This is a genomic window from Bradyrhizobium sp. Bra64, from assembly GCF_024519875.1.
In the GTDB taxonomy this organism is placed as follows: domain Bacteria; phylum Pseudomonadota; class Alphaproteobacteria; order Rhizobiales; family Xanthobacteraceae; genus Bradyrhizobium; species Bradyrhizobium japonicum_G.
Map to the genome: position 1 here is coordinate 1 of NZ_JALJRD010000010.1, position 219,822 is coordinate 219,822.

Sequence of the window (219,822 nt, forward strand, 5' to 3'; positions counted from 1 at the left end):
CCATCCTTCGAGACGCCCGCCTACGGCGGGCCCTCAGGATGAGGTCGCGTTTTGCAGTGAGATATCAGACCCTCATGGTGAGGAGCCTGCCAAAAGCGGGCGTCTCGAACCATGCAGGTCGAGTTCATTCGGCAACCTCCCGCTGTCATATGCGATAGCCCTGGGGTGATGGGGGACTCTCCGCGAGTCCAACTCTCACAGTGATCGCGGAAGCGGCCCCTCACCCCGACCCTCTCCCCGCAAGGGCGGGGCGAGGGAGCAAGGCAACGTGGCCCCCTTACGCGCCCATCTCGCACTTCTTCATGAAGCTGTTCTTGGCGGCGCCGGCGAGCGGCTTGCCATCGGCGCTGACCGCCTTGGGCGTGCAGGCGTCCGCCTTGCATTTCTTCATGAACGACGCCTTCGCCGCGCCCGCGAGCGCCTTGCCGTCCTTGCCGACCGCCTTGCTCTCGCAAGTGTCGTCCGCAAAAGCCGAGCCCGCTGCAAAGGTGGCAACGATCGCCGCCAGGAAAATCCGCTTCATCATGGGTGTCTCCCTAAACCAAAAATATGGCGGATGGATTGGAGCCGTGAATCGTGGCGCAATCAAGCAGGATGAGCGCCTGCCCATCTGCTCCGTTGCAGATTTTTGAGTGCCCGGTCGACAAAAATCCCTCTGCTTGCTGCACCGCGCGCAGACCGGGCTGCGCAATCCTGCTAGCGTCGGCCCAGCCGAGCTGGAAACGGAGCATCGTGATGGACGCCATGACCCTGAACGTGCCGGAGACCGCCGATCAGCATTCCCACCTCGTGCAGCCTCAGACCATGGCGTGGCAGAAGACGCGCTTCCCGGGCTGCGAAGCCAAGACGCTGCTGTTCGATCGCGGCACCGGATTGATGACAGCCCTGATGCGGTTTGCGCCGGGCGCGGTGCTGCCCGATCACGAGCATGTCGGTATCGAGCAGAGCTATGTGCTGGAAGGCGCGCTGGTTGACAAGGAAGGTCCGGCAAAGGGCCTTGCCTGCAAGGCCGGCGAGTTCATCTGGCGCGACGCGGGCAGCCGCCACGCCGCGTGGTGTCCGGAAGGGGCCTTGATCCTTGCGGTCTTCCAGGTGCCGAACAAGTTCTTTGAAGCCGACGGCCGCGTCGTCGATGCCGCCGGTCAGGATTGGGACGAGGCCTGGGGGCACACCGGGGCGCAGCGGGCCAAGACTTAACAACAAGACTTAACAACAAGACGTAACAAGAGGTAAGCCGGTTCTAGGCCCCCCGTGCGAGCAGCGCCTTGAAGTCGGCGCGCGCACGCTGCGCCTCGGCGCGCGCCACTTCCGATGCATCGCCAAGGCCGAAATAGCCATGGATCAGGCCGGGGCCTTCATGGTGCTTGACGCGGACGCCGGCCGCCTCCAGCGCCCTTGCGTAGGCGGCGCCCTCGTCGCGCAGCGGATCGAACCAGGCGGTGGTCAGAATCGCGGGCGCGACGCCGGCGAGCTCGGCGCGCAGCGGCGAGACCCGCCAGTCGGTGGCGTGGGCGGGATCGGCGAGATAGTGTCCGCAAAACCATTCCATCGTGGCACGCGTGAGAAAGTAACCGTCGGCATTCTCGCTGCGTGACGGAAAGCGGGCATTCTGGCCCGCGTCCGCATAGCTGCCGACAACGTCGGTCACGGGATAGACCAGGAGTTGTGCGGCAAGCCTGATGCCGGCATCGCGGCAGGCGATCGCGGTGGTGGCTGCGAGATTACCGCCGGCGCTGTCGCCGGCAACGCCGAGGCGCTTTGCATCGCCGCCAAATTCCGCGACGCGGTTGAAGATGTCTTTCGTTGCGGCAAAGGCGTCCTCGAAGGCGCCGGGAAAGGGTGTCTCCGGCGGACGGCGATAGTCGACGGAGACGACGACGGCGCCGGTCTCAATCGCGAGGTTGCGGGCCTGCCGGTCGTGGGTTTCGAGATCGCCCGCGACCCAGCCGCCGCCATGGAAGAACACCACGGTCGGCGCGGGCGTGGTGCCGATCCGGTAGACGCGCGCATCGAGCGGCCCGGCGCCGCCTTTCACCTTGATGTCCGCGACGGTGTCGACGGGGGGCGGCGCTATGGCCGCGCGCGCGGCAGCTAGTGCGCGCAAGGAATCGCGCGCGCTCTGTGGCGTCATCGCCGCGGGATCACGCAGCGGCAGCAGCGGAATGATCTGGGCGATGACGGGATCGAGCGGTGCGGCCATGATTGGCTCCTCACGGGGTTCTTGGTCTTGCTTGCGGGTTAGCATAGATTTTGCGCGTCGCATCGGCAACCGCTCGCGTGTTGCCATGCCGGACGAAAGGGCAGGGAGGTCGAACAGGTGGAATTCGAGACGCTGGTGCAGTCGCGCCGCAGTGTGCGCGGTTTCAGGAACGAGCCGGTACCGCGCGCAGTGATCGAGGCGATCATCGAGAGCGCCAAGCGTGCGCCCTCGTCGATGAACACCCAGCCCTGGCACGTCCATGTGCTCACTGGCAGCCCGCTGGAACAGCTGCGCCGCCGCAACATGGAGCAGATGATCGGCGGGGCCAAGGTCAAGCGCGACATCGTCAGCCACGGCGAATACCAGGGCGTGCACCGGACGCGGCAGGTCGACATCGCCAAGAAACTGTTCGGCGCGATGGGGATCGCGCGCGACGACAAGCCGATGCGGCAGGACTGGGTGCTGCGCGGCTTCCGCCAGTTCGACGCACCGGTCTCCCTGGTGCTGACCTACGACCGCGTGCTCGATCCCGGCGCGGTCTGCCATTTCGATCTCGGCGCGCTTTGCTACGGCATCGTGCTCGCGGCCTGGGACCGCGGTCTCGGTTCGGTGATCAACGGGCAGGGCATCATGCGTTCCGACATCGTGCGCGAGGTCGCCGGTATTCCGGAGGAGGAGGTGATCATGACCTGCGTCGCGATGGGCTATCCCGACGACGGCTTTGCCGCGAACGCCGTCCGCTCGGATCGCGAGGGCAACGACGATTTCGTTCGCTACGTCGGCTTTGCCGATTAGCACGACGCGAAGCAGATTATTCTCTCAACGATATTTTTGCTGCGGACTCCTCACACCCTCTTGCAATCTCGATCGTGCGGGAGGAACAATAAGCGGACTGAGAGGTTTGTTGCTGGCGCGAGGGAATTGACATGCGGCGGCTGGCTAGCCTGGTGCGACGGTTCTTCGGTCCGCGAGTGCGGCACCCGATCGATGATGATCCAAGTCTTCCTTTCACGGCCGAAGAGTTGAGCAGGCTCATCCGCAGCGGCAGACGCGAGGACATGAAGCTGCTTGCGGAAGGGCTGGCCTGCCGCTCCATTCCGCACCGCGCCAAATACCGGGCCACGCACTAGGTTCGTGCTTCGACGCGTTTTTCTTACGCGAACCGGTATCCGCTTCTTCCGCCTCGCTCGAAAACGCCATGAGCCATTAGCGACAGGTTTGATGGGCTCACCGCGTGAGCGCGACCTGCTTGAACGAGGCGACCAGAGCCTTCTCCAGCTTTCCATTCATTCCGCAGAGAATGTTGTAGGCCTCCGGGCGCGGCATCGTCGGCTTGTAATGCCTGTGCTCGATCAGGGCCGCGAAGATGTCCGAGATCGTCAGGATGCGCACGATATCGCCGATGCTGTCGGCGCACAGCGCATCCGGATACCCGCTGCCGTCGAGAAATTCGTGATGATGCCGCACGGCGTCGAGGATCTCCGGCGAGATATTGTCGTGGCCTTTCAGAAAATCGTACCCCGCCGCCGGGTGAGTCGCGATGATGGCACGTTCCTCCGGCTCGAGACGGCCGGGCTTGTCGAGGATGGCAAGCGGGATCCGGGCCTTGCCGATGTCGTGGAACATGGCCGCCGTATACAAGCGCTCCAGATCGAGCCTGCCGACGCCGAGGCTCAAGCCGAAGTCGATGGCGACGCCGGTGACGAGCAGGCAATGCTGATAGGTTCCCTCGTGATGGCGCCGCACCGTCGCGAGCCATTCCGACAGGCCGTGCTGGGTGATGCGATCGGCGATCTGGCGGCCGGCTTTCCTGGCGCCGTCGACGTCGACCGGCTGCCCCAACGTCACCGAGGTGAACATCGAGGCGATGGCGGTCGCCGCGGTCTCGACTGCGTTGTCTGATTGCGCGCCCTCGCTTTGCGAGGCGGACGCCGGATCTGCCCGATCGGACAGCGCCGCCAGCAATTTGCCGCGGTTGACCGGCCCGGGAAGGACGAGTGTCGCGCCGAGGGCGTAGGCCTGCGAAATGCTGATGTGAGAGGTGTGGTCGAGCAGGAAGATGCGCTTCTTCGCCTTTGCCAGCTTGCCGGCCCGCTTCTTGATGGCTGCGATAGTGTCGACGTCGCGCAGCTCTGCGCGGATGACGATGGCGAACGGCGCTTGTGACAGCCTGGGATCGGCGTCCAGCCGTTCGCCCGCAACGGTGAATTTCTCTTCGACGATCGAGCACACGCCCGCCAGCTTGTCGGACGTGTCGGCCAGCACATGAACGAATGGGCGGGCCGCTTCCCGGTCTCGGATGCCGGCGTCGCGCTTGACTGGGCTTGGGAGGGTTCGCGCGTTCTGCACGGTTCGACCTGGACTTTCCTGGAGTTCAATTCGTGGGAGGAATTCCCCAGCCTATTTGCTCTGAACCGAGCTTTGCGCTGCCGCCGCCGGTCCCCCTGCCGGTTTCTTCCTGTCGTCCGCGGTGATGAAGCGCACGCCGGCCGTGGTGCCGTCGATCCAGACCAGTTCGCAGCGCCGGTAGGCGAGCCCGGTCGACGACAGCAGCAGGAAGAATTCCTTGGCCTGGAGCACGTCGAGCGTGCCCTCGACCTCGACCTTGGCGCCGCTTTGCGAGATGTCGAGCAGAACGCAAGCGCGTCGCCACGTGCCGTCCGAGCCCATCAGATTGACGGGCTGCTTGTGGTCCATTTTCACGCGCAGCGCTTTGCGGCCATCGAACCTCATCGGCTAGCTCCCATTTTCGCGCGGCGATTTCCCGGATCGCTCGTGTTGGCGCTTGCTGCGATTTCGCCCCATCGCACCGTCCATTGGCTGGTGGATAGAAGCAGCGTCTCGAAGATCAGTTGCGCGCGTTCGCGCTGGGCATAGGAGAGCCTTGCCCCGCTGCGGTTGCTCAGGATGGCAAGCGTGGTCTGCCAGTTCAGCCGCGAGGCCCGGCAGGCCATGACCAGGCCCTCGCAATCGTCGTCGGCCATGACGTGCTCGACGATTTCGAGCGGCGCCCCCGAAAGCACCGACAGCGCCGTGAACAAATTGGCCGTCTCGCCGCGGATCGCAAACCGGTTCACCGTGGAATCGTTCAGCTTGCCGATGCGGTTGAGGGCGACGATCTCGGGCCTTGCGCTGGCGTAGTCGGCCCGGCAAGGCTGCTTCGGCGGAGCCGGCTCGGCGTCCTGCGCCGGCGACGCGGAGGATGGGCTGGGCGTGGCCGGGGCCTTGCGGCCTGGCGAGGCGGAGAGCAGCTTGCGCACGACCGGGTCGGGCGTGCCGGGCCGGAGCGCCAGCGCCTTCGCGATCTCGCCATCCTGGTCGGCTTTGGCAATGAGCGCGGCATAGGCTGCATCCGAGAATTTGGTTCCCGGGTTCCTGATCAGGTCAAGGCAGATCGGGCCGCCGTGCCTGATCAGCGCCTCGGTCACGGCCGGCGCGACGTCGCTGCGCGCGGCGATCGCGCGTCGTTGCCGCTCGCCGCAGCCGTCGGCGACAGCCTCGAGATCGGCTGCGGAAAGTGCCTGCGATTTCAGCAGCACGGGGCATGCGACGTCGGGATCGTCGTGCAAGGCGAGGCGCCGCAATGTTTCCGGAGGTGCCACAGTAAGCTCGGCGAGCGCCGTGCTGAGCCGCACCAGTGCGCTGGCCTCGACCCGCTCGGTCAATCGGAGCAGAACACCGTCGATCACGTTGGCGAGCAATTCCCGGGATTGGTCGCGGCTGCCAGTGAGCAACTGCACCATGCCGGAGAGTATGCGTCCGCAACGGTCCGGCGGGCAGGTTGCGACCGCCTTTTCCAGGTCAGCGAGAATATCAGCAGGCGAATTTGCCATCATGGCAGGGGGCCTGACTTATAATTAATTTGGACTATCGAACTGCGCCTATTCCACCTGACAGACATTAATTTGAAATTTGGATTGTGCTCGTCCATGTATAAAATCACCGGTGGCACGCGGTAAACGCTATCGAAATTTGGCGAGATTTGACGCGCCGCCTTGTCCTCGGACTTCGAGGCTCGCCAACTGGTCGGTATGGGTTAGAGTGATTCCTTCGGTTTCAGGGGACACCGCAGAGGGGGAAACCGGACCGGCATCGTCGCCGGACGTGCGTTTTTTGCGACGCGAAGTTTCACATTGCCATGAACAGAAGTGATGACGCGCCAGCGTTGGCGCCAAAGGTATTTCGTTTCTCCGACGTCGATGAATTTCGAAATGCCATACGGGGCCTGGATTTCGAGTTCACCCCGTTCGTGCGGAAGATTTCGGCAGAGCAGACCATTCTGTCGTTGCCCGGCTGCGACGTGAATTTGACGCGGGCATTTCCGCGGGTCGTCGATGCACAGCTGGTCGAGAATTGCACCGCGATCGGATTCACGATGGACGACCTCGACGTGCCGGTCCGGTTCAACGGTACGCAGCGTGCGCGGCCCGTCGTCGTCATCGGCAGCGGCGGCGCCGCTTACACCACCATCGAGGAAGTGCAACGGCAAATCGCCTCGGTGGTGTTCAGGCCGGAAGTGACCGATCGCGGCTGGCCACAGGCGGCCCTCAGCTTCAAGATCTTCGAAACGACCGCCGCGGGCTTGAACCGGCTCCGTGGTGTGGTTCGGGAGGTGCTGGCCGCCGCGTCGGAGCCGGTCGACGGGCCAGACGTGCCGTTGAAGGCGGCCGCCATGAAGGAGACCCTGCTCGGCGCCGTCGACGACATTTTTCAAAGCGTCGTGCCCGCGCGATGGACCCTGCGCCCCAATGACGAGCGGAACTTCAAGATCTTTCAGGACATCCGCGCGCTTCTCTCCGACGACCTCTCGCAGCCCATCTACAGCGAGGAGATCGCGCGCAAGCTCGGCCTGTCCGTCCGCACCTTGCATGACGTCGTCCGGCGCTATCGCGGCATGAGCCTGCACCGTTACTTGCGCCTGCGCCGGCTGTGGCTGGTGCGCCGGCGGCTGCTCGCCGGTGCCGACAGCGTCAAGGCCGTCGCGCTGGCGTTCGGTTTCTGGCATCTCAGCGACTTCTCCGGAAGCTATCGCGACCAGTTCGGCGAGACACCGTCGCAAACGCTCGAGCGCGGACGGCGAGCTTAGCGCGTCAAAACGTCGAGTCCGGTTTCCTGACTCGTGCTAGACTGCCGCCATGAGCAATCGCATCCTCGTCCTCTACGGTTCCTACCGTTCCGACCGCATGGGCATTCGCCTTGCGAATTTCGTCATCGATCGCCTGCGCCAGCGCGGCGAGGATGTCGAGTTCATCGACGCCAAGGCGATCGGCCTGCCGATGCTCGACCGCATGTACAAGGAATATCCCAAGGGGGCCGCGCCCGAGTCGCTGGAGAAGCTGGCCGGACAGATCCGCGGCGCGGACGGGTTCGTCTTCGTCACCGGCGAGTACAATTGGGGCATCCAGCCCGGCCTGAAGAACCTCACCGATCATTTCCTGGAGGAGTGGTTCTGGCGGCCGGCCGCGATCGTCAGCTACTCGGCCGGCCGGCTGTCCGGCGCGCGCGCTTCGACCGCCTGGCACGGCACGTTGTCGGAGATGGGCATGGTGGTGGTGTCGAGCACGATCGGCGTCGGCCCGATCGCGCAGACATTGTCGGAAGCGAGCGAGCCGATCGGCGAGGGCGGCAAGGCGCTCGAGCGCTCGTTCCCGCGCTTTGCCGATGATCTTGCGTGGTGGATCGAGGCCGCCAAGGCCCAGCGGGCGCGCAAGGCGCCGCCGTACTAACCCGCCTAAGCCGCCCTGACTTCGCCGAGGAAGCGGTCGAACTGGCCGGCGAGGTCGCGCGATTGGGTCGAGAGCTGCTCGGCCGCGCCCAGCACCTCCCGCGCGGCAGCTCCCGTGTCGTCGGCGGCGCGCTGCACCCCCGATATGTTGGTGTTGACCTCCTGGGTGCCGCGCGCGGCCTCCTGGACGCTGCGTGAAATCTCCTTGGTCGCCGAGCCCTGTTGCTCGATCGCAGCCGCGATCGCGGTGCCGATCTGGTCGATCTCGCCGATGACGTCGGCGACGTTGCGGATCGCGGTCACGGTCTCGTCGCTCGCGGCCTGGATCGCCGAAATCTGCTCGGATATCTCGGTGGTGGCCTTGGCGGTCTGGCCCGCCAGCGACTTCACTTCGGAAGCAACCACCGCAAAGCCGCGGCCGGCGTCGCCTGCGCGGGCGGCTTCGATCGTGGCATTGAGAGCGAGAAGATTGGTCTGCTCGGCAATGCTCTGGATCAGCGTGACGACGTCGCCGATCCTCTGCGCGCCCTCGGCGAGCGCGCGCGCTGTGTCGCCGGTGCGGCGGGCATTGTCGACGGCGCGGGCCGCGATTTCTGTGCTTTGTGCGACCTGACGGCCGATCTCGGAGATCGAGGAGGTCAGCTCCTCGGTGGCGCTGGCGACGGTCTGCACGTTGGTCGAGGTCTGCTCGGAGGCGGCCGCGACGATTGCGGCCTGGCTGTTGGTCTGGGCCGCCGTCGTCGTCATCGACTGCGCCGTGCTCTCCATCGTGGAGGAGGCTTGCGACAGTCCGCCGACGAGTTCGGTGACCTTGGCTTCGAACGCGCGGGTGAGCCCGTCGAGGGCCTGGGCGCGCCGCATCTTGCCGTCGTTCTCGGCCTGCTTCTCGGCCGCGAGACGGTCGGCCCGGATCATGTTGTCCTTGAACACCTGGACGGCCGCGGCCATCGCGCCGATCTCGTCGGAGCGCTCGGCGCCGGGGATCGTTTCGGCAACCTCGCCATCGGCCAGCCGCGACATCCGGGTCGTCAGGCTGACGATCGGGGCGCAGACGCGGCGGCGGACCATCATGATGAGGCCGGCGCTGGCGATCAGCACGGCGAGCAGACCCACGAGTGCGATCGTGAAGCTGGTGTGGGCGGCCGAGGAGGCACCGGCGAGGACAAGCTCGGCATTGTCGTAGAATGCGTCGCGGACCTCGATGATGGTGCTGAGGCCGCGTTGCGTGGCGGCGTAATAGGTGTCCATGTCGTGTTCGTACTTGCCGCTGACCGCACCGTCTTTCACCAGCTTGAGCTCGCGGCCGAACTCCTCGATATAGATCGCGTTGAACTTCTCCAGTGCAGCGGCGACGTTCGCCGGCGTTGTGGAGTTGCCGCGCAACTCCAGCAGCGCCATCACGATCTGATCGTTGCGGCCCTGCGAGCGGCTGATCTCGGCCTTCTCGGTGTCAGTCGCCGGTTTCTTGCCCCCGACCAGATTCTTGTGCAGGCTTGAGTTGAAGCCGCCCACGTCGCGCAACGTCATCGCGATGTTGGCGTAGCTGGCCTGCCGGTAGGCATCGCCGTTGAGGATCGCCATGCGGCGGACCTGCTCGTTGAGCAGCGCGGTCACGCTAGCGTTGAGCACGGCGTTGTCGCCGACGATCTTCTTGACCGCGTCCTTGCGCGCCTCCACGGGTCCCGCCATCGCCTTGTCGATGGCCTCGCGCAGCGCGGTGAACTTCGAATTGATGGCGTCGATGTTGGCGCCGATGGTGTTGCCGTCATCGAACGGGCCGGGCAGGTCCTTGCGCAGCGCATTCATCCTGTCGCGCGCGCCGTCGGTCTGCTTGCGCAGCTTGTCATGCTCGGCGAGCTGCGCCGGGTCGGCCGTCGCGGGGCCATAGAGGATGTTGGTGGCAAAGCCGCGCTCGGGGTTGAGGTAGCGCGGGATGTCGCTGGCGGCGCGGACGATCGCGAGCCGCCCCTGGGCTTCGGTGATCCGCTCCATCGTCTGGTATTTCGTCACGGCGACGTAGACGGCGAGGCCTCCGCCCACGGTCGAGAGCGAGACGATGGCGGTGGTCAGGAGCGTACCGATTTTCATGATCTGTCCGGCAATTGGCGCGGGGAGAATTATTTTGCTCGGACGATAGGCAGGCGATGTTAATCCCGGGTTTACGCTGGTGGCCGTCGGCGGCTGCGATCACTTGGCCTTTCGGTCAAGGGCAGCGAGGAGATCGAGCGTTGCTTGGTCGGGCTCGCCCGAAAAACATCGGGCGAGCGCCTCGTCGAAAACGGGCTGATCGGACACCGCGCCGAACAGCGTCATCGAGGAGCGGAATTTGGCGTCATCGGGCGCGCCGAGGATCGCGTTGATGGTCCGGCCCTCGACGGCGAGCACGAGGCGGGTGCATTCGATCAGGCGCGGACCGAGCACGGGGTGGGCGAGGTAGGCCTTGGCTTCGGCGCGGGAGGCGATGGCGTAGCGCTGCGACATGGCGCTGAAGCCGAGGCCGGCGAGCTGCGGGAAGACGAACCACATCCAGTGGCTCTGCTTCCGGCCCCGGGTCAGCTCGCCCTGGACATCGCGATAGACCGGGTCCTGGGCCCGGACAAAGCGTTTGAGATCGAAAGCATCGGTCATTAGATACCTTGCGGGATGCGTTGGGACGCTTGGGATGCCTTGAGATGGCTTGGAATGCCTTTGGGCTGCCGTTTCGGCCGCGATTATGCCTAACTTTTGGCTCCCAATGTGGTAGCTGGTATAGAGTCTCCGGGTGGGGGTGGGTCCCCCGGGGGTCGATTTGGGGATCTGATGGTTTCCGACGCCGCACAAGCCGAGAGGCTGTTGTCGCGCCGCCGTATCGGGCGGGCCGAGACGATTTTGCTGTCTCTGGCCGCTGTTGCGCTGGCGCTGGGCGCGGCTGCCTGGTTCGCGGATATCGGCGATTCGACCCCGCTCGTCTCTGCCGCGCTGCCGCCGACCAATGCTCCCTCGTTCGAGGACCGTTTCGCCTCCGCATCCGGCGGCCCGCCGGCTCGCGAGTTCGGCCTGCGGACGCTGGAGCGCTCCGCTCTGAGCGCGGTCCAGCTCAAGCTGCGCGATGCCAAGGCGATGCTGGCCCAGAAACTCCAGGGCGACGACTGGCGCTCGACCCTGACCGATGGTGACCGGTCCGCAGTTGACGAGAGGCGACCGTCGCAACACGCCGACGCCGTCCCGATGCCGCGCTCGCGCCCGGCCCAGGCGGACATCTCCGCCCAGATCGCCTCCAGCCAGGCTTATGCGGAGACCAATCCCAGGGTCGACAACCGCAACTTCTTCGAAAAATTCACCGACAAGATCAGGCTGGCCTCGCTGACGCCCGACAGCGGCCTGTTCGGCAAGGCGCCGGATCTCGCCGCCCTCGGCTACGATTCGCGCACGGCGGTCTACGACATCAAGGCGAAGGCGCTCTACCTGCCGAGCGGCATCGCGCTGGAAGCGCATTCGGGCATGGGCGCGCTGATGGACGACCCCGAGCATGTCGACCAGCGCATGGTCGGTGCGACCCCGCCCGCGACCTACGACCTCAAGCCGCGCGAAAAGCTGTTCCACGGCATTCGCGCACTGCGCCTGACGCCGACCGAGGGCACCAGCGCGCTCGGCCGCGTCGGCCTGCTCACCCACAATTACATGCTGGGGCCGCGCGGCGATTCCAATGGCTGCGTCTCGATCAAGGACTATGATCGCTTCCTCAAGTCCTGGGACAATGGCGAGTTCAATCGCCTGGTCGTGGTGCCGAGCCTGAGCGGATTGGCGACCGCCTCGCAGCGCGCGAGCACCGACTCCTGACATTGGCTCCTGATATCTGCCTGCCACGGCGGGGGGCTGCCGTTTTCCCTTCGTTAAGCCGTCATCGTCCAGAAGCAGCCCATGAGTGATCCCCAAAGTTCAGAGACCCCGCTGCGTACCACGTTCAAGATCAAGCTGAACGGCGACACGCTGGCGATCGCGACCGTCGGCCAGGCCTATCAATTCCTCACCAACTTCAAGTCGGTCGAGTGGATGGAATTCCGCTCTTTGCATGAAGACGCGGTCGCTGCGCTGGAAGGCGCTGCAGATAACGCCATCCTCGTGGTGCAGGCGACCAACGCCGTGCGTGCGCTGTTCGTGAGCGCCAAGCTGCTCTGAGCGGCCCGCCCTTTCCATCTCGTTCTCGATGCACTCGGGCATGCGGCGCGCGGCAGAACCGCGCGCCGTGCTTGTTGTTGGGCTCGTCAGCGAGCCTGCAGGCGATCAGTGCCTGTCGTCTCCGCGGCCGTCGTCATCGTCATGGAAGTTGTGGTCGCCACCCGGCTTGAAGCCGGGGTCGATGCAGGCAAAATTGCCGGCGTCGTTGGTCATGCCGCTGCCCTTGTAGGCGGCGATCTTCGGATAGACGCACAGCGGCCGAGTGCCGCCGGTCGGGAAGTTCGTGGCGATCCGCGGATCGAAAATTCCGCCGGCCGGATAGGGCGATGCAGCGTTGGTGTTGGTCGCCACGATGCGTTCCGGGGCGATGTCTTTCTCGACCCAGTCCGTGATGGCCTTGAGCTCGTTCCCGGCGAAGCTCGTGGTGGCCGCGCCGCCGCCGCAATGGGCCATGTTCGGCACCATGAACAGCCGTGCGAAATCGGTCGCGCGCCCGCTCATGTGCCTGTCCATGTTGCGGTACCAGCGGGCGATGGCGGCACCGGAGAAGATGCCGTCATTGACGGAGGAGGAGATGATCAGCTTGCCGCCGTGCGCCCTGAACGGACGCAGGTCGGTCGACACCGCAGCCATGAAGTCCATCGCGCTTTCGGGGTAGGCCGCCGTCCTGGTGAAGATCTTCGGCGCATCGGTGTCGAAGTTGAAGCGGAACACGAAGGCCTCCTGGCCGTTCGGCCCGTTGACCGGCGTCACCACGGGCGGCGTCTGGAAGATCATCGGGATCGCGCCTGCGCCGAGCGTCAGGTTGATCGCGGTGTTGACGCCCGGCACCGGTGCGGTGACGACGTTCCAGAATCCCCAGCCCGCGCCGGGTGCGGTAGGCGGCGTCCAGATTCCGGCATCCCAGAACCAGTTCGAATAGAGCCGCTGTCCCTTCGAGTTGACCGGCCCGGCATAGATCTTCTTCAGCGCGTCGACTTGCGCGCCGGTCAGGCAGGTGCCGCCATGCGGCGTGCTGCCGTGCGAGCCGGTGCCGCAGGTGTAACTGGCGAGCGCCGGATACACCTTTCTGGCGGTGCAGGCGTGATAATTGTCGATGATCCCGTCAACGAGACCATCGAGTGCGTCGCAGGCGCTCAGGATCGCGGCCGAGGCCACCTGGAGATCCTGCTGCGGAAACGTGTCGGGAATGAACGGCTGTCCGTTGATGTCGGTGCTGGTTGACAGCTTGCCGAGCACCTGCTCGTTCCAGGCCTCCGCCAGCCCGGCCTGCGGCAGGTTGAAGCCGGGATTTTGCGAAATCACGCCGTCGAACAGCCAGGGCGATCGCTGCGAGGCGACCATCGCATCACGACCGCCGTTCGAGCATCCCATGATGTAGGAATGGACGGTCTCGAAGCCGTAGAAATAGGCGATGATCTGCTTCGAGATCGTGGCGGTCTTCTCGATGCCGTTGTAGCCGTAGTCCCTGCGCGCCTGGGCGTCGATCGCGAAATGTGCCGAGCCGCCGGCATTGGCATCGTCGTCCTGATGGCCGCCGACGACGTTGTTGGCGCTGTCTTCGTGACCGCCGTCATCGGCCGCGACGGCCCAGCCCTGGCCGAGCTCGATGCCGGCGGCGCCTTGCGGGTCCGCCTGGAGGCTGCCATCGGTGCCGCCGCCGCCCATCATCTCGAAACGGCCGTGCCAGGTATTGGGCAGATTGAGCGCGAAGCCGATCCCGTAGGTGAAGTGGTCGGGGTCCTGGGTGGAGACTCGCTTGTTGATGATGCCGATCACGTTGCAATAACCCGATTTCTGGGTCGCGCTCAGGATCTGCGTGTTCGGCAATGTGAGGCCGGTCAGGGCCGTGCAGGACGAGCGCGGGGCCACGCCGCCCGGCGGCAGTCCGTGCGCGATTGCCTGCGGGCCAAGCGCCGTCCAACCGGCCACGATCGTCGAGGCGAGAAGTAATCGTTTCATGCAGTGCCCTCCCAGTTTGATGATGTTGAACTGCGCTCGTCCACGCGGCATCGCGCGGCGCCAGCCCTGAAGGCGGGCCTCGCCGCGGCTGCAAGCGATGTCGCTGTCGATTGAGATGTCGGGATCGTCGAAAGGTCGCGGAACGCCGCCATGCGGTGCAAAAGGCAACGCGCGGGCAAGGCGGCCTCTCGCCGCGATGCGCCACGGCATCCGGATCGTTGCCCATCCCTGATGCGGCACGGACGTTTGCTCCCCTTGAAGCCTGCTCGAGCGATGGCAGGTTTTCCGGATCCTTAAGCGAGCGATGTTGTCGTGTCAACATGACGCAGCACGCGAGTTCGCCGTGCAACCTGTCGTAGAAGCTGTAACGCCAAGGCCGATGCCGCCCTGCTTTCCGAGCCGGGACGACTGGGCTAGACTCGTCCATCGAATCCCGGGACATCCTGGGCTGATGCCGCTGCGCCGGCGTGTGAAAGACGGTCGTCGATGGAGCGGGAAAAGGCTGGCGTCAGGAAGCGATCCGCCAAGGCAGCGCAACGCAGGGCAGCTGTCGTCAAGCCGTCGCGATCCGCGCCGCGTTCTGCCGCGCCGGCAAAGCCGGGCCGGCCAAGGCTGCTGGCGTCGGCCGATCTGTCCAATTCGCTCGGCTATCGCATCAGGCGGGCCCAGCTCTGGGTGTTCAAGGATGTCAGCCGGCGGCTCGCCGCCTTCGACATCAGCCCGGCGCAGTTCTCAGTGCTGTCGGTGATCGAGGCCAATCCGGGCGTCAACCAGCTCGCCATCGCGCAATCGCTGTCGATCGAGCGGGCGGGGCTCGGGCGGCTGGTCGATCATCTGGAGCGGCGCGGCCTGGTGCAGCGTTCGGCCTCCGCCATCAACCGTCGCTACTATGTGCTGTACCTGACGGAGAGCGGCGCCGCGCTTCTCGGCCGGCTGCGGCCCGAGATCGCCGAAAGCGAGAAGGCCCTCGCGGCCAAGATCGGGCTTGGCGCATTCAAGCAATTGCAGCGGGCGCTGTCGATCTTCCTTCAGGATGCCTGAGCCATCGTTGGCGTCCGCCGCGATCCCGTGATGTCCCTCGCAGCTTGAACTCGGCTCCAGGAACGGCGAGCTCGTCCCCGGTTTGCAGGCGCTCGATGCCGTCAGCGCGGCCTCCGTCAGCGCTTCTTCGGCTCTGCGCAGCAACGCTGGCGCGTTGCAGCGCGTCCGGGACACGAGCGGCACCAACCAGCCCACCCCCACGTAACGCCGTGGAGAAATTAACCGGCCATTAACCATATCGGCGGCATCGTTAACCATTCAATAACAGGGAACGAGTCGGCCGCTATGGAGGCTGCAGCAAAAATCCAACGCCAGATGGTGCGCCTGCGGGGGCGCTCCTATGTGGCCTTCGTGTTCGTGCCGACGGTTCCGATCCAGGACTGGCTTGCGGAAATCGACGCCACCATCGCACGCTCGCCTGGCTTCTTCGTCGGCCGGCCCGTGGTGATCGACCTGTCCTCGGTCGATCTCAGCCAGTCCGGTATCGGCCATCTGCTTACCAGCCTGCAGGACCGCAACATCCGCGTGCTCGGCATCGAGGGCGTGGAGGAGGGCCGGCTGACCCCGATGATGCCGCCGCTGCTCTCCGGCGGACGGAGCTGCGTCGTGGAACCGACCGCGCCCAAGAAGGCCGAGGCCAAGACGGACGCCAAGCCGACCTCGCTCCTGCTCGAGAACCCCGTGCGCTCGGGCCAGACCGTGATCTTTCCGGAAGGCGACGTCACCATTCTCGGCTCCGTCGGCTCCGGCGCCGAGGTCGTCGCCGGCGGCTCCATTCACATCTACGGCGCGTTGCGCGGCCGCGCCATGGCGGGCGTGAACGGTCACACGAGCGCACGCATCTATTGCCAGAAGATCGAGGCCGAACTGCTTGCAATCGATGGGTTTTACCAGACCGCCGACGACATCGACGCCGCCCTGCGCGGCCGCCCTGCCCAGGCCTGGCTGCAGGGCAACACCATGCGAATTACCGCGCTGAACTGACCAGAAGGAGATATTCGAGATGGCCAAGGTACTGGTCGTGACATCAGGCAAGGGCGGGGTCGGCAAGACCACGACGACCGCCGCGCTGGGAGCTGCGCTGGCGCAACGCGGCGACAAGGTGGTCGTCGTCGATTTCGACGTAGGCTTGCGCAACCTCGACCTCGTGATGGGCGCCGAACGCCGTGTCGTGTTCGACCTCATCAATGTGGTTCAGGGCGTTGCAAAGCTCCCGCAGGCGCTGATCAAGGACAAGCGGCTGGAGAACCTCTGGCTGCTGCCGGCCTCGCAAACCCGCGACAAGGACGCGCTGACGGAAGAGGGCGTCGGCAAAGTCATCGCCGATCTGCGCAGCCGTTTCGACTGGGTGATCTGCGACAGCCCGGCCGGCATCGAGCGCGGCGCCTCCATGGCGATGCGCTTTGCCGACGAGGCCGTGATCGTCACCAATCCCGAGGTCTCCTCGGTGCGCGATTCCGACCGCATCATCGGCATGCTCGATTCCAAGACCGTGCGGGCCGAGAAGGGCGAGCGCGTCGAGAAGCACATTCTCATCACGCGCTACGATCCCTCGCGCGCCGCGCGCGGCGAGATGCTGACCATCGAGGACATCCTCGAAATCCTGGCAACGCCTCTGCTCGGCATCATCCCGGAGAGCCAGGACGTGCTGCGCGCCTCCAACGTCGGCACGCCGGTGACGCTGTCGAACGCGGAAGGCGCGCCGGCGCGGGCCTATATCGACGCGGCGCGGCGGCTGTGCGGCGACACCGTGCCGATGCAGGTCCCGACCGAACGCAAGGGCTTCATGGATCGCCTGCTGCGACGGAGGGCAGCATGAGCATGGGTCTGCTTCGGCTTCTCCGCGGCAACAAGGCCTCTGCACCCGTCGCACGTGAACGGCTGCAGATCCTGCTTGCCCATGAACGCGGATTGCGCGGCCAGCCCGACCTGCTCGGCGTGCTGCGTGAGGAAATTCTCGCGGTCGTCTCCAGGCACGTCACGCTGGACCCGACCAAGGTCATCGTCCGGCTCGATCGCGGCGACGAGGTCTCGACCCTCGAGGTCGATATCGAGGTCCCCAACGATTTCGAGCGCAAGCGCGCGGCGGTCGGGTAGGGGATCCGGCCGGCGCCGTCAGATTTGGGGTGGGTGAGAGGGCGGTCCGCTGGGCATAGCGGGCCGCCTTCGTCGTTTGAGCGGTTCGAGTTGCCGAGGACTGCGGATGTGATCGGCACCGGGCGGAACGGGGACAACGGCGAAATCGTTGTCAGAGAGCAGCGGAGCGCCGAGCCGGGCGCCGCGGTTTCCTCAAACGGGAGAGCGCTCATGATGTCCGAGGTCCAGGTCCACACCGTCGCGCGGCAGATGCTGGAACAGCATGGTTTTGCAGCGATCGCGAAGGCCGCCGAGCAGGCGAGAGCCTGCGAGGACCGCGGCGAGGCCGATGAGGCCAAGGAGTGGCGTCACATTGCCGACGCCATGAAGATCATGCGCGGCCCTGCCCAAAGCTGATCGGGATCAGCTCCGTCCGGTCTCATCCTTGAGCATGTCGAGGACACGGCTTGCCAGCGCCTCGACCACGAAGGGCTTTGTCAGCACCTGCATGTCCGGGGCGAGCTGACCGTTGCCGATGATAGCGTTCTCGGCATAGCCGGTGATGAACAGCACTTTAAGCGCGTGCCGCGTCGTGCGCGCGGCATCCGCGAGCTGGCGGCCGTTCATGCCTCCAGGCAGACCGACATCGGTGATGAGCAGATCGATGGTGGCGCCCGACTGCAGGATGTTCAGGCCGGCCGGGCCGTCATGCGCCTCGAGCACGTTGAAGCCGATCTCCTCCATCGCATCCGTCAGCAGCATGCGGATCGCCGGCTCGTCGTCGACGATCAGGATAGTGTGGCCTGCTTGCGGGCGCGCCGTGATTCTGGCGGCCAGCTGCGGCGGCTTGTCGGACTCCTTGCCATAATGCCGCGGCAGATAGAGGCACATGGTCGTGCCCTGGCCGACTTCGGAATAGATCCGGACCTGGCCTCCTGATTGGCGTACGAAACCGTAGACCATGGACAGCCCGAGGCCGGTGCCCCGGCCGATCGGCTTGGTCGTGAAGAACGGATCGAAGGCGCGCGCGATGACATCAGGCGTCATGCCCGTTCCGGTATCGGTGACGCAGAGCGAGATGTACTGACCGGGCTCCAGATCGCGTTCGCCGGCGCTGTGGTCGTCGAGCCAGCGGTTGGCGGTCTCGATCGTGAGCCGGCCGCCCCCCGGCATCGCGTCGCGGGCGTTGATGCAGAGGTTGAGGAGGGCGTTTTCGAGCTGAGACGCGTCGATCAGCGTCGGCCACAAACCGCCGGCGGTGACGACCTCCACCGCGATCTCCGGGCCGGCCGTGCGGCGGATCAGCTCTTCCATGCCCATCACGAGGCGGTTCAAATCCGTCGGCGTGGGATCGAGCGTCTGCCGCCGCGAGAAGGCCAGCAGCCGGTGCGTCAGCGCGGCGGCGCGCTTGGCGGCGCCTTGCGCCACCGTCACATAGCGGTCGATATCCTTGACCCGGCCCTGGCCGAGCCGGGTCTGCAACAATTCCAGCGAGCCGATGATCCCTGTGAGGAGATTGTTGAAGTCGTGGGCGATGCCGCCGGTGAGCTGGCCCACCGCCTCCATTTTCTGCGACTGCCGCAGCGCTTCCTCGGCTTCGCGAAGGCGCTCCTGCTCCTTCAGGCGATCGGTGACGTCATAGGAGAACTGGTAGGCGCCAAGCAGCCGGCCGTTGCCGTCGCGCAGGCAATTGAACCGCATCTCGTAGAAGCGGCGGGTCCGCCCGGGCTTGCCGAACGCGGCGATCTCGATGAATGCCTCTCCCCCGAGGGCTCTCGCCCAGACGGCGCGAGCCGCGTCGCGATGCTCGGGTTGACCTTCAAGCAGCTCCAGCATGTTGTCACCAACCTTCGGCAAGATGCCGTAGATGCGGTGAAATTCCCGGGCAGACGCGCCGTTGATGGCTAGCCAGCGGAAGGCGGGATCAACAACCTGGACGAAGGCATCGGTGCCCTCGACGAGGTCGGCCATCAGCTTGCGCTCGGCGAGCGCCGCGACCACGCGCGCTTCCAGCGTCTCGTTGAGCTGCTGCAAGTCCCGCTCGGCGCGCTTGCGGGCCGTGATGTCCTGGAACAGCACGGCGACCTGCTTGCGGCTGGCTGGCTCGACACGAAAGGCCGCCAGTTCGAGGTAGCGGCCGGTGGCGATAAGCTCCCGTTCGAAGCGGATCGGCTGGCCGGTCCTCAGCACGCCCCCGTAGAGCTCGATCCAGCCGTCGGCCTCGCCGGGGACCATCTCGCGGACCTTCTGGCCGACCACGTCGGGAATGCCGGCGTGCTTGGTGTAGGCGGGGTTGGCCTCGACGTGGACGTAGTCGCTGAGCGGGCCGTGGGGACCATCGAAGAACTCGATGATGCAAAAACCTTCGTCGATCGAGTTGAACAACGTCCAGTAACGCCCCTCGCTCTCGGCCAGCGCGGATTCCGCCTTGCGACGCCCGGTCTGGTCGGCCACCCCGAGCGCCCTGAGGCGTGCGTTTTCGTCCTCGAGCGCCTTGAGACGGCGTTGCAGGTCTTCCAGTTCGGTCGAAGCCACAGACGCTTGCAGGGTTTGGTTTTCCAGGGGCCGCTCCTTGGCCCTGCCCACGGTATTTTAGCGGGCACTCCCACCGCAGCAAGCCGCCGGCTCAACGCGATTGGAACCCGGAAGTTCCGCCTCCATGGGTGGCTCAGCGCTCGCCCTGATCAGAGCTTTGCGTGCCGGACTTGTGCTGCGTCTGCGGCTGGCCGCGCTCACCCGTCTCCTGGCAGGGGAGCTGCTCCCACGAGCCGTCCGGCGCCTGCTGATAGGCGCTGCACGATGACGATGACGTCGATTTGTCCTCGCCCTTCTGGGCGTTGGAATTCTTCGCCACCGCCGGAGCAGTCAGCGCGGCGCTGGTCGCGAGAGCACCGGCGAAAACAAGATAGGCAATCCGCATGGGGGTCTCCTGTTCAACGAGAAACGCATGCTGGCGAGGATTGTGACCATTGTTTGCCGCGGCTTCGGTGTCGTCGCGGCGTGCTTAATGCGGCGAAAGCGGGCGCTAGCCGCCCTTGCTGCGGATCAGGCCGGCGAGGTTGGTCTTCTGGGCCTCGCACCAGCTTGGCATGCCAAGGCGGCGTTGGTTGAGGTCGGTCGCCTGGGTGGCCACCGCGACCTCAGCCATCAAATCGTCGTCCTGCTTCTCGCCCATCTTGCCGCCGGTGTGCATCCAGGCGATCGCCTTGCGCACCTTCTCGGTGGTGCCGTCGGGCAGGTGCATCTGCTCCGCCTTCTGAACCAGATCCTGGTAGACGACATCCGTGCCGGGACATTCGACCTTGGCGGCGAAGGCCTGCAAGACCAACGTGACATAGGTCGAACGTGGATGGTCGGCCGCTTGGGCCGGCGCCGCCAGCAGCAACAGGGCCGTCATCAGAAAACCGGTGCGCATCCTTGGTACCTCCCCAGATTTTTGGGAAAGCTAGCGGCTGGCGCGCGGCTCCGCAATGGGGATGGCGTGCAGCTGCGAAGGCGGCCCGGCAACCTGGCGCATGATCGGTTCTGAAGCGTTTTCTTCACGCGAACCGGTATACACTTCGCTCGAAAACGCTCTAGCGTTGCCAGGCCGGCACGGGATCGAGCGGCGTGCGATAAACCTCGTTCTGATCGCGATCGGTGACGCGCACCGCGCAACCCTTCCGTTGCAGCTCGGGCTTCACCTGAGACAGCTCGGTGGCCAGTTGAACGGCACGATCGGAGGCGACCTCGATGTCCTCGAGGATGATACCGCCCTGATTCTTGAACTCTTCACCAACCACGAGATCGAAGGAGTAGTAGGGCATCCGATTTCCCCGGTGTGACGAGTTGAGCTTCGGCGGAAGTCTCAACACATGTCGGATGGTACCACTGAGTCGATATCTATCGAATGAACGGATCGCGCAATCTCTGTGCTTATGGCGCAGAAATGATGTGCAGCATTCGAGTGCGTTAAGTTTTTATTAAATATGTCGGCGTGATCATGAGGCATGGAATTGCAGCAGAACCGGGCTCCGGGAACCGGCAGCTGCAAGAGAAGGCCGCCGGCATAGATCCCGACGGCCTTTTCTCTTGATGGAAGACGATCGAAGCATCGCCTCCCGTAGTCACCCGGACTCCACGCATCACATCGAGTCGGACAGCTTGCGCGATGTCGCGACAGCGACGCTGCGTTGACGCTTGCTCTAGCGCAGCGGCATCGGCGGGCGCACGACAGGTCCGTCGTCATCGGCAACGGCCTGCGTCGTGGCAACGGGAGCGGCCGGCGGCGGGACTGCGGCAGCCTGTGAAGGCGGCGGCGGAGCTGCGGGCGGCGCGGGCGAATGAGCCGGCATGTAGGTTTGCGACACGACCGGCTTCGGTTTGCGAACCGCAGGCCGCGGCGGCAGCGCGGATACGCGCGCATGCGGATCGACCGGCGGCTTCGCCTCGGCCATCGGCTTCGGCACTGGCTTTGCCAACTCGCGCGCCATCTGCTCCTGTCCGGCCTTCAGCTCGGCGATGTTGGCCTTGAGGGCTTCGATCTGCTGCGCCATCGCGGCAAGATCCCGCGTCATCGATTGCACCGACTGCGTGGCATCGCCCTGTGCTGCAGCAGGCGCGGCTGCCGCAAGCTGAGCCGCAGGTGGGCTCGCAGATTGATCGGTCGCTTGATCCGTTGCGGCTTGCTCGGTGGGAGGTGCGGCCTGTGCGGCGGCGACGGGCGCCGTCTGCGATGTCGCGGGCAGCAGCGAGGCCAATGCCGGCGTCCATTCGGCGAGCAACTGCTTTGCGGTATCGCCGTGCTTCTCCCAAGCCACGGTGGCGGCCGCGCTGCCGCCTGCGAACAGAAACGTGACGAACGCGCCGCGCAGCCATTTTCGCGCGGAGGATCGCTTCTGCCGGCTGTGACCATCACTGGCCGCGGCGCGCACGGCGGTGTCGACCGAGGGCACCGCCGCGTGCGGCTCCGCGGCGGAGCTGAACTTCGTCTCCGGATGAAGTATGGGCTCCGCTGCGAATTTGAGATCGATCCTGGGATCAATCCTGGGCTCCGGACGGACCGCGATGTCAGGCGCGAGCGCGGGCGCGGCGCCGATGGTGCGCGAGGCCAGCACCATGTCGGGCGATATCTGAACCGCGTCGTGCGGGTCGTTGTCCTTGACCGTGTCCTTCACGATCTCATCGACGATTTGCCTGGAGTTCAGCGTCGCGAGCATCGCAGCTCCTTGGTTTTGAAGTCCTGGTCGTCCGCATTGGCGCGAGCCGATCTGTTGAGGTGAGCCCATCCGAACCTGATGAGCCTGGCGCGATGTCGCACGAGTCCAGCCGGGTTTGACCAAAGCAAGGCGAGGGGATGGAGATGATGCGACGCTCTTCCGCGGTTTGTGGTGATGGAACCCGGCCTGCCGAACACGCGCAATTGTTCCCCAGTGCCTTGTTTTCAGCACGATTTTGGCAGCAACTGGTGATGCTGGGGGCGCTGCTATCCGCTATCGGGGGGCCGGCGGTGCCAAGATTTCTACTCGCTTTGTTCGTCGTCGCCTTGCTGCCGCTGGGCGGCTGCATGCAGACGACGCTTTCGCCATCGACCGACGCGAGCATGACGGCGCGCGACCGGCAGTTGCTGGCGCACACGCCTTACGCGCAGGCGAATGTGCCCGAGCAATATCTCCGCCATATCGTCGATTATCCGCGCAAGGAACAGCCGGGCACGATCCTGGTCGATACCGATGCGCGCTACCTCTATTTCGTGCTTCCCGATGGCAAGGCGATCCGTTATGGCGTCGCGGTTGGCGAGGAAGCCATGGCCTTCTCCGGGGTCGCGCGGGTCGGCCGTCTGGCTGAATGGCCGGACTGGGTTCCGACGGCGGACATCCAGGCGCGGCTCGGACCCTATCCGGCGCGCGTCGCCGGAGGTCCCGCCAATCCGCTGGGCGCGCGGGGCATCTATCTCTATACCGGCAACAAGGACACGCTCTACCGCATCCACGGCACCAACCAGCCGGAATATATCGGGCAGGCGATTTCGTCCGGGTGCATCCGGATGCGCAACGAGGACGTGATCGACCTCTATGACCGGGTGAAGCTCAATTCGACCGTCGTGGTGTTGCCGCCCGGACAGAACGCGCAGGTCGAGGCGAGACCCAGCTGGCGCGGGTAAGCGTAGTGGAGTCGCGCCCTAATTCTCAGGACGTGCGATGCGCCACTGAAGCGTCGTGGCGTTGCCGTTGGCCTCGCCCGGCGCCTTGTCGGCCGGGGAGGTGTAGAGCGGGCGATAGCGGTAGGCCCACATCTTGCTGCCGTCGTTGCGGCTGATCACGGTGAAGTCGCCGATGGCCTTGGCGTCGGCCGTTGCGGGCAGCGGCACCCAGCTCTCGACGCACTTGCCGTTGCAGTTCGACGTCTTGCCGGTGGTGTCGCGCTCGTAATAGTAGAGCGTCATGCCCTTGAGGTCGACGAGCGTGGGACCCTGCTTGGTCAGGACGACCTTCGCCGGGGCGGTCGTTGCCTCGGGCTTCGGCGGAGGAGGGGCATCGCCGCCGCCATGGCCGTTCGCGAGCGCAGGAACGGTCGAGAGCGCGATGGCCGCCGCCGCAATGAGGAACCTGAACATCCATTACTCCCGAACGGCAAAGTTAATCGCGCGTTAAACGCAAAATTTGGCCGACCGTAGCAGCAGAAGGTTAGTTCCAGGTTTCGCGGGCCTGCGACAATTACGGATGGCAAGGCCTGGATGATCAAGGCTTGGATTATGCCTGCATCTCGCGCAGCGGGGCGCGGCTGAGCTCGTTGCCGGCAGCGATGGCCTTGCGCAACAGCCGCATCAGCTCCTCGCCTTCCTTCGCGCTGAGGCCGCGCAGCATGACGCGTTGCGCGGATTCGACGGCCGGCGTGATCCTGCGCAGGGTGCGTTTGCCCTCGTCGGTGATCTCGAGCGCGCGGGCACGGCGGTCGCGGCTTGAGGCGCGGCGCTCCGCGAGCCCCTTCTGCACGAGGCGGTCGATCACGCCGGTGATCGTGGTGCGGTCGTAGGCGATCAGGCCCGCCAGCGTCACCTGGTCGAGCCCCGGATTGGCCTTGATGGTCGCGAGCGCGGCGTATTGCACCGGCGTGAGGTCGAAGCCGGCATCTCCGACCTCGGCCAGGAAGACCGCCACCGCGATCTGCTGAAACCGGCGCGCCAGATGCCCGGGCATGTCGTTGGGGTCGCTCACCGAATTCTCCTCGAGGCAGGGAGGGGGCGTCATTATTGACAAGTATACTGATAGTCAGCATACTGAGCAATATCAAGGCAAGACGCTAATGGGAGAGGTGCTGATGCAATTCCATCTCAATGGATTTCAGCCGGGCGATCCTGAAATCGCCGATCCCGCCGCGCGCGTTCCGGACTCGGGCGCAGCGGGCGCCGTGCCTGAAGAGGTCGATGTCCTCATCGTCGGCTGCGGCCCTGCGGGCCTGACGCTCGCTGCGCAGCTTGCGCAATTCCCCGAGATCAAGACCTGCATCGTCGAGCAGAAGCCGGGACGCCTGCTGGTCGGGCAGGCCGACGGCGTCGCCTGCCGCACCATGGAGATGTTCCACGCCTATGGCTTCAGCGAGCGCGTGCTGAAGGAGGCTTGCTGGGTCAACGAGACGACGTTCTGGAAGCCCGACGAGCGCACGCCGGAAAACATCGTCCGCAGTGGCCGGGTGCAGGACGTCGAGGACGGGCTGTCGGAATTCCCGCACGTCATTCTCAACCAGGCGCGCATTCATGACGGTTTTCTCGACACCATGCGCAAATCGCCGGCCGGGCTCGAACCCCATTACAGTCGCCGCCTGCTCGACCTCGAGGTCGATCCGGCCGCGGGGCCTGCCGATCATGCCGTGACGGTGCGGCTCGAACGGATCGATGCCGGAAACGAGGGCAAGATCGAGACGGTCAAGGCGCGCTATGTCGTCGGCTGTGACGGCGCACGCAGCACGGTGCGCAAATCGATCGGCCGCGAGCTGCACGGCGATTCCGCCAACCACGCCTGGGGCGTGATGGACGTGCTGGCGGTGACCGATTTCCCGGACATCCGCTTCAAGGCCCTGATCCAGTCGGCGAAGGACGGCAGCCTGCTGATCATTCCGCGCGAAGGCGGCTACATGGTCCGCATCTATGTGGAGCTTGCAAAACTCGACGTCGGCGAGCGCGTCGCCAACCGCAACATCACCGCCGCCGACGTGATTGCGAGAGCGCAACGGGTATTGAAGCCGCATACGCTGGAGGTGAAGGAAATCGCTTGGTGGTCGGTCTACGAGATCGGCCAGCGCCTGACCGACAAGTTCGACGACGTGCCGGAGGCCGAGATCGCGACGCGTCTGCCGCGCATCTTCATCGCCGGCGATGCCTGCCATACCCACAGTCCGAAGGCGGGGCAGGGCATGAACGTCTCGATGCAGGACGCGTTCAATCTCGGCTGGAAGCTCGCTGCCGTCCTCCGCAAGCAGTGTGCACCGGGTCTCTTGCACTCCTACTCGGCGGAGCGCCAGGCGGTTGCGAAGGAGCTGATCGATTTCGACCGCGAATGGGCGGGAATCCTTGCGTCCGCCGCCAAGGCCGGCGGCGCCGATGCCGCCAGGACCCAGGACTATTTCGTCAGGCACGGTCGCTACACCGCGGGCACGGCGACGCATTATCGCGCGTCGGCTCTCACCGGCGCGACGTCCCACCAGCATCTGGCGCACGGCTACGTCATCGGAACGCGCTTCCATTCCGCGCCGGTGATCCGGCTTGCCGACGCCAAGCCGGTGCATCTCGGTCACGCAGCGCAGGCCGATGGTCGCTTCCGCATCTACGCGTTTTCGCCCGCGGAAAATCCGGCAGCACCGGGCTCGGCCATTCGTGCCTTGTGCGACTTCCTCAGCGACGCCGGGCAATCGCCGGTGAAGCGCTATACGCCCGTTGGCGCCGACGTCGACAGCGTGATCGACCTGCGCGCGGTCTTCCAGCAGGATCATCGCGAACTCGCCGTCGAGGCGATGCCGTCGCTGCTGCTGCCGCGCAAAGGCCGCTACGGCTTGATCGACTACGAGAAGATGTTCTGCCCGGATATCAAGAATGGTCACGACGTTTTCGCCATGCGTGGCATCGACCGCAAGGCGGGTTGCGTGGTCGTGGTGCGGCCGGATCAGTATGTCGCGAGCGTGTTGCCGCTCGACGATTTTGCTGCACTTGCTGCGTACTTCGACGGGTTCATGCGGCAGGTGGACTGACAGCGGTCTTTGCGCGCTGTCTTGCGCGCCGCGCCGATGAACGGCGAATGAATATTGAACCGCGCGCGGCCTCCGTTTCGATCTTTCGGCGGATAAGTCCATCCCCGGCGGAACGCCTGTTCCGCTGGCGCGTTCCGACTCCAACGAGGAGGACTTCGCCATGAGATTGAGAAGCGTGTTGCTTGCCGCATTGCTGCTCGCCCCGACGGCCGCACTGGCCGCCCCGGGCGTGGTTACCGTCTCGACCGGCCTGCGAGCCGGGCCGGGTTCGGGCTTTCCCCTGGTCGATCGCATCCCCGAGGGCGCCCGCGTCAACATCCATGGCTGCCTGCGCGGCAATGCCTGGTGCGACGTGAGCTTCTCGGATGACCGCGGCTGGGTATCGTCGCAATATCTCGAATATCTCTACCGCAATCACTACGTCTATCTGCCCGACTATGTCGACGAGATCGACGTGCCAGTCGTTCCCTTCGTGCTGACCTCGTACTGGTCGAGCTATTACGAGGGAAGGCCCTGGTATCGGCGCCATGCCTATTGGAATAACTACTGGAGTTCGCATCAGCGCTTCGCGACGCGACTGACGATCGATCCGCATGCGGCCCGCATCGGCCGCGCGGCAACGCGCGATGCGGCGATCGCACTCGGACGCGACGGTGCCAAGGCTGACGGTGCCAAGTCGGACGGTGCAAAGGCCAGGGGCGCCGCCGCGGTCTCCGGCCGTGATGCCGCAACGGCACGGCACGACGCCGCCATCGCCAGGCGCGATGCTGCGGTAGCGACCGACCGGACGCGCGCTGGACGAAGCGAGCGCATCGCTCATGAGCGGACCAGCGTGCAGAGCCGCAATCCGCGCGATGCACAGGCCCGCGTCCTTCACGAGCAGGCCGCACAGCGCGCCGCGGTGCGTGCGCAACCGATGGCGCGCGCGCACGACGTGGCGCGCGCACATGGGGCGCCGCGAGTATCAGCCGCGCCTGCGAGCCGGCCCGCGATGCCGCATGTCGCCCAGCCGAATGTGAGCCACGGCCCGCCGATGAACGCGCATGCCCAGATGCCGGCGCCGCGCGCGGCCGCACCTGCGATGCCGCATGTCGGCGGCGGCGGTGGTGGTGCCCCTCACATGAACGCGGCGCCGCGCGGCGGCGGTGCGCCGGCCGGCGGCCCCGGTGGCGGCCACCAGAAGCACTAGAAAACGCTCCGATGTTTGCAAGGAAAGCCCGGCGCTCGCGCCGGGCTTTCTGTTTGATCCGGACCGGTTCCCTGCGCGTACAATTTAAGAAAGTTCTTCGCGGGCAGATTTCATCGATCGTAATAGGTCTACTCAAAGCTGTAAGCATCCACTCGGGGCAGCGGGGCACGGGAGGATGACGATGAGACAGAACCAGGCGGAGAGCCGCCGCCAAAGTGTCGCGAAGCGGTCGATGACCAAGGAAGCCAAGCAGCTGTCCGGCCTGATTGCCGGATTGCGCGAATCCCTCGACGGGATTCACAAGGAGCGAACGAGCACAAAACTCTCCGGCGCCGAGATGGGCATGCTGGACGAGCGTCGCAACAATTTGCTGCTCACCATCGCAGCCCTCGACGACCGCCTCTCGGCGGTGCAGGGGCTGATCGATCTCGGCCGCCCCCATATCATCCGCGTCCACTGATCGGAGCGCGGACCCGATGCTATCGGCTTCGTCGCGGCGGCGACGGAACCGGGCTCGGCTGCCGACTCTGGGTGGCAGGCGCGGATCGAGATCTGCACCGCTGCGGGTGCTGCGCCCAGCAGGTCCTCACCGGGCAAGTCCGCGACAAGCAGAATCGCATTCATGATGCGGCGCACGATCAAGCTCCTCGCTTGGCGGGAACCGCACAATGCTGCCGCGGACGGCACCAAATTGCCACGCTCCCGGCGAATTGCGGCCAAAGCCCGCTGCCACGAGAAGAGCGGGTGCGGGGCAACGCAAGGGGATGCGCATTGGCCTACAAGATGGTCGCAGAACGCGACAACGAGAAGTGCAGTTTTGCTCGCGAGAGCCGGTTGGTCATCGTAGCGAAGGCAAGGGTTTGGGCGAGCGAGGGATGGAAGGTCGTCATCACCGACCAGGACGGCAAGGCCTACGCGCCGCCCGAATTCGATCAGCTATTGGCGGCCTGACCGCAAGGCGGGGTTGAAGCGCGATGAGATTGGGATGCATTGTCGTCACGCTTCAGGTTATTGTTTGCGCATGATCGCCTCGGAAGACAGCGGCGCACTTTTCCGGATCCTGCTGGGGGACGACGTTTGACATCGCTGTTTCGACCGGGGCGCGACCTGATCGCGCCCCTGATGGTTCTTGCAGCCGCCGCCGTCCTGACGGCGACGGTTGCCGTCGCGCAAAATCTGGATGCCGGAAAGTCGCCGGAAAAGCTCTTCGCCGATGGTTGCGCGACCTGCCATCGCAGCCCGCGCGGCCTTGCCAAGGGGCGCTTCAGCCTGACGCTGTCCTGGTTCCTGAAGGACCATTACGTCGCCGGTTCGGACACGGCGAAGGCGCTCGCCGCCTATCTGGTGTCGGTCGATACGCCGCCGCCGCGCGCTGCGGCCAAGCCGGGCGCCAAGCCGGGTGCCAAGCCGTCCAAATCCGCGCCGCGTCCGCCCAAGCCAACGCAAAGCCAGTAGCCTGCGTTCGCTCCATCCCGGGCTATGGGGGGCGGTGAGCGGAGCAGCTACGCGCGCCGATACGTCTGTGCGATCAGCCGGTCGTGCACGACGCGTAGTTCGGCGCTCATGCGCGTCTGTCCCGTCGTGACATAGGACAGCCAGGCGCCGTCGGCGGCGAGGCGGACGACGTGGAGCTCCGGCGTGCCGTCTGTCGTACGGTGGCGCTTCAGTCGCGCCTTGATCCAGTCGTTCCAGAGCCGGCGCAGCGGCGGATCGGTGACGACGACCATGCTCAGCGCCGCCCAGGGCGTCGCGAAGCCGAAGGCCTTTCCGGTGAACACCGCATTGACGTAGGCGCGCGTAAAACTGCCGCCCGGCCTGGAATCGGACTCGATTGCGGCGTCGATCTCGGCATCGACGCGGGCAAGCAGATCGGCGAACAGGCCCTCGATCAGTGCCTGCTTGCTGCCGAAGTGATGAAACAGCCCGCCTTTGGTGACCCCGGCCGCCGCCGCCACCGCCTGCACGGTGACGCCGGCGACGCCATGGTCCATTGCGATGGCTGCGGCGCAGTCGAGCAGGGCGCGCCGGACCTGCTCCGGTTGCTTGGCTCGGGTATAGGCGCTTGGCGGCATCAATGCACCGTGGTCTCCGAGAACAGGTTGATCACCACGACCCCGGACACGATCAGCGCGATGCCGACGAACGCCGCGGCGTCCAGCATCTGGCGGAACAGCACGAAGGAAACGGTGGCAGTCAGGATGATGCCGACCCCGCCCCAGATCGCGTAGGCGATGCTCAAGGGGATGACCCGGATCGCGATCGACAGCGCGTAGAACGAGGCGACATAGAACAGCACCATGGCCAGCGTCGGCCACGGCCGCGTGAACTGCGCCGATTGCTGCAGGAAGGCGGACGCGGTGACCTCGAGGACGATGGCGAGGGCAAGCATGGCGTAGGCATTGAAGGTGGTGGTCATGGCAAGCTCGAACGTAGCGCAGCAAAGATACCGCGCGGTAGGTATGTTTGACACGTGGAATGTGGCTCTTGCCAGGGGCTGCTATCACGTGTGAGTGACGAGCCTGCGACACGGACAGTACGCGGCCTGGCCGTAATGTTCCACGATAGGTCACCGACAAACACGAAGCCGCCGCAGGATGAATTTGCGGCGGCTTCGAAGTAGCATGGCAGATGTGGCGTCAGTTGATCCGTACGGAGAGTTCGACGTCCTCGGCAAGGTCGCTGGATAGATAGGTCGGCAAGCGATTCTCGGAGACGCCGCGCAGCGGGGCGGAGATCGCGCGCCATGCCGACGGGATGGCGGACATGTTCTGCGCCTATCTAAGCGAACTGGCCCGGCGCCGAGATCATTCCTGACATCTGCGTTCACGGCCCAATATCGTTTCGGATTTGGCCTGATCATGGGTTAACCTCGCGCCATCCTCGTCCAGCCATCGAGCGCCGCGCCATGCATCTCCTCCGTCCCCAATTCCGCATCGAGGAGCAGCGCGCGCTGGAATTCGCAAGCCAGCGCGGCTTTGGCGTGATCGTGGCGGCGGATGAGCGTGGTCCGCGGGCCTCGCACGTGCCGTTCGTGCTGGATCGGCATGACGGTCAGGCCATCGTGCAGATTCATCTCACCGCAAGAAATCCGCTCGTTCCGCTCGCGGACGGCACGAGACGTTTGCTGCTGATCGTTGCCGGCGACGATGCCTACATCTCCAACGACTGGTATTCTTCGCGCGACAACGTCTCGACCTGGCTCTACGAGGCGGTGCACCTGTCGGGTGTGGCGCATTTGCGCGGGCTGGACGAGAACCGCGGGCACGGCGATGCGCTGCTGGCAGTCGCCGAGGCGCGGTTACCGAAGCAGCCCTGGGACCTCGCGCGGATGGAGCCGGACAAGCGCGAGAGCATGCTGGCTGCGATCCGCGTCATCGACCTCGTGGTGGACGAGGTCGAGGGGCAGGCCAAGCTCAACCAGCACAAGGGCGATACGGATCATGTCGCGGTCGCCGATCGGCTGGCGCGGTCGGAGGAGACGGGGCATCGGCGGCTGGCGCGGAAGATGCAGGCGCTGCGGCCGGGGCTTGGGTATGATCTTTCGTGATCCGGGCTATCTTGCGCCGCCTTACTTTTAATCCTACGGACCTCCACATGCTCGTCATCTCCATTCAGAGCCAGGTGGTCCACGGCCATGTCGGCAACAGCGCAGCCGCCTATGCCATGCAGGCGGAGGGCGTGAACGTCGCGGCGCTGCCGACGACGCTGCTGTCGAACCACCCGCGCTATCCGAGCCTGCGGGGCCGGGTGCTGGAGACAGAGCTCGTCGCAGATCTGCTGCAGGGCCTCGAGGAGCGCGATCTCGTCGACGAGGCCGTGGTGCTCGTCACAGGTTATCTCGGCTCGCCCGGCAATGCTGCCGTCGTCGCCGATTTCGTCGAACGGGCGCTGCTCCGCAATTCGAAGCTCGTCTATCTCTGCGACCCCGTGATCGGGGATGACGGCCGCGTCTATGTCGCCGACGGCATCCTGGACGTGGTTCGGCATCGTCTGCTGCCGGCCGCGAACCTGACCACGCCGAACCAGTTCGAGCTCGGGCTGCTCGCAGGCCTCGCGGTCGCGGACGCCCAGGACCTGCGAACGGCGTGCGCCGCGCTGGCCGGGACCGGCCGCATCGACGTCGTCGCCACCGGCTGCACGCTCGCCGACACGGTCGAAGGGCAGGTGGAGACCATTCTGTGTGTTGATGGTCAGTTGTCGCGCTTTGCGACGCCGCGCCTGCCGATCCGGCCCTATGGCACCGGCGATCTCCTCACCGGGCTGATCGCGGCGCATCTGGCCAAGGGCAAAGCAACCGAGGCGGCGGTGCGGCTCGCGGTCGAGACCATCTTCGCGGTGCTGGTGCGCACGCAGCAGGCCGGCACCGCAGAGATGCGGCTGGTGCCGCTGCCGACGTCGGGCCAGTAAGCCATAACGGCTTCAGGTCGCGCGCTTGCCGGCCGATTGCGCCGATTTCTGCGGCTTGGCCGGGCTCTTCTGCTCGCGCGCGGCCTGTGCCTTGGGCGGCCTGGCGCTGGCTACCGCCCGCGTCTTCTTCGGCCTGGCGTTGGCCGCTTCCTTGCGGTCTGCCGTGCCCCGCTTCGAGACGTATTCCTGACCATCGATCGGGCCGACATGCGGCGGATCGCGGCCGAGATAGGGCCGGCCGATGCCGAGTGCCTTGCCGTTGGCATCGACCCATTTCCACAGGATCTCGGTCGAGACCCAGCGCTGTGCGCGATTGTCGCCCTTGGTGCTGACGATGTCGGCCGCCATGCCGTGGCCGTAGCCGCCGCGCGTGCTGCCGCCGTGATAGGAGCGGTCGGAGGCGGCCTTCAGGCCGCTTGCGATCGACTGGCGGTAGTCGTCGCGGAACGCGCTGGTGATGCCCGGCGAGAGGCCGGCGGCTTCAGCGGCGAGCAGCGTGCGAAACAGTTTTCGCTTGAAGCTCTTGTCCATGCCGCCGATGACGTAATCCGTCATCGACATGTTCGCGTGCTCGGCCGCCTTCGGATCTTTCCAGCCGAAGTCCTCGTCGACGAGCTTGGTGAAGCTGCGCATCACCGTGACCATCCTGCCCTTGCGCTTGACGGTGACGGCGCGGCGATCCTCGACCTTGATCGAGTCCTCCTTGGGCGTGCGCTGGTAGAGCGCCCAGAGGTAGCGGTCGATGCAGGCGTCCATGACGAAGCATTCGTCCAGCACGGCGACGGTGTCTGCAGACGGTGAGGCCTTGCTCGCTGCGGCAGTGGGTCCGCTCGCGATCGCCGCGGGGGACAGCGCGTCAGTCGTCACGATCTCGGAGGGATCGGCGGACGCGAGTTTGATCGCGGGCTCCTGTGCCGGAGCCGGAGCAGCCTCGCTGACGACCGGTGCCGGGTCAGGCGCAAGCTGCGGCGCGGAGGGCGGCTCGCTCGGCAAGATCAGCGCCGGATCGGCCGAGGCGAGCTTGATGGAGGGAGCTGGCGCCTCCTCGGGCGTTGCCGCTTCAGTAGCCGTCGGTTCAGGTTCTGCAGCGACTGCGGCCGCGATGTCGGCAGTCAAGGCAACGCCATCCTCGATGACTGCAGCGCGCGGGATGTCAGCGAGGTCGAGCCGGCTAAGATCCTTTGCGCGCGAGACGGCGGCAGCATTGGCGCCACTATTTTCGATGAGGGCAGGCGCATAGGCGGACAAAGAGAGCGCCAGCCAGCCGGCGAGAACCGCCGAAGGGCAGGAGACCGCCACCAGAAGAGACCGCCGATCATTCATGATCCCTGCCTCCAAACGGGTCTGTTGGGACCTCTCTTGTCCGAACAGTCTTGATGCCAACAGTCCTGAACGGACAGTCTTGCACGAAAAGGCACGTCGCGCGTCGATTGTTCGGAGGACGGTGTGGCGGCGCAATGGCGCAATTCGGCGAAAACGGGCTTTTCGGCGAGGTGTTGCGCGGGCGCAACGCGGGTTCCATTGCGGGTTCCATGGGGGCCACGGCGTGACATAGCCGGCAAATGGAGCACGCATTGGCGTCAACTTGAAGCAGTTGAGTTTACTCAATCTTGGATTGTGATGAGGCATTTTTCGCGCGCCGGCAATTCCGGTGAAGTTGGGAAGGATAGGATCGTGAAATTGAAATGCCTGTTGGCCGAATTTGCCGCCGATGAATCCGGCGCGACCGCGATCGAATACGGCCTGATCGCAGCCGGCATCGCGCTCGCCATCATCGAGATCATCTATGCGCTTGGCACCAATCTCGTCGCAAAGCTGCAATCGCTGGCAACGGCGTTGAAATAAGCTGCGTGGCGTGGCCCCAGGTCACTGCATCAACATCGTCATTTGGAGCAGAGCGAAGCGATCAACGGTCGCTTCGCGTAGCTCCGCTGGGCTTGCCATGACGCCGGGCGGGCTGATGCTTTGCGGCAACCTTGCCGCGGCCGGCGCATCGGTCGGCGATGACGCATTCCTCGTTTCGTCTGATGGACGCCTTCGACCCCACCGAGCCCGCGATGCTGCACGATCGGCTCTCCGACACGACGGCTGGGGCAATGTGCTCGGCGTCTGAGGACCGCTCACAAAAGCGTCATGTCGCGCCCGGCGTGATTCGGCCAAGGCTTTGTGCGGATTAAACATATCGTCATGCGCCAAGCGCGATATTGCAATGCAGCAACGCATGTCGCAATGCAGCAAATCCTGCATAAATATGCTCCAACCCTTCCATCAGGAGCATCACCAATGAACAAGAAAACTCTATCGATCGCCGCCGCTATCCTGACGATCGCGGGCAGCACCGCGGCGTTTGCCGCCGAGCTGCCGACCTTTGAGGCCAACGGTTTTCCGGTCTCCCCCCTGCAGGTGCGTGTGCTCGGTGCCGCCGATGTCGAGCAGCAGGCAACCGCGCCGACCACCGTCGCTTCGGTCCACCAAATCCGCGTGCTGACGCCGCGCAAGGTCAAGACTGCCGGCGTCACGACGGGCACCGCTCGCTGATCTGAGTTCGCCCGAAGACAATTGATTGAGGCTCGTCTCCTTCCGAGACTGCTTGGACCGCGTTCCCTTCGGGGAGCGCGGTCTTTTTTTGCGGATTGAGAAAATCGCGGCAAGAAAAAGCGCGCCCATGTGCCGGTTGTGTACGGCCGTTCAAGGCGAGTGTGATCTCCTTAATAGTTGCTTTGCGGATCGGGGCGCCTGATGCGGGTGCCGAATATTGAGCGGCCAAGAATCATTTTCATAATGGAGCCGTAATGCCCGTTGTACAGAAAGCCGTTATTGCAAGCGCCTCGCCGCGCGCATTTATCCTCAAGCATCTCGCCTTGTTCGCAGCCGCCGCGCTGTTCGTGTTCGTTCTGAGCCTGAGTTACGGGCTCGATCTCAGCCCCGGTTTTTTTTAGCGCGCAAGCTCGACGGCGCGCGGCCGTAGAACTCGGCGAACGCGGCGTTGAATCTCCGCAGGCTGCCGAAGCCGGCCTGGAACGCGATGTCGGTCATGGTGCGGCCGCCGGCATCGAGCAGGCGTTTTGCGCGCTGGACCCGCAGCGTCTTCGCAAGCTGCCGCGGCGTGGCGCCGACATGGCGCTCGAATAATCGCGCCAGATGGCGCGAGGAGATGCCGAGCCGCATCGCGAGAGACACCACCGATTCCGCGTCGAGCGCGCCGTCGTTGATCAGCTTCACCGCGCGCGCGACCGCGCCGTCCATGCCGGCGGCGATGTCGTGATCGTCGAGGAGCGGATGCGCGCCACGCTTGCCGGCGGCAGGCCGTACGAGAACGACTATTGTTTCGTGTTCACGGTGGCCGGCGACACGATCCGAAAGGTCAGGGAATACATGGACACGCGCAAGGGATGGCGGATGGTGTTCGGCGAGGAGGCACGATGAGCAGGCGCGCCTGCCGCTGCGTGCCAGCCCTGCAGCCGCGTGGGTTGAGCCGGCTCGCGCGCTGACATAAGGCTTGCGCCATGGATCAGCGAACGAGCGGCGCTGACGCTCTCACCCAGAAGAACGATGCGGCGCCGGCACTGATCGGCGTCGTCTGCGGCCTGTCCGCGGCGGTGTTCTGGGCGCTCGGCTTTGCCGGCACGCGGCACGGCCTGAAGGTCGGATTCACGCCGGTCGATCTGCTCGTGCATCGCTACGTCTGGAGCGGCATCGCCTTCCTGCCGCTGGTGCTCCGCGCGGGCATCTCCGATCTCTGCGGCATCGGCTGGGGCAGGGGCCTTGTGCTGATGGTGCTCGGCGGCCCCGTGATGTCGCTGATCTCCTACACCGGCTTCCTGTTCGTGCCGCTCGGCCACGGCAGCGTGATCCAGCCCTCCTGCGCCACGCTCGGGGGACTGCTGCTCGCCGCGTTGTTTCTCAAGGAGAAGGTCTCCGTCTCGCGCTTTGCCGGCGCCTTCGTCATCGTCGGCGGTCTCGGTGTGATCGGCGCGGAATCGATCGGCCATATCGGCGCCGACGGCGTGCTGGGCGATCTGACCTTCGTGCTGACAGGATTGATGTTCGCCGGCTTCGGCACGCTGTTGCGCCACTGGCGTGTCTCGGCGGTGTCGGCAGCCCTCGTCATCAACGTGCTGTCGCTGCTGCTGCTGCCGATCTACATCGCGACCGTCGGTCTCGCGCATGTCGCGGCCATCGGCGTCAGGGAGAACGCCATCCAGGCGCTGGCGCAGGGCGTGCTCGCCGGCCCCGCCGCGCTCTATCTGTTCGCCGTCTCGGTGCAGCGCCTCGGTGTCGCCCGCGCCGCCGTGGTGCCCGCCTGCGTGCCGGCGCTGACGGTGCTCACCGGCTGGCTGCTGCTCGGTGAGCCGCCGACGATGTTGCAGACGGCGGGATTGGTGACGGTGCTGTGCGGGTTCTACCTGGCGCAGCGGCAGCGCTCCTGAAATTGCCTTTGCAGGCTCACCAGTCGATCGCGGCGAACTTCAGGCCGCGCTCGTCGAGCTCCTGCCTGAGCTGCTCGGCGCGCTGCCTGGCGGAGGTGCCGAGCAGCCGGTATCTGCTTCCCAGCGCCTTGTCGGCTGCGACCTGATGCCGGATGTTGTCGTACAGCCTCAAAACGGCTTGATCGCTCAGACTTTCGAATTTGCACTCGGGCTGGTTCAGCGGACGGTCCTCCCGCAACTGGCTGATTGCGTCTTCGCCAGTTGCTGCCGACTGGGATACCGGGCCGCGGCGCGGGCGTATGTCCACTTTTGAACATACGGCCCATCGCGTGCGGAACAGGACGGCGGGTTGCTATGCCTTTTTGACGAACTCCGACTTCAAGTTCATCGCGCCGATGCCGTCGATCTTGCAAGCGATGTTGTGGCCGTCGCTGGCGTCCTGCAGGCGGATGTTGCGGACCTTGGTGCCGCCCTTGACCACCGAGGACGAGCCCTTGACCTTGAGGTCCTTCATCACGATGACGCTGTCGCCGTCGACGAGCGCATTGCCGTGGGCATCGCGCACGCTGGCTTCCTGCGGCGCATCCGTGGCCGCATCGGCCGCGGTGCTCCACTCATGGGCGCATTCCGGGCAGATCCAGAGATCGCGATCCTGATAGGCATGCTCCGAATTGCATTTCGGGCATTTCACGGCGTCAGTCATGGTTGGTGTTGTCTCCGGTCGCGTGCGCGGCGCACCGTAGGGGCGGGGAACGGGAATGCAAGGGAAAGCTGCGGGCTGCCTGCGCCCGTCGTCGCCTGCCGGTGCGATATCACCGAAACAGCGCGACGAAGATCACGTAGAGCCAGCCCAGGATGCCGTGGATGATCGCCCACAGGATCGAATGGTTGTTGGTGTAGGAGATCGCGATCGCCAGCGCCGAGCCGAAGCCGACGCCGTATTTCGCGCCCTCGACGCGGACGCCGTAATAGCGGTTGCCGTTCATGGTGATCCTCCTGATCGTGGATGGGCCTCAGCGTAAGCGATGTCCGTCATTTTCGCGATGGGCATCCGCGCCACCCATCGTGTCGCCCCGTCATTCGGGCAATGCCGGCCGTCGCCGATCTCTTGATGCAGGTCAACCTGGTCTGCCCGCATCGACCTACGCTCTCGAGCTACGCAGCAATGGCGAGGTGAGACCATGTCGCGCAGCGTTCGAATTTACGTCGGCCTCGGCATCCTGATCGCGTTGTCGCTGCTGTTTCTCTTCAGCGTCGTCCACACGGCCGGCGGCGCATCCAGGCCCGCCTCACGCTCGGCAGCGGAGGGACATCGTCTTGCGCTGGCATGGTGTCAGCCGTGCCACGCGGTCGAGCCGCGCATGGCCGGGCTGTTCGACGAGGCCCCGAGTTTCCAGGCGGTCGCAAACCGGAGCGGCACCACCGCGCTGTCGCTCAAGGTGTTCTGGAGGACCAGCCATCAGAACATGCCGAATCTGGTGATCTCGCCGGAGCAGGCCGATGCGCTGTCGAACTATATTCTGAGCTTGAGAAGCAATTAGCCGCAGCCGGTGATTCCGGATCACGCATCGTCGATGACGCGTGCCGCGGCTACCAGCTCATGCACATCGCGGATCTCTTGATGGTCAGCCTCGACGGGCTCGTGGCGGGCCCCAAGCCCGAGGATGCCGACGCGGCGTAGGGGTGGACCTGTGCCGGACAAGCAAAAAGTTCGAAAACAACCCCATGCACAGTAGAAATCCTGAAGGGTTTCAGGCTGCTGTGATTCCGAAAATGTCGGACCGCGCGGGGCTTCCTCCGGGCCAAGCGGTGACTTCGGCGATACCGAAAATCGTTTGACCCGTCGGGCAAAACAGGGGCATGATGGCATCGTGGCGAAGGTTGCGACGGCCAGGGTGCTTGTGCCTCGCCGCGCCGGCCGTGGGGCGAGATGCCGAAGACACCGCAAAGAAAACTCAAGACCTACCAGACCTCGCTCGGCTTCTACGACCAGGCGGTCGCCGCGCCCTCGATGAAGGCGGCGCTGGAGGCCTGGGGCGCCAGCTCCAACCTGTTCCATCAGGGCGTCGCGAAGGAGACCGACGACCCCGACATCGTCGCCGCGACCATGGCCAGCCCCGGCATCGTGCTCAGGCGCCCGGTCGGATCGGACGGCGCATTCAGCGAGAACGCCGCGCTGCCGACCGATCTTGCGGACGGCGAGGCCGGGCCGAAGCGCAAAGCCAGATCTGAGGCTAAGTCCAAGGCCAGGTCCAAGGCCAAGTCCAGATCAGACAAGCGCGCGGCCAGGAGCGCAGGCAAACCGTCCCGCAAAATCGACGACCGGCAAGCGCAAAAGGCCGCCGCGGCGTTCGAGAAGGAAGAGCGGCGCCGGGACGCCGAGCGCCGCAAGGAGGAGGCGGCCCGCGCCAGGCAGCGCGCGCGGCGTGACAAGGCGGTGGCGACCGCGCAGGCGGCCTTGGACGAGGCCAGGCGCGAGCACGAGGTTCGAGCCGAGGCGATCGAAGCCGAGCGCGCCGCGCTGGATCAGCGCGCCGAGGCGGAGCAGGCCCGGTGGGACAAGCAGAGGGTGAAGCTGGCGGAGGCGGTGCGCCGGGCGCGGGAGTAGGGGGCGTGCGAAGCGCGGAAGCAATCCAGAATCCCTCCGCCGAGGCAGGCTGGATTGCTTCGTCGCAAGGGCTCCTCGCAATGACGGTCGCGGGCAGCGAATTCAGCTTGCCTTGCTTGGCGTCCTTTTGCACTCTGGCGGGAAGGAGACAACGCATGAAGATAAACACCGCCGCGTGTGCGTTCGGAACGGCCCTGGTCCTGTGCAGCCTGGGCACGTCAGGTGCTGAAGCCCGGGCGCGAAAGGCCTATGTCGTTCGCGAGCCGCAGCAGAGGCTTGTCGTCACGGCGCCCGTGCTCAGGCCAACGCCGTGGGATTACAACATTGTTCCGCGGTATCGTTATCGCCCTGAAGACGATCGCGTCGATCCCTACGGCCCGCCGCTGGTGCCGTCATATGTGCGCTATGAGGGATGGCGCTGGCCGTATTGGTGGTGAAGGCCACCGACGGACGCGGAATGGAATGAATAGAGCGTCGGGTGGGTGGGGTTGACTGCGTCAACCCCACTTCTGTCCTCATCCCGAGGAACGCGGAACGCGCGTCTCGAAGGATGGCTCCGGGCGAGATCCGGGCCTTCATGGTTCGAGACGCGCTTCGCGCTCCTCACCATGAGGGTCTCATGACGCCGCAAGCCGCAGAAATTGCCGCTTCATCGCGTTGACCCTTGGCTTGCGACGGGTGATCGCCGCAGCGCTCGCCGTCGGCATTGTGGGGTTCGGATTGCGCAGACTGTGCGCTTGGTTAACGCGCGAGCGTTGAAATCTCGCCTGTTTTTCCTCTGATCGCGTCTTTTCAGGTCCGGACTCCGTGCTCCTACGGCCGCCCGGGTCCTTGCGAGAAACAACATGCGTCTATAGGTTGCGCTGCAGTAGCGTTAATTTTCCGTAAATGGACTGGCTGAAATGACCGTAATCGAAAGCGTGGCGTCGGAAGCAGATGCGGACCCGAAAATGCCGCCGGGCGTGCTGTTCGAAGGTCCGGTGGTCGACGCCAAGTTTCTCGATTCCTATATCGCGTTCGGCTTCATGATCGGCGGTTCGATCGCCGCGCTGGTCTGGGCGGTCTGGCAGGGCATCGGCCGTGTCGAGGTTTCGGTCTTCGTCGGCATGTTCGTGCTGACCACGATCGGGATCGGCTTCATGCATCGCTACTTCGTGCACCGGAGCTTTCGGTGCAATCCGGTCATGCGCACGATCTTCGCCGCGATCGCCACGCTGGCGGTGCAGGGCTCGATCCTGAAGTGGGTGAGCAACCATCGCCGGCACCATCTTCACTCCGACAAGCCCGGCGACGTCCACAGCCCTTACTATGACGGCAGCGGCAACCGCTATCTCAGCTTCGTCAAGGGATTCATGCATGCGCAAGGCGGCTGGGTGTGGGACCAGGCCACGACCGACGGCGAATACTACGCCAAGGATATCCTGGCCGACCCGATCTCGATGTTCTTCACCAGGACGCGCTGGTACTGGTACGCGATCTCGGCGGTGATCATTCCGGGCGCGATCGGCTACGCGTTCGGCGGCGTGCACACGATGATCGGCTGCGTGTTGTTCTCCGGCCTGTTCCGCAGCTATCTCATGACCATGGCGACCTCGCTCGTGAACTCGGTCTGCCACAGCGAGGGCCACTACGGCTACCGCCGCTTCAAGACCGACGACGGCACCACCAACGAGCTGGTGACAACGATCCTCACCTTCGGCGAGGGGCTGCACAACAACCATCACCGCTTTCCGCGCGACGCCTATCTGTCGCACGCCTGGTACGAGATCGACATCAACGGCCTGATCATTCTGGGATTGGGCAAGCTCGGCCTCGTGCACGATATCTTCATGGCCGGAAGCCGGGCTGCGCGCGCAGGTGCGGAGGGCGGGAAGGCTTCGGTGCCGGATACGGAAGCGGCGGTCTGAAGCACGAATAGCCGCCGCCGTGGAATGATGGGTTTCGCAAGTGCTCTCCCCATCCTGCGGACCGTGCGCTAATTATCGTCATCCGCCGCAAGCCGCAAAAACTGCCGCTTCATCGCGTTGACCCTGGCGACATAGCCCGCGACGAGATGATCGCCGCAGCGCTCGCCGGGCAGCATCTGAAACTTGCGGCGCGCATAGGCCGTGGCGGGACCTGCGCCGCAGAGATGGATGAAGGCGGCCAGATCCTGCTTCTGCTGCGCGCTTGGCTTCCCATCGCCCGCGAGGGAAAGAACCAGCGCGACATTGCGGTCCAGATACACCGAGGCCAGCTCGATGGCGTGGCTCGGGATCGCGCGGGTGTAGAGGAAGGCAGAACCGCAGCCGGTGTCCGTGACCGCATTGCCGTGGACACAGAACCGCGCAGCCTCCGAGAAGGCCGGATCGGTCATCTGGAAGAGGCCGACGGCGCTGGAGGCGGGCCGGTAGATCGCGAGCGGATTGAAACTCCATCGCCAGCGCCAGTAGGTGCGCGCCACCGGATTGCCTGAACTCTCGACCTGCGCAAGGGCTGCCAGCAATTCGGGCGTGATCGTCGCGGTGGAATAGGTGCGGAAGAGCGGACCGTATTGCCGCCAGGTCTCGGCGGCCTCCTTGTCGAGGGTGTTGCCGACGAGGGCGAAGAGTTCGGTTGGTTTGCGGATGATTTGATAGGCGATGTTGAGGAGGGCGAGGGCCGCAAGCAAGACTGCCACGCTGAGCGCGATCCGGACGATCCGCGGTGCGTGGGCGAACGCCTTGCGCATCCGCCGAGCGCCTCTTCGGAGGTTGCGAAAGCGAGGGACGAAGTGGCTGCGTTTTCCTGGCATTGCGCTTGCGCAGCACTGTCACCGCAATTCGAGCTGTGATCTCAAGACGCTGTGATCTCAAGATCTGGAGCCGGCCATCAATAGCGGCCGCCGCTGCCCTTTTGCTGCGTGATCCAGTCCGACAATGTTTTCGGTGTCGATTTCGCAGTCCGGCCTGGGGATGCCTTCGGATTATCACGGACGCCTTTCGTCGGACGGGTGCGCGGTGCTTCCGTTGCGCCAGCGCCCTTCAAGGCAGCCGTCGATGCCTCTGCGGCTTCCTTCTCGAGGCGCAGCTTTTTCAATCGCGCCATCTTGATGCGCTCTGCGTCGACTTCGGGACTTTCGGACAGCAGCGGCCTGTGTTGAGCAAGCTCCGCCGGGACGATGACACCGATAATGGTTGTCTCGCCGAGCGCCTTGCAGGCTTCGAGCCGATGCAGCCCCTCGACCAGAACGAGGCGGTCTCCGTCGGGCCGAACGACAATGGGGGCCTGTTGGCCGATGTCCAGAATACTTTCCGCGATCTCCCCGACGATCTCGGGCTTGATGGCCTTCTTCATTTTCGTGGGAACGAAAATCTTCTCGATCGGGAAGCTCTCCGGTGTGGGCATAACTCGACTCCGCTTCTACCGGGCCCGTCGGAACCCATGCCGATGGGTTGGGAGTTTAGGAGGGATGGGCGCGACGGCAAAGGCCATTTCGGCGGCAGGGTCTTGTGCATGGCACGGAGGCTTGTGGCCTTGAACGCGGATGCAGGGAAGCCGATCGAGGTCAACGGCCGACGGGGAGCAGACAGTTCGCCAGCGAACGGCGCTCCACGCCGTCGGCCCATCCGCCCTGCGGGCCTACCAATACGGATCGCCGTAGGGGTCGCCCATATAGGGCGGGGGCATCCAGGGTCCTCGCGGCGGCGGCCTGGGCCGCCGGGGTGCGGCCGCTTGCACGTGCGGCCGTGCAGGCGCAGCATTGTCGTTGTTCACCACGCTCCGCACGACGGGTTTCACGGATGAAGATGCGGACGAAGCCGTCGGTTGCGTTTGCAGCGCCTGGACCTGCGCGGCGAGGCGCGCATTGTCCGCCGCAGCCTTCTCCTGCGCCGTCTTGAGCTGCTGAATGGTGTCGGCCTGCTCGCGCAGCGTCTGCTCGCTGCGGCTTTTCAGTTGCTCGAGCTTTCCGTTGATGCTCGCAAGCTCGCTCGTGATGGTCTTGAGCGCTTGCGCGAGATCAGACGATGATGGGTCGGGCGCTGTGGCGCCAGTTCTTGGAGTGTCAGGTCTTGGAGTGTCAGGTCTTGGAGTGTCAGGTCTTGGAGTGTCAGGTCTTGGAGCGCTTTCCGTTTCCTTGCTGAGCGTCGGCTCCTTGCTGGGCGGCGGCGCGGGCACCGGACCAGGCTGATCCACAGCAGCCAGTTGCAGTGCCGGCGGCTGCGCCGGAGTGTCAACCGCGGACGCTTGCGGGGGCTCGCTGGCGGCCGGCGGAGCCCATCGCGCCATGATCGACTTGCCCATAGACCTGGCGTCATCGCGATATTGCGAAGCGAAGGCGGCACCGAGGACGCCGATCACCAGTACGAGGCCAACCACAGCGCGCAGCATGGGCCGACCTTGCTTCAGGCCTTGATCGCGAATTTTGCTGTCCGGCGCCGGCGCCTTGGGAGTCTTGTCCTCGGAAGTCTTGTGCTCAGGAGTCTTGTTCTCAGGAGTCTTGTCCTCAAGAGTCCTGGCTGCCTCCGCACCGGCGCTTGGTTGCGAGATCCGCGGGCCTTCGCTGCCGCGTTCCATTCCGGAAACCAGCCGGTCCAGCCGCGCCAGGTCCTGCTCTGCGCTCTTGATCTGGTCATAGGCCCGCGCCAGCCCGCCATCGGCGCGCACCGCGTCCGGCTTGGGCGCGTCAGGCTTCTGGCTATCAGGCTTTTGGGTATCAGGCTTTTGGTTGTCAGGTTTGGGGTCGTCCGCGTCAGGCACCGATGCGCTCTCCAACCAGTCTGGCGTCAATGGGAGTTCGGCAGTCCGATCGCTGGAAGCATAGGTCCCGCCACTGTCCAACACAACGCGCGTGCGAAGGAGAAATTATGGCGGGCTCGGGGGCGCAGCGGATCGCAGCCCGGCACTGAACTCGCAATTGGGCGTTGCCGAACCGACATGCGTCGCGAACGTCAGGTCCATGGCCGAAATCGGTGTTGTTCCGCTGATGCCGATGCAGGTAAGCGTGACAGCTTCACTGTCCCGTCGTGAACCCGGCGGCCGGATCGCAACGGCCCGCATTGTTCTAAATCAACATACCCGCTCATCGGCGAATTACGCTGACGAACCGTTCCAGTCCAGGAAGGAGAGTGGCCATGTCGCGCCGAACCATCGTTTCACTTACCGCATCCGCTGTCATTGGCATAGCCTGCATAGTGACTGTTTCGACTGACGCCTTCGCGTATCGAAGAGGCGCCGTTGGGGTTGGTCGGGTTGGTGTTCATCACGGCGGTGTCTATCGCGGTGGCGTCTATCGTGGTGCAGCCGTGCGCCGCGGAGTTGCCGTGGGCGTCGGAGCTGCTGCGGTCGGTGCCGCTGCTTACGGGGCGTACGGAGCCTACGGAGGCTATCGCCGTTGCGGCTACGAACCTTATCCCCCTTGCTACTAGCTGGTCTCGTAGCCTGTCTTGGCGCAGCGGCCACCGAGTAACCGGTTGAGCCGGGCTTGGTGGCCGCCTGTCCGAGGCGCAACGATCACCGCGATTATCGTGTCTCACTTGAGGGGTGCAGTCCGGAACTGTCACCGTAATTCGACGAAAAGACTTCAGCGATTTAGATTAGCCGCGCTCCATGACGTGAACAGCGTGGTTCGCTGCCACTTTGTCAATAATCGCGCAAAGAATTTGATCCAATCGACGGCCCTCAGAATAGTCGGCAGGTGCAATGAAGTCAGCGCGCTTGTCATGAATGAGCTTTTCCGCGCGCGCTTTCTTGGATTTGCTTCCGGGCTGATAGACTGCGATGGAATGACCCCCTTGGTCTCGGACAAGCCGCATGCACGGAATATCGGTCTCTCCATCGCCGATGAAGATTATGTTTGTAAATGGTACCGGCCGATCCTCGTGCGGGACGAAGTCATTGATGAGGCCGTGATCGTGAACGCTGAGAGATCCCTTGTTGATGCGGAAAAGGTATTGGGTCTTCGTGGTGTAGTTTATCGCTAGTGCAGGCCACTTCGCTGCACCGTTTGCGTCATATGCAAAAGACGAAGCGAACACCTTGGCGAATTTCTTACCGATCTTTGTCGCTTCAATCATTTCTTTGATGCCAGACGAAATAATGAAGTGTTGCAACTTGACGTGTCGCATCTTCGCATAGGCATCGATATGATCGAACCAGTCGTTGGCGCCTTTAAAAAGAGTTACGGTCTTTCCATGCTCTGCAAAGTCTCGTTTGCGAACTGGTGCGTCGACGGCCGTCGCTCGCTCAAGCATGAATGTCATGTAAGAAAGAACTTCGTCAGCTTCGTGCCGCTCCGCGCGGGCCTTGTTTTGCCGCCAAAAATCAAGCTTCTTCATTCCTATTGCTGGAATAAAGCTGTTCTCCTGGATGTTGCCTGGCGCTAGGGTGCCATCGAAATCGTAGGCAATGGCCATTGGAATCAGTTTCTTAGCCATCGTAATTCCTGTGACCTCTCGTCCTTAAGCGCTCGGTACTTCTGATTTTGTTCGTCAGCTCCCGGCTTAGGTGCTAACCAGCTTGATCGCCGTCCTGATATCGATCATAGACTCTCTCGCAAGCCCGACACATGTACCTTGACCCATTGACCGGAAAGAGTTCCTTCTGGCCGCAAGATAAGCAAGGATCGTCAAGGAATGAGATGGTCCGCTTGCCGGATTCATTCCCTCCAACAATAGCTTTGAATTCGTCAGCCATTCGACGAACTCTTTCGGCGGAGAGAGGTCTCTCAATCTCTTCCAGCAGTTGTTCGAAATAGATTCGAGCAGCCTCAAGGCTCAGCCCATATCGAATAGCGACATCGTCCGCCGTCGATAAGTTGCGTGCAGTCTCGTCGTTGATGAGGAAAGCTGCGGCGAACACCATAGCTTGATGCTCCGCAGACTGAAAGCTTGGAATCCAATTGAACTTTGTATTGCCTTGTCGCCGGCGCGGCATCGAGGCGCCTTGCAGCAGGTGTCGAGGATGGAGCGTGGCGTGCCCCAGCTCGTGCGCATAGGTAAATCGCGGGTACCCGTGGCCAAGCAATGCGTCTCGGCGGACACTTCGCCGAACACGAGTGAGAATATGAACTCCATCGAATGTGGTGAGACCAGAGTCTGTTAGGAGTTCGGAGTCTGAAACGGCTTCTAAACGGAATGGCTTGGGACCATGGACCGTCCAAATGTGGTCTACTTGCTCGAGGGCCAATACGTCGATGAAATCGGCTTCAGAAAACCTCAAGTAGGCTCGGGAGCGTTTTGCTAGTGCCCTAACCTGTGCATTGCTAAGGCCATCGACTTTGTAATCATCTGACATTGCTTCATCCCGTCACTTCGTCCCTACTTGACCTCCCTCCAAATGGCCCTGAAAAAAACGACACTACGCCTTGCGCCATTTGTCGGGGGAGCCGCGCGAGGTTTCCCGGACGCGTTCAACATGCGGGCGACTTTCCGGGCTGAGCTCTTTTGCTCGAGCTATCGCCTCGCGCTGTGTGGGCAGCACGTCGCTGGCACGCTCAGAATTTGCTCGACGAACAGCGTAATCGCCTTCATCGCGCCGTTCGATGTAGATGCGTTTGTCTTTCATCTTCACTCCTTGCGCATTTAGCAAAATGCCCGGGGCGAACCCCGGGCATTTCTACTTTAAGAGCAACCAGTTGTTGAACCGCACGTGTCACATTTCATGCACGTGCCGTTTCTCACTAAGGTGAAGTTGCCGCACTCGCTGCACATCTCGCCTTCGTAGCCTTTTGCTTTCGCTTCCGCGCGGCGCTCGGCCTTTGAGGGCACGAGGGTCTGCGCGGTGCCGGACTTGCTCCACTGCAGGGCTTCGAGCTTCTCGGTGGGTGAGAGGTCGTGGGCCACTTCCTGCTTCAGCGCGACCGCGCCTTCCAGGACGTCGCCGGCACGGCCTGCGCCGTGCGAGGCGAGGGCGGTGACCTTGGAGCCGCCGGTCGGGGCGCTGTCGTTGCCCGAGACGACCGCGGCCGAGCCGCCGCGCATCACGACGAGGTTGTCGGTGCGGGAGCGGGTGAGGCCGCGCGACACCAGCTTGTTGGCGTGGTGGCCATCGCCCGGCTCCTTGCCTTCCTCGACGCCCTTGCCGAGCGCGTCGAAGTTCGACTCGGTCGGATCGACATGGGCGAGATCGAAGCGCGACATGTAGCTCACCGCCAGCTCGCGGAAGACGTAGTCGAGGATCGAGGTCGCGTACTTGATGCTGTCGTTGCCCTGCACGGGACCCGCCGGCTCGAAGCGGGTGAAGGTGAAGGCATCGACATATTCGTCGAGCGGCACGCCGTATTGCAGGCCCAGCGACACCGCGATGGCGAAATTGTTGATGAAGGAGCGCAGCGCCGCGCCTTCCTTGTGCATGTCGATGAAGATCTCGCCGAGACGGCCATCGTCGTACTCGCCGGTGCGCAAGTAGACCTTGTGGCCGCCGACGACCGCCTTCTGGGTGTAGCCCTTGCGGCGATCCGGCATCTTCTCGCGCTCGCGCATCACGATGATGCGCTCGACCAGCTTCTCGACGACCTTTTCGGCCACCTGGGCGGTGCGTGCCGCCATCGGCTTGTCGTGGAAGGCCTCGACCGCATCGTCCTCCTCCTCATCGTCGGAGATGAGCTGCGAGTTGAGCGGCTGGCTGAGCTTCGAGCCGTCGCGATAGAGCGCGTTGGCCTTCAAGGCGAGTTTCCACGACAGCATGTAGGCGGACTTGCAGTCCTCCACCGTGGCGTCGTTCGGCATGTTGATGGTCTTGGAGATCGCGCCCGAGATGAAGGGCTGCGCCGCCGACATCATGCGGATGTGGCTCTCGACCGACAGGTAGCGCTTGCCGATCTTGCCGCAGGGGTTGGCGCAGTCGAACACCGGATAGTGCTCGGCCTTGAGGTGCGGGGCACCTTCCACCGTCATCGCGCCGCAGATGTGGACGTTGGCCGCCTCGATCTCGCGTTTTGTAAATCCGACGGCCTGGAGGAGGTCGAAGCCCGGTGCGGCAATGGCTTCGGCACCAATGCCCAACTGGTCGCGGATGAAATCCTCGCCAAAGGTCCACTTGTTGAAGGCGAACTTGATGTCGAAGGCGGTCGGCAGGGCCTTCTCGACCTTGGCGATGGCCTCATCGGTGAAGCCCTTGGCCTTCAACGTCGAGGCGTTGATGCCGGGCGCGTTGGAGAGCGAGCCGTGGCCGACGGCATAGGCCTCGATCTCGGCGATGTCGCTCTCGCGATAGCCGAGCGCGCGGAGCGCCGCGGGCACCGCGCGGTTGATGATCTTGAAGTAGCCGCCGCCGGCGAGCTTCTTGAACTTCACCAGCGCGAAGTCTGGCTCGATGCCGGTGGTGTCGCAATCCATGACGAGGCCGATCGTGCCGGTCGGCGCGATCACCGTGGTCTGGGCGTTGCGATAGCCGTGCTTCTCGCCGAGCTCGAGCGCCGCATCCCAGGCCGCCTGCGCATGCGCGACCAGGTCGACCTGCGGGCAGGAGACGAGGTCCATCGGCACCGGGTTGACCGAGAGCGCTTCGTAGCCGTTGGACTGGCCATGGGCGGCGCGGCGGTGGTTGCGGATCACGCGCAGCATGTGCGCGGCGTTCTTCTTGTAGCCGGGGAAGGTGCCGAGCTCGGACGCCATCTCCGCCGAGGTCTTGTAGGTGATGCCGGTCATGATCGCGGTCAGCGCGCCGGCGATCGCACGGCCTTCCTTGCTGTCATAGGGCAGGCCCATGGTCATCAGCAGGCCGCCGATATTGGCATAGCCGAGGCCGAGGGTGCGGAACTCGTAGGAGAGCTCGGCGATCGCCTTGGACGGGAACTGCGCCATCATCACGGAGATTTCGAGCACGATGGTCCAGAGCCGGCAGAGATGCTCGTAGCCGTCGACGTCGAAGTGCTTGGTGGTGGTGTCGTAGAACGTCAGCAGATTGGCGGAGGCGAGGTTGCACGCCGTGTCGTCCAGGAACATGTATTCCGAGCACGGATTGGAGGCGCGGATGTCGCCGGACGCCTTGCAGGTGTGCCAGTCGTTCATGGTGGTGTTGAAGTGCAGGCCCGGATCGGCCGACGCCCAGGCGGCGTAGCCGATTTTTTCCCAGAGGTCGCGCGCCTTCAGCGTCTTGGTGATCTTCTTGGTGGTGCGTCCGACGAGATTCCAGTCGCCGTCGGTTTCCACCGCGCGCAGGAAGTCGTCCCGCAGCGAGACCGAGTTGTTGGAGTTCTGCCCCGAGACGGTGAGATAGGCTTCCGAATCCCAGTCGGTGTCGTAGACGTCGAACTGGATGTCCTTGTAGCCCTGCTTGGCGAACTGGATGACGCGCTTGATGTAATTGTCGGGCACGAGGCTGCGGCGCGCGAGCTTGATCTCGCGGCGCAGGGCAGGATTCTTCTCGGGATCGAAGCAATCGTCGCCCGAGCCCTCGCAGTTGACGCAGGCCTTCAGCACCGCCTTGAGGTGCTTCTGGTTGATCTTGGAGCCGGTGACGAGAGCGGCGACCTTCTGCTCCTCCTTCACCTTCCAGTCGATATAGGTCTCGATGTCGGGGTGATCGACGTCGACGACGACCATCTTGGCGGCGCGGCGGGTGGTGCCGCCGCTCTTGATCGCGCCCGCTGCGCGGTCGCCGATCTTGAGGAAGCTCATCAGGCCGGACGAGCGGCCGCCGCCGGAGAGCTTTTCGCCTTCGCCGCGCAGGCGCGAGAAGTTGGAGCCGGTGCCGGAGCCGTACTTGAACAGGCGGGCCTCGCGGACCCAGAGGTCCATGATGCCGCCCTCGTTGACGAGGTCGTCACCGACGCCCTGGATGAAGCAGGCGTGCGGCTGCGGGTGCTCGTAGGCCGATTTGGACTTGGTCAGCTTGCCGCTGAAGGGGTCGACGTAATAATGGCCCTGGCCGGGGCCGTCGATGCCATAGGCCCAGTGCAGGCCGGTGTTGAACCATTGCGGCGAGTTCGGCGCGACCATCTGCATGGTCAGCATGTAGCGCAGCTCGTCGTAGAAGGTCTGGGCGTCCTCGTCGGAGGTGAAGTAACCGCCCTTCCAGCCCCAATAGGTCCAGCAGCCGGCGAGGCGGTCGAACACCTGCTTGGCGCTGAGCTCGCTGACATAGCGCTCCTTCTCGGGGAGAGCAGCGAGGGCCTCGGTGTCGGGCACCGAGCGCCACAGGAAGGAGGGGACGGATTCCTCCTCGACCTTCTTCAGGCGCGCGGCAACGCCCGCCTTGCGGAAATATTTCTGGGCCAGCACGTCCGAGGCGACCTGCGACCATTCGGTCGGAACTTCGACGTTCTCAAGCTTGAACACGACCGAGCCGTCGGGATTCCTGATTTCCGACGTGGTCAGCCGGAAATCGATCCCGGCATAAGGTGACTGTCCCGAAGTGGTGTGGCGCCGCTCAATCCGCATGGTCTTGCCCCGTCCTTATTTTTAGCCGGACTGCCTCCGCAAGGCACCCGGGTCGACATTTCGGTTCGCGAATCCTCAAGGGCCACTTCGGGCTCAAAGGCTTCGCAGTTCAGCCGGTGGACCCGGCCCTTGTTCTCCCGGCGACGGCGAGGTGCGAGCACCTTTCCTCCGACGGCATGTCCAGACCCATCCGCCCCCAAGGCAATGCGTCCGACATACGTTCAACGCCCCACAACATCACAACTTCAACCATTGCCATTCGAGCCTATTTCCAGCCCGTTCCGGCGCCCGAAAGATCCGCTTTCGCGGGGCAGACAAGCCCTCTTTCCGCTGCCTTCGTCTGGCGGGGCGGAGTGCAGTTTTGCGGACCCTTTGGGGGAGTGCCGGCGGGACGCAAACTCACTCGCGCCGAACGGACCGAAAGCTAGGACTCTCCGTTGCGCCCGTCAAGAACTAGTGCGAGTTCCTGAATCAAATACTAAATATGGTGGATTGCGGGGGATAACAGGGGGCAAGCCCGCGCCTGTTGTGGAGCCAAGTATCGGTGAGTCCTGAAGGATTCCCAACCGAAAAAATTTGTCTCCCGCAGTGTTCGGGACCCTTCATCCCGCTGTTCACAGGGCAGGTATATTTTTGGGCAACGGGGTTGCGCAAAGGGGACTCACGTAGGGCTACGGAAGGTGAGGGCAGGCATGCCCGCCGGGGTGGTGGTGGGAGCAGCGAATCCGGGCCAAGCTGAGCCACCTTTTGCCGGACTGCCCACATGCTCGATTCGACCCGCCGGGATGCGCGACCGCGCATCGCCCCGGCCGGCCTGATGTTCCTTGCCATCACCTCGGTGGGCTGGGGCTTCAACTGGCCGGTGACGAAGTTCCTGCTCGGCGAGTTGCCGCCGCTGACCCTGCGCGGGGTTACCGGCGTGCTCGGCGCGGTGCTGCTGGCGGCGCTCGCTTTGGTCCGCGGCGACAGCCTCAAGGTCGCGCGCGAGATCTGGCCGCGGCTGTTCACCGCCGCCATGCTCAACGTCACCGGCTGGATGGTGCTGATGGGCCTGGCGCTGCTCTGGCTGCCGGCGAGCGAAGCGGCGCTGATCGCCTACACCATGCCGGTCTGGGCCTCGATCATCGCCTGGCCGGTGCTGGGCGAGCGGCCGACCTTGCTGCGCACGCTGGCGCTGGTGATGGCCTTTGTCGGGCTCGGCTCGATCATGGGCGGCAACGGCATTGCCGCCAGCGCGGAAAAGCTGCCGGGCATCATCATGGCGCTGTTCGGCGCGATCGGTTTTGCGCTGGGCACGGTGTTCTCGAAGAAATACCCGATCCGTCTGCCGCCGATCACCGCCGCGGCCTGGCAGATCGGGATCGGCTGCCTGCCGATCTCGATCATCGGCCTGCTGGTGGAGACTTCGCATCTGGACAAGGTGACGCCGGTCGGCTGGTGGCTGCTGGTCTATTCGACCGTGGTGCAGTTCTGCATCGCCTATGTCAGCTGGTTCGCCGCGCTGTCGCGCCTGCCGGCCTCGGTGGCCGCGATCGGCACCATGGCCGTGCCTGTCATCGGCGTGGTCGCCTCCGCGATCGCGCTTGGCGAGCCGCTGGGGCCAGGCCAGATCGCCGCGCTGATCTTCACGCTCGCCGCCGTGCTGCTGGCGACGCGCTAGGGCGTGCCGCGCGAAGGCGAGGGCTCCAGGCTTCGGCCGAACATGAGGTTCGGTGCTCCCTGATTGACCGACGCGAACTGATCGAGCGGCACCGATGTCATGACGGTCGAAATGCGGGAATCGACGACTTTCAGAGTTACGTCCCGCCCGGTCTTCATCCGCCGAATGAAGGCCGCATCCACGGCGCGCGCCGCGACGCATGTGTTGGAGAAGCACCAGGCAAAGGGGACGTCGACGGCATTGCCTTTGTCAATGATGACCCTGACGCCAGCCTCCAGGAACAACATCGGAGGCACGAAGATCTGCAACCGCCCGCCCGTGCCGGCTGCGCCTTCGATCAAATCGACCCGCAGCATCTCCTGGCCCGCCTCGGTCGCGCCGGCGATGCTCGTCCGGCAGATCATGGCCTCGGCGGGCTGGAAACACAGTTTGCGCCAGCCGGAGAACCTGAGCTGCCTGAGCTGACGCTCGCCGCGGGCTTCGATCATCGCTTCGGGAGATTTCGAAGCGGCGCCCCTGGTTGCCGGATTGGACTCCTGTCCGCTGGCGCTTCCTCCCGCTCCCGCTCCCGCTGCGAGGACGATAACCGCCAAAGCCAACAATGAGGACGCGGTCCGCGCCATGATTCATCTCCGCGGAGCGATTAAGGATGCTGATCCAGGAAGCGGCTGACGATCGGCGACCAGATCGGGATGGCATCGGCCGAATGGAAGAAGAAATGGCCCTCTTTGCCAAAATCCGGCAGCAGATGATATTCAGCATCGCCGCCGGCGGCCCGGTAGGCGTCCAGGACCTGTTTCGACAATTCGGGTCCAAAATAGGAATCGTTGTGGACGTAGATGGACAGCATCGGGATGTTGGCGGTGCGGCCAAACTCGCCGCCCGCCGCAATGAGCCTGTCCGGTGCGCAATTGTTGTTGGGCTTGCCGTCAACATGACCGCCGCGGCCGGCCGCGAAGGTGACGATGGCCCGGATCGAGGCCGACTTCAGGCTTGAGAGCGCGATGGCTCCCCAGCCTCCGCCCGACTGCCCGACGACGATGACGCCTTTCGGCAGCACTTCGTGTTGAGCGATCATGTGGTCGATCACCCACTGGTTAATGGTTGCAACGGCGATCCCCGGGTCGCGGAAATTCACCGCCGAACACATGCCGACATCACCGAAATACAGGCCGTACAGCCCGCGTTCGGGAAGATCGATCGCGGTGCGCGCGAAGCCGGGCCGGATCGGAACGACGACCAGATTGCCTTGCCGGGCAAACCAGAAGGCGGCGTCGCGGAATTCGACCAGCGGGAAGAAGCTGCGCTCGGTGGCATCCAGCGACTCGCCGTGGTTCATAACGACTAGCGGGAGGGGGCCCGCGATGACGGGGCGAAATTCGTAGGCGAGGAGGGGAATGGGCGTCGAGAGCAGTACCAGCTTCTCTTCGACGCGCACCTGATCGCCAGCGCTGGCTGAACCGGCGGCATCGGCAGCGCTGACCAGCAGGCACAAAACAAGCAGCCAGATCCGATAAAGCATCCAGATATCCAGGTTTCCCTCCGGCGATCACGGCACCGCGAAAACGCCCCGGGCTTGCGGCGGCTCTGCGAGGGACGTCTATTGGCAATAATCCCAATATCCGCCCGTCATGGCAGGATCGCTCCAGTACCAACAAAGCGTTGGCGACGGAGCGGGCGGCACCGCGCCCGCGGCCGAGACAACGATCATCGTTCCGAGCGCAACGCCGGCGACCACGGTTCCGTAATAGGGGCGAGGAGCCCAGACACGGACGGGACGACGAACGTTGACGTTGACGTTCGCGCTCCTGTTGACGTTGGCGTTCCTGTTGACGTTGACGTTGGCATTCTTACTGACGTTCGTATTCCGGTTCACGTTGGTGTTGCGATTCACGTTCTTGTTGCGATTGGCGTCCGCACCCCGCGCGCGGACCAACAGAACTGAATCCGGAAGATCCTGCGTCAATGTCGCGCCGCTGATGAGCGCCGGCCAAGCCGCGGCCGGATTGATCGCACCCGCCAGCAGTCCGACGCCAAGAAAGATCCCCGAGATATTCTTGTATCGCTTCATTGTTCGTCTCAACGTCAAAAGCTCGGCGCAACCGGTGGCGACCGGCTTATTCCCTCGTGTCCATGAGGACAGCGTTGGTGGCGCAAATGACTTTCTCGTCGCGATCCTGCTTGACGATCTTCACTCGCAAAATTCCATTGATCGAACTCGCTAACATGGAATCCCCGGGCAGATTGTTCGTGGACAAGCAATCCGCTCGAGAAATGCACGATCGATACCGCATCTCGCGGTGTCACATCATCGCGGTTGCCGGCAAAGACGATTGGCGAGAGGCCACCCGACAACGGCTGCGGCGATGCGTGTCAGCGCGATCCCGTCTACGGAAAATGCATTCTCCAATTGATCGCCCGGCATCAATGTCGGTCGTCTGTCGTGGTATCCTCAAAGCGCTGCGGCAGATCGAGGCGTGGCCGTGAGCGAATGCGGGGGGCGACATGAAGAAGATTGCTCGCGAGATCTCCAAAATCGGACAAGGCGCCGGCTTGCTGGCGGCCGCGTCCTTGCTCGCAGTCTCGGCACGTGCGGACGACTTGAAGCTCATGGCCGCAAGTCCCGCGATTCAGAAGGAGCAGGCTCGCATCGTGGCCGCGGAAGCCAAGGCGCCGTCAAATCCGCAGCGCGAGGCCTATTTCGGCGAAACGCACGTCCACACCGCCTATTCGCTGGACGCCTATCTCGGCGGTGCGCGGCTTACGCCGGATGGGGCGTATCGCTTTGCGCAGGGCGAAAAAATGACGGTCAACGGGCAGCTGCATCGCATCGTCGAGCCGCTCGATTTCGCAGCAGTGACCGATCACGCCGAATATCTCGGCGAGATGTATTCGACCATGGTCGCGGGCGCGCCGGGAAATGATCAGGACAAGCTGAAGGAACTGCGGTCGATGACCTCGATCGAGGACCGCGAAACCTGGTTCCTGAACTATGTCGTAAAGAGCAACCGCTCGGATACGCCGCAGCACCCACCCTTCTTCGCGGGCCCGCAGACGACGAAGAGCGCGTGGGTCATCGAGCTCGAGGCCGCCGAGCGCAACTATCAGCCCGGCAAGTTCACGACGATACCGGCGTTCGAATGGAGCGCCGCGCCGAAGGGCGGCAATCTGCACCGCAACGTGTTTTTCCGGGACATCCGCGTGCCCGAGATACCGATGAGCTACATCGAGATCAACCGCGAGGACGCGCTTTGGGCCTGGATGGGCGGCCTTGAAAAAATCGGCGCATCGGTGATTGCGGTCCCGCACAATTCGAACGCCAGCAAGGGCATGATGTTCGACCCGCTCGATCCGCAGGGCAAGCCGATCGATGCCGCCTATGCACGGACGCGCGCCCATTTCGAGCCGCTGATCGAGATGATGCAGGTGAAGGGCAATTCGGAGGTTCACCGGAATTTCTGGGCTGCCGATGAATTCGCAAACTTCGAGAACGCGGACTCGATGGCGAACTACAGCGGGCGCGTGGCCAAGAAGGAGAATTTCGTCCGCTACGGGCTTGTCAAAGGCCTCGAGTATGAGCGATCGCTAGGTGCCAATCCCTACAAATACGGCATCGTCGGCGGAACGGACAGTCACAACGGCACGCCGGCCGATACGGACGAAGGCAATTTCAAGGTTGGCAGCCATGGCGCCGCTGACGGTACCATCGAGCGACGCCGGACCGCGGAGGTCGGCGGCTGGATCGGCGGCATCGACCTGAACCCCGGCGCGCTCACGGGCGTCTGGGCAACCAGCAACACACGCGGCGCCATCTGGGACGCGATGAAGGCAAAGGAGACCTTTGCCACCAGCGGCGTCCGCATCAAGGTCCGCATGTTCGCCGGCTTCGATCTTCCGGGACCGGACGCCAATCCGAAAGCCACGGTCGAGAACGGCTACCGGCTCGGCGTGCCGATGGGGGCCACCTTGCCGGCGGTTGCCGCCGGCGAGAAGCGCCCGTTGCGTTTCAACGTGATGGCGCTCAAGGGTCCGAAGGACGCCAGTCTCGATCGCATCCAGATCATCAAGGGCTGGATCGGCGCGGATGGCACGCCGCAGGAGAAAATCGTCAATATCGCATGGTCGGGCGACCGCAAGATCGGACCGGACGGCAAGCTGCCGCCTGTGGCCAATACGGTTGATTTGAAGACGGCCACCTACAGCAATGCAACCGGCAGTTCGCAACTGACCGGGACCTGGGTGGACGACGAATTCGAGCCTACCCAGCACGCGCTGTACTACGCCCGCGTGCTGCAGATTCCGACACCGCGCTGGAGTACCTATGATGCCGTGCGCGCCAGGCTGCCGTTGCTAGATGGCGTGGCGGCCACGGTGCAGGAGCGGGCGTGGACGTCGCCGATCTGGTACACGGCTGCCAACGAGTCGCCGCCGCGGATCGTGCCGTCGCGCAGCACCAGGACACCATTGCCCCCGCCTTGAACGCCGTCTTGCAACTCGACGGTTAGCGCGTACAGCCCGTTTCTGATCACGACGGCGCCCTCCGGTTCATGACGTGAAGTAGAGGTAGTTGGTCCAGCTTGTCATCCGCATCAGCGCCATTCGAATGATCCCGGCGATCTGCACGTTGCCGCTGTAAATTGCGGCGTCGCCCTGGGTGCCTGCGGGCAATCTCAATTGTTCCGCATCGTCCAGTCGGATGCGAACGGCAAATCGCGCATTGCCGGGGTTGCCGACGCCCGGAAACAGACCGCTTGCGGTCAGTTGTCCTTCGCTGGCCATGTCGATGGTCGTGATCACCTTGCCGGGAAACACGCGGCCGGGGTACATCGGGAACACGACCTCCGCATACTCTCCGGGCTTGATCTGCAGGTAGGGGCCCTGCATGAAGGTTGCGACCACGACGCCGAGGTTGCTTTCGTCGCGGTCGCAGACGAATGGCAGTACGGACGCGGCGGCACTGACGACCGCACCCGGCACAAGCTGCAGATTGACCGCATGGCCGTCGCACGGCGCGCGAACGACCGACTCATCGAGATTGTACTTTGCCGCCGCCAGCTGTTGGCGCACCTGTGCCACGGCGGTGTTGTCGTTGCCGATGTTGGATTGATAGGCGAGCCGCGCGCGGTCCTCGGCCGCTCTGGCTTCGGCAACCACTTGCCCCGCGGTTTCGGCGTTGCGCTGGGCGCGATCGAGAGCCGCCTGCGCGACCACCTGCTTGGTGAACAGGTCCTGTTGCCGCTGCAAATCGGCCTTCGCGAGGTCAAACTGTGCCGTGGCCTTTTCGACCCCCGCGGACGCCTGGTCGAGCGAAGACTTCAACTGCGGGACGTTTTGCTGGGCGGCGGCCAGGGCCGCCTGGAGCCGTTCGACCTCGAACTGAAAGGACTGTGGGTCGATCCGGAAAATGACGTCGCCTTTCCTGATTGGTGTATTCGGCTGCGCGAGGATCTCCTGGACCCGTCCTGGCGTCGTGATGTGCGGAATGATCTGAACGATGCGCTGGAACACCCGCGCATCCGTCGATGACGGGTGATAGTTGTTCATCGACACGAGAATGAAGAAGGCAAAGAGAGGGCCGACCGCAGCCAGGGTGATAGCGATGGGGAGGGTCAGGCGGATCAATTTGAACTTGGCGAAGATCAGCCAAATGATCAGCATGTAGAGACCGAAAATGGCAGCCATCATGGCGTGGTCTCCCGCGCTTTGCTGCCGGTGAGGTTCTCGATGGCCGCAATCCGGCCGAGAAGCCTTGTCAACTCGTCCTCGATCGCGTCGGCCGACGCCACGACATCAGCCTCATTCTGCCCGGAAGGCGCGTTGAGCGTACGGTAGAGGTAGATCACGAAGACGGAACTGACGGTTGCCCAGAGCATGGCTAGGCTCCTCGCCCGGCAGGCGCCTTGGGCAAGCTTGCCTCGATCGCCGCGAGCCGCTGCGAAGCCTGCTTCAGCTTGCCCATTTGCGACGGTGTAGCTTGTGCCGAACCGGGACCTTCGGCTGCCGCGACCGGCAGGTCGAGATGCGCCCACACCATCGCAATGGGCCACAACACGAGCGTAATGATACCCATCCAGCCGCAAACGCTGATGGCATCCGCTTGCGGATGGTGGCGCGCCCTGGCGATGTCGCCGGGAAGGCGTCCCAGCCTGAAGATCAGCAGCCCCAGAACCACAGGCATCACAAAGAGGATGCCGAGCGTGAGCCAATGCAGGAATGGGCCGAACCCTTGTAGCGTAAACTGCACGTTGACCTCCTAGCTCTGTCCAGACTTAGGCGCACCCACGCGGAGAAGACCGAGTGTTCCCTGGTCCTTGTCGGCGTCGCCCAAATGAGGTTGCGCAAGTTTTCGGCCGACGTTCATAGGGCTATAGGCGCCGACGTTCGCGCCTGGCTCGATCTCAATCAGCATAAGGAGGAATGCCAGGAGTCCGCAGCTCAGAGCGCCTGATGCTTTCATGTTCGTTCCAATCCACTTGCAGAACGCGCGGTCGGATTTGAAACGTCCGGCCGTGCAAGCCATGGTATTCGTCGTGTTAGATCAAAGGCCACCGAAGCGTAACAGGCCGCGGGAATTGACATTGATCACGAGCTACCAATTGAAGGCCGAAAGCGGTCCGAGCGATCTCCAGATCAGATCGCGAAACTACCGACCCGCGTCACGAACCAGACCATCGATATGGTGCCGATCAGATAGGCCGCGGTGAGGCGAGCCGGCATGACCGGAAAAGTGACGAGCGCTGTCGCCGCTCTGACCACGAGCAGGATCGTCGCAACGAACAGGAGCTGGCCGGCCTCGACGCCCACGTTGAACATCAGCAGAGCCACCGGGATATCCAGCTGCGGCAATCCGGTCTCCTTGAGCGCGCCGGCAAAGCCGAAGCCGTGAAGCAATCCGAAGGCGAACGCCACCACCCATGGATGGGCTTGCGAAAGCCGACGTTCGCCTGGCCTTATCTTGATGAGTTCGCTTGCCACGAAGGCGATGCTGAGCGCGATGGCGGCTTCGACCGGTTTTTGCGGCAGGTTGAAATAGCCGAGTGTGGCGCCTGCCAGCGTGACGCTGTGCGCGATCGTAAAGGCAGTGATGGTCTTCGCCAGAGTCCAGAAGTCGCGGATCAGCAGCATCAGCGCAAGCACGAACATCAGATGATCGAAGCCGGTGAGGATATGGTCGATCCCCAGCAACAGATAGGTCTTGGCCACCTCCAGCCTGCTCTGAGCGCCGGCCACGAGGATCGTCGAGGAGTCCGGGGTGATCCGCGCGACTTCCGTGGTGCCGTCGCGGTACTCGATCCGCGCCAGCGCATCTGTGACACCCGACCTCAGGCCATCGACGGAAATCTCGCGACCCTTCAATCCACCGGCGCAGACCACGCTCGATCGTTCGAAGAAGGACCCCGCCTGAATGGTCCTGACCGGCTCCGCTTTTGGTTGGCAAGACGCGGGCAGGCGAACATAGATGCCCAGACGCAAATCGCCGAGCGCCGGCACCTTCCACACCACCGCGAATTCGTCTGCTGCAGTTTCGCGGATGTCGAGATAGGCCGGCCGGAGTTCATCGGCCGCGGCGAGATTTGCGGCGAACAATTGCGCGAGAAGGAGAAGAATGCTGGCCAGACGGATCATGGGCCATTCACCGGTCTGGGACGGGCCTGCGGCTTCTCCTCCATGGTGACCCGGTAGCTCGTCAGCAGCGCGGCGAAGCGTTGTCCCTCGATCGCCTTTCGTTTGTCATTGCCCCATTCGCGCTCGACGGCGGCGCGAACTTCGGCTAGCGCGGGCATGCGTCCCGGTTGATGCTCCGTGACCCGGATCAGATGCAATCCGAAGTCCGACTCGACCGGGCCGGTCCACTGCCCGGGCGCGATCCTGTCGATAGCCTCGGCGAAAGCCGGTCCGAATGTCTGGCTGATCGAGGCCTTGCTGGTGAGCTCCAGCGTCTGCGGCAGCAGCGTAGCGTCCCCGAATTCACCCGGATCGATCGATGATTTGGTGCGCAGGATCTGAAGGGCCGACGCTGCGTCCCGATCGAGCCTGTCGCCATGCCGGTCCGGACTCAACAGCACCTGCACGAAGGCATACGCGGGATCGATTTCGAACTTGCCGGCGTGGTCCTTCAGATAGATTTCGAGCTCGGCATCGGTTGGCGACAGGGTCGCAGTCTCGGCGCTGTTCAGAAACTCCATCTTGAGACGGAGGCGACGACGAATGATCGTGTCGTCCCGGTCGAGACCCAGCGCAAGCGCCTCGCGCACGAAAATCTCCTCCTTGACGTAGTCGTCGATCAAATTCTTCAGTTCGACGCTTGCCGGCGGCCGCTGCCAGATCGCTGTAAACTGAGTGGCAAGGCGCTCGACCCGGGACTCCGTGATGATGATCTCGTCAGGCTTGCCCGCATCAAAGCGATTGAGGAGGCCGTAAGCGGCGAAGACAGCGACCGCCAGCGCCAGGAAATGCAGCAGCGGCTCTTCGAGCAGACGTTTGATCATGGTTCCGGCCGCGGCTTATGATGGCGTGTACCAGACCGGCGAGGTCCAGGCGCGCTCCTGATGCTTCATCGGCACCTCCGGCGGCATCTTGATCCCGAAGCGGAATGCGTCATAGGCGGTCCAGCGCGGCGTCGGGATCTCGATGACACGAGCATAGTAGAACGCCCGCACGGATCGATCGAAGTCCGGATCCTTCCAGACTCCGACGAGTTCGGAAGCGCCGATGCTGTTGGTCCAACTGGCATGCGCCACGTCGACGGTGTCGCCGACCGGCGGCAACTTGCCGTCCTTGCCGGGCCTGCGGCGCTGCGCATCGCTCCACACCACGTTGTAGATATTCTCCTGCGGCTTGCCGGCCTTGTCGAGCCAGCCCTTGACGATCTGGATACGGTCGAGGTTGCCGCCCAGCGCATCCTTCATCGCCGCGATCAGGAAGGTCGGGGCCTTGCCCGCCGCCGGAGGCTTCGGCAGATCCGCGCCCATCGGCACACCCTTGGCGTAGCCGGTCTCGGCGACGTAGCGCGAACGCGCGTCATCGACCGTGAAGTCCCAGCCGGCGAACAGACGAACCGTCATGCGGGTGCCCGAGGTCGCGTAGACCTCCTTGCGCTTCATCGCGTCCCAGAGCGCTTCGCGGGTGTTCTCGGTCGCCCACACCGCCGCGTAGCCGGCGGCGGTATACTGCCACGTGTATCGCGTCTTGCCGAAGCCTTGCTTGGAGACGTGCTCCCAGCGGTTTGGACGCGGCTCCTGGTTGACATGCTTGCCGTAGAAATTGTCCTCCTCGATCGAGGTCAGCGAGTTGTGCACGTCGGTGCCGCCGATGAAGCCGAATTTGAACGGATTGATGCCGAGTTTCTGCTCCTGCATGAGGCCCTGCAACAATCCCCAGCGGAGATAGTTGGTCGGCATCATTTCCCGCGACAGCGGCTTGTCCTCGAGCGTCAGGTTGCCATATTCCCAGCCGGCGATGCCGAAGTCCGCGAATTCGTCGTTCGGCGACAGTGCAGGATGCGTCTCGCTGGCGCCTTTTGTCTGCATCATTTCCTGCAGCACTTCCCAGCGCGCGCGTCGCTCGGCGTAGTCCTTCGAGAGCGGCTTGCCGGCGAAATCCACCAGTTCGAACATACGGCCATTGGAAAGGTTGGCGTTATGCGGGATGGCGAGCAGCTTGCCGCCGGTTTTCTGCTCGTATTTCTCCATCCACGCCCAGAGTTTCTCCGGGTCTTCGCTCTGCCAGGCCGAGAACGGCAATATCTGGTCGGCCTTGTCCTTGTTGTCGCGGAACAGCACGTTGCGATGCAGATTGTTGCCGCCGGGAACCGACGTCCATTCGAAGCCGATCATCGCGGTGAAGCGTCCGGGCTCGTTGAACTTCTCCGCTGTCGAGGTGTAGTCCTGCCAGACCGATTTCATGATGGGAGCGACGACCTTGGGGTCCTTGATCGGCGCGGGCAAAGTGCCTTGGGCCTGCGCCGACACGAGCTCGTTCATGGCATCCTGTTGCGCTTTGCCGCCGGTCTTCAGCGCCTTGCCCCAGCGCACGAGAGTGGAATCCGAAGCAAATGCCGGGTTGCCGTCGGCGACCTGAAACATGAGGCCGAGCCCCTCGGCGTGATCCGACACCACGAGGAAGTCGAGCGGGCGCGAGAGCTTTGCCGGTACGCCGGATGAGGACACAACCTCTTCGCCGCGCGCGAAACGGTAGGCCTGCTCCGGGCTGAGCTTGTTGCCGCCCATGAACGCATCGCCGGAATTGGCGGTGTGGTGATGCGTGTCGCCGAAGAACACGCGGGTCGGATATTTGCGTCCGGCATAGGGCGAATAGCGCTTTTTTGCCTCGACGGCTGCGGTCGTCTCCGGTGTGCTTTCGCGGCTGACGCCGTCGTCGGGATCGAACGCGCCCTTGACCGAGACATCATCGCTGGCGATTCCAGCCGCTGCGGATTGGGCTTGAGTGTTTTCGGGAAGGGCGACCGCAAGCCCAAATCCGGCAATCACGATCGCGATCGAGCGTCGGGCCATCATTTTGTTCATCCTTCATTGGCACGTCTGTGAGACGGCCGACGCAACAAGTCGGACTTGGTTCAACCTTGATGAGCTAAAGAACACGCTGCTGACATTGTGGGCTCGAGCCCAGCTTACAATTTGCGCGGGTAGACCGTCGCATTCGGCCAAGCGCGCCGCTGCACAAGTTGAGATGGATCAAAAAAGCGAACTGCCCACCAGAGTATCAGGAGATGGGATCGACGAATGTTCACGGGTGGTCAATTGGAGGTCTGATGTTGCACCGCAATGAGGCGTGCAGAACGGTCCTCAAGCAAGGCTGGCTGAGCCAGACGCCTGCATCGTTTCAGGGCGAAGTCCTGGCTCGATGCCTGCTCCAGCGGTTCAAGCAGGGCGCGTCTGTCTACTCGATCGGCGACAGGCCCGGCGGCATGTTCGGTCTTGTGGCCGGGGGTCTCGGTGTCACGATGGCACCACAGGAAGAGGGGCCCTATGTCGCGCATTTTGCGATGCCCGGTACGTGGTTTGGAGAGGCTGCCGCCTTCACGCGTCAGCCTCGGATGATCGGCCTCACGGCCACCCGAGATAGTGAATTGTTTCACCTGCCGCTCTCAGCCGTCGACGAGATCGTCAAGCGTGATCCTTCTGCGTGGCGATATCTGGGTCTGGTAACGCTTGATCATCTACGCCTGTCTCTGGGAGCAGCCGACGACCTCATGATACGCAACCACGTCAAACGGTTCGTCGCCGTTCTGCTTCGTACTGCGGGTTGCAGGCTCACAACCCCCCCAAGCCAGTGCCCGATTGAGATCGACATCAATCATGAGGATCTCGCGCGCATGACCAATGTTGCGCGCACGACTGCCGGCGCGATCTTGCGTGCGCTGGAAGCCGATGGATGCGTGGCGCTGTCGTATCGCCGCATCGAGATGCTTGCGCCGGACCGGCTGAGGAGAATGCTGCGCGAATGACTTGGCGCGTCAGCCCGTCGCCGTCCTGCCGTTCAGCGCCTTCCTGATCATCTCGGCGAGCTGGTTGCGGCGGTAGGGTTTGGTCAGCAGCATCACGCCGTCGTCGAGCTTGCCGTGGTGGACGATGGCGTTGTCGGTGTAGCCGGAGGTGTAGAGCACCTTCAGGCCGGGGCGGCGCCTGGCCACCTCCTCGGCGAGCTCGCGCCCGCTCAAGCCGCCGGGGATGACGACGTCGGTGAACAGCAGGTCGAACGGCTGGCCGGCCTCGATCAGCTCCAGCGCGGCGCGGCCGTCGGGCGCGGCGACCGTGTTGTAGCCGAGGCTCTGGAGCTGCGCGGTGACGAAGTTGCGCACGAGGTTGTCGTCCTCGACGACGAAAATGGTCTCGGCGCCGCCTTCGGCCTGCGGCGTCGTGGCGACCGCCGTGTCCGCCATGCCTTCGCCCGGCGGCAGATAGAGCTTGATCGTGGTGCCGTGGCCTTCCTCGCTGTAGATCTTGATGTGGCCGCCGGACTGCTTGACGAAGCCATAGACCATGGAGAGGCCGAGGCCCGAACCCTTGCCGACCTCCTTGGTGGTGAAGAACGGCTCGAACGCCTTCTGCTGGACCTCGGCCGGCATGCCGGTGCCGGTGTCGCTGACGGCGAGCATCACGTAGGGGCCGGGCCGCACATCGGGATTGTTCTGCGCATAGGCCTCGTCGAGCACGACCCGGTGGGCCTCGAACAGCAGCTTGCCGCCGTTCGGCATGGCATCGCGGGCGTTGATCGCCATGTTGAGCACGGCATTGGTAAGCCGGGACGGATCGATGTGCGCGGTCATCGGCCCCTGTTCCAGCACGGTCTCGATCTGGATCTGCTCGCCGAGGGTGGGGCGCAGCAGTTTGGCGATGTCCGCGACCGCGGCGTTGATCTCGACGTTGCGCGGCTGCAGCGGCTGCCTGCGCGCAAAGGCGAGCAGGTGCTGGATCAGCTCGGCGCAGCGCTCGGCGGCATCGTCGATCAGCCGCGCCACGCGCTGCAGCTCGGGCTGCTGCTTCAGGCTCGCGACCAGCGTCTCGGTATTGCCGGAGATGACGGTCAGCATGTTGTTGAAGTCGTGCGCGACGCCGCCGGTCAGCTTGCCGATGGCGTCCAGCTTCTGCGACTGGTGCAGCTGCCGCTCGGTCTCGCGCGAAACGGTCGCGTCGTGATAGACCAGCACTGCGCCGGAGACGTTGCCTTGCCCGTCAAGCATCGGCCGGCCGCTGACCATGAGGTGACGGGGCTGATTGCCGCTGTGGGGGCGGACGATCATCTCCAGATTCTCGAACGGCTCGCCGCGCAGCACGCGCACGGAAGGCAGCTCCGCGGGCTTCATCGGCATGACGCCGTCGCCATGAAAGACGTCCGACAGCATCCGCAGATCGCGCAGATTCATGCCGGCGCGGTGCAACAGCATGCGCTCCGCGGCCGGATTGGACAGAAGAACGTTGCCCTCGACGTCGATGACCAGCACCGCCTCCGCCATGCTGCGAAAGGTGCTCTGCAGAACGTTGACCGACAGGCGCAGCTCGTCATGCGCGGTGACCAGATGCTCGGTGCGCTCTGCCACCGCCGCCTCGAGCACTTGCTTGGCGGCCGTGGTCTCCAGCAGCGTGCTCTTGAGCGCCACCTCGGTGCGGCGGCTCTCGCGCATCACCATCACGACCAGCAGCAGGATCACCAGCGCACCGGCGACGTCGATGCCGAGCAGCACGATGCCGGTGCGGCGCGAATCCCGGGAGCGCGCGGCGAGCACGCGCTCTTCCTCTGCGCCCAGACGATCGAGGTTGCCCATCACCGTTTCCATCAGGCCGCGGCCCTCGCCCTTGCCCTGGAGCGCGGCAATGCCGTCCTGATCGTTGCCGGCGCGCAGGCGCATGGCCTCGGCGGCGATCTCGATCCGTCGCAGCGCCAGCGGCTCGGTGCCCTCCAGCAGCGCGACCTGGTCGGGATTGTCGCGCACGCCGCGCTTGAGGTCGGCGAGTGCCGGCGCGATCCGGGCGTGGACTGCCTGGAACTCCTCGCTGAAGCCCGGGCTGCGGTAGATCTCGTAGCCGCGTGCGGCGCTCTCGGCGCGGCGCATCAGGCCGCGCAGATCGGAGATCTTCTTCAGCACCTGGACGGTATGACTGACGTGGGCCGCATCGGACCGCGACTTGACGTCGAGACCGATCGAGGCGGCGGTGATGATCAGGAGGATGGCAAGTCCAGCACCGAGAATGACGCGCTGCGTTGGGATCAAGGGACTTCTTTCTTGTCCTTCGGCCGTGTGCCGTCGCCCGGCCCGGCGAGGCATTCCCGGATCGTGGTCAGCAGCGCGTCCGGCGTGAACGGCTTGCGCAGGCAGCGTGTCGCGCCGAGCTCCAGCGCCATGCGGAGGAAGTCGGGAGAGGGCGAGGCCGATGATGCGAAGGCGTAGCCGGACATCGCGATCAGCGGGACCGCCGGCGCGCGCTCGTGGAAGATGCGGATCGACTCGAAGCCGCGCATATGCGGCATGAAGATGTCGACCAGCATCACCTCGAAGGCCTGTGCTTCCAGCGCAGCCAGTCCCGTTTCGCCGCCGTCGGCCAGCGTGACGTCGAAGCCCTGACGTTGGAGGAGGACCTCGATGGTCGCGCCGACCATCGGATCGTCATCAACCACGAGCACACGCGGCATGACATTTCCCAGTAATCGAAGTCCCCACGATCATTGGTGATATAGGCGAATCGTGCGGCGGGTCAATTTGGGATTGGATAGGGATAGGTATGCACGGTGAAGTGAATACAGGTCCGCTTGCATAGCATTGTCCGAAAAGTCGCCCCATGATGCGCACGATGCGCGCCAACAGCCGGGGCGCACGAGAGGCGCGAAAAAAGGCGCCGCATCGCTGCGACGCCTTCTTCTTCAAGCGTTGTCGGTCGGCTTACGGGCAGGGATGACGCAGGCCATCGTAACCGAGATAGGTTCCCGAGGCCGGGTCGTAGGACCGGTAGCGCTGGGCGCAATAGCCTGCGGAATCGCCGCCGCTGTCGGGCACGACCGCCACTGACGGTTCGTCATAATAGCTGTCGTCGCCGTAGTAGTAGGGATCGTTGTAGTACCCGCCGCCGTAATAGGCGTACGAGCCGAGGCCGCCGATCGCAGCGCCTGCCGCGACGCCGGGCCAGAAGCCGCCGCCGTGATAGCGCCCGCCGCCGCCGTGCCAATGACGGCTGCCGCCGTTCCAGTTGTTGCCTGCGGCTGCTGCGAAGCTGCGGCCACCGCCGCCGCCGATGACAGCTCCGCTACGTGAAGCTGCGCTTGCCGCGAAGCTGGCGCCGCCGCCGCCAACACGTGCCGCACCGAAATTGCCGCCGCCCATGCGGGCGCCGCCACCCCCAAAATGGGCACCACCACCGCCACCGCCGATGTGTGCACCGCCGCCTCCGCCGAAGTGGCCACCGCCACCACCGCCATGGCCACCGCGGCCCTGGGCGAAGCTCGGTGTCGCCAACGGAAGAACCAACGCCACTGCTGCAGCGGCACTCAAGACTTTAAGGCTTCTCATGGTCAAACTCCTTTTCCCGGAAGCAAACCCCGCGAAAGGGCCATAGTTCCTGGGATCGCGACGGTTTGCGCGGGTACAGTCAGCGTCTCATCGGGCCGCTGTATCCAGCATGAACGGATCGCGTCCGATTTGGGGCACTGTCCGTGCCGGGAAGACCCCATCGGCAGCGCGGCACCGCCGCAGTCGCCGAACTGGACATTTCGCCGTCCGGATGGCATCAGGACCCGACGAAGCAGGGCCCTTGCCGCATGAAACAATTCTTCCTCAAGTTCTTCACCTGGTGGAGTGGCGAGACCTTTGGCACCCAGCTCTGGACCACGCGCTACGGCGAGCTGGTCGGCCAGGACGAGCAGGGCAATCTCTATTATCGCACCCGCGGCGGGGCGATCGACCCGACGCTCGGCTTCGAGCGGCGCTGGGTGATCTATAACGGCTATGCGGAAGCGAGCCGTATCCCGCCGTCCTGGCACGGCTGGATGCATCACACCGTCGATGTGCCGCCAACGCAGGAGAACTACCAGCCGCGCGAGTGGGAAAAGCCGCACCAGCCCAATCTCACCGGCACGGCCAACGCCTACCGTCCCTCGGGCTCGACGCTCGCCAGCGGCAAGCGGCCGAAGGCCACCGGCGACTACCATCCCTGGACGCCTGGCTAGCCTTCGGCCCAACGCGAATCTTCATTGCCGGATTGGATGCACGCGCATCCGCCTCACCCTGCTGTGGACAACGGGAACAGCGGGGATGACTCCTGCGCGGGCGTTGCAGCCACGCGAGCGATGCGGCTCAATCGTCCCATCTTGCGGAGATGGGAGACCATCGCGTTCGGTTCGGGCAACAGTTCGCGACTGTCCCGAGATGCAGCGGCCGCCGACCAGGACTCGATCGGGAGATAGGCCCCCGGTCTGGAAGTTCCGAAATCGCCCGATGAAATGTGCAGCCGCCGTAAGACAGGAAAGGCCGCTCGGGAAACCGGGCGGCCTTTTTCTGTTTCTGGTTCCTACATCAGCCGCGCGGCGGCGCGCTTCACCGCATCGATCCGGCGCGCCTGGCCCTGCGCGCCACGTTCCCTGAGCAGCGCCAGCACCTCGGCGGGTGCGGTGTCGGGCGAGCCTGCATTGAACGGCGGTGCCGGATTGTATTCGAGCTGAAGCTGGATCGCCTCCGCGGTGATGCGGTCGACCATGATCGACACCAGCGTCAGCGCGAAATCGATTCCAGCGGTGACGCCGCCGCCGGTGACGCGGTTGCGGTCGACGCAGACGCGCGTGTTGGTCGGCGTCGCGCCGAACTGGCCGAGCATCTCCATCGCGCTCCAATGCGTGGCGGCGCGGTAGCCCTTCAGCAGGCCGGCAGCGCCGAGCGCCAGCGATCCCGTGCAGACCGAGGTGACATACTTCGCGCCTTCGGCCTGCTTGCGCAGGAAATCCAGCACCTCTTCGTCATTGAGCAGATCGTTGGTGCCGCCGCCGCCGGGCACGCAGATCACGTCGAGCTGCGGACAGTCGGCGAATGTCGTGGTCGGCGTCAGCATCAGCACGGAGTCGCTCGGCACAGGCTCGATCCGTTTCCAGATCAGATGCAGCTTTGCGCCGGGCACGGAGGAGAACACCTGCAGGGGACCCGTGAAGTCGAGCTGGGTGACGCGCGGAAACACCAGGAGTCCGATCTGGAGCGGTGACGACATGAGAGCCTCCAATTATGTGCTTGACGGAAGCAGCCTCTCATGATGCCCTTCCGTCCAAAATGGCGTATTTCCCTCGCTTTCGGACATGACCATGATCGGTATCCTGATCTTCCCGGACTTCCAGTTGCTCGATGCGGCCGGCCCGATCTCGGTGTTCGAGATCGCGGCGCGCTGCACCGGCAAGACGACGACCGGGATCCGCGTGCTGGCGTTGAACGCGGGGCCCGTGCGCAGCTCGTCCGGCGTGGAGATGATGGCGCGCGACTTCAAGTCGGCGAATGCGATCACCACGCTGGTCATTGCGGGAGGCGCGGGCGTGACGGATGCCGCGCGCTGCGAGGTCACGCGCGCCTTCGTGCAGCGGCTGGCACGGCGCGGCGTGCGGGTCGCCAGCGTCTGCTCGGGCGCCTATGTGCTGGCCGAGGCCGGCCTGCTCGATGGCCGCCGCGCCACCACGCATTGGGGACGCACGCGGGATTTCGTCGCGCGCTATCCCAAGGTGAAGTTCGAGCCCGACCAGATTTTCACGCGCGACGGTCATGTGTGGACGTCCGCAGGCATCACCGCGGGCATCGACCTTGCGCTCGCGATGGTGACGGAGGATCACGGTGAGCAGATCGCGCAGGACACTGCGCGGCAGCTCGTGCTGTATCATCGCCGCAGCGGCGGCCAGTCGCAATTTTCGTCGCTTTTGGAATTGAAGACGCCGAACGGTCGCTTCGGCGCGCTGCTGTCCTGGGCGCGCGAAAACCTCGACGCCCGCTTGACCGTGGAAGATCTCGCCGATCGCGCCGGCATGAGCGCGCGGCATTTTGCCCGCGCCTTTGCCGCCGAGACCGGCACGACGCCGTCGAAAGCGATCGAGCGCTTGCGCATCGAGGTCGCCCGCGAACGCGTGCAGTCCTCGCGCGAGGCGATCGAGCTGGTCGCGGAAGCGACCGGCTTCGGCGACCCCGAGCGCATGCGCCGCGCCTTCATCCGCGCCTTCGGCCAGCCCCCGCAAGCGCTGCGGCGCGCGGCGCGGGCGGGGTAGAAGCATCGGATCTTGTGGACGAAATCAATCGGCCAGCTCTTGTTCGTCAACCTCGCGATGATCGCATTTTGCCTCGGGTAGCTGGCGAGACGGCGCTTTCCAAAAACGTACACCGCTGTCGATCAAGCCCTGTCCGGCATCGAACTCGTGTTTACGGCTGTCGTGTTTTTTGGACCGTTTTATTTCACCGGCTGAAGAAGGTTACGGTTCAGCCGCCAGCTTTCCCGCCGCCGCGGATGTTTGCGCCCGCGCCGTCAGCCGCCGCGCGATCGGCGTCAGCATGTAGGGCGCAAGGTGGATCGGAAACTGCGTCATCGCGAAATAGAGCCAGGTGGTGGGCGGCAGCGCGCCGGCGGTGGCCGCCAGTATCACGCCCAGATTGCGCTGTGACACCATCAGGCCGAGCGCCAGCGCGCGCTCATAGCCGATGCGGCGGAACAGCAGCGTGGTCACGGCGAGCAGCGTGAAATAGATCGCGAAGGCGAGAGCTGCAAAGCCGATGGTGAAGATCGGCCGGGCGACGAGATCGCTCGCGACATCGCCCATGATCGCGGTCGCGAACACCAGCAGGATGATGATGTTGAAGCCGTCGATCGGCTGCCTGTGGCGCTGGATCGCGGCCGCGCCGAAGACCCATCGGATCACGGTCGCGGCCAGCAGCGATGCTGCGAGGATGCCGAGCAACTTCAGGCCGAGCGCAAGCGGAGAGATGCTGAGCATGTCGCCGAGGAACAGGCTCGCGAACAGCGATGCCGTGAACGGCACCAGCGCGGTCGCGGTCACCAGCGTGACCAGCACGAGCGTGGCGTCGAGGCCCATCAGCGCGGCCAGCGCCGGCGCGGCCATCATCGGCGAGGCGATGCTCTGGAGCATCAATGCCAGGGCAAGGCCGGGCGAGCGCGCCGCGAGCCCGCTGGCATGGACGATCAGCCCGACGATCAGCGGCACGCCGATCATGGTCCAGGCGGTCGCGGTCGCGACCAGCGCGGGCCGGCGCAAATGGCCGTAGAGCGCGGCCAGATCGACCCGCATGAAGGAGATGCAGAGCAGAACGAAGATCGCCTCGGTCACATAGGGGCGCAGCAGCGCCCCGAGCGGCGGCACCGCGACCGCGACGAACACGACGGCGGCCACCGCGCGGGTGCCCTGGCCGCCGAGCCATGTCAGCCCGCGCAGGGGGAGGGCGAAGAGGTTTTGAAAGACGGATGGCATGCGGGACGTCGGAATCAGCCCAACCCTTTCAGCCATTCGCCGATCTCGCTGACGGCGACATTGGCCTGGCGCAACAATTTTCCCATCGTGAAGAAGCCGTGGAACTGGCCGGGATAATGCCTGTAAGCCACGGGCACGCCGGCCTGCTTCAGACGCTCGGCATATTCGTCGCCTTCGTCGCGCAGGGGATCGGCGCCGGCGGTGAGCACATAGGCCGGCGGCAGGCCGGCAAGGCTTTTCGCTTGCGCGGGCGATGCGCGCCAGTCGTGGGTATCGGCGGTGCCGTTGAGGTAATGATCGCGAAACCAGCGGATCACCGAATGGGTCAGCAGCACGCTGGTCTCGGGCTCGCTGTGGGAGCCGTGCGTCATGGCGAAATCGACGGCGGGGTAAATCAGGAGCTGGCCCGCAATCGCAGGACCGTTGCCGTCGCGCGCGGCAAGCGCGACGACGGCGGCGAGATTGCCGCCGGCGCTGTCGCCGCCGATCGAAATGCGCGAGGCGTCGATGCCGAGCTCGCCCGCGTTCGCGGCGACCCATTGGGTCGCGGCGATGGCATCGTCGGTCGCGGCGGGAAACTTGTGCTCGGGCGCGAGGCGGTAATCGACCGAGATCACGATCAGGGCGCCCGCGACGGCGAGCTGGCGGCAGACGACGTCGTGGGAGTCGAGATCGCCGATCACCCAGCCGCCGCCATGGAAGAACACCAGCGCGGGGGACAAGCCGCCGTGCCGGCGCGGCTGTTTCGGAACGTAGATACGCCCGGGTATCGCGCCGTGGGGCGCCGGGATCGACAGCGCCGTGACGCGGGCGAGTTCCGGCGGCTCGGGGTTGGTGGCAACACGCGCCTGCAAGTAATAGGCGCGCGCTTCCGGTGCGGTCAGGGTCTCGTAGGCGGGGCGGCCGGCCTCCTGGAAGGCCTTGTAGACGGCGGCAGCATCGGGATCGAGCGCAACGGGCATGGAGGCGACCTGGCGGTTTCTGGTTGGTTGGACGTCGGCTATCAGGGAAAGCCCGCTTTGGCCCCGGGGAGAGGCGTATCGACTATCCCATCCGGGGGCCGATCTGGCCAGACCGGGCCGGGAAGGGCAGGGATGCCGCCCTTCCCCCGCCGTATTCGCCGTGTTAACCGGATGGCCTGCGAGCGGCGGTACCCCTCTAGAATGTCCAGCAAACCCGATTCGCTGTTGAAGCCGCGCGAGATGTTTCGAACCTTTACCCTGACAGGTCTTGCGGCGCTTTTGGCCGCCACAGCGCTGACGGTTGCGACGCCGGCTCAGGCGCAGATCGGCACGATCTTCTCCGATCCCCCGCCGCTGCGGCCGCCCGGGAGCATTCCGCGCGGCCAGCCCCAGCCGCAGCCAACTCCCGAAGACGACGAGGAGGTGCCGGAGTTGCCGCCGCAGGGCCGCGTGCTGCCGTCGCGCCCGATGCCGCCGCCGGGCCGGCAGGGCAATGTGATGCCGGGGCCGGTCGAGATCCAGCCCTTGGCGCCGCCGCCGGGCTCCAGCGCCGCGCCGCCCAACCAGCTACCCTCCGCGGCGATCGCTCCGCCCAGTCCGCAAGGCGCTCCGGGTGCGCCCGGTCAGCGCCAGCCGCAGCAGAAGGGCGGACCGGGAGGCGCCGTGCCGCAGGCGCCCGCGAGCCTGCAGCCGGGCGACGAGGTCGTCACCGAACCGCCGGCCCAGAAGATCGTGAACAAGAAGGCGACCTTCTCCGGTCTCGACAAGATCACCGGACGCATCATCAATTTCGACGAGGAGATCGGCGAGACCGTCCAGTTCGGCGCGCTGCGCGTCAAGACCGACGCCTGCTACACGCGGCCGGCCACGGAAGCCGCCAACACCGACGCGTTCGTCGAGGTGGACGAGATCACCTTGCAAGGCGAGGTGAAGCGCATCTTCTCGGGCTGGATGTATGCGGCAAGCCCGGGCCTGCACGGCGTCGAGCACCCGATCTACGACATCTGGCTGACCGACTGCAAAGAGCCGCAGCAGACGATTGCGACCGCGGCACCGGATCCCGGCACCAAGCCGGCGACGCCACCGCCGCCGCCCGCGCAGAAGAAGGCCGCGCCCAAGCAGGTGCAGCAGCGTCCGCCGCAGCCGTTGCCGCCGATCCAGCAGCAGCAACCCGCACCGCCGCCACCTCCGCCGCCCGAGCAGCGACCGGGTCTGTTCGGCATCCCGGGGTTTGGCCGCTAAAGCGCGATGAGATTGGGATGAATCGTCATCGCGCTTCAGGTTTTTGTTTGAGCATGATCTTTTCGGAAAACCGCTTCGCACTTTTCCGGATCATGCTCTAGGCCAAATCCCCCCGGATCCGGCCGCTAATTTCCTTGATTATTGCCGCGCGGCGATGATCTCGAGCGCGCGTGCGCCCGGGATCGCTTCGCCGCCAGACAGCCTGAGGAAATCGCCGGGCTCGCCCGCGAGCGCCTTGTCGAGCAGCGCGGTGTAACGCCGCCGCGAAATCTCGGCCGCGCCAAAACTCTTCAGGTGCTCGGTGACATATTGCGTGTCGAGCAGCTCGAAGCCGCCATGGATCAGCCGCGCGACCAGATGCACCAGCGCGACCTTCGATGCGTCGCGCGCGGTGTGAAACATGCTCTCGCCGAAGAAGGCGCGGCCCAGGCTCACGCCGTAAAGTCCGCCGACGAGCTCCTCACCCTGCCAGGCCTCGACGCTGTGGCAATGGCCGAGCTCGTACAGGCCGCCATAGAGGTCGCGGATGCGCTTGTTGATCCAGGTGTCCTCGCGTCCGGCCTGCGGCGCGGCGCAGCCGGCGATCGTCGCCTTGAAGGCGGTGTTGACGGTGACGCGAAACGAATCCGAGCGCACGGTGCGCGCGAGCCGGGAGGCCACGCGAAATCCGCTGAGCGGGATCACCCCGCGCAGTTCCGGCTCGACCCAGAACAGGGTCGGGTCGTCGGCGCTTTCGGCCATCGGAAAGATGCCGCAGGCATAGGCGCGCAGCAGCACGGCCGGCGTGATTTCAGACGAGGCGGAGTCGCGCGAAGTCATGGTTCGCGATCATAGCAGGATCGGCACGCGGTTGCGATGGGTGGCGCGGCTCAGCTCGCCGCGGCGGTATTGGTCTTGCCGGGGGCATCCGGCACACGGCGGAACCGCAGGATGATGCGGGTCCCGGAATGCGCGGGGTCGCGCTCGACCGAGGCGTCGAGCTTGAGGGCCATCGCCGCGACGATGCGCTGGCCCATGCCGGTGGAGCGCGGATCGGCCTTGACGTTGTCGCCCACGCCGTCGTCGGTGATCGACAGCAGCAGATCGTCTCCTTTCGAGCTCAGCTCGACGTGGATCGGGCCGGCGCCGTCAGGATAGGCGTATTTCACCGCGTTCATCACCAGCTCGTTGACGATGATGCCGACGGCGACCGCACGGTCCGGATCGATCTCGATCGGTTCGGCCTTCAACGTCAGGCGCGACATCCGGTTGCCCTCGGCCGAGCGTCTGAGATCCTCGAGCAGCGAGTCCAGATACTGGTTCAGGACCACGCTCTTGAGGTCCTGCGAGGTGTAGAGGCGGCGGTGCACCTGCGCGACCGCGGCGACGCGGCCCATCGCATTGGTCAGCGCCGCCTTGACCTCGTCCTGCGCGGCCGAACTCGCCTGAAGATGCAGCAGCGAGGCGATGATCTGGAGCGAGTTGCCGACGCGGTGGTTGACCTCGCGCAGCAGCATTTCGCGTTCGGCGGCAAGGGCCGCGTAGCGGTCGCGCGAGGCGTGGATCTCGGCTTCGGCTTCCTCGCGCGCCTTCTGCAATTCGGCCTGGCGCAGCGCGCCGTCGGCGGCGACGTGAAGCAGGGGGATGAAATCGCCCTTGACGTCCTTGACGAGATAATCGGCCGCGCCGGCCTTGAGCGCGGTCACCGCGATGCTGGAATCCTGCGAGGCGGTGACGAAAACCACCGGCGGCGCGCCCGGTATCGCCATGATCTGCTCGAGCGTCTCCAGCCCGTCGAGGCCGGGCATGTACTGATCGAGCGCCACGACGTCGATGCCGCCGGCCGTCCCCGCGCGGCGGATGAGATCGAGGCCTTCCTCGCCGCTTGCGGCATGCACGACCTTGTAGCCGCGCCGCGTCAGGCCGCGATCGACCAGGCGCGCCAGCGCGTCGTCGTCGTCGATGTAGAGCAGTGTCGGCGTGTGCTGGTTCATGGGGTGGCGGGCGGGACCTGGATGACCGAGAAGAACAGGCCGAGCTGCCGGATGGCATTGGCGAAATTCTCGTAGTTGACGGGCTTGGTGATGTAGACGTTGCAGCCGAGCTCGTAGCAGCGCTTGATTTCCTGGGAGTCGTCGGTGGTGGTCAGCACCACCACGGGCGAGGCCTTCAGATATTTGTTCTCCTTGATCTGCTTCAGGATGTCGATCCCGGTCATGTCGGGGAGGTTGAGATCGAGCAGGATCAGGAGCGCATTGCCCTTCTGCACGAGCCCGCTGCCGTCGGCCCCGAACAGGTGCTTCACCGCGTCAGTGCCGTTGGCGAAGGAGATGATCTCGTTGTTGACGCCGGACCTTCGGATGTTGCGCTCGATCAGGCGCGCGTGTCCCTCGTCGTCCTCGATCATGATGATGCTGACGGGCTGAGTCATTGGTCGGCGTTCCGGTTGCTGGTGTTCCAGGTGATGGGCAGCGTGATGGTGAAGGTGCTGCCCGTATTCAGTTCCGATGATACCGACATGGTGCCGCCGAGGCGGCGCACAAGTGCACGCACATGCGCAAGCCCGATGCCCTGACCGGGCTTGTCCTGGGTTCCCGCGCGGCGAAACAGGTCGAATATCCGCTGGTGATCCTTCGGATCAATCCCGCGCCCATTGTCGCTGATCTCGAAGATAGCGTAGCCGAGCTTGGTGCGCCCGCGAATTCTGATCTCCCCGGGAGTGCCGGGCTTCAGATACTTAACGGCGTTGTCGATCAGATTGGAGAAGATCTGCTCCAGCGCGAGGCGGTCGCTGACGAGATCGGGCAGGGGAGCGATGTGGATCTCCGCCTGCGCCTCGGCGGCCTGATGCGCCAGGGTCGACACGATCGCTTCGATCAGCTCGCTTGTGTCGATCTTTTCCGGCTGGAACTCGCGCCGGCCCTCGCGGGTGAGATTGAGGATCGCCGAGATCAGGCGGTCCATCTTGGCGATCGACGACTTGATGAAGCCGAGCGCTTCGGAAAAATCCGCTGAAAGCTGCTTGTCAGGGCCTTCGAGCGCGATCTCGCCGGTCGAAGGCGGCGGCCCGTCGGCCGGGACATGGGTGAGGCCGCCGATACGGCGGAAGATGTCGCCGCCAAGCTCTTCCAGTTCGCTGGTGAAGCCCATGATATTGACGAGTGGCGAGCGGAGATCGTGGCTGACGATATAGGCAAAGCGCTGGATCTCGTTGTTGGCCTCACGCAGGTCTGCCGTGCGTTCATCGACCACGGCCTCCAGATTGACGTTGGCATCGCGCAGTCGCGCTTCGGCCTCGTCACGGGCGCCCGCGGAGCGCCGCACCAGCCAGGTCGAGATCAGGGCCAGCAGCACGACGAGGCCCGAACCGATGCCGGTCATCGATGCGGCGAGCGTCTGGCTGCGGTCGGAATTCACGGTTCGGAGCCGGAACAGGCGCTCCTCCTCCTGGATCATGACGGCCGCGACCTTGCCGATCTCGGCCGTGGTGTCGGCGGAGGCGGCCTCGCGGACCAGCGCGGTGGCCTTGTCGAGCTGTCCCTGCTGGACGAAATCCACCTCTCGCGCGAACTGGCCGAGCCGGGTTTCGATCGCCGCGCTCAGCTTCTCGATGCTCTCGCGCTGCGCAGGATTGTCGCCGGTCAGGCGCGTGAGCCTGTCCAGGGCAGGTATGATCGCGGCCACGGCCTTGTCGTGGTCGGCCTTGAAATCCGCCCCTTGCGTCAGGAGATAGCCGCGGGTGGCACTCTCGGCACGCCGGATTTCCAGGAGCAGGGCGTTGATCTGGTTCTCGGCCTCGATGGTGTGAACCACCCATTTGCTGTCGTCTCTGGCCTTGTTGACCAGATAGACGGAGCCGGCGCTGATCACCGTCAACACCAGAAGACCCGCTGCGATCAGCAGGATCTGCCAAAATGCACGCCGTCGCTGCCACTCGGCTGTCACGACGGCCTCACCTGATCAGGTTTAACGGAATTCAAAACGCCCCCTCGGAACTGTCCCCAAGGTCTAGAACGTGATTGGGGCCAACGGGTTCCAGAGGGAGAGAAGATTATTTCGGAGCCGGTTCCGTCTTGCCGGCGAGGTACTGTTCCAGCCAATGGATGTGGTAGTCGCCGTTGATGATGTCGTCCTGGCGCACCAGATCGCGGAACAGCGGCAGGGTGGTCTCGATGCCTTCCACCACCATCTCGTCCAGCGCCCGGCGCAGCCGCATCAGGCATTCGGCGCGGGTCTTGCCGTGTACGATCAGCTTGCCGACCAGCGAGTCGTAATAGGGCGGGATCGTGTAGCCCTGATAGACGGCGGAATCGATCCGCACGCCGAGCCCGCCGGGCGGGTGATATTGCGTGATGCGGCCCGGCGAGGGCCGGAAGGTCTGCGGGTTCTCGGCGTTGATGCGGCATTCGATGGCATGGCCGATGATCTGAATCTCATTCTGCCTCGCCGGCAATTCGCCGCCGGCGGCGATGCGGATCTGCTCCAGCACGAGGTCGATGTCGGTGATGCTCTCGGTGACGGGATGCTCGACCTGGATGCGGGTGTTCATCTCGATGAAGTAGAACTCGCCGTCCTCGAACAGGAACTCGATGGTGCCGACGCCGAGATATTTCATCTCGCGCATCGCCTTGGCGCAGGTCTCGCCGATCTTCGCGCGGGCGGCAGCGGCCAGCACCGGCGAGGGGCCTTCCTCCCAGACCTTCTGGTGACGCCGTTGCAGCGAGCAGTCGCGTTCGCCGAGATGGATCGCGCCGCCGCGGCCGTCGCCGAGGATCTGGATCTCGATGTGGCGCGGCTTCTGGAGATATTTTTCGAGGTAGACCGACGCGTCGCCGAAGGCTGACTTGGCCTCGTTGGCGGCGGTCTGCAGCGCCACCGCCAGATCAGCCTCGCTTTGCGCGACCTTCATGCCGCGGCCGCCGCCGCCTGCCGCCGCCTTCACCAGCACGGGAAAGCCGATCTCCTTGGCGATCGCCATCGCGTCGTCCTCGGGGCCGACGCCGCCGTCGGAGCCGGGCACGACCGGAATGCCGAGGCGCTTCGCGGTCTTCTTGGCCTCGATCTTGTCGCCCATCAGGCGGATATGCTCGGCCTTGGGGCCGATGAAATGCAGATTGTGCTCGGCGAGGATTTCCGCGAAGCGCGCGTTCTCCGACAGGAAGCCGTAGCCGGGATGCACGGCATCGGCGCCCGTGATCTCGCACGCCGCCAGCAGCGCGGGCACGTTGAGGTAGCTGTCCTTGGAAGCCGGCGGCCCGATGCACACGCTCTCGTCCGACAGGCGTACATGCATGGCATCCGCGTCGGCGGTGGAGTGCACGGCGACGGTCGCGATCCCGAGCTCCTTGCAGGCTCTGAGGATGCGAAGGGCGATCTCGCCGCGATTGGCTATGAGGATCTTGTCGAACATGGTGTCCTTAAGGGACTGGCGCGCGGGACGCGGCGAGGGCGGAGGGCCACCCCAAGCCTTTGCTGAATGCCGTCACTCGATGATGACGAGCGGCTCGCCGTACTCGACCGGCTGGCCGTCCTCGACCAGGATCTGCGTCACCGTGCCGGCGCGCGGCGAGGGGATCTGGTTCATGGTCTTCATGGCTTCGATGATCAGCAGCGTCTGGCCGACCGAGACCTTGCTGCCGACCTCGATGAACGGCTTGGCGCCGGGCTCCGGCGCCCAATAGGCGGTGCCCACCATCGGCGAGGTCACGGCGCCTGGATGCTTCGACAGGTCGGCTGCGGCAGCGGCCGGCGCGGCAGCCGCGGTTGCCGGCAGGGCGGCGGGAGCGGCTGCCATCTGCATCGGCATGGTCGCGGCGACGCTGACGTTGCGGGCGACGCGAAGGCGCACGCCGGCGCGTTCGATCTCGATCTCGGTGAGGCTGGTTTCATCGAGCAGCAAAGCGAGCTCGCGGACGAGCGCGGAATCCTCGCTGGAAAACTTTGCGGCTGCTTTGTCGTCTGGCTGGCGCGCCATGTTGTTTGATCCGAATGTTCTGTGTGAAGGGGAGCGTCAGGCTTGGGGCTTGATGCCGAGCTTGGCGGCAAGGCCCTGGATGGCGAGGCGGTAGCCCTCGATGCCGAAACCGCAGAGCGAGGCGAAGGCCGCGCGCGCGGTATAGGAGTGGTGACGAAAACTCTCGCGGGCGTGGATGTTGGTCACGTGCACTTCGACCGTCGGAATCTGCACCGCGAGCAGCGCGTCGTGCAGCGCGATCGAGGTGTGCGAATAGCCGCCGGCATTGATGATGATGCCCCTCATCTTGCGGGCGTGGGCCTCGTGGATGAAGTCGATGAGCTCGCCTTCGCGGTTGGACTGCCGGCAGTCGGCTTTGAGGCCGTACGTCGCGGCGGTATCCCGGCACAGCGCCTCGACATCGGCCAGCGTCGCATGGCCATACTTCTCGGGTTCGCGCGTCCCCAGCATGTTGAGGTTCGGCCCGTTCAGAACGAGGATCGTGTCGGTTGCAGGTTCAGCCATTCCCATCCCGGAAGAGGTGCTTCAGCGTGGCGGGGGTTATAGGTAACAAAGCGTCCTAGGGGAAGCCTTGAAGGGCCTCCCGGAGACGTCGAGGCACCTCATCCGGGGTGCAAAAACCTGTGCGGAAGCTACGGAAATTGCTTGTTAACCAGTCGGAAGCATGGCTGTCGGAGCGGAACAGGCGAGCGGTCCGCCGATAGGCCGAAAGCCCCCGCCGATCTCTCGGCAGGGGCTCGTTGGGACGATCAGTCAGCGATGCGGCTTAGCCTTCGATGATGTACACGATCTCGCGCGTCTGCGGACGAACGATGACGTACTGGCCGTGCACGAAGATCACCTCGTAGCCGCGCCACTCCGGATAGATCTCGACAATCCGGGGCGGGAGCGGATGGAAACGAACGCTCGCCGGGATCGCCGTGCCGACCGCGATGTTGAAGTTGACGTTCGTGGTCTCTTCGATCTTGGTCGACTTGATCGCCGTTGAGATCTGGGTCCGCTTCTCGGGAGGCGGTGCTGAAGCGGTCGCGGACGCGGTGCCTGTGGTGGTCTGCGACTTGGTCTCGGCACCCTTGGCGGTCTCGGCGCCCTTGGTCTGAGCGTTCATGTTGCCGCTCTTGGTGTCGGTCTCCGTGCTCTTGGACTTGTCCATCTGGGACTTGTCCATCGTGCTCTTCGACTTGTCCTGCGCGGATTTGTCCTGCGCGCCCTGGGCGTGCTCACCCTTCGCCGCGCCGGCCTTCTCGTCAGCCGCGTTCTTGTGCATCGCGCCGGACTTTTCCATCCCGCCGGATTTCTCCATTGCGCCAGACGACTTCTCCTCGGCGGCCGCGCCGGGCTTCATGGTGCTGGCGCCGCCAGCCTGACCCACTGTGCCCTTCGTGCCCTTCTCGGGAGCCGCGGATTCCTTGCCCATCGAGCCGCGCTCGGCCGCGCCGCCCGACGGTTGCGAATGCTGCGTCGGCTGCGCGCCTGCGCCGCCGCCGCTGTCGCGGTTCATGGTGCCCTGTGCGTTCGCCAGACCGGTACCGGCGACGAGCGCGAGCGCGGCAACCGAGATCATAAAGCGGTTAGACATTGAATTTCTCCTCACGTGTTTCGTGTTTATTGCGTCATTGCCCGCGCCAACAACGAAAGGAGGTATCACTAGTTCCGGAACATCCAGGGTTCCGCGGCATTTGTTTATTGAACGCCAGATGAACGCGCGCGCCGCATCTGCGACACGTCCATGGTGGCAGCAGCGCAAAAAGAGCCAAAAGAAAAAGCCGGCTTTTCAGCCGGCCTTTGCTTCGTGCGTGATGCTGAAGTCAGGGGATCAGCAGGTCGCCTTGCCGCAGCGTGCGATACCGATCTTCTCCCTGAGACCGTCGACGCCGACGGCGCCGACCACGATCTGCTTGCCGATCACGTAGCTCGGCGTGCCGTTCATGCCCATCGCTTCGGCAAGCTTGAAGTTCTCCTCGATGGTGGCGCGCACCTCGGGGCTGGCGAGGTCCTTCTCGATTCTGGCGGTGTCGAGGCCGGCTTCCTTGGCCGCCTGAAGCGCGCGGGCCTTGTCGGCCGCGCCGCGGCCGCCGAGCAGCTTCTGGTGGAAGTCGAGATATTTCTTGCCGGTGGGATCCTGCATGCGCACGGCGACCGCGACCTGCGCGGCTTCGACCGAACCCTGGCTCAGCACCGGAAACTCCTTCAGCACCACCTTCAGCTTCGGGTCGGCCTTCATGAGGTCGAGCATGTCGCCCATCGCGCGCTTGCAGTAGCCGCAATTGTAGTCGAAGAACTCGACGAAGGTGACGTCGCCATCCTTGTTGCCGAGCACGACCTGGCGCGGCGAATTGAAGATCGCCTCGGAGTTCTGCGCGATGCTGGCCTCGTGCTTCTGCGTCTCGGCCGCGGCCTGGCGCTTGGTGAGCTCGGTCATCGCTTCCTCGAGCACCTCGGGATGGCTGACGAGGTAGTTCTTGATGATCGCTTCGATGTCGGTGCGCTGGGAATCGGAGAAGCTGTCGGCCGACGCGGGCGCGGCCACGCCGAACATGGCGAGCGCAAACAGCGCGGGAGCAAGCAGGCGCAGCGAAGGCATAGGCAAATCCTCTTATCCAAAGCAGGTTTCGGAAAACGTCCCGGCGGACTTGAAGCCCGGTGGCGTGACGTCGTGGTGTCGGGCGTCGTCTGGTCGATCTAGTTACGCGGCGGCCTAGTTACGCGGCGATTTGGTCGCCACGATGTCGTCGGCCTTGACCCATCCGGGCGTGCCGACGGCGAAACGGGTCTTCGCGCGCGTCGCAAGCTCGCGGGCGGTCTTGTTGTCGCCGCGCAGATAAGCGGCCTGGGCCGACGCCAGATCCGCCTCGGCATAGTCTCCCTTCCGGCCATAGGCCATCGCGAGCTGCATGAAGCCGAGCGGCGCCTCGGGCTCCCGCGCCACGGCGGCACGGAGAATCCTGATGGCGTCGTCCGTGTAGGCCTTATTATCGGTTCCAACCAGAGCCTGCCCAAGTAACATCTCGATGAGGGGCGCGTTGTTCGACAGCTGCACCGCCTTGCGCAGGGCCGGGATCGCCTCGGCCGGCTTGCCGCCTTCCAGCAAGGCCTGGCCGCGCACCTCGTAAAAATACGGATTGTTCGGCTGTACCTGGATCAGGGCGTCGATCTGGGCGAGCGCGCTGCGCAGATCGCCGTGCAGATAGGTGCTGATGGCGCGGGCATAGCGCGCCGGCATGCTGTCGTTGGTCTGCGGATAGCGCCGGTACACCGTCTCCTGCCGTTCCATGAAGGCGGAGATCTTGGCGCGCACCATGTCGTGGCGGAGCTGGAGCGCGGGATCGTCCTTCTTGTCCCAATACGGGCTGGTGCTGGCGAACTCCTGGAGCGCCGCGACGCGCTCGGCGGGCATCGGGTGCGACTGGAGATAGGGATCGGCGCCGCGTGCCGCGAACAGGCTCTCGCTGGTGAAGCGCTTGAAGGTCTCGTACATGCCTTTCGGCGACTGGTGGGTCGCAGTCAGGAATTTCACGCCGGCGCGGTCGGCGTTCTCCTCCTGCTGGCGCTGGTATGACAGCAGCGAGCGGCGGATCATCTCCTGCGGGCCGGCGATCGCGGCCGCACCGGCATTGGCGAGCCCGTTGTTGCCGGCGCCGCGTGTGGTGCCGGCGACCATCGCACCCGCACCCAGCAGCATGGCAATGATCATCTGGGTCTGGGCGTTGGCGAGCTGCTCGCGCAGCTTGGACAGATGGCCGCCGGCCAGATGTCCGGTCTCGTGCGCGAGCACGCCGATGATCTGGTTCGGGGTCTCCGACTGGAGGATCGCGCCGTAATTGACGAAGATACGGCGGCCATCGGCGACGAACGCATTGAAGTTGCCGTCGTTGAGGATCACCATCTGGATGTTCTGCTTCTCCAGACCGGCCGCGCGCAGGATCGGGCGCGTGTATTCGCGCAGCAGCTGCTCGGTCTCGGTGTCGCGCAGCACCGGCAGCCCGTTCTGCTGCGCCTGCGCCGCCGGGAACGGCAGTATCGCGATCGCAGCCGCCGTGACGAGGGCGGTGAGAGCGGTGGCCTTCTTGCGCAATGTGATCTGGAGCAACATCAAGCGGTCTGGGTCAAACGGGCTTGGCATACGGTCTTGGCAAGCAGTCTTGGTCGAGAGCAGTTTGTGGATTGGTTTTGGCGATTGGCGGCGGACCGGATACGCGATATGCCCTTGTGAGCCGTCCCCCTTATGAGCCGTACAATGCGGCCAGTCTGGGGCGCAAGCGCCCCGTTTCCCGGACCGGACGGACCGGTCCGCCAGCGAATTAGCAGAAACCGATGCACGATGCGACATTGAGGAACCGGTTGGGGCAGTGGCTCGAGCCCTCCCGCCGCAGCGACGTTCCCCCGTTCATGGTGATGGACGTCATGGCCGCCGCGGCCCGAATCGAGGCGGCCGGCGGCCATGTCATCCGCATGGAGGTCGGCCAGCCCGCCGCCGGCGCGCCGAAAACGGCGATCGCGGCCGCCCGTGCGGCGCTGGAGGCCGGGCGGATCGATTATACCTCCGCGCTCGGCATCCCGAGCCTGCGCGAGCGGATCGCACGCCACTATCGCGATGCGTATGGCTGTGACGTCAGCCCGGAACGGATCGTGGTGACCACCGGCTCCTCCGGCGGGTTCATCCTGGCCTTCCTGTCGATGTTCGAACCCGGCGACCGCGTCGCCGTGACGGTGCCGGGCTATCCGCCATACCGTCATATCCTCACCGCGCTCGGCTGCGAGCCGGTGCTGATCGAGACCACCAACGAGACGCGCCATGCGCTCACCGGCGAAGCGCTGCTGGCGGCCCATCGCAAGGCGCCGCTCAAGGGCGTGCTGGTCGGCAGCCCCGCCAATCCGACGGGGACGATGATGTCCCGCGAGGCGCTCGCGGGCCTCATCGCGGCGGCGGAAGATGCCGGCATCCGCTTCATCTCGGACGAGATCTACCACGGCCTCGACTACGCGTTTCCCGCGGTGACGGCGGCGGCGCTGTCGGACCGCGCGCTCGTGATCAATTCGTTCTCGAAGTATTTCTGCATGACGGGGTGGCGCGTCGGCTGGATGGTGGTGCCTGATGTGCTGGTGCGGCCGATCGAGCGCCTGCAGCAGAACCTGTCGATCTCGGTGCCGTCGCTGTCGCAGATCGCAGCAGAGGCTGCCTTCGACGGTGCGGCCGAGATGGAGGAGATCAAGCACGGCTATCAGGAAAACCGGCGCATCCTGATCAAGGGATTGCCCAAGGCAGGCCTCAGCAAGTTTCTGCCGGCCGACGGCGCCTTCTATCTCTATGCCGACGTCTCCGACTTCACCTCCGACAGTTTCGAGTTCGCCAAGCAGATGCTGGAGCAGGCACACGTTGCGGCGACACCGGGCGTCGATTTCGATCCCGTCCATGGCCGTTCCTTCATACGGTTCTCTTATGCGCGTTCGGCCGCGGAGATGCGGGAAGCAGTTGACCGGATCGCTCACTGGCTTAAATAGCCGCCAGTTTTCGACAGCCGTTTCGAAAACAGCCTTGTTTCGAAAACAGCCTTGCGGAGTTCAACTTGTCTGACCGTTCCCTCGCGCCCACTGCTGCGCCGCATTCTCCTCTTGCCGCCTTGATGTGGCCCGCCCGGCCGGGTGAAACCGTCGGCGCCTTGCGCGCCATCGTGCTGATTGCGCTCGGCACCGCCTTGATGGCGCTGTCAGCCAAGGTGAACCTGCCGCTGCCTTACGTGCCCATGACATTGCAGACGCTGGTCGTGCTGATGATCGGCGCGGCGTATGGCTGGCGCCTTGGCAGCGCAACCATGATCGCCTACCTCGCCGAGGGCGCGATGGGCCTGCCGGTGTTCGCCGGTCCCGTGGGCGGAATTGCACCGCTGGTCGGCCCGACCGCGGGCTACCTGTTCGGCTTCATCGGCGCCGCCTTTGTCACCGGCTGGCTCGCCGAGCGCGGCTGGGATCGCAGCGTAGTGCTGCTGTTTGCGGCCATGGCGGCCGGCCACATCCTCATTCTGGCCGCGGGCTTCGGCTGGCTGGCCTGCGGCGTTGGCCTTGGCGCTGCGAAGGCGTGGCAGGTCGGCCTTGCGCCGTTCATTGCGGCCTCGCTGGTCAAGAACGCGCTGGGCGCGACGCTGATGCCGGCGGCACGCCGGATCGTCGATCGCAGCTAAAGCGCGCAATGAAGAGCAGTTCCAATTGACAGGGCCGGCCAAGTTGATCTTGGCTGGCCCGGCGTTTTGAGGGGGAGTGAAACAATGACAACGACAACGATGGCGGGGGCGCCGGTCGCGCCGGCTGCCGCCAAGCCGTGGTACAAGGTTCTCTACGTCCAGGTGCTGATCGCCATCATGCTCGGCGCCATCGTCGGCTGGCTCTGGCCGACGGTTGCCACCAACGACTGGATCAAGGCGCTCGGCGACGGGTTCATCAAGCTGATCAAGATGGTGATCGCCCCGATCATCTTCTGCACCGTCGTCTCGGGCATCGCCCACATCCAGGACGCCAAGAAGGTCGGGCGCATCGGCGTCAAGGCGCTGGTCTATTTCGAGGTCGTCTCGACCTTCGCGCTGTTGATCGGCCTAGTCATCGGCAATGTGGTGAAGCCGGGCGCAGGCTTCGGCAATGCGGCGGCAAACGAGGCGGCCGTTGCGAATTACGCCAAGCAGGCTGCCGGTCAGAAGTCGGTCGACTTCGTGCTGCACATCATTCCGGATACCGTGGTCGGCGCCTTTGCCCAAGGCGAGATCCTGCAAGTGCTGCTGTTCTCGGTGCTGTTCGGCTTCGCGATCATGAGTCTCGGCGAGCGCGGCCACACGATCCGCTCGTTCATCGATGATGCCGCGCATGCGGTGTTCGGCGTCATCTCCATCGTGATGCGCGCGGCGCCGATCGGCGCGTTCGGCGCGATGGCCTTCACCATCGGCAAGTTCGGCACCGGAGCGATCCTCAATTTGATCGGGCTGATCGCGACGTTCTACGTCACGGCCGCGCTGTTCGTGTTCGTCGTGCTCGGCATCATCGCGCGGCTTGCCGGATTCTCGATCTTTCGTTTCCTCGCCTACATCAAGGACGAACTCCTGATCGTGCTCGGCACCTCGTCCTCGGAAAGCGCGCTGCCGTCCCTGATGGAGAAGCTGGAACGGCTCGGCTGCTCCAAGTCGGTGGTCGGCCTCGTGGTGCCCACGGGCTACTCGTTCAATCTGGACGGTACCAACATCTACATGACGCTGGCGACGCTGTTCATCGCGCAGGCACTCGGCTTCGATCTCTCCTTCGGTCAGCAGCTCACGATCCTGGTCGTGGCGATGCTGACGTCGAAGGGGGCCTCGGGCATTACGGGAGCGGGCTTCATCACGCTCGCCGCGACTCTCGCCGTGGTCGATCCGCGCCTCGTGCCGGGCATGGCGATCGTGCTCGGCATCGACAAGTTCATGAGCGAGTGCCGTGCGCTGACCAATCTCTGCGGCAACGGCGTCGCGTGCGTGATCGTCGCCTGGTGGGAGGGTGAGCTCGACCGCGACAAGCTCAACGCCAACCTCTCCAAGCAGATCGACCCGACGGACATGGAAACGGCGATCACGACGGACTGATCTGTCAATTGACTGCGGCGGCGCAAAGCGCCGTCAGGTCCTGAAGTAACAGGGCTGGTCGAGATCCTCGATCAGCCCTTTTTCTTGCGGCGCCCAGTCGAGCAAGGCGCGCGTCTTCGCGCTCGATGCCGGAACGTCGACGCCGGCGAACTGCGCGAACCAGCCGAAATGCGCGGGTGCTTCATCCACCGACTTCGAGACCACGGGCACGCCGAGCCGCCGGCCGATCACCTCCGCAATCGCCTTGAACGGCACGCCTTCCTCGGCGATCGCATGATAGTGCCTTGCAGTCGCGCCTTGCTCCGACACGCGCGGAAAGTGGTGCGCCGCGTCGTCGTCCTCGGTGGCGCGCCGTCCGGGCGCGAGCAGGGCGACGCCGGAGGTGACGATGAGCGGGCGGTCGGGTCCCCTGAGCGCCTCGCCGATGGCCAGGATTGCGCGGCGGTCCAGCTCGCAATTGTCCAGAAATTAATTCGAGCTTCAATGTCGAGGGCCGCTCCGATCTCAGCATGATCGTCTACAACCCGGCGACGCCCGAGGATGCCGCGCGGATCAAAAACCTGCTTGCCGCGCCAACCGACTGACGGAATTCGCGCCCTCGTGCGTTTAACCCGCATCTGACGTTGAAGGGGCGGGGCATCGTGGGCAAGGCGAGGGTCGATCAGATTGTACTGCAGGCGGCAGAGCATTTTGCGGCGGGTCGCCATGACCAGGCCGACGCGCTCTGTGCGGAGGTGCTGAGGGCGGAGCCGGATCACGTGCCGGCGCTGCATCTTGCCGCGGTCGCGGCTTTCGTCACCGACCGCGCAGCCGACGGTGCCGCGCTGCTTGGCCGCGTGTTCAACATCGATCCGGAGCACGCGCCGGCCCTCGTCACGCTTGGCGACGCGCTCGCGGTGAAGGGCGAGCGCGAGGGCGCGGTGGCGGCGTTCCGGCGCGCGCTGGTCCGGAGGCCGGACGATGCGGGCCTGCACAACAAGCTCGGCGTGGCGCTCGGCGAGCTCGCGCGCTTCGACGAGGCGGAACTTGCCTATCGCCGCGCGCTCGCGCTCGACGCGCATCTGACCCGCGCCTGTTTCAATCTTGCGGTGGTGCTCGCGGAGCAGGGGCGGCTGACTGAAGCCGAGGAGGCTTATCGCGCGGTCATCGCGCGGGAGCCGGCCTATCGCGGCGCCTGGCTCAATCTCGGCAACCTCCTCATGGACCAGCTGAAGCTCGGCGAGGCGGAGGTCGCCTATCGCCGCGCACTCGACGGCGATCCCGACGATCCCGGGGTGCTCTGCAATCTCGGCGCCGTGCTCTATCGGCAAGGCTTGCTCGAAGATGCCATCGTCCAGTACCGCCGCGCCATCGCGCTCATACCGGACAATGCTCCGGCGCTGCGCCTGCTGGGTCTCGTCCTGCACGAAGCCGGTCACTTGCCCGAGGCCGCCGGTGCTTACAGGCAGACCGTCGCGCGCGATCCGTCGGATCATGTGATCGCAAGCAATCTCGGCGCCTGTCTGACCGAGCTCGGCGCGCTGAACGAGGCGGTTGCCGCTTGCGAGCAGGCGCTGCTGCTCAAGCCCGATCACGCCGCGGCCTGGACCAATCTCGGCATCATCTTCGAGAAGCAGGAACGCGTGGAGCGTGCAATCGCCGCGCATCGCTGCGCGGTCGTGGCCGATCCCGCCTATGCCAAGGGCCACGCCAATCTCGCGGTCGCGCTGCGCAATGCCGGCGAGATCGACGCCGCGCTCGCCGCCTCGCATCGCGCGATCGCGCTCGATCCGGAGCAGCCGCTCGCGCAGTACAACCACGCGCATTTCCTGCTGATGAACGGTGAGTTCGCCGACGGGTTCGAAGCCTATCGGTGGCGGCGCAAATGCAAGACGCTGTCGGATGGCGATCCCTCGTTCACCGAGCCGGAATGGCAGGGCGAGACTCTGGACGGCCGCACCTTGCTGCTGTTCGCCGAATACGGACTCGGCGATGCCCTGCATTTCGTGCGCTATGTGCCGATGGCGGCGGCGAGGGGCGGCAGGATCGTCCTGCAGGTGCAGCCCGCCCTGGCCTCGCTGTTGAGGCAACTGCCCGACGTCGCCGTGATTCCGCGCGGCGAGAAGCTGCCGCCGTTCGATCTGCAATTGCCGCTGATGAGCTTGCCGCGGGTTTTTGGCACCACGCTCGACAATATTCCAGCGGCCGTGCCGTATCTGCAGCCGGATCCCGAAAGACTCTTGCGCTGGCGGGCCGCACTGGGGTGCGAGAGGCGGCTCAAGGTCGGGGTGGTCTGGGCCGGCAATGCCAAACACAAGGGCGACCAGCAGCGCTCGCTGTCGGCGAAGGCCGTGCTGCCCCGTCTCGTGATGCCCGGAGTGCAGCTCTACAGCCTGCAAAAGGAGCCGCGCGCCGTGGATGGCGAGGTGCTGGCGGCGCTCGGCAAGGACATCATCGATCTTGCGCCGGCGCTCGGCGATTTCGCTGATACCGCGGCAGCCGTGGCCGCACTCGATCTCGTCGTCGCGGTCGACACGTCGGTTGCCCATCTCGCCGGTGCGCTCGGCCGTCCGGTGTGGATGCTCACGCCTTACGCACTGGACTGGCGCTGGCTGCGCGAGCGCGAGGACAGTCCGTGGTATCCGACCATGCGGCTGTTCCGCCAGCGCGCCCCGCGCGAATGGGACGACCCGCTGCTGCGCCTGTCGGCCGCGCTCGCGCTGCTCGCCGCGAGTGCCGAAGGCTAGAAACGCTCCGGCCGGTATGGCGTCGGATCGATCGCAGGCGTTTCGCCGCTCATCATTTCGGCGAGCAGGCGGCCGGTCGCGGGTCCCAGCGTAAAACCCTGGTGGCCGTGGCCGAAGTTCATCCAGAGACCCGGATGGCGCGGGGCGGCGCCGAGCACCGGCAGCATGTCGGGCGTGCAGGGGCGGGTGCCGAACCACGGGTCGGGCTCGACCCGCTTGCCGAGGTCGATCAGCTCGCGCGCGGAGGCTTCCGCGCTGGCGAGTTGCACCGGCGTGGCGAGCGCGTCCATGCCGGTCAATTCCGCGCCGGTGGTGATGCGGATTCCCTTCGCCATCGGTCCCATGGCGTAACCGCCGGCCTTGTCGACCAGCGGCAGATCGAGCGACGCGCCGCCGGCGTAATGCATGTGGTAGCCGCGCTTGCGCACCAGCGGAATGCGATAGCCGAATTTGTGCAGCAGATCGGGCGACCACGGTCCGAGCGTCACGACGGCATGCGGGGCGTCGATACGTCCCGTGTCGGTGGCGACCGACCAGCCGGTCGCCGTCTGCTGCAAGCTCTGGGCATCGCCAAGCACGATGGTGCCGCCGAGGCGCTCGAACAGCTCGGCATAGGCCGTGACCAGCGCGCCGGGATCGGACACGGTCCAGGTGTCGAGCCAATGGATCGCACCGGGCAGGTCGTCGCGAAGGATCGGTTCGGCTTTGGCGAGCTCGGCCCCCGACAGCGCGCGAAACCTGACGCCGAATTCGCGCTGGTCTTCATCCGCAGCCTTGACGGCGAGATCGAAGGAAGCTGCGTCGCGATGCAGATGCCGGTAGCCCGCGCGGCGGATCAGATTGTCGGCATGGGCCTCGCGAATGAGGATGTCGTGCTCGGCCGTCGCGTAGGCGATCAGCCGCGCCCAGGCGTCGATCGCCTCGCGATGCCGCTTCGGCGCCGAATGCCACCAGTAGCGGAGCAGGGGCTCGATATGGAGATGAAGCGACGACAGGCTGTAACGCACGTCGTTGGTGCGGCCGGTCGCGATCTTCAGGAGCGTGGCGATGTCGCGCGGCATCGGATAGGGGCGGACCGCCTCCGCCTGGATCATCCCGGCATTGCCGTAGCTGGTCTCGCGGCCCGGCTCCCTGCGGTCGACCAGCGTCACGGACCAGCCGCGCTGCTGGAGGTGCAGCGCCGCGCTCACGCCGATCATGCCGCCGCCGAGAACGATCGCGCTTTGCATCGGCAGAATTCTCCTGTCAGGCCGGCTGCGGGGCGAGCTTCGGCTGCGCCGTGTTGATGGTTGCGGCGACCACGACGGACAACGCCGTCATCGCCACGAGGAAGCCGAAGGCGGCATCGAACGATCCGGTGCCGGTCACGATGAAGCCGATGGCGACGGGTGCGACGAAGCCCGCGCTCTGGCCGCCGAGATTGACCATGCCGATCCCCGATCCGATCTGGTCGTCGCGGAGCAGCTTGGTCGGAAGCGCGATCACCGAGGCCAGCACGAAAGACTTGAAGAAGTAGACCAGCGACTGGAACACGATCAGCATCGTGATCGTCTCCGCCTTGTACATGGCGTAGAGGAAGATGCCGGTCAATGCGGAGCTGCCGATCAGCAGATATTTTTCGCGCTCGGCAAAGAACGTCGTCATCACCCAGCCGCCGCTCGCGGTCGCGATCGTCGCCATCACGAACGGGATCGGCGCCACCACGCCGACGGTCTTGAGGTCGAGCCCGCGCTGCTGGAGCAAATAGAGCGGCATCCAGGAATCCAGCCCCTTGTTGACGCAGCTGAGACCGAACCACACCACCATCAGCTGCCACAGCAGCGGATTCTTCATGAGTTCGCGCATCGGCGCACGGTTCTCGGCCTTCGCCGATGTGTCCTTGTCGCTCGCGTCCGGACGTCCCAGATAGGGGACGAAGACGAAATAGACCACCGCGAAGACGATGCCGGCAATGCCGATCGCGTTGAAGGCATGGCGCCAGCCGAGCGCGAGGATCAGCGGCGCCATGATCAGCGGCGCGACCATGCTGCCGGCATAGTTGGAAGACAGCAGCAGTGCCGACATCTTCGGCCGGCTGTCCTTCTTGAAGACTTCCGCGATGGCGCGGATGCTCGCCGGCGGGAAGCCGCCCTCGGCGATGCCGAAGATGAAGCGGATCGCGATCAGCGAGGTGAGCGACCAGGCAAGACTCGTGAACGCCGTGAACAGCGACCACATCACGATGGTGATGATCACCACATATTTCGATCCGAAGCGGTCGGAGAGCCATCCGCCCGGCACCTGCATCGCGGCGTAACCGAGGAAGAACGCGCTGATGACGATGCCGAGATCCGCGGCCTGGAGGTTGAAGTCCTTGCCGATCTGCGCCAGCGCCAGCGAGATCGCCGCGCGGTCGACATAGGAGATGCAGTAGGCGATGTAGAGCAGGACGAATGCGACGACGCTGGTCTTCCTCGGCAGTTCCGTCATGCTCGTCTCCGTTGCGCCGGCGCTGCAGCCGGGGCTGGTTTCGGGTCATTCCCAGGTTCTGGTCATTCCCAGGTGAGGAAACCGGGCGCGGCCGACAATGGCGGCGCTGCGGCGAGCCGCGCCAGGTCGGGCACCGGCCGGCACAATTGCGCATCGCCCGCGAACGCGGCCTCGATGCTCGCGGCGACCGAGAGCACGATGGCGTCGCCGCCGCGCGGGCCGACGATCTGAAGGCCGAACGGCAGGCCGGCTTCATCGAGGCCGAGCGGGATGCTGATTGCGGGATGGCCGGGGAGCGTGACGGCATAAGCGAGCGCGAGCCAGTGGAAATAGGATCTGGTCGGCACGCCGTCGATCTCGGCAGGATAGAGCTCCGACCAGGGGCGCGGGCTGAGCGTAATGGTCGGGCTGATCAGCACGTCGCAAGATTCAAAGAAGGTCTGGTAGGCGCGATAGATTCGCGTCTGCGTCGTCGTGGCGCGCGCGTGGTCCTCGAGCGTGTAGCCGAGGCCTTCCTCGACATTGGCGCGGACATTGGGGCCGAGCATGTCGGGCCGCTCTTTGTAGTTCTTGCCGTGCGTCGCCAGGAACAGGCCTGCGCGCAGCACCGCGAAGGCGTCGTCAGCGCCGGCGCAATCCGGCGTCGCTTCGCGGCAATCGGCGAAGAGCGGCGCAAGCTCGTCCACGCGGTGACGGAACACGCGCCGGACCGCCTGCTCGGTCGGGGCGAAACCGAAATCCTCGGTGAAGGCGAGGCGCAGCTTGCCGAGGTCGGCGGGGCGCGGAGCGGCCCAGCGCTCGGCGCGCGCGCGCACTTGCTCGCCGGGCAGCGTATAGGCGAGCGGATCGCGGACATCGTCGCTCGCCATCACCGACAGCATCAACGCGGTGTCGGCGACATTGCGCGCCATCGGCCCGTCGGTCGACAAATTGGACCAGCCGAACGCGCGCTTCTCGCTCGCCACGAGCCCGTAGGATGGCCGCATGCCGACGATGCCGGCGAAGCCGGCGGGATTGCGCAAGGAGCCGCCGGTGTCGGAGCCCGAGGCGAGCGGGGCCATGCCGCAGGCGAGCGCCACCGCCGAGCCGCCGGAGGAGCCGGCCGCCGAACGCATCGGATCGAACGGATTGCCGGTCGCGCCGAACACGGGATTGCGGGTGTTGCCGCCGGCCGCCCATTCCGGCGTGTTGGTCTTGCCGAAGATGATGGCGCCGGCCGCACGCAGCCGTGCGACCGAGCCCTGGTCGGAGGCCGGAACGTTTTCCTGCAGCAGCGGGCTGCCATAGGTGGTGCGCAGCCCGGCGGTGTCCTGGGTGTCCTTGATGAGAACGGGGAGCCCCTGCAGGGCGCCGCGATCCTCGCCGCGCAGGATGGCAGCCTCGGCCTGCCTGGCCGCGGCGCGTGCGGCTGCCTCGTCCAGGGTCACGACGGCGTTGACGGCAGGATTGATGGTGGCGATCCGCGACAGGCAGGAATCCAGCAGCTCGACGGGCGAGATCGCCCGGGCAGCCAGCAGACGGCGCAGCTCAACGGCGCTGGAATCGCAAAGTCCGGACAATGCCAATCCCCTTTCAAATTGTGAAAACGATTTAGCATATCGGAAAGTCAACGAGGCGCACCAATATTTGTCAGATGGAGCCATTTCTTGCACAAATACTGGCACGGCTGCCTAAAACGGGAACTTTAGGCCTCTGGAGGCCTTGCGTCTGTCCAAAAGATTAGATGGATCGGTCAACAATTTTTCTGCCGCCGTGGTAGCCTCACGGCATGAGCGAGATCACGACGACGCCGGAGGGCGCCAATTCCCAGCTCGGCCAATGCCTCAAGGCGGCCCGCCAGGCGCGTGGGCTGACGCTCAAGCAGGTGGCGGAGCGGACCGGAATGGCGCTCTCGACCCTGTCCAAGGTCGAGAACGGCCTGATGTCGCTGACCTACGACAAGCTTCTCCAGCTCACCTCGGGCCTGAAGATGGAGATCGCCGAGCTGTTCAATCCGGCGTCTCCGCGCCCCGTGCAGGACCGGCCGGTCACGGCGCGGCGGAGCATCAGCCGCGCCGGGCAGGGCCAGGTGATCACGACCGGGTTCTACACCTACACGTATCAATGCACCGACCTGATCGGCAAACGTATGGTGCCGATCCTGGCCGAGGTGCGCGCACGCTCGCTGAGCGAGTTCGGCCCGCTGCTGCGTCATGCCGGCGAGGAGTATTTTCTGGTGACGAGCGGACGCGTCGCCGTCCACACCGAGTTCTATGCGCCGGAGATCCTGGACGAGGGCGACGGCATCTATCTCGACAGCACCATGGGCCACGCCTACCTCAACGCCGGCGACGGGCCTGCCGCCAAGGGCGTCTGTCTCTGCACCAGCGAGGGCCCCGATCTCTATGATCAGCTCCGCCAGATCGCATCGCGCGATGTTGCGGACGATCCGCCGTCGCTCTGAAGTCGGCAAAGGCAGCGCGAAGCCAAGCGAGCGCGAAACGGAAAACGCCCGGCCAAGGCCGGGCGCTCTTGTTTTGGTGCTCGTCTTATTCTTATTCGCCGCCGCCGAAGCGGCGCGACCACCAGCCGGCGCGACGCGGTGCGGCCGATGTTTCGCTGGTCACTTGCGGCGCGGGCTCCGGAGCCGGCGGGGCAACCGGTTCAGTGGCCTGCGCAGCCGGTGTCGCCGGTTCGCTCGGGGTGCTCGACAGGAAGCTCACCTTTTCCCGGACCGTGGAGCGGCGCCGCGCGGCCTTGTCATCGGCGGGCTCTTCTTCCGCGGCGGCAGGAGCCGGCTCGTGCCGGGCCGGCGCCTCGAACGGGACTTCAGCACGCGGCTCAGGCTGGGTGACCTGAGGCTCGGCGGTGGGTTCGGCCTGCGCGATCGAGGGCGCAGCCTCGCCGCCAAAGCCGTCGAAATCAGCGACTGCGTCGGTCGCCTCCGGCGGCGCACTGGCCCCGAGCTCGTCGCCGATGGAGCCGGCGAGACCTTCCTCGTTGCCACCGCGCCGGCGGCGTCCGCCACGGCGACCGCGCCGGCGGCGGCGGTCGGCGTTGGCCTGCTGCTCGCCACGGGCGGCCTGCTCCTCGCCGTCCTCGGCGCCATCCTGCTCGGACTCGGCCTCCTCTTCGCCTTCGCCGGCCGCGATAGCCGGTTCGGGAAGGGTGGGCGGGCTGTCTTCGCGAAGCTCGCCGTCGCGCGGGCCACCACGGCCGCGACGACGCCGGCGGCGCTTGCGACCGCGCTGGCCGTCCTGCTCGGTCGCTGCATCACCGGCAGCCTGCTCTTCGGCGAGACCTTCGGTCTCCTCGGTCTCGACCTCGGATTCGGTTTCCAGATCGAACTCTTCGTCCTCGTAGGCTTCTTCGACCAGGGGCGGCGGGCTCGCTGCCGCCTGCGCCACGAGCAGCGCCTTGGCGGCTTCCAGCGTATGCACCTGCTCGCCGCGATCGATGAGATAGGCCTGCGGTCCGCTGACGCTGGGATCTGCGATGACCGCCAGCGTGACCTTGAAGCCGTTCTCGAGATCACGCAGATGGCCGCGCTTGTGGTTCAGCACGTAGAGCGCGACGTCGGTGCGGGTGCGGACCACGAGATTGTGGGTCGCGCCCTTCATCAGGATTTCTTCGAGGCCGCGCAGCAGCTGCAGCGCCACCGAGGATACCGAGCGGACATGGCCGGTGCCGCCGCAATGCGGGCAGGGATCGGTCGAGGATTCCAGCACGCTGGCGCGGATGCGCTGGCGCGACATCTCGAGCAGGCCGAAATGCGAGATGCGTCCGACCTGGATGCGCGCGCGGTCCTGCCTCAGGCAATCGGACAGCTTGCGCTCGACCGCACGGTTGTTGCGCTTCTCGTCCATGTCGATGAAGTCGATGACGATCAGGCCGGCGAGGTCGCGCAGGCGAAGCTGGCGGGCGACCTCTTCGGACGCCTCCAGATTGGTCTTGAGCGCGGTGTCCTCGATATGGTGCTCGCGGGTCGAGCGTCCGGAGTTGACGTCGATCGAGACCAGCGCCTCGGTCTGGTTGATCACGATGTAGCCGCCGGAGCGCAGCTGCACGGTCGGCGAGAACATCGCATCCAGCTGGCTCTCGACGCCCATGCGTGAGAACAGCGGCTGGCCGTCGCGATACTGCTTCACCGCGCCGACATTGGCGGGCATCAGCATCTTCATAAAGTCGCGCGCCTCGCGGTAGCCGGAGTCGCCGGCAACCGAGATCTCGTCGATCTCCTTGTTGTAGAGGTCGCGCAGCGAGCGCTTGATCAGCGAGCCTTCCTCGTAGACGAGGGTCGGGGCCTGCGACTTCAGCGTGAGGTCGCGCACCGTCTCCCACATCCGGATCAGATATTCGAAGTCGCGTTTGATCTCGGGCTTGGTGCGGGCGGCGCCTGCCGTGCGCAGGATGATGCCCATGCCCTCGGGCACGTCGAGATCCTGCACCACTTCCTTGAGGCGCGAGCGATCCTGCGCGCTGGTGATCTTGCGGCTGATGCCGCCGCCACGCGCGGTGTTGGGCATCAACACGGCATAGCGGCCGGCGAGCGACAGATAGGTCGTCAGCGCCGCGCCCTTGTTGCCGCGCTCTTCCTTGACGACCTGCACCAGCATCACCTGGCGGCGCTTGATGACTTCCTGGATCTTGTACTGGCGGCGCGGACGGAAGGTGCGCTCCGGAACTTCCTCGAGCACGTCGTCACCACCGACGGATTCGACGACTTCATCTTCGGCTTCCTCGCCGTCCTCGTCCTCGTCGTCTTCGTCCTCCTCGGACTCCTGATGACGAGCCTCGGTGATTTCGCCGGCGGCGTACACGGCGTCGGCCGGTTCAGCGGCTGACGTCACGGCTTCGGCGAGAGCCTCGGCGTGCGCCTCGGAAGCGTGAGCTTCGAAGGCTTGAGCTTGGAAGGTTTGAGATTCCTGGGGCTCGGCAGCGGTCTCGGTCGCGAACGCGGGCTCGGCGCCGATTGCCGCGACAGGCGCGGGCGTCTCGGCGGCATGATCATGGTCGTGATGATCGTGCTCGCCGTCATGACCATGGTCGTGATGATCGTGAGCGTGATGGTGATCGTCATCATGGGCATGATGATCGTCGTGATCATGGTCTCCATGATCGTGGTCGTGATGATCGTGGCCTTCGTGCTCGCCATGATGTTCCGCGTCGGCGTGCAGATGCTCGCCTTCGTGCGAAACGCCCTCGGCGTGCTCCGGCAGCGCCCCGCCCTCGACCGGCTGCGCCGCGGCATCGGCGCCTTCGACGATTTCGCTGCGGACGCGTTCGCCCTGACCGCGGCGGCGGGCGTTGCGGTGGCGCGAGCGGCGGCGGCCGTGGGAGCGGTTCTCGGTCTCTTCCTCGGCCTCGCGATGGGCCTGTTCTTCGGCCTCGATCAGCGCCTGCCGGTCGGCAACCGGGATCTGGTAGTAGTCGGGGTGGATTTCGCTGAAGGCGAGGAAGCCGTGGCGGTTGCCGCCATATTCGACGAAAGCGGCCTGGAGCGAGGGTTCGACCCTGGTGACCTTGGCGAGGTAGATGTTCCCGCGCAGTTGCTTGCGTTGCGCGGTCTCGAAATCAAACTCTTCGACGCGATTGCCGCGGACCACGACGACCCGGGTCTCTTCCGGGTGGGTGGCATCGATCAACATCTTGTTGGGCATGTCTTAACTCTTGGCGGCGGCGGGCGCGATCGACCGTGGGCGCCAAGAGCGCTGCCGGGTGACGCGACGGTCCACCTGATTCGGGGGTGAGGGGAAGGCCGAAACACCGTCTCTCGCACCTTGCCGAACCGGAAGCTTCAGGACCAAAGCGGCGCGCGGGATTTTCACTCCGCAGCGTCGCGAATGGTCCTTCAGAATTCGTCGGCACAGTCTGGCGCATCAAGCGTCGGCCCGTATGAAACACTGGGCGGCGAGGCCGCCCTTCAATCAGTTGCTGCTGGCCAGGCATGGCGCGAGCGCGCTCGCCTTGGGATTACGAACCGCTCCCCTGGGATTAAGGGACCGGGTAACGGGTCACGCCGCTGTCAGAACCGTCCCGGAAACACAGCGGTATCCGGAGACCGTCCGCCGCCGGTACTTGCCCCGCTCCACCTCGCTGCCGCGCACCGCGCTGGTCTTAGAGGAGAGCGGAAAAACGCTGGAATTCCCGAACCTTGGGATCTCCGGCGCTGCACCGGGGGCTGAATGCGACACAACCGGAAACATCGGCCGTCAGCATTCCGTACATACGTGGAATGGGGCAACCGTGCAAGGGAGCGTCGCACGGCGGTCACAGTCAGCGAGTTTCGCGCGTCTGTCATTAAGGATCGTTTAACCCTGTGGTTCTATTGCGTTAAAAAGGCTGCTCGGAGGCACGGAATCGGTGGCGAGCCGCGCAAATCAAAGGGTGTTGCTGGGATGTGCGCTGCTGTGCGCCGCGGCATTGCCGTGTGCTGATTCCACGCGTCTGAAGGCCGCGGAGAGCCCACCGCAACCCTCTGTTGCAGCAGCGAATTTTCCAGTCGCCTCGGCCGCCCGGCTGGCCGGTGACGGCAAGCAGACCCGCTTCATCCTCGACATCGACCAGGCCGTGACCTTCCGCGCCGTCACGTTGGCCGACCCGTATCGGGTGGTGGTCGACGTCCCCCAGGTCAGTTTTCAACTCCCCGCCGGCACGGGTTCCGGAGGACGGGGACTGGTGAAGGCCTTCCGCTACGGGCTGGTGATGCCCGGCGGCTCCCGAATCGTGTTCGACCTGACCGGCCCGGCCAAGATCGCCAATTCCTACGTGCTGGAGGCCGCCAACGGCCAGCCGGCCCGGCTCGTGCTCGAGCTGGAAGAGGTCGACCGCGCGGCCTTCGTGCCGTCGCTCACTCCGGAAAACCGCCCTGAACTGCGGCCCGCGATCGCCGATCCGCCGCCTGCAACAACGGTTCCGGCATCCGCGGCCCCTGACGCAGGGCAGCAGAAGGCCGATGGCCGCGCGGTGGTCGTGATCGACCCCGGCCATGGCGGCATCGACAACGGCACGCAGTCGGGCGGCGAGAGCGAGAAGAACCTGGTGCTGGCCTTCGGCCTGGCGCTGCGCGACCGGCTGGAAAAGACCGGCAAGTACCGCGTGGTGATGACACGGGACGACGACACTTTCATCCCGCTCAACGACCGGGTCAAAGTCGCGCGCGGTCTCAAGGCGGCGTTGTTCGTCTCGATCCACGCCGACGCGCTGCCGCGCGCCGAGGGAGACGCGCAGGGCGCCACCATCTACACGCTGTCCGACAAGGCCTCCGACGCCGAGGCGCAGCGACTGGCGGATGCGGAAAATCGCGCGGACGCGATCGCAGGCTTTAACCTTGCGGAGGAGCCGACGGATGTCGCCGACATCCTGATCGACCTCACCCAGCGGGAAACCCGCACCTTTTCAAGCCGTTTTGCACGGCTGTTGATGGGCGAAATGAAGTCGACGGTGCGCATGCACAAGCATCCCCTGAAGTCGGCCGGCTTCCGCGTCCTGAAGGCGCCCGATGTGCCCTCGGTGCTGGTCGAGATCGGCTACGTCTCCAACAAGGGGGACCTCGAGCACCTGGTCTCGGAGGGCTGGCGGTCGCGTGCCGTGGGTTCGATGGCGCAGGCCATTGACGGCTTCCTGGCCAAGCGGATGGCCACAGCAGGGCCTTCGACAGGGCCTTCGAATTGAAAGGGTTTTTCCGTTCCGCCGCAAAAGCCCTAGTTTGGCCACAGCGGGCGCTTTATAAAAACGCCGCAGGGGGTTCCGGAATCGGCGAGAATCCCGTTCGGCAAGCGTCTTAAGTCCGGCACTGATATGATTGCGTAGGCCGGTGAGTTCGCGACGTGACATGGACGCCGGTTTTGCGTCCAGGCTGATCTTGATGTGATCTTGGGCTGATCCAGGGATTGAACGGATAAACAGATAATGCGCTTGCTTGTGCGGTTCATGGGCTTCCTGTTCGCCGCGGGAACAGTGGTGTTCCTTGTTGGTGTCGGGGCCGTGGCAGGCCTGATCTGGCATTTCTCCAAGGACTTGCCGGACTACTCTCAGCTTCAGGATTACGAGCCGCCGGTGATGACCCGCGTGCACGCGGTCGACGGCTCGCTGCTCGGCGAATACGCCAAGGAGCGGCGGCTTTACCTGCCGATCCAGGCGGTGCCGAAGCTCGTGATCAACGCGTTCCTCGCAGCCGAAGACAAGAATTTCTACGAGCATGGCGGCATCGACTACACCGGCATGGCGCGCGCCGGCCTGGTCTATCTCCAGAACTACGGCTCCAACCGCCGTCCGCAGGGTGCTTCGACGATCACCCAGCAGGTAGCCAAGAATTTTCTCCTGACCAATGAGGTCTCCTTCGCCCGCAAGATCAAGGAAGCCTTGCTGGCGATGCGCATCGAGAAGACCTACTCGAAGGACAAGATCCTCGAGCTGTATCTGAATGAAATCTATCTGGGCCTTGGCGCCTACGGCATCGCGGCCGCGTCGCTGGTTTATTTCGACAAGTCCGTGAACGAGCTGACCGTCGCCGAAGCGTCTTATCTCGCGGCGCTGCCGAAGATGCCCGCGACGCTGCATCCGGTCCGCAACCGTGACCGCGCCATCGAGCGCCGCAACTACGTGATCGACCGCCTGCTGGAGAACGGCTGGATCAAGCAGGCCGACGCCGATAAGGCGCGCAAGGAGCCGCTGGTCGTCACCAGCCGTTCCAACGGCGCTCACACCTTCGCCGGCGAGTATTTCGCCGAGGAAGTGCGCCGCGACATCTTCGAGCGCTACGGCGAGAAGAAGCTTTACGAGGGCGGTCTCTCTGTCCGCACCACGCTCGATCCGAAGATCCAGGTCATGGCGCGCAAGACCATGGTCGCCGGCCTCGTCAATTATGACGAGCAGCAGGGCTATCGCGGCGCCATGAGCAAGCTCGATATTTCGGGCGATTGGGGCGTGAAGCTCGCCGAGATCAAGTCGCTGTCCGACATCTCGCCATGGCGCATGGCGGTGGTGCTGGAGACCAGCGACCAGTCGGCGCGCATCGGCTTCCAGCCGAGCCGCGAGCTCGGCGGCGCCGTGAGCAAGCAGCGCGAGACCGGCCTCATCACGCTCGACGGCATCAAATGGGCAAAGGCGGCCTCGGGGGCCACGAAGGGCAGGGCGGCGAGTGCGGTGTCGCAGGTGCTCCAGCCCGGCGACGTGATCTATGCCGATCCGCTTTACAAGGACGGTCAGCCCGTCGAGGGCCAGTACCGGCTGCGTCAGATTCCCGAAGTGTCCGGCGCGATGGTGGTGATGGACCCCTGGACCGGCCGCGTGCTCGCGATGGTCGGCGGCTTCTCGTTCGACCAGAGCCAGTTCAACCGCGCCACGCAGGCCTATCGGCAGCCCGGTTCGTCGTTCAAGCCGATCGTCTATTCGGCCGCGCTCGACAACGGCTATACGCCCTCGACGGTCGTGCTCGACGCGCCGATCGAAATCGACCAGGGCCAGGGCGCCGGCGTGTGGCGGCCCGAAAACTTCTCTTCCGGCAAGTTCCAGGGGCCGGTGACGCTGCGCAACGCGCTGCGGCAGTCGCTCAACACCGTGACGGTGCGCCTCGCGCAGGACATCGGCATGCCGCTGATCGGCGAATATGCCCGCCGCTTCGGCGTCTATGACGAGCTGCCGAACTACCTGTCGTACGCGCTCGGCGCCGGCGAGACCACGGCGATGCGCATGGTCACGGCCTATTCGATGCTCGCCAATGGCGGCCGCCGCGTGAAGCCGACCCTGATCGACCGCATCCAGGACCGTTACGGCCACACCATCTTCAAGCACGACCAGCGCGAATGCCGTGGCTGCGACGCGCCCGGCGGCTGGAAGAACCAGCCCGAGCCGCAGCTGATCGACCGCCGCGAGCAGGTGCTGGATTCGATGACGGCCTATCAGATCACCGAGCTGATGGAGGGCGTGGTCCAGGCCGGTACCGCGACCGTGGTCAAGGCGGTCGGCAAGCCGATCGCCGGCAAGACCGGCACCACCAACGAGGCCAAGGACGCCTGGTTCGTCGGCTTCTCGCCCGACATCGCCGTCGCCATCTACATGGGCTACGACAAGCCGCGTCCGCTCGGCAAAGGTAACGCCGCGACCGGCGGCCATCTCGCGGCCCCCATCGCGCGCGACTTCCTTCAGCTCGCGCTCGCCGACAAGCCCGCGGTTCCGTTCAAGGTGCCGGCGGGCATCAAGTTGGTTCGCGTCGTCGCCAAGACCGGCATGCGCGCCGGACCGGGCGAGACCGGCGGAACCATCCTCGAGGCCTTCAAGCCGGGCACGGCGCCGCCGGATAATTACTCAGTCATCGGCGTTGCCGATGCCGACGGCCGCATGCCGGCATCGCAGCAGCAGCAGCCCGATTCCGGCTTCTTCATGCGGCCGGGCACCGGCGGCTTGTACTAAGGCCTGGGACAAGAGGGGCCTTCTTCGCCGCGGCGGTTGCGCTTTGCAGCCGCCGCCGCTACATCCCGTTGCAATCAGACGCGGAAACATTTCCGTGAGACCAGAGAACGACATGCGCGCCGAAATCGAACGGTTGGTAGAAGAGATCAAGCAGTCTGTCGGGCTGCTGAGGAGGCATCTTTGACGTCGAGAAATCGACGGCGCGCCTCGCTGAGCTGAACAAGCTCGCAGAAGATCCCAACCTCTGGAACGATCCCCAGAAAGCCCAGAAGCTGATGCAGGAGCGCACCTCGCTCGAGGATTCGCTCTCCGGCATCGGCAAGGTCGAGCAGGAGCTCGAAGACGACATCGGCATGATCGAGCTCGGCGAGGCCGAGGGCGATACGGGGGTCGTTGCTGAAGCCGAGGCTGCACTCAAGAACCTGAAGAAGGAAGTGGCGCGGCGCGAGCTCGAGGCGCTGCTGTCGGGCGAAGCCGACCGCTTCGATTCCTATCTGGAAGTCCATGCCGGCGCCGGCGGCACCGAGAGCCAGGACTGGGCGCAGATGCTGCTGCGCATGTACACGCGCTGGGCCGAGACCCACGGGTTCAAGGTCGAGTTCCTCGAAGAGTCCGAGGGCGAAGAGGCCGGCATCAAGTCGGCGACGATCCAGGTCTCCGGCCACAATGCCTATGGCTGGCTGAAGACGGAGGCCGGCGTGCATCGCCTCGTGCGCATCTCGCCGTTCGATTCCAACGCGCGGCGGCACACGTCTTTCTCCAGTGTGCAGGTGTTCCCCGTCATCGACGACAGCATCAAGATCGACATCAAGGAATCCGACGTTCGTACCGACACCATGCGCTCCGGCGGTGCCGGCGGTCAGCACGTCAACAAGACCGAATCCGCGGTGCGTCTGACCCATATCCCGACCGGTGTCGCGGTGGTCTGTCAGGCCGGCCGCTCCCAGCACAAGAACAAGGCGCAGGCCTGGGACATGCTGCGCGCGCGTCTCTATGAAATCGAGCTCAAGAAGCGCGAGGAGAAGGCCGCTGCCGACCAGGCCGCCAAGACCGATATCGGCTGGGGCCACCAGATCCGCTCGTACGTGCTGCAGCCCTACCAGATGGTGAAGGATCTGCGCACGGGCGTGCAGACCTCCGACACGTCGGGCGTGCTCAATGGCGAGCTCGACGACTTCATGGCCGCGACGCTGGCGCAGCGCGCCTTCGGCACCACGACCGGCGACATCGAGGACGTGGACTGATCATGCCCCGTGTCGCCTTCATCGGATTGGGGCGCATGGGTCACGGCATGGCCGGCCGCTATCTCGATGCCGGCTTCACGGTGACGCTGTGGAATCGCAGCAAGGCCAAGGCCGAGGATTTGATCGCGCGTGGCGCGCATTGGGCGACATCACCTGAAGATGCCGCGATCGACGCCGACGCCGTCGTGACCATGGTTGCCGATGACGAAGCCTCGCGCGCGGTCTGGCTGGGGCCGAAGGGCGCGGCCAAGACGGCCAAGGCCGGTACCATCGCGATCGAATGCTCCACAGTCTCCTATGATCATGCCCGCGAGATGGGCCGCGAGCTCAACGCGCGCGGGCTGATCTACATCGACTGCCCCGTGACGGGATTGCCGGATGCGGCAGCGAGCGGAAAGCTGACGCTGCTGGTCGGCGCCAACGCGGCTGACCTCGATCGCGCGCGGCCCTATCTCGAGCCAATCGGCTCGACCATCCGCCATTTCGGACCAGTTGGCGCCGGCACGGTCTACAAGCTGATCAACAATCTGATGGGAGCGATCCAGATCGCAGGCCTGGCCGAGGGCCTTGCGATCGCCGAGCAGGCCGGCCTCGACATGAACCTCGTGCTGGAATCGATCCAGGCAGGCGTCGCCGCAAGCCCGCAGGTTCAGCGTCATTCCAAGCGCATGGTTGCCCGCGATTTTTCCGGTGCAACGTTCACGGCGGCGCTGCGGCACAAGGATGCCGCCTATGCCGTGAAGCTCGCAGAGAGCCTGCTGGCAGCCAAGCCGCTGGTCTCCCGCGCCGCAGTGGAGGCCTACGCGCAAGCGAAGGCCGCGATGCCCGACGACGACGAAGGCAAGATGATCGAGCTGGTGTCGCGGCCGAAGAAGCCGTCCTAGCGCGGACCTCCCAAATCCCCGGAAATCGGGTGGCGACTCCCGACGCGCTGTTCTAGGCCGGAGGTCTGACCGGAATTTGGACGCCATGCTCCCGAACGACAACCGGATCGATGCGCGCGACGGGGCGCTGCTCGCCGTGCTCTCGGTGCTCTGGGGCGGGTCGTTCTTCTTCAACGGCGCGGCGCTGCGGGAATTGCCGCCGCTGACGCTGGTGTTTGCTCGCGTTGCGCTGGGTGCGGTCATTCTCCTGCCGCTGCTTCGCATGCAGGGGATCGGCTTTCCCAAGGACATGAAGAGCTGGACAGCGTTTGCCACGATCGGGCTGTTCAACAACGTCGTCCCGTTCTCGCTGATCGTGATCGGGCAGACTTTCATTCCGAGCGGGCTGGCGTCGGTTTTGAATGCGACCACGCCGCTGTTCACGGTGATGGTGATGGCCGCGGCGGGTGAGGAGGCCTTGCAGATGCGGCGCGTCGCCGGCGTGGCGCTGGGCCTCGCCGGCGTGATCGTTCTGCGGGGGTGGGGCATCGAGACGAGGCCGGGGCAGGGGCTCGGCATCCTGCTCTGCCTGGGCGGCGCCCTCAGCTACGGCTTTGCAGCGCTGGCGGCGCGGCGGCTGTTGAAGGATTCGCCACCGCTTGGGACGGCGACGTTTCAGCTGATGGCGTCGACGGTGATGATGGCGGTGGTCGCCGGCGCAATGGAGCAGCCGTGGCGCCTTCCGATGCCGGGCATAGCGACATGGTTCGCCGTGCTTGGCCTTGCCGGCCTGTCGACGGCGCTCGCCTATATCGTCTTCTTTCAGATCCTGCGGCGCTCGGGCGCAACCAATGTCATGCTGGTGACGCTGTTCATTCCCGTCACCGCCATTCTGCTGGGATGGCTGGTGCTGGGCGAGCCGATCTCGACTCGTGAGATCGCGGGCGCGATCGTCATCGGCAGCGCGCTGCTCGTGATCGACGGGCGCGTTCTGAACCTGCTGCGGCGCGGCGCGTAGGTTCCGGAGTCGCGTTTCACCTCGCGGAAAATCGCGGCGCTTGCCAGCCGCAGGCGAGCTTGCGACACTCTCCGCAAAACAAGACGATAAAACACAGGGGAGAGAACGATGCCGGGTCGTCGCGAAAACCTTGCTGCCCTCGCCATGCTTGCTGCCGGCGTGCTCGTCACGACACCGGCCTCGGCGCAGAAGAAGTACGACCCCGGAGCCACCGATACCGACATCAAGATCGGCAACATCATGCCCTATAGCGGGCCGGCGTCGTCCTATGGCGTGATCGGAAAGACCGAGGCCGCCTTCTTCAACATGATCAACGACCAGGGCGGCATCAACGGGCGCAAGATCAATTTCATCAGCTATGACGACGCCTATTCCCCGCCGAAGGCGATCGAGCAGGCGCGCAAGCTGGTCGAGAGTGACGAAGTCCTCTTGATATTCCAGCCGCTCGGCACGCCCTCGAATTCGGCGATCATGAAATACATGAACGCCAAGAAGGTGCCGCAGCTCTTCGTCGCCTCCGGCGGCACCAAGTTCGGCGACCCCAAGAACTTTCCCTGGACCATGGGATTCCAGCCGAACTATCAGAGCGAGGGCCGGATCTACGCAAAATACATCCGCGACAATTTTCCAAACGGCAAGATCGCGGTGTTCTGGCAGAACGACGATGCTGGCAAGGACCAGTTCAAGGGCTTGAAGGACGGGCTCGGCGACAAGGCCGGCATGATCATCGCCGACAAATCCTACGAGGTCAGCGACCCCTCGATCGACTCGCAGATCGTCGCCCTGCACGATTCCGGCGCCGACATCTTCTTCTCATGGGCTGCGCCGAAAGGTTCGGCGCAGGCGATCCGGAAAGTCGGCGAGCTCGGCTGGAAACCAAAATTCTTCCTGGCCAACACCGCGACCTCGGTCGCCTCGGTGCTCAAACCGGCCGGGCTCGACTATTCCAAGGACATCATCTCGACCGTTTATCTCAAGGACCCGACCGATCCGACCTGGGACAAGGATCCGGCGGTGGTGAAATGGCGCGAATTCATGGACAAATATTACCCTGACGGCGACAAGGCCAATTCCAACAATGTTTACGGCTATGTGCAGGCCGAGGCGATGGCGCAGGTGTTGAAGCAGTGCGGCGACAACCTCACCCGCGAGAACGTCATGAAGCAGGCCGCGAACCTGAAGGACTTTCACACCGACCTGATGCTGCCCGGTGTCATGGTCAACACCTCGCCCGACGACTACTTCCCGATCGAGCAGATGCAGCTGATGCGCTTCAACGGGCAGGCCTGGGAGCTGTTCGGCGACGTCATCACCGGCGAGGTCGGCCACGAGCGCGGCCAGTAGTCAGGACTGGGCCCTGGCTTTCACCTTCAGTGCCATACCGCCGGCCACGCCGACGCCCAGCACATACATCCAGCCCTCGTGGAAATCGAACAGATGCGAGTTCAGCAGTGAGCTCGCGATGTTCTGCACAACGACCACGAGGCCGATCCAGGCCGCAATTCCGTCGCCAGTGAACAGGCGAAAATGTGCGATCCACATCGCGTAGAGCAGAACCACGCCGAGGAGGCCCCACTGGACGGCGACGTTGAGGGTCTGGTTATGCGGATTGCTGACGATTTCGGTATCGAGGGCGTTGTCGCCGACAGCCGCACGTTCGAACTGCCGCTTGATCGATCCCGTGCCGTGTCCCACCAGAGGTGCCTCGGCAAAGGCATGAAGCGACTTGCGCCAATAGGTCAGCCGCTGGGCCGTTGAGGCGCGGTTGATGTCTTCGTGGCCGTGGCGGTATTCGACGGCGATGTCCGTGATGCGCTGGCGCAGATAGGGCGACGCCGTCCAGGCCAGCGCGCTCGCGGCGACCGTGCCCGCGAGCAGCACCAGCGCCGCGCGCCGGCCCAGATGCCTCCACGCGAACAGGGCGAGCAGCACCGCGATGCAGAGCAGCGCCGTGCGGGCGGCGGCGACGAACGCCATGTTGGTGACGAACAGCAGGATCAGCGCCAGACAGGCGGCGGTCGCGGCCGGCTTGCCGCGGCGCCAGTAATTCAGCGCGGGCAGCGCCAGCTCAGACGCACAAAGCGTGAATTCCTGGCTCTGGTCGATGTAGTTCTTGACGGGAACGCCTGATGACGCCGTCGCGGTGAGCTTCCAGGCGGGATCGAGCAGCACGATCCAGGAGTAGACCGCGAGCAGCGCGCAGGAGGCGAGAAAGGCGAGGCCCACCCGGAAGCCGCGTTCCGATCGGCTGAAATGGTAGAGCAGGGGAGGAACGAGCGCGAGCTTTGCGACCGGCTTGATCGCATGCAGCCGGTCGGCCCACGCACCGTCCGACCAAAGCGTGCCGAGAAGCGCGAGCAGCACCAGGGCGAAGGGCAAGGCCAGCGCTGGCTGCACGAGCTTGCGCGCATAGTCGCGCCAGTCGATGGTCGGCGTCACCGCAAGCAGCCAGAGCCCGACGAAGATCGAAGGCGCCGTGGTGGACCATGGCAGCGACGCCGCGATCAGGACGGCCAGCATATCGGCGGCCCGGATCAGCGTGGCCGGGTTGCGCCAGGTCTGCCACCGACTGTGCCCGCCGTGCCGATCGGCAGGACCGGGCCACATCGCGGTTTCGGCGGTCATCTCTATGACGCGAGCTGCTCGGCGACGAGGCTCTCGGCGGCCGCCTGATGCCCGAGGAAGTCGCGGGCCTGGGTCTCGTAGCCGTAACGCTCGGCAAGCTCGTGCCACCGCGCCCGGATCCTGCCGCGGCACTCATCCTGCCGCGTCAGCACGCGGGTGACGGAGGCCGCGATGGAGTCGGTCGAGAACGGGTCGAAATAATCGGCGAGCTCGCCTGCGACCTCGCGGAAGACGGCGATGTCAGAGCACAGCACCGGCGTGTTCGCGGCCAGCGCCTCGATGATCGGCACGCCAAAGCCTTCGGCGAAGCTCGGCATGATCAGCCCGTGCGCCTCCGCGATCAAAACCGCTTTTTCCTGCTCGTCGACATAGCCGGCGAAGCGGACGTTTTGCGGCAGATTGCGCATCCGGCTGATCTGGCCGGCATGGCCGATCACGACGAGATCGGCCTGGGGCACGCCACGGAAGGCACGGATGACGGTAGCGACGTTCTTGCGCGGCTCGTTCGACACAATGACGACGAAGCTCGGCCGCCCCGGACGCCCCGACGGGGCTGGGAGGTGCAGGACATCCGGGGCGTCGAACCGGGTGCGGGGATACACGACCCGCGCCGGTAGGTGCGCAAATTGCGGCAACAGTTCCCTGAACCGCATCATGCTGTAGTTTGAAACGAAGGCGAGCTCGTCGGCCTGCCGCAGGCTGGTGAGGAGCCGCGACAGGAACAGCCGCGTCGCGACGTCGCTGAGCTTGAGGTCGGTGAGCGGCAGCAAATCGTGGACGACGCAGATCACCTTGGCGTTCGGCCTACGCTTGATCGCCACCCGGGTCGGAGTGTCCACGACGATGACGTCGTAGTCGCGGGCGTCGACGCGCGGCGGCGGCAGCAGGAAGAAGGCCGAGGAATCTTGATAGCTGTAGAAGCCGGGCTCGAGCTGGAACTCGTCGAATAGCTCGAGATGGCGCAGGTCCGGCGGGACGTATTCGAGCGCCGCGGTCTTGTTCTCGATCAGCCGCGCATTGAGCCCACGCAGCCCGATTGCGCGCAGGAAGCAGAGGACATAGTCCCACGACACCGACATGGAGGCCCTGTGGCGCAGCCAATCGAGTGTGCGCCGCAGGCCATTGCGCGCCAGCGGCTCACCCATGTTGATCTCGTCGAGGTAGCGGTACAGGACGAGCAATTCGATGTTGCGTGACTGGGCCGAAAACAGCTTCGTGCGCCGCTCGCGCCGGCGGAGCTTGCGATAGCGCCGGCTGGTCTCCACCAGCAGCGTCAGCTCATGGCCTTCGGCCGCGAGCGAGCGCATCAATTCGCGCGTGAAGTGGAAGATGCCGCGCTTGTGGTTGGGCTCGCCCAGCGCTTCGGAGACGACAAGGATGTTCTGTTTCATGCGCGTTTCTCGCAAAGCTCGAAGGTGTGCGTGGCCGGCGGCTCGACCGTCACGGTCGAGGCGATGCGGCCGTGATCGAGATTGATGATGCTGGTGCAGGTGCGGCGCAGCAGCGGCTGGTCGTGCGAGGCGATGATCACGATCGCCGCCTGCGACACGAGGTTCAACAGCCGCTCCTGTGCCTTCTCCGCAAAATGCTCGTCGACGACGCTGAGCCATTCGTCCAGCAGCAGGATGTCGGCCGGAAATGCGGTGGCGGTCGCGAACAGCACCCGCATCAGCATGCCCGAGGAGAACATTCGCAGCGGCAACCGCTGCATGCGCGCCTCGAGCTCGGTGAATGCCCAGATATCGTCGATGACGCTGCGGGTCGGCTTGCGGCCGCTGATACGCAGCAGCAGCGCGATATTGTCCTCCGCCACGAAATCCAGGTTGACGCCGGCGTTGAGGCCGAGCAGGGGCACGACGTTGCCCTGGACCGCGATGCTGCCGCTGCTCGGCGGATAGACGCCGGCGATCAGGCGCAGCAGCGTCGACTTGCCGGAGCCGTTGGGCCCGGCAAGCCCGATGCGGGCGCCGGCTTCGGCCTCGATCGTGACGTTGTCGACGGCGCGGATGATCCGCATCTCGCCCGGCTCGCGGATGATGTGCCCGAGCAGCCGCCGCTTCAGCGAGAAGTCGTAGGCGCCGTAGAGTGGATAGTCGAGACAGATGTTGCGAAGGCTGATCGAGACCATGCGTCAGATCCAGAATGCGGCTTTGCGCAGGTGGACCAGCGTCAGGACGCCCGCAACGATCAGCAGCGCCAGCGCGACGAGGACGTAGACGATGCTGGTGGGATCGATATGTCCGCCCGCGAGCGGCTCGCGCCACACCGCGAACAGATGCGTCAGCGGATTGAGCCGCATCACGGTCGAGCGGTGGTTGATCATGTCCGACGACCAGATGATCGGCGAGGCGAGAAAGGCCAGCATCAAGGTGGATTCGATGATCGGCTTGAGGTCGCGGTAGCGCGTCGCCATGGCGCCGAGGACGAGGCTGAGAGCGAAGGTGCACGCCACGAACAGCAGGAGGCCGGGCAGCGCCGCCAGTGCGTGAGAGAGATCGTGCGGCGACAGGATCAGCCACAGCGCCAGCGGCACGCAGGCGTTATGCAGCGCGAACAGCGCCTGGCGGAACGTGCATTGCAGGAGGAAGATGACCGGCGGCAGCGCCCGGTCGCGGATCAGGCTCGCGGAGTTCTGGAGCGCCGTGGTCGCATCGAGCACCACGCTGTTGAGGAAGGTCCAGGCCGTCATCGACAGTGCCAGCATCGGCAGGCGTGCCAGCATGTTGGCGTTCGACATCTGCCCGATCACCGAGCCCAGCACCGCGACCACGATCGCCATCTGGAGCGACATCCAGAACGGGCCGAGCAGCGAGCGCACGTAGCGGTGGCGCATGTCGGACCAGGCCAGCGCCGCCGCGATCCGGACGGTGTCCAGCCAGCCGGTCGCCTGCGGCGGCTCTGCGATTGCCGATCGCTCCTCGCTCGGGGCGGCGACGGCGTCGCGGTAGACGGCTTCCATGCCCTGCCTGAAGGCCGTGGCCGAATAGCGGGTGAGGGCGCGCGTCCGCGCCGAAAGGCCCATGCAGCGGCGGCGCTCGGGGTCGCGGATCAGGGTGTCGATGGCCTCACCCAGCTTCTCGGCATCGCCGGGCGGCACGGTGATCGCCTCCATGCCGTGGCGGGCGACGCGCGGCACCGCGGTGTCGAGCGCCGTGTTCACGACCGGACGGCCGGCGGCCATGGCCTCGAGCTGGGCGAGGCCGAAGGTCTCTGCATTGGTGACCGACGGCATCACGAAAACGTCGGCGAGGCACATCAGCTTGATGCGTTCGCAATCGTTGACCGAGCCGAGCAGGCGGACACGGTCGCCGAGGCCGAGATCCAGGATCAACTGCTGGAGCCGCGACCGCTCGGCGCCCTCGCCGATGATCCAGACCTCGAAACTGTGCGCGGCAGCGGCGCGGATCAGTACGTCGAAACCCTTGTAGGGCACGAGCCGGCCGCAGGCGAGCACCAGCCGGCCACGATCGTTGACATGGTGCGGCTCGATCTTCGGCCAGTCGTAACCTGAGGTGTCGATGCCGAACGGCACGACGTGGCATTTGTCCTCGAACTCGCGCAGCGACGGCGTGTTGTCGACCAGCACGTGGTCCGAGACGATGATCGCCTTGGCGCGGCGCAGCGTCCGCCGCATCAGGGGTTCGATGAACCAGCGCAGGCCGGCATGGGTGACGATGTCGGCGTGCCAGTGTACCACCAGCGGCCGGTTGCGACCGAACCCGAAGGCGAAGACGAGATCGGCGAGCGGGAAGGGGGCGTGGAGCGCGAGCAGGTCGTGCTCGGCGATCTTGCGCCACAGCCGCCAGGGATAGGTGGGCGCGGCCGGAAGCGACAACAGATTGCCGAACGAGCGGACGCGCTCGACCTGCACGCCGTTGACGACGATGTCGCGCGGAGCTGCCGACCGGGAGCAGACCAGCACGGCTGAGGCGAAGGCGTCCTTCAGGCTCGCGCAGATGTCGCGGATCACCGTGAGCGTGCCGCCGAACAGGTCGGGATAGTAGATCTTGAAGATGTGCAGCACCGACGGACGGCGCGGGGTTTCGCTGGTGTGATGCATGATGGCGTCAGCCTGCGAGAAGGGCTGCGACGAACGGTGCGGCCAGCACCGATAAGAAGATCACGCCGCGCAGCAGCGCCGGCAGCATCGGCTCGATAGCGCCATGTCGCCGGCCGGGAACCGGCACGGCATGCAGCGAACTGGAAATGCGGACCAAGCGGTCAGCCATGGGTGTGAGTCCCTTTACGTCGCGCCCCTCAGTGGCGTCTCGTATATGTGGGAAAATTTACCACGTCAATCGCGAAGTAGAAAAAAGTGGGATTGTGTCCCACGCGGGGCTTCGATACAATTCAGACATGAATGCCAAGCCCGGGTCCAAAGCAGCGGCTCCACAGCCGAATGCCGCCGCGAAGCTGCACGCGCCGCTGGCGCGGCTGCTGCGCCCGCTCGTGCGGCTCTGCATTCGCAGCGGCATGACGTTTCCGGCGCTGGCGCAATTGCTCCGCGAGCTGTTCGTCAACGTCGCCGAGCACGATTTCGCCCTGGAGGAGAAAGAGCAGACCGACAGCCGTGTCAGCCTGCTCACCGGAATCCACCGCAAAGAGGTGGCGCGGCTGCGCGGCGCCGGCGCGCCCGTGCACGAGGCACCGGCCGCATTGTCGCTTACGAGCGCGGTGATCGCGCGCTGGATCGCCGCACCCGAATTCACCGATGCGAAGGGCGAGCCGCTGGCGCTGCCGCGCACGGCCGAGGGCGACGCGCCGTCGTTCGAGCAGCTGGTCGCTTCCGTCACCAAGGACGTACGGCCGCGCGCGGTGCTGGACGAATGGATCGACCGCAAGCTGGTCACCATCAACGCCGCTGACGAGATCGAGCTGGTCGAGGCAGCTTTCGTTCCGAGCGGCGAGGACGACAGCAAATGGCACTATCTCGGCCGCAATCTGCACGACCATATCGCCGCGGCCGCGCAGAACGTCTCGGGCGCAGCGCCGCGCTTCCTCGAACGCGCGGTGCACTACAACAACATCTCGCCGAAGCTGGCGCGGCGCCTCGAGGCACGCTCGCGCGAGCTTGCGATGGACGCGCTGAAGACCGCCAACCGCGAAGCCAACCGCGCGCTCGCCAAGGACAAGGGCGGTGACGCCCGCTGGAATTTCGGCATCTACATCTACAGCGAAGATGCGGATGAGCAGGCAGAGGCCAAGGAAAGTGGCAAGGAAGGTGGCAAGCAAGGTGGCTCGTCATGAGGCGGCCGCCGCTGATCTCCCGCCGCCTGCTGCTGACAGGGTTTTGGCTCGCCGGCACGGCGTTGGCCCATGCGCAGACCAGGCGCGGCACCGATCAGGGCATCGGCGGCACCGGACTCACGCGCGGTGACGACCACGGCATCGGCGGCACCGGCATCGTCGGCGTGATCCAGCGGTTCGGCAGCATCTACGTCAACGGCGAGCGCATCGCTTACGCGAGCGACGTGCCGGTCCGGATCGACGGCGAGGCGGCAAGCCCCAAGGCTCTGCGCATCGGCCAGCTCGCGCGCGTGGTCGCGACCCGTCAGGCCGACGGCACGCTCGTCACGCGCAACATCACGATTGCGAGCGAGGTCTCCGGTCCGGTGGAAGCCGTGAAAGGCAACGAGCTGACGGTGCTCGGTCAGAAGATCGTCGCAAGCGACAAGGAGCGCAAGCTTCGCGCGGGCATGCAGGTGGCCGTCTACGGCCTGCGCCGAACCGACGGCGTGATCGTCGCAAGCCTGGTCGAGCCGCGGCGCGATGCGGCGGCGCGCGTTACCGGTCTCGTCGAGCGCGGGCCCGACGGTCTGCGTATTGGCGGGCTGAAGCTGAACAACGTCGATCCGCTGCTGGTCGGCCAGCGCGTCCAGATCGAGGGCGGCGCGAGCGAGGGCGCGATGCAGGCCGCGCGCACCCGGATCGACGATTTCTCGGATCTCGTCGGCGCAAGCCGTCTTTCGATCGAGGCTTATGTGCAGCGCGCGGGATCGAACCTGCAGCTTGGCTCCGGGCTCATCGCCCATGACGGCTCGCGCTTCGGCCCGGCGGCCGGCGAAGCCCGCATGGTGGTCAACGGCGCGTTCGATCGCTCGCGCGGGCTCCAGGTGGATTCGTCTCAGGCGATCGGCCAGGGGCCGGGAGCACCTCCGTCCGGCGGCGGCAATCCCAATCGGCCGTCCGGCGGTTCGATCCTGCATCCCAATCGCGGCGCGCCGACTCCGGGCGGTGGTCAGCCCGGGACTCCGACGCCGGGAGCGAGCCCCGGTTCAACACCCGGCGCGGCGCCATCAGGACCGACCGGCCCGTCAGGCCCCGGCGGTCTGGGTGCGCCCGGTGGGCCCATGGGTCCCGGTAGCGGAATGGGGGGCGGCGGCTTCGGTGGTCCCGGAGGCGGGATGGGCGGAGGCCGGCGCTAAGTGCCGCTTGAGCCGAAAGGGAGCAGCGCGAGTCTGGTCTAGCCCGCGCTCAGGCGCACACCGGCGCGCAGGAATTTCTGCGGATCGACAGCTTCGCCGTCGATGCGGGTTTCATAATGCAGATGCGGACCGGTCGAACGTCCCGTCGAGCCGACGAGTCCAATCACCTGGCCGATCTTCACGACCTCGCCGACCCTGACGTTGATCTCGGAGAGGTGGCCGTAGCGGGTCGAAAGTCCATTGCCGTGATCGACCTCGATCATGCGGCCGTAGCCGCCGGACCAGCCGGCGGAGACCACCTTGCCATAGGCGGTGACGCGGACGGGATCGCCGCTCGCGGCGCGGAAGTCGAGCCCGGTATGCATCGCGGGCCGGCCCAGGAACGGATCGCTGCGTATGCCGAAACCGGAGGTGAATTCGACCTCGCCGATCACAGGCTTGCGGTAGGGCACCAGCGCCAGCGTGCGGTTGAGACGGTCCATCTCGGCGCGGGTGGTGTTGATGCGATAGAGCTGCTTCTCGAAGGCCCCGGCATTGGCCGTCAGCTTGACGGGGACGAAAGGCCCGCCCATCGCGGCGCGCGGCACGGCGGCCTCGAGATTGGCGAGGTTCAGGCCGAGATCGCTGACCACGCCGCGCATCCGGCGCATGCGCGAATCCATGCCTTCCTCGACGGCGCTGAGCGCCGCCATCTGGCGCCGCTCGACCTGGTCGAGCGAGGTCGAAAGACGGACCAGGACGTTGTCGAATCCCTGGTTTCTGGCGAATTGATTGGTCGGCGGGGCGATGACGGTCGGGGCGCGCGATTCGAGCCGGGCTTCACGATCCGGCGGCGCCACGAAGATCACGGTATCGCTGATCGGCGAGGGCTTTGGCGTACCCTGCGTCGCGCCCTGGTTCGCATCGCCGCGCTGTGGAGCCGAACGGGGGATCGATCCGGTCACATCGGGCATGGCCCCGAGCGCCGTGGCCCGGGACTCCAGCGCCGTCTGGCGCTTCATGATCTGGTCGAGCTTCTGGTCGAACTGCTCCTGGTCGAGCAGCTGCCGGCTGGTGGTACGGTCGACCTTGGCGCGCAGCTCGGCGATGCGGTCCTCATAGGCGTATTGCATCTCGGCCTGGCGAGCGATCAGCCGGGTGAGGACGTCGTCTCGGAAGGCGAAATAGGTGGCGGTGGCGGCCGACCAAAGCCCGAGCAACACGACGGTGCCGACCACGATCCAGAACACCACCGGCCCCAGGCGAACCTGCTTGCCGTGATGCACGATGGTGTAGGCGTCGTCGGTGTCGGGAAGGGGAAGCGCGGTTGCCACCGCGGCGGCAGGGCGCCGATGGAAAGCACGTCCGTGGTCGTGGGGGTGATGTTGGGGGTACTGCGAGAATTGGGCAGAACTTTTCGACATCGGCACTCCCGCGCCGGTCGGATGAGTCCGTACGGCCTAAATTGCCGCAGCAATCTGGGCCGGTCATGGTTAATTTTCCGGAAACGGAACCTCCCGAATTTAAAGAATTGGTTAAAGGCGTCTTGCCGCTTCCAGCACCTCGTCGGCGTGGCCGTCGACCCGGACATTGCGCCAGACCTTGGCGACCCTGCCGTCGGCGCCAAGCAGTATCGTGGTGCGAAGAATTCCGAGGAAGCGCTTGCCGTACATGGATTTTTCGCCCCAGGCCCCGTAGGCCTCCAGCATCTCGTGTGTCTCATCCGAGATCAGGGGGACGCCGAGGCTGTGCTTGTCGCGGAACTTCTCCTGGGCCTTCAACGGATCGGCGGAGATGCCGAGCACGGCCGTACCGGCAGCAGTGAATGCGTCGGCCAGCCGGGTGAAGTCGATGGCCTCCCTGGTGCAGCCGGGCGTGTCGGCGCGGGGATAGAAGAACAGGACGAGCTTCTGGCCGGCATAGTCCGACAGCGCAACGACACGGCCGCCGTCGCGGAGCAGGCGGAAGGCGGGCGCCTTCTGACCCTCGGCCAGACCAGCCTTCGCCGCCGGTCCGGGCGCGGCGGCCGATTTGGAAGAAATTAACTGTTTCGATGCGGCCCCATGCGATGCTGTCTTTGCTATGGTCCCGGTTGATTTGCTCACCGGTGTCCGCTGTGTTTTGGCGGACTTTGTTTGAGTCGCTGCCCGCGTTTTCAGGGGCTTCTTTTTAGCCGTCGGACTGCCGGAGGGCGTTTTGGACGATTTCTTTCGGGATTTCTTGGACATACGCCTTCCTTTCGTCGCTTTCGACGGGTCAATCGAAGCGGTATTGCAGCCCTCGTCCGGTGTGCCGGAATCGTGCCCTTGGCTGGGCGAGTCTGACGACGCCGGAGTATGGTTACAAGGAATTCCACGCACCACCCCACTGCTCGTTGAACGCGCTCCCGGGGCGAAATGACGAACAGCAGGAACAGTCGAGGTATGGCGGCAATGCCGGCGCGGGGTGCTTCGCTTCCCGCGGACGGCTGCGGTCCCGGCGGCGCTCAATCCTACGACGGGCGCCTGTATCGAGAGGCAATGGCAAGGAATACGTCGCCCCAGGATTACAATCGGGATTTGAATCGGCGCGGCGGCCAACCAGAGCCGCAGGATTGGGACGACGCCGATTGGGACCCGGATCAGGAAGCGGCGGCGGGCCATCGGGCGCGCCGGCTGTTGTCGCGTTCCAGTTCGGGCTTCCATCGCATCGGTGACGGGTTTGGGACGTTGCGCCGCTGGCTGGGCGGCGGCCGCTGGCTGAAGCGCCTCGCCGTGGTCGTCGGGGCTCTGATCGTCATCTTCGTCGGCTGTTTCGGTGCGCTGTGGTGGCGGCTCGGCGCCGGCCCAATCAATCTCGACATCGCGACCCCTTGGCTGGCCGCGGCGATCGAGGACAATATCGGCCACGGCAACACGGTCGAGGTCGGCGGCACCCAGATCGAGCGGGCCGGGCGAATCCGCATCGCCGTACGCATCCGCGACATCGTCGTGCGCGACCACGATCGTGCCATCGTCGCCAGCGCGCCGAAGGCTGAAGTGAAATTGTCCGGCGCGGGCCTGCTGATGGGGCATCTGCGCGCGGAAAGCCTCAACCTCGTCGATGCCGAGCTCGCGATCCGCATCGCGCCCGACGGCACCGTCACGGTGTCGGCCGGCGACACCGCAAAACCGCTCGCAACCGGCGTCGCCTCCAAGAAGGATGCGGGCCTGCCGCCGACATTCCCCCGCAACGGCGTCTCGCCGCCGCCATCCGCCACCGCGCCCGCGGGCCAAGACCCATCGCAAGCCGCATCGCAGGCCGCGCCGCAAGCGACCCCCCAGAGCGGAATCCTTCAGGGCCTCGACTGGCTCGACAGCTTGAGCATGACCGGACTCGACGGCCAGAACCTCAACGAGATCGGTCTGAAGAACGGTAACCTGATCGTCGACGATCAGCAGCGCGGCAGCAAATGGACGTTTGAGAACATCACGCTCAGCCTGCGCCGGCCGAGTCGCGGCGGCGTCGCTCTGAGCCTCGGTGAGGAGGGCGCGCATCCGTGGTCGCTGCGTGCCACGATCGGCCCCGCCGAGAATGGCGTGCGTTCGGTCGACATCCGCGCCGACAAGGTCTCGACCGCCAACATCCTGCTGGCGCTGCGGGTGAAGGATCTCACCTACACCGCCGACCTGCCGCTGACCGGCGAGCTCAAGGGCGAACTCGGCCGCGACGGCGTGCCGACCTTCTTCCGCGGCAAGATCGCGATCGGTGCCGGCAACATCATCGACACAGATACGCCGGACTATCCGATGGCGATCGACTCGGCCGAGATCAACATCGAGTGGGATTCGAACCGGCGGGTGCTGGTCGCACCGTTCAAGATCCTGTCGGGTGCGAACCGCCTGACGCTGCTGGCCCATCTCGAGCCTCCCAACGGCACCACCAACGACTGGCAGCTCGGATTCAGCGGCGGCTCGATCCTGCTCGGCGGCATCGACAACGAGCCGCCGCTGGTCTTCAACCGCATCGCGATCGGCTTCCGCTTCGACACCGACCACAAGCGGCTGTTGTTGACGCAGGCCGATATCTCCAACGGGGAGATAGGCGTCGCCGGCACCGGCGCCATCGACTATTCGGGCGAGCCGCGGTTGACGCTGGGTTTTGCGGGAACGCCAATGTCGGCCTCCGCACTCAAGCGGATGTGGCCGACGCTCGTCGTTCCCGAGTTGCGGGAATGGGTGATCGAGCGGATCGAGCGCGGGACACTCCAGCGCATCGAGATCGGCGTCAATTCGCCGACGAGGAATCTTCCGCGCAAGGGCCCGCCCATTCCAGACGACGGCCTGTCGGTCAACATCGTGGCGAGCGGCGTCGCGGTTCGCCCCGTGGATGGCATGCCTGTCGTGCACGACGCCGATTTGAAGGCGCACGTGACCGGACGCACGGCGACCGTGAATATCGGGCAGGGCATCGCCGATACGCCTGCCGGCCGCAAGGTCACGATCTCCGACTTCGTCTTCGAGGTGCCTGACATGGCGCCCAAGCCGTCGCCGTCGCGGACCAGATTCCGTGTCGATGGCCCGGTGCCGGCCGCGGCCGAAATGCTTTCCAACGATCGGTTGAGCGATTTGTCGTCGACCGTCGTCGATCCCAACACCAGCAAGGGGACGTTCACGGCGAACATCCAGCTCGGCCTCCCGGTCAAGGGCGAACTGACCAAGGCCGACACGACCTATGCCGTCACCGCCGATCTCAACGGCTTTGCCGCCGACAAGCTGGTGATGAACCAGAAGCTGGAGGCCAACAACCTCAAGATCGTCGCGAGCAACCAGGGCTATCAGGTCAAGGGCGACGTCAAGATCAACGGGCAGGCGGCCTCGCTCGACTACCGCAAGCCGGCCGAGGGCGATGCGGACGTCAAATTGACGACCACGCTGGACGATGCCAGCCGCGCGCGCCTGGGATTCGATCTCAGCCCCGCCGTCAGCGGATCGCTGCCGATCAAGCTGTCGGGCAAGATCGCCGGCGGGCCCGAGCAGACGACGAAGCTTGGCGTCGAAGCCGACCTGACCTCGGTCAAGCTCGACAACATCCTGCCCGGCTGGGTCAAGCTGCCGGGCAAGTCGGCCAAGGCCAGCTTCAAGGTGGTGCCGACGGCGCAATCGACGCGTCTGGAGGACATCGTCATCGAAGGCGGCGGTGCCTCGATCAAGGGCTCGCTGGAGGTCGATCCGAACGGCGACCTCATGAACGCGAATTTCCCGACCTATGCGCCGTCCGACGGCGACAAGGCGTCGCTGAGGGTGGAGCGCGGCCAGGACGGCGTGGTCAAGGGCACGATGCGTGGCGACGTGTTCGACGGCCGCGGCTTCCTGAAGTCGGCGATCTCGGGCAATGCCAAGGACGATGCCAAGAACAAGATGAAGAACGTCGATTTCGACATCGACCTGAAGCTCGGCGCCGTCATGGGCTTCAACGGCGAGGCGATGCGCAGCGTCGATGCCAAGATGTCGAAGCGGAACGGCGCCATCAAGGCCTTCACCCTCAGCGGCAAGATCGGCAACGATACGCCGGTTGCGGCTGACTTGCGCGGAGGTCGCGCGCAGGGCAGCCGCGAGGTGATCTATCTCCAGACCAACAACGCCGGTGCGCTGCTGCGCTTCACCGACACCTACACCAAGGCCTCCGGTGGCCAGCTGGTGGTGGCGATGGAGCCGCCGTCGTCCGAGCCCAACGCCTCGCGCGAGGGTCTCATCAACGTGCGCGACTTCACGGTCAAGGGCGAGGCGCAGCTCGAACGCGTTGCCGCCGGCGCGCCGAACGGCACCGGCAACGGCGTCTCCTTCAGCGCGCTGCGCGCCGAGTTCACCCGGCAGAACGGCTCGCTGACGATCCGCGATGGCGTCGTCAAGGGCCCGATGATCGGCGCCACCATCGAGGGCTCGATCGACTATCCCGGCAACCAGGTGTGCATGAGCGGCACCTTCGTGCCGATGTATGGCGTCAACAACATCTTCGGCCAGATCCCGCTGTTCGGCATCTTCCTCGGCGGTGGCAACAATGAAGGCTTGATCGGCGTGACCTATGAGGTCGTCGGCACGCCGGCCGCGCCCGTGATGCGCGTCAATCCGATCTCGGCGATGGCGCCCGGCCTGTTCCGCAAGATCTTCGAATTCAACACCGGCAAGCAAAATTCGCCGTTCGAGGAATTCCCGTCGCAGTCGAGCGATGGCTCGACCGGCTCGACACGCCAGCTATCGAGCGGCTGCAGTCTCACGCGGCGATAGCGGCAAACCGGCTTTCATTTGCGTCCGCCGTAGCGGAATCGAGCGTAACCTCCGAGACGCGAATGCCCGGGGCGAGCCCCGGGCATGACGACGATAATTCAGGAGAGTTTTGTGCGGCCTACGCCGCGCGCACGCCGGCGAGGAACGTGCCGACTTCACCCGAGAGCTGCTCGGCTTGCTTGGAGAGGTTCGAGGCTGCGGCGAGCACCATGCCCGCGGCATTGCCGGTCTCGTTCGCCGCGGTGCTGACGCCGCCGATATTGGTCGTGACTTCCCTGGTCGCTTCCGCGGTCTGCGAGACGCTGCGGGCAATCTCTGCGGTGGCGGCGCCTTGCTCCTCGATGGCCGCGCCGATCGAGGTCGCGATCCGGCTGACTTCCTCGATGGTGGCGGTGATGCCGCCGATGGCGTCCACGGCCTCCTTGGTCGCGCCCTGGATCTGGGCGATCTTGTCGCCGATCTCGCGGGTCGCTTCGGCGGTCTGGCTCGCGAGCGACTTCACCTCGGAGGCGACGACGGCGAAGCCGCGGCCGGCCTCACCGGCACGCGCGGCCTCGATGGTGGCGTTGAGTGCGAGCAGATTGGTCTGCGCCGCGATGCTGGAGATCAGTTCGGCGACGTGCTCGATCTGCTGGGCGCCGTCGGAGAGCGCGCGCACGATGCTGTCGGTGCGCCGTGCACTGTCCACCGCGCGCCCCGTGACTTCCGCGGATTGGGCGACCTGGCGGCTGATTTCGGTGATGGAGGAGGAGAGCTCTTCGGCGGCGGCCGCGACCGTCTGGACGCGCTGGCTGGCTTCGGTGGCGGCGGAGCCGACCACGGCGGCGCGGCGGTTGGTGCCCTCGGCGGTCGACGACATCGACTTGGCGGTGGTCTCGAGCTCGCCGGAGCCGGAGGCCATCAGGCCGACGAGCTGGCCGACGGAAGCATCAAAGCGGTCGGCGAGCGAGATCAGCGCGTCACGCTTCTCCTGCTCGTTGCGTGTCTTGGTCGCGACCTGCTCGGCCTCCAGGTTACGCGCCGTCAAAGCGGTCTGCCTGAGCACTTCCAGCGTCTCGGCCATGCGGCCGATCTCGTCGCCGCGGCCGGTCTCCTCGACCGGCTTGTCGATGGCACCGTCGGCGATCTCCTGCATGCGGGTCTTCTGGCGGTCGAGCGCGCCGAGCACGTCGCGGGCGATCAGCCAGGACAGCGTCGCCATCAGCAGCACCAGCCCGAGACCGACCGCGGCGAGCTCCAGCGTCAAGGCGCGCACGTCGGCATCGATGTCGTCGACATAGAGGCCGTAGCTGATCGTCGCGTTCCAGGGCGCGAATTGGCGGGCGAACACGGTTTTGCGTACGGGCTCGGTCTGGCCCGGGCGGGGATAGAGGTACGAGGCCACGCCGCCGCCATTTTGGCTGCCGGCCTTGATGATCGCGTCGGCGATCAGGACGCCATTGGAATCGGTCGCGCCGGTGATCCTGCCTTCGAGCTGCTGGTTGGCGCCGTTGATGAGGATCGAAGTGTCGGCGTTGTAGACGACGGGATAGCCCTGGCCGCCGTTGAAGCTCATGCGCCGTCCGCGGATGTGGAACTGGGCCTTGGCATCGGCCTGCGTCAGCTTGCCGGCGGTAACGTCGTCCTGGACCGATTGGGCGAGGGTGTAGAGCAGATCGACCGCGGTCTTCATCTGCTGGACCCGGTCCTCCATCATGCGGCTCTTGCTGAGGAAGGCCGATACCGCGATGATGGCCGTGACTGTGAGAGCCGCAAGACAGACCATGCTGGCAAGCTTGGTGCGGATCTTCAGATGGCTCAGCAGCTTCATCACAGCCCCTACGGAATGGTTGTTATTGTCAACATCACTAGCATGAAGTTCTTACCAATCATGAACCTAGCCATGCGCCGGCCGGCCGCGCGCATGACCGTTCGCAGCCTTATGCGCAAGCGTGCAGGCAAACGGACATGTGCGGGCGCATCTTTGCGCGCATGCTGGAGAAGATCGATCTCAGGCTTTGGTGGTCGTCGAGCCCTGCCGGAGCGGCCATGAACCGATTCGTTCACCGCCTCATCATGTCCGTGCTGCTCGCAGCGGCCCTGGTTCTCATCTGGAACGTGCTGGGCTCGCGGTAGATGACACCGGCAAGTTGGCCGATGCCATCTGCTACTCGTGCGTCAATTGCGCGCGCGTCAGCGCCGCGCGAATGCGCCGCTAGTCCTTGCCCATCGCCGCATCGGCGCTGACCGAGCCGCCACCGGCAGCCGAGAGGTAGAGGCAGGCGAAGCAGAACAGGATCGGCGCGGTGCCGCCATTGAGCAGCGGCAGGAACACCGGCGTCTCGCCCTTCAACATGTGGCCCATGAAATAGGCGAAGGCCATCTCACCCGAGAGGATGAACGCCGCGAGGCGGGTGAACAGGCCGAGCATCAGGAGCGCGCCGAGCACCAGCTCGAGCGCACCGGCCGCATAGATGATCGGCGGAATGTTCGCGAAGTACGGCAGCACCGGAAACTTGAACAGTTTCGCGACGCCGTACTGGAACAGCAGCAGCCCGGTCATGAAGCGAAACAGGCTCAAGAGAACCGGTTGAAAGCGAGTGAGATAGGGAAAGTTCATTGGTTCGTGCTCTCCATCCAATGCCGCGACTTGGACCGCATTCAGTTTCACCCTGCAAGCCGCCCAAGCTCAATTCGCGCTGACATTTTTGTCATGTCGGACAAAACACCGCAGACAGGACTTTCAGCCGCGCGCGATCCGCATTTTTTGCGGCTGTTCGCGTCACGCCCCTCCGTAATTTCCCGGTGACGCGCATGCGCTCAGGTTACCTGCGGGAGACCTAGCGTCGCAAAGCGGGCACGATCAGGAACGGGATCATTCCGAGGATCACGCTCACCAATGCGAAGATAAGCAGCGCATTGTAGCCGTGAGTCGCGTCGTGGATCAGACCGCCGCTCCATGAGCCGAACGCCGAGCCGAGACCGCTGCCGATCGAGATGGTGCCGTAGATGGTGCCGACGCGCTTGCCCCGAAAAATCTTCATCGCGGTTGCCGTGATCAGCGGGCCGCGCGAGCCCATCATGCTGCCGAAGCAGACCACGAAGCCGGTCAGCAGGATGATGTTCGCGGAGTATTGCAGCAGCCACAGCAGGAAGATCCCGATGATCGAGATCGCGTAGCTCAGCAGCACCGAGGGCCTGCGCCCGATCAGCCCGTCGAGCGCGGAGACGCCCAACATGCCGAACACCAGCACCACCCCGGAAAAGCCCCAGGCGGTCGCGGCCTGGAGCGGCGGAAAGCCCGCATCGATCAGATAGGCCACGATCTGCGCGGCGATCGCATACATGCCGACCGCCGTAAAAAAGAACGTCGAGAACAACGCCCAGAAGGCGTGATGGCGCATCGCGCTCGGAAGCGTCCAGCCATCGTCGACGAAATCGGGATCGGTCCTCTTGGCGATATGCGGCGAGCCGGAGGCGAACAATCGCCATGGCAGCAGCATGAGCGGCACCAGCAGGCCCAATGCGGCGAAGCCGAACAGCTGGTAGGTTTCACGCCAGCCGAGATGGTCGATCAGGAGCTGCGAGGCCGGCAGCAGCGCCAGCACGCCGCCGCCCATCGCCGAATAGACCACCGCCATCGCAGTCGGCAGCCGCGGCCCGAACCAGCGACCGAGCAGGATCGAGTTCGGCACGTTGCCGATGAAGGCGACACCGATGCCGACGCAGAATCCGATTGAGAGCTGGAATTGCCAGAGCGACTGTGCGTGCGCCGCAATGAGGAAGGCCGAGCCGAGCAGGAACAGTCCGGTTGCGTAGACGATGCGCGGTCCGGAATGGTCGAACAGGCGCCCGACCAGCGGTGCGGTCAGTCCGCTGACGAGCCAGGTCAGCGAATAGATCGAGACGACCTGCGCACGGTCCCAGCCAAAATTTTCGGAGATCGGCTTGAGGAAAACCGTGAAGCTTTCGCTGAGGCCTCGGCCGAGCACGGCGAGCGTGAAGCACAACGCGAGCACCACGAGCGCGGTTCGCACGACGCCCTGCGATGTCGCCGTTGCGCGATCCTTGGTCGCTTGCTTGGACTGTTCCCTGGGCGTGTTCTGGTCCATTGCCGATCAGGGAGCGCGCTTCGGCGCACCCTGACAAGCAGCGAAAAGCTCATACGCCTATGCAGGCCTGATGAGGATGTGCTTCTTCTTGCCGAACGACAGCTTGATGACACCCTCTGGCGTCAGATTGGTGCCGGACAGCGCCATCTTCTCGTCGGTGACCGGCTCGTCGTTGACGCGCAGGCCGCCGCCCTTGATCTGGCGCCGTGCCTCTCCATTGGAGGCGACGAGGCCCGCCTTGACGAAGGCGTTGAGCACGCCGAGGCCGGCGTCGAGTTCGCCGCGCGGAATTTCCACCGTCGGCAGGCTTTCAGCCAGGGCGCCTTCCTCGAAGGTGCGGCGCGCGGTCTCGGCAGCCTCATTGGCGGCATCGCGGCCGTGCAGAAGCGCGGTCGCCTCGGTCGCGAGCACCTTCTTGGCTTCGTTGATCTCGGAGCCGCCGAGCGCCTCAAGCTTCCTGATCTCGCTCATCGGCAGCGTCGTGAACAGTTTCAGGAACTTGCCGACGTCGGCATCCTCGGTGTTGCGCCAATACTGCCAGAAATCGTACGGCGAGAACTGGTCGGCATTGAGCCAGACGGCGCCCTGCGCGGTCTTGCCCATCTTGGCGCCCGACGCCGTCGTCAGCAGCGGCGTCGTCAGCGCGAACAGCTGATGGGTGCCCATGCGGCGGCCGAGATCGACGCCCATGATGATGTTGCCCCACTGGTCCGAGCCGCCCATCTGCAAGCTGCAGCCGGTGCGCCTGGCGAGCTCGACGAAGTCGTAGGCCTGGCAGACCATGTAGTTGAACTCGATGAAGCTCATCTCGTGCTCGCGCTCGAGGCGCAGCCGCACGGAATCCATGGTCAGCATGCGGTTGACCGAGAAGTGCCGGCCGACGTCGCGCAGCATCTCGATCCAGTTGAGCTTGGTCAGCCACTCCGCGTTGTCGAGCATGATGGCGTCGCTCTTGGCCTCGCCATAGCGCAGCACTTTTGCGAACACGCCGCGGATCGAGGCCTTGTTCGCCTCGATCTCGGCGACGGTGCGGATCGCACGCGTCTCGTCCTTGCCGGAGGGATCGCCGACCATGGTGGTGCCGCCGCCCATCAGCGTGATCGGCTTGTTGCCGGACTCCTGGAGCCAGTGCAGCATCATCATGGTAAGGTAGTTGCCGATGTGCAGCGAGCGGGCGGTGCAATCGTAGCCGACATAGGCGGTCGCATCGCCCTTGGCGGCGAGCGCGTCCAGCCCCTCGAAATCGGAGCACTGGTGGATGAATCCACGTTCCTGCAGGGTATTGAGGAAATCCGATTTAAATGCAGTCATCTGTCGGCGTGCCTGACAATTCTTGGTTTACTGTTTTGGGAGCAATTTAAGGGTCTTGCTCGGGAACTCGATTGCTTCCCGCCATTTGGCGCTGTGGGATTATAAGATGTGCCCCTCTGGCACAAGATCGGCATGCCGGAGTGGGGTCTTGAGGACGCTGGTCCATGATGTTGACGGCACTCGGTTTGATGAGCGGCACCTCGCTGGACGGGGTGGACGTTGCGCTGATCGAAACCGATGGAAAGCAGGTGAAAGCCTTCGGACCATCCGGGTACCGGGCCTACAGCCCGGCCGAGCGCAACCTGCTGCGCCAGGCCCTGACCGAAGCCGTGCATCTGCTGCAACGTGACGCCCGGCCGGGGATTCTGGCCGAGGCCGAGCGTGCGGTGACGCTGGCGCACGCCGAGGCGGTGGCCGCCTTCGTCGCCCATCACCGCATGAGGCCTGAGGACATCGACATCGTCGGTTTCCACGGCCAGACCGTGCTGCACCGCCCCGAGAAGCGGCTGACGGTGCAGATCGGTGATGCGCCGGCGCTCGCCAGGGCGATCCATATCCCCGTGATGCATGATTTCCGCGCCGCCGATGTCGAGGCCGGCGGGCAGGGCGCGCCCCTCGTGCCGGTCTACCACCGGGCGCTCGTCCAGTCGCTGGAGCGCGAGGGGCCGATCGTCGTGGTCAATATCGGTGGCGTCTCTAACATCACCTATATCGACGGCAACGACACGTTGATCGCCTGCGACACCGGGCCCGGCAACGCGCTGCTCGACGATTTCATGTACCGCACCATGAACCAGGCGTTCGACACGGAGGGAAAATTCGCAGCCCTCGGCAAGGTCGACGAGGCCTGGATCGCGCGGGCGCTGGAACTGCCGTTCTTCGCAAGCCCACCGCCGAAATCGCTCGACCGCAACGATTTTGCCGCGCTGAAGCTCGGCGATGTCCAGCCGGCCGACGGCGCCGCGACGCTGACCGCCTTTACCGCGGCGGCCATCGCCCGCATCATCCCCCTATTGCCGCGGCGGCCACGGAGCTGGATCGTCTGTGGCGGCGGGGCGCGCAACCTCACCATGCTGCGCATGCTGCGCGAGCGGGTGGGATCGGCCACCGTCGAGGCCGCCGAGGCGCTCGGCTGGGCCTCCGACGCCATCGAGGCGCAGGCCTTCGGCTTCCTCGCCGCGCGCGGCCTGAAGGGCCTGCCGCTCTCCTATCCGGCTACCACGGGCGTGCCGATGCCGATGACGGGCGGGGTGATCGTGCGGCCCTGACCTCACTGTCAGTTGATGCAGGTGCATGGATCTTGACGGTGCATGCAAGTGCATCTATAGTGCATGCAGTTGCATTAAAGCGCCGGGATTGGCCATGACCACTTCGCTCAAACTGATCAGCCACAAGCTTTGCCCTTACGTGCAACGCGCGGTCATCGCGCTCGAGGAGAAGGGCGTGCCGTTCGAGCGGGTCGACATCGATCTCGCCAACAAGCCCGACTGGTTCCTGAAACTCTCGCCGCTCGGCAAGGTGCCGGTGCTGGTGGTGACGACCGACAAGGGTGAGGTCGCTCTGTTCGAAAGCAACGTGATCTGCGAGTACATCGAGGAGACGCAAGGCGGCACAAGACTGCATCCGCTGGATGCGCTGAAGCGGGCCGAGCATCGTGCCTGGATGGAATTCGGCTCGGCGATCCTGGGCGATCTCTGGGGCCTGGAGACGACGACGGATCCGGCGACGTTCGAGAGCAAGCGTCAGGCGCTTGTCGCGAAATTCGCGCGTGTGGAAGCCGCGCTCGGCGCAGGGCCCTATTTCGCAGGCGAGGCGTTCAGCCTGGTCGACGCGGTGTTCGCGCCGATCTTTCGTTATTTCGATCTGTTCGACAAACTGACCGAGCACGGCATCTTCAGGGATCTGCCGAAGGTCCGCGCATGGCGCGTCGAGCTGGCGAAGCGTCCGAGCGTGCGCGCTGCGGCCGGCGCGGACTATCCACAATTGCTGCGCGCCTTCCTCGTGCGGCACGACGCGCATCTCCTCAAGCTTGCGGCTTGAGCGCAGGCGCGCCGTCATGGACCTAGCGGCGCTCAGGTGCAGCCGTCGGCAAGCAGCAGCTTACTCGTCGTCGTGGCGTGGCGCAGCTTGAACAGATCTTGAGCGTCGGGATCGTTCAGGAAGGCTTGCGCCTTCTCGCGTCCCGGGAATTCGATGATGACGAGGCGCTCGGGCGCCCAATCGCCTTCGATCGTGGTCGGCTGCACGCCGCTAACGATGTACCGCCCGGAATGCCTGGCGATGAAGGCGGGAATTTCAGCGATGTATGGCTTGAAGCCGGCGAAATCGTTCACCGACAGGTCGAGCACCAGATAGGCCTTCATGGCTTGATCCCCGTCATTGACGGTTCGCAGCCATGCCACGAACCCGTCAACGCGGGAAGGTCTCAGCGCACGTTGGCGAGGCGCATGTCGAGATAGGCGGTGATGGTTTCCATCAGCGGCTCGAGCTTGGCGTCGAAGAAATGGTTGGCGCCGGGGATGACCTGCTGGTCGATCACGATGCCCTTCTGCGTCTTCAGCTTCTCGACCAGCGTGTTGACGTCCTTGGGTGGCACCACCGCGTCCTTCTCGCCATGCACGATCAGGCCCGAGGAGGGGCAGGGCGCGAGGAACGAGAAGTCGTAGAGGTTGGCCGGCGGCGCGATCGAGATGAAGCCTTCGACCTCGGGACGGCGCATCAGCAGCTGCATTCCGATCCATGCGCCGAAGGAGAAGCCGGCGACCCAGCAGGCGCGCGCTTCGGGATTGATGGTCTGCGCCCAGTCGAGCGCGGCGGCCGCGTCCGACAGCTCGCCGGTGCCGTGGTCGAACGAGCCCTGGCTGCGGCCGACGCCGCGGAAATTGAAACGCAGCACCGAGAAGCCGCGATGCGCAAAGGCGTAGTAGCACTGGTAGATGATCTGATGATTCATCGTGCCGTGGAACTGCGGATGCGGATGCAGGACCATCGCGATCGGCGCGTTCTTCTGCTTGGCCGGGTGATAGCGGCCTTCGAGACGGCCGGCGGGGCCAGTGAAAATAACTTCAGGCATGATGATCTCTTGATTGATCCCTTGAAGACGCTCTTCAACAATCAACCGATTGTGCAGACTTCACCGGCTGCTGCGCCGATCAAGCCGCGAATGGAAGGGTGGGCCGGCGCCCTCGGATGATGCGCGAGCGGCGCGCGGTGAACTGACGCGGGCGTTCTAACATGAGGCGAGGGTCAAAAAGCAAGCATCTTGAACATACGGCAATGACCTCAAGAGGTTAGGTGGTCATCGCGGCATCATGGTCGCGGCCTGCTGCGGTTTTTCCGTCGCAGTCGGCCGCTGACGTGGGGGCGACCGGGCTTGCAAAATCCAAATGTGGCTCGCCAACTTATTGAAAACACGCCGATTTATCGGTGCTTGCTCGATTCTATCGGCAATCACGCGGGCGTCGCGGGATGATCCAGCGAGCCGATCGAGAATCGGTAGCGCCGGCTCCCTTGCAGCGTCTGCCCGGTGTCGAACGTGAGTTCGAAATCGCCGGACGGCTTGAGGTCCACCCCGGCCACCCGATCCAGATTGGCGAGCTTCGTGCGGTGAATCCGAACGATGCGGAAACGCGCCAGCTCGGCTTCGGCCGCCGCCAGCGTCCCCCGGATCAGGTGCTGGGTGCCGTCGGCAAGACTGTATTCGATGTAGTTGCCGGCGGAGGCGATCCAAAGGATCTCGCGCGGCGCAACGCGAACCCGGCTTGTACCATCGCGCAGCCAGATCAGCTCGGGAAGCGGCTGTTGCGGGGTGGAGAGGCGCGCGCCGGCCGCCGCAGCCTGCCTCAACTCGCGGCGGCTATCGAACAACCAGATCACGCCCGCAATCAGGACGGAGGTCAGGACGTCCTTGCGGAATTCGTAGAGCAGTGTCGCGACGGACAAGTTGAAATCGTAGGAACTGCCGGCAAGCCACAGCACGAATTTTCGGATCCCCACCATCCCGGCGACATGAAGGACTGAGAACCCGACCAGCGCCATCGCGCCAATGCCGGCCTGGCCGACGAGGCCAGCCGTATGCCGCATCCGCCGGACTGCCGCCATCAAAAGCGGAACCAGGAGCAGGATGACGACGATGCTCGACAACTCCCAGAATAGACGACGGCCGACATCGTAGCTGCCGTTACGCCAGGCAGAATCCTGCGCGCCCGACAGCGCGTTCACGATTCCCGTGGCCATCGAGATGGCTGCGATCGCGCCAAACATCGCCCAGTCGCCGCCGCTGATCCCGAGAATTCCGCCACTCGTCCCGACCGGCTGCATCTCGTCCCGGGCGGTCCGATCTTGATCCCGCGGCGGCTCGACATGGTCCCGTTCGCGGGCATTTTCGGCGTCAGCCATGACCTGAGAACCGTGCTTGGGGTCCCTTGAAGGAGCAGACCATCATGTCAAAACCAGAGATATTTCCGACGCCGGAACGGCGCATCGACCTCGACTGGGTGCGGATTGGCGCCTTCGGTCTTTTGATCTTCTACCATGTCGGCATGCTCTACGTGTCCTGGGGGTTCCACATCAAGAGCGAGCACAGGCTGACCTGGCTCGAGCCGTTGATGCTGGTGCTCAACCCCTGGCGGCTGTCGTTGCTGTTCCTGGTGTCGGGCGTGGCCACCCGGTTCATGCTCGACAAGTTCACGCTGCCGGCGTTCGCCGGCGCGCGGACGGCAAGGCTGCTTGTGCCCTTGATATTCGGCATGCTCGTGATCGTGCCCCCTCAATCCTACGACCAGATCCGCGAGAGCCTTGGTTATCCGGCGGGCTTTCTGGATTTCTACGTCCGGCACTATCTCGCGTTCGGTTCGGAGTTTTGCCCGCAGCCCTGCATCGTGCTGCCGACCTGGAATCATCTTTGGTTCGTGGTCTATCTGTGGGTCTACACGATGGCGCTGGCCGTCGTGCTCTGGCTCTGGCCGGCCGCTGCCGACCGGTTGGGATCGAAGCTTGCGACGGCACTTGCAGGTCCTGGAATTCTGGTCCTGCCCTGCGTCCTGTTCGTCAGCTGGCGCGTTTTTCTGTTCCCGGCTTTTCCGTCGACCCACGCGCTGTTCGGCGACTGGTACAACCATGCGGACTACGCGACGGCCTTTCTGATCGGATTTCTGCTGGCGAAGCAGCCGCGCGTCTGGAGCGAGTTGGAGCGTCAACGCTGGTTGGCCTTCGCGGCTGCGATCGGCTTGTTTGCGACTTTCATGCTGTTTCGCGGCGGCTTCGGCGTCGCGTCCTGGCTGCCGCCGAGGTGGTGCGTCAGCGCTGCCTATGGTTGCTATCAATGGCTCGCCATGGCCGCGGTCCTCGGGCACGCCAGGCGCTGGCTCACCGCCGACGGACCGTTGCGGCGCTACCTTACGGAAGCGATTTTCCCCTACTACATCGTGCATCAGACCGCGATCATCATGATTGCGCACGCGCTGCGGGATCGCGGCCTTCCCGCGGGGGTCGAGGCCGCCATCGTGATCGGCGGCACCGTGCTCACCTGCGCGGCGACCTATGAAATTGTCCGGCGGATCAACCTCCTGCGGCCGTTGTTCGGGTTGCGTATGGCCGGCGGCGGAACGGCGCGAGCGGCCCGGCAGCAGCCGGCCTGATGCCGCCGGTCGCGACTTGTCTCGCCGCAAAAGCTGCTAAGAGAGCCTATGCCGAGCCGCGTCTACCTCGACTGGAATGCGACCACGCCGCTCCGCGCGCAGGCGCGGGATGCGATGCTCGCCGCCTGGGAGCTGGTCGGCAATCCGTCCTCGGTCCATGCCGAGGGGCGGGAGGCGCGGCGGCTCGTCGAGGGGGCCCGGTCGATGCTTGCCGAAGCGGTCGGGGCGCTGCCGCGCAATGTCATCTTCACCTCCGCGGGAACCGAGGCCAACACGCTGGCGCTGTCGCCCGGCCTGCGGGGCCCGTCCGGCAAGCCTGTCGAACGGCTCCTGGCTTCGGCCGCCGAGCATGCCTCGGTGCTGGCCGGCGGCCGGTTTCCGGCGGACAGGATGAGCTTGATCCCGGTCACGCGCTCCGGTGTGATCGATCTCGCCCAGCTGAAGGCGCTGCTTGGCGAGGGCCCACCGGCGCTGGTCTCCATCATGGCCGCCAATAACGAGACGGGCGCGCTGCAGCCGGTCGCGGAAGCCGCCCGCATGGTTCACGAGGCCGGCGGCCTCCTGCATGTCGATGCGATCCAGGCATTCGGCAAAATTGCGTTCAATATTCACGCGATAGGTGCCGACCTTGCGACCTTTTCCGCGCACAAGATCGGCGGCCCCAAGGGCGTCGGCGCGCTGGTCGTGGCGGACGGGATTGCCGGATTGGAACCGGTGCTGCGGGGCGGGGGGCAGGAGCTGAACCGGCGCGCGGGAACCGAGAACGTCGCCGGCATCGCCGGCTTCGGCGCGGCGATCAAGGCGGCGCTTCAGGCTCTGCCGGAGGATGCGGAACGGATGGCAACCCTCAGGCATCATTTGGAAAATGGCATTCGCGCCATTGCCGGCGCGACGATCTTCGCGGACGACGTGACGCGGTTGCCAAATACCGTCTTGTTCACCGCGCCCGGCCTGAAGGCTGAGACCGCGGTGATTGGCTTCGACCTCGAAGGCGTGGCCGTGTCCTCAGGCTCGGCCTGTTCCTCCGGCAAGGTGCAGCCCTCTCACGTCCTGTCCGCGATGGGGTATGATGCCACCGTTGCCCAGGGAGCGGTGCGCCTCAGTCTGGGCTGGTCCACGGAGCCGCATGACATCAATAGGGCGTTAGAGGCTTGGCGAAAGCTCGGTAATACCCTACTTAGAGTCTAAGCGATGAAACACGGGTTGAACGGTTCTAAGCCCGTGCTTTCCGCCAAAAAACATCGTAATACTCGACCGAGTTTGATCCACCGCGGTCCTTGAAACCGCGAGCGGAGGATAGAATGCCAGCCGTGCAAGAGACGGTCGAGCGCGTGAAGCGCATCGACGTCGACCAGTATCGTTATGGGTTTGAGACCCTGATCGAGTCCGACAAGGCCCCCAAGGGGTTGTCGGAAGAGACTGTCAAGTTCATCTCCGAGAAGAAGAACGAGCCCGCCTGGATGCTCCAGTGGCGCCTCGAAGCCTATCGGCGCTGGCTGACCATGACCGAGCCGACCTGGGCCCGCGTCGACTACCCGAAGATCGACTTCCAGGACCTTTATTACTATTCGGCGCCGAAGCCGAAGAAGACGATCACCTCGCTCGACGAGATCGATCCGGAGATCCTGAAGACCTACGAGAAGCTCGGCATTCCCTTGCGCGAAGTCGCCATGCTCGAAGGCGTCGAGCCCAAGCCCGGCGAGGAAGACCCGGCCCGCCGCAAGATCGCGGTCGATGCCGTGTTCGATTCGGTCTCGGTCGCGACCACCTTCAAGGCGGAGCTGAAGAAGGCCGGCGTGATCTTCATGCCGATCTCGGAGGCAATCCGCGAGCATCCCGAACTGGTGCAGAAATATCTGGGCTCGGTGGTTCCGACCTCGGACAATTTCTACGCGACGCTGAACTCTGCGGTGTTCTCCGACGGCTCGTTCGTCTACGTGCCGCCGGGCGTGCGCTGCCCGATGGAGCTGTCGACCTATTTCCGCATCAACGAGCGCAACACCGGCCAGTTCGAGCGCACGCTGATCATCGCCGACAAGGGCTCCTTCGTCTCCTATCTCGAAGGCTGCACCGCGCCGCAGCGTGACGAGAACCAGTTGCATGCCGCCGTGGTCGAGCTCGTCGCGCATGACGACGCCGAGATCAAATATTCGACGGTGCAGAACTGGTATCCCGGCAATTCGGAAGGCAAGGGCGGCATCTACAATTTCGTCACCAAGCGTGGCGACTGTCGCGGCAACAACTCCAAGATCTCCTGGACCCAGGTCGAGACCGGTTCGGCGATCACCTGGAAATATCCGAGCTGCATTCTGCGCGGCGATAATTCTCGCGGCGAGTTCTATTCGATCGCGATCTCGAACGGCTATCAGCAGGTCGACAGCGGCACCAAGATGATCCATCTCGGCAAGAACACGTCGAGCCGGATCATCTCCAAGGGCATCGCGGCCGGCAAGTCGCAGAACACCTATCGCGGCCTCGTCACCGCCCATCGCAAGGCGACCGGCGCGCGCAACTTCACCGCCTGCGATTCGCTGCTGATCGGCGACAAATGCGGCGCGCACACCGTGCCGTATATCGAAGCCAAGAACTCGTCGGCGACGTTCGAGCACGAGGCGACGACCTCGAAGATCTCCGAGGACGTGCTGTTCTACTGCATCCAGCGCGGCCTCACGCAGGAGGAGGCGGTCGGCCTCGTCGTCAACGGCTTCGTCAAGGACGTGCTTCAGCAGCTCCCGATGGAGTTCGCGGTGGAAGCGCAGAAGCTGATCTCGATCTCGCTCGAAGGGTCGGTCGGCTGATTGCCGACCCTCGCGGTGCGCTTGGACGCACCATGCATCAATTGAATAAACTGGATACCAAGATGGCTTTGCTTGAAGTGAAAGACCTGAAGGTTCGTGTCGAGGAACGTGAGATCCTCCACGGGCTGACGTTGACCGTGAACGAGGGCGAGATCCACGCCATCATGGGGCCGAACGGCTCCGGCAAGTCGACGCTCTCCCACGTCATCGCCGGCAAGCCCGGCTATGAGGTCACCGACGGCCAGATCCTGTTCAAGGGCGAAGACCTGCTCGAGATGGCCCCCGAGGAGCGTGCCGCCAAGGGCGTCTTCCTGGCGTTCCAGTATCCGGTCGAGATTCCCGGCGTCGCCACCATGACCTTCCTGCGCACCGCGCTGAACGCGCAGCGCAAGGCGCGCGGCGAAAGCGAATATTCGACGCCGGACTTCCTCAAGAAGGTCCGCGAGGTCTCGAAGTCGCTGAACATCCCGCAGGACATGCTCAAGCGCGGCGTCAATGTCGGCTTCTCCGGCGGCGAGAAGAAGCGCAACGAGGTGCTGCAGATGGCGCTGTTCGAACCGAGCCTGTGCATCCTCGACGAGATGGATTCCGGCCTCGACATCGACGCGCTGCGCATCGCAGCCGACGGCGTCAACGCGCTGCACTCGCCCAAGCGTGCGATGGTCGTCATCACCCACTATCAGCGGCTGCTCAACTACATCGTGCCCGACATCGTGCACGTGATGTCGAAGGGCCGTGTCGTGAAGAGCGGCGGCAAGGAACTGGCGCTGGAGCTGGAGGCGTCCGGCTACGCCCAGTTCGAGGACGCCGCGTAAGGAATTTTGTGATGAACGTTGCTGTGGCAAAGACCGGAAAGGGCCGCGCGGTGAGCGATCTCTTCACCAGCGCCGAAGGCCGGCTGCCGGGTTCGCCTTCCGTGATCGCGGTACGCCGCGAGGCGTTCGAGACCTATGAGCGTCTCGGCCTGCCGCACCGCCGGATCGAGGAGTGGAAATACACCGACCTGCGCGCGCTGGTCGGCGAGGTGCTGCCGCTCGCGGCCAGCCCCGATGCGGCTGCCCTGAAGCGAGCTGCGGATGCGGTGCAGGCCAATGCGATCGCAGGTGCCCGCAAGCTGGTGCTGGTCGATGGCGTGTTCGTCCCCGATCTCTCCGACGTCAAGGCGCTCGCCTCCGAGGCGGGCTTCAGGACGTCGCGTGAGACGCTGGAGACGGATGCCGGTCTCCTGAAGACCGCGTCCAACGATGCCGTGATCGCGCTGAATGCCGCGATGGCGACCGACGGCGTGGTGCTGTCGATCGCCGATGGCGCGCAGCTGTCCGCACCGATCCAGATCATCCACGTCGCGATCGCGCCTTCCGCCTCGGCCTTCACCCGTTCAGAGGTGGTGGTCGGGAAGGGGGCTCGCGCCACCATCATCGAAAGCTTCGTCGCGGCCGGTGCCAAGGCCTATCAGGTCAGCGATGCCGTGATCGTCACGATCGGCGACAACGCCGACGTCGCTTATATCCGCCTGATGGACGATGCGCCCGACGCGGTGAACATCACCTCGCAGTTCGTCACGGTCGGCGCGAACACCAAGCTGAATATCTTCAACATGACCACGGGCGCTGCCGTGAGCCGCCTGCAGGGCTTCATCACGCTGGCCGGCGAGGGCAGCGAGCTCGGGGTCAACGGCGTGAACCTGTTGCAGAAGACCGAGCATGGCGACACCACGCTGGTGGTCGATCATGCCGTGCCGAACTGCGTCAGCCGCGAGATCTTCCGCGCCGTGATCGACGACCGCGCCCATTCGGTGTTCCAGGGCCGCATCATCGTCCGTCCGGACGCGCAGAAGACCGACGGCAAGATGATGATTCGCGCGCTGCTGCTCTCGGACGAAGCCGAAGCCGACAACAAGCCCGAGCTCGAGATCTTCGCCGACGACGTCTCCTGCGGTCACGGTGCCACCGCCGGCGCGCTGGACGACAACCTGCTGTTCTACCTGAAGGCGCGCGGCCTGCCCGAGAAGCAGGCCCAGGCGCTGCTGATCCAGGCCTTCGTCGGTGAAGCCATCGAGCAGATCGCCGATGACGGCTTGCGCGAGCACGTGATCGGCATTGCCGAGCGCTGGCTGGAGCGTCGCCAATGAGCACGCATTCCGCAGTCAAGAACGGGTCCTACGACGTTGCGCGCGTGCGCCAGGACTTCCCTGCGCTCGCCATGCAGGTCTACGGCAAGCCGCTGGTCTATCTCGACAACGCAGCGTCTGCGCAGAAGCCGCAGGCCGTGCTCGATCGCATGACGCAGGCCTATACGTCCGAATACGCCAACGTGCATCGTGGCCTGCACTACCTCGCCAACGCCGCGACCGAGGCCTATGAGGGCGGCCGCACCAAGGTGGCGCAGTTCATCAACGCGCCGCGCACAGAGGAAGTGATCTTCACCCGCAACGCCACCGAAGCGATCAACCTGGTCGCCTCGTCCTGGGGCGGGCCGAATATGAAGGAGGGCGACGAGATCGTCCTCTCGATCATGGAGCACCACTCCAACATCGTGCCCTGGCATTTCCTCAGGGAGCGCCAGGGTGCCGTGATCAAATGGGCGCCGGTCGACGACGAAGGCAATTTCCTCATCGACGAGTTCGAGAAGCTCCTGACTGCCAGGACCAAGCTGGTCGCGATCACGCAGATGTCGAACGCGCTCGGCACCATCGTGCCGATCAAGGACGTGGTGAAGATCGCCCATGCCCGCGGCATTCCCGTGCTGGTCGACGGCAGCCAGGGCGCGGTGCATCTGCCGGTCGACGTCCAGGACCTCGGCTGCGACTTCTACGTCTTCACCGGCCACAAGGTCTACGGTCCGACCGGCATCGGCGTGCTCTGGGCCAAGTACGACCACCTCGTCGCGATGCGTCCGTACAATGGCGGCGGCGAGATGATCCGCGAGGTCTCGCGTGACGTGGTCACATACGGCGATCCGCCGCACAAGTTCGAGGCCGGCACGCCCCCGATCGTCGAGGCGGTCGGCCTTGGCGCGGCCATCGACTACGTCAATTCGATCGGCAAGGAGCGCATCGCTGCCCACGAGCACGATCTCGTCACCTACGCCCAGGACAAGCTGCGCGAGATCAACTCGCTGAGGCTGATCGGCACGGCGCGGGGCAAGGGCCCTGTCATCTCCTTCGAGCTCAAGGGCGCGCATGCCCACGACGTCGCCACCGTGATCGACCGCCAGGGCATTGCAGTGCGCGCCGGCACCCATTGCGTGATGCCGCTTTTAGAGCGGTTCAACGTCACGGCGACGTGCCGGGCCTCTTTCGGCATGTATAATACGCGGGAAGAAGTCGATCATCTGGCACAGGCGCTGTTGAAGGCGCGGGATTTGTTCGCATGAGTGACACGGCCGAAATCAAAGCCAATCCGATGGAAACCCGATCGGCGCTGCCGCCGGAGGAAACCGAGCGTCTCACCACCGAGATCATCGCCGGGCTCAAGACCGTGTTCGATCCGGAGATTCCGGCCGACATCTACGAGCTCGGCCTGATCTACAAGGTCGAGATCAAGGACGACCGTTCCGTCGACGTCCAGATGACGCTGACGACGCCGAACTGCCCGGCTGCCGGCGAGTTGCCGACCATGGTCGAGAACGCGGTCGCCAGCGTCCCCGGCGTCGGCGTGGTCGACGTGAAGGTGGTCTGGGAGCCGGCCTGGACGCCGGAGCGCATGAGCGACGAGGCGCGCCTCGTGCTCAACATGTGGTGACGCGTACGTTCTGCTTTTCATTCCTGGCATTGAATTCGCCCCGCAACGGACCACATCACTGACATGACACAGATATCGTCCGGCTCAACACCAGCATCCCCTCCGAAGCCGCGGCGGCCTCGCCCGCAGGTGATGCGGCTGACGGATGCTGCCGCCCAGCGCATCAGCGAGCTGACGAGCCGCGCCGATTCCGAGATCGTCGGCCTGCGCGTCGGCGTGAAGAACGGCGGCTGCGCCGGCCAGTCCTACACGGTGGAATACGCCCATGATGTCCGTCCGACCGACGAGGTCGTCGAGGACAAGGGCGTCAAGATCCTGATCGATCCCAAGGCCGTGCTGTTCCTGCTCGGCACCGAGATGGACTACAAGGCCGACAAGATGCAGGCCCAGTTCGTCTTCAACAACCCCAACCAGATCTCGGCCTGCGGCTGCGGCGAGTCGGTCGAGCTACGGCCGGCAAAGATCGACGGGTAGTTCTCCCAGTCATTGCGAGGAGCCCGCGACAAAATTGCGAAGCAATCTTGCGCTGGTGCGACGAAGCATTCCGGACTGTCTGCGCGGGGACAGCCTGGCTTGCTTCGCTTCGCTCGCAATGACGGCGGTGGTATGAAGGCTGACCTGCTCGCTCCGGGAAGCCCTCGATGGACCGCGAATTCCTGATCGACCTGTTCGCCGATTTCGGCCCCGTCACCATCCGAAAGATGTTCTCCGGCTACGGCATCTCCGCCGACGGCATCAACTTCGCGCTCGCCCTGCGCGCCGGCCTGTTCCTGCGCGCCGACGAGGTCACCATCCCGGATTTCGAAGCGGAAGGTTCAAAGCCGTTCCAGTATTCGACGCGCGCCAAGACCGTGGTGGTGAACTCCTACTGGGAGCTGCCGGCGCGCCTGTTCGACGATTCCGGGGAGCTCGCGCAATGGGCGAGGGCGGCGCTCGCCGCCGCCCAGCGCGCCAAGGTGAAGAAGCGGCCGAAGAAAAAGACGGCGAAGAAGATTTCGACGAAGCCGCCGGCGAAGAAACGAACAGCCAAGAAGGCGGTTCGTAGGGTGAGCAAAGCGAAGCGTGCCCACCGTTGAGATCCCGGCAAAGATGGTGGGGACCAACTCTCATGTCCTTGGCCGTGAAGACGCAGGTGCCGTCGGCACAGAATGTCAAGCGCGGGCGGTGGTGCGCGAGCTTGCGCGTCACGCCACCCGGTTGTGCGTCTCGACCGCGAATTCCGGATCGGCTTCGCAGATCACCCGGTTGCGGCCGTTGCGCTTGGCCGCGTAGAGGCAGGCATCCGCCCGTTCGATCAGCGCGTCGGGATCGTCGCCCTGCTTCAGCATGGAGACGCCGACGGAGATGGTGACGCGGCCGAGGATCTCGCCGGTGGACTTCTTCTTCAATTCCTTCGCCATCACCGCGCGGCGGATGTGATCGGCCACGGTGAGGGCCTGGCGCAGCGCGGTGTTGGGGAGCACGACCGCAAATTCCTCGCCGCCATAGCGCGCGGTGATGTCCTGGCCCTTGATGGTCTGCTTCAGGGACAGACCGACGAGCCGCAGCACCTGGTCGCCGGTGAGGTGGCCGTAGGAATCGTTGAACGACTTGAAGTGATCGATGTCGACCAGCAGCAGCGACAGCGGCTCGCCGGAGGCGAGCGCATTCTGCACGGCCATATCGATCATGCGGTCGAAATATTTGCGGTTGCCGAGGCCGGTCAGCGGATCGGTCAGGCTCTCGGCGCGGATTGCCTCCAGGCTCTGCTGGAGATTGCTGATCTCGTTCTTCGACAGCGTCAGCCGGTCTTCCAGCGCCTTGTTGGTTTCGCGCATCTCGCTGGTCGAACGCAGCAGCGTCTCGACGATCGACTTGATCTGCTCGCGGCTCCTGGCCGCCGACAGCTTTTCGGTCGCGCCCGACAGGCTGGCATCGTAGGAGCCGGACATTCCGAGTGCGTCGCCGAGGACCTTCATGACGTCGTCGATCTCGCCGATGACGCGCGCGCCGACCTTGTCGATGCGGTCGGTGGTCTTGATGTGGGAGAGATAGGTCTCGTAGATCTGCTCGAGATCGGCTTCGGTCAGCTTGCCGCTAAGCGCAAGCGTCTCGTTGATGATCTTGTTGAGCGGGGCGTTGTAGCCGGTCGCGTAGACGTACCAGATCTCGTAATTGCGAGGAATTGCGGTCTGTCGAAGCGATCGGATCTGACCGAGCGCTACTTCGGCGAACGCCATCGTGCGTTCGTGTTCGTCAAGCACCTTGACCACGGAACATACCCCACAGCGGTCGGTGCGCCCGCGACCGCAGCAATGCTTAAATTATGTTCGCAGGCTAACGGACGATCGTGAACGACCCGTAAATCTACGTTCCCGAATCCATCCAAAAAAGTGCAGACCGAATCTGTTCAACCAAGGCCTGGAGCGCAACGCGCTTCAGGCGCCGGCGGGGGAGCGAACCGGCCGCAGCAGAAATGCCGGCAGATGCGAGTGATCGCCCGGTTCGCTGTCGGCCTCGCGCTGGCGGCGCGGCTCAGGACGGCCGATCGACGGCACATGCGAATTGTTGGCGTGCTGGCGCGCGCCGTGCCGCGGTTCGGATGACGGCTTGGCTTCGCGCGGCGGCCTGGCCTCGCGCGCAGGCCTTGGTTCGCGTTCAGGCCTTGCTTCGCGCTCAGGTCTTGCTTCGCGCTCAGGCCTTGCCTCGGGGGCGAACCGTGCTTCGGCTGAAGGCCTTGTCTCAGAAGCGTGCCTTGCCTCGCCACGCGGTTCGCGCGGCTCGTGGCTGCGCTCACGGTCGCGGCCACCGCGCTGCGGCTTGCCGCGTCCGCCGCGTGAACGTTCGCGGCCGCGCGGCTCGCGCGGGCGCTCGCTTCCATCGCCGGCCTCTGCGTTGACTTCGTAATCGCCCTCGGCGCGCGGAATGCTCTGGCCGATCAGCTTCTCGATCGCCACCATCGACTTCTGGTCGAGCGGCGTTACGAGAGAGATCGCCATGCCGGACCGGCCGGCGCGGCCGGTGCGGCCGACGCGATGGACGTAGTCGTCGGGATGATGGGGGACGTCGAAGTTGAAGACGTGGCTGACCTCGGGGATGTCGAGGCCGCGGGCGGCGACGTCAGAGGCTACCAGCAGCGGCAGCTCGCCCTTGCGGAACTGCTCGAGCGCCGCAGTACGGGCCGACTGGTCCATGTCGCCGTGCAGGGCGCCGACGCTGAAGCCGTGCTTCTGCAGCGATTTGTGAACGACGGCGACCTCACGCTTGCGATTGCAGAAGATGATCGCGTTCTGGAGATCCTTGGCCTCGCGCAGCAGGCGGCGCAGCAGCTCGCGCTTCTCATGCGCCTCGCGCCCGGCGGGCACCTGGCACTGCGTAACGGTGACGGCGGTGGTGGCGGGCTTGGAAACCTCGATTTTCTGCGGGTTGTGCAGGAAGGTTTCGGTGATGCGCCGGATCTCCGGAGGCATCGTCGCCGTGAAGAACAGGGTCTGCCGCGTGAACGGGACGAGCTTGCAGACGCGCTCGATGTCGGGGATGAAGCCCATGTCCAGCATGCGGTCGGCTTCGTCGATGACGAGCAGCTCGACGCCGGTGAGCAGCAGGCCGCCGCGCTCGGTGTGATCGAGCAGGCGGCCGGGCGTGGCGATCAGCACGTCGACGCCGCGCGTCAGCTTGGCATCCTGGTCGCCGAACGAAACGCCGCCGATCAGGAGCGCAACGTTGAGCTTCTGGCCGGCGCCGTAGCGGTCGAAGTTTTCCTTCACCTGCGCCGCGAGCTCGCGGGTCGGCTCGAGGATCAGGGTCCGCGGCATCCGCGCGCGAGCGCGACCCTTTTCGAGGATGGTGAGCATCGGCAGCACGAAGGCCGCGGTCTTGCCGGTGCCGGTCTGGGCGATGCCGAGCACGTCCTTGCGTGCGAGGACGTGGGGGATCGCCTGTTCCTGAATGGGGGTGGGGGTGGTGTAACCGGTGGCCGCCACTGCGGCGAGGACTTTTTCGGATAGTCCGAGATTGGTGAAAGACATTGAGCCTCTGGTCGAAACCGCCGTTCGGAATCGAGGGTAATAAGGCTGTCGCGTTCCACCCCGAAACGGCGCGCTCTCAAAGAAGCTGGGGGTGCTGACTCACGCGAACAAAGCGCCAGGCTCAGGAATCGGTCTTCGATCTGAGCCGCGTCGCCTCGGAACATAGGCGGGAATCGGCCAAAGTCAATGGAGCAGGCGCGGGAAGGTCCTAAAAAACCTGAGGTTTTTGCGCAAATAGCGGGCGCGGCTGCGGTTTTCCGTCAAATCCAGTGATCCGTCGGCATCTGCCCAAACGGCAGTTAACGCCCTTCCTGACCCCGGGCGCGGAAGTCGCCGGGGGCCATTCCGTAGGCGGCGTTGAAGACCCGATAATAGGTCGCCAGGCTGTCGAAGCCGCAGGAGGTTGCGATGTCAGCGATCAGCCGGTCCGGGGCTTCGCGCATCAGGTGGCGGCTCTGTTTCAGGCGTTCGTCCGTGACGGTCTGCGAAAAGCTCCTCGCCGCGCTCTCGAACAGCATGTGCAGGTGACGCACCGATACGCCGAGCAGGTCGGCTACCATCGCCGGCGCCAGATTCGGGTCTTGCAGGTGGCGCCCGATCAGGCGCCGGGCCTGCGAAAGCCGGGCGGTCCGCAGCGCGGCCTGCCCGAGGCGGCTGCCGGGCCGCAGGATGCCGCGCTCGATCAGCGCCAGATGGGCGAGGGCTTGAACCAAGGAGGCTTGAACCAAGGAGGCTTGAACCAAGGAGGCCTGGCCGAGGGAGGTCGCATCGGCGGCGCCGTCATCACCTGCGGCGGCCTCACCGAGATCGGCGAAGCAAGCGCCGAGCAGGGGCGCCAGGCCGGGATCGTCGAACGTCCGCGGCGCAAGCTCGCGCATGCGCTTGTCTTGCACGGAAAGGCCGCTCAGGGGGATCTTCAGGATCCGCAGGTGGAAGCCGCCCGCGCCCAGCGGCGCGGTGCGATAGGGCAGGTCGGTATGGCTGGTGGCGAAGCTGCCATTGGCGATCGCGAAGTCGCTTCCGCGCATGCCGCCGAACCAGCCCCCACTGCCGAGCTGCTGGTAGACGCAGATGCTGTCACCGGGCGCGCGGGCGATGTCGGTCGTGCTGCGCTCGACCGTGTAGTGCGAGGCCTTCAGCTCGACGAGACTGCCGCCCCCGAGCTGGCGCAGGGAGAATTCGCCGAAGAAGTCCGCCCGCCGTTCGCGCTCGAGTTCGGCGGTGACGCCGAACAGCCCCTTGGCGCGCACCTCGCGCCAATAGTCGAAGCGATCGTGCGGCTCCACCTCGTCGGTACACCAGCGATACACGGCAGCCCCCGTTTGCAGCGCAATTGTCCAAGAAATCGCCCGAGAAATCGTTCAAGAAAAAGCAGATTCCAGAGGAATCTGCCATAGGCCAAATGATGGAACCGAGACGCGAAGCCGTTGAACCGTCCATATGGCTGGGCCGACTATCACATCAACGGCGGAGCGCTCCAATGAACTGTTCGAGGGGATCGGCGGCGGGCCGCTCTGCAACGGGAAGCTTTCGATGACGCGTCGGCTCTTCAGAATTCTGGCGGCGCTTGGCCTCGCGGCAAGCCTGAGCGGTTTCGCGCTCCCGGCCCGTGCCGACAAGCGCGTCGCGCTCGTGGTCGGCAACAACGACTACAGGAACGTCCCGAAACTGCTCAAGGCGGTCAACGACGCCCGCACTATGGGCGATACGCTGAAGCAGCTTGGCTTCTCGGTGATGGTGGCCGAGAACCAGAGCCGGCAGCAATTCTCCGAGACGCTGCTCGCCTTCGACAAGGCGATCGAGCCCGGCGACACCGCGTTCTTCTTTTATGCCGGCCACGGCTTCGAGATCGCCGGCCAGAACTATCTGCTGCCGACCGACGTGCCGGCGGCCACGGAAGGACAGGAAGAGCTGGTGCGCGACGCCTCCATCCTGGCCGACCGCATCGTCGAGCGCCTCCAGAACAAGAAGGCGCGAACCTCGATCCTGGTGTTCGACGCGTGCCGCAACAATCCGTTCGAGCGCAAGGGCACCCGCGCGGTGGCCGGCGGCGGCGGGCTCGCGCCCATGGTGCAGCTGCCCGAAGGCGTATTCTCGGTGTTCTCCGCAGGTCCCCGCCAGACCGCGCTCGATCGCCTCTCCAACGACGACGCCAATCCCAATTCGGTGTTCACGCGCACCTTCGCCAAGGAGCTGCTCCAGCCCGGCGAGAACCTCGTGCAGGTCGCGCAGCGCACCCGCCGTCTCGTGAGCGAGATGGCCGATACCGTCAAGCACAGGCAGGTGCCGGTCTATTTCGATCAGATGGTCGACGACGTCTTCTTGAGCGGCACGGCGAAGGATGGCGCTGCCGCAGCGCGCCCGGTCGATCCGCCCGCGCAGAAGCTCGCGGCCCTGCCGCCGGTGTCGGTTCCGCGCCTGCCGAAAGAGGAAACCACCAACGCGCCTATCGCGAGCTTCTCGCGCCACAATGGCGGCTGGAGCGTGGTGTTCTCGTTCGCCGACCCGACGCTCGGTATCTCCTGGCGGATGGCCGGCAACGGCGATTTCCGCGAGACCGGCTTCATCGACACGCTCGATCCGCGCACACGCAAGCGGATGCCGAACCCGTCGATCGAATTGCCGCCGGACGCGCAAGCCGGCACCATCGAGGTTCGCTATGTCGATCAATCCGGCGACATGCAGGGACCGTTCCCGATCAGGTTCGATCCCGAAGCCGCGCTGATACGCGACCAGCGCAAGATCCTCGACATGACCGCGACGAGCTGGCTGTCGTTCCGCGAATTCAACGGGCTGCTCGTCTACTACACCCACCTCGTGTCCTACCGCTGCGCCATCCGCGAGGTACGCATCGGCATCGACACCGCCGTTCCGAACCAGGTGCTGAAGATGCCGGGCTGCGACATGCGCGACCCCAGCGCGATCAGCGCCGGCATGCCGCTCTACATGAAGCTCGCGCCGGCGACGCAATTCGTTTCGGTGGAATTGACCTATCGCGACGGCAGCGTGTCGGAGATCAAGAGCTTTCGAACAGTGAACCGCAGCAACAATTGACGACGCGGGCGGAGGCTACGCGTCCGCTATCCGCGCCGCTTGCTGATGAAGCGCTTGACCGACTCGACGGCCTCGATCAAGGGCGGAGCCAGCGAGAAGAACGCGCCCATCGCGATCGAGATGATGACGTGGCGGAGCAGGAGCTTCTCCTGCTCCTCGAACGGATAGCCATTCTGATCGATCGACACGGGTGCGAGCGCGCCCGTTTGCCGCGGCCTCCGCGGCTTGCGCGGCGGGATCATGACCACGACGAAGAGCACGTTGATCAGGAGCCAGGCGCCGAGCAGTATAAGGATAGTCCGCACTGCAATTTCCTGAAATCAATCGTATTTAAAGACGACGCTAACGGTCATTCGCCATTGCGGCAAATGAATCCTGTTTGCTGCACCGCACAGAAAACTTAAGTCGTAAATGAGGATCGCGCCGTGAAACCAGATGCGTCGCAGCCTTCGCAAGGTCTCACCGTAAAAGCCCGGTGTTGCATCGTTGGCGGCGGGCCGGCCGGCATGATGCTCGGCTACCTCCTGGGACGTGCCGGCATCGATGTCGTGGTGCTGGAGAAGCACGCGGATTTCTTCCGCGACTTTCGCGGCGACACGGTGCATCCCTCGACGCTCGAGGTGATGGACGAGCTCGGCCTCATCGACGAATTCCTGAAGCTGCCGCATCAGCGCCTGCAGAAGATGGACGGCCTGTTCGGCGGCACGCCGGTGCGCATCGCCGACCTCGGCCGCCTCCACACCAAATACCCTTTCATCGCCTTCATGCCGCAATGGGACTTCCTCAATTTCCTGCGGGAGTCCGGCCGGCGCTTTGCTTCGCTCAAGGTGATGATGACTACGGAGGCCGTCGATCTGATCCGCCGCGGCGAGACCATCGCCGGCGTGCGGGCGAAGACGCCGGAGGGGCTGATCGACATCGAGGCCGATCTCACCGTCGCCTGCGACGGCCGGCATTCGACCGTGCGCGAACGCGCGGGTTTCGAGGTCGAGGAGATCGGCGCGCCGATGGACGTGCTGTGGTTCCGCGCCGGCCGCAATGCCGACGAGACGGAAAACGTGTTCGCGCGTGTCGAACCCGGCAAGATGATGATCACCTTCGATCGCGGCGAGTATTGGCAATGCGCCTATGTCATCGCCAAGGGACAATTCGAGGCTGTGAAGGCGAGGGGATTGCAGGCGCTGCTCGAAGACGTCGTGCGCATGGCGCCGATCCTGAAGAGCGGCATTGCCGAGGTGAAGAGCTTTGACGACGTCAAGCTGCTCACGGTCGCGATCAACCGCCTGAAGCGCTGGACGCGGCCGGGCCTGCTTCTCATCGGCGATGCCGCGCATGCGATGTCGCCGGTCGGCGGCGTCGGCGTCAATCTCGCCGTGCAGGATGCGGTCGCCACCGCCAACCTGCTGGCGGACAAGATGCAGCACGGCTGCCCGTCGGAGAACGAGCTCGATGCCGTGCGCCGTCGCCGCGAGTTCCCGGTGAAGATGACGCAAGCGATGCAGGTGATCGTGCAGAACAACATCATCAGCGGCGCCTTGCAGGGCGGCGGTCGGCCGCTGAAGGTGCCGCTGATCGTGCGCCTCATTACCGCGGTGCCATGGCTCCAGGGCATTCCGGCGCGCCTGCTCGCGCTCGGCGTGCGGCCCGAGCACGTGCATTCGAAGGACGTCGCGGCATCGTAGCGCAGGAATTCGGTAGGGATAACGCGGCGTTAAATCGCGCGCGGCGCGTTGCCTGCGTGCAACAGCGCAAACGGATTCAGGGCGCGTTGCCCGGCAATCCCGCGTCTTAACTTTCTTGATTCAAATTTGAGTAAGAACTGCGTGTGAGCGTGCACCCATCAAAGGATACGGGGTGTACCATGCGTAACAAATTGATTGCCGCCTTCGCCTGCACGACCGCTCTGGTTTCGACCGGCGCTGCGTCCGCCGCCGATCTCGGCGCGCGCTACACGAAGGCGCCGGCCTATGTCGAGCCGATGTTCAACTGGACCGGTTTCTACGTCGGCGGCCACATCGGCGGCGCATGGACCAACGAGCAGTTCATCAACAGCGGGGCCGGCGCGCCGTTCGGCGATCTCGTCCCGGGCCAGGGTTATCGTCAACGCAACTCCGGCATCATGGGCGGCGCCCAGATCGGCTACAACTGGCAGGCCAACAACTACGTGTTCGGCATGGAAGGCACGATCTCAGGCCTCGACAACAAGGGCTCGTTCACCAACACCGCGTTCGGCGCGGGCGACGACGTGTTCTCCTGGCGCGCCAACGTGCTCGCGACCGTCGTCGGCCGTGCGGGCTTCGCCGTGCAGAACAACCTGTTCTACTTCAAGGGCGGCTATGCCGGCGTGAACAACCGCCTGTCGGTCACCGATACGGTTGGCCCGGTAACCGGTTCTGGCGGTCAGACCCACTGGGCCAACGGCTGGACCGTCGGCGCCGGCTGGGAATACGGCGTCACCCGCAACTGGATCGTCGGCCTCGAGTACAATTACGCGGCCTTCGGCAGCCAGACCTATCAGCTCGGCGGCACCTCGGGTACCTACACCTTCGATGCCAAGCCGCGCGACATCCAGTGGGCCGTCGTCCGCGCGAGCTACAAGTTCGACGCGCCGGTCATCGCGCGTTACTAGAGCATGATCCGGAAAAGCGCGAAGCGGTTTTCCGAAAAGATCATGCTCAAACAAGAACCTAAAGCGCGATGACGATTCATCCCAATCTCATCGCGTTTTAAGGGCGTCAACGAACGATCAAGCACCTAAAAGAAAATCGCGACCAAGAATTAAAAAGCCCCGGCTTCGTCCGGGGCTTCTTTTTTTGCGTGTGGGGCAGGGCTCAGGCCATCACCGAGAACCCGCCGTCGACGGGGATCGCGGTGCCCGTGACGAAATTCGAGGCGGCCGAGGCGAGGAACACGGCGATGCCGGCGAAGTCGTCGATGTCGCCCCAGCGAGCCGCAGGCGTGCGTGCCAGCACCCGCTCGTGCAATCCCGAGACCTGCTGCCGTGCGCCGCGGGTCAGGTCGGTGTCGATCCAGCCCGGCAGGATGGCGTTGACCTGGATGTTGTCGGGCGCCCACGCATTGGCGCAGGCGCGCGTGTACTGCACGATGCCGCCCTTGCTCGCCGCATAGGCGGTCGCGAAGCTCGCGCCGAAGATCGACATCATCGAGCCGATGTTGATCACCTTGCCGTTGCCGGACGCCTTCAGCGCCGGATAGGCCAGCTTCGAGCACAGGAAGGCGCTGGTGAGGTTGGTGTTGATCACCTTGTTCCACTCGTCGAGCTCGAGCTCGTGCGGCGGCTTGCGGATGCTCATCCCGGCATTGTTGATGAGGATGTCGATGCGGCCGAGATCCTTGACGACACGCTCGACCATCGCGGCGATCGCCGCCTTGTCGGTCACGTCGGTGGTGACGGCGATCGCCTTCACGCCGCGCTGCCTGAGATCGGCGACGGCGGCCGCGGACTTGGTTTCGTTGCGTCCGACCACGGCGATGTCGGCGCCGGCATCGGCCAGACCGTGGGCGAGGCCGAGCCCGATGCCGCCATTGCCTCCCGTGACAATCGCGACCTTGCCGCGCAGATCGAACCGATTGGATGTCATGCTGCTATTCCCTGGTTTCTTCTATTGGTTGCTCTGCCAGATCAGCACCAGCCCAAAGCCCGCCATGGCTGCGCCATAGCCGGCCCATTGCAGCTGGTTGACCATGAAGCTCGATCGCGGCCACGCGACGGTGCCCGTGCCCTGTCCGATCCAGAGCAACCCGACGGCGAGGGCAAACAGGCCTGCGATCAGCAGAAATCTGCGCATGCATTCCTCCCCATCGATCTGCTTCTGTCGTGGCCCCCGCGATGAACGATCATCGCAGGCCGCGAGAACTTGGGAAGCAGACTAGCCGCAGCTTCGGCTCGGGTACAATGGCCGTTACCGCATACGGCCGGGCAGCAGGCGCAGCGTAGGACCCCGCCAACGAAAAAGCCCCGGCCGAGGCCGGGGCTTGACGTCTGATCGGGATATCAGATCAGGACTTGTTCAGCTCAGTACTTCGCGACGACCGGACCGGTCCAGTTGAAGCGGTAGACCAGCGAGGTCGAGATCGTCTGGTTCCAGGTGTTGGCGCGGATGCTGTTGCCGACCGGCACGTTGCCGACGTCGGTCAACTCGTCCTGAGTCTTGGCGTTGTAGAAGGCCGAGCGGTATTCGGTCTTCATGAACCAGCCGGGCGACTGGATGCCGAAGATGTTCAGGTTGTTCTCGACGCCGCCGCCGACGAACCAGCCGTTACGGTTATAGCTGTTGAGGTGGGTACCGTTCGGAACGCCAGCCAGCGTCATGAAGTTGGTCTGGCCGAAGTGGGCGCCCGAGTAACCGCCGTTGACGTAGGAGAGAACGTTCGGAGCAACCAGCCAGCCGAGGCGCACACCAGCGGCCCAGGAGTCTTCCAGCTTCTGGTTGCCGGTGATGCCGAGGGTCGGATCCTGAACGGTAGCGCGGATGCTGCCGAACTGACCGTCGGCGAACACACCGGCGACCCAGGTGCTGTTGAACTGCCAGTCGTAGCCGAGACCGACGGTGCCGAACCAGCCCGAGCCACCCTGGCGCTGGTCGATCGTCAGCGGAATTGCGCCGACAGTGGTCTGCACGTGCTGGTCGGAAGCAGAAAGCCCGCCGCCGGCGCCGCCGAAGATGTAGAAGCCGGTCCAGTTGGCGACGGGGGCCGCCATCGGAGCCTTCACGTAGGGGCGGGCACCCAGGTCAGCCGCCGAGGCCGAGCCGGTCATCGCGGCAACCGCGGTCAGTGCGAGCAAAATCTTCTTCATTTTAAAATCCCCAAGCTTTGGTCTGTCCGGCAGGCGCGAGCGCACTGAAGTTCTCTGATCTGATGCCCGAACTATAGCCGCTTCTCGCCGAAATGCTGTTGCAGGGCAGGCACAGTCGCCGGAAAACGCGGTTCGGCGGGGATTCGGGGCGCAAGCGCCTAAGTCAGGAATAATGACATAATTTCAATGCGTTGAGGCGATTTTTGAGATGTCGAATTCAGGTAACTTCTGGTTAGGGAATTGGGCTTTGTCCGAAATGGCGGCAGCCCTGCCTCAGCCGTGGCTCGGTGAGTCGTTGGCCGAGTCGCCAGGCGAGGAAGCAGGGAATCACCGAAGCCGAGGCGGGCAATTGGTATTGTCCGCAAAATAAAACAGCCCCGGCTTGATGCCGGGGCTCTTGATGGACGCGGCGCCGGGATGCCCTGCGGCTTCAGACGTCGAGCAACTCTTCGTTGGCAAATTCGGCCTTGTCCGAGATGAACGCGAAGCGTGCCTCGGCCTTGGTGCCCATCAGGCGCTCCACCGAGTCCGCCGTGGTGTCGCGGTCGTCGGCGAGCAGCACCACCTTGAGCAGCGTTCGCCTGGCCGGATCCATGGTGGTTTCCTTGAGCTGCGCCGGCATCATCTCGCCGAGGCCTTTGAAGCGGTTCACCTCGACCTTGGCGTTGGCGTTGAACTCGCTCTTGATCAGCGCCTCCTTGTGCGCGTCGTCGCGTGCGTAGATCGACTTCGTGCCGACTGTCAGCTTGTAGAGCGGCGGCACCGCGAGGAAGAGATGCCCTTCGTCGATCAGCCGCGGCATCTGCCGGTAGAAGAAGGTGATCAGCAGCGAAGCGATGTGGGCGCCGTCGACGTCGGCGTCGGTCATGATGATGATGCGCTGATAGCGCAGATCCTCTTCGCGATATTGCGCGAGCATGCCGCAGCCGATCGCCTGCACGAGGTCGGCAAGCTGCGTGTTCGCCGTCAGCTTGTCCTTGCCCGCGGAGGCGACGTTGAGGATCTTGCCACGCAGCGGGAGCACGGCCTGGTTCTTGCGGTCGCGCGCCTGCTTGGCGCTGCCACCTGCCGAGTCGCCCTCGACGATGAAGAGTTCCGAGCCATCCAGACCGGCATCGGTGCAATCGGCGAGCTTGCCGGGCAGGCGCAGCTTCTTGCCCGCGGTCTTGCGCGCGGTCTCCTTTTCCTGGCGGCGGCGCAGCCGTTCCTCGGCGCGGTCGACCACGAAGTCGAGCAGCCTGTTGGCCTGGTTCGGATTGCCCGAGAGCCAATGGTCGAACGGATCCTTCATCGCCTGTTCGACGATGCGCTGCGCTTCGGCGGTGGCGAGACGATCCTTGGTCTGGCCCTGGAATTCAGGCTCGCGCACGAACACCGAGAGCATCACGGCGGCACCCACCATCACGTCTTCCGACGTAATGGACGAGGCGCGCTTGCCCTGGCCGACACGTTCGGCGTGATCCTTCAGGCCGCGCAAGAGCGCGCTGCGCAAGCCCGATTCATGCGTGCCGCCATCCGGCGTCGGCACCGTGTTGGTGTAGGACGACAGGAAGCCGTCGGCATCCGCGGTCCAGGCCACGGCCCATTCGCAGGCGCCATGCGCGCCGTTGCGGCCCGATTTGCCGGAGAAGATGTCGGGATGCACCAGCGTGTCGGCGTGGATCGCGGCGGCGAGGTAATCCTTGAGGCCGCCGGGGAAGTGGAACGTCGCTTCCGCCGGCACGTCCTCGACGCCCTTGAGCAGCTCGGGCGCGCAGTTCCAGCGGATCTCGACGCCGCCGAACAGATACGCCTTCGAGCGCGTCATCTTGAACAGGCGCTGCGGCTTGAACGCGGCCTTGGCACCGAAGATGTCAGTGTCGGGCTTGAAGCGCACGCGGGTGCCGCGGCGGTTGTTGACCTTGCCGAGGTCCTCGAGCTTGCCCTTCGGGTGTCCGCGCTCGAACCTCATGCGATAGAGCTTCTGGCTGCGTGCGACCTCGACCTCGAGCAGCGAGGAGAGGGCGTTCACAACGGAGATGCCGACGCCGTGCAGGCCGCCCGAGGTCTCGTAGACCTTGGAGTCGAACTTGCCGCCGGAATGCAGCGTGCACATGATGACTTCGAGCGCCGACTTCTTCGGGAATTTCGGATGCGGATCGATCGGAATGCCGCGGCCGTTGTCGATGACGGTCAAAAAGCCGTCCGCGCTCAGATCGACTCCGATGAAGGTCGCATGCCCCGCGAGCGCCTCGTCCATCGAGTTGTCGATGACCTCGGCGAACAGGTGATGCAGGGCCTTCTCGTCGGTGCCGCCGATATACATGCCGGGCCTGCGCCGCACCGGTTCCAGGCCTTCGAGCACCTCGATGTCGGCCGCGGTGTAGTCGGCCTCGCCGCCGCTTCCACGGGACGCTGCCTTGACCGGCGCGCGCGACTTCGGCTCTTCGCCGCCGAAGAAATCGTCTTTTGCTTTGGGTTTCAATTGCTTGGACATATATCTTGATACGCTTTCGGGGCCGCGGAAGCGGCGAATCGGTTCAGGTGACTATGCCACTTCTGACCTGGAAAGGTTACCGCAGGGGCGGGCCGGCGGCGTCGTTGGGAGCCAATCCCGGCGATTTTACGCCGCAGCCCCTCCAATTCCCGGCAATTTGACGTCCCGGTCCAGTCTGGATCTGACTTTATGACTTGATGTCACACAAGTCCTTGGCTTACCAGTCCTTTTCATCGAGCAGCACCTTGCGGCAGGGCGGAAGGCAATTTTTTGAATGGAGCAGTTTGCGCACGCCTTGGCCGATTTCGTGCGCGCCCACGAGATGTGGGCAGCTCCGATCGTGTTCCTGCTCGCCTTCGGGGAGTCGCTCGCCTTCATCTCGCTGCTGATCCCGGCTTGGGGAGCGCTGGTGGCGATCGGCGCGCTGATCGGCGCGAGCGGCATCAGCTTCTATCCGGTCTGGATCGCCGGCGGCCTCGGCGCGGCGCTGGGCGACTGGGTCTCCTACTGGTTCGGCTACCGTTACAAGGAGAAGGTCGCGCAGATGTGGCCGCTGTCGCGCTATCCGGAACTGCTGCCCAGGGGCGAGGCCTTCGTGCGGAGTTGGGGCGTGCCGAGCATCTTCATCGGCAGGTTCTTCGGCCCGTTGCGCGCCTCGGTGCCGCTCGCAGCCGGCATCTTCGAGATGCCTTATTGGAGTTTTCAGTCCGCCAATTTCATCTCGGCGCTGATCTGGTCGGCGGCACTGCTTCTGTTCGGGGACGTGATCGCCAAGTTGATGGAATGGATCTGGCGGGTGATCTGACCGGGCGGCAACGCCGCCCGGCTGTGCGCACGGCGAGACCTAGAGCGAGGCGTTCCAGATCGACGGAATCCAGCGATAGCCCGCGCCGTCCTTCTCGACCCGGACCAGACCCGGGAAGGCGGCGTGGAAGGCCTGGATCGGCATCTTCTCGGCAATCGCCATGTCGTAGAGCTTGCGCCGCGTCTCCTGAGCCAGAGGTTTGTCGACGTCGGAGGCGATGTTCCACTCGGGATGCCTGACGAACAGGAACGCTGCGCCGGCGGTGATATCGACCTGCACCAGCACCTGCTCCGCGCCGGAGGCGACGATAAAGGAGCTGTGGCCCGGCGTGTGGCCGGGGCTCGCGACCGCGGTGATGCCGGGCGCGACCTCCTTGCCGGAATCATAGGGTGTCACCTTGCGACCGAGTGCATCGAACACGCGGCGGATGTTCTTGAAATTGCTCTCGAGGATGGGATTGCCCATTCCCTTGCTCATCTCGCCGTCGTCCATCCAGAATTTCCATTCCACCGCCGGCACCATGATCTCGGCATTGGCGAAAGCCGGCTTGTTCTCGGCCGCGAGGAGGCCGTTGATGTGGTCGCCGTGGAAATGCGAGATGATGACGGTGTCGACCGCGGCGCGGTCGATGCTGGCAGCGGCAAGGTTGTTGTGGAACTGCCCGACCTTGCCCTTGGTCTGCGTGAACTGGTCGGGACCGAGACCGGTGTCGATCACGACAAGCTTCGACCCGGTGTTGACCACCACGGGGTTGAAAGTGTGGGTGACCTTGTCGGTCGGCAGATGGTTCTCGGCGAAGATCTTGTTGATGTCGTCCTTGCTGGCGCCGGCCGCGTAATTGTCGGGCAGGTTGACGGTGGTGACGCCGTCGCAGACCACCGTGACCTGGTGGGTGCCTACATTGTAGCGGTAGAAGCTCGCATTCTGTGTTGCGGCGGGCGGCGCTGCGGCGCTCGCGGGCGACGTCTTCATGAATGGCAGGAGCGTTGCGGCGGCGGCGCCGGCCAGTGTTGCGCGACGAGTAATCTCGGTCATGGCGATCTCCTGGGCTGGATTGCGACTGACCGGCGGGGCGTGGCGCGTCGGTCTTTGTCGGGAACCCCCGTTGCTGGTGGAAATTCCGCCGCGCCCCGATGACATCAGTGCGGCATCCTGCCGTCACGAGGTGCGGCATCCTGCCGTCACGCCCGCCGATTTGGACTTGACCCTGGAACCCGCTGGCCTTATAGCCCCGCGCCATGATCAACGCCGCGACCATTTTGTTCGCCCGTCGCCGCCGCCGCAGTCTTGCGGTTTGGGCGGTCGATCGCGTTTGAGATCATCGTCTTTGCCGCTGGATCCGATCCGCGGCATTCTCTCTCCTGTCAGCGCGATCTGATCCGGCGGCTCCCCGAGGAGGCCCAGCAGGAGACCACGATGTACACGCCACCCTTTTTCAAGCAGGACCGCGCCGCGAGCCTGAAATTCGCCGAAGAGCGCGGCTTCGGCACCATGTGCGCCTTCGACGGTCACAAGCCGGTCGCCTCGCCGCTGCCGTTCTACCTGACCTATGCCGCCGACGGCACGCCGCAGGCCGCCTTTCATGTCGCCCGTCACAATCCGCTGCTAAAGTTGGCTAACGGTTCGGGGGCATGGTTGCTCACGGTCAACGGGCCCGATGCCTATGTGTCGCCCGACTGGTACGTCTCGCCGGATCAGGTGCCGACCTGGCTCTACCAGTCGGTGCATCTGGCCGGGCCGGTGCGGCTGTTGTCGGACGACGAGCTGTCGGTGCAGATCGACACGCTCAGCGACAAGTTCGAGAAATGGCTGTTGCCGAAGAAGCCATGGACGTCGGGTAAGATGACGGCCGGGCGGCTCGAGGCGATGAAGAAGGCGATCGTGGGTCTGGTCATGACGGTTGAAGAGGTCGAGGGCAGCTTCAAGCTCAACCAGCACAAGTCCGACGCCGACTATACGGCGATTGCCAATGCGCTCGGCGCGCAGCCCGCCGCCGACGCCAGGAAGATATCGCAACTGATGCAGGACGTGAGGCCGGACGCCTTCGCCGACGAAACCAACAAGCTCGAAAGGAGCGTGCCATGAGTCTCGCTGAAACCACGAAAGCCCCGACCACCGGCGCTGCCAGGAAGCCCGCCACCGTCTTCGTTGATGGCGGCTCCGGCACCACCGGCCTCGGCATCAACGAGCGGCTCAAGCTCCAGAGCGACGTCGTGGTGAAGACCATCGCCGACGACAAGCGCAAGGACCCGGCGGCCAAGAAGGCGCTGATGCAGGATGTCGATCTCGTCATCCTCTGCCTGCCCGACGATGCCGCGAAGGAAACGGTCGCGCTGATCGATAGCATGGGGCCGTCGGGTCCGAAGGTGCTGGACGCCTCGACCGCGTACCGGGTCGCGCCCGACTGGGCCTATGGCTTTCCGGAACTGACGCCGGACCAGGCCGGCAAGATCAAGGCTGCGAAGAAGGTCTCCAATCCCGGCTGCTATCCGACCGGCGCGATCGCGCTGCTGCGGCCGATCGTCGACGCCGGCCTGCTGCCGCAGGACTATCCCGTCACCGTCAATGCGGTGAGCGGCTATTCCGGTGGCGGCAAGTCGATGATCGCGAGCTTCGAAGACGGCAGCGCGCCGTCCTTCGAGCTCTACGGCCTCGGCTTCGAGCACAAGCACCTGCCGGAGATGCAGCTCTATTCGAACCTGACGCGACGTCCGATCTTCATCCCGTCGGTCGCCAACTACAGGCAGGGCATGCTGGTCTCGGTCCCGCTCCAGCTCGACACGCTCCCGGGCAAGCCCAGCGGCGCCGATCTCCAGGCCGCACTGGCAAAACGCTACGCCGGATCAAAGTACGTCTCGGTGATGCCGCTTCAGAACGAGACGACCAAGGGCGGCAAGCTCGAGCCCGAGGCGCTCAACGAAACCAACATGCTCGAGCTCTACGTCTTTGCCAGCGACAAATATCATCAGGCCGTGCTGGTCGCGCGGCTGGACAATCTGGGCAAGGGCGCCTCGGGTGCAGCCGTGCAGAACATGCGGCTGATGCTGGGCCTGCCGGAGGCGTAGGACTCCGTGCCCCGGACGCAGCGCAGCGCTTCTTCAGCGGTGCGCTGCAGTGCCGCGGCCCATGCTTGGCTTGCTTCGCGTATGGCTCTCCGGATCGCGGCTCCGCGCCGCGACGCAGATGCGTTGCGGCGCGGACATGGGCCCTCAGTATTTCGCGATGACCGGGCCGCCGAACCGGTAGTTGATGCGGGCGGTGATCAGGTCGACATCCTGACCGATGCGATCGGTGCGCGAGAACGTGCCGACAGGCGCCAGCGCGCCGTTGGCCGTGAGGGTGACGTCGTGGTGACCCATGAACATGTGGTCGTATTCGAGGCCGACCGACCAGTTCGGGGCAAAGCCGTATTCGAGGCCGACGCCGATCGTGCCGCCCCAGCGGGTCTCGTTGGCACCGTCGAACTCGGCCCCGGCCAGACCGCCCGTACCGATGCCGCGGTAACGATCGCTGGTGACGGCCGCGCCCCCCTTCACGTAGAGCAGCGCATTGTTCCAGGCGTAGCCGACCTGGCCGGTGAACAGGCCGAAGGCATCGACGTGGGTGCGGTTAGCGACGCCGAGCACGGTGCTGGCATTCCGGCCGTCGAGGTCCGCCCAGTCGCCCTGCGCTTCGAGACCGAACACGAAGGCGCTGCTCTGCCAGCGATAGCCGATCTGGCCGCCGGCGACAGCGCCCGTCGCATCATGGCATCCTTCCGCAACGCCGGGCGCGAAGCCGACAGTCTGGTCCCAGCACTTGCGCGACGAACCATAGCCGCCGTTGGCGCCGATATAGAAACCGCTCCAATCATAGATCGCGGCGATCATCGGCGGCGCCTTGGTGTAGGGACGGGCGGCGAGATCGGCGGCACCGGCCTGGGTCGCGACGGTTGCCAGCGACAGGGCGCCGAGCGCGGATACAATCTTCCAATTCATGGTCTGCCCCGGATCAATCAATTGCGATGGCCAAATATACCTGTGGATGCGTGACACTTCGTATCAGCCCAAGGTCGGCATCGCTGTTTTTGTTGCACTGTCATTCTTTGGCAACACCGGCAGCGCGGCCGGCCTTCGCGTGGTTCAACCTTTCGGCGGCATGGCCCGGTCGGTCCACGCTGACGCCGGCACCTGAGCACGCCCCATGATGGAGCGGATCGTGTCCGCGTCCAGGTCTTCGTGTCAGGTCCTGGAACTGGAGGAAGTCCCGGTTGGGTTCGTGATGCATCGCCACGCGTCCGGGACGCGCGATCAGAGCGCCTTGAAGATCGCGAGCGCCAGCACGGCCTGCGCGAGGAAGCCGACGGAGAAGGCCAGCGTGCGGAACACCGGGATGCCCATCGCATAGACGATGAGATGCGCGACGCGCGACCAGAAATAGACGGCGCAGGCGAGCACCGTCCATTTCGAGGAATAATCGATCGCGTTCAGGATCAGCACCAACGGCGCGAACAGCACCAGGTTCTCGACGGCGTTGTCATGCGCGAACATCAGGCGGTTCGCCCACTCCGATTGCGGCTTGTCGCCGCGCGAAGGATTGGCCATCGCGCCGCCAAGACCGCGAATCTGGCAGCGGTTGATAGTGTAGGGAATCCAGAGGATTCCAGTCAGGATCACCGTCAGTGTCAGCCAGAACAATTCGCGCGTCATAGTCCGGTCCCCTCTGTCATCTCTGTCTTGAGAGCGAGCTTATACAAGCGCGCAAGATTGCGCTATGCGCGGACCCTGACATAGCTGCCGGGCGCGTCCTCGATCGGGGGCAGGGCCTCGCTGCCGACGCTGCGCGCCGGAACTTCTTCCGGATCGAGTGTACCGAGCCATTCGCGCCAGTCCGGCCACCACGAGCCCTTGTGCTCGACCGCGCCCTTCATCCACTCGGCGACGTTGACGTCCTTGATGTTGTCGTTGGTCCAGTACTGGTACTTGTTGGAGGCGGGCGGATTGACGACGCCGGCGATGTGGCCCGAGCCGGACAGCACGTATTTCACCGGACCGCCGAAGAATTGCGAGCCGTACAGCACTGATTCCGCCGGCGCGATGTGGTCCTCGCGGGTGGCGAGGTTGTAGACGGGCACCTTGACCTTGGACAGGTCGAGCAGCGTGTTGTCGAGCACCATCGTGCCGGTGGAGAACCGGTTCTCCAGGTAGCAATTGCGCAAGTAGTAGGAATGGTTCGATGCCGTCATGCGCGTCGCATCCGAATTCCAGTGCAGCAGGTCGAACGCGCTCGGCTGCTGGCCCTTGAGGTAGTTGCTGACGACGTAGGACCAGATCAGATCGTTGGAACGCAGCATGTTGAAGGCCATCGCCATCTTGGAGCCTTCGAGCACACCGGCCGCCTTCATGTCCTGCTCGAGAGCGGCGACCTGCTCTTCGTCCACGAACACCAGCAGATCGCCGGCGTGGGTGAAGTCGACCTGTGCCGCGAAGAACGTCGCGGAGGACACACGCTGGCGGCGCTTTTCGGCGAGCCAGGCCAGCGTCGTCGCGAGCATGGTGCCGCCGACGCAATAGCCGGCGGTATGCACCTTCATCTCGCCGGTGATCTTCTCGATCACGTCCATCGCCGTGAGCGGGCCTTGCTTCATGTAGTCTTCCCAACTCTTGGCTCCGAGCCGCTTGTCCGGGTTGACCCATGAGATCACGAACACGGTGATGCCCTGGTCGACGCACCACTTGATGTAGGATTTCTCCGGCTTGAGATCGAGGATGTAGAACTTGTTGATCCAGGGCGGCACGATCAGGAGCGGCGTGCGCAGCACGTTCTCCGTGGTCGGCGAATACTGGATCAGCTGCATCATCTCGTTCTGGTAGATCACCTTGCCCGGCGTCGTCGCCATGTTGACGCCGACGACGAGATTGTCCGGGTTGGACTGGCGGATCTTCAGCATGCCCTTGCCGGCTGCGATGTCCTCGGCCAGCATCTTCAGGCCGCGCGCGAGATTCTCGCCGCTGCTCGCCACCGTCTCGCGCAGCACCTCCGGATTGGTCAGCACGAAGTTGGATGGCGACAGCGCGTTGGTGACCTGCTGGATGTAGAACTCCGCCTTGCGGCGGGTCGGCGCATCGAGCCCGTCGGCGTCGCGCACAAGCTCGTGTGCCCATTTGGTCGTGAGCAGATAGAGCTGCATCACGAAGTCGAAGAACTGGTTCGACTTCCATTCCGGATCGGCAAAGCGCTTGTCGCGCGGTGAGGGCGCGATCGCGGGAGCAGCGTCCTGTCCGGCCATGCGGCGGGCCGCCGAACCCCAGAGGTCGAGATAATCCTTGGCGAGCTTGGTCTGGAGATCCGATGCGCGGGTCGTATCCGACAGCCAGTATTCGGCGACCGTCGTGAAGGTCTTGACGACCTCGGTCAGTTCGGCCGGCGGGCGGTCCTGCACCTCGCCGCTCTCGCGCGGCTTGAGGTAGGCAGCGAGCGCCTTGCCGCCGCTCTCCATCGCCCGCGCGACATTCATCGCGAAGGCTTCCGCATTAAACTTCGTCTCGGGTTTGGGCGTGTCGGTCGTGGCCATGCTCATGAGCAGAACAGTAACGATTCATTCCGTATTCGTCACCGCGAAGCTCGCATGTTTGGCGTTAAACACTCTCGAAGATGTGTTGCAGTGCGACAAATCTTCTTGGTTCCGTCACAATCGAGCCGCACCGCTCGGCTTGGTAGTGCCGGGCTGTTTTCTCGCTCGCACCATTTGGGCAGCAATGGTTTGAGCTTGGGCGCGGACTTGGGTAAGGTTGCCCGGGGCCGTGCTTTGGGACGAGGTGGGGATTTCCCAAGTGTTGGCGTTGAGGGACCTGCAAAAGTCGCTGCTGATTTGCGGCACGCTCCTGAGCGTGGCCTTTGTGCTGGGCGGCTGTTCGAGCCAACTCGCGGATATGACGCCCGCGGATGCACAGGCGCATCCCAGGGAGCCGAGTAGCTATCTGCCGGTGCATGACCTGCCGCCGGATCGCGATCAGGCGGTCATCCCGCCGGACCAGCGCGCCAAGATCGAGGCCGAGCTTGCCGCCGCGCGCGACCGCCAGGCTGTTGCCGCCAAGGACGCGAAATAGGCGCCGCAAGGTAATCGCTGGCGCCTCCGTCTTGCCGTGCTAAAAGACCTCAGTTCAGCCGAGAGTCAGGGCGAACGACTTCAGCCGCCGTCGGCGATGACTGCTCTAAGTGTCTGATCTTGAGCAATTTTCGCGAAGGTAGCGAGCGCCTTTCCGAATGGCCGTCATGGCCTGTCGATTCTGTCCAGACCGGTTGCCCGGAGCCCAGAGAGCCATGGAAGAATTTTACCGCATCCGCCGCCTTCCGCCTTACGTGTTCGAACAGGTCAACCGGGCCAAGGCGGCCGCGCGGAATGCCGGCGCCGATATCATCGACCTCGGCATGGGCAATCCGGACCTGCCGGCACCGCCGCATGTACTGGAGAAGCTCAAGGAAACGCTCGGCAAGCCGCGCACCGACCGCTACTCGGCCTCCCGCGGCATCCCCGGCCTGCGCCGGGCCCAGGCCGGCTACTATGCCCGCCGCTTCGGGGTGAAGCTCAACCCCGACACCCAGATCGTGGCAACGCTGGGCTCGAAGGAGGGCTTTGCCAATGTGGCCCAGGCCATCACCGCGCCGGGCGATGTCATCCTGTGCCCGAACCCGAGCTATCCGATTCACGCCTTCGGCTTTTTGATGGCGGGCGGCGTGATCCGCTCGGTGCCGTCCGAGCCGACGCCGCAATTCTTCGAGGCCGTCGAGCGGGCGATCGTGCATTCGATCCCGAAGCCGCTCGCGCTCGTCGTCTGCTACCCGTCGAACCCGACCGCCTATGTCGCGAGCCTCGACTTCTACAAGGACCTCGTCGCATTCGCGAAGAAGCACGAGATCCTGATCCTGTCCGATCTTGCCTATGCCGAGGTCTATTTCGACGAGAACAACCCGCCGCCCTCGGTGCTGCAGGTGCCCGGCGCGATCGACGTCACCGTCGAGTTCACCTCGATGTCGAAGACCTATTCGATGGCCGGCTGGCGCATGGGCTTTGCGGTCGGCAACGAGCGCGTGATCGCGGCCCTGGCCCGCGTCAAATCCTATCTCGACTACGGCGCCTTCACGCCGGTGCAGGTCGCCGCGACCGCCGCGCTGAACGGCCCGGACGATTGCATCAAGGAGATGCGTGACACCTACCGCAAGCGCCGCGACGCGCTGGTGGAATCGTTCGGTCGTGCCGGCTGGGAGATCCCGCCGCCGGAGGCCTCGATGTTCGCCTGGGTGCCGCTGCCGGAGGCCTTCCGCAGCGTCGGCAGCATGCAGTTCGCGACCCTGATGGTGGAGAAATCCGGCGTCGCGGTCTCGCCCGGCGTCGGCTTCGGCGAGCATGGCGAAGGATATGTCCGCATCGCGATGGTGGAAAACGAGCAACGGATCAGGCAGGCCGCGCGCGGCGTGCGACGCTTCCTTGAAAGCGGGATCGAAACGTTGCACAACGTCGTTCCGCTCGCCAACCGGCGCTAATTCTCTTCGACAGGTTTTCGAAAAGCATCATGGTCGCACCCCTGAAAGTGGGCATAGCGGGGCTCGGCACCGTGGGCGCCGAAGTTGTCCGTCTGATTGAAACGCAAGCCCGCGTGCTTGCCGGCCGCAGCGGCCGCGGCATCCGCGTCGTCGCCGTCACCGCGCGCTCGAAGGCGAAGAAGCGCGGCATCGACCTGCGCGGCGTCGAATGGGTCAAGGATCCGATCGCGCTCGCCACCCATCCCGGCATCGACTGCTTCGTCGAGCTGATGGGCGGCGCCGGCGATCCCGCGCTGTCCGCGGTGGAGGCCGCGCTGAATGCCGGCAAGTCCGTCGTGACCGCGAACAAGGCGCTGCTCGCCAAGCACGGCCTCAAGCTCGCCAGGGCGGCTGAAAAGCACGGCGGTGCGCTGAATTTCGAGGCAGCGGTCGGCGCCGCGATCCCCGTCATCAAGACGTTACGCGAGGGTCTTGCCGGAACCGGCATCAATCGCGTCTACGGCATCCTCAACGGCACCTGCAATTACATCCTGACCCGGATGGAGCAGGAGGGCCTGTCCTTCGCCGAATGCCTCAAGGATGCGCAGCGGCTCGGCTATGCCGAGGCCAATCCGTCCTTCGACGTCGACGGCCACGATACCGCGCAAAAACTCGCCATTCTCGCCAGCCTCGCATTCGGCACGAAAGTTGCTCAAAGCGCGGTGTATGTCGAAGGTATCTCATCCATCGCGCCGGAAGATCTCCGTGCGGCTGACGATCTCGGTTACCGGCTCAAGCTGCTCGGCGTTGCGGTGCGCACCGCCAAGGGCATCGAGCAGCGTGTGCATCCGACCATGGTTCCAAAATCCTCATCGATCGCGCAGGTGATGGGTGTCACCAACGCGGTCACGATCGATGGCGAGGGCATCCCGCCGATCACGCTGGTCGGCCCCGGCGCGGGCGGTGCTGCGACTGCATCCGCCGTCGTTGCCGACATCGCCGATGTCGCGCGCGGCATCCGTGCCAATCCGTTCGGCCGGCCGATCTCGCATTTGCGCGACACCAAGAAGGCGCCGATGGAGCGCCACGAGGGCGGCTACTACATCCGCCTTCTGGCACGCGATTTCCCGGGCACCGCGGCGGCGATCGCGACCCGGCTCGCGGAACAGAAGATTTCGATCGAGTCGATCGTGCAGCGCCATCCCAATGGCGGCGCTGCGTCCACCGATGGCAAGGCGGTGCCCGTGCCCGTCATCCTGATCACCTATGCTACGCATGAGGACGCCGTGCGCCGCGCGCTGGCGGCCGTGCAGAAGGACAAGGTGATCAGCGGACGGCCGCAGGTGATCCGGATCGAGAAGAACTGAGCATGCTCCGGAAAAGTGCGAAGCGGTTTTCCGGAAAGAGCATGCTCGAACTATGAGGCGGTTCGAACGAACCGTGGGCGTTGTGAGTTGATGCGGGCGGAAATATCCGTCCAAAACTGTTTCGAAGGAGTTAGCCGATGTCGACCCATATTTCAGTCCCGCCGCAAGCGTTGCTCGAGCGCATTCTCACGCTGGAGATCGTGCGCGTGACGGAGCGGGCGGCAGTGTCTTCGGCGCGGCTGCGCGGGCACGGCAACGAGAAGGCGGCCGACCAGGCCGCCGTCGACGCCATGCGGCGCGAGCTCAACAAGCTGCCGATCGAGGGCACCATCGTGATCGGCGAGGGCGAGCGCGACGAGGCGCCGATGCTGTTCATCGGCGAGAAGGTTGGCATGAACGCCGGCCCGCAGGTCGACATCGCGGTCGACCCGCTCGAAGGCACCACGCTGTGCGCCAAGGCCATGCCGGGCTCTATCGCCACGATGGCGATGGCCGATGGCGGCACGCTCCTGCACGCGCCCGACGTCTACATGCAGAAGCTCGCGATCGGTCCCGGCTACGCCAAGGGCGTCGTCGAGCTCGATGCGACACCGGCCGAGAACGTCCGCCGCCTCGCCAAGGCCAAGGGCGTCCAGCCGGACGGGATCACCGTCCTCGTGCTCGACCGTCCGCGCCATGCCAGCATCATCGAGAGCGTGCGCTCGACCGGCGCCGCCGTGCGCCTGATCACCGACGGCGACGTCGCCGGCGTGATCCACTGCGCCGACCCCGACAACACCGGCGTCGACATGTATCTCGGCACCGGCGGTGCGCCGGAAGGCGTGCTCGCGGCGGTGGCGCTGCGCTGCATCGGCGGCCAGATGCAGTGCCGTCTCATCCTCGACTCCGACGAGAAGCGCGAGCGCGCCGCCAAGATGGGCGTCAACGATCCCAAGATGATCTACGGCATCGAGGACATGGCGCGCGGCGACTGCCTGTTCGCCGCCACCGGCGTCACCACCGGCTCGCTGCTGTCGGGCGTCAAATTCCGCAAGGACGGCGTGATCGAGACCGAGACGGTGGTGATGCGCTCCGTTACCGGCACAGTGCGCTACATCAAGGCCGAGCACCGCGAGCTCGCGAAGTTCCACCTGGACTAAGCCACGACATGCTGCCGTCATTCCGGGCCTGCGCCTCGTGGTGCATCCCGGGATGACCAAGAACAAGTAACGTACGGGAAAGCGCCCATGTCCGATCTCTCCACCGTCAAAGCCCTGGTCTTCGACGTGTTCGGCACGGTCGTGGACTGGCGCACCAGCCTGATCACCGACTTCATGTGGTGGGCGAAGGGGCGCGGCATCAGCGCCGACTGGACCGCACTCGTCGACGGCTGGCGCGGCATGTACATGGCCTCGATGGACGACGTGCGCAAGCATCCAGAGCGCGGCTATGTCATGCTCGACGATCTGCATCGCCGCTCGCTGGACAAGCTGGTCGAGCAATTTTCGATCAAGGGCCTGACCGAGGCTGATCTCGATTACCTCACCAAGGGCTGGCACCGCCTGCAACCCTGGCCCGACAGCGTCGCCGGCCTGACCCGGCTGAAGACGAAATTCGTGATCTCGCCGCTGTCGAACGGCAACGTCGCGCTGCTCACCAACATGGCGAAGTTCGCGGGCCTGCCGTGGGACCTCGTCATGTCGGCCGAGCTGTTCGAGCACTACAAGCCTGATCCCGAGACCTATCTCGGCGCCGCGCGCCTGCTCGGCCTCAAGCCGGAGCAGGTGATGATGGTCGCCGCCCACAACGGCGATCTCGCCGCCGCGCAGAAGAACGGCCTGAAGACCGCGTTCGTGGCGCGGCCGACCGAGTACGGTCCGCTCCAGAAGGTCGATTTCGAAGCCACCGGCAACTGGGACATCGTCGCCAGGGATTTTGGCGGCATCGCCGACAGGCTCGGCTGCTGACAGCGCCGTAGACGATCCGCGGCGAGCCGGCAGGCAACAGCGAGCCAGCAGGCAAGAGCAAGAGGTGCTCGTTGGCCTTCTCATTATTGGCCCTGCAAGTCCTGGTCACGGTGGGGACGACCGCTGGGACGATTGCGCTGATCTTTTGGCTGCTTCTGCGGGCCAGGCCGAGCGTGCTCAGCGAGACCGCGGGCGCAATCGAGCCGGAGAAAAGCATCGCCTGGTTCACCGTCATCGGCGGTTGCATTATGTCGCTGGCCGGCTTGTACGGGGTCCTGTTTCAGGACGTCGGCTGGGGAGGGGTGGTGGTCGCACTCCTGGGTCTCGGTGCCGCCGGCTTCATGTCGCCATCGCTCACGTCCGTCCACAAGGTGACGTGGGACCAGGAGTCGATTGAAGGTCCATCGAACCTGTTTGGTCCCACGCTGGGGCTGCGAAGAACCAGACTATCGTGGGACGATATTTCGAGAACCGGAACGACTGTGACCGGCTACTGGTTCGTCGAGAGCCATGACGGCAGGCGGGTCTATTGGAGCTTTCTCTACAAGGGCCACGGCGCTCTCGCCGCTTTTCTTCACGCGAAGCGGCCTGATTTGGAGCGTCCAGTATCTGAATGACGGCCGGCGCGGACTGACGCTGCCACCTCGAAGCCGCTCGCGGCCGCGGAGCCCGCGGAATAGATCACTGATCCGGGCGGCACGTGCGCCGCCCGGATCAGATCCGGCGATTACAACGTCATCTGCATCGGTTCGGGATAATAGTGGAAGCCGTCGCCGACCTTGGCGACGTGGCCGTAGCCCGGCCAGGCGAAGTGATAGGACATCACGGGGGTCTTGTTGGCCGCAAGCATGGTCAGCAGCTTGACGCGCGATTCAGCCGCCTGCTTCGGGTCTGTGTCATAGGAGAATTCCATCCGCGGCCGCTCGAGCAGCAGCACCGAATGATGCGAGAGGTCGCCGAGGAAGGCGAAGGACTTGCCGGCCGACGAGACCAGGAAGATGTGGTGGCCGACGGTGTGGCCGGGCGCGGCGATCGCCTGGACGCCCGGCAGGAATTCCTGGCCGTCCTTGAAAAACACGATGCGGTCGCGAACCGGCAGCAGGTTCTTGCGGGCGTGGACGATGAAGTCCTTGACCGGGCTGCCGAGCTTGCCCTCGTCGGTCCAGAAATCGAAATCGGTCTGCGAGATATAGATCTGCGCGTTCGGAAACAGCGGCTTGCCGCCCTCGTCCACGATGCCCCCGATGTGATCGATATGGGCATGCGAACAGACCACGGCATCGATATCCCCCGGCTTGATGCCGGCCTCGGTCATGCTCTTCTGCTGCCGGCCGGTGGTGGAGCCGAACAGCTTGGAGCTGCCCATGCCGGTATCGAACAGGATGAGCTTGTCGCCGGTGTTCACGATCGGCGAGTTCTGCTCGAGCACGACATTGTCCGGCGACAGGAAATTGTCGGCCAGCATCTTCTTCACGTCCTCCTTGGGAACGCCGGTGAATGTCCCGGAGGGATCGCCGAGCGGCAGTGGTCCGTCGGAGACGACGGTGATCTCGGCATCGCCGAGAACGAAGCGGTGCCAGTACGGCGTCTGGGTGCCGAGCTTGGGAGCGCGCGCAATTGCGGTGGTGCCGAGCATTGCACTGGCACCGAGGCCGGCGCCGAGCGAGAGCAGGGATCGACGTGAGACGTTGAGTGTCATTCGCTTCCTCCACTTTTTCTTTTGAGCTGCGCGAATTTGTCGCGCGCCATGTTCGGCCTGAGGCCAGCCATGATGCTGCGCCGGTTCAGACAAACCAGCAAGTGGAATTGGTTTGCGGATGATCGCGGCTTGTCAAAGTTGCACGTGCAATTCCGGCGCGCGACAAAGACGCCATTGCCGACGTTGTTCACGGCGTCACGATCGACCAGCGTTGCTGCAACGCAATCAAGGATTGTGTCGCGATTGTGTCTGCCGGCGCGCCCGATACGGCGGGATGGCAGGAATATTCTGGCAGCTGGAATCATTTTACGTCACGGTGGCGCGCGCGTCCGCGCGGCAACTTCGCCTTACGCGATCCGGAGCGTGAGGTCGTTGCCTTCCGCTTCGGCAAAGCCCGCTTGCAGGACCTCTTCGCGCTTGTGGCGCAGATGCGCGCGCAGGATATGCGCGAGCCCGACGCCGTCGCGCCTCTGGAGCGCGTTCAGGATTGCATCATGCTCCTTCACGGCGAGTGCCCAGCGCTGCGGCGTCATCGGCGTGACGTAACGTGCGCGGCGGATGCGCGCGGTCACGGACGCATACAGCCCCGCGAGCGCGGGGTTTCCGGCTGCAGTGACGATGGCTTCGTGAATGGCGCGGTTGCCGCGGTAGTACTGGATCAGGTCACGCTCGCGATAATGCTGCACCATGGCCGCGTGCGCGGCGGCGATCTCGTCGATCCCGGCGTCGGTGATCCGTTCGCAGGCGAGCTCCCCGGCGAGGGCCTCGAGGCCCTGGCAGACCTCGAACAGGTCGCGCATGTCCTTGTCGGTCAGCTTCGCCGCGCGCGAGCCCCGATGCGGCAGCAGCTGCACGAGGCCCTCGGCGGCGAGCACCTTGAGCGCCTCGCGCAGCGGCGTGCGCGAGATCTGCAGCCGCTCGCACAGCTCGCGCTCTGGAATTCGCGCCCCCGGCGGAATTTCGCCGTCGAGCAGGATGGCCCGGATACGGCCGACAACTTCCTCGTGAAGCATGGGTCGGAGGTCCATTTGCATTCAAAACTGAGATTATATGTGAAAGGTTGCAAGTTCCAGCTTGAAAAATGATAATTTTGCATTCAAAAATGTAAAAAAGCAGAAAGGCGTGAGGAAATGGACCAGCAGGTGGGGGCGGAAGACCTCGTTTTCGAGCGCCGGGACGGCATTGGTCGGATCACCTTCAACCGCCCGCAGGCCCGCAATGCCTTCACTTTCGCGATGTACGAGCGGCTCGCCGCGATCTGCGCGGAGGCCAACGACGATCATGCGATCAAGGTGCTGGTGCTGCGCGGAGCCGGCGACAAGGCTTTCGCCTCGGGCACCGACATCAACCAGTTCCGCGAATTCAGGACGCCGCAGGATGCGATCGACTACGAGAACCGCATCGATCGGGTGCTGAGCACGCTCGAGCAGTGCCGGGTGCCGACGATCGCGGCGATCAACGGGTTCTGCACCGGCGGCGGCGCTGGCATCGCCGCTGCCTGTGACCTCCGTATCGGCACAAGAAGCGCGAAAATCGGATTTCCCGTCGCCCGGACGCTCGGCAATTGCCTGTCGATGTCCAATGTCAGCCGTCTCACGGCGCTGATCGGCGCCGCACGCGTCAAAGACCTGATCTTCACCGCGCGTCTCATTGACGCCACCGAGGCTGCAAGCGTCGGGCTGCTCGGCGAGGTCGTCGAGGATGACGCGGCGCTCGAGCGCCGTGCCGACGAAGTCGCGCGGCTGCTCGCCAGCCACGCGCCGCTGACGCTGAACGCGACCAAGCAGGCGGTGGCCCGCCTGCAAAGGCGGCTGACGCGGGACGAGGGCGAAGACCTCATCCTGATGTGTTACACGAGCCAGGATTTTCGCGAAGGGCTCGATGCTTTCCTCACCAAGCGCGCGCCGCAATGGCGCGGTGAATAGGACGGGCCGATGCAGAGCGATCGTTCGCAATCGAACTCCGGCCGTTCGGGGCCGCTGGCCGGCCTCAAGGTCATCGATCTCACCCATGTCATGGCAGGGCCGACCTGCACCTTGATGCTCGCGGACATGGGCGCCGATGTCATCAAGATCGAGAAATGGCCGAATGGCGACGACACCCGCCATTCAGTGCCGCCGAAGATCGGCGACGAGGCGGCCTCCTTCCTGATGATGAACCGCAACAAGCGCGGCATTGTGCTCGATCTCAAGACCGAGGGCGGCAAACAGGTGCTGCGGCGGCTGATCGCGGGCGCCGACGTGCTGGTCGAGAACTTTGCGCCGGGCGCGATGGAGCGCCTCGGCTTCGGCTACGAGGCGCTGCACGCAAAATTCCCGGCGCTGATCTACTGCTCGCTGTCGGGCTTTGGCCGCACTGGTCCCTACAAGCACCGCCGGGGATTCGATCTCGTCGCCCAGGCCATGAGCGGTATCATGAGCTTTACCGGCGAGCGTCCTGACGGCCCGCCCGTCAAATGCGGCCCGCCGCTGTCCGACATCACTGCCGGGCTGCTCGCGAGCATGGGCATCCTCGCTGCCTACACGCATCGTCTCAAGACCGGCGAAGGGCAGTGGGTCGAGACCTCGCTTTTTGAAGCAGCTCTGGTGCAGACCTACTGGCAGTCGACCATCGCGTTGGCCGCGGGCACCGCGCCGCGCGCGATGGGCTCGGCTCATCCGCTCAACGCGCCTTATCAGGCCTTCGAGGCCTCCGATGGCTGGCTCGTGGTCGGCGGCGCCAACAAGAAGCACTGGCTGTTGATGCTGGAAGCGCTGGGTGCGAGCGAGCTTGCATCCGATCCGCGCTTCGTCACCGGCGCCGACCGCATGGCGAACCTGAAGGAGCTCGAGGCGGTCCTGAGCGAGCGCTTCCGCACGAAGTCGCGGGCGCATTGGCTTGCGGCGCTGGACGAGAAGGGCGTGCCCTGCGGCCCCGTCCACGACATGCTGGAGGCGCTGAGCGATCCGCAGACGCTGGCACGCGAGATGGTCGTCGAGGTCGAGCACTCCACGCTCGGCCCGGTGAAGACCATCGGACTGCCCGTCAAATTTTCGGAGACCCCAGGCAAAGTGCGCATCGGCGCGCCGCTCTACGGTGAGCATACAGGCGAGGTGCTGACCGAATACGGGTTCGACCAGACGCAGATCGATGCGCTCGCAAAAGAAGGCGCAATCGTTCTGGCCCCAGACCGGCGCGAGGAACGCGTCGCCTGACCGGACATCGCTACGACAAAGACAAGACAAAACATAAAAAAGCTGGAGGAAATCATGGGTCGGACGTCAACACTTCTACTCTCCGCGGCCGCAGCGATGCTCGCCGGCACGATGCCGGCGCTCTCGGCCTGGCAGCCGCAAAAGCCGATCGAGTTCGTGGCCACTGCCGGGCCGGGCGGCGGCACCGACAATATCGCCCGCGCCGTGCAGAACATCATCACCAAGTACAAGCTGACGGAGCAGCCCATCGTCGTCGTCAACAAGGGCGGCGGCAGCGGCGCCGAAGGCTATGTCTACGGCAAGGCGTCCGCCGGCGATCCCTACAAGGTGATCTTCGGAACGTCGAACGCCTGGCAGCAGCCGCTCGTCTCCAAGGTCGCCTTCAATTACACCGATCTCACCCCGGTCGCGGCGATGGCGCAGGACGAGTTCCTGCTCTGGGTCAAGCAGGATGCCCCCTACAAGACGGCAGGGGATTATCTGAAGGCGGCCGCATCGGGCGAATTCAAGATGGGCGGGGCACAGTCAAAGGACACCGATGAGGTCCTGACCCGCATGATCGAAAAGACCGGTCACGTGAAGCTGACCTACATCCCCTTCAAGAGCGGCGCCGAGACCGCCGTGCAGCTTGCCGGCGGACATCTCGACTCCCACGTCAATAATCCGAGCGAAAGCCTCGGGCAATGGCGCGGCGGCACGCAGCGACCGCTTTGCGTTTTCAGCCCGAAGCGGCTTCCGAAGGGTCCCAAGGTCACCGCGACCGAAGGCTGGAGCGACGTTCCGACCTGTGCCGAGCAGGGGCTCGATATCAAGCAATATGAGCAGCCGCGCACGGTGTGGCTGCCCGGCAAGGTCACGCCGGACCAGGCCGCGTTCTATGTCGATCTCATGAAGAAGGTGCAGGCGACGCCGGAATGGAAGGACTACATCGAGAAGACTTCGCAGGTCGATACGTTCCTGACCGGCGCTGAGCTCGACAAGTTCATCAAGGACGATCTCGAGCACCTCAAGCAGGTTGCGGCCGAGCAGGGTTGGCTCATCAAGTGAGCCGGCCCTGCCAGGCCATGAGATCCCGTCATCTCGCGTTAGGTTGGAGCCGCTGATGATATCGCGCCGCGCTCTCGAACTGGCGACCGCCGTTCTCACCGGCGGCTTCGGTGTCGCTGTCGTCGTGCAGAGCCTCGACAACGGTATCGGCTGGTCGAGTGCGGGCGTCGATTCCGGCACGTTCCCGTTCCTGACCGGGATCATCATCGTTGTCGGCAGTCTCTACAATCTGGTGCGGGGCATGCTGCCGGTCACGACATTGGCGCATGTTCCGATCGCGATCACGCCGATCGAGTTGCGCCGGATTGCCGGCCTGTTCGTACCGGCCGCGATCTTCGTTGCGGCGATCCCGCTGGCGGGGATGTACGTCGCCTCCGCCCTCTATGTCTTCGCGGTGCTGGCAATCCCCAGGCACCAATCCGTACCCCGTGCGCTGGCTATGGCGGCGGCGACGGCGCTCGCGCTCTACGTCGTGTTCGAGCGCATGTTTCAGGTGTCGTTGCCGCACGGCGCGCTCGCCGCCGCGTTCGGGTACTGACGGAGCGCGCGATGGACAATCTCGGGGAACTTCTGCACGGCTTCACCATCGCGGTCACGCTGCCGCATCTGGCGCTGATGGTGGTCGGCGTGCTGCTCGGCATCCTCGTCGGCGTGCTGCCGGGGCTGGGTGCGCCGAACGGAGTGTCACTGCTGCTGCCGCTGACCTTCGGCATGCAGCCGGTGTCGGCGATCATCCTGCTCTCCTGCATGTACTGGGGCGCGCTGTTCGGCGGCTCCGTCACCTCAATCCTGTTCAATATTCCCGGCGAGCCGTCCTCCGTCGCGACCACCTTCGACGGCTACCCGATGGCCCGCGACGGCCGGCCGACGACGGCGCTCGCCACCGCGTTCGGCTCGGCGGCGTTCGGCGCGCTGGTTGGCGTCATCCTGATCACCTTCCTCGCATCCTGGGTGGCGCAGGTCGCGCTTGCCTTCGGGCCGGCGGAGTATTTTGCCGTCTATTTCCTGGCCTTTGCGAGCTTTGTCGGCATGGGCGGCGGCGCGCCGATCAAGACCGTCGTGGCGCTGGCGATCGGCTTTGCCATCGCAGCGATCGGCATCGACACCGTGTCCGGCAGCGTTCGTCTCACCATGGGCGTCGATGAACTGGTCAAGGGCGTGAACTTCGTCGTCGCCGTGATGGGCCTGTTCGGCATCGGCGAGCTGCTGGTTGCTGTCGAGGAGGAGTTTCACGCCCGCGCGGTCTCCTCGAAGATCGATTGGCGCGAGGTGTTTCGCGCGGTCGGCCGCCTGCCGCGGCACAGCATTGCCTTGCTGCGCAGCGCCGCGATCGGGTGCTGGATGGGGATCACGCCGGGCGGCCCGACCGCCGCGTCCTTCATGAGCTATGGCATCGCCCGCCGCTTCTCGCGCCGCGGCCGCTATTTCGGCACCGGAGAGGTCGAGGGCATCATCTCGCCCGAGACCGCCGATCATGCCGCCGGCACCAGCGCATTGCTGCCGATGCTCTCGCTCGGCATTCCCGGCTCGGCCACCGCGGCCGTCATGATGGGCGGGCTGATGATCTGGGGCCTCAATCCCGGGCCGATGCTGTTCGTCGACCAGAAGGACTTCGTCTGGGGCCTGATCGCCTCGATGTATGTCGGCAACATCGTCGCGGTGGCGCTGGTGCTGCTGACCGTGCCGGTCTTTGCCGCCCTGATGCGGATTCCGTTCGTGATCATCGCGCCCCTGATCGTGATCATCTGCGTCGTCGGCGCCTATTCGGTGTCGAACTCTTATCTCGACGTCGTCATGATGCTCGGCTTCGGGATCGTCGGCTATCTCTTCAAGAAGCTGTTCTATCCGCTGGCGCCGCTCGTGCTCGCGATCGTCATCGGCGACAAGGCCGAGGACGCCTTCCGGCAATCGATGCTGATGTCCAGGGGGTCGCTCGGGATCTTCTTTGCGAACAAGCTGGTGACGTGCCTGGTGGTGGCCGGGATCGCGCTGTTGCTGCTTCCGCTGGTGCTGCAGCTTGCGCATCTGTTTCGCAAGCCCGCGCCGTCCACCGATGAGACGACAACCCAAGCGACAGCTCGGCAGAAGGTGACCATATGACCACAAAGCCGCTCATTGCACTGGCGATGGGAGACCCCGCCGGCATCAGCCCGGAGCTGACCGCGAAGCTGGTGGTGCAGGACGATATTCGTGCCCGCTGCCGGATCGTCGTGATCGGTGACCGCCGGATCTTCGACGAAGGCGCGCGCGTCGCCGGCGTCAAGCCGGAGCTGACCATGGTGGAGCAGGGGGCCGACCTTCGGGCGGCGAGGGCGGAGGCGTTGTTCGTCGATCTCGGTCATCTCGATCCCGGGGACGTCGAACCGAAAGCTGCGACCCTTGCCGGTGGACAATTCGCCATGGCCAATTACAAGCACGCGCTCGAGCTTGGTCGCGACGCACGCGCCGATGCGGTCTGCTTCACGCCGTTCAACAAGCAGGCGATGCGGCTCGCCCGCGCCGGCTATGACGACGAGATCGCGTTCTCCGCGGAGGTGGCCGGATTGAAGACCCCCGCAAGCGAATTCAACGTGCTCGGCGATCTCTGGAATGCGCGTGTCACCTCGCACATTCCGCTGAGGGATGTCGCCGCAACGCTGTCCGGCGAGCGCATCCTCCGTGCGCTCAAGCTGACGGACGCCTGCATGCGCAACGCCGGTTTCGCGCGGCCGCGGATCGCGGTCGCCGGGCTCAATCCGCACGCCGGCGATGGCGGTAATTTCGGCCGCGAAGAGATCGACATCATCGCGCCGGTGGTCGTGGCCGGCCAGCGCGAGGACATCGCCGTCGAGGGACCGTTTCCCGCCGACACGGTGTTCCTGCGTGCCAAGGGCGGCGCCTTCGATGCGGTGCTGACGATGTATCACGACCAGGGCCAGATCGCGATGAAGCTGATGGGCTTCGATCGCGGCGTGACCTTGCTCGGCGGCTTCCCTTTCCCGATCTGCACGCCCGCGCACGGCACCGCCTACGACATCGCAGGCCAGGGCATCGCGTCGATCGGCGCCAGCCGCGCCGCGGTGTTGCTCGCGGCGGGAATGGCGGCGCGTCGCGCCACGTAATCTGGCGCTACTTCGGGAGAGGCATCGTCAGCTCCTTGTCGGCGGTATCCACCACGAACACGGCCAGCAGCTTCGCAGGCTCGGTATCGCTGGCATTGGCGCTGACGGCATGGCGATCGCCCGGCCGTTCGGAAAAGTTCTCTCCCTTGCGAAAGACCTTGGCAGGACCGTCATTGACCTGGCTGCGGATCGCGCCTTCCAGCACCGTGGCATAGATGAAGGCCGAGGGCGCATGAATGTGGGCCGGCGAGGAGCCTCCAGGACCATACTCGACCAGCACGCCCTTCATGCTCTTGCCCGGGACATTGGGCAGCGGCTGGTCGAATACGACCGACACCTTTGCCAAGGGGGCTGCCGGCTCGGCCGCATGGGCGGCCAGGACAGAGGCGGCATAGACAGCCGTTGCGATCATCAATCTACGCATGGGGATGTCCTTCTCGGAGGTTCGCGAGCCAGGTGGCGAGCGGGATTTTCCCGAGCCGCGCCTCGCCGAGCGGGTTCAGCGAGGTGTCGTCAATGAGCGCGCCGTAATAGGGCGCGTTCGCATCGCCCACCACCGGGCGGGCGTCGCCGGAGGCCATCAGGCGGCGTGCGATAAATTCGTTAAAGGGCGCCTTCTCGGGCCCCGCGATATCGATCGTGCCGTTGAGGGGCTGGTCCGTTGCGACCTCCGCGAGGCGCTCGGCGACGTCCTCGGCCGCGATCGGCTGGAACAGTGCCGACGGGACGACGATCCTGCTGCCGCTCAACCCCGTCTCCGCAATGGCGCCGAGGAATTCGAAAAATTGCGTGGCGCGGACGATCGAGTAGGGGACCGGAGACGACTTGATGATCGTCTCCTGCGCCAGCTTGGCGCGAAAATAGGAATTGTCTGGCGACCGTTCGGTCCCGACGATCGACAGCGCCACGTGATGTTTCACGGCCGCTGCCGCCTCGGCCGCGGCGAGGTTCTTGCTCGAACGCTGGAAGAAATCGAGCACGGCGGCGGGCTCCCAGGACGGGGCGTTGGCAACATCGACGACAACGTCGGCGCCCTTCAGCGCTGCTGCCAGGCCTTCGCCGGTGACGGCGTTCACGCCCGATTTCGGCGAGGCGGCCACGGCCTCGTGGCCGCGGTCGTTGAGCTTCGCCACGAGCTTGGACCCGATCAAGCCGGTCCCGCCGATTACGACAATCTTCATGGCCTATCTCCTCGGCACGTTGCGGGCGCGAGCTTCTCAGGGTCGACGCGCCGCGCGTCGCGAAAGTGATGCGGCGCGACTCTTACCCAGGAAATGGGGCAGGCTCTTGCCTGTAACCGCCGTGCCTTGCCGGAAAATGCTCAAGACGTAGCCGAATGATCTTCATCCAACGACCGATAGGTAAAGCTGCGTATCGAAATAGTCCGACGCGCGGAGCGCGCCGCTGACACCGGCATCCGCCATGGATGCTCCCTAGGTTGCAGTACGTCCTTCTTGTTGGCGTTCGGCACCAATCGGCATTCGCACCACGCAGCGGAATCCGACATGGCTGGTCGAGGTATCCACCGGTTCGGCATGGCGCGCGGCGGGGCGATAACGGCGGCAATAGTTCGGCGCGCAGAGATGCGAGCCGCCCTTGAGGACCTTGCGGGGAATCCGGACGTCGGGCAGGGCAGGGTCGTAGCTTGCGCTCTCGCGCCCGCCGCGAGGGTTCTTCGGGATGCAGCAGGGCTTCGCAGTGTCGACCTGATGCCTCGCCGACCACCAGTCGGAGGTCCATTCCCAGACATTGCCGATCATGTCGTAGAGGCCGTAAGCGTTCGGCGGGAAGGCCATGACCGGCGAGGTACGCTCATACCCATCCTCGCCGAGATTCTGGACGGGAAAGTTTCCCTGCCAGATATTGGCCATGTGCTTGCCACCCGGCATCAGCACGTCGCCCCAGGCGAACTCCTCCGCCTCCAGGCCGCCGCGCGCGGCGAACTCCCATTCCGCCTCCGTCGGCAGGTCCTTGCCGGCCCAGCGCGCATACGCTGCCGCATCGCTGAAGGAGACGTGGACGACGGGATGGTCGTCGAGGTCCTTGATGTTGCTGCCGGGACCATAGGGATGGCGCCAGTTGGCGCCGCGCAGGAAAGTCCACCACTGGCTCCAGTCGGCGAGATCGGTGATGCGCGGCAGCGGCGAGAACACCAGCGATCCCGCGTACAGCATCTCCTTCAGTGCGCCGGGGTAGTCCCTGGGATCGGGAACGATTTGCGCCTCGGTCACATGACCGGTCGCGTTGACGAACTGCTTGAACTGCCGGTTGGTGATGGGCGTACGGTCGATCCAGAAGCCGTCGACAGCGACGCGATGACTCGGCGCCTCCTCGGGATAATGATGGTCGGATCCCATGCGAAAGGTTCCGCCGGGAATGAAGACCATTTCGCCGGTCTTCACGTCATCCGGCAACCATTCGCAGTGATCCAGATCCGCCCGCAGCATGGTGGAAACTCCGATACTCGCGTTTCCACCTGACGCTACGGCGAAGATTTTGGCAGAGGCTGGAGACGGCCCATTGCCTGGTATGTTGGACGCATTGTCTGGTCCCCTCTTTTTTGGCGCTCGGAGGAGAGCACGACGCTTCATTGCGTCAGTGTCATTTTCCTATCGCGCGCACGAGTTTGTGCACGCGGCAAATCCCTGCCGCCTGCGCTCCGCCATCCGCAGAGCGCTTTCGATCGATCTCGCTGAGGTTGAAAACGGTATCGGAAGATTGGCCGGTTGTGATGTGCAGTTTGTGCCAGTACGCAGGGGCAATGGGTGAGACTTAACGACCCATCGCCAAAGACCCACGGAATTGCGATGCAATGCAGTGAATTTTACCTGCCGGATTTCGACAGTGTTTGCCTCGAAATGCGAAGTCAGCTTGTCGTACCCGCTTCGCGTTGTGGTGGTATTTGGCTGCCGCCTGCCGCAGAATTGTCGCGCTTCAGTAACAGGGTACAGCCATGGGGCAATTCCTTCTGGTTGATTCGCGCAAGCTGGACGGTTTCGAAGGACTTCACCAGGCCGTCCACGGCTCGCATGTCGACGTGATGCAGCTCGGCCGCGGTCGGCTGCGCGGGACGTTGTCCCATGTCGGCATCGGCGATTTCTCGCTCAGCATCGGCGCCTTCAACGTCGGCATGCGCACGCAGCGCGTCGCCAGCGACGACAAGCTGATCGTCGGGATGCTGCTCGCCGCCGAAGAGCGCGTCGCCCATTGGTCGTTCGACATGAAGCTCAACGATGTGCTCGTGATTCCGCCGCTGCTCGAGCATGACGGTGTCTTTCACGGCCCATCCGCTTACGCCGCGATGCGCTTCGACCTCACGGAGGTCGCATCCCTGTTCGGTGGCGAAGCGAGGCTGAGCGATCCCGACAGCTGGCGCAGCCGCGGTCATTTCCGGGCGGACCTCGAGACCGGCGCGATCGCCTCGCGCCGGCTGATCCGGATCATGTCGCATCTGCGCGAAAACAAATACGGACTGACGCCGTCGAGCGCCGACTTCTGGAAGCGATCGATTGTCGAGTGCATGGCGGCCAACGTCATGTCGTCACTGCCGCCCGACGATGGCGGCTGGCTGCCCTCGGCAAGGCGGCTGATCCGCCGGGTTGAGGAGTATCTGGACGAGGCGGGCACGCGACCGGTACATGTGTCGGAGATCTGTGCGGCGTTGGGCGTATCGCGGCGCACCTTGCATCGCGCCTTTCAAGAGGTGTTCGGCCTCGGCCCGGTCAGCTTCCTCAGGCACAAGCGGCTATGCGCCGTTCATTCGATCCTGCACGAGAGCGCTCCTGGCTCGACGACCGTGGCGGCGGTCGCGATGCAGCAGGGCTTCTACGAGCTCGGACGGTTCTCGCAATACTACCTTGCGATGTTCGGGGAGCGTCCGTCGCAGACGCTCGGAATTGCGACACTGCAAGCAGCTGGAAACGACCTCGCCAGAGCCTAGCGCTCTCGGTTGCGAACGACGCCATGACGGCAGGAGGCCGCTGTCTTGCCCGACGCGTCAAATGGCGAACGAAAAACGTCGGGAAACAATCCTGTAGCTACTGTGCATGGGGTTGTTTTCACGGTTTTGTCTTGGACAGGCCGGCTGGCCCCAGTCTCACGCCCCGCAGACGATCACGCCGTACCAGCCCAGGCCCCGATAGGTCTCGTAGCCCGGCGTCGCATGGAAGGCGACCAGCGTGCCGGAACGGTCCTGGTAGAAGCCGGAGCGCTGGCCGTCCAGCGCGAGCGAGATGCGCTCGCTGAGGATGCCTTGGCCGTCGGAGGCTGCGATCACGCGAAAATTCGAGTCGACCAGCAGCACGCGGGCCTTGTCGCTGTCGCCGACGCGCACGCCTTGCACGATGGCGCGGGCCTGCGCCTCCCAGTCGAAATGGATGGCGAGCACGCCGATCGGCGCGCCGTTGGCCTGGCCGCCGGCGCGGACGCTGGCGCAATAGGTCGCGACCTGCGCATTGCCGAGGAGCGGCTGGTTCTCGACGTCGCCGGCGACATAGTCGTCGCCGGAGCGCAGGGCCTTCGCCTCGCGAAACCATTTGGTATGGGCGACGTTCTGGCCGACGGCGCGAAAGCGGTCGGCGCGGCCGTTGGCGATGACGTTGCCGTCGAGGTCGCAGAGCCAGAGGTCGAGATAGACGGTGTAGGCCGCGAGGATCACGCCGAGACGCTGCGAGGCATGGGAGACGGCGGCCGCGCTCGGCGAGGCCGCGCAATCGACCACGGCGGAATCGGTCGCCCACCAGCGCACGTCGCAGGTGCGTTCATAGAGGTTGCGGTCGATCAGCTCGATGGCGTTGAGCGACAGGTCGACCATGCGCTCGCCGCGCGAGCGCTGGCTCATGCGGTCGATCGAGGCGACGAGATCGCCGGTGCGTTTGGTCAGCTGGGTTTCGAGCTCGCGTGCGATGGTCTCGACCTGCTGGCCGACGCCGCGCACCTCCTGCGCCACCACCGCAAAGCCCGCGCCTTGGGCGCCGGCGCGCGAGCTTTCGATCAGCGCATTGAGCGCCAGCATCTTCATCTGGTTGGTGATCTGCTGGATCGACTTGGTCTTGTCGACCGCGATCTGGTTGACCTCCGCGGTGAGGCGGTTGATCAGAGCCGAGATATCGGAATCGTCATCATCGGGTTCGGTAGTGATCGGCTTGGCTTTCAGACCCAGCGCAGCAGACATCGGGGGACTTCCCTTGGCAATGAGGCCTGATCTGCAATGAACCCGGAACAATCGCTTACAGATCGAATACGATTCTTTTTCGAAGATTCCGCCTAACGCCTGCTTAATTTGCTATTCGGCGGAATGCCTAAATGATAGTCACTCCGGCCTGCCGGCCGGCCATCCACCGCTTTGTGTCCCCGGGCCGTTGCAAATGGCGGGGGTTTCCCGGCCAATCCTCCTAAGCCAGTGACCGGGCGCCTAGCGTGATCGCCCAAGCCTCGAGTTTTCAACAGATTGCCGCCCGTCATGACGCCGCCCGCCACCGCCTTGCCCGTCGAAGCGCCCCAGGCGTTCCTGGGGGTCGCGCGTTCGCTCACCGACAAGCTCTGGCGCGACCGGCTGGATGCGCGCGGCGCCGCCAAGGCGCTCGCCATCGTGCAGCGGCACCAGCTGCCCGAACTGCTGGCCCGGGTGCTGGCGGGCCGTGGTGTCGATATCGACGCCGTCGCCGATTTCCTCGATCCCACCATCCGCAAGCTGCTGCCGGACCCGTTCACGGTGACGGAGATGGAAGCTGCCGCCAAGCGGATCGCGGATGCCGCAGCCAACGGCGAGAAGGTCGCAATCTTCGGCGATTACGATGTCGACGGCGCCACCTCGGCCGCGCTGCTGGCCTGGCATCTGCGCCATTGCGGGCTCGATCCGCTGATCCACATCCCCGATCGCATCTTCGAGGGTTATGGCCCGAATAGCGAAGCCGTGCGTGGCCTGGCCGCGAAGGGCGCCACGCTGCTCGTCACCGTCGATTGCGGCACCACCAGCATAGATCCGCTCGCTGAGGCCAAGCGGATCGGCATGTCCGTCGTCGTGATCGACCACCATCAGGCCGGCACGGAGCTGCCGGAGGTCGACGCGCTGGTCAATCCGAACCGGCTCGACGATCTCTCGGGCCTCGGCCATCTCGCCGCCGTCGGCCTCGTGCTGGTGACCCTGGTCGCGGTCAATCGTGAATTGCGCCAGCGCGGCTTCTGGAATGCGCAGATGCCCGAGCCCGATCTGCTCGGCATGCTGCATCACGTCGCGCTCGGCACCGTCGCCGACGTCGCGCCGCTGATCGGACTCAACCGCGCCTTCGTGGCCAAGGGGCTGATCGCGATGCGGCGGCGCGACCATGTCGGCCACACCGCGCTAATGGACGTGGCGCGGCTCAATGGCCCGCCGGAGGCCTGGCATCTCGGCTTCATGCTGGGGCCGCGCGTCAATGCCGGCGGCCGCATCGGCCGCGCCGACCTCGGCGTGCGGCTGCTGCTCGAAGGCGACAGCGTCGAAGCGGCGCGGATCGCCGCCGAACTCGACCGGCTCAACAGCGAGCGCCGCGTCATCGAGCAGGCGGCCGAAGCACAGGCCGAAGCCGAGGCGCTGGCCTCGATCGGGCTGGAGGACAAGCTCAGCGTTATCGTCACGGCCTCCGAAGGCTGGCACCCCGGCGTGGTCGGCCTCGTCGCCTCTCGCCTGAAGGAGAAGTTTTCGCGACCCGCGTTTGCCATCGCGCTCGAACCCGGCGGCATCGGCACCGGCTCGGGCCGCTCGATCGCGGGCGTCGATATCGGCAAGGCGGTGCGGCAGGCGGTCACCGACGGTATTCTGCTCAAGGGCGGCGGCCACGCGATGGCTGCGGGCGTGACGCTGCGGAAGGAAAAGCTCGCCGAGTTTCGCGCCTATCTCGAAAATGCACTGGCCCGCGACGTCGCCGAGGCACGCCACGTCAACGAGCTCTACATCGACGGCGCGGTCTCCGCGCGCGCGGTGACGACGGAGCTGGCGACCACGCTCAATCGCGCCGGTCCCTTCGGCAGCGGCAATCCGGAAGCCGTGCTGGCGCTGCCGGCGCATCAGCTCGTCTACGCCGACGAAGTGGGCCAGGCGCATCTGCGCCTGCGTTTCAAGTCGGGCGACGGCGCCGTCGTCAACGGCATCGCGTTCCGCTCGGTCGGCCAGAAGCTCGGCAATGCGCTCGTGGCCAATCGCGGCCAGCAATTGCATGTCGCGGGATCGCTGTCGGTCGATCGCTACCAGGGTGCCGAGCGGGTACAATTCCGCGTCATCGACGTCGCGCTACCCGACCAGGGACCATCCATGATTAGATAGGCCCGGTAAAAAACAAAAAAGGGAGTGAACATGGTAGGGCAGGTTGAGGGGAAAGTGGCGCTGGTGACCGGCGGCGCCTCGGGCATCGGCGAGGCCATCGTCGAGCTGTTCGCGCGCGAGGGCGCCACCGTCATTGCCACCGACATCGACGAGCTGCGCGGTCCCGAGCTCGCCAGGCGCATCACCAAGGCCGGCGGCAAGGCGATCTTCCTGGAGCAGGACGTCACCAGCGAGGAGCGCTGGATCGAGGTCACGGCCGAGATCGCGAAGCGCTACGGCCGGCTCGACATCATGGTCTCCAATGCCGGCATCGGCATTGCCGTGCCTTCGATCGTCGACATGACGCTCTCTGACTGGCGCAAGCAGAACGCGATCAACCTCGACGGCGTGTTTCTCTCCGTCAAGCATTGCCTGCCATTGATGCGCAAGAGCGGCGGCGGGTCGATCGTCATGATGTCCTCGCTGGCGGGCCTGCGCGGCGCGGCAGGGCTGTCAGCGTATTCGGCCACCAAGGGGGGCGTGCGGCTGTTCGCCAAATCGATCGCGATGGAGTGCGCCGCCGCGGGCGACGGCATCCGCGTCAACTCCGTGCATCCCGGCATCATCGACACGCCGATCTGGGGCAAGATCCCGACCGGCGCGACCGGCGCGGGCCAGAACGCGCCGATCGATCCGGAGGAGCGAGCCAAGGTCGCAACGCCGCTCGGCCGTGCCGGCCAGGCTGGGGAGATCGCCAGTGGCGTCCTGTATCTGGCCTCCGATGCCTCGCGCTACGTTACCGGCAGCGAGCTCGTCATCGACGGCGGCATGAACGCCGGCGCCGTGTCACGGCGGCAATGAGCCGCTGCGCAGGTCGCGAAGGGCAGGGTGGCGCCCGCAGGGGCTGACGCGCAGGCGTCGGCCCTGTACAACGCGGGCAGCTCCCGACCGACAAAGGTGTCCTTCGCCATGGCGCACAGCCTTCACTCTTCATCATCCACACCGACTCCGTTTCGCTCGAACCGGCCGGACCTCGCCACCGATGCGATCCGCAGCGCGCGTGAGGATCTCGCCGCCTGCTTCCGCATGGCTGCGCGCAACGGGTTTGAAGAGGGCATCTGCAACCACTTCTCGGCCGTGGTGCCTGGCCATGACGATCTCTTCCTGGTCAATCCCTACGGCTATGCCTTCCGCGAGCTGACGGCGTCAAAGCTGCTGATCTGCGACTTCCACGGCAACGTGCTCGACGGCGAGGGCGTGCCCGAGGCAACCGCGTTCTACATCCACGCCGAGATGCACAAGCGGCTGCCGCGCGCCAGGGTCGCCTTCCACACCCACATGCCCCATGCGACGGCGCTGTCGATGACCGAGGGCGATCCGCTGATCTGGGCTGGCCAGACCGCGCTGAAGTTCTATGGCCGCACGGTGGTGGACCGCGACTATAACGGTCTGGCGCTCGACAACCGCGAGGGCGCGCGCATCGCCTCGGCCGTTGGCGATGCCGACATCGTCTTCATGAAGCATCACGGCGTCATGGTGCTGGCGCCGACCATCGCGGAGGCCTGGGACGATCTCTACTACCTCGAGCGCGCCGCCGAGGTGCAGGTGCTGGCGATGTCGACGGGACGAAAGGTGCTGCCGGTCGATCCTGCAATTGCGGCCGAAACCTACAGGCAGATGCGCGAAGGCGATTCCGAATCCGCGCGGCTGCATCTTGCCGCGATCCGCCGCCAGCTCGACGCGGAGGAGCCGCAGTACCGGCACTGAGGCGAGTTACGACCCCTGCCGCAGCTTCGCGAGCACCTTCAGCCCGCCATAACCGTCGGCGGGCGCGATGCCGGCGCGATGCTGAAAATCCTTGATCGCCTTCATGGTGTCGTTGCCGACGCGGCCGTCGGTGCCGCCGGTGTCGAATCCGGCCTTGGTCAGACGCGTCTGCATCTCCTGCACCTCCGCGAGCGTCAGCGCGCGCTCGGAGCCGGGGAAGGGCTGGATGAAGGGCGGCGCGCCCAGGCAACGGTCGCCGAGATGGCAGATCGCCAGCGCGTAGTTCATCGAGGGATTGTAGCTCTTCACTGCATTGAAATTCGGTCCCAGCAGGAAGGACGGCCCGCCCGCAACAGGTGTCCACAGCTGCGCGGATGCGTTTGGTTGCGGAAACGGCTGGCCGTCGGCGCGGGTGACACCGGCCGCCTGCCATGCCGCATAGGTCCGGCTGCCGCTCGTCTCGCCGGAGGCGCGCACCTCATAGCCCCAGTGCTCGCCGCGGTGCCATTTGCCGCGGTTGACGAGATATTTTGCGGTTGATCCCAGCGCATCGTCCGGCTTGCCGAACGGCGACACCTTGCCGTCGCCGTCATAGTCGATGCCGACATTGAGCCAGACCTCGGGCATCCATTGCGAATGCCCCATCGCGCCGGCCCAGGATCCCTGCATCTGCTCCGGCGTGCTCCAGCCCTTGTCGACGATGCGCAGCGCGTTGATCAGCTCGGTCTCCCAATAGGCCTTGCGGCGCGGCTCATTCCAGGCCAGCGCGGCGAGCGAGGGAAACACCGGCGTCATGTGGTTCTGCTGCACCAGCGGATCGCCATAGGCGGATTCGACGCCCCACAGCGCCAGCAGCGTGCCACGCTCGACGCCGAAATCGCGTTCGATCCGCGCGAGCAGCGCCTCGTTGTTCTTCAGTGCGATCTTGCCGTTGATGATGCGCCAGTCGGAGACGCGGCGATTGATGTATTGCCAGACCTGCTCGTGGAATTCCGGCTGGTTGCGCATCTGCTTGAAGACGCTCATGTCGGGTTCGACACGCGCCATCGCGCGCTGCCAGGTCGCGGCCGAAATGCCCTTCGCCATGGCGCGTGCGCGAAAGCCCTCGCGCCATTCATCGAAGCCCGGAGGGGCGGCGAGGATGCACGTCGGGAGCGCGATGAGTGCGGCTGCGCCGAGTGACGATCGAAGCAGGGCGCGGCGGCTGCGATGGGATGAGGAATCAGCTTGTTTCATGGAGGCATCCTAGCGGGAAACATGGCGCCTGTGAGCCGGTTCCTGGAACTGGGAACAGGAGGCATCCGTGCTCATCGGCAGGAACAAAGTGTCGCAGTCCGGCATTCCCTCCGCACACACTGGAGGATGAGACATGAGAAAATATCTGTTTGCCGCCGCCATGGTCACGGCCATTGCCGCGCCTGCGTTCGCCGATGAAGTCGGCGTTCACGTCGGCCCGGTCGGCGCCGGCGTGACCGTCGGGCAGTCCCACGAATACCGCGATCGCGATCGCGACCGTACCACCGTCATCAAGGAGCGGGCGCCTGCCGACCGCACCACGGTGATCAAGAAGGAAGACGAATTCGGCAATCGCAGCAAGACCGTGATTCATCACGACAACGACTGATGTAGCGAGGGCCCCGGCCGTGGCGCCGGGGCCCGTTTTCCGCCGCAGTCTGGTCACCGAGCATTCGGGGTGGAATGAAGATACGTGCGCATGCGGAGAGCCATGTCGTCCAACTCGACGACGGATCGCAGTGGCAGATTTTTCCCGGTGATATCGCGACCACGCTGAGCTGGAAGCCCGAAACCGATCTGCATTTGAGGCAGAGCAGCGAAGAGATCTGTTCGCATGTGCTGGTGAATGCCGCCGATCAAACCCGCGTGCGGGTGATCGCGGCGGGCGATAACTGGCCCGACGGCGCGGTTAAGAAAGCGTTGGAAGAGGGGTAGGTCGTCCTTGCACATGGCCGGATATCCCCAAATTTAGGCCTGTCACTTTACGGTCGGTTCGCTTCCGTCTGTGCAGAATACGCGTATGCGGGAGCTGTTCGACATCATCCGTGCCAATCCCTGGCCGTTCGGGGCCGGGCTTTTCGTCGTGATCCTGATGATCCTCGTCGAGAACTATGGCCGGGGCATCAACGGTGACGGTGGCGCGGGCGGCGACTTCTCGGATGCCGGCGGATGCGATGGCGGCGGGGACGGAGGAGGCGGCGACTGAGCGGCGAGCACTGCTCCGTTCGTCTTGCTGCCCGTTAGTCCTCCTGCAGGTCGGCCGCGATGCCTGCGAGCCAGCGCCGGATCGCGGTCTCCGCCTTCGTGTCCAGGCCCTTCACGAGGCGCTTCTCCAGCACCATCACCCGTTCCCGGCACGCCTTCAACAGCGTCGCGCCGCGCGGCGTCAGCGTCCATTGCTGGATGCGGCCGTGGACGGGATGAGGCGTCATCAGAATCGCGCCGTCGCGTTCGAGATTTCGTATGATGACGCCGACGGTCTGCGGCGTCAGGAAGGTGAGGCGGGCGACGTCCGCCCCCGACAGGCCGGGATAGGCATTCAGCATCGTCAGCACGGCGAATTGCGGCGACGTCACGCCGAGATCGGCGAGCGTCCGCTCGGTCGTCAGGCGGACCGCGGCATGGGCCTGTCGCAGCAGATAGCCGAGATAACCCTGCTCGCCGCGCTTGCCTTCGCCGGGAGCGGGGATGTGCACCGCTCCGTTGGCGGCAGGTGCGGGCCTCTTCCGCACGGCTTGCGATTTTGTGATGTCGGTTGACTTGCGGGGCATGTAAGGGCTCTTATACAATATAAGTGCTCTTACATTAAGACGAGGTCGTCGGCAATGCCAAACGCCCGCAGCGAATACGAGGATTTCAGGAAGATCGCGCCCGATGCGTATGAGCTGGTGCTGGCGCTCGGTCAGGTGGCGGCCAAGGCAGGCCTCGACAAGCAGCTCATCGAGCTCGTCAAGCTGCGCGCCTCGCAGATCAACGGCTGCGCCTTTTGCCTGCAGCATCACATCCTGCTGTCGGAGCGGATCGGAGTGCCCGCGGACAAGCTCAATCTGGTCGCGGTCTGGCGCGAGGCGCCGGTCTTTTCCGTGCGCGAGCGCGCTGCGCTGGCCTGGGCCGAGGCGCTCACTTTGCTTCCCGACGGCGTCAGCGATGAGGTTTACGCTGAAGCGAGCCGCGAATTCTCCGAGGCGGAGCTGATGTACCTGACCTCGGCAGTTGCCTCGATCAACGTCTGGAACCGTTTTGGCGCGGCGTATCGCTGGACCCCGGCGAAGCGGCCTGTCGCAACGAATGCCGCGGCATCCTGATCGCGGCGAGGGGAGGTCGTCATGACAACAATGAGTTTGAGCACCACGCAACGCCTGGTGCGATCGCGCTCGATGGCTCTGGCCGTCGCCGGCGGGCTCGCCTGCGCGCTTGCGACCGGCAAGGTGTTGCCGGTGACGATGGACGCCGTATCCGGCGCGCTCGCGCCGCTGTGCGCGACGGCCGCCGAGAGTTCGCCGCTCGACAAGGTCGAGCCGATCGGCTCCTACGCATTGCCGAACGTGCCGGGCAAGCGCGTCACAATCGTGCGTGTTTTCTATGGTCCCGGCGGCTTTTCGCGGCCGCATCGTCACGCCGGCTCGGTGACCGCCTACGTCACCAAGGGCGAGATCCGCTCCCAACTCGGCGGCGGCCCGGTCGAGACGTTCGGCGTCGGCCAGTCCTTCTTCGAGCCGCCGGGCGCGACGCATCTGGTCTCGGCCAATGCCAGCGCCACGGAGCCGGCAGAATTGATCGCGGTGTTCGTGGCGGACGAGGGCGCGCAGCTGACGACGTATCTGGAGTAGCTGGCACTCGCAATCCGAAACCGCCGTTATTCAGGTCGGCCGCGATGGCTTCAACCGTTGCCATAGTGGTGAAAGACCGTATTCGACGACCGGAATCACGACTGCGCCGACAATGAGTCCAACGACGCCTGAGATGGCTGCCTCGACCAACCATTCGGCGATGCCGGCAATGGAGGGAAGGACATGCGCGGCAGCCTCGGTCGCGGTATGGACCGTGTGGCCGACCACGGTTGGGCCGTATTGTTCGATGCCGTGCAGGATGATGCCGCCGCCGACCCAGATCATGGCGGCCGTGCCGATGGTGCTCAGCACCGCCAGGAGGGTGGGCATGCCGCTGACGAGCACACGTCCAAGCAAGCGGATTGCGCTGCCAATGAACGAGGCGCCGCCATACCGCGCAAGCGCTACGCCGACATCGTCCGCCTTCACGATCAGGGCGACCACGCCGTAGACTCCAACTGTGATGAAAATGGCGACGAGCGCCAGCACGAGCGCCTGCGTCCAGATGCTGCCCGCCGGGATGGCCGCCAGCGTGATCGCCATGATCTCCGCCGACAGGATGAAATCCGTCTTGATGGCGCTCGCGACCTTCTCGTCCTCGACCGACCGCGCATTCAACGCGGTCGGCTGGAGCTGAGCTTCGCGGTGGCGCGCATGATGCGGCATCACGGCTTCGAGCACCTTCTCAGCAGCCTCGTAGCAGAGAAAGGCCCCGCCCAGCATAAGTAGCGGCGTGACCGCGGCGGGGAGCAAATAACCAAGCAAGAGGGCAATGGGTAGCAGGATCAGCAATTTATTGCGCAACGACCCAACCGCAATCTTAGCCACGATCGGCAGTTCGCGTTTCGAGGCAAAGCCGATCACGTAGTTCGGCGTGACGGCTGTGTCATCGATGACCACGCCAGCCGCCTTTGTTCCCGCCTTGGCCGCCTGGCTCGCTACATCGTCGAGCGAGGCTGCTGCCACCTTTGCAATCGCCGCGATATCGTCGAGGAGACCAATCAGTCCGACACTCATCAAACCTGTTCCTTATGCCTTCGAGCCGGCGGTGTGTGCGACAACACGCTTTGGCACTGCCCGGCATTGGAACGCACAAGCCGTCAATTCTCCTCGGCGCCCGATCCTTCGCGCAGATCCGGCTTGATCACGTCCTCCGGCAGCGCATGTGCGACCGGCTGCGGAGCCCCCGCGATCTCCGGGCCGATCTCGCGGCCGCGGCCGCGGATCAGGCGCTCGTAGGCCGAGACCAGAGTCACGTAGGGGCTGACCCAGATCCAGCCGTCGCGGGTGAACACCTGCACGTCGAAATGCAGGTGCATCGAGGTGCCGGCGGGATGGTCGAGATAGTTCGAGACCACGCCGATCTTCTCGCCTTCCCATACGATGCGGCCGTTGAGCAGGCCGTCGGCGTTCATCGCCTGCGGGTTCATGTGCATGTAGCGGAAGCGAATGTGCTCGGTCCGGCTGTTGACTTGAAGCGTCGCGGCCTGGTCCTTCAAGGCGCGAATGACCCTCGCGTCGCGCACGGCGACGACGGCACGCTGCTTGGGATCGCAGGCCTCGCGGCCTTCACCGGGTGCCGGGCACTCGGCGGCGCGGATGTCCTCGCCCTGATGGCCGTAGCCGCCGCCGCATTGCCAGACCTCGAAACTGCGGGATTCGCAGAAATTGTCGCGCCAGGGATAGGCGGTCGTGCTCTCCATCTTGTCGCGCTTGGCGTAGGATTGCGAGCGAACGAACGCAGGCGCCTTCTCGAGCGGAAAGCGGATCTGGGCATAGGCCATCACGTCGGGATGACCGCCCTGCTTGCGATAGCCGGTGTTCGGGATGATGTCGCCGCTCGGCCGGTAGGTGAAGTCCGCCGAACGCGCCGCAGGACGATCGAGAATGCTGGAAGCGATGTCCGTCAGCGACCGCATGCGCTGGCCGCCCGCCATGCGCAGTGCCTTCAGGAAGCGCTCGGCGACCGGATAGGCTTCCTTGCAGGCGAGCCGGCGCGGCTTGGCGACGCTGTCGAGGCATTGGATCGACACCACATAGGCCACGCCGAACCGGGTGAAAGCGTAGCGCACATAACCTTCCCGGATGAACTTGCGCAGGTCCGGGTAAAGCGCTGCGAGCGGTTTGACCAGCTCGCCTTTGCCGCCCGAGGGATCGGCTATGTCGTAGACGAGCGCCGATCCGGTGATCTGTACCTCGACCGGCCTGGCGAACACCCGGCTCGGCATGCCGTCGCCGGCACCGGGTTCGAACGAGAAAGTCGCGCTGTAGCCGGCACGGCCGGCATCGAACATGTCGACGGGATTGAAGTCAGCCTGGTAGCGCGACAACGTAGGGGTCGCGGGCGCGCCGCTGCGTTGCGCCTCGAGATACGCGGCGGCGTCGAACGGCAGGAGCACCGGCACGGAGCTGCTGGCGATGCCGGTGAAGAATTGGGAGGAGACCGCGTTGAGCTGCACCAGCGCAGGCGTCGCCCGCGGATCGTAGCGCGGCACCGAACGGCGGGGCGCGAAGATGAAATCGGCCGCGACCCCGCGATGGCCGTTGATTTCGCTGCGAAGCTGGTCAAGCGCCGCGCGCCAGTCGACGCGCAGGGCCGTGAGCGAGGGGCTGCGAAATTCATCCGCAGCAAGTCGAGTGGTGCCGAGGAGCGAAAGCGACGCCAGGGCCAGCAAGACGAAGCGGAAACCCTTCCCAACCACTTGTCTCGCCCCCCGGCGCTGCCCGTTGTGATCGCGCTTTTCCCCGTCAGTCCTTGGCGCGTTCGGAGTAGGAGCCGTCTTCGGTCATCACCACGATGCGGGTGCCGACCGCGATGTGCGGCGGCACGGTGGTGCGGATACCATTGGAGAGCACCGCGGGCTTGTACGACGACGAGGCGGTCTGGCCCTTGGTCACCGGCTCGGTCTCGACCACTTCCAGTGTCACGCGCTGCGGCAGCGCGAGCGAGACGACGTTGACGTCGTGGGTCGACAGCTTGACGGTCATGTCCGGTTGAAGATAGGAGGCCGCGTCGCCGACCACGTCCTTGGAGACCTGGACCTGGTCGTAGGTCTCCGGGTTCATGAAGTGGTAGCCGTCACCGTCTTCATAGAGGAAGGTGAAGTTGCGCTCTTCGATCGTGGCCTTTTCGACCTGGTCGGTGGTCTTGTAGCGCTCGGAGATCTTTACCCCGTCCGAGATTCGGCGCATTTCGATCTGGCTGACCGGGGTGCCCTTGCCGGGATGGATGTTCTCGGCGCTCACGACGACATAAAGCTTGCCGTCTTGCTCGATCACGTTGCCCTTGCGAATAGAACTGGCGATGACTCTCAAAGCTATATTTCCTGCTTGCTTGGCCCGGCTCCGGCCAGGACGTGGTCAAATCGATGGGGGACTCGGGGTCTCAAATCGGACCTCGGTGCCCGTTTCGGGCCGCAACATACTGATTTTGCCGATGGAAGCCAGCACTTTGCTGTCCCACGGAGAGGTCGGCTAATGGCTGGGGACAAGCCGATCTCGCCATTCTGGTCGCCCGGGCGCCACCTCGACCGGCGGCCTTTCCTGCAGGCACGAGGGGCCATTACCGGGGCTCTACGGGGCTTTTTCGCTGAGCAGGGCTTCATCGAGGTCGAAACCTCCGTCCTCCAGGTCTCTCCGGGCAACGAGACCCACCTGCACGCCCCCCGGACGGAGATCATGCGGCCCGACGGCAGTCGCGCCCGCCGCTATTTGAGGACCTCGCCCGAATTTGCCTGCAAGAAGCTGCTGGCAGCCGGGGAGGAGCGGATTTTCGAGTTTGCCCGGGTGTTCCGCGACCGTGAGCGCGGCGACCTGCACCTGCCCGAGTTCACCATGCTGGAATGGTACCGGGCCGGCGCCCCCTATGACGCCATCATGGCCGACTGCGTCGTCGTCATCGCCCGTGCCGCGCAGGCGACCGGCATCGGCACCTTCGATTTCCGCGGCCGGACGGCCGATCCCTTCGCCGAGCCGGAGCTTGTGACTGTCGCAGGCGCCTTCGAGCAGTTCGCCGGGATCGACCTGCTTGCGACGATTTCCGGCGGCGAGGGCGACCGCACCGCGCTTGCCCAGGCGGCCGCCGGCAAGGTCCGCGTGGCCGCGGACGACACCTGGTCGGACATTTTCAGCAAGGTCTTGGTCGAGCATGTCGAGCCGCATCTGGGGCAGGGCCGTTTGACCATCCTGTTCGAATACCCATCTCCGGAGGCGGCGCTGGCGCGGGTGAAGGCCGGCGATGCCCGCGTTGCCGAGCGGTTTGAGATCTATGCCTGCGGCGTCGAGCTCGCCAACGGCTTTGGCGAGCTGACCGACGCCGAGGAGCAGCGCAAGCGCTTCACCGAATCCATGGCGGAGAAGCAGCGTCGCTACGGCGAAGCCTATCCGCTGGACGAGGACTTTCTTGCCGCGGTCGCGGCAATGCCGGACGCAAGCGGAGTCGCGCTCGGCTTCGACCGGCTGGTGATGCTGGCGAGCGGCGCATCGCGAATTGATCAGGTGGTCTGGACGCCGCCTTCAAATGAAACGTTAAGTGAGACATGACGAAGACCAATCTTGCACGCACCTTGCGCGAGCCGGCCGAACTCGTAGCCGCGCAACTGGCGCCCGCCACGGCGCTGCCGGCACTCGAGCGCGTTGCCGCGCGCTATGCGGTGGCGATCACGCCGGCGCTGGCCGATTTGATCGATACGTCCGATCCCGACGATCCCATCGCGCGGCAGTTCGTTCCGACGGCCGCGGAGCTGGAGATGCAGGCCGGCGAGAACGCCGATCCGATCGGCGATCGTCCGTACTCGCCCGTTCCCGGCATCGTGCATCGCTATCCCGACCGCGTTCTGTTCAAGCTCGTTCATGTCTGCGCAGTCTATTGCCGCTTCTGCTTCCGCCGCGAGATGGTCGGACCCGGCAAGGAGAATGCGCTCTCGGACAGCGCCTATCGCGCCGCGATCGACTACATCCGCGCGCACAGCGAGATCTGGGAGGTGATCCTGACCGGCGGCGACCCCTTGATGCTGTCGCCGCGGAGGATGAGCGAGATCATGGCCGATCTTGCCGCGATCGATCATGTCAAGATCATCCGCCTTCACACCCGCGTACCTGTGGCCGATCCCGCGCGCATCAGCGACGACATGGTCGCGGCATTGAAGGTCGAGGGTGCGACCACCTGGGTGGCGCTGCATGCCAACCATGCGCGCGAGCTGACGGGGCCAGCGCGCGCCGCGTGCGCGCGGCTGGTCGACGCCGGAATTCCCATGGTGAGCCAGTCCGTGCTTTTGCGCGGCGTCAATGACAGCGTCGCCGCCTTGTCGGATTTGATGCGAGCTTTCGTCGAATCCCGGATCAAGCCCTATTATCTGCATCATGGCGATCTTGCGCCGGGCACTGCGCATCTGCGAACGACGCTCGCCGAGGGGCAGGACTTGATGCGGCAGCTGCGCGGACGGGTGTCAGGACTGTGTCAGCCCGACTATGTCATCGACATTCCCGGCGGGGCCGGCAAATCGCCGGTCGGGCCGAATTACGTGTTGCCGGTGCAAAATACCGCACTTGATGCGGGTGATGCGGCATCGGAAACGCGCTATCGTATCGTGGATTATTGCGGCGACGTTCATCTCTATCCACCCGAGACCTGAGCGGTTGGATTGGAAGGACGCCGGTTTGAGGAATGGAGGAGCAAAATGAGAAGCATCATCCTGGCACTGTCGCTCGTGGTGGTGTTCGGCGGCGCGGGCTTCGCGCAGACCGGCAGCAAGGGATCGACCACGTCGGGACAGTCGGCAGGTTCACCGCCGCCTGCACCGGTCGGACATCGTCAGCCGCGGGCCGGCGACGTGCCAAGTGAGAAGAACCTGAGCGACCCCAACGATCCCCTCAGCAAGGAAAACCAGGCGCTCGACAAGAAGATCAAGAGCATCTGCCGCGGCTGCTAGACACCGGAGCAGCGGGCAGGGCGCGACAGCTCGCCCCGCCCGCGTCTGGCAGGCTTACGCCGTGCGCTCGTGCAGCCCCGCGCGCTGCGCGTTGCGCCGGACCTCGACCGCGTCGGCGAGTTGCTCGAGCACGGTTGCCGTTGTCGCCCAGTCGATGCATCCGTCCGTGATGCTCTGGCCGTAGGTGAGCGGCTTGCCCGGCACGACGTCCTGGCGGCCGGCGACGAGATTGCTCTCGATCATTACGCCCATGATGCGGTTCTCGCCGCCGGCGATCTGCCCGGCGATGTCGGCCGTCACAAGCGGCTGGTTTTCCGGCTTCTTGCTCGAATTGGCGTGGCTCGCATCCACCATCACCAGCGGCGCGACACCGGCTTTCGCCAGCTCGTTGCAGGCTGCCGCGACGCTTGTCGCGTCATAGTTCGGCTGGCCGCCGCCGCGCAGGATGATGTGGCAATCCTCGTTGCCCGCGGTCGAGGCGATCGCCGAGCGTCCCAGCTTGGTCACCGCCATGAAATGATGCGGATGCGAGGCCGACTTCACCGCGTCCGCCGCAATCCGCACATTGCCGTCGGTGCCGTTCTTGAAGCCGACCGGGCAGGACAGCCCCGAGGCCAGTTCGCGATGGATCTGGCTCTCGGTCGTGCGCGCGCCGATCGCGGCCCAGGACACGAGGTCGGCGATGTATTGCGGCGTGGTCATGTCGAGGAACTCGGTGCCGGCGGGCAGGCCGAGATTGTTGACCGCCGAAAGCACGTTGCGCGCCAGCCGCAGGCCCTTGTTGATGTCGAAGCTGCCGTCGAGATCGGGGTCGTTGATCAGGCCCTTCCAGCCGACCGTGGTGCGCGGCTTCTCGAAATAGACCCGCATCACGATCTCGAGCTGGTCGGCGAGCTCTTCACGCAAGCTCGCGAGGCGCTCGGCATATTCGAGCGCGGCCTTGGGATCATGCACCGAGCAGGGACCGACGACGACCAGAAGCCGGTCGTCCTGGCCGTTGAGGATGGCGTGGATGGCGTTGCGCGCCGCCATCACCACGCGCGTCGCGGTGAGTGTGCGCGGGACTTCCCGCATCACCTCATCCGGCGTGCTCAGCTCTTTCAGTTCGCGGATACGAAGATCGTCGGTCGTGCTCAGCACGGCGGGCTCCTGTCTTTGTGAGAACCTGCCGGCCAATAAAAAAGCCGCCAGGTCTGGCGGCTTGTTCGGACGTTTGCTGCAATGTTTCAGATTGAGCGCGATCCTCCTGCCGCCAGCGAGCTGTCGTAGCTAAAGTACCAAAAATAGCTGGTGACGAGGGTGATCATGGAACGCCATATAGCGCGCCATTGGCGGGTTGTCACCCCCCAAAACGCGAACGGCGCCGCAAGGCCCCTCAGGTGTTGCTGTTGCGTGCCGCCAGCGCCATGCCGATCAGCGTGGCGCCGCCGAACAGCAGGTTGATACCGACGAGGACGCCGATCGCCCATTCCGCCGAGCTCGGCAGGCCCGTGATCACCATGAACGAGATCGCGATGTCGACGAGGCCAGAGATCAGCAGCCATGACCAGCGGCCGCTCAGCTCGCGGCGGTGCTCCAGCGCATACATGATGGTCGTGACGCCCTCGGCGAGGAAGTAGGCGCCGAGCACGATGGTCAGGGTCAGCACGGCCTGCATCGGCCGCGCCAGCAGCAGCATGCCGGCGAGCACGGCCAGCGCGGCCGAGATCAGCGACCACCAGAAGCCCGGCGTGCTGCGCGCCCAATAGGTGACGATCAATCCGCCGATGCCGCTGATCAGGAACATCCAGCCGAGGAAGATCGCGATGGCGAGACTTGCGAGCGGCGGCAGGATCAGTGCGGCAACGCCGAGCACGACAAGCAGGATACCTTCGAACAGGAAGGCTTTCCAATGCGCTTTCACCGTTTGACTCATGGCGGATTGCAGCCGTGAAAGATCCTCGGGCGATGTCATCGCTAAGCTCCAGTTCGAATGGCGTGTGCTCAATCTAGTGCGTGCGCGGCACGCTTGCCATCCCGCGGCTCAACCGCCGCCGTGCGCTGACGAAAAACCTTCGCCGCTGGTGCGAACGCGGTTACGGCCGAGAATATAGATCGCAATCGTGACGATCAGAAGGGCGAGGCCGAGCAGGATCGAGACCAAGCCGATCGGGATCAGGGCCAGCGTCAGGTTGCGCTCGGGGTTGATCAGCCAATGATGAATCGAGGTCAGCACGAAGGCGAGTCCGAGAAAACCGACGCCGCCGCCGGCGAGCAGCAGTGCCCACATCCGGCGCAATTGGCTGAGCCGCTCCCGCGCGACATCGGTCCGGGGCGCGTGATGGCGGGCAACGCGCCGCACCAGACGGATGGCGAAGGCGATCGAGCTGAAGCCGATCAGCAGGCTCGCGCCGCCCAGCCACATCCGCAAGCTGGGATCGAGGTCGGGCATCCTCTGCAGGGTGAGCAGAGGGAAGTCGAAGGCCGAATGCAGCGCGAGCGGGCCTGCGAAGATCAGCAGCCGGCTGGACAGGCGGGCCCAGTCGCGATGATGACGGTTCGCGCCCAGCGCCGTGCCGGCCCGTGCGATCGTCAGATAAGCGCCGGCGATGATGCCGAGCGCGCCGTGGAATGGCACGGTCAGCACGCTGCGCAAGGCGGCCAGCGAACGCCACATTTCGGCATGCTGCACCAGATAGGCGAGGTTCTCGTAGGCGGCGAAGCCGAGGCCGACGGCGGCGCCATAGACCACGGTGTCCATCGGATTGGCAAAGGTCCGCCGCTTGGTCGAGGCGACCAGCACGATGGCGATCACCTTGACCGCTTCCTCCGGCAGCGCGACCCCGAAGATCGAATGCATGGCCAGCGCCGCCCATGGATCGTCGGGGGCTGCAACCATCTTGGCGAAGGGGGCGCGGGCGAGACCCAGCAGCGAAATGCTGGCCGCGCCCAGCAGGAAGGCAGTCCAGACCTGGGCCGGCGGCCCCGGGCGCTCCTCGGCGGCAATGACAAGCCACAGCATCAGCAGCGCCGGGGCGATGGCGGCCGTTCCGATGACGGTGGGCAACGCTTCAATCAGGTACATCGGCGCCGAAAATAGGTTCCCTTGATCTGCTTATCTACGCTTCCCGATGCGACCATGTGTCATGCGCTCGCTGTCGTCTCGCTTAACAGACGTGACAGCCTGGGTTCATATGCGTCGCCGGCGAGGCGTGGAATACCGAACGCAATCAATTGCATGGCAAGACCTGTTCGTCATCCATGGCAACGGGTCGCGCGCCGGATGTCACATCGTGATTGTTGAGGCGGATCAAGCAAATGCGCAGGTTTCTTCGATTCAAGATGCATGGGTCCCTGCGGCAAGTCCAGAGCCGGGACTTCCTCTCTCCGCACCGCGCGTGGCCGGGCGGACCGGCCTGAATTAGTCTCGCTTCGTCGCGCGTCCGCGGGGCGATGACGCGATCCGGCGGGACCGTACCTGCTCAAGCTCCCAGAAGGCGCGTACGAGGCACGTCCCCAGGCAGAGGACGATCAGCAGCAGCAGGAAGGCCTGGTCGACGGCTGGAATGTGTATCATGGCAGAGATAAAGCAACGCCCATGCCATGCGTTCCCGCGGCGACCCGCACCATGCGCAGCGGCTCCCGATCCGAAGGCCGCCGCCTTTGACTGCTTTCAGTGCGTGGTGAACGGCGGCGGTGCGTCGGGCGCGACGTCGAAGGCGCCGAGATGGAATTCCTCGCCGATGGATTCGTCCGGCTCGGAATGTTGCGCCATCAGCGTGAACGCGGCTTGCGGGTATTGCTTCCAGATCTCGAGATCGCCGGCGGTGATGGTGAGCCAGCCGAACGTGTACATGTAGCGTCCGGGCTCGGTGACCCGGCCGACCCTGTCCCAGGTGATCTTATCAACCCTGATCTTATCAACCGTGATCTTGTCGACTGCCATTCGGTCCCCCGATCGCAGGTCTGCAAATGACGTCCGGCACGAGGCGCGGCCCCCTGAAAAACTGATCCCGGAATGGGGCCGCGATAGGGCGGCGAGGCTGAGGATCAGGCCGATCGCAGCAGCAAGGGCGTCCGCACGACCAGCCGCACGAGGTCGTCCCGCTGCTGCTTCTCGGCGAACTTGACTGCAAAACCGTTGTCGAATTTGCGAATGACGCGCCCGACGCAGGCGCCGACCGCAAGCGGGGTTCCGACCGGCGGGTCGTATTCGCAGGAGACCGCGACGCCGGCCGTGGAGACGTCGATGATGAAGCAGGCATGGCTGCTGCCGTCGGCGAGCGTCAGGAAGGTGTGCGCGACCTGGGGTACGAACCGAGCGTCATTGCGCAGCTCCTGGATGCTGTCGTCCTTCTGCTTCTTCTCGAGCCAGGTCAGCTTTTCCGACATCCAGGCGCGCCGCGCCCGCGTCATGTCGAGCTCCATCAGGAAGCCCGATTTCAGCGTCGCGCTGATGGTGCACTGGAATTCGCCGAAATCCTGGAAGTAGGAGGTCACGCGTTCGCCGACCTTTCCGACCACGGGCACGTCGACCATCATCCGGAACGGGGAGACGCGGCTGGTGCGGCAGGCGAAGGTGCGGAGCTTGCCCTCGCAATCGTACCACCGTGGCAGCGAGTAGCTCCCGCTCACGGTGACTTGCACGGCACGCTGCCTGAGGAACTCTGCGACGGACATGGGCGCCAATCGTGTTGCGGAGTGTTTCCGTAATTCCACGGTAGGGATCATATTCTAAGCAAATGATACCGGCGCTCAGGAGCAGGGGTAAATTTCCGGTTAACGGGCGCGGCGTCTCACGACATCGTCAATGCGCGCCGCTCAGAGGGAGCCGAGCAGCACCAGCAGGGCCAACAGGCCGACGGCCATCAGGAGCTTGATCGCCGTCGCGGTCAGGCTGCCGGATCTGATCCGGAATCCGAACCACGGCAATGCGTGCCGCATCGCGAGCGCCGCGAATGCTTCGACGACGGCGAACACGACGGCGATGCCGGCAATGGTGGACCAGGATGTGTCCGGCGGCATCCATGCCGCGAGCCAGGCGGGGACGGCGTTTCTCGACGACGCCAGCAGCGCGAACCATCCGAACAGCGATACGAAGCCCTTGACGATGTCGGGGCCGATCGTATCGGGCTCGAACCGGATACCGATCGTCGCGAGCGCGGCTTCGATGCGCGCGCCGTCGGTCAGGAACAGAAACGCGCCGAGATAGAGCGGAATGCGCGACTGGACGAGCAAGGCGATGATGCCGAACAGAACCATGTAACCGAAGGCATCGCCGAGAATGTCCTTGCCGTTCTTGCGCAATGGCTCGGGCACGGTTGCGGCCTGGGGCTGCGGGACCGACCTGGCGCGCGCCATGTGCGCCAGCATTCCGGCACGGCGCTCCGGCGCAGATGGCGTCGTGCGGTGCATCCATTGCGGCGGCGCCGGCGCGGCTGTGCCGGACGGACCGCCCGAAGGGGGTTTGAGCTGCGCCATGGGGCCTGCACCGGTTGCGTCAGGCATTGGTCGGCGGTCAGGGGCGGGGAGGTTCATGCGGGGGCGCGGAATTCCGCCCGCGAGTTGTCGCGGATGGCGCTCCCTAGCGGAATCGAACCGCTCTCTCCACCGTGAAAGGGTGGCGTCCTAACCGATAGACGAAGGGAGCAAACGCAGGCCCCGCCGCTTGTCGCGGCACGGCCGCTGGCCGCCCGAACAGGGCCCGGGGGCTTGCAGTGGGCGAGTGTATAGTGGCCTTTGGGGCCTTGGGCAAGCCGTTCGGGACCGTCTTTTGGGGCCGGTGGATAGCCTCCGGCCCGGGATTATTCGGTGGCGAATTCAACGGTTTCTTAGGTTCCCTGCGCTAGCGCTGGACGGGGAGAATTTGAGCCTATGCCACAGCCCAAGAAGCGCGCGGCCCGCAAGTCGCTGTCGCAGCACGCCTGGATCACGCTCGCCGGCGGATTCGCGGCACGGCATTGCCTGGTTCAGGACATCTCCGCCACCGGCGCCAAGATCACGCTGGACGAGGATGCAAGCCAGCTCCCGGGCGTGATCCGGATGGCGTTCGCGCGCGATGCGCGGACCGGGCGGAGCTGCCAGGTGGTCTGGCGCCGCGGCAAGTCGGCCGGCGTCAAGTTCATCTGATTGCCGCAACGACGCGCCCGATGGCGCGTGGCGCCTGTCCGGGCTAGAACGGGGCGCATGCGTGCGCCGCTTCTCATGCTCGTCTCGTTGCTCGCCAATTCTGCGGCCGCTGCCGAGCCCTTGCGCCTGCCGCATGCGGAGCGGCCACAGGCGGGCAAGGCGCTGCCGCTGAAGGGCGCGGGCGGGACGGCGAAAGCGGGCGCCTGCGCCGCCTACGGGCCGCGCTTCGTCATGGTCGAGGGCACCGGCACCTGCGTGGAGATCGGCGGCTCGATCAGCGCCGGGACAACGGTCGGGCGCTGACCCCGATGCCGCCGGATCTGATGCGGCCCGACATCATCGTCCCCGTCGTGATGTATTGCGCGCTGCTCTGGTGGGTCGGCCGCGGCTTGAGCCGAACGGCGAAGCTCGCCACCGCCGCCGTGACGCTGGTGCTGATCGTCTGCGTGCTGCTGGTCGAGCGCGGCTGGCGCTAGGGCCTCCAACAAAAACTGCGAAAACAACCCCATGCACAGTAGCCGTCAAGACGCAGCGAGGGCGCGGCGGAATGGCGATTCACCGAGGCGTGACCGGCGCTTGCGCCGCGCCTCCGGCTCACGACATCGGCGGCGCGACATGCTCGGCAAAACCGGGCCGTTTGCCGAGCTCGGCGAGCCAGCGCGTCAGATGCGGCTGGGCCGGGCGGGTGATGCCTTCGACGCCGAGCCAGCGCCGCGCATAGGCGCCGATCGCGATGTCGGCCAGCGTGAACGCATCGCCGTCCATGAAGCGGCGCGACGAGAGCAGGCGGTCGGCAATCGCCCAGACCTCGGCGGCGGCATCGGCATCGCGCTGCACCTGGATCATGTCGCGCTCGGCGGGCGGCGTGCGCACGATGCCCCAGAACACCGGGCGGTCGACCGGCTGCACCGTCGACAGCGTCCAGTCGAGCCAGCGGTCGACCGAAGCGCGCAGCTTCGCTGCCTCGGGATAGATCGGCGTGCCGCTTCCATGCGCGAGGCAGAGATAGCGCATGATGGAGTTGGATTCCCACAGCACGAAATCGCCCTCGACCAGGGTCGGGATCCGCGCATTGGGATTCATCGCGAGATAGTCGGCCTCGCGGGTCTTGCCGAAGCTCATGCCGGCATCGATGCGCTCATAGGGCAGGCCGAGCTCGGCGAGGCACCACAGCACCTTCTGCACGTTGACTGAATTGGCGCGGCCCCAGATCGTCAGCTTGGTGTCCGGCATGAAGCCCCTCCCGCGGCGTTTCGGTTGTGCGGGTGATAGCGGAATTTGCTGTGCCGGACGACCGCGATTGCGGCCAGCCCCTCATGCAAAAAGCTCCGCCATCGGCAGAGCTTTCCTTGCAGGTTGAACCTGGTGCTCAGTGGCCGAAGAACAGCCACAGCAGAAGGATCACCGGGATCGGCACGCCCAGCATCCACAACAACAGTCCTCGTCCCATTGCGTCCTCCTCCAATCACATTGTCGAAGGGAGAACGCCCGGGACGGAGGCTGGTTCCTGCGGAAAAGGCCCTACCAGTGGCCGGTATTGGGCATCGACGACCACGGCTCCTGCGGCGGCTTCGGCTCGCCCTTCTGCAGGATCTCGATCGAGTGCAGATCGGGCGAGCGGACGAAGGCCATGTTGCCGTCGCGCGGCGGCCGGTTGATGGTGACGCCGGCCTTCATCAGCTTGTCGCAGGTGGCGTAGATGTCGTCGACCTCATAGGCGAGATGGCCGAAGAAGCGGTCCTCGCCATAGGTCTCCTCGTCCCAATTGTAGGTAAGCTCGACCAGCGGCGCGCCGCGTGTCTGCGGCTGCTTCTTCAGCGCCTCGAGATCGTCCGACGAGCACAGGAAGACGAGCGTGAACCGCCCCTTGTCGTTCTCGATCCGCCGCACCTCCTTCAGCCCGAACGCATCAACATAGAATTTCATCGCAACATCGAGGTTGCGCACGCGCAGCATGGTGTGGAGGTATCGCATGGTTTTTATCTCCTTGAGAGCGTTCCAGGACTTTGCGCCCTTGGTGGCACTAGGTAGCGCAAAATAGCAGTAAAATCCGCGGCGGGGCACTACCATACGTGCGGATTACGTGCTGCTTCACCTTCGTTTGTTCTTGGCGTGGGGTACCGCAGCATCTAGCCCGATCTACGTTCTCTCCATCGCCACTGTCTTTAGCCCTAAGCCTCTTTGACGCCCATAGGGCGGGTGGCGTGGGGTCTAAGGTCCGAAGGACGGCGTCCAATAAATACCGAGCCGCTCATCGACGGCCGAATACCTACCATCGGCGGCGTTGGCGAATGCTGCTGGTTATTTGTCGGAGCGTTTGCAGCTTAATGGTGCTCGTGGTGGTGATGATTGCGATGGTCGTTGTGGTGACTATGTTGATTGTCAACAGATTTGAGTGCGAAGATTGTATCGGGTGAAAATCCACCCACAGCTTAGGACATTCTGTCCTTTGAGCTTTCTGAGTTATCCACAAAAGACCTGCAATATTCCCCAGGGAATAAGGGGGATAACCGAGGCGAAATCCGAAACGCCGCTGTCCGGGCGTACGAGTCACAGATAAAAATGGCGCCGGTCGATGTTGGAAGCATCGGCCAGCGCCTGGGTGGGGAATCCCAAAGGACTCTCCGCCTGACAACGTAGGTTCTCGCTCCACCCAGGCTTTCTGTCAATCGCATAGCGCGCGGAGAAACCCGCTCCGCGTGACGGAGAAGCTTGGCCATGTCGGATAAACTGTCGGTGCACTTCTGGTTGCTGAGTGCGAACGCGGAAGGGAATTGGGCGATCGCAGCCCTCATTGTTTTGGTGGTAGTGCTCGCCATTATCATGACGTGGCGGCGTAGGGTCTGAGGTCCGCGAAGCGGACGGCACTACGGTGACAGTGCACTCAATTGACGGTGTCCGCGATGCGTTGACCAAGTCCCAGAGCTAATAGGGTGGTGATGGCGAGGGAATTGAGTGCACCGTCAACGGTGATCCCGCAGTTCGTGGTCCTTAGCGGTCCTTAGCCCAATTGAACCCCGCCGGAGGTGTGGCGACTAAACGCCATGGCCGCTGTCTTCGCAGAATTTCTGTTTTACCTCGCCGGAAGTCTCGTCGGTGAGGGCCTGAGACGGGCTGCGTTGCTCGTATGCTCGTGGCTCGATACGAAGATCCATGGCCGCACAGCGAGGTTCGTCGTGGGCGGTCTTCTCGGGCTCGCCGCCTATTTGCTCATTCCTGTCTTCGCCGAGCTGCTGGGTTTCTGATGCTCTCCCTGAAGGCAAACCTCATCATCGCATTGGCCATCGGGGCGCTCATCTCGGCTGTGCTGCTTGCCCTGGAGCCGCTCACTGACTTTGCTTTGCTGTCGTGGGAGTGGCCTGGCATTTCCGCAGCGTATTTGTTCTGGGGGGCGGCCGGGGGCTCCGCCTTCGCCGGGATTGCCATTTGCTGGGTCGTGAATGCGTTCACTTATGGTCTTTGTGCTTTCGCCATTCTCATCGCTTTCAGCGCTTGGAGGCGGCTCGCCAAGTCAAATACTTGAGACGCGCGGCTTCCTCTTGGCGCTCATGAAGCCAATCGGACAAGCGAGGCGGAGATACAGCCCATGTTGAGGCGGCATGAAGCGCTGGTCAGCTTCGGCACCGTCGCATCGCCCGGTGTTGCCTGCGACCCTGCTGACGACAGATTCAAAACGCCGCCATGCCGAGGTGAAAAAACGCCCCTGGCATGGCCAGGGGCGGTTTTCAAGAATCTGGTTAGTGACCGGTGCCGGGCTTCGTCGTCTTCGGCGGCTTGCCGTCTTCGACGCGGCCTTCGTTCCTGAGGTCGCGACCCTCCTGGGCCTTCTTCTGGCTGTCGGGGGACTTGCCGTGCTCGTACAGCTCTTCCTTGACGTAGCCGGCCGCTTCCTTCGCCTTACCTTCAACGCTCATGACATTCTCCTTCGCTGGAGATTGTCAACGCGCGTCAAAACTGACCGTTCCTGCGTGACCGTCTTTGTGATGCACGCGCAAGATGACCACGCCGGCTTGCGGGAAGCGGCGCGGGCGATCAGGGCGCCGTCTGCAATCTACGCTGCAATCCGTTGCTCGACGGGGGCCGTCAGCATCTTGAGCACTTCCGCATGCTCGAGATCGGGAACCGCGATGGCCGTGTGGCTGTACATCACATGGGTCCGCGATCCTGCAATCCTGTCCAGGATCTCGCGGCCCTTGATGACGTGGAGGCCCATGCCTTCGTTGGCCGGGAAGATCGCCAGCACGACGTCGTAAGCCGCGATGACGGCGCGAAGCGCTTCGGCCTTGTCTTCGGCGATGTCGACGAAAACCCGAACATCGGCCGCGAGTTCACGCAGCTCGTCAAAATCCAGCACTGTCAGGTACTCCAACGCAACGATACTGAAGAGAGCTTGGCGGCGTTGGGTTACTGAAGTCTCAACAATGGGAGGCCGAGCCACAAGTTTCACGACGAGGTGAGTCACTTGGGCGGGATCAACGGGTCACTCGGCGCGATTCACTTGACGCGATTCACTTGGCGTAGCCCTGGGAGCGGAGCCAAGCGATCTTGCGGTCGCCGTTGATCCAGTCGTCGGCATCTGCCTTGCTGGTGAAGCCCTTGATTTCGCGTGCTTCGCTGTCCGGATAATCCGCCACGATTTTCCACTCGCCGTCTGCGATCCGGACGGTTTTGAAGGTCACTTTTGTTTTTGCCATGCTGCATTATGGGGGAGATGGCGTGAAAAGAGAACCGCCTTGTGGTGGTCCTTATCCAGGCGGCCCGGCACTGACCTTTTGTCACGCCTGATCGGACGTGCCGCCGGCCCCGGCAAAGGCGAAAGCCCCGCCTGGGGAAAGCGGGGCTCTCTGATGGGGTGAAGCTTGGGGACTTCAAAGAGTTAGACGCCCCAGAGCGAAAATGGTTCAACAGGAAAACGGCCCAGGAGTTCAACAAGAAAACGGCCCAAGAAGAGGCCTTTTTCGGACGATCCTCCGGCTCCCCCGCATAACCCCTGCTTGCGTTTTAGGCCTCGATGGGTTCTAAGCCCCGCACTTCATGACAGTTGGCATGAATCAGAAGCGCGCCTCCGCGGTCCGGCCGCGTCCTCAGCGGAGCATGCTCGCGCGCACCAATTCAAAGGAATTCAGACATGGCGAAGATGACGAAGACCCAATTGATCGATGCTATTGCCGAAGGCACGCAGCTGTCGAAGAACGACGTGAAGTCGGTGATCGAGTACATGGCGACGGTCGGCTACAAGGAGCTCAACGAGTCCGGCGAGTTCGTCATTCCCGGCTTCGTGAAGATGTCGGTGGTGAACAAGCCTGCGACCGAAGCCCGCATGGGCGTCAATCCCTTCACCAAGGAGCCGATGCAGTTCGCGGCGAAGCCGGCGAGCAAGTCGGTGAAGGCCTCGCCGCTCAAGGTGGCCAAGGACTCCGTCTAAGCCGCCAGCGTTTTCGTTGCGGCGGCTTCCTTGCGGGAAGCGCCGCAGCGAGTGCCGGCCGATGCTGAAGAGGGGGGACAGGGAACTCCCGGGCGTTGTAGGCTTTGCTTCCGAAAGGGAGAAAGCACATGGCCGATTTAAGCGAAGAGGACATCCGCAACCGCGCCTATCACCTCTGGACTGCAGCCGGTGAGCCCCCGGGGCGGATGGACACTTTCTGGTACCAGGCCGAGAAGGAGCTTCTCGCCGAGCGGACCGAGCGGGGCCGAGGTGCCGCCGGGGATGACCGACAATCTGCCGGTCTGACGACCCCGTAGCAACCGCCCCCCTGCCATCGCTTCAGCAGCTGAAGAAGGGATGGTGCTCGGCGATCGCAATGCCGAACGTCGTCACGACGCCCCGGCACAAGCCACGGAAAACCCGGCCGCGCCTCCAAGAAGACCCGCAAAAGAAAAACCCCGCTTTGACCGCGGGGTTCTTCAAGCCGATCGGCCGCGTCGCACAGCCGCCGGCACCACTTCATTCGGCCGGACAACGCAAGACGGAAGAGTTCGTTCCCGCCGCTGCTCCGGCTACACCGACACGTCGATGATCGCGGGCGGGTCGACCTGGCGTTCGCGCCAGACGACGAAATCGCATTTGGGATTGAGCCACTGATATTCGGAGCCGCGCGCTTTCAAATGTGCGAGCGCGGCATCATGTGCAGTGGCCTCGTCCGGCGCTTCGACCATGATCTCCACGGTCTCCTCGATCTGACGCACCACCTCGACGGCGTAGTATTTTTTGGCCACGGTCCCTCGCTCCGGAGGAAGTAACGGGCAGGGCGGCGGTGCGTTCCCGCAAATGCGCGCTCGCTTAGGCTGCCGACGTTCGCAGCAGGCAAGACCGCGAAAAAGAAAAACCCCGCGCTTGCGCACGGGGCTCTTCCAGCTGGCAGCGTTGGGATTTCAGCGCCTGGCCGCCAGCGGTACCCCGAACTTAAGGTTGAAAATCCAAAAAGCAACCGCATCGCCGGGACTGAGCATGTGCGCCAGGTGGGGCGGCCATGTGACCGGGCGCTGAAATTCCCGGCATCGAAAAGCGCCGCGGTGATGCGCCGGTGGATTTTCGCAGGAGGGACTGGACTTTTTGTTCCTATTTTGTTCTAGTTCGGTCATCTCTTGTGGAGGTGACCATGACCGTCGAGAAACAACGCGAAGTCATCAGGCTCTGGAATCAACTCAGGAAGGTCGAAGGCCCCGCCGCCGAAGAGCTGCGCATCCAGATCCTCGAATGCTTTTCGGAGAAGGATTTTTCGGAGAAGGATACGGCGGCGAAGCAGGCGGCGTGATCGGGCCTCGCTGGATCTCGACGGCAATCGGCAAGCGTGTCGCAGTCCAGATAGCAGGGACGCGGCGCCGCGCTTTCACCGATCGTTAGGAATCACGCTCCGCTGATTTTTCGACTCCGATTCGTTCTTCGCGAACGAAATGGAGTCGGATGCAGAACAAGCCGTGGCTTCTGTCTCGATGCGGGACGCTTGCTCCAAACCTGCACCGTGATGCTTCGCACGGTCCCGTCCTCTTGTCCTCGTTACGCAATGAGGCCAGGCAAGCGGGACTTGAAGAGCAAGAACGGAGAGCGAGATGGATCCGTGCTGGTTTCTCGTCGAGATCGCAAAAGTGTTCTGGTACGACAGGCATCCGCGCCTTCGCAACGCCAGACCGTCGGTCCCGCAAGTGCCGCAGCCATCACCACAGCCCAGCGACACGGAGTAATCGCGGGCTTGTCGCGACGCCAGGTGCTTTGCGGCGTTCGATGGCAGCATTCGTTTGCAGGCGAACGAATTGTTAAGCGTTGCGTCGGGCCGATTTCCTGGATTCCGATTCGTTCTTTGAGAACGAAATGCAGGCGAAGCTGGAACAAACCCGGCCGATGGCGGGCCCCGACTTTGGCGCGACGTTGCTGCCGCGCCTGTGAGGATCGGACGACGCCTTGCCCAGCTCCTAACGGAAGCTTGCCGGGAAGCCGATAACCCTATTCGGTTAGGTTAAAAGCCCAATCGCGTTGCACCTGGCGCGGGTTGGGATAGGTGTGTCTGGCAAGAGACCAAACGATTTTGCCAAGAAGACAATTTGCCAAGAAAACTTTCAAGACAGCTTTCAAGGCAGCTTTCATGACACCTTTTTCAGAACCGTCGTTTTATCAGGGTGACCGCCACACCTACCGGCGCGTCGCCGTCGTCGGCACGCTGTTCTGTCTCGCTTTCGTGGTGATCAGCTTTTCGCTGCGGCCGCAGCTCGAGGACACCCGCGTCGCGGTCAAGGCCGACAGGCTGGTGCGCACGGCAGGTCAGGCGCCGCACGCAAATTAAAGCGCGATGAGATTGGGATGAATCGTCATCGCGCTTTAGGTTCTTGTTTGAGCATGATCTTTTCGGAAAACCGCTTCGCACTTTTCCGGATCATGCTCTAGCGTTCGTCGCCGTGAATGCGATTGTGGATACGATTGTCTGCGGAGGTCTCGCAGCACGCGGTGCCGTGGGTCGCGAGTGCGACGAAGCCGGCATAGCCGGACAGATTGACCAAAATTTCGAGCCAAACGGGCATGTCGCGCCTCTTGTCGTGATGGCAAGCTCAACGCGCGCCGGCTGCGCACGTTCCCCGAACGACGCAAGGGCGCCTCCAAAGGCCGCCTAAAGCGGAGATGAGGGGTCGAGCTTCCGGCCCAGGGTGGCGACGGATTTGCTGGACGGCTGCTCTTTCAGGAACTCGGCGATGGCCCGCGCCAGTTCGCCGTCGCTCATCGGCATCGGCGGCGGCCGCAACGCGCCGACACCGAAATTGCGGACGATCTCGTCGTAATGTTGGTCGCGCGATTTTGGAACGAGCCTGCGGATACGGGCCAGCAACGCGGATATCGGCAATGTCTCCTCCTCGGCATCGGCCCCATCTGGCAGCAATGGTCGGCGGCTGCCATTGCTTCACCGTGAAACCAAAAACCCCGCCAGCACCGCGGAGATGCTGACGGGGTCTTCGTGCTGTTGCCTCAACCGGATGGCGGAGGCTTCCGCACTTGAAGATGCAATTTGCCGAACGCGCTTTCGTTCCCCGTGTTTCGACATTTTTTCGACGGCCCGGGTTCCGCGCCCGCGCAACTATCGCAGTCGGGGCGCGTTGTCCCTGCGAGATGCGAAGGAGGAGAGTTTCATGATGAAGAAGACACTGGCAGTTCTGGCTACCGTTGCAGCCGTCGGCGTGACCGCGGTTGCGGCCCCTGCGCCGGCCGAGGCGCGCGGTCGCGGCATCGGTCCGGGCCTTGCGTTCGGCCTCGCCGCCGGCGCGATCACCGCGGGCGCGGTTGCAGCGTCCCATCCTTATGGCTATGGCTACGGCCCGGGATACGGCTATTACGGCCGTCCCGCCTACGCTTACGGCCCCGGCCCGTACGCCTATTACGGCGACGGACCGTACTATCGCCGCCACCACTATTACCGTCACTGGTAACGGCCGAAGAGTAACGGCGGAACAAATGAAAAGCCCGGAGCAACGCTCCGGGCTTTTTTCACGCGTATTGATCCCGGTGGATTACGGCCAGAGCGAGGGCCGCTCCACCTTGCGCGCATTGTCGAGCGTCGACACGAAATACTCGTCGCGCTCGCGCTTGAATTTTTCCTGCGTGGCACGAAAGGCGGCGACACGGGCGGCGATCTCTTCGCGTTCGCGGATCTTGCGTTGTTCGTCTTCGGTCATGTCAAATCCCCTCTACACGTGAGTATGTGCACTGCTGAACTCAAGCACTGCCGCCGCAATCACGTTGAGTCGCGTCAACACATGCATTGGCGCTTCTGATTGGGGCGTCAATGGGGAGGCGGCATTGCAGGATTGTGATAAGCGAAGGTCGGAAAAAATTGCCGACCACGTCTTGCGCCGCGGTGGATAAGAGCGTCAACAATCTTGTCACTTGCGCGCATTGCAGCTAGCGCACGAACACATCGGGAGGCCGCGTTGATTGCTTCGGATCTTCGCAGCGGCGTTGAACGGCTCGGCGACATGATCGCCGAAGCGAAACGGATCGTGCCGTTCACCGGCGCCGGTATCTCGACCGAATGCGGCATCCCCGACTTCCGCTCGCCCGGCGGAATTTGGACACGCAACCGCCCGATCCCGTTCGACGAATTCGTCGCCAGCCAGTCAGCACGCGACGAATCCTGGCGCCGGCGCTTCGCGATGGAGGAGGTGTTTGCGACGGCGAGGCCCGGACGCGGCCATCGCGCGCTGGCTTCGCTCTACCGCGCCGGCAAGGTTCCCGGCATCATCACCCAGAACATCGACAATCTGCACCAGGCTTCGGGCATTGCGGGCGACCACGTGATCGAGCTCCACGGCAACACCACTCATGCGCGCTGCATCGGATGCGGGCAGGGTTATCCGCTCGACTGGGTCAAGCGCCGTTTCGAGGATGAGGGCGCTGCGCCCAACTGTACCGCGTGCGACGAGCCGGTGAAGACCGCGACGATCTCGTTCGGCCAGATGATGCCCGAGGATGAAATGTTGCGTGCGACCGCGCTGTCGCAGGCCTGCGACCTCTTCATCGCGATCGGTTCCTCGCTGGTGGTATGGCCGGCGGCGGGCTTTCCGATCATGGCGAAGAACTCAGGTGCACGTCTGGTGATCATCAACCGCGAGCCGACCGAGCAGGACGACATCGCCGACCTCGTGATCCGCCACGACATTGGCGAAACGCTCGGGCCCTTTGTCGGAAATTGAGGCATCAATTTGATTCGCGGCTGTGCAAGCTGTTCATAGGTTCCGGCGAATCTCTTTTTTGTCTATGCCTCGCAACCGGGAGTGTTATCTTTTGAGTCGAAAGATTCGCGTCGCGTCGAGTTGGGAAGACATTCTCAAGATTCTCCAAAGACGCGTGATTCGACGCCGCCATTCAGGCGGGTTGCATGGAATGTGTGGGGTCCGGGGTTATGGGGTCGTCGGACGGATTTGAGTCCAAGAAGGTCGGAGTTCCCGCGGTGGGCGATCACGGCGGTGGTCGCGACAGCGCGCTCAGTCCCTTCACCGGGCTTGGTGAGGGCAGCGCCAACCTCGTCGAGGTTCACGGCGTCATCAAATGGTTCGACGCCTCGAAGGGTTACGGCTTCATCGTTCCGGACAATGGCTGGCCGGACGTCCTCCTGCACGTTACCGTGCTTAGGCGCGACGGCTTCCAGACCGCCTACGAGGGCGCCCGCATCGTCGTCGAGTGCATCCAGCGCGCCAAGGGCTACCAGGCCTTCCGCGTGGTCTCGATGGACGAATCGACCGCGATCCATCCGGCGCAGATGCTGCCGCCGCGCACCCATGTCACGGTCACCGCGACCAGCGGGCTGGAGCGGGCCCAGGTCAAATGGTTCAACCGGCTGCGCGGTTTCGGCTTCCTGACCTGCGGCGAGGGGACACCCGACATCTTCGTGCACATGGAGACGCTGCGCCGCTTCGGCATGACCGAGCTGCGGCCTGGCCAGTATGTCCTGGTCCGCTTCGGGCCCGGCTCCAAGGGCATGATGGCGGCCGAGATCCATCCCGAGACGGGATCGCCGGTTTCCTCCCACTAGCTCGCCAATTCCCGGAATCGTGAGCAGAGGCGCGCTGGCCGGCCGGCGCGCCTCTGGCTTTTCCGGCGACCGCCACGTATGGACTGGTCCAGTCCCACGCCTCGAGAGCCATCCATGAATTTCGATCGAAAGGCCGTCTTCGCCGTTGCGAAGGGCTGGCTTGCCGTCATCCTGGTCATCGCCGGCACGGCCGTCGCCGGCGCCGCCAGCTTCCAGCCGCTCGAGATCGTCACCAGGAACGGTGTGCAGGTGTTCTCGGTCGAGATGGCGACGACGGAGGAGGAGAAGCAGACCGGCCTGATGTACCGCAAGGAACTGGCGGACGGCAAAGGCATGCTGTTCGACTTCAATCCCGAGCAGGAAGTGTCGATGTGGATGAAGAACACCTATGTCTCGCTCGACATGATCTTCATCCGCGCCGACGGCCGCATCCTGCGCATCGCCGAAAGCACCGAGCCGTTGTCGACCAAGATCATCTCGTCCCGGGGGCCCGCGCGGGCCGTGCTGGAGGTGGTGGCGGGGACGGCGCAGAAATACGGCATCCGCGTCGGCGACCGCGTCGGCCACCCGCTGTTCGGCGGCAAATAGGGCCGGCGGCGAGGGCGCTGCGAGCCTTGCTGGCGCGTTTAGGAAGCTTGCTGGCGCTTTGGGAAGCGTGTATCGACGGGGCTCGCCGGACATTCGGGGTATAGCGCAGCCTGGTAGCGCGGCAGTTTTGGGTACTGCAGGTCGTTGGTTCGAATCCAGCTGCCCCGACCAGTCCCGACCTGATGCTTCGGGCCTTTGGGACGCCTCAGAACCACAGCCAACCGGCGAGGCGCCAGGCGACCCAGGCGAGGGCGCAGATCCAGCCCAGCATGACGATCCCGGCGACGCCGAGCCCGCAGAGTGCGAACAGCGAGCTTCCGGCGTCCGGCACCTCGGAGAGTTTCTCGGTCGTATCAACCTGGCTCACAGCGTCCCCCTGCCTTGCGGCCTGCTCTTCGTTGGTCTCTGCGCATTCGCTAAAATTCACTGGCCGCGCTCCAGCTCACACGGACGTGAGACGGTTGGCTGTCCCTGCAGGCGCGCATGCGTTGATGGAGCATGCCTTCGGATGCACGGACAGGTGGGAAAAAGCTGCAACACGCTGCGCAGTAAAAGGTTGCCGGCGGGTCGGCCGGAAATGCGCAGCAAAGGAATTTTTCGCGTCTCCTGCGCCTGCTTGGCGGGCCCGCTGCGTTGAAAGAGGACAAGGCGCGCCATCGCGCTGCGCCCGTGTTTCCCCGAGCGAGGTCTCGATGTCGATCAGTGCGATTGCTTCAACCAGTGCGTCGGTGACGACGGCCCCGTCGACCGCGGCGACGACGTCCTCCGCGGCTTCATCGACATTGGCGACATCGTCCTCGACATCGGCGACGTCGTCCGCGCAATCGGCGAGCGGAAGCTCGGGATCGGGAGGCGGTGGCGGCTCGGCCAAGAGCATCGTCAGCGAGGTCTCCACCACCGTAGGCGGCATCACCACCACGACGATCACCTATTCGGACGGCACGACCGAGGTCCAGACCTCGACCAGCGCGCAAGGCAGTCAGGATCAGCAGGCGGGGCAGACCTACAACGCCCAGGGCACGATCGGCGCCAGCGCCCAGGCTGCGTCCAGCGCCAGCTCCGGCGCAAACACGGACGTCTGAGCGAAGCTGAGCGCCGGCCAGGGCACGCGGCTTGCTGCGCTTCCAGGAACTCCGGCAAACCGATGCCCGAAGCCTCCTAATCCTCGGCGCTCATCCTCTGCACAGCGCTACTTCTGCGCGATTTTTCAAGGCATTGGAGCGGAGCGGCCGGGCGCAGAATTCGAAAACTTCATCGAACCTTTGGGCGTCGCCATAGACAAATGAGTGTTGGGGATTTCAGCGCCCAATGCCTAAACGGACGCCGCCAAGCGATGATATTACGCTTGCGCGGCGTTGCGCTTTTCAAGCGAGGCGAAGAGCGGTTCGCGTCGACAAGACGCTTCAAGCCAAAAATCCGGTGCTTCGGTTCTGATGCAATCAGATCCGATCATGCTCCGGCAATCAGTTCGTGGCGTACCAGCCGAATGGAAACGGCAGGAACGGCCAGACCAATTGATTGTCGTTGGCGGCCTTCGGCGGCGTCTTTGCGAGCGGCGTATGCGGGGTCGATCGCAGCGCCAGGCGCAGACATGCACATTGCAAATACATTGTGGTCGCCCCAGCCCGTCAATATTTTTCAAAATTCGTGTCGGCTAAAAAAATCACCGCGCGCCCTCAAAACGGCGCGCTCATTCTCAAATCGTGCATCCAGTGTAGAAAAATTGGCGCCGGCTTACAACCGGTCTCGCCGCTCGGCCACAACAAGTAAGGTTGATCGGTTAGGTTAAGGGCGAGCGGTTGTTGCGGCCGCTTTGGCGGCTGCTATCAGATCGTTCCGGCTCGCGATGGGCTGCCTGAAATCTGTGCTCACACGAGATCACGGTTCGTCGCCGCGCTCGTATCTTGTGAGTTCTGCATCATGTCTTTCGATCGCAACGTCCGAACGGTCGGCCAGCAGTCGAGCTGGACCGAGATCTGGCACCTCTGGACCGTGATCGTGCCGCGCCGCTCGATCAACGGGCAGCTCGTGGTCGGCAAGGTCTGGCGCCGCCACGACGGCCGCGACTGGATCTACAAGAAGTTTACCGAGTACGACAGCGAAGCCGCCTGAAGGAAAGATCGTCATCCCGCTTTCAGGTTGGTGCCTGCACGCGCGGCAGCGGCACTTTGAAGTGACGTTTCGCGTAGGCGATGATTTCGTTGTCGGAGGGATGATCGGCCGCTTCCACTGCGGCAATCCGCTTGGCGACATCGGGAGCATGGGCGCGAATGTGACTGGCAAGTTCGGTCTTCGCGCTCGCCGGGCCGATGATCAGGACTTCGCCGGCATCGGCGAGGGCTTTGGTCACATCAGCGTAGAACGTCTTGTCGGGTGCGGCATGGCCGCTGCCGGTCACATTGGCCTTGTGATGGAGATGACGCGTCGCCAGTTGCGGATGCAGCGTGATTTCGTCGGAGCCGCTCAGGCCGAGATGGAAGATCCGGGCTTGCGAGTGGTCGATCCACACCACGGCGTGAAAATGAGAGGGCATGTGCTTTGGCCTTGTCCGAGGAAGCCGCCGACATCGGTGCGGCGATACGAGTCGCAGCAACACTAGGTCGGCCGGTGCCGGCTTTGGTTGACGCAGGTCAACCCGATCTCGGATGAACGGCCGAACCGACAGGGGCATCGAAACGGCACGCCCGGACGTTCCCGGTTCAGGCGGCCTTCGCGGCAGCCGGCTTGGGCGGCGGCGGTTTCAGCGGCTTGTCCTGCTTCTTCGACCACGAGATGTAATAGGCCACCGTCGTCATGATCGCGATGCCGGCGACGCTGACGAAGATCTGCGCGAACAGCGAGCCCGAGCTCATCGACAGCTCGAAATGCCCGACGAAGGACAGGAACACGCCGACGCAGAACACGGCGAGCGACTGCTGGCCGCACACGATCACCGGATCGAATATCCTCCACTCCAGGCCCGGCCAATCCTTGGGCAGGAAGCGGATCACCAGGATCACGATCACGACGAAGTGGATGAAGCGGTAGGGCGCCAGGTTGGTCTTGTCGTTCGGGTTGAAGGCCGAGAACAGCCATTCCGGGAACATGCCGCCGAGGGTCGGGAAGCGGCCGGCCATGGTCATGAGCAGCGCGAAGGCGAGATAGCCAAGGCAAAGCCACAGCGTGATCGGCGAGTTGATCACCGCCCCTGACCGCTGCGCACCGCCCATGGCGCACCAGGCGCCGAACACGAACAGCACCTGCCAGCAATACGGATTGAAGTACCACTGGCCGGCCGGGTAGGCGTTCAGATTCCAGCCGAAGTGGCGCGCAGAGAGCCACAGCACGATCGACAGCGCCATCGTCAAATCGGGCTTGCGCAGCATGAACCACAGCACCGGCGGAAACAGGCCCATCAGCACGATGTAGAGCGGCAGCACGTCGAGATTGAGCGGCTTGAAGCGCAGGAACAGGCCCTGGCGCAGCGTCTCGGTGGCGTTGTCGACGAGGCCGGCGACATTGAACTCGTTGATCATCTCGGAATCGCCGAAGCGCAGCGCCAGATAGCTGATCGAGGCGATGTAGATCACGAACAGGATGATGTGGGCGACATAGAGCTGCCAGACCCGCTTGGTCAGCCTCGTGGCGCCGACGAGAAAGCCGCGCTCCAGCATCATCCGCGCATAGACGAAGGTGGCGGTGTAGCCGGAGATGAAGACGAACAGGTCGGCGGCGTCGGAAAAGCCGTAATTGCGGGTGGTGATCCAGTTCACCACGTTGTCCGGGATATGGTCGAGGAAGATCGCCCAGTTTGCGACGCCGCGAAACAGGTCGAGCCTGAGGTCACGGCCCTTTTCCGGGAGCGTGGCGTTGATGTTCAGGAAGGACATGCGACGGAAGCTTTCGGAGGGGACGGATACGCTGATGTCGGCGAGGCAGGTCCGCCGGGCGGGATCCCGGCGCGGAAGGCGGGTACGCAATTGTCACGGTGCAGCATAATGACTATACCCATAAGCAGGGCGCCCGGGAGCCGGAATCACTGAACAGTTCCTGAAAGGCGTCTCTATACTATGCCCGCGGTTTCCACCAACTGCCACCGTGACGCATCGAAATCGAACGAAAAGACGAAGAGGCCCGGACGACCATGACCGCACGCATTTTCAAGCCCGCCAAGAACGCGATGCAATCCGGCCGGTCCAAGACCAAGGAATGGCAGCTCGACTACGAGCCCGAGCAGCCGCGTGCGGTCGAGCCGCTGATGGGCTGGACCTCGTCCGGCGACATGAAGCAGCAGATCACGCTGCGCTTCCACAGCAAGGACGAGGCTGTCGCCTATTGCGAACGCAAGGGCATCGCCTACCAGGTAATCGAGCCGCAGGAATCGGTGCGACGCCCGGCCGCCTATGCCGACAATTTCTCGTTCCGTCGCGGCGAGCCCTGGACGCATTGAGGGGCGGCACATTCTGTCGGCACGTCATGCCCGGGCTTGTCCCGGGTATTCGCGTTTTGGGAGCGGTGCTCCTGACAGCGAAAGGTTGACGGACCAGCGCGGCCTGCATGGTTCGAGACGCCCGCTTTGGCGGGCTCCTCACCATGAGGGTCAGAAATCTCGCTGCGCAACGCGACCTTATCCTGAGGGCCCGGTCCCGCTATTCCAGCCCTGTGCGCGCCCAAGGTGGTTGGCACGAATTCCGCCGCGTGCTTCGCTGCCCGCCCTCAAGGGCTATGACGAGGTGGGCTATGGCGGGGCGTGACCAGCTCGACGGTGTCGATCTGAAGATACTCTCCGAGCTTCAGCAGGACGGGCGGGTTCGCAACAACGAGCTGGCGCTTCGCGTCGGTGTGTCCGGGCCCAACTGCGTGCGGCGGCTGAAATCGCTGTTCAGCCGCGGCGTGATCCGGGCGGTGCGCGCGGTCATCGACGAGCGGCTGCTCGGCTATGAGGTGGTGTCGTTCGTCTCGATCCAGCTCGGCAGCCAGGCCCAGCCGGTGCTGGAGGCGTTCGAGAACTCGATCGCAGCGATCCCGCGCATCCAGCAGTGCTGGCGGATTTCGGGCGACACCGACTACCTCCTGAAATGCGTGGCGCCGAGCGTCGAGAGCATGCGCCAGCAGCTGCTGCATTTCGCCGCGATGCCGAACGTCAAGAACGTTCGCAGCTTCCCTGTGCTGGGGGTGGCGAAAGATGTGCCGCTGCCGTTGCAGGGCATCATGGCGGCGTCGGCAGGATAGCGGCGCGCTCGCTCGCCTCACCGATACCTGCCGCGAAACTCGCTCGGCGAGGTGCCGGTCCAGGTGCGGAAGGCGCGGGAAAAGCTCTTTTCGTTGCGGAAGCCGGCGATCTCCGCGATCCGCTTGATCGGGGTGCGGCCGCGCATCAATTCCTGTTTGGCGAGCTCGAACTTTGCCTCCTCCTTGAGACCGCGCAGCGATGTCGCTTCCTCGCGCAGGCGCCGGTGCATGGTGCGGGTGGAGAGGGCCAGCTCGCTCGCGACGTCCTCGGCGCCGAGGCTGCGTCCGCGCGCATTGCGCAGCACGCGGCGGACGCGCTCGACCAGCAGCCGGTCGCGGCGGTAGGGCAGCACGGTCAACCGCAACGCGCCCTTGAGCATGTTGTCGAGATCGGCCGCGCTGCGGGTGAGCGGCAGCGAGAGATAATGCTTGTCGAAGACGATGCGGGCGCGGTCCGCATCGAAGCTCAGGTTCCTGCAAAAGATGGTCGGATAGACCGAGACATGGCCGGGCTCGGCATGCGGGAATTCCGCCGTGCGAAGCGCGATCCTGGAATCGACCGCCCAGCAGGAGAAGCCGAGCACGTAGCGGAGCAGGGTGACCAGGCAGAACTCGCGTAGAGGCCCGAGGTCGCGCAGCTCCCTGATCGACACGACCGCGGTTTCCTCGTCGATCGAAAGATCGAGCAGCACGTCCTCCGTCAGCAGGCGATGATGCCGGCACCAGCGCCTGAGCGCGACTTCCAGCGTTGGCGCCGTGATCGAGGCGCGGCACAGCATGCCGTAGGTGCCGAAGGGCAGCCGGCGCGAGAACCAGCCGAGCGCCTCGTCGTCGAGCTCGCGCATGGCATGGCCCGCCAGCGCCTCGAACTGGGCCGCCGTGACCCGCCCATCCGGAGAATTGACAAGGTCTGGCGTTACCTGGCCCCGGCTCAGCGCCTCCGCGGGATCGCGGCCATATCGCTCATAGGCGGCAACCACGCCGCGCACGAAGGCGGCGGGGGTCACGGCGCGGCGCGGGATTGCGGTGGCGGCTTGAAAAGGCATCGAAACTCCCCAGGGAAAATCCTCGCCAAGTTTGGCGGAAAATGCAACCTTTTCGACCGCAAGAGGGCCAAGACCCCGCTAGGTTCGGTGACCAAAATACGGAGGAATCGCCGTGAACATCCCGAGCATCGATTTCGATCTGGGCGAAGACGTCAGCATGCTGCGCGACACGTTGCGCGCCTTCGTGGAGGCGGAGATCGCCCCGCGCGCCGCCGAGATCGAGAAGGCCAATCTGTTCCCGGCCGACCTCTGGAAGCGCCTTGGCGACCTTGGCCTGCTCGGCATGACCGCGCCGGAGCAATATGGCGGCTCGAACATGGGCTATCTCGCTCATATCGTCGCCATGGAGGAGATTTCACGCGGCTCCGCGGCCGTGGGGCTGTCCTACGGCGCCCATTCCAACCTCTGCGTCAACCAGATCCGCCGCAACGGCAACGACGCGCAGCGCGAGCGCTATCTGCCAAAGCTGATTTCCGGTGATTACGTCGGCGCGCTGGCGATGTCCGAGCCGGGCGCCGGCTCCGACGTCATCTCGATGAAGCTGCGCGCCGACAAGCGCGGCGACCGCTACGTGCTCAACGGCTCCAAGATGTGGATTACCAATGGCGGCGATGCCGACGTGCTGGTCGTCTATGCCAAGACCGATCCGGCGGCGGGACCGCGCGGCATGACCGCCTTCCTCATCGAGAAGGGTTTCAAGGGGTTCACCCACGGCCAGCATCTCGACAAGCTCGGCATGCGCGGCTCCAACACCTATCCCTTGTTCTTCGACGAATGCGAGGTGCCGGAGGAGAACGTGCTCGGCAAGGTGGGGGAGGGCGTCAAGGTGCTGATGTCGGGCCTCGACTACGAGCGCACAGTCCTGTCGGGTGGCCCGCTCGGGATCATGGCGGCCTGCATGGACGCGGTGGTGCCCTACATGCACGAGCGCAAGCAGTTCGGCCAGCCGATCGGCGACTTCCAGCTCATGCAGGGCAAGCTTGCCGACATGTACGCGACGTGGCAGGCCACGCGCGCCTATGTCTACGCGGTGGGAAAGGCCTGCGACCGCTCCAACCATGCGCGGACGCTGCGCAAGGACGCTGCGGCTGCGATCCTCTATTCCGCGGAGAAGGCGACGTGGATGGCGGGCGAGGCGATCCAGGCGCTCGGCGGCGTCGGCTATACGTCCGAATTTCCGGTCGGACGTCTCTGGCGCGACGCCAAGCTCTACGAGATCGGCGCCGGCACCTCGGAGGTGCGCCGCATGCTGATCGGCCGCGAACTGATGGCCGAGACGGCTTAAGCCTTCACGCAATTGGAATTGCCGCGAAATGGGTCCAACCTGTTCGCGGCCCTCACCAGATCACCAGAAAACGCGGGACCTCCATGCCGCTCCATTCCAGCATCGACACGTCTTCATCGGACTTTGCGCGCAATTCCGAGGCCATGCGCACCCTTGTCGCGGACCTGCGCGAAAAATTGAGCCAGGTCGCCGGTGGCGGCGGCGAGACTTCGCGCAACCGCCACACCTCGCGCGGCAAGATGCTGGCGCGCGAGCGGGTCGACCTGCTGGTCGATCCCGGGACCTCGTTCCTGGAGCTGTCGCCGCTCGCGGCCTATGGCCTCTATGGCGGCGACGTGCATTCGGCGAGCGTCGTCACCGGAGTGGGGCGCATCTCGGGCCGCGAATGCGTGATCGTCGCCAACGACGCCACCATTAAGGGCGGCACCTATTATCCCATGACGGTGAAGAAGCATCTGCGTGCGCAGGATATCGCGCGGCAGAACAACCTTCCTTGCGTCTACATGGTCGATTCCGGCGGCGCCTTCCTGCCGCTGCAGGACGAGATCTTTCCTGACGAGCGCCATTTCGGCCGGATCTTCTACAATCAGGCGCAGATGTCTTCGCAGGGCATTCCGCAGATCGCGATCGTGATGGGCTCCTGCACGGCCGGCGGCGCCTATGTCCCCGCGATGTCGGACGAGAGCATCATCGTGCGCAATCAAGGCACCATCTTCCTAGGCGGCCCGCCGCTGGTGAAGGCTGCAACCGGCGAGGTCGTCACCGCGGAAGAGCTCGGCGGCGCCGACGTGCATTCGCGCCAGTCGGGCGTGACCGATCACTACGCCCAGAACGACGCCCATGCGATCGGCATCGCCCGGCGCATCGTGGGTACGCTCAAGCCGTCGACGCGGCCAAACCTCAACATGCATCCGACGCGCTATCCGCTGTTTGCGGCGGAGGAGATCTATGGCGTGGTGCCCGTTGACGGCAGAAAGCCGTTCGACGTGCGCGACATCATCGCACGGCTCGTCGACGGCTCCGAGTTCGACGAGTTCAAGAAGCTCTACGGCACGACGCTGGTCTGCGGCTTCGCCCACATCTGGGGCTACCCGGTCGGCATCATCGCCAACAACGGCATTCTGTTCAGCGAGAGCTCGCTGAAGGGCGCGCATTTCATCGAGCTGTGCTGCCAGCGCGGCATTCCGCTGGTGTTCCTGCAGAACATCACCGGCTTCATGGTCGGCAAGAAATACGAGGCCGGCGGCATCGCGCGCGACGGAGCGAAACTCGTGACGGCGGTCGCGACCGCCTCGGTGCCGAAATTCACCGTCGTAATCGGCGGCTCTTATGGCGCCGGCAATTACGGCATGTGCGGCCGCGCCTATTCACCGCGTTTCCTGTGGATGTGGCCGAACGCGCGCATCTCGGTGATGGGCGGCGAGCAGGCCTCGATGG

At 64.7% G+C, this 219,822-nt stretch carries 225 protein-coding genes, 2 tRNA genes and 3 pseudogenes (1 of these 230 only partly in view); 111 read left to right on the forward strand and 119 right to left on the reverse strand.

The genetic code is table 11. From position 1 onward, the window contains the following. Nucleotides 1-277 precede the first annotated feature (277 nt). Together NR187_RS24790 and NR187_RS24795 are read right to left on the reverse strand one after the other, a co-directional pair. Entirely contained in the window at nt 278-526 is a 249-nt protein-coding gene (locus tag NR187_RS24790) for a hypothetical protein (RefSeq protein WP_256807964.1), read from the reverse strand. Nucleotides 527-536: 10 nt separating this feature from the next. Further along, the gene (locus tag NR187_RS24795; RefSeq protein ID WP_211385508.1) at nt 537-746 is read right to left on the reverse strand and encodes a hypothetical protein; all 210 of its coding nucleotides are present in this window, start codon (nt 744-746) and stop codon (nt 537-539) included. On the opposite strand from NR187_RS24795, the gene NR187_RS24800 reads away from it, so the two are divergent. Then, nucleotides 736-1,197: a cupin domain-containing protein gene (locus tag NR187_RS24800; protein ID WP_211385509.1), complete on the forward strand. Its 462-nt coding sequence runs from the start codon at nt 736-738 to the stop codon at nt 1,195-1,197. The genes NR187_RS24795 and NR187_RS24800 overlap by 11 nt on opposite strands. Nucleotides 1,198-1,240: 43 nt before the next feature. Here NR187_RS24800 and NR187_RS24805 read toward each other — a convergent pair whose 3' ends face one another. After that, nucleotides 1,241-2,200 carry an alpha/beta hydrolase gene (locus NR187_RS24805; protein ID WP_256807968.1) on the reverse strand — a complete coding sequence of 320 codons (960 nt, stop codon included), beginning with the start codon at nt 2,198-2,200 and terminating at the stop codon, nt 1,241-1,243. A gap of 117 nt (nt 2,201-2,317) precedes the next feature. Between NR187_RS24805 and NR187_RS24810 the strand changes: the two genes are divergently transcribed. Beyond that, nucleotides 2,318-2,995, forward strand: a complete 678-nt coding sequence (locus NR187_RS24810; protein WP_256807969.1) for a nitroreductase — start codon at nt 2,318-2,320, stop codon at nt 2,993-2,995. Between the two features lie 432 nt (nt 2,996-3,427). On the opposite strand, the gene NR187_RS24815 is transcribed toward NR187_RS24810, so the two are convergent. From NR187_RS24815 to NR187_RS24825, 3 genes are read right to left on the reverse strand one after another with little or no spacing between them, the layout of a single operon-like run. Continuing rightward, entirely contained in the window at nt 3,428-4,549 is a 1,122-nt protein-coding gene (locus tag NR187_RS24815; RefSeq protein ID WP_256807971.1) for an HD-GYP domain-containing protein, read from the reverse strand. Between the two features lie 51 nt (nt 4,550-4,600). Then, nucleotides 4,601-4,933, reverse strand: a complete 333-nt coding sequence (locus NR187_RS24820; RefSeq protein ID WP_211385514.1) for a PilZ domain-containing protein — start codon at nt 4,931-4,933, stop codon at nt 4,601-4,603. Next, nucleotides 4,930-6,036, reverse strand: coding sequence for a DUF2336 domain-containing protein (locus tag NR187_RS24825; RefSeq protein WP_256807972.1), 1,107 nt, complete (start codon nt 6,034-6,036; stop codon nt 4,930-4,932). The genes NR187_RS24820 and NR187_RS24825 overlap by 4 nt, the downstream gene beginning before the upstream one ends. 302 nt (nt 6,037-6,338) lie before the next feature. Between NR187_RS24825 and NR187_RS24830 the strand changes: the two genes are divergently transcribed. Then, nucleotides 6,339-7,286, forward strand: a complete 948-nt coding sequence (locus NR187_RS24830; RefSeq protein WP_256807974.1) for an AraC family transcriptional regulator — start codon at nt 6,339-6,341, stop codon at nt 7,284-7,286. A gap of 49 nt (nt 7,287-7,335) precedes the next feature. After that, nucleotides 7,336-7,926, forward strand: a complete 591-nt coding sequence (locus NR187_RS24835; RefSeq protein WP_211385517.1) for an NADPH-dependent FMN reductase — start codon at nt 7,336-7,338, stop codon at nt 7,924-7,926. Between the two features lie 5 nt (nt 7,927-7,931). Here NR187_RS24835 and NR187_RS24840 read toward each other — a convergent pair whose 3' ends face one another. Then, nucleotides 7,932-10,013 (reverse strand): methyl-accepting chemotaxis protein, encoded by a 2,082-nt coding sequence (locus NR187_RS24840; RefSeq protein ID WP_256807976.1) that lies wholly within the window; start codon nt 10,011-10,013, stop codon nt 7,932-7,934. 99 nt (nt 10,014-10,112) lie between these two features. Next, nucleotides 10,113-10,553 carry a DUF1810 domain-containing protein gene (locus tag NR187_RS24845; protein ID WP_256807977.1) on the reverse strand — a complete coding sequence of 147 codons (441 nt, stop codon included), beginning with the start codon at nt 10,551-10,553 and terminating at the stop codon, nt 10,113-10,115. Nucleotides 10,554-10,793: 240 nt separating this feature from the next. Here NR187_RS24845 and NR187_RS24850 point away from each other — a divergent pair, with 240 nt between their 5' ends. Together NR187_RS24850 and NR187_RS24855 are read left to right on the forward strand one after the other, a co-directional pair. Beyond that, entirely contained in the window at nt 10,794-11,744 is a 951-nt protein-coding gene (locus tag NR187_RS24850; RefSeq protein WP_256808144.1) for a DUF2778 domain-containing protein, read from the forward strand. Between the two features lie 81 nt (nt 11,745-11,825). Further along, nucleotides 11,826-12,083, forward strand: coding sequence for a hypothetical protein (locus NR187_RS24855; protein ID WP_211385520.1), 258 nt, complete (start codon nt 11,826-11,828; stop codon nt 12,081-12,083). 105 nt (nt 12,084-12,188) lie between these two features. On the opposite strand, the gene NR187_RS24860 is transcribed toward NR187_RS24855, so the two are convergent. Continuing rightward, a complete protein-coding gene (locus NR187_RS24860; RefSeq protein ID WP_211385521.1) occupies nt 12,189-14,045 on the reverse strand; it encodes a tannase/feruloyl esterase family alpha/beta hydrolase in 1,857 nt (618 codons plus the stop codon). 486 nt (nt 14,046-14,531) lie between these two features. Between NR187_RS24860 and NR187_RS24865 the strand changes: the two genes are divergently transcribed. From NR187_RS24865 to NR187_RS24885, 5 genes are all read left to right on the forward strand, one after another. Then, the gene (locus NR187_RS24865; protein ID WP_211385522.1) at nt 14,532-15,086 is read left to right on the forward strand and encodes a MarR family winged helix-turn-helix transcriptional regulator; all 555 of its coding nucleotides are present in this window, start codon (nt 14,532-14,534) and stop codon (nt 15,084-15,086) included. 285 nt (nt 15,087-15,371) lie between these two features. After that, nucleotides 15,372-16,070 carry a septum site-determining protein MinC gene (gene minC / locus NR187_RS24870; protein WP_256807979.1) on the forward strand — a complete coding sequence of 233 codons (699 nt, stop codon included), beginning with the start codon at nt 15,372-15,374 and terminating at the stop codon, nt 16,068-16,070. 19 nt (nt 16,071-16,089) lie between these two features. Then, nucleotides 16,090-16,905 carry a septum site-determining protein MinD gene (gene minD, locus NR187_RS24875; RefSeq protein ID WP_211385524.1) on the forward strand — a complete coding sequence of 272 codons (816 nt, stop codon included), beginning with the start codon at nt 16,090-16,092 and terminating at the stop codon, nt 16,903-16,905. Further along, nucleotides 16,902-17,183 carry a cell division topological specificity factor MinE gene (gene minE, locus NR187_RS24880; RefSeq protein WP_211385525.1) on the forward strand — a complete coding sequence of 94 codons (282 nt, stop codon included), beginning with the start codon at nt 16,902-16,904 and terminating at the stop codon, nt 17,181-17,183. The genes minD and minE overlap by 4 nt, the downstream gene beginning before the upstream one ends. Before the next feature lie 210 nt (nt 17,184-17,393). After that, nucleotides 17,394-17,579 (forward strand): hypothetical protein, encoded by a 186-nt coding sequence (locus tag NR187_RS24885; protein WP_211385526.1) that lies wholly within the window; start codon nt 17,394-17,396, stop codon nt 17,577-17,579. A 6-nt stretch (nt 17,580-17,585) separates the two neighbouring features. On the opposite strand, the gene NR187_RS24890 is transcribed toward NR187_RS24885, so the two are convergent. The 5 genes from NR187_RS24890 to NR187_RS24910 form a co-directional block, all read right to left on the reverse strand. Then, complete coding sequence (locus tag NR187_RS24890) at nt 17,586-19,697, reverse strand: ATP-binding protein (RefSeq protein ID WP_256807981.1); 2,112 nt, start codon at nt 19,695-19,697, stop codon at nt 17,586-17,588. A gap of 133 nt (nt 19,698-19,830) precedes the next feature. Further along, entirely contained in the window at nt 19,831-20,082 is a 252-nt protein-coding gene (locus NR187_RS24895) for a hypothetical protein (RefSeq protein WP_211385528.1), read from the reverse strand. A gap of 105 nt (nt 20,083-20,187) precedes the next feature. Next, nucleotides 20,188-20,577, reverse strand: a complete 390-nt coding sequence (locus tag NR187_RS24900) for a hypothetical protein (protein ID WP_256807982.1) — start codon at nt 20,575-20,577, stop codon at nt 20,188-20,190. A 160-nt stretch (nt 20,578-20,737) separates the two neighbouring features. Next, nucleotides 20,738-20,968 (reverse strand): hypothetical protein, encoded by a 231-nt coding sequence (locus NR187_RS24905; RefSeq protein ID WP_211385530.1) that lies wholly within the window; start codon nt 20,966-20,968, stop codon nt 20,738-20,740. Nucleotides 20,969-21,346: 378 nt separating this feature from the next. Further along, nucleotides 21,347-22,360, reverse strand: coding sequence for a hypothetical protein (locus NR187_RS24910; protein ID WP_256807983.1), 1,014 nt, complete (start codon nt 22,358-22,360; stop codon nt 21,347-21,349). Nucleotides 22,361-22,650: 290 nt separating this feature from the next. On the opposite strand from NR187_RS24910, the gene NR187_RS24915 reads away from it, so the two are divergent. Further along, entirely contained in the window at nt 22,651-23,304 is a 654-nt protein-coding gene (locus NR187_RS24915) for a L,D-transpeptidase (protein ID WP_211385532.1), read from the forward strand. Nucleotides 23,305-23,322: 18 nt separating this feature from the next. Here NR187_RS24915 and NR187_RS24920 read toward each other — a convergent pair whose 3' ends face one another. Together NR187_RS24920 and NR187_RS24925 are read right to left on the reverse strand one after the other, a co-directional pair. After that, nucleotides 23,323-23,757, reverse strand: a complete 435-nt coding sequence (locus tag NR187_RS24920) for a hypothetical protein (protein WP_211385533.1) — start codon at nt 23,755-23,757, stop codon at nt 23,323-23,325. Between the two features lie 136 nt (nt 23,758-23,893). Then, complete coding sequence (locus NR187_RS24925) at nt 23,894-24,358, reverse strand: MarR family winged helix-turn-helix transcriptional regulator (RefSeq protein WP_211385534.1); 465 nt, start codon at nt 24,356-24,358, stop codon at nt 23,894-23,896. 103 nt (nt 24,359-24,461) lie between these two features. On the opposite strand from NR187_RS24925, the gene NR187_RS24930 reads away from it, so the two are divergent. From NR187_RS24930 to NR187_RS24950, 5 genes are all read left to right on the forward strand, one after another. Then, complete coding sequence (locus tag NR187_RS24930) at nt 24,462-26,384, forward strand: FAD-binding monooxygenase (protein WP_256807984.1); 1,923 nt, start codon at nt 24,462-24,464, stop codon at nt 26,382-26,384. A gap of 160 nt (nt 26,385-26,544) precedes the next feature. Continuing rightward, complete coding sequence (locus tag NR187_RS24935) at nt 26,545-27,573, forward strand: SH3 domain-containing protein (RefSeq protein WP_256807986.1); 1,029 nt, start codon at nt 26,545-26,547, stop codon at nt 27,571-27,573. A gap of 181 nt (nt 27,574-27,754) precedes the next feature. Beyond that, nucleotides 27,755-28,033 carry a hypothetical protein gene (locus NR187_RS24940; RefSeq protein WP_211385537.1) on the forward strand — a complete coding sequence of 93 codons (279 nt, stop codon included), beginning with the start codon at nt 27,755-27,757 and terminating at the stop codon, nt 28,031-28,033. Between the two features lie 284 nt (nt 28,034-28,317). After that, nucleotides 28,318-28,524, forward strand: coding sequence for a hypothetical protein (locus NR187_RS24945; protein ID WP_211385538.1), 207 nt, complete (start codon nt 28,318-28,320; stop codon nt 28,522-28,524). 171 nt (nt 28,525-28,695) lie between these two features. Continuing rightward, on the forward strand, nt 28,696-29,028 hold the full coding sequence (locus NR187_RS24950) for a hypothetical protein (protein WP_256808146.1): 333 nt from the start codon (nt 28,696-28,698) through the stop codon (nt 29,026-29,028). 47 nt (nt 29,029-29,075) lie between these two features. Here NR187_RS24950 and NR187_RS24955 read toward each other — a convergent pair whose 3' ends face one another. After that, on the reverse strand, nt 29,076-29,645 hold the full coding sequence (locus NR187_RS24955) for a TetR/AcrR family transcriptional regulator (RefSeq protein WP_256808147.1): 570 nt from the start codon (nt 29,643-29,645) through the stop codon (nt 29,076-29,078). After that, entirely contained in the window at nt 29,645-29,989 is a 345-nt protein-coding gene (locus NR187_RS24960) for a multidrug efflux SMR transporter (RefSeq protein WP_256807987.1), read from the reverse strand. The genes NR187_RS24955 and NR187_RS24960 overlap by 1 nt, the downstream gene beginning before the upstream one ends. Before the next feature lie 275 nt (nt 29,990-30,264). Here NR187_RS24960 and NR187_RS24965 point away from each other — a divergent pair. The 3 genes and pseudogenes from NR187_RS24965 to pdxY all read left to right on the forward strand — a co-directional run. Beyond that, nucleotides 30,265-30,387, forward strand: a pseudogene (locus NR187_RS24965) (TetR/AcrR family transcriptional regulator); the annotation flags it as partial. Nucleotides 30,388-30,478: 91 nt separating this feature from the next. Then, on the forward strand, nt 30,479-31,120 hold the full coding sequence (locus NR187_RS24970; RefSeq protein ID WP_211385541.1) for an FMN-binding negative transcriptional regulator: 642 nt from the start codon (nt 30,479-30,481) through the stop codon (nt 31,118-31,120). Between the two features lie 47 nt (nt 31,121-31,167). Further along, nucleotides 31,168-31,980, forward strand: a complete 813-nt coding sequence (gene pdxY, locus NR187_RS24975; RefSeq protein ID WP_256807988.1) for a pyridoxal kinase — start codon at nt 31,168-31,170, stop codon at nt 31,978-31,980. Nucleotides 31,981-31,992: 12 nt separating this feature from the next. Here the strand turns inward: pdxY and NR187_RS24980 are convergent, their stop codons facing one another. Continuing rightward, nucleotides 31,993-33,303, reverse strand: coding sequence for a hypothetical protein (locus NR187_RS24980; RefSeq protein ID WP_256807991.1), 1,311 nt, complete (start codon nt 33,301-33,303; stop codon nt 31,993-31,995). Between the two features lie 357 nt (nt 33,304-33,660). Here NR187_RS24980 and NR187_RS24985 point away from each other — a divergent pair, with 357 nt between their 5' ends. Continuing rightward, entirely contained in the window at nt 33,661-33,825 is a 165-nt protein-coding gene (locus tag NR187_RS24985) for a Flp family type IVb pilin (RefSeq protein WP_211385809.1), read from the forward strand. Between the two features lie 438 nt (nt 33,826-34,263). Beyond that, nucleotides 34,264-34,518 (forward strand): hypothetical protein, encoded by a 255-nt coding sequence (locus tag NR187_RS24990; RefSeq protein WP_211385544.1) that lies wholly within the window; start codon nt 34,264-34,266, stop codon nt 34,516-34,518. A 381-nt stretch (nt 34,519-34,899) separates the two neighbouring features. Here NR187_RS24990 and NR187_RS24995 read toward each other — a convergent pair whose 3' ends face one another. Next, on the reverse strand, nt 34,900-35,226 hold the full coding sequence (locus tag NR187_RS24995; protein ID WP_256807992.1) for a helix-turn-helix domain-containing protein: 327 nt from the start codon (nt 35,224-35,226) through the stop codon (nt 34,900-34,902). A gap of 33 nt (nt 35,227-35,259) precedes the next feature. Here NR187_RS24995 and NR187_RS25000 point away from each other — a divergent pair, with 33 nt between their 5' ends. Beyond that, complete coding sequence (locus NR187_RS25000; protein WP_256807994.1) at nt 35,260-35,406, forward strand: hypothetical protein; 147 nt, start codon at nt 35,260-35,262, stop codon at nt 35,404-35,406. Nucleotides 35,407-35,486: 80 nt separating this feature from the next. Continuing rightward, nucleotides 35,487-36,410 carry a DMT family transporter gene (locus NR187_RS25005; protein WP_211385546.1) on the forward strand — a complete coding sequence of 308 codons (924 nt, stop codon included), beginning with the start codon at nt 35,487-35,489 and terminating at the stop codon, nt 36,408-36,410. Between the two features lie 16 nt (nt 36,411-36,426). Here NR187_RS25005 and NR187_RS25010 read toward each other — a convergent pair whose 3' ends face one another. From NR187_RS25010 to NR187_RS25020, 3 genes are all read right to left on the reverse strand, one after another. Further along, on the reverse strand, nt 36,427-36,582 hold the full coding sequence (locus NR187_RS25010; RefSeq protein ID WP_249129321.1) for a hypothetical protein: 156 nt from the start codon (nt 36,580-36,582) through the stop codon (nt 36,427-36,429). Between the two features lie 180 nt (nt 36,583-36,762). Further along, nucleotides 36,763-37,113 (reverse strand): zinc ribbon domain-containing protein YjdM, encoded by a 351-nt coding sequence (locus tag NR187_RS25015; RefSeq protein WP_211385547.1) that lies wholly within the window; start codon nt 37,111-37,113, stop codon nt 36,763-36,765. Between the two features lie 109 nt (nt 37,114-37,222). Then, nucleotides 37,223-37,396 carry a hypothetical protein gene (locus NR187_RS25020; protein WP_018644642.1) on the reverse strand — a complete coding sequence of 58 codons (174 nt, stop codon included), beginning with the start codon at nt 37,394-37,396 and terminating at the stop codon, nt 37,223-37,225. A gap of 195 nt (nt 37,397-37,591) precedes the next feature. Between NR187_RS25020 and NR187_RS25025 the strand changes: the two genes are divergently transcribed. From NR187_RS25025 to NR187_RS25040, 4 genes are all read left to right on the forward strand, one after another. After that, nucleotides 37,592-37,951: a cytochrome c gene (locus NR187_RS25025; RefSeq protein WP_211385549.1), complete on the forward strand. Its 360-nt coding sequence runs from the start codon at nt 37,592-37,594 to the stop codon at nt 37,949-37,951. Nucleotides 37,952-38,340: 389 nt separating this feature from the next. Beyond that, nucleotides 38,341-39,018 (forward strand): cell envelope biogenesis protein TolA, encoded by a 678-nt coding sequence (locus NR187_RS25030; protein WP_211385550.1) that lies wholly within the window; start codon nt 38,341-38,343, stop codon nt 39,016-39,018. Nucleotides 39,019-39,173: 155 nt separating this feature from the next. Then, on the forward strand, nt 39,174-39,455 hold the full coding sequence (locus tag NR187_RS25035) for a hypothetical protein (protein WP_211385551.1): 282 nt from the start codon (nt 39,174-39,176) through the stop codon (nt 39,453-39,455). Nucleotides 39,456-39,920: 465 nt separating this feature from the next. Next, nucleotides 39,921-40,925, forward strand: coding sequence for an acyl-CoA desaturase (locus NR187_RS25040; RefSeq protein ID WP_211385552.1), 1,005 nt, complete (start codon nt 39,921-39,923; stop codon nt 40,923-40,925). Between the two features lie 68 nt (nt 40,926-40,993). Here the strand turns inward: NR187_RS25040 and NR187_RS25045 are convergent, their stop codons facing one another. From NR187_RS25045 to NR187_RS25075, 7 genes are all read right to left on the reverse strand, one after another. Further along, nucleotides 40,994-41,728, reverse strand: a complete 735-nt coding sequence (locus tag NR187_RS25045; protein WP_372703277.1) for a transglycosylase SLT domain-containing protein — start codon at nt 41,726-41,728, stop codon at nt 40,994-40,996. A gap of 140 nt (nt 41,729-41,868) precedes the next feature. Beyond that, the gene (locus tag NR187_RS25050) at nt 41,869-42,384 is read right to left on the reverse strand and encodes a ParB N-terminal domain-containing protein (protein ID WP_256808000.1); all 516 of its coding nucleotides are present in this window, start codon (nt 42,382-42,384) and stop codon (nt 41,869-41,871) included. A gap of 234 nt (nt 42,385-42,618) precedes the next feature. Next, complete coding sequence (locus tag NR187_RS25055) at nt 42,619-43,737, reverse strand: hypothetical protein (protein WP_256808001.1); 1,119 nt, start codon at nt 43,735-43,737, stop codon at nt 42,619-42,621. 836 nt (nt 43,738-44,573) lie between these two features. Further along, nucleotides 44,574-45,413 (reverse strand): HAD family hydrolase, encoded by an 840-nt coding sequence (locus NR187_RS25060; protein ID WP_256808002.1) that lies wholly within the window; start codon nt 45,411-45,413, stop codon nt 44,574-44,576. Between the two features lie 73 nt (nt 45,414-45,486). Beyond that, nucleotides 45,487-46,272, reverse strand: a complete 786-nt coding sequence (locus tag NR187_RS25065; protein ID WP_256808003.1) for an ImmA/IrrE family metallo-endopeptidase — start codon at nt 46,270-46,272, stop codon at nt 45,487-45,489. A gap of 63 nt (nt 46,273-46,335) precedes the next feature. Next, entirely contained in the window at nt 46,336-46,542 is a 207-nt protein-coding gene (locus NR187_RS25070) for a DUF2188 domain-containing protein (RefSeq protein WP_256808006.1), read from the reverse strand. A gap of 56 nt (nt 46,543-46,598) precedes the next feature. Continuing rightward, nucleotides 46,599-50,360: a vitamin B12-dependent ribonucleotide reductase gene (locus tag NR187_RS25075; RefSeq protein ID WP_256808007.1), complete on the reverse strand. Its 3,762-nt coding sequence runs from the start codon at nt 50,358-50,360 to the stop codon at nt 46,599-46,601. 763 nt (nt 50,361-51,123) lie between these two features. Here NR187_RS25075 and NR187_RS25080 point away from each other — a divergent pair. Then, nucleotides 51,124-52,020 (forward strand): DMT family transporter, encoded by an 897-nt coding sequence (locus NR187_RS25080; protein ID WP_211385556.1) that lies wholly within the window; start codon nt 51,124-51,126, stop codon nt 52,018-52,020. On the opposite strand, the gene NR187_RS25085 is transcribed toward NR187_RS25080, so the two are convergent. The 3 genes from NR187_RS25085 to NR187_RS25095 form a co-directional block, all read right to left on the reverse strand. Further along, nucleotides 52,017-52,643: an invasion associated locus B family protein gene (locus tag NR187_RS25085; RefSeq protein WP_211385557.1), complete on the reverse strand. Its 627-nt coding sequence runs from the start codon at nt 52,641-52,643 to the stop codon at nt 52,017-52,019. The two genes, NR187_RS25080 and NR187_RS25085, sit on opposite strands and share 4 nt — an antisense overlap. A gap of 20 nt (nt 52,644-52,663) precedes the next feature. After that, nucleotides 52,664-53,542, reverse strand: a complete 879-nt coding sequence (locus tag NR187_RS25090; RefSeq protein WP_211385558.1) for a dienelactone hydrolase family protein — start codon at nt 53,540-53,542, stop codon at nt 52,664-52,666. Nucleotides 53,543-53,620: 78 nt separating this feature from the next. Beyond that, entirely contained in the window at nt 53,621-54,091 is a 471-nt protein-coding gene (locus NR187_RS25095; protein ID WP_211385559.1) for a hypothetical protein, read from the reverse strand. 434 nt (nt 54,092-54,525) lie between these two features. Between NR187_RS25095 and NR187_RS25100 the strand changes: the two genes are divergently transcribed. Next, on the forward strand, nt 54,526-56,499 hold the full coding sequence (locus tag NR187_RS25100; RefSeq protein ID WP_256808008.1) for a DUF3604 domain-containing protein: 1,974 nt from the start codon (nt 54,526-54,528) through the stop codon (nt 56,497-56,499). Nucleotides 56,500-56,565: 66 nt separating this feature from the next. Here NR187_RS25100 and NR187_RS25105 read toward each other — a convergent pair whose 3' ends face one another. The 6 genes from NR187_RS25105 to NR187_RS25130 all read right to left on the reverse strand — a co-directional run bounded on the left by NR187_RS25105 (nt 56,566) and on the right by NR187_RS25130 (nt 62,537). Then, nucleotides 56,566-57,705 carry an HlyD family secretion protein gene (locus NR187_RS25105; protein WP_211385562.1) on the reverse strand — a complete coding sequence of 380 codons (1,140 nt, stop codon included), beginning with the start codon at nt 57,703-57,705 and terminating at the stop codon, nt 56,566-56,568. Continuing rightward, nucleotides 57,702-57,893, reverse strand: coding sequence for a hypothetical protein (locus tag NR187_RS25110; protein ID WP_211385563.1), 192 nt, complete (start codon nt 57,891-57,893; stop codon nt 57,702-57,704). Before NR187_RS25110 ends, NR187_RS25105 begins: the two co-directional genes overlap by 4 nt. A 2-nt stretch (nt 57,894-57,895) precedes the next feature. Then, nucleotides 57,896-58,264, reverse strand: coding sequence for a DUF3302 domain-containing protein (locus NR187_RS25115; RefSeq protein ID WP_256808009.1), 369 nt, complete (start codon nt 58,262-58,264; stop codon nt 57,896-57,898). 386 nt (nt 58,265-58,650) lie between these two features. Beyond that, nucleotides 58,651-59,646, reverse strand: a complete 996-nt coding sequence (locus tag NR187_RS25120; RefSeq protein ID WP_211385565.1) for a HupE/UreJ family protein — start codon at nt 59,644-59,646, stop codon at nt 58,651-58,653. Continuing rightward, the gene (locus tag NR187_RS25125) at nt 59,643-60,509 is read right to left on the reverse strand and encodes a peptidyl-prolyl cis-trans isomerase (protein ID WP_211385566.1); all 867 of its coding nucleotides are present in this window, start codon (nt 60,507-60,509) and stop codon (nt 59,643-59,645) included. Before NR187_RS25125 ends, NR187_RS25120 begins: the two co-directional genes overlap by 4 nt. 15 nt (nt 60,510-60,524) lie before the next feature. Further along, nucleotides 60,525-62,537, reverse strand: coding sequence for a DUF3604 domain-containing protein (locus NR187_RS25130; RefSeq protein ID WP_249129322.1), 2,013 nt, complete (start codon nt 62,535-62,537; stop codon nt 60,525-60,527). A gap of 254 nt (nt 62,538-62,791) precedes the next feature. Between NR187_RS25130 and NR187_RS25135 the strand changes: the two genes are divergently transcribed. Next, nucleotides 62,792-63,487 carry a Crp/Fnr family transcriptional regulator gene (locus NR187_RS25135; RefSeq protein WP_256808010.1) on the forward strand — a complete coding sequence of 232 codons (696 nt, stop codon included), beginning with the start codon at nt 62,792-62,794 and terminating at the stop codon, nt 63,485-63,487. Between the two features lie 9 nt (nt 63,488-63,496). Here the strand turns inward: NR187_RS25135 and NR187_RS25140 are convergent, their stop codons facing one another. The 3 genes from NR187_RS25140 to NR187_RS25150 all read right to left on the reverse strand — a co-directional run bounded on the left by NR187_RS25140 (nt 63,497) and on the right by NR187_RS25150 (nt 67,042). Next, nucleotides 63,497-65,752, reverse strand: a complete 2,256-nt coding sequence (locus tag NR187_RS25140; protein ID WP_256808011.1) for a CHASE3 domain-containing protein — start codon at nt 65,750-65,752, stop codon at nt 63,497-63,499. Beyond that, the gene (locus NR187_RS25145; protein ID WP_211385569.1) at nt 65,749-66,171 is read right to left on the reverse strand and encodes a response regulator; all 423 of its coding nucleotides are present in this window, start codon (nt 66,169-66,171) and stop codon (nt 65,749-65,751) included. The genes NR187_RS25140 and NR187_RS25145 overlap by 4 nt, the downstream gene beginning before the upstream one ends. A 247-nt stretch (nt 66,172-66,418) precedes the next feature. After that, a complete protein-coding gene (locus NR187_RS25150) occupies nt 66,419-67,042 on the reverse strand; it encodes a BA14K family protein (RefSeq protein WP_256808013.1) in 624 nt (207 codons plus the stop codon). A gap of 248 nt (nt 67,043-67,290) precedes the next feature. Here NR187_RS25150 and NR187_RS25155 point away from each other — a divergent pair, with 248 nt between their 5' ends. Continuing rightward, nucleotides 67,291-67,698, forward strand: a complete 408-nt coding sequence (locus NR187_RS25155) for an NADH:ubiquinone oxidoreductase subunit NDUFA12 (RefSeq protein ID WP_256808014.1) — start codon at nt 67,291-67,293, stop codon at nt 67,696-67,698. A gap of 341 nt (nt 67,699-68,039) precedes the next feature. On the opposite strand, the gene NR187_RS25160 is transcribed toward NR187_RS25155, so the two are convergent. After that, entirely contained in the window at nt 68,040-68,726 is a 687-nt protein-coding gene (locus tag NR187_RS25160; RefSeq protein WP_256808016.1) for a DJ-1/PfpI family protein, read from the reverse strand. 91 nt (nt 68,727-68,817) lie between these two features. Between NR187_RS25160 and NR187_RS25165 the strand changes: the two genes are divergently transcribed. Beyond that, nucleotides 68,818-69,759 carry a GlxA family transcriptional regulator gene (locus tag NR187_RS25165; RefSeq protein ID WP_211385573.1) on the forward strand — a complete coding sequence of 314 codons (942 nt, stop codon included), beginning with the start codon at nt 68,818-68,820 and terminating at the stop codon, nt 69,757-69,759. Between the two features lie 201 nt (nt 69,760-69,960). On the opposite strand, the gene NR187_RS25170 is transcribed toward NR187_RS25165, so the two are convergent. Together NR187_RS25170 and NR187_RS25175 are read right to left on the reverse strand one after the other, a co-directional pair. Continuing rightward, nucleotides 69,961-70,971: a Na+-dependent transporter gene (locus NR187_RS25170; protein ID WP_211385813.1), complete on the reverse strand. Its 1,011-nt coding sequence runs from the start codon at nt 70,969-70,971 to the stop codon at nt 69,961-69,963. Nucleotides 70,972-70,985: 14 nt separating this feature from the next. Then, complete coding sequence (locus NR187_RS25175) at nt 70,986-71,933, reverse strand: alpha/beta hydrolase (RefSeq protein ID WP_256808017.1); 948 nt, start codon at nt 71,931-71,933, stop codon at nt 70,986-70,988. A 201-nt stretch (nt 71,934-72,134) separates the two neighbouring features. Between NR187_RS25175 and NR187_RS25180 the strand changes: the two genes are divergently transcribed. Continuing rightward, nucleotides 72,135-73,175, forward strand: a complete 1,041-nt coding sequence (locus NR187_RS25180; RefSeq protein WP_211385576.1) for a DUF2155 domain-containing protein — start codon at nt 72,135-72,137, stop codon at nt 73,173-73,175. A gap of 138 nt (nt 73,176-73,313) precedes the next feature. Here NR187_RS25180 and aat read toward each other — a convergent pair whose 3' ends face one another. From aat to NR187_RS25230, 10 genes are all read right to left on the reverse strand, one after another. Then, entirely contained in the window at nt 73,314-73,994 is a 681-nt protein-coding gene (gene aat, locus NR187_RS25185; RefSeq protein WP_256808019.1) for a leucyl/phenylalanyl-tRNA--protein transferase, read from the reverse strand. 50 nt (nt 73,995-74,044) lie between these two features. Next, a complete protein-coding gene (locus NR187_RS25190) occupies nt 74,045-75,148 on the reverse strand; it encodes a sensor histidine kinase (RefSeq protein ID WP_211385578.1) in 1,104 nt (367 codons plus the stop codon). Further along, nucleotides 75,145-75,585 (reverse strand): response regulator, encoded by a 441-nt coding sequence (locus NR187_RS25195; RefSeq protein ID WP_211385579.1) that lies wholly within the window; start codon nt 75,583-75,585, stop codon nt 75,145-75,147. The genes NR187_RS25190 and NR187_RS25195 overlap by 4 nt, the downstream gene beginning before the upstream one ends. Beyond that, on the reverse strand, nt 75,582-77,099 hold the full coding sequence (locus NR187_RS25200; RefSeq protein ID WP_211385580.1) for a CHASE3 domain-containing protein: 1,518 nt from the start codon (nt 77,097-77,099) through the stop codon (nt 75,582-75,584). Before NR187_RS25200 ends, NR187_RS25195 begins: the two co-directional genes overlap by 4 nt. Before the next feature lie 106 nt (nt 77,100-77,205). Continuing rightward, on the reverse strand, nt 77,206-78,564 hold the full coding sequence (gene accC / locus NR187_RS25205; RefSeq protein WP_211385581.1) for an acetyl-CoA carboxylase biotin carboxylase subunit: 1,359 nt from the start codon (nt 78,562-78,564) through the stop codon (nt 77,206-77,208). A gap of 72 nt (nt 78,565-78,636) precedes the next feature. Beyond that, nucleotides 78,637-79,128: an acetyl-CoA carboxylase biotin carboxyl carrier protein gene (gene accB / locus NR187_RS25210; protein ID WP_211385582.1), complete on the reverse strand. Its 492-nt coding sequence runs from the start codon at nt 79,126-79,128 to the stop codon at nt 78,637-78,639. Nucleotides 79,129-79,164: 36 nt separating this feature from the next. Further along, nucleotides 79,165-79,632, reverse strand: a complete 468-nt coding sequence (gene aroQ / locus NR187_RS25215; RefSeq protein ID WP_211385583.1) for a type II 3-dehydroquinate dehydratase — start codon at nt 79,630-79,632, stop codon at nt 79,165-79,167. A gap of 262 nt (nt 79,633-79,894) precedes the next feature. Then, nucleotides 79,895-80,707, reverse strand: a complete 813-nt coding sequence (locus tag NR187_RS25220; protein WP_256808022.1) for a DUF1236 domain-containing protein — start codon at nt 80,705-80,707, stop codon at nt 79,895-79,897. A gap of 237 nt (nt 80,708-80,944) precedes the next feature. After that, on the reverse strand, nt 80,945-81,712 hold the full coding sequence (locus NR187_RS25225) for a DsbA family protein (RefSeq protein ID WP_211385585.1): 768 nt from the start codon (nt 81,710-81,712) through the stop codon (nt 80,945-80,947). A gap of 114 nt (nt 81,713-81,826) precedes the next feature. After that, nucleotides 81,827-83,221, reverse strand: coding sequence for a M48 family metalloprotease (locus NR187_RS25230; protein ID WP_211385586.1), 1,395 nt, complete (start codon nt 83,219-83,221; stop codon nt 81,827-81,829). Between the two features lie 221 nt (nt 83,222-83,442). Here NR187_RS25230 and NR187_RS25235 point away from each other — a divergent pair, with 221 nt between their 5' ends. From NR187_RS25235 to NR187_RS25245, 3 genes are all read left to right on the forward strand, one after another. Further along, entirely contained in the window at nt 83,443-84,630 is a 1,188-nt protein-coding gene (locus tag NR187_RS25235; RefSeq protein WP_256808024.1) for a pyridoxal phosphate-dependent aminotransferase, read from the forward strand. Between the two features lie 122 nt (nt 84,631-84,752). Continuing rightward, entirely contained in the window at nt 84,753-85,307 is a 555-nt protein-coding gene (locus tag NR187_RS25240) for a biotin transporter BioY (RefSeq protein WP_211385814.1), read from the forward strand. An 84-nt stretch (nt 85,308-85,391) separates the two neighbouring features. Further along, nucleotides 85,392-86,726, forward strand: a complete 1,335-nt coding sequence (locus NR187_RS25245) for a dicarboxylate/amino acid:cation symporter (protein ID WP_211385588.1) — start codon at nt 85,392-85,394, stop codon at nt 86,724-86,726. Between the two features lie 33 nt (nt 86,727-86,759). Here the strand turns inward: NR187_RS25245 and NR187_RS25250 are convergent. After that, nucleotides 86,760-87,194: pseudogene (locus NR187_RS25250) on the reverse strand (hypothetical protein); the annotation flags it as partial. Between the two features lie 5 nt (nt 87,195-87,199). On the opposite strand from NR187_RS25250, the pseudogene NR187_RS25255 reads away from it, so the two are divergent. Both NR187_RS25255 and NR187_RS25260 read left to right on the forward strand, forming a co-directional pair. Beyond that, nucleotides 87,200-87,310: pseudogene (locus tag NR187_RS25255) on the forward strand (transcriptional regulator); the annotation flags it as partial. A gap of 57 nt (nt 87,311-87,367) precedes the next feature. Continuing rightward, on the forward strand, nt 87,368-89,452 hold the full coding sequence (locus NR187_RS25260) for a tetratricopeptide repeat protein (RefSeq protein WP_256808025.1): 2,085 nt from the start codon (nt 87,368-87,370) through the stop codon (nt 89,450-89,452). Here NR187_RS25260 and NR187_RS25265 read toward each other — a convergent pair. The 3 genes from NR187_RS25265 to NR187_RS25275 form a co-directional block, all read right to left on the reverse strand. Next, nucleotides 89,449-90,681: an FAD-binding oxidoreductase gene (locus NR187_RS25265; protein WP_256808026.1), complete on the reverse strand. Its 1,233-nt coding sequence runs from the start codon at nt 90,679-90,681 to the stop codon at nt 89,449-89,451. The genes NR187_RS25260 and NR187_RS25265 overlap by 4 nt on opposite strands. A gap of 16 nt (nt 90,682-90,697) precedes the next feature. Further along, entirely contained in the window at nt 90,698-91,921 is a 1,224-nt protein-coding gene (locus NR187_RS25270) for an MFS transporter (RefSeq protein WP_256808027.1), read from the reverse strand. A gap of 62 nt (nt 91,922-91,983) precedes the next feature. Continuing rightward, nucleotides 91,984-93,480 (reverse strand): amidase, encoded by a 1,497-nt coding sequence (locus tag NR187_RS25275; protein WP_256808028.1) that lies wholly within the window; start codon nt 93,478-93,480, stop codon nt 91,984-91,986. Nucleotides 93,481-93,689: 209 nt separating this feature from the next. Between NR187_RS25275 and NR187_RS25280 the strand changes: the two genes are divergently transcribed. Beyond that, nucleotides 93,690-94,364, forward strand: a complete 675-nt coding sequence (locus NR187_RS25280) for a helix-turn-helix domain-containing protein (protein ID WP_211385593.1) — start codon at nt 93,690-93,692, stop codon at nt 94,362-94,364. 91 nt (nt 94,365-94,455) lie between these two features. Here NR187_RS25280 and NR187_RS25285 read toward each other — a convergent pair whose 3' ends face one another. Next, complete coding sequence (locus NR187_RS25285) at nt 94,456-97,560, reverse strand: ribonuclease E/G (RefSeq protein ID WP_256808029.1); 3,105 nt, start codon at nt 97,558-97,560, stop codon at nt 94,456-94,458. A gap of 703 nt (nt 97,561-98,263) precedes the next feature. On the opposite strand from NR187_RS25285, the gene NR187_RS25290 reads away from it, so the two are divergent. The 6 genes from NR187_RS25290 to NR187_RS25315 all read left to right on the forward strand — a co-directional run bounded on the left by NR187_RS25290 (nt 98,264) and on the right by NR187_RS25315 (nt 106,782). Beyond that, nucleotides 98,264-99,574: an N-acetylmuramoyl-L-alanine amidase gene (locus NR187_RS25290; RefSeq protein WP_211385595.1), complete on the forward strand. Its 1,311-nt coding sequence runs from the start codon at nt 98,264-98,266 to the stop codon at nt 99,572-99,574. A 237-nt stretch (nt 99,575-99,811) separates the two neighbouring features. Continuing rightward, nucleotides 99,812-102,313 (forward strand): penicillin-binding protein 1A, encoded by a 2,502-nt coding sequence (locus NR187_RS25295; protein WP_211385596.1) that lies wholly within the window; start codon nt 99,812-99,814, stop codon nt 102,311-102,313. 112 nt (nt 102,314-102,425) lie between these two features. Continuing rightward, nucleotides 102,426-103,557, forward strand: a protein-coding gene (gene prfB / locus NR187_RS25300; RefSeq protein ID WP_211385597.1) for a peptide chain release factor 2 whose coding sequence is annotated in 2 segments (ribosomal slippage) — nt 102,426-102,494 and nt 102,496-103,557 — 1,131 coding nt in all. Because the reading frame shifts where the segments join, the coding sequence is not laid out codon by codon here. 2 nt (nt 103,558-103,559) lie between these two features. Next, complete coding sequence (locus tag NR187_RS25305) at nt 103,560-104,441, forward strand: NAD(P)-dependent oxidoreductase (protein WP_256808030.1); 882 nt, start codon at nt 103,560-103,562, stop codon at nt 104,439-104,441. A gap of 85 nt (nt 104,442-104,526) precedes the next feature. After that, a complete protein-coding gene (locus NR187_RS25310) occupies nt 104,527-105,438 on the forward strand; it encodes a DMT family transporter (RefSeq protein ID WP_256808031.1) in 912 nt (303 codons plus the stop codon). A 108-nt stretch (nt 105,439-105,546) separates the two neighbouring features. Continuing rightward, a complete protein-coding gene (locus NR187_RS25315; RefSeq protein WP_256808032.1) occupies nt 105,547-106,782 on the forward strand; it encodes an ABC transporter substrate-binding protein in 1,236 nt (411 codons plus the stop codon). Here NR187_RS25315 and NR187_RS25320 read toward each other — a convergent pair whose 3' ends face one another. Genes NR187_RS25320 through NR187_RS25340 form a run of 5 tightly spaced genes read right to left on the reverse strand, consistent with a single transcriptional unit; the run spans nt 106,783 to nt 112,292 of the window. Then, nucleotides 106,783-108,063: an O-antigen ligase gene (locus NR187_RS25320; protein WP_256808033.1), complete on the reverse strand. Its 1,281-nt coding sequence runs from the start codon at nt 108,061-108,063 to the stop codon at nt 106,783-106,785. It lies immediately after the preceding gene. Between the two features lie 2 nt (nt 108,064-108,065). Next, nucleotides 108,066-109,454 (reverse strand): glycosyltransferase family 1 protein, encoded by a 1,389-nt coding sequence (locus NR187_RS25325; protein ID WP_256808034.1) that lies wholly within the window; start codon nt 109,452-109,454, stop codon nt 108,066-108,068. Further along, nucleotides 109,451-110,191 (reverse strand): ABC transporter ATP-binding protein, encoded by a 741-nt coding sequence (locus tag NR187_RS25330; protein ID WP_211385603.1) that lies wholly within the window; start codon nt 110,189-110,191, stop codon nt 109,451-109,453. The genes NR187_RS25325 and NR187_RS25330 overlap by 4 nt, the downstream gene beginning before the upstream one ends. Before the next feature lie 3 nt (nt 110,192-110,194). Then, nucleotides 110,195-112,123, reverse strand: a complete 1,929-nt coding sequence (locus NR187_RS25335) for a glycosyltransferase (RefSeq protein WP_256808035.1) — start codon at nt 112,121-112,123, stop codon at nt 110,195-110,197. Nucleotides 112,124-112,130: 7 nt separating this feature from the next. Continuing rightward, the gene (locus NR187_RS25340; RefSeq protein ID WP_211385605.1) at nt 112,131-112,292 is read right to left on the reverse strand and encodes a hypothetical protein; all 162 of its coding nucleotides are present in this window, start codon (nt 112,290-112,292) and stop codon (nt 112,131-112,133) included. A gap of 127 nt (nt 112,293-112,419) precedes the next feature. Here NR187_RS25340 and NR187_RS25345 point away from each other — a divergent pair, with 127 nt between their 5' ends. After that, on the forward strand, nt 112,420-113,310 hold the full coding sequence (locus NR187_RS25345; RefSeq protein ID WP_211385606.1) for a DUF6502 family protein: 891 nt from the start codon (nt 112,420-112,422) through the stop codon (nt 113,308-113,310). After that, on the forward strand, nt 113,307-114,488 hold the full coding sequence (locus tag NR187_RS25350) for a DUF5666 domain-containing protein (RefSeq protein ID WP_256808036.1): 1,182 nt from the start codon (nt 113,307-113,309) through the stop codon (nt 114,486-114,488). Before NR187_RS25345 ends, NR187_RS25350 begins: the two co-directional genes overlap by 4 nt. A gap of 38 nt (nt 114,489-114,526) precedes the next feature. Here the strand turns inward: NR187_RS25350 and NR187_RS25355 are convergent, their stop codons facing one another. Beyond that, a complete protein-coding gene (locus tag NR187_RS25355; protein WP_211385608.1) occupies nt 114,527-115,891 on the reverse strand; it encodes a M23 family metallopeptidase in 1,365 nt (454 codons plus the stop codon). A 111-nt stretch (nt 115,892-116,002) separates the two neighbouring features. After that, nucleotides 116,003-116,695, reverse strand: a complete 693-nt coding sequence (locus tag NR187_RS25360; protein ID WP_256808148.1) for a peroxiredoxin — start codon at nt 116,693-116,695, stop codon at nt 116,003-116,005. Between the two features lie 204 nt (nt 116,696-116,899). Between NR187_RS25360 and NR187_RS25365 the strand changes: the two genes are divergently transcribed. After that, nucleotides 116,900-120,712, forward strand: coding sequence for an AsmA-like C-terminal region-containing protein (locus tag NR187_RS25365; protein WP_256808149.1), 3,813 nt, complete (start codon nt 116,900-116,902; stop codon nt 120,710-120,712). 118 nt (nt 120,713-120,830) lie between these two features. On the opposite strand, the gene NR187_RS25370 is transcribed toward NR187_RS25365, so the two are convergent. Then, nucleotides 120,831-122,522, reverse strand: coding sequence for a methyl-accepting chemotaxis protein (locus tag NR187_RS25370; protein WP_211385610.1), 1,692 nt, complete (start codon nt 122,520-122,522; stop codon nt 120,831-120,833). A gap of 137 nt (nt 122,523-122,659) precedes the next feature. Here NR187_RS25370 and NR187_RS25375 point away from each other — a divergent pair, with 137 nt between their 5' ends. Beyond that, the gene (locus NR187_RS25375; RefSeq protein ID WP_256808037.1) at nt 122,660-122,827 is read left to right on the forward strand and encodes a hypothetical protein; all 168 of its coding nucleotides are present in this window, start codon (nt 122,660-122,662) and stop codon (nt 122,825-122,827) included. A 79-nt stretch (nt 122,828-122,906) separates the two neighbouring features. Here the strand turns inward: NR187_RS25375 and NR187_RS25380 are convergent, their stop codons facing one another. The 3 genes from NR187_RS25380 to tyrS all read right to left on the reverse strand — a co-directional run bounded on the left by NR187_RS25380 (nt 122,907) and on the right by tyrS (nt 126,114). Next, entirely contained in the window at nt 122,907-123,311 is a 405-nt protein-coding gene (locus NR187_RS25380; protein ID WP_211385612.1) for a DoxX family protein, read from the reverse strand. A gap of 220 nt (nt 123,312-123,531) precedes the next feature. Beyond that, nucleotides 123,532-124,803 (reverse strand): MFS transporter, encoded by a 1,272-nt coding sequence (locus tag NR187_RS25385; protein WP_211385613.1) that lies wholly within the window; start codon nt 124,801-124,803, stop codon nt 123,532-123,534. Nucleotides 124,804-124,860: 57 nt separating this feature from the next. Continuing rightward, nucleotides 124,861-126,114, reverse strand: a complete 1,254-nt coding sequence (tyrS, locus tag NR187_RS25390; protein WP_211385614.1) for a tyrosine--tRNA ligase — start codon at nt 126,112-126,114, stop codon at nt 124,861-124,863. 164 nt (nt 126,115-126,278) lie between these two features. On the opposite strand from tyrS, the gene NR187_RS25395 reads away from it, so the two are divergent. Continuing rightward, nucleotides 126,279-127,382: an anhydro-N-acetylmuramic acid kinase gene (locus NR187_RS25395; RefSeq protein WP_211385615.1), complete on the forward strand. Its 1,104-nt coding sequence runs from the start codon at nt 126,279-126,281 to the stop codon at nt 127,380-127,382. A gap of 94 nt (nt 127,383-127,476) precedes the next feature. After that, on the forward strand, nt 127,477-128,154 hold the full coding sequence (locus NR187_RS25400) for a glutathione S-transferase family protein (protein WP_211385616.1): 678 nt from the start codon (nt 127,477-127,479) through the stop codon (nt 128,152-128,154). Between the two features lie 32 nt (nt 128,155-128,186). Here NR187_RS25400 and NR187_RS25405 read toward each other — a convergent pair whose 3' ends face one another. From NR187_RS25405 to NR187_RS25415, 3 genes are all read right to left on the reverse strand, one after another. Then, on the reverse strand, nt 128,187-128,477 hold the full coding sequence (locus NR187_RS25405) for a DUF1330 domain-containing protein (RefSeq protein WP_211385617.1): 291 nt from the start codon (nt 128,475-128,477) through the stop codon (nt 128,187-128,189). Nucleotides 128,478-128,539: 62 nt separating this feature from the next. Continuing rightward, nucleotides 128,540-129,187: an alpha/beta hydrolase gene (locus NR187_RS25410; protein WP_007591562.1), complete on the reverse strand. Its 648-nt coding sequence runs from the start codon at nt 129,185-129,187 to the stop codon at nt 128,540-128,542. A 377-nt stretch (nt 129,188-129,564) separates the two neighbouring features. Then, a complete protein-coding gene (locus NR187_RS25415) occupies nt 129,565-130,512 on the reverse strand; it encodes a LytTR family DNA-binding domain-containing protein (protein WP_211385618.1) in 948 nt (315 codons plus the stop codon). 44 nt (nt 130,513-130,556) lie between these two features. On the opposite strand from NR187_RS25415, the gene NR187_RS25420 reads away from it, so the two are divergent. From NR187_RS25420 to NR187_RS25460, 9 genes are all read left to right on the forward strand, one after another. Continuing rightward, nucleotides 130,557-131,753, forward strand: a complete 1,197-nt coding sequence (locus tag NR187_RS25420) for an acyltransferase family protein (protein WP_256808044.1) — start codon at nt 130,557-130,559, stop codon at nt 131,751-131,753. Nucleotides 131,754-131,801: 48 nt separating this feature from the next. Further along, a complete protein-coding gene (locus NR187_RS25425; protein ID WP_256808046.1) occupies nt 131,802-132,941 on the forward strand; it encodes a cysteine desulfurase family protein in 1,140 nt (379 codons plus the stop codon). 113 nt (nt 132,942-133,054) lie between these two features. Continuing rightward, nucleotides 133,055-134,551: a Fe-S cluster assembly protein SufB gene (gene sufB, locus NR187_RS25430; protein WP_256808047.1), complete on the forward strand. Its 1,497-nt coding sequence runs from the start codon at nt 133,055-133,057 to the stop codon at nt 134,549-134,551. Nucleotides 134,552-134,613: 62 nt separating this feature from the next. After that, a complete protein-coding gene (sufC, locus tag NR187_RS25435) occupies nt 134,614-135,366 on the forward strand; it encodes a Fe-S cluster assembly ATPase SufC (protein ID WP_211385622.1) in 753 nt (250 codons plus the stop codon). Nucleotides 135,367-135,377: 11 nt separating this feature from the next. After that, the gene (gene sufD, locus NR187_RS25440; protein ID WP_211385623.1) at nt 135,378-136,682 is read left to right on the forward strand and encodes a Fe-S cluster assembly protein SufD; all 1,305 of its coding nucleotides are present in this window, start codon (nt 135,378-135,380) and stop codon (nt 136,680-136,682) included. Then, a complete protein-coding gene (locus NR187_RS25445; protein ID WP_256808050.1) occupies nt 136,679-137,926 on the forward strand; it encodes a cysteine desulfurase in 1,248 nt (415 codons plus the stop codon). The genes sufD and NR187_RS25445 overlap by 4 nt, the downstream gene beginning before the upstream one ends. After that, on the forward strand, nt 137,923-138,294 hold the full coding sequence (locus NR187_RS25450) for an SUF system Fe-S cluster assembly protein (protein WP_007609827.1): 372 nt from the start codon (nt 137,923-137,925) through the stop codon (nt 138,292-138,294). Before NR187_RS25445 ends, NR187_RS25450 begins: the two co-directional genes overlap by 4 nt. 63 nt (nt 138,295-138,357) lie before the next feature. After that, nucleotides 138,358-138,768, forward strand: a complete 411-nt coding sequence (locus tag NR187_RS25455; RefSeq protein ID WP_211385625.1) for an iron-sulfur cluster assembly accessory protein — start codon at nt 138,358-138,360, stop codon at nt 138,766-138,768. 167 nt (nt 138,769-138,935) lie between these two features. Beyond that, nucleotides 138,936-139,370, forward strand: a complete 435-nt coding sequence (locus NR187_RS25460; protein ID WP_211385626.1) for a TfoX/Sxy family protein — start codon at nt 138,936-138,938, stop codon at nt 139,368-139,370. 108 nt (nt 139,371-139,478) lie between these two features. On the opposite strand, the gene NR187_RS25465 is transcribed toward NR187_RS25460, so the two are convergent. From NR187_RS25465 to NR187_RS25475, 3 genes are all read right to left on the reverse strand, one after another. Then, nucleotides 139,479-140,546, reverse strand: coding sequence for a GGDEF domain-containing protein (locus tag NR187_RS25465; protein WP_256808054.1), 1,068 nt, complete (start codon nt 140,544-140,546; stop codon nt 139,479-139,481). Between the two features lie 165 nt (nt 140,547-140,711). Further along, nucleotides 140,712-142,301: a DEAD/DEAH box helicase gene (locus tag NR187_RS25470; RefSeq protein ID WP_256808055.1), complete on the reverse strand. Its 1,590-nt coding sequence runs from the start codon at nt 142,299-142,301 to the stop codon at nt 140,712-140,714. 299 nt (nt 142,302-142,600) lie between these two features. Continuing rightward, nucleotides 142,601-143,611: a helix-turn-helix transcriptional regulator gene (locus NR187_RS25475; protein WP_256808056.1), complete on the reverse strand. Its 1,011-nt coding sequence runs from the start codon at nt 143,609-143,611 to the stop codon at nt 142,601-142,603. 223 nt (nt 143,612-143,834) lie between these two features. Between NR187_RS25475 and NR187_RS25480 the strand changes: the two genes are divergently transcribed. Next, nucleotides 143,835-145,355 carry a caspase family protein gene (locus tag NR187_RS25480; RefSeq protein ID WP_211385629.1) on the forward strand — a complete coding sequence of 507 codons (1,521 nt, stop codon included), beginning with the start codon at nt 143,835-143,837 and terminating at the stop codon, nt 145,353-145,355. Between the two features lie 26 nt (nt 145,356-145,381). Here NR187_RS25480 and NR187_RS25485 read toward each other — a convergent pair whose 3' ends face one another. After that, complete coding sequence (locus NR187_RS25485) at nt 145,382-145,660, reverse strand: hypothetical protein (RefSeq protein ID WP_211385630.1); 279 nt, start codon at nt 145,658-145,660, stop codon at nt 145,382-145,384. 120 nt (nt 145,661-145,780) lie between these two features. On the opposite strand from NR187_RS25485, the gene NR187_RS25490 reads away from it, so the two are divergent. After that, on the forward strand, nt 145,781-147,037 hold the full coding sequence (locus tag NR187_RS25490; RefSeq protein WP_256808057.1) for an FAD-dependent oxidoreductase: 1,257 nt from the start codon (nt 145,781-145,783) through the stop codon (nt 147,035-147,037). 179 nt (nt 147,038-147,216) lie between these two features. Then, nucleotides 147,217-147,984, forward strand: coding sequence for an outer membrane protein (locus tag NR187_RS25495; protein WP_211385632.1), 768 nt, complete (start codon nt 147,217-147,219; stop codon nt 147,982-147,984). A 202-nt stretch (nt 147,985-148,186) separates the two neighbouring features. Here the strand turns inward: NR187_RS25495 and NR187_RS25500 are convergent, their stop codons facing one another. The 4 genes from NR187_RS25500 to parE form a co-directional block, all read right to left on the reverse strand. Further along, entirely contained in the window at nt 148,187-148,957 is a 771-nt protein-coding gene (locus NR187_RS25500; protein ID WP_256808058.1) for an SDR family NAD(P)-dependent oxidoreductase, read from the reverse strand. A gap of 21 nt (nt 148,958-148,978) precedes the next feature. After that, nucleotides 148,979-149,164, reverse strand: coding sequence for a hypothetical protein (locus NR187_RS25505; protein ID WP_007609848.1), 186 nt, complete (start codon nt 149,162-149,164; stop codon nt 148,979-148,981). Nucleotides 149,165-149,391: 227 nt separating this feature from the next. Continuing rightward, nucleotides 149,392-150,174, reverse strand: coding sequence for an outer membrane protein (locus tag NR187_RS25510; RefSeq protein WP_211385635.1), 783 nt, complete (start codon nt 150,172-150,174; stop codon nt 149,392-149,394). A gap of 430 nt (nt 150,175-150,604) precedes the next feature. Further along, nucleotides 150,605-152,650 (reverse strand): DNA topoisomerase IV subunit B, encoded by a 2,046-nt coding sequence (parE, locus tag NR187_RS25515; protein ID WP_256808060.1) that lies wholly within the window; start codon nt 152,648-152,650, stop codon nt 150,605-150,607. Between the two features lie 274 nt (nt 152,651-152,924). Here parE and NR187_RS25520 point away from each other — a divergent pair, with 274 nt between their 5' ends. After that, nucleotides 152,925-153,455 (forward strand): DedA family protein, encoded by a 531-nt coding sequence (locus tag NR187_RS25520; RefSeq protein WP_211385637.1) that lies wholly within the window; start codon nt 152,925-152,927, stop codon nt 153,453-153,455. Between the two features lie 39 nt (nt 153,456-153,494). Here NR187_RS25520 and NR187_RS25525 read toward each other — a convergent pair whose 3' ends face one another. After that, a complete protein-coding gene (locus NR187_RS25525) occupies nt 153,495-154,490 on the reverse strand; it encodes an MBL fold metallo-hydrolase (protein ID WP_256808061.1) in 996 nt (331 codons plus the stop codon). Between the two features lie 381 nt (nt 154,491-154,871). Here NR187_RS25525 and NR187_RS25530 point away from each other — a divergent pair, with 381 nt between their 5' ends. Together NR187_RS25530 and argC are read left to right on the forward strand one after the other, a co-directional pair. Next, nucleotides 154,872-155,540: an FMN-binding negative transcriptional regulator gene (locus NR187_RS25530; RefSeq protein WP_211385641.1), complete on the forward strand. Its 669-nt coding sequence runs from the start codon at nt 154,872-154,874 to the stop codon at nt 155,538-155,540. After that, nucleotides 155,537-156,520, forward strand: a complete 984-nt coding sequence (argC, locus tag NR187_RS25535) for an N-acetyl-gamma-glutamyl-phosphate reductase (RefSeq protein ID WP_211385643.1) — start codon at nt 155,537-155,539, stop codon at nt 156,518-156,520. Before NR187_RS25530 ends, argC begins: the two co-directional genes overlap by 4 nt. Nucleotides 156,521-156,664: 144 nt before the next feature. On the opposite strand, the gene NR187_RS25540 is transcribed toward argC, so the two are convergent. The 3 genes from NR187_RS25540 to NR187_RS25550 all read right to left on the reverse strand — a co-directional run bounded on the left by NR187_RS25540 (nt 156,665) and on the right by NR187_RS25550 (nt 160,014). Then, on the reverse strand, nt 156,665-157,432 hold the full coding sequence (locus NR187_RS25540; RefSeq protein ID WP_211385644.1) for an outer membrane protein: 768 nt from the start codon (nt 157,430-157,432) through the stop codon (nt 156,665-156,667). Between the two features lie 312 nt (nt 157,433-157,744). Beyond that, nucleotides 157,745-158,143 carry an MAPEG family protein gene (locus NR187_RS25545; RefSeq protein WP_211385647.1) on the reverse strand — a complete coding sequence of 133 codons (399 nt, stop codon included), beginning with the start codon at nt 158,141-158,143 and terminating at the stop codon, nt 157,745-157,747. A gap of 62 nt (nt 158,144-158,205) precedes the next feature. Next, nucleotides 158,206-160,014, reverse strand: a complete 1,809-nt coding sequence (locus NR187_RS25550) for an alpha/beta hydrolase (protein ID WP_256808063.1) — start codon at nt 160,012-160,014, stop codon at nt 158,206-158,208. Between the two features lie 253 nt (nt 160,015-160,267). On the opposite strand from NR187_RS25550, the gene NR187_RS25555 reads away from it, so the two are divergent. The 6 genes from NR187_RS25555 (at nt 160,268) to NR187_RS25580 (ending at nt 165,887) form a co-directional block, all read left to right on the forward strand. After that, entirely contained in the window at nt 160,268-160,543 is a 276-nt protein-coding gene (locus NR187_RS25555; protein ID WP_211385817.1) for a hypothetical protein, read from the forward strand. 214 nt (nt 160,544-160,757) lie between these two features. Further along, the gene (locus tag NR187_RS25560) at nt 160,758-161,978 is read left to right on the forward strand and encodes an LL-diaminopimelate aminotransferase (RefSeq protein WP_211385650.1); all 1,221 of its coding nucleotides are present in this window, start codon (nt 160,758-160,760) and stop codon (nt 161,976-161,978) included. A 29-nt stretch (nt 161,979-162,007) separates the two neighbouring features. Further along, nucleotides 162,008-163,324: a homoserine dehydrogenase gene (locus NR187_RS25565; protein WP_256808064.1), complete on the forward strand. Its 1,317-nt coding sequence runs from the start codon at nt 162,008-162,010 to the stop codon at nt 163,322-163,324. Nucleotides 163,325-163,461: 137 nt separating this feature from the next. Next, a complete protein-coding gene (glpX, locus tag NR187_RS25570) occupies nt 163,462-164,463 on the forward strand; it encodes a class II fructose-bisphosphatase (RefSeq protein ID WP_211385654.1) in 1,002 nt (333 codons plus the stop codon). An 87-nt stretch (nt 164,464-164,550) separates the two neighbouring features. Then, the gene (locus tag NR187_RS25575) at nt 164,551-165,270 is read left to right on the forward strand and encodes a haloacid dehalogenase type II (RefSeq protein WP_256808066.1); all 720 of its coding nucleotides are present in this window, start codon (nt 164,551-164,553) and stop codon (nt 165,268-165,270) included. A gap of 71 nt (nt 165,271-165,341) precedes the next feature. Further along, complete coding sequence (locus NR187_RS25580) at nt 165,342-165,887, forward strand: hypothetical protein (protein ID WP_256808068.1); 546 nt, start codon at nt 165,342-165,344, stop codon at nt 165,885-165,887. A gap of 110 nt (nt 165,888-165,997) precedes the next feature. On the opposite strand, the gene NR187_RS25585 is transcribed toward NR187_RS25580, so the two are convergent. From NR187_RS25585 to NR187_RS25595, 3 genes are read right to left on the reverse strand one after another with little or no spacing between them, the layout of a single operon-like run. Continuing rightward, entirely contained in the window at nt 165,998-166,969 is a 972-nt protein-coding gene (locus tag NR187_RS25585; protein WP_256808069.1) for an MBL fold metallo-hydrolase, read from the reverse strand. Beyond that, the gene (locus NR187_RS25590; RefSeq protein WP_256808070.1) at nt 166,966-167,274 is read right to left on the reverse strand and encodes a hypothetical protein; all 309 of its coding nucleotides are present in this window, start codon (nt 167,272-167,274) and stop codon (nt 166,966-166,968) included. Before NR187_RS25590 ends, NR187_RS25585 begins: the two co-directional genes overlap by 4 nt. A 42-nt stretch (nt 167,275-167,316) precedes the next feature. Further along, entirely contained in the window at nt 167,317-167,982 is a 666-nt protein-coding gene (locus tag NR187_RS25595; RefSeq protein WP_249129333.1) for a GntR family transcriptional regulator, read from the reverse strand. A 117-nt stretch (nt 167,983-168,099) separates the two neighbouring features. On the opposite strand from NR187_RS25595, the gene NR187_RS25600 reads away from it, so the two are divergent. The 6 genes from NR187_RS25600 to NR187_RS25625 are packed head-to-tail and all read left to right on the forward strand — an operon-like array spanning nt 168,100 to nt 174,311. Further along, nucleotides 168,100-168,894, forward strand: a complete 795-nt coding sequence (locus NR187_RS25600) for an enoyl-CoA hydratase/isomerase family protein (protein ID WP_211385663.1) — start codon at nt 168,100-168,102, stop codon at nt 168,892-168,894. A 9-nt stretch (nt 168,895-168,903) separates the two neighbouring features. Next, nucleotides 168,904-170,163, forward strand: coding sequence for a CaiB/BaiF CoA-transferase family protein (locus NR187_RS25605; protein ID WP_256808074.1), 1,260 nt, complete (start codon nt 168,904-168,906; stop codon nt 170,161-170,163). 54 nt (nt 170,164-170,217) lie between these two features. Next, nucleotides 170,218-171,210, forward strand: coding sequence for a tripartite tricarboxylate transporter substrate binding protein (locus NR187_RS25610; protein ID WP_256808075.1), 993 nt, complete (start codon nt 170,218-170,220; stop codon nt 171,208-171,210). 55 nt (nt 171,211-171,265) lie between these two features. After that, nucleotides 171,266-171,748, forward strand: a complete 483-nt coding sequence (locus tag NR187_RS25615; RefSeq protein WP_256808076.1) for a tripartite tricarboxylate transporter TctB family protein — start codon at nt 171,266-171,268, stop codon at nt 171,746-171,748. 11 nt (nt 171,749-171,759) lie between these two features. Then, entirely contained in the window at nt 171,760-173,310 is a 1,551-nt protein-coding gene (locus NR187_RS25620; protein ID WP_211385671.1) for a tripartite tricarboxylate transporter permease, read from the forward strand. Then, nucleotides 173,307-174,311: a 4-hydroxythreonine-4-phosphate dehydrogenase PdxA gene (locus tag NR187_RS25625; protein ID WP_256808080.1), complete on the forward strand. Its 1,005-nt coding sequence runs from the start codon at nt 173,307-173,309 to the stop codon at nt 174,309-174,311. The genes NR187_RS25620 and NR187_RS25625 overlap by 4 nt, the downstream gene beginning before the upstream one ends. Before the next feature lie 7 nt (nt 174,312-174,318). Here the strand turns inward: NR187_RS25625 and NR187_RS25630 are convergent, their stop codons facing one another. From NR187_RS25630 to NR187_RS25640, 3 genes are all read right to left on the reverse strand, one after another. Beyond that, on the reverse strand, nt 174,319-174,735 hold the full coding sequence (locus tag NR187_RS25630; protein ID WP_211385673.1) for a cupin domain-containing protein: 417 nt from the start codon (nt 174,733-174,735) through the stop codon (nt 174,319-174,321). Beyond that, nucleotides 174,728-175,492 (reverse strand): SDR family oxidoreductase, encoded by a 765-nt coding sequence (locus NR187_RS25635; protein ID WP_256808083.1) that lies wholly within the window; start codon nt 175,490-175,492, stop codon nt 174,728-174,730. Before NR187_RS25635 ends, NR187_RS25630 begins: the two co-directional genes overlap by 8 nt. 252 nt (nt 175,493-175,744) lie before the next feature. Further along, nucleotides 175,745-176,758: a formylglycine-generating enzyme family protein gene (locus NR187_RS25640; RefSeq protein ID WP_256808085.1), complete on the reverse strand. Its 1,014-nt coding sequence runs from the start codon at nt 176,756-176,758 to the stop codon at nt 175,745-175,747. 506 nt (nt 176,759-177,264) lie between these two features. On the opposite strand from NR187_RS25640, the gene NR187_RS25645 reads away from it, so the two are divergent. Further along, nucleotides 177,265-178,251: a helix-turn-helix domain-containing protein gene (locus tag NR187_RS25645; RefSeq protein ID WP_256808086.1), complete on the forward strand. Its 987-nt coding sequence runs from the start codon at nt 177,265-177,267 to the stop codon at nt 178,249-178,251. 156 nt (nt 178,252-178,407) lie between these two features. On the opposite strand, the gene NR187_RS25650 is transcribed toward NR187_RS25645, so the two are convergent. Next, nucleotides 178,408-179,484, reverse strand: a complete 1,077-nt coding sequence (locus NR187_RS25650; protein WP_256808087.1) for a methyl-accepting chemotaxis protein — start codon at nt 179,482-179,484, stop codon at nt 178,408-178,410. A 288-nt stretch (nt 179,485-179,772) separates the two neighbouring features. Between NR187_RS25650 and recJ the strand changes: the two genes are divergently transcribed. The 3 genes from recJ (at nt 179,773) to NR187_RS25665 (ending at nt 183,360) form a co-directional block, all read left to right on the forward strand. After that, entirely contained in the window at nt 179,773-181,614 is a 1,842-nt protein-coding gene (gene recJ, locus NR187_RS25655) for a single-stranded-DNA-specific exonuclease RecJ (RefSeq protein ID WP_211385684.1), read from the forward strand. 30 nt (nt 181,615-181,644) lie between these two features. Continuing rightward, nucleotides 181,645-182,454 (forward strand): SDR family NAD(P)-dependent oxidoreductase, encoded by an 810-nt coding sequence (locus tag NR187_RS25660; protein WP_256808088.1) that lies wholly within the window; start codon nt 181,645-181,647, stop codon nt 182,452-182,454. A gap of 108 nt (nt 182,455-182,562) precedes the next feature. Further along, on the forward strand, nt 182,563-183,360 hold the full coding sequence (locus NR187_RS25665) for an aldolase (protein ID WP_256808089.1): 798 nt from the start codon (nt 182,563-182,565) through the stop codon (nt 183,358-183,360). Nucleotides 183,361-183,366: 6 nt separating this feature from the next. Here the strand turns inward: NR187_RS25665 and NR187_RS25670 are convergent, their stop codons facing one another. Further along, a complete protein-coding gene (locus NR187_RS25670; RefSeq protein WP_256808090.1) occupies nt 183,367-184,596 on the reverse strand; it encodes a lytic murein transglycosylase in 1,230 nt (409 codons plus the stop codon). A gap of 133 nt (nt 184,597-184,729) precedes the next feature. On the opposite strand from NR187_RS25670, the gene NR187_RS25675 reads away from it, so the two are divergent. The 3 genes from NR187_RS25675 to NR187_RS25685 all read left to right on the forward strand — a co-directional run bounded on the left by NR187_RS25675 (nt 184,730) and on the right by NR187_RS25685 (nt 185,581). Continuing rightward, nucleotides 184,730-184,984, forward strand: a complete 255-nt coding sequence (locus NR187_RS25675; RefSeq protein ID WP_027557921.1) for a hypothetical protein — start codon at nt 184,730-184,732, stop codon at nt 184,982-184,984. Between the two features lie 74 nt (nt 184,985-185,058). Continuing rightward, nucleotides 185,059-185,310, forward strand: a complete 252-nt coding sequence (locus NR187_RS25680; RefSeq protein ID WP_256808093.1) for a hypothetical protein — start codon at nt 185,059-185,061, stop codon at nt 185,308-185,310. An 85-nt stretch (nt 185,311-185,395) separates the two neighbouring features. After that, the gene (locus tag NR187_RS25685) at nt 185,396-185,581 is read left to right on the forward strand and encodes a hypothetical protein (protein ID WP_211385689.1); all 186 of its coding nucleotides are present in this window, start codon (nt 185,396-185,398) and stop codon (nt 185,579-185,581) included. Nucleotides 185,582-185,615: 34 nt separating this feature from the next. Here NR187_RS25685 and NR187_RS25690 read toward each other — a convergent pair whose 3' ends face one another. Continuing rightward, nucleotides 185,616-186,146 (reverse strand): MarR family winged helix-turn-helix transcriptional regulator, encoded by a 531-nt coding sequence (locus NR187_RS25690; RefSeq protein WP_256808095.1) that lies wholly within the window; start codon nt 186,144-186,146, stop codon nt 185,616-185,618. Between the two features lie 54 nt (nt 186,147-186,200). Here NR187_RS25690 and NR187_RS25695 point away from each other — a divergent pair, with 54 nt between their 5' ends. After that, nucleotides 186,201-186,680, forward strand: a complete 480-nt coding sequence (locus NR187_RS25695; RefSeq protein ID WP_256808097.1) for a carboxymuconolactone decarboxylase family protein — start codon at nt 186,201-186,203, stop codon at nt 186,678-186,680. 21 nt (nt 186,681-186,701) lie between these two features. Further along, nucleotides 186,702-187,205, forward strand: coding sequence for a cupin domain-containing protein (locus NR187_RS25700; RefSeq protein WP_211385692.1), 504 nt, complete (start codon nt 186,702-186,704; stop codon nt 187,203-187,205). Nucleotides 187,206-187,235: 30 nt separating this feature from the next. Here NR187_RS25700 and NR187_RS25705 read toward each other — a convergent pair whose 3' ends face one another. The 3 genes from NR187_RS25705 to efp all read right to left on the reverse strand — a co-directional run bounded on the left by NR187_RS25705 (nt 187,236) and on the right by efp (nt 190,520). Next, nucleotides 187,236-188,222, reverse strand: a complete 987-nt coding sequence (locus NR187_RS25705; protein ID WP_256808098.1) for a DUF808 domain-containing protein — start codon at nt 188,220-188,222, stop codon at nt 187,236-187,238. Nucleotides 188,223-188,305: 83 nt separating this feature from the next. Continuing rightward, a complete protein-coding gene (locus NR187_RS25710) occupies nt 188,306-189,907 on the reverse strand; it encodes a M23 family peptidase (RefSeq protein WP_256808099.1) in 1,602 nt (533 codons plus the stop codon). Between the two features lie 46 nt (nt 189,908-189,953). Further along, a complete protein-coding gene (efp, locus tag NR187_RS25715; RefSeq protein ID WP_028151018.1) occupies nt 189,954-190,520 on the reverse strand; it encodes an elongation factor P in 567 nt (188 codons plus the stop codon). 162 nt (nt 190,521-190,682) lie between these two features. On the opposite strand from efp, the gene epmA reads away from it, so the two are divergent. The 3 genes from epmA to NR187_RS25730 are packed head-to-tail and all read left to right on the forward strand — an operon-like array spanning nt 190,683 to nt 193,135. Then, a complete protein-coding gene (epmA, locus tag NR187_RS25720; protein ID WP_256808101.1) occupies nt 190,683-191,747 on the forward strand; it encodes an EF-P lysine aminoacylase EpmA in 1,065 nt (354 codons plus the stop codon). Continuing rightward, nucleotides 191,744-192,838: a lysine-2,3-aminomutase-like protein gene (locus tag NR187_RS25725; protein ID WP_256808102.1), complete on the forward strand. Its 1,095-nt coding sequence runs from the start codon at nt 191,744-191,746 to the stop codon at nt 192,836-192,838. Before epmA ends, NR187_RS25725 begins: the two co-directional genes overlap by 4 nt. A gap of 45 nt (nt 192,839-192,883) precedes the next feature. Continuing rightward, nucleotides 192,884-193,135, forward strand: a complete 252-nt coding sequence (locus tag NR187_RS25730; protein WP_256808103.1) for a hypothetical protein — start codon at nt 192,884-192,886, stop codon at nt 193,133-193,135. 54 nt (nt 193,136-193,189) lie between these two features. Here the strand turns inward: NR187_RS25730 and NR187_RS25735 are convergent, their stop codons facing one another. From NR187_RS25735 to NR187_RS25765, 7 genes are all read right to left on the reverse strand, one after another. Continuing rightward, on the reverse strand, nt 193,190-194,275 hold the full coding sequence (locus NR187_RS25735; RefSeq protein ID WP_256808104.1) for a 3-deoxy-7-phosphoheptulonate synthase: 1,086 nt from the start codon (nt 194,273-194,275) through the stop codon (nt 193,190-193,192). A gap of 235 nt (nt 194,276-194,510) precedes the next feature. Next, on the reverse strand, nt 194,511-195,089 hold the full coding sequence (locus NR187_RS25740) for an HdeD family acid-resistance protein (protein WP_211385699.1): 579 nt from the start codon (nt 195,087-195,089) through the stop codon (nt 194,511-194,513). A gap of 69 nt (nt 195,090-195,158) precedes the next feature. Then, entirely contained in the window at nt 195,159-196,199 is a 1,041-nt protein-coding gene (locus NR187_RS25745) for a PrsW family glutamic-type intramembrane protease (RefSeq protein WP_211385700.1), read from the reverse strand. Nucleotides 196,200-196,787: 588 nt separating this feature from the next. Next, nucleotides 196,788-197,045, reverse strand: a complete 258-nt coding sequence (locus tag NR187_RS25750) for a hypothetical protein (protein WP_211385818.1) — start codon at nt 197,043-197,045, stop codon at nt 196,788-196,790. 119 nt (nt 197,046-197,164) lie between these two features. Then, a complete protein-coding gene (locus NR187_RS25755; protein ID WP_256808105.1) occupies nt 197,165-197,794 on the reverse strand; it encodes a PilZ domain-containing protein in 630 nt (209 codons plus the stop codon). A 141-nt stretch (nt 197,795-197,935) separates the two neighbouring features. After that, nucleotides 197,936-198,595: a hypothetical protein gene (locus NR187_RS25760; RefSeq protein WP_211385702.1), complete on the reverse strand. Its 660-nt coding sequence runs from the start codon at nt 198,593-198,595 to the stop codon at nt 197,936-197,938. 94 nt (nt 198,596-198,689) lie between these two features. Continuing rightward, nucleotides 198,690-198,764 (reverse strand) — tRNA-Glu (locus tag NR187_RS25765). 224 nt (nt 198,765-198,988) lie between these two features. On the opposite strand from NR187_RS25765, the gene NR187_RS25770 reads away from it, so the two are divergent. From NR187_RS25770 to NR187_RS25780, 3 genes are read left to right on the forward strand one after another with little or no spacing between them, the layout of a single operon-like run. Further along, nucleotides 198,989-199,243 carry a PilZ domain-containing protein gene (locus NR187_RS25770; protein WP_211385725.1) on the forward strand — a complete coding sequence of 85 codons (255 nt, stop codon included), beginning with the start codon at nt 198,989-198,991 and terminating at the stop codon, nt 199,241-199,243. Between the two features lie 57 nt (nt 199,244-199,300). Further along, on the forward strand, nt 199,301-199,546 hold the full coding sequence (locus NR187_RS25775) for a hypothetical protein (RefSeq protein WP_211385726.1): 246 nt from the start codon (nt 199,301-199,303) through the stop codon (nt 199,544-199,546). Nucleotides 199,547-199,551: 5 nt separating this feature from the next. Further along, entirely contained in the window at nt 199,552-199,719 is a 168-nt protein-coding gene (locus NR187_RS25780; RefSeq protein ID WP_211385727.1) for a hypothetical protein, read from the forward strand. A 118-nt stretch (nt 199,720-199,837) separates the two neighbouring features. Here the strand turns inward: NR187_RS25780 and NR187_RS25785 are convergent, their stop codons facing one another. Both NR187_RS25785 and NR187_RS25790 read right to left on the reverse strand, forming a co-directional pair. Beyond that, the gene (locus NR187_RS25785) at nt 199,838-200,476 is read right to left on the reverse strand and encodes a glutathione S-transferase family protein (RefSeq protein ID WP_256808107.1); all 639 of its coding nucleotides are present in this window, start codon (nt 200,474-200,476) and stop codon (nt 199,838-199,840) included. A gap of 288 nt (nt 200,477-200,764) precedes the next feature. Continuing rightward, nucleotides 200,765-201,217: a VOC family protein gene (locus NR187_RS25790; protein ID WP_211385729.1), complete on the reverse strand. Its 453-nt coding sequence runs from the start codon at nt 201,215-201,217 to the stop codon at nt 200,765-200,767. 1,070 nt (nt 201,218-202,287) lie between these two features. Between NR187_RS25790 and NR187_RS25795 the strand changes: the two genes are divergently transcribed. Further along, nucleotides 202,288-202,488 (forward strand): hypothetical protein, encoded by a 201-nt coding sequence (locus tag NR187_RS25795; RefSeq protein ID WP_211385730.1) that lies wholly within the window; start codon nt 202,288-202,290, stop codon nt 202,486-202,488. Next, nucleotides 202,488-202,766, forward strand: coding sequence for a hypothetical protein (locus NR187_RS25800; protein ID WP_211385731.1), 279 nt, complete (start codon nt 202,488-202,490; stop codon nt 202,764-202,766). Before NR187_RS25795 ends, NR187_RS25800 begins: the two co-directional genes overlap by 1 nt. 214 nt (nt 202,767-202,980) lie before the next feature. Here NR187_RS25800 and NR187_RS25805 read toward each other — a convergent pair whose 3' ends face one another. The 3 genes from NR187_RS25805 to NR187_RS25815 all read right to left on the reverse strand — a co-directional run bounded on the left by NR187_RS25805 (nt 202,981) and on the right by NR187_RS25815 (nt 203,922). Next, nucleotides 202,981-203,157 (reverse strand): hypothetical protein, encoded by a 177-nt coding sequence (locus NR187_RS25805; protein ID WP_211385732.1) that lies wholly within the window; start codon nt 203,155-203,157, stop codon nt 202,981-202,983. Nucleotides 203,158-203,294: 137 nt separating this feature from the next. Beyond that, nucleotides 203,295-203,597 carry a hypothetical protein gene (locus NR187_RS25810; RefSeq protein ID WP_211385733.1) on the reverse strand — a complete coding sequence of 101 codons (303 nt, stop codon included), beginning with the start codon at nt 203,595-203,597 and terminating at the stop codon, nt 203,295-203,297. A 154-nt stretch (nt 203,598-203,751) separates the two neighbouring features. After that, a complete protein-coding gene (locus NR187_RS25815) occupies nt 203,752-203,922 on the reverse strand; it encodes a hypothetical protein (RefSeq protein ID WP_256808108.1) in 171 nt (56 codons plus the stop codon). Between the two features lie 449 nt (nt 203,923-204,371). On the opposite strand from NR187_RS25815, the gene NR187_RS25820 reads away from it, so the two are divergent. After that, a complete protein-coding gene (locus tag NR187_RS25820) occupies nt 204,372-204,668 on the forward strand; it encodes an HU family DNA-binding protein (protein ID WP_007591377.1) in 297 nt (98 codons plus the stop codon). A gap of 128 nt (nt 204,669-204,796) precedes the next feature. Then, complete coding sequence (locus NR187_RS25825; RefSeq protein WP_372703278.1) at nt 204,797-204,985, forward strand: DUF2934 domain-containing protein; 189 nt, start codon at nt 204,797-204,799, stop codon at nt 204,983-204,985. A 255-nt stretch (nt 204,986-205,240) separates the two neighbouring features. Here the strand turns inward: NR187_RS25825 and NR187_RS25830 are convergent, their stop codons facing one another. Further along, nucleotides 205,241-205,459, reverse strand: a complete 219-nt coding sequence (locus NR187_RS25830; protein ID WP_211385735.1) for a hypothetical protein — start codon at nt 205,457-205,459, stop codon at nt 205,241-205,243. 383 nt (nt 205,460-205,842) lie between these two features. Here NR187_RS25830 and NR187_RS25835 point away from each other — a divergent pair, with 383 nt between their 5' ends. Both NR187_RS25835 and NR187_RS25840 read left to right on the forward strand, forming a co-directional pair. Beyond that, nucleotides 205,843-205,998, forward strand: a complete 156-nt coding sequence (locus NR187_RS25835; protein WP_211385736.1) for a hypothetical protein — start codon at nt 205,843-205,845, stop codon at nt 205,996-205,998. Nucleotides 205,999-206,823: 825 nt separating this feature from the next. After that, the gene (locus NR187_RS25840) at nt 206,824-207,021 is read left to right on the forward strand and encodes a hypothetical protein (RefSeq protein WP_256808110.1); all 198 of its coding nucleotides are present in this window, start codon (nt 206,824-206,826) and stop codon (nt 207,019-207,021) included. 97 nt (nt 207,022-207,118) lie between these two features. Here the strand turns inward: NR187_RS25840 and NR187_RS25845 are convergent, their stop codons facing one another. Together NR187_RS25845 and NR187_RS25850 are read right to left on the reverse strand one after the other, a co-directional pair. Next, nucleotides 207,119-207,256, reverse strand: a complete 138-nt coding sequence (locus NR187_RS25845; RefSeq protein WP_211385738.1) for a hypothetical protein — start codon at nt 207,254-207,256, stop codon at nt 207,119-207,121. Nucleotides 207,257-207,342: 86 nt separating this feature from the next. Next, nucleotides 207,343-207,573 carry a hypothetical protein gene (locus tag NR187_RS25850; RefSeq protein WP_211385739.1) on the reverse strand — a complete coding sequence of 77 codons (231 nt, stop codon included), beginning with the start codon at nt 207,571-207,573 and terminating at the stop codon, nt 207,343-207,345. 286 nt (nt 207,574-207,859) lie between these two features. Between NR187_RS25850 and NR187_RS25855 the strand changes: the two genes are divergently transcribed. Continuing rightward, nucleotides 207,860-208,153, forward strand: coding sequence for a hypothetical protein (locus tag NR187_RS25855; RefSeq protein WP_211385820.1), 294 nt, complete (start codon nt 207,860-207,862; stop codon nt 208,151-208,153). A gap of 81 nt (nt 208,154-208,234) precedes the next feature. Here NR187_RS25855 and NR187_RS25860 read toward each other — a convergent pair whose 3' ends face one another. Beyond that, on the reverse strand, nt 208,235-208,399 hold the full coding sequence (locus NR187_RS25860; RefSeq protein WP_007610153.1) for a hypothetical protein: 165 nt from the start codon (nt 208,397-208,399) through the stop codon (nt 208,235-208,237). A 255-nt stretch (nt 208,400-208,654) separates the two neighbouring features. On the opposite strand from NR187_RS25860, the gene NR187_RS25865 reads away from it, so the two are divergent. The 4 genes from NR187_RS25865 to NR187_RS25880 all read left to right on the forward strand — a co-directional run bounded on the left by NR187_RS25865 (nt 208,655) and on the right by NR187_RS25880 (nt 211,014). Beyond that, nucleotides 208,655-209,416 carry a Sir2 family NAD-dependent protein deacetylase gene (locus tag NR187_RS25865; protein WP_256808113.1) on the forward strand — a complete coding sequence of 254 codons (762 nt, stop codon included), beginning with the start codon at nt 208,655-208,657 and terminating at the stop codon, nt 209,414-209,416. Nucleotides 209,417-209,625: 209 nt separating this feature from the next. Continuing rightward, nucleotides 209,626-210,255, forward strand: coding sequence for a cold-shock protein (locus NR187_RS25870; RefSeq protein ID WP_211385741.1), 630 nt, complete (start codon nt 209,626-209,628; stop codon nt 210,253-210,255). A gap of 114 nt (nt 210,256-210,369) precedes the next feature. After that, complete coding sequence (locus NR187_RS25875; protein ID WP_256808116.1) at nt 210,370-210,843, forward strand: DUF192 domain-containing protein; 474 nt, start codon at nt 210,370-210,372, stop codon at nt 210,841-210,843. A 94-nt stretch (nt 210,844-210,937) separates the two neighbouring features. Beyond that, nucleotides 210,938-211,014, forward strand: a tRNA-Pro gene (locus NR187_RS25880). A 34-nt stretch (nt 211,015-211,048) separates the two neighbouring features. On the opposite strand, the gene NR187_RS25885 is transcribed toward NR187_RS25880, so the two are convergent. Continuing rightward, the gene (locus NR187_RS25885; RefSeq protein WP_256808117.1) at nt 211,049-211,210 is read right to left on the reverse strand and encodes an RNA-binding protein; all 162 of its coding nucleotides are present in this window, start codon (nt 211,208-211,210) and stop codon (nt 211,049-211,051) included. Nucleotides 211,211-211,535: 325 nt separating this feature from the next. Here NR187_RS25885 and NR187_RS25890 point away from each other — a divergent pair, with 325 nt between their 5' ends. Beyond that, entirely contained in the window at nt 211,536-211,925 is a 390-nt protein-coding gene (locus NR187_RS25890; protein ID WP_256808119.1) for a hypothetical protein, read from the forward strand. A gap of 381 nt (nt 211,926-212,306) precedes the next feature. Here NR187_RS25890 and NR187_RS25895 read toward each other — a convergent pair whose 3' ends face one another. Next, entirely contained in the window at nt 212,307-212,453 is a 147-nt protein-coding gene (locus NR187_RS25895) for a hypothetical protein (RefSeq protein WP_256808120.1), read from the reverse strand. Between the two features lie 310 nt (nt 212,454-212,763). On the opposite strand from NR187_RS25895, the gene NR187_RS25900 reads away from it, so the two are divergent. Continuing rightward, the gene (locus NR187_RS25900; RefSeq protein WP_211385746.1) at nt 212,764-212,955 is read left to right on the forward strand and encodes a hypothetical protein; all 192 of its coding nucleotides are present in this window, start codon (nt 212,764-212,766) and stop codon (nt 212,953-212,955) included. A gap of 22 nt (nt 212,956-212,977) precedes the next feature. Here NR187_RS25900 and NR187_RS25905 read toward each other — a convergent pair whose 3' ends face one another. Next, complete coding sequence (locus tag NR187_RS25905) at nt 212,978-213,376, reverse strand: translational machinery protein (protein WP_211385747.1); 399 nt, start codon at nt 213,374-213,376, stop codon at nt 212,978-212,980. A 166-nt stretch (nt 213,377-213,542) separates the two neighbouring features. Next, nucleotides 213,543-214,712: an OpgC domain-containing protein gene (locus NR187_RS25910; RefSeq protein WP_256808121.1), complete on the reverse strand. Its 1,170-nt coding sequence runs from the start codon at nt 214,710-214,712 to the stop codon at nt 213,543-213,545. A gap of 254 nt (nt 214,713-214,966) precedes the next feature. Here NR187_RS25910 and NR187_RS25915 point away from each other — a divergent pair, with 254 nt between their 5' ends. Continuing rightward, on the forward strand, nt 214,967-215,272 hold the full coding sequence (locus tag NR187_RS25915; protein ID WP_211385749.1) for an ETC complex I subunit: 306 nt from the start codon (nt 214,967-214,969) through the stop codon (nt 215,270-215,272). Nucleotides 215,273-215,562: 290 nt separating this feature from the next. Next, the gene (locus NR187_RS25920) at nt 215,563-216,054 is read left to right on the forward strand and encodes an Lrp/AsnC family transcriptional regulator (RefSeq protein WP_211385750.1); all 492 of its coding nucleotides are present in this window, start codon (nt 215,563-215,565) and stop codon (nt 216,052-216,054) included. A 17-nt stretch (nt 216,055-216,071) separates the two neighbouring features. Here NR187_RS25920 and NR187_RS25925 read toward each other — a convergent pair whose 3' ends face one another. Beyond that, entirely contained in the window at nt 216,072-217,100 is a 1,029-nt protein-coding gene (locus NR187_RS25925) for an AraC family transcriptional regulator (protein WP_211385751.1), read from the reverse strand. A 112-nt stretch (nt 217,101-217,212) separates the two neighbouring features. On the opposite strand from NR187_RS25925, the gene NR187_RS25930 reads away from it, so the two are divergent. Both NR187_RS25930 and NR187_RS25935 read left to right on the forward strand, forming a co-directional pair. Then, nucleotides 217,213-218,385, forward strand: a complete 1,173-nt coding sequence (locus NR187_RS25930) for an isovaleryl-CoA dehydrogenase (protein ID WP_256808122.1) — start codon at nt 217,213-217,215, stop codon at nt 218,383-218,385. 83 nt (nt 218,386-218,468) lie between these two features. Then, on the forward strand, nt 218,469-219,822 hold the 5' portion of the coding sequence (locus tag NR187_RS25935; RefSeq protein ID WP_256808124.1) for a carboxyl transferase domain-containing protein. It continues 251 nt past the right edge of the window; only the first 1,354 of its 1,605 coding nucleotides appear in the window; the start codon lies at nt 218,469-218,471; its stop codon lies off the right edge, out of view.

Excerpts from the sequence above, each read along its gene's own strand:
- NR187_RS25050 (WP_256808000.1), bottom strand. The coding sequence starts at position 42,384 with ATGCCCACACCGGAGAGCTTCCCGATCGAGAAGATTTTCGTTCCCACG.
- NR187_RS25590 (WP_256808070.1), bottom strand. The coding sequence starts at position 167,274 with ATGATTCCAGCTGCCAGAATATTCCTGCCATCCCGCCGTATCGGGCGC.
- NR187_RS25745 (WP_211385700.1), bottom strand. The coding sequence starts at position 196,199 with ATGTACCTGATTGAAGCGTTGCCCACCGTCATCGGAACGGCCGCCATC.
- NR187_RS25840 (WP_256808110.1), top strand. The coding sequence starts at position 206,824 with ATGACACCTTTTTCAGAACCGTCGTTTTATCAGGGTGACCGCCACACC.
- glpX (WP_211385654.1), top strand. The coding sequence starts at position 163,462 with ATGTCGACCCATATTTCAGTCCCGCCGCAAGCGTTGCTCGAGCGCATT.
- NR187_RS25170 (WP_211385813.1), bottom strand. The coding sequence starts at position 70,971 with ATGCCATCCGTCTTTCAAAACCTCTTCGCCCTCCCCCTGCGCGGGCTG.
- NR187_RS25145 (WP_211385569.1), bottom strand. The coding sequence starts at position 66,171 with ATGCCGCGTGTGCTCGTGGTTGATGACGATCCGATGGTCGGCGCGACC.
- NR187_RS25400 (WP_211385616.1), top strand. The coding sequence starts at position 127,477 with ATGACCACTTCGCTCAAACTGATCAGCCACAAGCTTTGCCCTTACGTG.
- NR187_RS25065 (WP_256808003.1), bottom strand. The coding sequence starts at position 46,272 with ATGTCAGATGATTACAAAGTCGATGGCCTTAGCAATGCACAGGTTAGG.
- epmA (WP_256808101.1), top strand. The coding sequence starts at position 190,683 with ATGGCTGGGGACAAGCCGATCTCGCCATTCTGGTCGCCCGGGCGCCAC.
- NR187_RS24825 (WP_256807972.1), bottom strand. The coding sequence starts at position 6,036 with ATGATGGCAAATTCGCCTGCTGATATTCTCGCTGACCTGGAAAAGGCG.
- NR187_RS24830 (WP_256807974.1), top strand. The coding sequence starts at position 6,339 with ATGAACAGAAGTGATGACGCGCCAGCGTTGGCGCCAAAGGTATTTCGT.
- NR187_RS24970 (WP_211385541.1), top strand. The coding sequence starts at position 30,479 with ATGCATCTCCTCCGTCCCCAATTCCGCATCGAGGAGCAGCGCGCGCTG.
- NR187_RS25015 (WP_211385547.1), bottom strand. The coding sequence starts at position 37,113 with ATGACTGACGCCGTGAAATGCCCGAAATGCAATTCGGAGCATGCCTAT.
- NR187_RS25455 (WP_211385625.1), top strand. The coding sequence starts at position 138,358 with ATGACACAGATATCGTCCGGCTCAACACCAGCATCCCCTCCGAAGCCG.
- NR187_RS25780 (WP_211385727.1), top strand. The coding sequence starts at position 199,552 with ATGCCGCCGGATCTGATGCGGCCCGACATCATCGTCCCCGTCGTGATG.
- parE (WP_256808060.1), bottom strand. The coding sequence starts at position 152,650 with ATGTCCAAGCAATTGAAACCCAAAGCAAAAGACGATTTCTTCGGCGGC.
- accB (WP_211385582.1), bottom strand. The coding sequence starts at position 79,128 with ATGGCGCGCCAGCCAGACGACAAAGCAGCCGCAAAGTTTTCCAGCGAG.
- NR187_RS25070 (WP_256808006.1), bottom strand. The coding sequence starts at position 46,542 with ATGAAAGACAAACGCATCTACATCGAACGGCGCGATGAAGGCGATTAC.
- NR187_RS25395 (WP_211385615.1), top strand. The coding sequence starts at position 126,279 with ATGATGTTGACGGCACTCGGTTTGATGAGCGGCACCTCGCTGGACGGG.
- NR187_RS25225 (WP_211385585.1), bottom strand. The coding sequence starts at position 81,712 with ATGCCTTCGCTGCGCCTGCTTGCTCCCGCGCTGTTTGCGCTCGCCATG.
- NR187_RS24930 (WP_256807984.1), top strand. The coding sequence starts at position 24,462 with ATGCAATTCCATCTCAATGGATTTCAGCCGGGCGATCCTGAAATCGCC.
- minD (WP_211385524.1), top strand. The coding sequence starts at position 16,090 with ATGGCCAAGGTACTGGTCGTGACATCAGGCAAGGGCGGGGTCGGCAAG.
- NR187_RS25450 (WP_007609827.1), top strand. The coding sequence starts at position 137,923 with ATGAGTGACACGGCCGAAATCAAAGCCAATCCGATGGAAACCCGATCG.
- NR187_RS25445 (WP_256808050.1), top strand. The coding sequence starts at position 136,679 with ATGAGCACGCATTCCGCAGTCAAGAACGGGTCCTACGACGTTGCGCGC.
- NR187_RS25060 (WP_256808002.1), bottom strand. The coding sequence starts at position 45,413 with ATGGCTAAGAAACTGATTCCAATGGCCATTGCCTACGATTTCGATGGC.
- NR187_RS25320 (WP_256808033.1), bottom strand. The coding sequence starts at position 108,063 with ATGACCGCCGAAACCGCGATGTGGCCCGGTCCTGCCGATCGGCACGGC.
- NR187_RS25785 (WP_256808107.1), bottom strand. The coding sequence starts at position 200,476 with ATGCCGGACACCAAGCTGACGATCTGGGGCCGCGCCAATTCAGTCAAC.
- NR187_RS25195 (WP_211385579.1), bottom strand. The coding sequence starts at position 75,585 with ATGACTCAGCCCGTCAGCATCATCATGATCGAGGACGACGAGGGACAC.
- NR187_RS25230 (WP_211385586.1), bottom strand. The coding sequence starts at position 83,221 with ATGTTGCTCCAGATCACATTGCGCAAGAAGGCCACCGCTCTCACCGCC.
- NR187_RS25380 (WP_211385612.1), bottom strand. The coding sequence starts at position 123,311 with ATGAACTTTCCCTATCTCACTCGCTTTCAACCGGTTCTCTTGAGCCTG.
- NR187_RS25470 (WP_256808055.1), bottom strand. The coding sequence starts at position 142,301 with ATGTCTTTCACCAATCTCGGACTATCCGAAAAAGTCCTCGCCGCAGTG.
- NR187_RS25025 (WP_211385549.1), top strand. The coding sequence starts at position 37,592 with ATGTCGCGCAGCGTTCGAATTTACGTCGGCCTCGGCATCCTGATCGCG.
- NR187_RS25160 (WP_256808016.1), bottom strand. The coding sequence starts at position 68,726 with ATGTCGTCACCGCTCCAGATCGGACTCCTGGTGTTTCCGCGCGTCACC.
- NR187_RS25045 (WP_372703277.1), bottom strand. The coding sequence starts at position 41,728 with ATGCGCAAGGCGTTCGCCCACGCACCGCGGATCGTCCGGATCGCGCTC.
- NR187_RS25425 (WP_256808046.1), top strand. The coding sequence starts at position 131,802 with ATGCCGAGCCGCGTCTACCTCGACTGGAATGCGACCACGCCGCTCCGC.
- NR187_RS24905 (WP_211385530.1), bottom strand. The coding sequence starts at position 20,968 with ATGCCCTACTACTCCTTCGATCTCGTGGTTGGTGAAGAGTTCAAGAAT.
- NR187_RS24840 (WP_256807976.1), bottom strand. The coding sequence starts at position 10,013 with ATGAAAATCGGTACGCTCCTGACCACCGCCATCGTCTCGCTCTCGACC.
- NR187_RS25505 (WP_007609848.1), bottom strand. The coding sequence starts at position 149,164 with ATGCGCAGATTTCTGCTGATCGCAGGCCTGTTTGCCCTCGCCGTCGGG.
- NR187_RS25695 (WP_256808097.1), top strand. The coding sequence starts at position 186,201 with ATGCCAAACGCCCGCAGCGAATACGAGGATTTCAGGAAGATCGCGCCC.
- NR187_RS25670 (WP_256808090.1), bottom strand. The coding sequence starts at position 184,596 with ATGAAACAAGCTGATTCCTCATCCCATCGCAGCCGCCGCGCCCTGCTT.
- NR187_RS25495 (WP_211385632.1), top strand. The coding sequence starts at position 147,217 with ATGCGTAACAAATTGATTGCCGCCTTCGCCTGCACGACCGCTCTGGTT.
- NR187_RS25005 (WP_211385546.1), top strand. The coding sequence starts at position 35,487 with ATGGATCAGCGAACGAGCGGCGCTGACGCTCTCACCCAGAAGAACGAT.
- NR187_RS25705 (WP_256808098.1), bottom strand. The coding sequence starts at position 188,222 with ATGAGTGTCGGACTGATTGGTCTCCTCGACGATATCGCGGCGATTGCA.
- NR187_RS25245 (WP_211385588.1), top strand. The coding sequence starts at position 85,392 with ATGACAACGACAACGATGGCGGGGGCGCCGGTCGCGCCGGCTGCCGCC.
- NR187_RS25775 (WP_211385726.1), top strand. The coding sequence starts at position 199,301 with ATGCGTGCGCCGCTTCTCATGCTCGTCTCGTTGCTCGCCAATTCTGCG.
- NR187_RS25370 (WP_211385610.1), bottom strand. The coding sequence starts at position 122,522 with ATGAAGCTGCTGAGCCATCTGAAGATCCGCACCAAGCTTGCCAGCATG.
- NR187_RS25645 (WP_256808086.1), top strand. The coding sequence starts at position 177,265 with ATGGGGCAATTCCTTCTGGTTGATTCGCGCAAGCTGGACGGTTTCGAA.
- NR187_RS25575 (WP_256808066.1), top strand. The coding sequence starts at position 164,551 with ATGTCCGATCTCTCCACCGTCAAAGCCCTGGTCTTCGACGTGTTCGGC.
- NR187_RS24940 (WP_211385537.1), top strand. The coding sequence starts at position 27,755 with ATGAGACAGAACCAGGCGGAGAGCCGCCGCCAAAGTGTCGCGAAGCGG.
- NR187_RS25295 (WP_211385596.1), top strand. The coding sequence starts at position 99,812 with ATGCGCTTGCTTGTGCGGTTCATGGGCTTCCTGTTCGCCGCGGGAACA.
- NR187_RS25895 (WP_256808120.1), bottom strand. The coding sequence starts at position 212,453 with ATGTATTTGCAATGTGCATGTCTGCGCCTGGCGCTGCGATCGACCCCG.
- NR187_RS25700 (WP_211385692.1), top strand. The coding sequence starts at position 186,702 with ATGACAACAATGAGTTTGAGCACCACGCAACGCCTGGTGCGATCGCGC.
- NR187_RS25020 (WP_018644642.1), bottom strand. The coding sequence starts at position 37,396 with ATGAACGGCAACCGCTATTACGGCGTCCGCGTCGAGGGCGCGAAATAC.
- NR187_RS25155 (WP_256808014.1), top strand. The coding sequence starts at position 67,291 with ATGAAACAATTCTTCCTCAAGTTCTTCACCTGGTGGAGTGGCGAGACC.
- NR187_RS25105 (WP_211385562.1), bottom strand. The coding sequence starts at position 57,705 with ATGATGGCTGCCATTTTCGGTCTCTACATGCTGATCATTTGGCTGATC.
- NR187_RS25525 (WP_256808061.1), bottom strand. The coding sequence starts at position 154,490 with ATGACCGAGATTACTCGTCGCGCAACACTGGCCGGCGCCGCCGCCGCA.
- NR187_RS25600 (WP_211385663.1), top strand. The coding sequence starts at position 168,100 with ATGGACCAGCAGGTGGGGGCGGAAGACCTCGTTTTCGAGCGCCGGGAC.
- NR187_RS25135 (WP_256808010.1), top strand. The coding sequence starts at position 62,792 with ATGTTGCACCGCAATGAGGCGTGCAGAACGGTCCTCAAGCAAGGCTGG.
- NR187_RS25795 (WP_211385730.1), top strand. The coding sequence starts at position 202,288 with ATGGCCGCTGTCTTCGCAGAATTTCTGTTTTACCTCGCCGGAAGTCTC.
- NR187_RS25080 (WP_211385556.1), top strand. The coding sequence starts at position 51,124 with ATGCTCGATTCGACCCGCCGGGATGCGCGACCGCGCATCGCCCCGGCC.
- accC (WP_211385581.1), bottom strand. The coding sequence starts at position 78,564 with ATGTTCGACAAGATCCTCATAGCCAATCGCGGCGAGATCGCCCTTCGC.
- NR187_RS25545 (WP_211385647.1), bottom strand. The coding sequence starts at position 158,143 with ATGACGCGCGAATTGTTCTGGCTGACACTGACGGTGATCCTGACTGGA.
- NR187_RS25905 (WP_211385747.1), bottom strand. The coding sequence starts at position 213,376 with ATGCCCTCTCATTTTCACGCCGTGGTGTGGATCGACCACTCGCAAGCC.
- NR187_RS25560 (WP_211385650.1), top strand. The coding sequence starts at position 160,758 with ATGGAAGAATTTTACCGCATCCGCCGCCTTCCGCCTTACGTGTTCGAA.
- NR187_RS25625 (WP_256808080.1), top strand. The coding sequence starts at position 173,307 with ATGACCACAAAGCCGCTCATTGCACTGGCGATGGGAGACCCCGCCGGC.
- NR187_RS25915 (WP_211385749.1), top strand. The coding sequence starts at position 214,967 with ATGACCGCACGCATTTTCAAGCCCGCCAAGAACGCGATGCAATCCGGC.
- NR187_RS25620 (WP_211385671.1), top strand. The coding sequence starts at position 171,760 with ATGGACAATCTCGGGGAACTTCTGCACGGCTTCACCATCGCGGTCACG.
- NR187_RS25530 (WP_211385641.1), top strand. The coding sequence starts at position 154,872 with ATGTACACGCCACCCTTTTTCAAGCAGGACCGCGCCGCGAGCCTGAAA.
- NR187_RS25350 (WP_256808036.1), top strand. The coding sequence starts at position 113,307 with ATGAGGCGGCCGCCGCTGATCTCCCGCCGCCTGCTGCTGACAGGGTTT.
- NR187_RS25150 (WP_256808013.1), bottom strand. The coding sequence starts at position 67,042 with ATGAGAAGCCTTAAAGTCTTGAGTGCCGCTGCAGCAGTGGCGTTGGTT.
- NR187_RS25175 (WP_256808017.1), bottom strand. The coding sequence starts at position 71,933 with ATGCCCGTTGCGCTCGATCCCGATGCTGCCGCCGTCTACAAGGCCTTC.
- NR187_RS25220 (WP_256808022.1), bottom strand. The coding sequence starts at position 80,707 with ATGTCTAACCGCTTTATGATCTCGGTTGCCGCGCTCGCGCTCGTCGCC.
- NR187_RS24960 (WP_256807987.1), bottom strand. The coding sequence starts at position 29,989 with ATGACCACCACCTTCAATGCCTACGCCATGCTTGCCCTCGCCATCGTC.
- minC (WP_256807979.1), top strand. The coding sequence starts at position 15,372 with ATGGAGGCTGCAGCAAAAATCCAACGCCAGATGGTGCGCCTGCGGGGG.
- NR187_RS24955 (WP_256808147.1), bottom strand. The coding sequence starts at position 29,645 with ATGCCGCCAAGCGCCTATACCCGAGCCAAGCAACCGGAGCAGGTCCGG.
- NR187_RS25040 (WP_211385552.1), top strand. The coding sequence starts at position 39,921 with ATGACCGTAATCGAAAGCGTGGCGTCGGAAGCAGATGCGGACCCGAAA.
- NR187_RS24790 (WP_256807964.1), bottom strand. The coding sequence starts at position 526 with ATGATGAAGCGGATTTTCCTGGCGGCGATCGTTGCCACCTTTGCAGCG.
- NR187_RS25860 (WP_007610153.1), bottom strand. The coding sequence starts at position 208,399 with ATGACCGAAGACGAACAACGCAAGATCCGCGAACGCGAAGAGATCGCC.
- NR187_RS25100 (WP_256808008.1), top strand. The coding sequence starts at position 54,526 with ATGAAGAAGATTGCTCGCGAGATCTCCAAAATCGGACAAGGCGCCGGC.
- NR187_RS25305 (WP_256808030.1), top strand. The coding sequence starts at position 103,560 with ATGCCCCGTGTCGCCTTCATCGGATTGGGGCGCATGGGTCACGGCATG.
- NR187_RS25610 (WP_256808075.1), top strand. The coding sequence starts at position 170,218 with ATGGGTCGGACGTCAACACTTCTACTCTCCGCGGCCGCAGCGATGCTC.
- NR187_RS24895 (WP_211385528.1), bottom strand. The coding sequence starts at position 20,082 with ATGCGGATTGCCTATCTTGTTTTCGCCGGTGCTCTCGCGACCAGCGCC.
- NR187_RS25235 (WP_256808024.1), top strand. The coding sequence starts at position 83,443 with ATGCACGATGCGACATTGAGGAACCGGTTGGGGCAGTGGCTCGAGCCC.
- NR187_RS25075 (WP_256808007.1), bottom strand. The coding sequence starts at position 50,360 with ATGCGGATTGAGCGGCGCCACACCACTTCGGGACAGTCACCTTATGCC.
- NR187_RS25000 (WP_256807994.1), top strand. The coding sequence starts at position 35,260 with ATGCGCGCCACGCTTGCCGGCGGCAGGCCGTACGAGAACGACTATTGT.
- NR187_RS25845 (WP_211385738.1), bottom strand. The coding sequence starts at position 207,256 with ATGCCCGTTTGGCTCGAAATTTTGGTCAATCTGTCCGGCTATGCCGGC.
- NR187_RS25500 (WP_256808058.1), bottom strand. The coding sequence starts at position 148,957 with ATGACATCCAATCGGTTCGATCTGCGCGGCAAGGTCGCGATTGTCACG.
- NR187_RS25685 (WP_211385689.1), top strand. The coding sequence starts at position 185,396 with ATGCGGGAGCTGTTCGACATCATCCGTGCCAATCCCTGGCCGTTCGGG.
- NR187_RS25460 (WP_211385626.1), top strand. The coding sequence starts at position 138,936 with ATGGACCGCGAATTCCTGATCGACCTGTTCGCCGATTTCGGCCCCGTC.
- pdxY (WP_256807988.1), top strand. The coding sequence starts at position 31,168 with ATGCTCGTCATCTCCATTCAGAGCCAGGTGGTCCACGGCCATGTCGGC.
- NR187_RS25420 (WP_256808044.1), top strand. The coding sequence starts at position 130,557 with ATGTCAAAACCAGAGATATTTCCGACGCCGGAACGGCGCATCGACCTC.
- NR187_RS25595 (WP_249129333.1), bottom strand. The coding sequence starts at position 167,982 with ATGCTTCACGAGGAAGTTGTCGGCCGTATCCGGGCCATCCTGCTCGAC.
- NR187_RS25385 (WP_211385613.1), bottom strand. The coding sequence starts at position 124,803 with ATGGACCAGAACACGCCCAGGGAACAGTCCAAGCAAGCGACCAAGGAT.
- NR187_RS25180 (WP_211385576.1), top strand. The coding sequence starts at position 72,135 with ATGTCCAGCAAACCCGATTCGCTGTTGAAGCCGCGCGAGATGTTTCGA.
- NR187_RS25405 (WP_211385617.1), bottom strand. The coding sequence starts at position 128,477 with ATGAAGGCCTATCTGGTGCTCGACCTGTCGGTGAACGATTTCGCCGGC.
- NR187_RS25835 (WP_211385736.1), top strand. The coding sequence starts at position 205,843 with ATGACCGTCGAGAAACAACGCGAAGTCATCAGGCTCTGGAATCAACTC.
- NR187_RS25330 (WP_211385603.1), bottom strand. The coding sequence starts at position 110,191 with ATGGTCTCGATCAGCCTTCGCAACATCTGTCTCGACTATCCACTCTAC.
- NR187_RS25615 (WP_256808076.1), top strand. The coding sequence starts at position 171,266 with ATGATATCGCGCCGCGCTCTCGAACTGGCGACCGCCGTTCTCACCGGC.
- NR187_RS24900 (WP_256807982.1), bottom strand. The coding sequence starts at position 20,577 with ATGCGCACCGGTTTTCTGATGACGGCCCTGTTGCTGCTGGCGGCGCCG.
- NR187_RS25035 (WP_211385551.1), top strand. The coding sequence starts at position 39,174 with ATGAAGATAAACACCGCCGCGTGTGCGTTCGGAACGGCCCTGGTCCTG.
- NR187_RS25130 (WP_249129322.1), bottom strand. The coding sequence starts at position 62,537 with ATGATGGCCCGACGCTCGATCGCGATCGTGATTGCCGGATTTGGGCTT.
- NR187_RS24800 (WP_211385509.1), top strand. The coding sequence starts at position 736 with ATGGACGCCATGACCCTGAACGTGCCGGAGACCGCCGATCAGCATTCC.
- NR187_RS25730 (WP_256808103.1), top strand. The coding sequence starts at position 192,884 with ATGAGAAGCATCATCCTGGCACTGTCGCTCGTGGTGGTGTTCGGCGGC.
- NR187_RS25415 (WP_211385618.1), bottom strand. The coding sequence starts at position 130,512 with ATGGCTGACGCCGAAAATGCCCGCGAACGGGACCATGTCGAGCCGCCG.
- sufC (WP_211385622.1), top strand. The coding sequence starts at position 134,614 with ATGGCTTTGCTTGAAGTGAAAGACCTGAAGGTTCGTGTCGAGGAACGT.
- NR187_RS25805 (WP_211385732.1), bottom strand. The coding sequence starts at position 203,157 with ATGAGCGTTGAAGGTAAGGCGAAGGAAGCGGCCGGCTACGTCAAGGAA.
- NR187_RS24980 (WP_256807991.1), bottom strand. The coding sequence starts at position 33,303 with ATGAATGATCGGCGGTCTCTTCTGGTGGCGGTCTCCTGCCCTTCGGCG.
- NR187_RS24835 (WP_211385517.1), top strand. The coding sequence starts at position 7,336 with ATGAGCAATCGCATCCTCGTCCTCTACGGTTCCTACCGTTCCGACCGC.
- NR187_RS25825 (WP_372703278.1), top strand. The coding sequence starts at position 204,797 with ATGGCCGATTTAAGCGAAGAGGACATCCGCAACCGCGCCTATCACCTC.
- NR187_RS25675 (WP_027557921.1), top strand. The coding sequence starts at position 184,730 with ATGAGAAAATATCTGTTTGCCGCCGCCATGGTCACGGCCATTGCCGCG.
- NR187_RS24935 (WP_256807986.1), top strand. The coding sequence starts at position 26,545 with ATGAGATTGAGAAGCGTGTTGCTTGCCGCATTGCTGCTCGCCCCGACG.
- NR187_RS25355 (WP_211385608.1), bottom strand. The coding sequence starts at position 115,891 with ATGTCGAAAAGTTCTGCCCAATTCTCGCAGTACCCCCAACATCACCCC.
- NR187_RS25760 (WP_211385702.1), bottom strand. The coding sequence starts at position 198,595 with ATGGCGCAGCTCAAACCCCCTTCGGGCGGTCCGTCCGGCACAGCCGCG.
- NR187_RS25875 (WP_256808116.1), top strand. The coding sequence starts at position 210,370 with ATGAATTTCGATCGAAAGGCCGTCTTCGCCGTTGCGAAGGGCTGGCTT.
- NR187_RS24950 (WP_256808146.1), top strand. The coding sequence starts at position 28,696 with ATGGTTCTTGCAGCCGCCGCCGTCCTGACGGCGACGGTTGCCGTCGCG.
- NR187_RS25240 (WP_211385814.1), top strand. The coding sequence starts at position 84,753 with ATGTGGCCCGCCCGGCCGGGTGAAACCGTCGGCGCCTTGCGCGCCATC.
- NR187_RS25110 (WP_211385563.1), bottom strand. The coding sequence starts at position 57,893 with ATGCTCTGGGCAACCGTCAGTTCCGTCTTCGTGATCTACCTCTACCGT.
- NR187_RS24795 (WP_211385508.1), bottom strand. The coding sequence starts at position 746 with ATGGCGTCCATCACGATGCTCCGTTTCCAGCTCGGCTGGGCCGACGCT.
- NR187_RS24845 (WP_256807977.1), bottom strand. The coding sequence starts at position 10,553 with ATGACCGATGCTTTCGATCTCAAACGCTTTGTCCGGGCCCAGGACCCG.
- NR187_RS24990 (WP_211385544.1), top strand. The coding sequence starts at position 34,264 with ATGAACAAGAAAACTCTATCGATCGCCGCCGCTATCCTGACGATCGCG.
- NR187_RS25265 (WP_256808026.1), bottom strand. The coding sequence starts at position 90,681 with ATGCAAAGCGCGATCGTTCTCGGCGGCGGCATGATCGGCGTGAGCGCG.
- NR187_RS25755 (WP_256808105.1), bottom strand. The coding sequence starts at position 197,794 with ATGTCCGTCGCAGAGTTCCTCAGGCAGCGTGCCGTGCAAGTCACCGTG.
- NR187_RS25095 (WP_211385559.1), bottom strand. The coding sequence starts at position 54,091 with ATGAAGCGATACAAGAATATCTCGGGGATCTTTCTTGGCGTCGGACTG.
- NR187_RS25480 (WP_211385629.1), top strand. The coding sequence starts at position 143,835 with ATGACGCGTCGGCTCTTCAGAATTCTGGCGGCGCTTGGCCTCGCGGCA.
- NR187_RS25165 (WP_211385573.1), top strand. The coding sequence starts at position 68,818 with ATGATCGGTATCCTGATCTTCCCGGACTTCCAGTTGCTCGATGCGGCC.
- NR187_RS25635 (WP_256808083.1), bottom strand. The coding sequence starts at position 175,492 with ATGAAGATTGTCGTAATCGGCGGGACCGGCTTGATCGGGTCCAAGCTC.
- NR187_RS25285 (WP_256808029.1), bottom strand. The coding sequence starts at position 97,560 with ATGCCCAACAAGATGTTGATCGATGCCACCCACCCGGAAGAGACCCGG.
- NR187_RS25280 (WP_211385593.1), top strand. The coding sequence starts at position 93,690 with ATGAGCGAGATCACGACGACGCCGGAGGGCGCCAATTCCCAGCTCGGC.
- NR187_RS25325 (WP_256808034.1), bottom strand. The coding sequence starts at position 109,454 with ATGAAACAGAACATCCTTGTCGTCTCCGAAGCGCTGGGCGAGCCCAAC.
- NR187_RS24855 (WP_211385520.1), top strand. The coding sequence starts at position 11,826 with ATGAGTGATCCCCAAAGTTCAGAGACCCCGCTGCGTACCACGTTCAAG.
- NR187_RS24995 (WP_256807992.1), bottom strand. The coding sequence starts at position 35,226 with ATGGACGGCGCGGTCGCGCGCGCGGTGAAGCTGATCAACGACGGCGCG.
- argC (WP_211385643.1), top strand. The coding sequence starts at position 155,537 with ATGAGTCTCGCTGAAACCACGAAAGCCCCGACCACCGGCGCTGCCAGG.
- NR187_RS25870 (WP_211385741.1), top strand. The coding sequence starts at position 209,626 with ATGGGGTCGTCGGACGGATTTGAGTCCAAGAAGGTCGGAGTTCCCGCG.
- NR187_RS24820 (WP_211385514.1), bottom strand. The coding sequence starts at position 4,933 with ATGAGGTTCGATGGCCGCAAAGCGCTGCGCGTGAAAATGGACCACAAG.
- NR187_RS25770 (WP_211385725.1), top strand. The coding sequence starts at position 198,989 with ATGCCACAGCCCAAGAAGCGCGCGGCCCGCAAGTCGCTGTCGCAGCAC.
- NR187_RS25690 (WP_256808095.1), bottom strand. The coding sequence starts at position 186,146 with ATGCCCCGCAAGTCAACCGACATCACAAAATCGCAAGCCGTGCGGAAG.
- NR187_RS24920 (WP_211385533.1), bottom strand. The coding sequence starts at position 23,757 with ATGTTCAGGTTCCTCATTGCGGCGGCGGCCATCGCGCTCTCGACCGTT.
- NR187_RS24860 (WP_211385521.1), bottom strand. The coding sequence starts at position 14,045 with ATGAAACGATTACTTCTCGCCTCGACGATCGTGGCCGGTTGGACGGCG.
- NR187_RS25270 (WP_256808027.1), bottom strand. The coding sequence starts at position 91,921 with ATGACGGAACTGCCGAGGAAGACCAGCGTCGTCGCATTCGTCCTGCTC.
- NR187_RS25665 (WP_256808089.1), top strand. The coding sequence starts at position 182,563 with ATGGCGCACAGCCTTCACTCTTCATCATCCACACCGACTCCGTTTCGC.
- NR187_RS25585 (WP_256808069.1), bottom strand. The coding sequence starts at position 166,969 with ATGACACTCAACGTCTCACGTCGATCCCTGCTCTCGCTCGGCGCCGGC.
- NR187_RS25725 (WP_256808102.1), top strand. The coding sequence starts at position 191,744 with ATGACGAAGACCAATCTTGCACGCACCTTGCGCGAGCCGGCCGAACTC.
- NR187_RS25900 (WP_211385746.1), top strand. The coding sequence starts at position 212,764 with ATGTCTTTCGATCGCAACGTCCGAACGGTCGGCCAGCAGTCGAGCTGG.
- NR187_RS25085 (WP_211385557.1), bottom strand. The coding sequence starts at position 52,643 with ATGGCGCGGACCGCGTCCTCATTGTTGGCTTTGGCGGTTATCGTCCTC.
- sufB (WP_256808047.1), top strand. The coding sequence starts at position 133,055 with ATGCCAGCCGTGCAAGAGACGGTCGAGCGCGTGAAGCGCATCGACGTC.
- aroQ (WP_211385583.1), bottom strand. The coding sequence starts at position 79,632 with ATGGCTGAACCTGCAACCGACACGATCCTCGTTCTGAACGGGCCGAAC.
- NR187_RS25640 (WP_256808085.1), bottom strand. The coding sequence starts at position 176,758 with ATGCTGCGGGCGGATCTGGATCACTGCGAATGGTTGCCGGATGACGTG.
- NR187_RS25540 (WP_211385644.1), bottom strand. The coding sequence starts at position 157,432 with ATGAATTGGAAGATTGTATCCGCGCTCGGCGCCCTGTCGCTGGCAACC.
- NR187_RS25520 (WP_211385637.1), top strand. The coding sequence starts at position 152,925 with ATGGAGCAGTTTGCGCACGCCTTGGCCGATTTCGTGCGCGCCCACGAG.
- NR187_RS25410 (WP_007591562.1), bottom strand. The coding sequence starts at position 129,187 with ATGCCTGAAGTTATTTTCACTGGCCCCGCCGGCCGTCTCGAAGGCCGC.
- NR187_RS25660 (WP_256808088.1), top strand. The coding sequence starts at position 181,645 with ATGGTAGGGCAGGTTGAGGGGAAAGTGGCGCTGGTGACCGGCGGCGCC.
- NR187_RS25820 (WP_007591377.1), top strand. The coding sequence starts at position 204,372 with ATGGCGAAGATGACGAAGACCCAATTGATCGATGCTATTGCCGAAGGC.
- NR187_RS24885 (WP_211385526.1), top strand. The coding sequence starts at position 17,394 with ATGATGTCCGAGGTCCAGGTCCACACCGTCGCGCGGCAGATGCTGGAA.
- NR187_RS25910 (WP_256808121.1), bottom strand. The coding sequence starts at position 214,712 with ATGTCCTTCCTGAACATCAACGCCACGCTCCCGGAAAAGGGCCGTGAC.
- NR187_RS25310 (WP_256808031.1), top strand. The coding sequence starts at position 104,527 with ATGCTCCCGAACGACAACCGGATCGATGCGCGCGACGGGGCGCTGCTC.
- tyrS (WP_211385614.1), bottom strand. The coding sequence starts at position 126,114 with ATGACTGCATTTAAATCGGATTTCCTCAATACCCTGCAGGAACGTGGA.
- NR187_RS25565 (WP_256808064.1), top strand. The coding sequence starts at position 162,008 with ATGGTCGCACCCCTGAAAGTGGGCATAGCGGGGCTCGGCACCGTGGGC.
- NR187_RS25740 (WP_211385699.1), bottom strand. The coding sequence starts at position 195,089 with ATGACATCGCCCGAGGATCTTTCACGGCTGCAATCCGCCATGAGTCAA.
- sufD (WP_211385623.1), top strand. The coding sequence starts at position 135,378 with ATGAACGTTGCTGTGGCAAAGACCGGAAAGGGCCGCGCGGTGAGCGAT.
- recJ (WP_211385684.1), top strand. The coding sequence starts at position 179,773 with ATGACGCCGCCCGCCACCGCCTTGCCCGTCGAAGCGCCCCAGGCGTTC.
- NR187_RS25360 (WP_256808148.1), bottom strand. The coding sequence starts at position 116,695 with ATGTCCAAGAAATCCCGAAAGAAATCGTCCAAAACGCCCTCCGGCAGT.
- NR187_RS25030 (WP_211385550.1), top strand. The coding sequence starts at position 38,341 with ATGCCGAAGACACCGCAAAGAAAACTCAAGACCTACCAGACCTCGCTC.
- NR187_RS25925 (WP_211385751.1), bottom strand. The coding sequence starts at position 217,100 with ATGCCTTTTCAAGCCGCCACCGCAATCCCGCGCCGCGCCGTGACCCCC.
- minE (WP_211385525.1), top strand. The coding sequence starts at position 16,902 with ATGAGCATGGGTCTGCTTCGGCTTCTCCGCGGCAACAAGGCCTCTGCA.
- NR187_RS25800 (WP_211385731.1), top strand. The coding sequence starts at position 202,488 with ATGCTCTCCCTGAAGGCAAACCTCATCATCGCATTGGCCATCGGGGCG.
- NR187_RS25375 (WP_256808037.1), top strand. The coding sequence starts at position 122,660 with ATGTGCGGGCGCATCTTTGCGCGCATGCTGGAGAAGATCGATCTCAGG.
- NR187_RS25920 (WP_211385750.1), top strand. The coding sequence starts at position 215,563 with ATGGCGGGGCGTGACCAGCTCGACGGTGTCGATCTGAAGATACTCTCC.
- NR187_RS25630 (WP_211385673.1), bottom strand. The coding sequence starts at position 174,735 with ATGCGTAGATTGATGATCGCAACGGCTGTCTATGCCGCCTCTGTCCTG.
- NR187_RS24865 (WP_211385522.1), top strand. The coding sequence starts at position 14,532 with ATGGAGCGGGAAAAGGCTGGCGTCAGGAAGCGATCCGCCAAGGCAGCG.
- NR187_RS25365 (WP_256808149.1), top strand. The coding sequence starts at position 116,900 with ATGCCGGCGCGGGGTGCTTCGCTTCCCGCGGACGGCTGCGGTCCCGGC.
- NR187_RS25125 (WP_211385566.1), bottom strand. The coding sequence starts at position 60,509 with ATGATCAAACGTCTGCTCGAAGAGCCGCTGCTGCATTTCCTGGCGCTG.
- NR187_RS25335 (WP_256808035.1), bottom strand. The coding sequence starts at position 112,123 with ATGCATCACACCAGCGAAACCCCGCGCCGTCCGTCGGTGCTGCACATC.
- NR187_RS25340 (WP_211385605.1), bottom strand. The coding sequence starts at position 112,292 with ATGGCTGACCGCTTGGTCCGCATTTCCAGTTCGCTGCATGCCGTGCCG.
- NR187_RS25680 (WP_256808093.1), top strand. The coding sequence starts at position 185,059 with ATGAAGATACGTGCGCATGCGGAGAGCCATGTCGTCCAACTCGACGAC.
- NR187_RS25190 (WP_211385578.1), bottom strand. The coding sequence starts at position 75,148 with ATGAACCAGCACACGCCGACACTGCTCTACATCGACGACGACGACGCG.
- NR187_RS25345 (WP_211385606.1), top strand. The coding sequence starts at position 112,420 with ATGAATGCCAAGCCCGGGTCCAAAGCAGCGGCTCCACAGCCGAATGCC.
- NR187_RS24805 (WP_256807968.1), bottom strand. The coding sequence starts at position 2,200 with ATGGCCGCACCGCTCGATCCCGTCATCGCCCAGATCATTCCGCTGCTG.
- NR187_RS25855 (WP_211385820.1), top strand. The coding sequence starts at position 207,860 with ATGAAGAAGACACTGGCAGTTCTGGCTACCGTTGCAGCCGTCGGCGTG.
- NR187_RS25090 (WP_211385558.1), bottom strand. The coding sequence starts at position 53,542 with ATGCTTTATCGGATCTGGCTGCTTGTTTTGTGCCTGCTGGTCAGCGCT.
- aat (WP_256808019.1), bottom strand. The coding sequence starts at position 73,994 with ATGACTTCGCGCGACTCCGCCTCGTCTGAAATCACGCCGGCCGTGCTG.
- NR187_RS25550 (WP_256808063.1), bottom strand. The coding sequence starts at position 160,014 with ATGAGCATGGCCACGACCGACACGCCCAAACCCGAGACGAAGTTTAAT.
- NR187_RS25890 (WP_256808119.1), top strand. The coding sequence starts at position 211,536 with ATGTCGATCAGTGCGATTGCTTCAACCAGTGCGTCGGTGACGACGGCC.
- NR187_RS25510 (WP_211385635.1), bottom strand. The coding sequence starts at position 150,174 with ATGAAGAAGATTTTGCTCGCACTGACCGCGGTTGCCGCGATGACCGGC.
- NR187_RS25790 (WP_211385729.1), bottom strand. The coding sequence starts at position 201,217 with ATGCGATACCTCCACACCATGCTGCGCGTGCGCAACCTCGATGTTGCG.
- NR187_RS24910 (WP_256807983.1), bottom strand. The coding sequence starts at position 22,360 with ATGCTCGCGACGCTGAACTCCAGGCAAATCGTCGATGAGATCGTGAAG.
- NR187_RS25605 (WP_256808074.1), top strand. The coding sequence starts at position 168,904 with ATGCAGAGCGATCGTTCGCAATCGAACTCCGGCCGTTCGGGGCCGCTG.
- NR187_RS25120 (WP_211385565.1), bottom strand. The coding sequence starts at position 59,646 with ATGATCCGTCTGGCCAGCATTCTTCTCCTTCTCGCGCAATTGTTCGCC.
- NR187_RS25315 (WP_256808032.1), top strand. The coding sequence starts at position 105,547 with ATGCCGGGTCGTCGCGAAAACCTTGCTGCCCTCGCCATGCTTGCTGCC.
- NR187_RS25650 (WP_256808087.1), bottom strand. The coding sequence starts at position 179,484 with ATGTCTGCTGCGCTGGGTCTGAAAGCCAAGCCGATCACTACCGAACCC.